We start from the raw sequence: 223624 nt of genomic DNA, 5'->3' as shown, positions 1-223624 counted from the left end.
GATCCGAACACGGGGAGCGCCGACACGCGGTGGGTGACACCCCCCGAGAGGATCCGAGTGAGTCAGAGCAAGCGTGGTCGGCGCACCGTCGCACGGCACGGCGAACTGAAGTCGCCGCATCCCGCCGGCCTCCTGGCGAAGATCGTCGGGATCGTCGCGGCCGTCGTCTTCGTCGCCGGCGCGGGCATCGCGGCCTACACCGCGTACGACATCACCGCCAGCTTCGCCGACGAGGCCGTCGCGCTCGACGGGCAGGATGCGGTTCCGCCGGACATCGGCGCGATCGAGGGTGGCGTGAACATGCTCGTGGTCGGCACCGACGAGTGCGAGGAAGAGTACGCCTACCTCTTCGGGGAGCGCTGCACCGGTGCAGACGCCGGCGGTCAACTCAACGACGTCAACCTTCTGGTGCACATCTCGGACGAGCCCCGCCGTGTGACGGTCATCTCCTTCCCGCGGGACCTCATGTCGGCCCAGCCCGAGTGCACGGACGAGGACGGCAGCATCAACTACGCCGTCAGCTACGCGCAACTGAACACCGCATGGGGGCGCGGCGGACTCAACTGCACGGTCAAGACGATCTCCGAGCTGAGCGGGATGAACATCCCGTTCGCGGCCAAGGTGAGCTTCGGAAACGTCATCAACATCACCGATGCCATCGGAGGCGTCGACGTCTGTATCGGCAACGGTGGCATCCAGGACCCGTACACCGGCATCGACTGGCCCGCCGGTATCCGCAACATCCAGGGTGTCGAGGCGTTGCAGTTCCTGCGCACCCGTCACGGCCTGGAGAACGGCAGCGACCTGGCTCGCATCAGCAACCAGCAGCAGTACATGTCGTCACTGGCCCGAAAACTGGTCAGCGAAGAGGTGTTGGCGAGCCCGTCCACATTGCTGCAGCTCGCCACGACCGCGGTCGACAACGTCACCCCCAGCCAGAGCCTCACCAACCCGATGACCCTGGTGCAGATCGCCCTCGCGGTCAAGGACGTGCCGTTCGAAGACATCGTCTTCGTGCAGTACCCCGTGTACGACGACCCCAACGACAGCAACCGGGTCGTGCCGAACTACGAGTCGGCCGACGCGCTGTGGGCCGCGCTCGAGGCCAACCAGTCGCTCGAGCTGACCAGCGACCCCAACGACACCGGTGGCGTCATTATCGACGAACCGGCCACGGATGAAACCGAAGCTCCCGCCGAGCCGACGGAGGAGCCGACCACCGACGCCACCGGTGAGCCGACCCCCGAGCCGACGGAGACCTCCGCGGTGCTTCCCGACTCGATTCCCGGATCGACCGCAGCGCAGGAGACCTGCTCGGCCGGCAACGTCTTCGGGTGACGTTCTCGCCGGCGTCCGCGGGTTCGTCTCCTCGTACGTCAGCGGGTATGATTACCTGGTGCGTCCACGCGCTCATGCGTTGCGGATGCCTGGAGACGTCGCATAGTCAGGCCTAGTGCACCACCCTGCTAAGGTGGAGTCCCCGTAAGGGGACCGAGGGTTCAAATCCCTCCGTCTCCGCCGAACTTCGTGGCCCGCAATCCCTTGAAATCATTGGGATCGCGGGCCGTCGGCCTCTCATGGTTTCGCGATTTGCGTCCCATTTGCGGCCGGTTCCCGAAAGCGCCTCTTTGACTCGCCCCGGTGTGTCCGGACACATCAAGCTCTCGGGGCGAGTCAGTTGGACAGTTGCCAAGGGAGAGGGAACTGTAGATCGTGATGTTGAGCGCATTCGGAGTGATTCGTCCGGTCGACCGCCTCTGGATACGGCTCGTCGTTCCAGCGATCAGTGTCATCGGTCTCAGCGTGGGGGTGTTGTTGTTCCCTCCGGAGTCGTCCGGTGTGACGCTTTACGTCCTCGCAATGGCTGCGCTCCTCGTTCTAGGGCTGGCACTGCTGCTGGCGTTTCGCTACCGCGGAATTGATCGCGCGGCGCGCCGACACGGCGAACCTTCGGAGGGAATCGTCCTGGTCTTGTTTGCCCGTGCGGTGCTGCTCGGGCAAGGAGAGGGGGACGGTGTCCGCTCAGTGGGTGGGGGGTGGCTTCGTCTGCGAGGAGGCGAAGCCGAAGCGTGGGAGGCGGGCGCGGCCGGTCCTCGTGCACTCGTGTCCGGCGTGCTGGTAGCCGTCGAGCCGATTTACGGGAATGTCCTCAGTCGACCGGTCGCGCGCTTTCGGTTCGTCGATGGTCGAGTACTGGATGCCGCCATCGTTCGGGCGGGTTTCGCGGATCTCCGAGGATGGTCATCGGGCGACATCCGGGTGCTGGCCGGGCAGTGACGCATCGGGCGGCAGCCATGACGGGGTCTTTCCGATGGCGTCGCGCAACGCTGCAGTCCGGCGGTAGTCATGCGTCCCGATTGCGTCCGATTCAACGCCCGCGAACGTCCGTGAACCTCAAGGCGAGTCGCCGCGAACCCGGTCATGTCAACGGAAGCGCCGCTCAACGATCACGAGCATCCAGCTCCAGACGGGGTTCAAATCCCTCCGTCTCCGCCACGGAAACCCTCGGCATGACGCGGGTCTTTCTCTTTCCTGGCGGGATCGTGGACCTCGGTGTCGGCCGACTCCTCGCTTCAGGTGTCACTTGCTGGACACCGCCCGACGCCTTCCCCGACCAGAGTCGTCGCCTGGTTGCTCGGCAGACCGGTATCGGGCTCGATCGAGGAACGTGATCCCAATGCCGATCGAGACATTGCGGTTCCTCTGGAGTCGTGATTCCCTCGTGGCAACCTGGTCCGTCGGCCGAAGCGAAGCGAGGAGCGACGATGGATGAGACACCGGAGTCCCCGTCACGTGCGCCGGGTGCGTACCACGTGCACGGTTCCGTCTCGGCAGACGGCGAAGCCGAGTTGGACCTGGCCGCGAGGCAGGTGGCCGTCGATGCGCGGTGGGGTGAGGCGGCCACGGGCGATCCGGGGCCGGCGGACCTCTTGGGTGGCGCCTTCAGCGCATGCATGCTGAAGAACCTCGCGCGTGCCGGTTCCTTGCTCGCTTTCGAGTACGACGGAGCCGAACTCGACGTCACCCTCCATCGGCAGGACACGCCGCCCCGCTTCACCCACATCGAATACACGATGCGCATCGCGACGGAAGAGTCGGATCGCCGGCTCGAGCTTCTGCACACCAACCTGCGCAAGTACGGGACGGTGTTCAACACCCTTGCGGCGGTGTGCGAGGTCACCGGAACGGTCTCGAGGATGACCGTCACCGCGTCGTCCGCCACCACGGACCCTACCGGGGGTGGGGCGGCGACCGACCGATAGACGACGATGGCGTCGACGTCCCCGGGGAGGAACCGTCGACGCCATCGCATCGTGTCACTCGTAGCGCAGCGACTCCACCGGGTCGGCAAGGGCCGCCCGCGCGGCGGGCAGGGTGCCGGCGAGGAAGGCGATGAGCATCACCGCCACGACGATCACCACGATCGAGACCGGGTCGAACGCGATCAGCGTGAGCCCGGGCAGATCGGACAGGAGTGTGGTCGACAGGGCCTCGCTCAACGCCGTTCCGGCGACCATGGCGATCACCACACCCAGGGCGCTGCCGAGCAGCCCGATGAAGGTCGCTTCGATGCTGAAGAGGCTGAACACGCGACCCGAGCCCATGCCCATCGCCTTCATCAGTCCGATCTCCCGCGTACGTTCCTGCACCGACATGAAGAGGGTGTTCACGATGCCGAAGCTCGCCGCGAGCAGGGCGATGATCGCGAAGGCGTTCAGCACGAGCACGATGCCGTCGATGACCGTCGTGAAGGCGCCCAGCTGGTCCTCGACCGTGACGGCCGTGTAGCCCTCGTCGGCGAGTCGGTCCTGCAGCGCCGCGATCTGTGCGTCGGTGGCTTCGGGGTCGAACCACACGCTGGCTTGGAGGTAGCGGTCGACCTCGTCCTCGGGGAGGCCGACCGACTGCGCCTCGAACAGTTCGTCCGTCAACGCGGCATTGGGCAGGATGCTCTCGCCTCCGGGCCCGGCCAGCCCTTCCTCGGCGACACCGACGACGGTCGCATCGACCAGGTGTGCCTCGCGGGTGGCATCGGTCACCGACAGCGTCACGGTCTGGCCCAACGCCGCATCGGCGTCGTCGAACCCCATCGGTTCGACGTAGGAGATCGGGAGGACGAGTTCGAAGTCCGCGATGCTGTCGTCGGGCGCCGTACCTGAGGCGAGCGGCACATTCTGGTCCGCGACGAGCGTCCCGGTCGCGACCACGAACTGGTCCCCGTTCGGGCCCTCGATGTAGTCGGGGGTGACCGTCTGGGTCGCCTGGACATCGAGGACGCCGTCGATGTCGGCCATAGCGTCGATGTCTTCCGGCGTGAGCGTGACGACGGAGGAGCCGGGGACACCGGTGGAGACGACGTCGGGGTCGTATTCGGCCGGTCCGGTGTCGGATCCGGGCAGCCCGCCCGCGGCGTCCGCCGGCTTGGTCACGGTCATGACGTCGGTCGCACCGATCGACGAGACGGTGTCGTCGATGTAGGCGTTGATGCCGGTTCCCAACCCGCTGGTGAGGGTGAGTGTGAACGCGCCCACGAAGATCGCGAGGACGGTGAGGAGAGTGCGTGTCTTGGAACGGAAGGTGTTCGCGACGGCCGAACCGATCAGGTCTGGGGTCTTCATGCCGCCACCTCCGCCGAGTCCTCGACGAGCATTCCGTCGCGGATCAGCAACCGCCGGTCGCACTTGCGGGCCAGATCCTCGTCGTGGGTCACCACGATCAAGGTGATCCCGTGGTCGCGGTGGAGGGTGAACAGGATGTCCTCGACGACGGCGCCCGTGGCCGAGTCGAGGTTGCCGGTGGGTTCGTCGGCGAAGATGATGCGCGGGTTGTTGACCAGCGCCCGCGCGATGACGGTGCGCTGCTTCTGGCCCCCGGACAGGTCGACGGCCTTGTTCTTGGCCTTGTCGGCGAGATCAAGCTGCTCCAGCGCCGCCATCCCGCGCCGCTTGCGCTCGGCGCGCCGCACGCCGGCGATCCGCAGCGGGAGCATCACATTCTCGAGCACCGTCTGATTGCCGGTCAGGAAGAACTGCTGGAACACGAACCCGAACGTCTTGTTGCGGGTGCGATTGAGGTGCTTGCCCTTGAGGGTCGAGGTGTCTTCGTCCTCGAGGCGCACCGTGCCCGAGGTGGTCGCGTCGAGCAGGGCGAGCACATGCATCAGGGTCGACTTGCCCGATCCGCTCTTGCCGACGATGGCGATACTCTCGCCCGCGGTGATGTCGAAACTCACCCCCTTGAGAGCGTCGAAGCGGTTCTGGCCTCGGCCATAAGACTTGTGGACGTCCGAGACCGAGATGATCGGCGTGGTCATGAATCACTCCAGGGGATTCGGGATGCTGCAGGGTGACTTCCAGCATCACGAGCGGTCGCTTCGCGCGAATCCCGCATCGGCGGACACCTGCCGTACTGCGTTCGCAGGAGAACGCATGCCGCGCGTGCGGGATGCCCGCCCGCCGCACGGCGTGCACACTGGGCATATGCCTCCCCCCGTCGCCGCATCGCGTGACTCCGCCGCGTCGCGGGATTCCGCCGCACCGCGGGAGCCGGCACCGCCGCTGTCGGGGGTGCCCGCCTGGGTGGGCGACGTCATCGCGGCGATCCTCATTGTCGGTGCGGCTCTGGCGGCGTCGCTGAACGACGCCGACACGCAACTCGCCGGGATCCTCGTCGCGATGGTGCCGGCGGCTCTCCTTCCGTTTCGGCGCCGATGGCCCAAGACGATCCTCGGACTGTGCCTCATCCTGTATCCGATCGCCGCGGTCCTTGACGGGCCGGCACCGGGTACGGTGATGGCGATCGCGATCGCGACCTTCGGGGTGGCGAACCGCACCACGCGCCGAGCAGCCCTGGTGGTGGGGCTCCTCACGGTGACCGCCATCGCCCTGCTCGCGCTCGCCAACCCGCTCACCGGCGTGATCGACCCGCGGGTGTTCCAGGTGGTGATCACCGTGGCGTTCGCGGCGGCCGCGGGCGACGCGACCCGTTCGCGACGTGAATATCTGCAGGCGATGCGAGAGCGCGCCGAGCGCGCCGAGGCGACGAAGGAAGCCGAGGCGAAGCGGCGCGTTGCGGAGGAGCGGGTGCGGATCGCGCGAGACCTGCACGACATCGTCGCCCACCAGATCTCGGTGATCAGCCTGAACGCCGGCGTGGCCACGGGGGCCCTCCGGTCCGACTCCACCAAGGCCGAGCAGTCGCTCAGCGCGATCCGCACGGCCTCACGAACCGTCCTCAGCGAGATCTCCGACCTGCTCGCGGTACTGCGCACCGGGGACGACGGTGACACGGTGCGCGAGGCGCCGCACCCCCGCTTGAGCAGAGTGGCCGACCTGCAACGTCCGTTCGCGGACGCGGGCTTCGAGGTGACGGCGCACGTCGAGGGCGACATCTCGTTGCTGCCGGCGACCACCGACCTCGTGGCCTACCGTGTGGTGCAGGAAGGGTTGACCAACGCCCAGAAGCACGGCGCGGAATCACGCGCCCACGTGCGCATCCACCGTTCGCCCGACATGCTGACCGTCACCGTGACCAATCCCGTCGGCGTCGCGCCGGCACCGACGGCGGACGACACCGGGTCGAGGCTCGGCCTCCTCGGTCTTCGCGAGCGGGTGGCGTCGGTGGGGGGCGCGCTGGAGGCGGGGCCCACGCCGGGTGGCTGGCGGTTGGTGGCGACGCTCCCGCTTCCCCGCCGCGACGACATCGAGGGGACGAACCTATGATCCGCGTACTCGTCGTCGACGATCAGGCCCTCATCCGTCAGGCGGTGACGGACATCCTCGGTCAGGCCGCCGACGTCGAGGTCGTCGGCGACGCCGCCGACGGCCACCACGCCGTCGAGAGCGCACGAGAGCTCCTGCCGGATGTCGTGGTCATGGACATCCGGATGCCACTGCAAGACGGCATCGCCGCCACCGCCGCCCTCTGCGCACTCCCGGAGCTCACCGACACGAAGGTGCTGATCCTCACCACGTTCGAAGAAGACGAATATGTCGTCTCCGCGCTGCGCGCCGGAGCGAGCGGATTCATCGGCAAGGGCTCCGAACCCGACGACATCGTGCGGGCGGTGCGCGCCGTGCATGCCGGTGAGTCGCTGTTGTCGCCGGCCGCGACGCGCGGGCTCATCGCCCGGTTCGTCGCCCCGCCGAGCGACGTACCCTCCGACGAACCCGATCGCGTCCCGGCCGAACTCGAACACCTCACAGGGCGCGAACGCGAAGTTCTGCTGCTCGTCGCACGCGGTCGCTCGAACCAGGAGATCGCCGACGATCTGGTGATCTCGCCCCACACGGCGAAAACCCACGTGAACCGCATCATGACGAAGGTGCACGCGCACGATCGCGCACAGCTGGTGATCCTCGCCTACGAGACGGGAATGCTCACGCCTCGGTCTCCCGGCGAGTGACGTCCCCGACACAACCGCGATCCGAGCCGCACGCCGCGGCGAAAGGCAACATCGGTGGATGGCCGTCCTGAGATCAACGCGGTGAATCCGGCGGGATCACCGAGAAGTTGTCGCGGAACAGGCCCTGGGGATCGACGCTGGCTTTGATCTCCCGCAGTCGTGCCAGCGTGGCGGGAGGGAAGGCATCGTGAATCCGGGCCGGATCGAGCGAGGTGTCGAAACTCAGGTACGTGCCGTTCAGATAGGGCTTGAGCTTGGCCCATTCGTCGGCGAGCCGTTGACGGTGTGCCCCGCCGGCGCTGATGGCGAAGTTCGCCGAACGATGCGCGTAGGCGGTCGCGTCGGCGGGCACGTCCGAGACGGCGCCGCCCACGCATCGGATCTGCACGAACGGGCTCGCGCCGCTGTCGATGAAACGGGCCAGAGCCTCGGCGACGTCGGGGGTGATGTGATCGATCAGACCCGAGGCTGATGCGGGCTCTCCCTGCCCGGAGTGCGGGGCCGGATCCGCATTGGCCATGACTGCGCTGTAGGGCACGAGTTGCACGGACTGGCTGGTGAGGGGAGATATCTCAGCGAGAGGCTGCAGCTGGCTGACGATGTCATCGGGGTCATCGGAGTCGACGACCCCCATCACGTGCACACCGCGCGCGGTGGTGGGCGTGCCGCGCGTGATGACGAGCTCCGTGGTGAGGTCCCGGGCGGACTCCTCCATGGTGGCGCCCCAGCGCTGCAGGAAATCCGCGAGGTCGCTGGGCTGATAGCCCAGCTGCGCGAAACCGACGTCGCCGACCTCCTCCACGGCGAAGTCGAACGCGACGACGATGCCCACGTTCGCGCCCGCGCCCCGGATCGCCCAGAAGAGGTCGCTGTTCTCGCTCGCGCTCGTGTGCACCAGCGAGCCGTCTGCCAGCACGATGTCGGCCGCGATGACATGGTCGATGGTCAACCCTTGCTTGCGAGCCAGCCACCCGATTCCGCCCGCTGTCGCCAGGCCGCCGACACCGACACCTCCGTAGTCGCCCGAGCTGAGAGCCCAGCCTTCTTCGGCGAGGGCCTTCGCAACGTCGAGCCACCGGGCGCCGGGTCCGATACGAACCGTCCGCCGACTCCGGTCGATCACCTCGATCGAATCGAGGTGGCGCAGGTCGATGACCAGGCCGCCGTCGTTGGTACTGCGACCGCTGATGCCGTGTCCGCCGCTGCGAATCGCGAGAGGCAGGTGGGTGTGTCGCCGCGCGAATGCGACGCTGTCGATGACGTCCTCGACCGTCCTCGGTTGCAGGACGAGTCCCGGTGAGCCGCCGCGCATATACGTCGATTTCACGGTGGCGTAGTTGAAATCGCCCGGTTCGATGGACGGCACGCCCGTGGGCGCCGACGTGTAGTCGATGCCGCCGCGTCGTTGAGCGAGAGCGGCGGCCTTCCTCGGTTCGCCGGCGACAACCCCCGTCCGCGCGCGCTCCGTCTCGAGCATCTCGCGCACCGCGGGCATGACCTCTTCCGCGAAGATGCGCAGCGCGGTGGCATTGTCCGTCGCGAGGATGAAGGTGCTCGCGCCATCCTCGATGGCGAGGGTGGCGAGACTCTCCGCCCACCCGTCGAGCCCGGTCTGCGGCACCGTGATGTTCAGCAACCGGCGGATTTCGCGCGGGTCGCGGCCCGCCGCGGTTGCGGCCTTGTCGATGGTTGCGTTTCCGGTGGCGAAATCTCCCGGCTTCATGTAGCCGTAGGAGGGCAACCAGCCGTCGGCCTTGCGGCCGATCAGGCGTAGTCCGCGCGGCTTGAGCGCGCCGACCCAGATCGGAATGTCGTGCGCGGGCAGTGGTCCACGCTTTGCTCCGGCGATACTGTGCACCGTACCGTCCAGGCGAAGCGGGGTGCGGTTTCCGGCATCCCAGATCCCACGCATCACGTCGATGGCTTCTTCGAGGGCGGTGACGGACTCCCCGGGCGTGAGTCGGGGAACGCCCATGGAGACCACCGCGTCCCAGAACGCGCCGGCACCCAGCGCCATATCGATGCGTCCGCCCGAGAGCAGGTCGAGACTGCTCGCAGCCCTCGCCGCCACGGCGGGGTTGCGCAGGGGCACATTCATGACGTTCGGTGCGATGTGGATGCTGTCGGTGCGCGCCGCGACATACGACATGAGCGTCCACGTGTCGTGAAAGGACGCCTGGTAGGGATGGTCCTGGAACGTCACGAGGTCGTATCCCAGAGACTCCACCAGCTGGGCGGTCTCGACGGGTGCCTGCGGGGTGACGTTCGTCGGCGTCACGAATGCGCCGAACCTCAGGGGGTGTCCATAGTCCACAAGGACTCCATTCTGTGCGGAGGGGGTCGAGTGCGCACTGCGCGGGAGCGACGCGAGTCGCCGCTCCCGCGCAGTGCGCCTTCGGATCAGAACATGCCGTGGCCGTTGACCGGGCTCACTTCTGCGGCCACCGGCTGCAGAACGTCCCAGTGCTCGAGTGCGATGCCGTCGGCATCCATTTTCCAAATGTCCACTCCTGCGACGCCGAGGTCGGCGGGGTCGTCGGTGTAGAGGTTCAGGAAGTTCACGTGCGCCCACACCCAGTCGCCCGAGGCGATGATGCGGTGGATGACCACGCGCGCGTCCTTTCGCTGTGCCGTCAATGCGGCGAATGCCGCGCCGAGGCCGGCGGCGCCGTCCGGCAGCTGCGGGTTGTGCTGGATGTAGCCTTCGGCCACGAGCTTGTTCGCGGCCTCAACGGGGTTCTTCTCGTTGATCGCTTCGTTGTAGAAGGCGATGAGGTTGTCCTTGTTGCGTACGGCGCGCTCATCGGTGGGGTCGAAGATCTCGATCATCATTCTCTCTTTTCTTTCGTTGTGATGGGTGGTGGATCAGATCAGGCTGACGCGCATCGCGTCGAGCTGTTCGGGGGTGGAGTTGCGAATCGCGTGCGCGATTCGAGCGGCATCGTCGCCGATGGTGGCGACGCTCGCGGCGGGCTGCTGCTCGGCGATCTCGATGACCTGCGCTGCGGCGACCTCGGACGGCATGCCGCTTGCCTGCCCGCTGTTGAAGCCGGCGGCGAACTTCGCGAAGCCATCGCCATAGAGTGCTTGCTGCTCAGGCGTGAACGCCTCGGACAGTTTCGACACCAAGGCGGCAGATTTCGCGGGCCCGCCGGTGAGCATGCTGCCCGGCTGGATGATCGTGACATCGATGCCGAAGCTGTGCAGCTCCGCGCGGTAGGCGACCATGAGCGCCTCGGCCGCAGCCTTCGACGCAGCAGACGGAGCGTTGAAGGGCATCGGGAACACCGCGGATATCGAGCTGATCTGCACGATGCGACCACGGCTCTCGCGCAACTGCGGCAGGAGCGCGTTGACCACGGTGAGCGGTGCGAACGTATTCACCTCGAACTCGCGACGGACCTCGTCGAGCGGCAACGCTTCGAGGGGGCCCGGAGTGAGGACGCCGGCGTTGCTGATGAGCAGGTCGACGCGGCCCCCCGATTTCTCTGCGATGTCGGCGGCCCATGTCTGCACGGCAGCCGCATCGGTGATGTCGACGCGCGTGAGATGCACGCTCGGGGCGCTCGGCATCTCTGCGTCGGAGAGCGCCGTTCCATAGACGGTGTATCCCTTCGCAGCGAGGCCTGCGGCGATGTCTCTGCCCAGTCCGGATGCCGCGCCTGTGACGACGGCGGTCTTGCTCATCTTCGCGTTCATCTTCTTCGCAGTGCCCTTCTCGAGTCTCTCGCTCGATGCCATTTACTTGACCGCTCAAGGATAACAGATACTTGACTCCTCAAGTACATCTTCGAGCAACGAGAATCCAGGCCGCGTGAGGCGGCGGTGGCGGGAAGGGTGCATGTTCGGTCCGAGTGTCGGGTCTGCGCGCCCGGGTGGGCTCGCTCGTGCCGGTCGTGCGACAGGTGTTTGACGGGTCAAGTATCATGGGGGCATGGGCGACCGGAATTCCACGATGACGCGTGAGGAGAAGACCCTCATGCAGGCGCTGTCGTGCGTCATCAACACGTTGCCGCGCGCCCTCGATGGGGACCTGCGGCGCGAGCAGGAGTTGCCGCTCACCGAATACTTCGCGCTCGCGAGTCTCGTCGATGCGAAGGATCGGCGGGTGCGCATGAGTGAACTCGCCGCACGGCTGTCCATCACCATCAGCGGTGCGACACGGACGGTGAACCGGCTGGAGTCTCTGGGCCTCGTCGAGCGGGAGCGCTCGTCCTCAGACGGTCGTGGAGCTGACGTCGTGCTGACGGAGTCGGGCTACGAACGTCTCCGTGAGGCGTGGCCGAGCCACCTCGCCAGCGCCCGCCGGCGCGTGCTGGACCACCTCAGTGAGGATGAGGTGCGAATCCTGACCCGCGCGCTCGGGGCCATCAGTGCAGCGTCGGGCGACGGGGCCGACTGACCGCGCGACGCCGACTGGCCGCGCGACGCCGACTGACCTCCGGTCCGCTCGGGGCGATGCCCTCGAGCGGACCGGTCCTGCCTGATCAGCCCTTCACGGAGCCGGACATCAGGCCGCCGACGAAGTACTTGCCCAGCAGGATGTACACCACCAGTGGCGGGAGCGAGGCCAGCAAGGCGCCGGCCATCGAGATGCCGTAGTCCTGCAGGAGTGCTCCGTTCGCGAGATTGTTCAATGCCAGGGTGACCGGGCCGTTGCGCGATGAGGAGAAGAACACGGCGAACAGGAAGTCGTTCCAGGCGTTGGTGAACTGCCAGATCAGCACGACGACGAAGCTGGGGATCGAGATCGGCAGGATGATCGACCAGTAGGTGCGGAGCATCCCGGCGCCGTCCATCCGTCCGGCCTCGACGAGCTCGTGGGGGATGGTCTGGTAGTAGTTGCGGAAGATCAGCGTCGTGATCGGGATGCCGTAGATGATGTGCAGCAGGATCAGTGACGGGACACCGCTCGGGATGCCGGCGCCCAGCATGATCTCCAGCAGGGGGATCATCACCGCCTGGTACGGGATGAACATGCCGAACAGGATGAGCGTGAACACGAGGTTCGCGCCGCGGAAGGTCCACAGCGACAGGACGTAGCCGTTGAGCGAGCCGAGGAAGGCCGAGATGATCGCCGACGGGATCACGATCATGAACGAGCGGCCGATCGACGGCGCCAACGCGTTCCACGCGCCGATCCAGTTGTCGAGCACCCATGTCTCGGGCAGGTTCCACGCCCGTGCGGGGGAGGCGTCGCCGGCGCCCTTGAAGCTGGTGATGAACAGCACGTAGACCGGCGTGAGCACGATCATGACGAAGAGGATCATCACGGCGAACCGCACCGTGCGGCCCACGCCGAACCGGTTCTGCGTCTTCTTGCGCGGCGCGTCCAGCTGCGGGGCGTCCGCGCCCGGGGGCGGCGTCGTTGCGGCTGCGGCAATGGGGGTGGTCATCGCTGCTCCTGACGGTTGGTCCAGATGAGGTAGGGGATGACGATCACCGCGACGATCACGAGCAGGATCGTTCCGACCGCCGCCGCGTTGGCGTAGTCGAAGCTCGACTTGAAGACGTACATGTCGACCGCTGGCACCTTGGTCTGGTAGTTCGACGGCTTCGAGATGGACATGATCAGGTCGAACGACTTCAGCGACATGTGACCGATGATGATCAGCGCGGACAGCGCGACGGGGGAGAGCTGGGGGAAGAGCACCAGCCGGTACAGCTGCCACTCGCTCGCGCCGTCCATCCGCGCCGCTTCGCGCAGTTCGTCGGGGATGCCTCGGAATCCGGCGAGGAACAGGGCCATGACGTACCCGGACAGCTGCCAGATCGCCGGCAGTGCGATCGCCGCGATGCCCCACGTGACGTCGTTCCACCACGGGTTCTGCAGGAAGTCCAGTCCGATCATCTGGAAGAGGCGGTTCAATCCGCTGGCGTTCTCGCCCTCGTTGGAGTTGAGCAGCCAGCGCCACACGACTCCGGAGGCGACGAACGAGACCGCCATCGGGAAGAGGTAGATGGCCCGGAACACGCCTTCGCCGCGGGAGGGCTTGTCCATGAGCCAGGCCCAGCTGAAGCCGATCACCATGGTGCCCACCAGGAACACGACCGTGAAGATCACGAGGTTCATCAGCGAGTGCTGGAAGTCGTCGCTGGCCAGCAGGGCGAAGTAGTTCTCGAACCACACCACAGCGGTCGGCTGCTGGCCCGTGGCCTGCGCGGCGGTGTGGTTGTCGGTGATCGAGGTCTGGAAGTTCGCCGCCAGGAGGCCGTAGACGAAGACCGCCAGGAGGAGGAGGGAGGGGGCGAGCAGCAGCAGGGGTGGTCCCGCTGTCTTCAGGCGCTTGAGCATGGGAGGACTCTCCGGAGGGTAGGCGCGAACGGCCCGGGGCGCGAGGGCCCCGGGCCGTTCAGCGATGTCAGCCGGCGACGGCGGCCGCGAGCTCGGACTGGAAGGTCGCGAGATCGGATGCCCCGGTCGTGAACTTGCTGGTCGCGTCGGACACCTGGTTCAGGGTCGCGACGGGGGTCGCCGCGCCGTGTGCGAGCGAGGACACGATGACGTCGCTGCCCCACGCCTCGATGGCGGACTGCTGGTACGGGCTGAAGTCACTGGTGTCGGCGTCGGTGCGGGCCGGGATCGAGCCCTTGGCCTTGTTGAACGCGGCCTGGCCTTCGGCGGAGCCGACGGTCTCGAGCCATGCCTTGGCGCCGTCCTCGTTCGGCGCGCCCACCGGAAGGGTGAACGAGTCGGCGAGGAAGTCGAAGACACCGGCGGTGCCGGGGACCGGGAAGTAGATGTAGTCCTCCGGCGAGGTCGCACCGGCTTCGGCGAAGGCGGCCTCCGCCCAGTCGCCCATCACGTTGAAGGCGGCCTGGCCGTCGATGATCTGCTGCGTGGCGTCGGGCCAGTCCAGACCGTCGCGGTCGTCGTTGGTGTAGCCCATGATGATCTCGAAGTTCTCCAACGCGGTCGTGACCTCGGAGCTCTCCCAGTCGGTGGAACCGTCCCACAGGCCGTTGTAGTCCTCGGCGCCCAGCGACGACAGCAGGACCGTCTCGAGCAGGTGCACCTGGGTCCAGGTGGTCGCGACAGACAGCGGCGTCTTGCCGGTCTCCTGCACGGCGTCGAGCGCGACGATCCAGTCGTCGATGCTCTCGTACTCCGCCTCCGGATCCAGGCCGGCCTCTTCGAGCACGGCGGGGCTTGCCCACACGACGTTTGCGCGGTGGATGTTGGAGGGCACCGAGTAGATCGCGCCGTCGACCGTGAGGCGGTCGATCAGGTCGGCGGGGAACGCGTCGGTCAGGCCGAACTCGCTGTACAGGTCCGACACGTCCTGGATCTGTGCGGCGTCGATGTAGTCCTGGAGCTCCGCACCGGCGTGGGCCTGGAAGGTGTCCGGGGCGTCGCCGGCCTGCAGGCGCGACTGGAGGAGGTCCTTCGCCGCGGAGCCGGCGCCACCGGCGACGGCGCCGTTGACGAACTCGAGGTCGGGGTGCTGCTCGTTGAACACGCTCACCAGGGCGTCGAGGCCGGCCTTCTCAGAGCCGGCGGCCCACCAGGTGAACACCTCGACCTCGGGGCCGCTGCTGCCGCCGCCGTCGTTGCTCTCGGAGGAGTCTCCAGAGCAGGCCGAGAGGCCGAGTGTGAGGGCTGCCGCCCCCGCGCCGAGGGCCATGAGCGATTTCTTGCTGCGCAGATTCATATCGTCTTCCTTGCCGATGTGGTGCACGGAACGGGATGGGCCGTGCCGGAGCGCTGCCGTGCGCTCGCTGGTGAGATTCATCTAAGGGGGAGAGTGTGCTTGAAGTCAAGACCTGAACTCAACGGCGCGCAAAACGTGATTTTCGTGTGACTTTCCGAAGTCAACCCAATGGGCCGGTACCCTACGACGTGTGCACGACACGCAGGCGGCGAAGGGGTCGCAGACCTCGCTTCGTGAGGCCAACCGTGCCCGCGTCGTCGGAGCCGTGCAACAACACGGCTCTCTGACGCAGGTGGAGCTGGCCACGATCACCGGCCTGTCTCCGGCGAGTGTGTCGAACATCGTCACCGAGCTCGCAGACGCCGGTGTCCTCGACACCAGCCCCTCCATCCGTTCCGGCCGCAGAGCCCGACTGGTCACGCTCGCGCGTTCGATCGGCATGGTCGCCGGCATCGATCTGGCCGCGCGCTCGATGCACGTCGCGCTCGCCGACACCTCGATGCAGATCCTGGCCTCCGAAACCCTGCCGTTGGCCCCCGACCACCGCGCCGACATGAGCCTGCAACGCGCCGCGATGCTCGTGCAGGAGATGGTCGAGTCGGTCGACGCCGCCGGAGACGAGTTGCTGGCCATCGGCGTGGGAGTCCCGGCCCCGGTCGATGTGGCCACAGGAACGGTGTCGTCCACGTCGCTCCTGAGGGGATGGGACGGCGCTGCGGTCACGGAGATCCTCGCCGCCACCTCGTCGGTACCCACGGTCGTCGACAACGACGCCAACCTCGGTGCGTTGGCGGAAGCGCGTTACGGTGCCGGTGTCGGTGCCGACCCCGTCGCCTACGTGCGCGTCTCGCACCGCATCGGCGCCGGGATCGTGCTGGGAGGGCGTGTGCTCCACGGCCGCCGCGGGACGGCGGGGGAACTGGGGCACATGATCGTCGATGAGCGCGGACCGGTGTGCCGGTGCGGCAACCGGGGATGCCTGGAAACGGTCGCGGGGGCGGCCGCGCTCGTGCAGATCCTCAGTGCCAGCCACGGTCATCTCACCCTCGACGACGTGATCACTCGGGCACTCGAGGGCGACCCCGGATGCCGCCGCGCGATCGCCGACACCGGACGCACGCTCGGAACCGCGATCGCGAACCTGTGCACCGTGGTCGACCCCGAGATCGTGGTGATCGGCGGCGATCTCTCCACCGCGGGAGAGGTGCTTCTCGGGCCGCTACGCGACGCGCTCGAGCAGCACACCCTCGCCACGAACGTCGGAGCGCCCAGCGTGGTCCCGGCGGAGTTCGGCGGCGAAGCGGAACTGCGCGGCGCGCTCGCCGCGGCACTCGATCGCGCCCGCGAACTCGGCGCCCTGGGGGTCGCATCGTGAGCAGGATCCGACTCCGCCGCAGCCTGGCCGTCGTCTGCGCCCTCGCCGCGATCGCCCTCGCCGGTTGCGCCCCCGCGCCTGTGGCCTCGACGCAAGCGGGCACGATCGGCCTGCTGCTGCCCGAAGCGGGCATCTCGCGGTACGAGACCTCCGACCGGCCGACCTTCGAAGATACCGTCGCCAAACGCTGCCCGGACTGCGAACTGCTCTACGCCAACGCCAATTCCAGTGCCGCGCGACAGCAGGAGCAGGCGGAGGCGATGCTCGCACGTGGTGCCGATGTGCTGGTCATCGACGCCGTCGACACCGTGGCCGCCGAGAGCGTCGTGGCCGCCGCCACGCGCAGCGGCGCGACGGTGGTCGCCTACGACCGCTTCATCGACCATCCGGATGTCGCGGTGTACGTCTCGTTCGACTCCGAACTGATCGGCCGTCTGCAGGCGGACGCGGTCGTCGACGCCCTCCCGCAGATCCGCGTGGGGGAGACGGCCGGGCTCCTCCTCCTGCACGGCTCGCCCACCGATCCGAACGCCGCGGCGCTGCGTGCCGGGGTCCACGATGCCCTCCAGGACGCCGACGTCGAGGTCCTCGGGGAGTTCGACGTGCCCGCATGGAGCGCGACGGAGGCGCAGGAGTGGGTGGCCGGACAGTTGGCGCAGCACCCGGGGCGGATCGACGGCGTGGTCGCCGCCAACGACGCCCTCGCCGGGGGTGCGATCGCCGCGCTGAAAGCCGCAGGCATCGACCCCATGCCGCCGGTGTCGGGGCAGGACGGCGAACTGTCCGCGATCCAGCGCATCGTGGCGGGGGACCAACTGATGACGGTGGCGAAGGCCACCGACGACCAGGCCCGCACCGCCGCCGAGGTCGCGGTGCGTCTGCTGCGCGGGGAGGAGCCGGCCGCGCCGGGGACCCGCGATGGCATATCGAGCTTCCTGCTGGCGCCCACCAGTGTCTGGCGAGACGATATCGAACGCGTGATCATCCAGGGCCGGGTGCACTCGGCCGACGCCATCTGTACACCGCCGTACGCCGACGCCTGCGCGCAGCTCGGTCTGACCGACAGGGAGCTTCCATGACAGCGGTCGTCTCACTCGCGGGCGTCTCCAAGAGCTTCGGAGCCGCCCACGCCCTCGTGGACATCGATCTGGACATCCACGCCGGGGAGGTGGTCGCCGTCGTCGGCGACAACGGTGCCGGAAAGTCCACTCTGATGGGGATCGCCTCGGGTGCGACGGCCCCCACCTCCGGTGTGGTGCGCGTCGACGGCGCGGCCGTGCGGTTCGGGTCGCCGGCCGACGCGAGGCGCCACGGAATCGCCGCCTCCCCGCAGGCGCTTGCGCTGTGCGGGAACCTCGACGTCGTCGAGAACCTCTATCTCGGCCATGAGGAGGTGCGAGCCGGCCTTCTCGACGAGGTCGAGATGGAACGGGGGGCTCGTGTCGTCCTCGACAGTCTCGCCGCCCGTATCCCGGATGTGAGGGTGCCGGTGCACGCGCTCTCCGGCGGACAGCGTCGTAGCGTCGCGATCGCCCGCACCCTGCTCGGCGACCCGCGGGTCGTGCTGTTGGATGAGCCGACGAACGCCCTCGGCGTGCGCCAGACCGCCCAGATCCTCACGCTGATCGGCCGATTGCGATCGCGCGGTCACGCCGTCGTGCTCGCCAGCCACTCGATAACCGACGTGCTCGCCGTCTCGGACCGCGTGATCGTCCTGCGGCTCGGGCGTCTGGTCGGCGAATACGACGCCGCGCAGACGACCGCCGAAGAGCTGCTGGGGGCGATCACGGGGGCCACGGCGCCGATGGGCCACGCGGCACCGGATGGCGGAGGGTGGCGCGGATGAACCTCGCAGAGCACTGGCGGCGCATGCGTGACGGCGAGCGCCCGGTCTTCCCCATCGTGGTCGCGCTGGTGGTCATCTGGGTGATCCTCGGCTTCGCGTCTCCCGCTTTCTGGGCGCCCGAAAACCTCGTCAACCTCTCCCTGCAGTCGGTGTCGACGGGCATCATCGCGCTCGGGGTCGTCATCGTGCTGCTGATCGGGCAGATCGACCTCTCGGTCGGCGCCGTCAGCGGGCTCGCCGCGGCGATCGCCGCCGTGACGGCGATGTCATGGGGGTGGCCCCTCGCGATCGCGGTGGTCTCCGCGCTCGCGGTCGGGGCGATCATCGGGGTGCTCTACGGTGTGCTCATCGCCCGGGTCGGCCTGCCCGGATTCGTCCTCACCCTCGCCGGACTCCTCATCGCCACGGGCCTGCAGTGGCAGATCCTCGGCGATGCCGGGTCGATCAACCTCCCGTTCGACTCGTGGCTCGTGCGGTTCACCCAGACTGCTTTCGTCCCGACACCGGTGGCGTGGGTGCTCGTCACGCTCGCCGTCGTCGGCACCGCCGTCCCCCGCGTGATCGCCCGGCGTCGGCGCCGTGCCGCCGACCTGGGAGCCGAGAGCGTCGGTGCGATCGCGCTCAAGACGCTCCTGGTCGCGGTTCTGCTCGCCGTCCCGGTCGCCTACCTCTCCCAGGCGCGCGGGGTCGGCTGGAGTGTCGTGCTGTTCGTGGCCCTCGTGTGGGCCGCCGACATCCTGTTGCGTCGCACGCGCTGGGGGCGCGGGATCCGCGCGATCGGCGGGGACCACCACGCGGCACGACTGGCCGGAGTGCCGGTGCGACGCATCGTCGTCAGCGCCTTCGTCGCCTGCTCCACGCTGGCCGCGCTCGGCGGAGTCCTCGCGGCCGGGCGACTCGCGGCGGCCAATCAGAGCTCCGGCGGGGGAGAACTGTTCCTGATCGCGATCGCGGCCGCCATCGTCGGGGGCACGAGCTTGTACGGCGGGCGCGGCAACGCCTGGTCCGCCCTCGTCGGCATCCTCATCATCCAGTCGATCGCCAACGGCCTGACTCTGATCGACCTCGACGCGTCGGCTCGCAACATCGCCACCGGGGTCGTGCTCGTGCTCGCCGTCACGATCGACACGCTGCTCAGTCGGCGTCGTCGCCCGTTCGCCGCGACCGGCGACGTCTTCTGACCCGCGTCAGTCGCGGGCGTCGGGGAGCACGAACGTCTGTCGCGCGATCGGGGATCCGAGGGTCTCGGGGGTGTAGTGGCGGGAGAGCAGATCGGCGTCGAACAGGTCGGGGTGCGCGCTTTCGAACTCCTCGAAGTCGGCCCCGGGGCCGCTCTCCCACAGTCGCTGCCGGACGAGCGCGAGGAAGGCGACCGTGATCGTCTCGTGGTACTTGTCGGACTTGCCGAGCGCGGCCGCGTACGTGCGGATCGAGCGCTGCACCCGGGCCAGGGCGGTCGGGAAATCCGCGTCGATCGAGCTGAGATAGGCCAGGCGGACGTGTCCGCGGTGGTCGAACGCCTTCGGAGGGAGGGTGCAGTCGTCGAGCGCGTCGAGGAATTCGTCGTCGGTCATCGGGGCCTTTCGGGAGTGCGTCTTCATCGCGTCGCGGTGTCGAGGGCCTGGTCGATGTCGGCCAGGAGATCGTCGACGCCCTCGATGCCGACCGAGAGGCGCACGAGCGTCTCCGGTACGGCGAGTTCGGTCCCCCGCACCGACGCGTGGGTCATCGCGTCAGGGTAATTCAACAGCGACTCCACCCCACCCAGCGACTCGGCGAGCGTGAACAGCGTCGTCGCCTCCGAGAACGCCCGCGCCTGCGCGCCGGTGGACAGCTCGAGCGAGACGATCCCGCCGAAGCCGGTCATCTGCGCGGCGGCGATCTCGTGGCCCGGGTGCGTCGCCAGACCGGGGTAGTGCACCGCGCCGACCCGGGGGTCGCCCGCCAACGCCTCGGCGATGCGCTGGGCGTTCGCGCTGTGGCGCTCCATCCGGATCCCGAGGGTTTTGATCCCGCGGGTCGTGAGCCACGCGTCCAGCGGTCCGGAGACGGCGCCGGCGGCGAACTGCAGGAACTTCGTCTTCGCGTGGATGTCGGCGTCGGAGGTCATGACCGCGCCCCCGACGACATCCGAGTGGCCACCGAGGTACTTGGTCGCGGAGTGCACCACGACGTCGGCGCCGAGCGCGAGGGGGCGCTGGAGGGCGGGGGTCGCGAACGTGTTGTCGACCACCAGCAGCGCGCCTACGGCATGGGCGGTCCGTGCCAGAGCCGCGATGTCGGTCACGCGCAGCAACGGGTTGCTCGGTGTCTCCACCCACACCAGGTTCGGTGTGCTCTCGGCCAGGGCGTTCTCGACGGCGGTGGGGTCGCTCAGATCGGCGACGCGCACGGTGACGCCCCACGGCACGAGGATCTTCGAGATCAACCGGTAGGTGCCGCCGTACGCGTCATTGCCGAGGAGGATCTCATCGCCCGGGCGGAGCACGGCGCGCAACAGCGCGTCCTCCGCGGCCAGACCCGACGCGAACGACAGCCCGAACTCGGCGCCTTCGATGGCGGCGAGCTGGTGCTCCAGCGCGGCGCGCGTGGGATTGCCGGCGCGGCCGTAATCGTAGCCGTCGCGGAGATTCCCGATGCCGTCCTGCACGAACGTCGACGAGAAATGCACCGGCGGGATCACGGCACCGGTCGACGCGTCGGGGTCTTGGCCGGCGTGCACGGCGAGGCTGTTGAAGTCGCGGGCGAGGGGGGAGCTCATGGGGTGTCCTCGGGGTCGGTGTCATCGGATGACGACAGGTGGGTGTCCAGCCACGCGTCGTCGAAGAGTTTGTTGAGGTAGCCGCGGCCGCCGTCGGCGAGCAGGACGACCACCACGGCGTCCTCGGGCAGGTCCCGCGCCGTGCGAAGGGCGGCGACGACGGCCATGCCGCTCGAGCCACCTACGAGCAGGCCCTCCTCGGTGGCCAGGCGCCGGGTCATCTCGAACGACTCGGCGTCCGACACGCGCTCGAAACCGTCGACCGCATCCGGGTCGAAGTTCGGAGGGATGAAGTCCTCGCCGACGCCCTCGACGAGGAACCCGTGCACCGGCCCGCCGGAGTAGATCGAACCGACGGGGTCGGCGCCGATCACCTGCACGCGTCCGTCGGAGACCTCGTGCAGGTAGCGGCCGGTGCCGGAGATGGTCCCGGCGGTACCGACGCCGGCGACGAAGTGGGTCACCCTGCCGTCGGTGTCGCGCCAGATCTCCGGTCCCGTCGTCTCGTAGTGGCTGCGGGGTGCGGCCGGATTGGAGAACTGGTCGGGTTTGAAGGCGCCGGGGATCTCTCGCGCGAGCCGGTCGGAGACGGAGTAGTACGAGTCGGGGTGCTCGGGCGGCACGGAGGTGGGGACCTCCACGATCTCGGCGCCGTACGCACGCAGGGTCGCCACCTTGTCGCCGGCGAACTTGTCCGGCACCACGCAGATCATGCGATATCCACGCTGCTGGGCGATGATCGCCAGGGCCACACCGGTGTTGCCGCTGGTGGGCTCGACGATCGTGCCGCCCGGGCTCAGGTGACCGGCACGTTCGGCCTCGTCGATCATGGCCACCGCGATGCGGTCCTTCGCCGATCCCCCCGGGTTGAGGTACTCGACCTTGGCGAGCACGGTCGCCCGGATGCCCTCGGTCACCTTCGTGAGGCGGACGAGCGGAGTGTTGCCGATGAGCTCGGCGATCGATTCGGCGTATCGCACGGGTGGTCCTGAGGTGTCGTGGCCGCGGACGGGCGCGCGGCGGGAGGGTTGTTCGAGGGCGCGGAAGCGCTACAGACAACAGTGACACGTCGGGACCATGTCGGCCATTCTGCCCGTCATGCGACGGTCGCGCGATCCTGCGTCGTCATACGAGGACACATCACCGGCTGAGGGTCGTGAACCGGCGCACCGACAGCGGGACGAACACCAGGAACATCGCCACCGTGAACATGAGCACATAGACCACCGGATGCTCCAGCGGCCACGAGGCGGTGGATCCGGAGCTGGTCGGGGCGTTCCCGAACAGCTCGCGGACCGCCTGGACCAGCGCCGACACCGGGTTCCATTCGGCGAACACGCGCAGCGGACCTGGCAGGTTCTCGCTCGGCACGAAAGCGTTGGAGATGAACGTCGCGGGGAACAGGATCAAGAACGAGGCGTTGTTGATCACCTCGGGGCTGCGCACGATGAGCCCGAGGAAGGCCATCACCCACGAGAAGGCGTAGGAGAACAACAGCAGCAGGCCGACGCCGGCGAAAAAGTCCAGCACCGACGACTCCACCCGCCAGCCGACGATGAAGCCGGTGAGCATCATCACGATCAGCGAGAGCACGTTGATCGCGAGGTCGCCCACCGTGCGGCCGATCAGCACCGCGGAGCCGTTCATCGGCAGCGTGCGGAATCGGTCGATGATGCCGTCCTTGAGGTCCTGCGCCATCGCCGAGCCGGAGTAGGTGGATCCGAACACGATCGTCTGCGCGAAGATGCCGGCCATGAGGAACGATGTGTAGTCCTCACCCTCGACGGCGATCGACGACCCGAAGACGAACGTGAACAGCAGCACGAACATGATCGGTTGGATGAGGGTGAACACCAGGATGTCGGGCACGCGCACGATCTTCTTGATGTTGCGCCACGTCGTCACGTAGCCGTCGGAGACGAACCGGGTGAACGCGGAGCCCGGCTGGGGCGTGAGGGTGCGTCGCGCCGGTCGGACGGTTCCGTGATCGGTCGTGCTCATGCCGCAGCCTCCTCGTCGTCGGTGTTCTCGGCGGCGTGTCCGGTCAGCTGCAGGAAGACATCGTCGAGGGTGGGTCGGCGCATCCCGGCGTCGTGGAGGGAGATTCCCGCCGCGGTGGTGTCGGCCATGATGCTGGCCAGCGCCGCCGATCCGTCGGCGACGGGCACGACGAGAGTGCGCCCGCCATCGGAGGTCGCCTCAGCGGTGCCGTGTCGGCCGAGGATCTCACGCGCCGCCCGTGCGTCGGACTCGTCGACGAGGGTCACGGCGACGCGCTGGCCGCCGACGGACGCCTTGAGCTGGTCGGCCGTCCCCTCGGCGATGACCCGTCCGCTGTCGATGATCGATATCGAGTCGGCCAGTCGGTCGGCCTCCTCCAGGTACTGCGTGGTCAGCAGTACCGTGGTGCCGCCGTCGACGAGGGACTCGATGATCTCCCACAGTGCCAGGCGGCTGCGGGGGTCCAGCCCCGTCGTCGGCTCGTCGAGGAAGAGCACGGGCGGATTGATGACGAGTGCGCCCGCCAGGTCGATGCGCCGTCGCATGCCGCCGGAGAAGCCCTTCACCGGACGGTTCTGCGCGTCGACCAGGTCGAACAACTCGATGAGCTCGTTCGCCCGTCGCGTCGCCTCCTTGCGGCCCAGGTGGTAGAGCAGCCCGACCATCAGCAGGTTCTCGAACCCGGTGAGGTTCTCGTCGACGGCGGCGTACTGTCCGCTCGCGCCGCTCATGCGCCGGATCGCCTGCGGGTCGGAGAGCACGTCGACCCCGTCGATCACCGCCGACCCGGAGTCGGGTCGGATGAGTGTCGTGAGGACTTTGACCGTCGTGGTCTTGCCCGCGCCGTTGGGTCCGAGCAGGGCCGTGACCGTGCCTTCGGGCACGGACAGATCCAGTCCGTCGAGGGCGCGCAGCACGGGCGCACCCTTGGGTCGGTACGTCTTGACGAGTCCGCTCGCCTCGATGAACGCCATGTCCGGATGGTAGTGCCCTCCGGTGACATCCGGGCGAGCGGACGAGGTCGCCCGGTGCCGACCGCGGCGGGCTCAGCCCTGACGGGACTGCTCGAGCAGCTCCGGGTGGTGAATCGCCGCGACGTCGGGGTGGGCCCGTAGCCGCGACTTCAGTTGGTTCTCGCCGTACGTGCCGTGGATGACGTTGTCGGGGTCGTCTTCGACGCCGCGCGAGGTCGACCGGTACTCCTCCGCGATGTCGAGGCGGGGCATCTGCACCGCCAACGCCGGGTTGAAGAACAGGGGCACGGAGATGCGCTCGGTGCCCTCCGCGGGCGCGATGACGCGGTGCACGGTGGCGCGCAGATACCCGTCTGTCGCCCATTCGAGCAGCTCACCGATGTTGACGATGAGCGCGCCGTCCACCGGCGGGACATCGTGCCACCGACCCTCGTATTCCACTTGGAGCCCGCCGGCGCCCGGTTCGATCCACAGCAGCGTGAGCACACCGGCATCCTTGTGCTTGCCGACCCCCTGCCGCGAGGGGGCGTCGTCGGGGACCCCGGGGTACCGCACGATCTTCACATGCGTCTGCGGGTCATCGGCGAACAGGTCCAGCAGCGACTCCGCCGGGGCCCCGAGGGCATCGGCCCACGCCTCGAGCAGGCGCCGTCCGATGGCCGTCAGCGTCTCCGACCATTCCTCCACGACGGTGCGTAGGCCCGGGAGCGCGCTCGGCCACAGGTTCGGTCCCTCCAGCACGACGTAGGCCGGGTCATCGGGGCCTCGCTCGATCGGCTCGCGCCCGGGGCCGATGTCGATCTGCTCGCGCCAGTCGACCTTGCCCTGGGTGAGCTCTCCACCCAGTCGTGCGTACCCACGGAAATGCGGTGAGGTGAGGTTCTCGATTTCGAGCTTGTCTTCGTCCGGGAGGGCGAAGAACGCGCGAGAGGTCTCCAGCAGGCGCTCCTGCAGGTCGTCGGGGATGCCGTGACCGACGAGACTGAAGAAACCCACCTCATGGGTGGCGCGGCGCAGGTCGACCCGGAAGCGCTCGGCGGCTTCCGGGCCGGCGTCGAGGAGCGACATGTCGAGGACGGGGACGGGGGAATCGGTCATGACGTCGAAGGTAAGCCGGGTGGGGGCGGCCTCGGCGATTATTTCGTCATGAACGGTGGAATATGTCGTCATACGAGCGCACGCGCGTCGCCGTCCTCATCGGCCGGCGGCAGGCAGCGTGCGGTGCGACGTCCACCGTACCGACGGCAACCGTCGCCCATGACGGACGAGTTCACCGAGCTCGGCCAGGCGGCGGGTGATCCCCCACAGGGTGACGCGCGCCAGGGACTCCGCGACGATCGAGCCACTCATCTTCGATACGCCGCGCTCGCGTTCGACGAAGGTGATCGGCACCTCGACGACGCGGAGCTGGCGCTGCAGGGCCCGCCACAGCAGGTCGACCTGGAAGCAGTACCCCTGCGAGGCGACGTCCGCGAGGTCGATTCGCTCGAGAGCCCGGGCGTTGAACACCCGGTACCCGCCGGTGGCGTCACGCACGTCGATGGCGAGCGCGAGTCGCGTGTAGATGTTCCCCCCGCGACTGATCACCTTGCGGTGCAACGGCCAGTTCTTCACTTGCCCGCCGGGTGTCCACCGCGAGCCGAGGACGACGTCGTGTTGGGACAGCTGGTCGATCATGCGGGGCAGATCGGCCGGATCGTGGGATCCGTCGGCATCCATCTCCACCAGTGCCCAGTAGCCCCGCTCCAGCCCCCACGCGAATCCCGCGAGGTAGGCGCCGCCCAGGCCGTCCTTCTCCGCGCGGTGAAGCACGTGCACCTCGGGGTGGCGGTTCGCCAGCACGTCGGCGAGGTCGCCGGTCCCGTCGGGGCTGGCGTCGTCGACGACCAGGATGTCGGTGTGGGCGTTGGCCGCCAGCACGCGTCCCACGATGGGCTCCAGGTTGTCGATCTCGTTGTAGGTCGGGATGATCACCAGCGTCTTGAGTGCGGCGTCGTCGGTCATGGGGTCTCTCTTCCGGGATGGACTCGCGCGCTCAGGCGGCGAGGCTGGCGAACACGATGAGGTTGTCGGTGTAGTGGCCGATGGTGCGATCGAAATCGCCGGCGCAGGTGATGAGCCGGAGGGCCGGTGCGGGGACGTTGTCGTACACGTCCGACGTGGGGAAGTTCGCCTTCGTCGACTGGATGGCGCCGGTCACCACGAAGGTGAGCGTCCGGCCGCCGGTCATCTCGACGTCGATCTCGTCCCCCGGCGCCAGCTCGTCCAGGCGTTGGAACACGGCCGGCCCGGTCGGCGAGTCGATGTGTCCGGCGATGATGGCCGGACCGATCGATCCGGGTGCGACGCCCTCCGCATACCAACCGGCGGTGTCGTAGTCGACAGGCGCCTGCAGTTCGCCGGCGGCGTCGACCGCCAGGTCTTCGAGCGCCGAGTCGACGCCGAGGCGGGGTATACGGACCGTCTTCGGGACGCCGAGGTCGACCTCGTCCGCCGGCGCCGAGGGGTCCTGCAGCCCGCCCGCGGAGAAGGGGTTCGCGCTCTCCGTCGCGTTGGGTGTCGCCGCGACCGGCGCCGCGTCGGGTTCCTCCTGCAACGCCGCCGCGTGGACGACGCCGACGGTGAGGAGGGCGACCGCGAGCAGGCCGATCGGCGACCACAGGCCCGCACGCACCGCCCGGGTCACGACCCGCTCCCTGCGACGGCGTCGCATCCGCCGAGGTCGCCCGCGAGCATCGCCGCGCCCAGCGTGATCCACGCGCGGCCGTAGTAGGTCGGGTTCTCCTGCGAGAGGGTCGCGGCGGCGGCGAGGTCGTCGCGCGCCGCCGACGCGTCGCCGGCGGCGGCGGATGCGGCGGCGCGGGCGACGATGCTCAACGGGCTGCGGTCGGAGGTGACCGCACCGCCGCCCAGGTCGAGCACCGCGGCCGGCTCATCGGCGTATGACAGGGGCTCCCGTGCATCGGCGACGAGATCGCGATCGGCCGGCGCGCACGACTCCGCGTAGCGGATGATCGTGCGCTGCGCGTCGTACCCGTAGGTCACCGCATCGCCCTCCCCGGATGCTCCCGCGACCGGGGACACGGTGCCGTCGGCGCGGATCTGGGCCCAATCCGGGGGAAGTGCGGCGGCGTCGAAGAGCGCCTCGGTGGCGGCGGCGCTTCCCTCGGCCAACTCTTCCCAGCGCTCGTCGCCGGTGGCGGCGCCGAGGATCGCGAACGCCGTCGGGGAGGCGTAGCTCGGGTTATAGGGCAGCGGATCTTCGCCCTCCGCCCACAGCCCGGGCAGGAGAACGCGCCCGAGCGCCGTCTCGACGGTCAGCTCGTCCAACAGCGCATCGGCGAGCGCGACGCCGTCGTCGGACAGATCGGCGCGGGCGAAGCGGTCTCCGGCGAGGACGAGTGCGCGGGCCGCGTCGAGTTCGGCATCGGACGCCGGCTCCGCGTCGACGACGTCGCCGTCCTCCCACCGCCATGCCAGCAGGCCGTCCTCGCGCACGAGCTCGTCCTGGGTCCACTCCCAGATCTCGTCGAAGCGCTCTTCGTCAGCCGCGACGACGGCCGCGAGCATGCCGTAGGCCTGTCCTTCGCTCACGGTGTCTCCCCCCTGGTCATGGCGCACCACCCGGCCGTCCTCGACCCACTGGTCGAGGAACGCCGCGGCGTGGGCCTCGGCATCGCTGCGCTCGGGCGAGGCATCGGTCGTGCACCCCGCGAGCAGCGCGACGACCACGACCGGTACCGCGACCGAACCGATCCGTCCGATGGACATGCGATCAGATCCCGAAGAGCCATGCCCCGGCGGGGACGCCCGGTGCCGGTGAGACGCGGTCCGCGTCGGCGAGTCCGCCGGCACCGGTGTCCACGCCGCCCTCAGGGACGGCGCCCACGGCGGCCGAGTCGGTGACGGTCATGATCTCGAGGCCTCCCGAGGCGGTGTCGAGGACGAAGAGCGTCGAGACGCTGCCCTCGGCTACGTCGATCGACGTCTCGCCGGTCACCGTGCCGCCGTCGAGCTCGAGGGTCCAGGGGCCGGCGGGCACTTCCGCGTAGCCGGTGGCGTCGCCTGCCTTCGCGCCGCGCGCGATGGGCACGCCGGTCGAGGTCACGACATCGACTTCCGCGGTCTGCGTGGAGGCCTGAATCAATCGGATGCGGGCCGAACCGTCGGACGGCCGGCTGAGGTCGTCGCTGATCGCGGTGACCTCGAGGTCATCCGATGGCCCGAAGGCGACGACGGTGTTCGCGCTCTCCGGATCGATCGTGACGGTTCCCGAGATCGCGGGGGCGGTGCCCTCTGCGGCGTCCGAGGGGACCATGCTGACGGTGTAGGTCCCCGCGTCGAGCTCGGTGTACGGCGATACGTCGCCGTAGCCGACGCCCTCGAGCTCGAACTCGACGGCTCCTCCGCTCAGGGCGGTCACCTCGACGTCGACCGACTTGGTGTCGGGGGAGAGGTGCCCCAGGCGCAGCCAGCCGACGGAATCCTCGGCGGCTCCCGCGGCCGGTGCGACCAGCAGGACTGCGGCGGCGGCCGCCCCCGCAGTCAGAGCGGCCAAGGTGGTCCGCAGCGGGCGGCGGTGATGGGCGTGAGTGGTCATGACGGTCCTTTCGTGTGATGTGTGCGGTGCGATGGCGTGCCGGTGGGCACCGACGTGCTGTGGTGTGTCAGGAGAGGGCGAAGCGGACGAGGGCGGTGCCATCGGCGATCTCGACGTCAGCGGCGGTGACCGAGCCGGCCACCCTGCGGAGGAGTTCTCCGGCCTCGTCATCGATCGGCTCGCCGTCGACGGACACGATCTCCACCTGGCGGGCGATGGGGCTCTGCTCGCCGAAGACCGTGGGGAATCCTGCGATCTCGACTTCGTGCGACGCGCTCAATGCGCCGAGCACCGTGATGATCCGCGCGTCGACGTGTCCCGCGGCGAGGGCATCGTCCGCGCTCTCGGGCATCTCGATGCGCGGGTTGACGGACAGCTGCGAGCCGAGTTCGGATTGGCGGGTGAAGGCGGCGCTCTGCGCTTCCTCGGCGGTGTCCGCCCCCGCGGGGACGATGCGGCGCACGTCGACCGACTGGTCGCCGTCGCCGAAGGTCGCCACGGGGACGGAGTTCTGCATCGCGCCGGTGACTTCGGGGAACTGCGTGGGGAACGTGCGCATCGACTCGGTGGTGATGACGTAGTCGGAGTCTCGCCATCCGTTCGGCGACGCCGCGGAGACCTCGGGGTCGGTGTCGATCTTGTAGTACCAGATCACGTTCTCTCGATCCCACCCGGCCTCGACCAGGTCGACCCACATGCTGTTGTCGACGATCAGTCGTTGCTCGGGGGCGGCGTTCCGCTCGAGCCAGTCGGTCGCTTCGCGCATCGGACGGTCGAGGTCGGCGGCGACGAAGCCGCGCAGCTGGGTGACCAGGTTCGGTGCGGCCGCCACCGCGGCCGCACCGGCCGCGATCACGACGGCGCCGCCGATGAGCCGACGAACTCCGGCGCGTCGACGAACCCACCGCGCACCCGTGTCGACGATCCCGGCCACGGCGAGCGCGGCGAACGGGAGCAGCATGATGACATAGGGCACCGGAAGGTAGCCGCCCGGGCGGAACATGAAGGCCGTGAGGGCGAGCAGCAGAACGGCGTACGGGCGCAGGCGTCGATGGAAGACCCCCATCGCGGCGGCGACCAGACCGCCGGTGATGAACACGGCGTCGAGCTGCCACCACATTCCGACGGTCGCGCTCATGAGCGAGTCGGGGTCGGCGAGCGATCCGCTGCCTTCTCGGTCGCTCAGCTGGAACAGAACGCCATCGAGCAGGCTCACCTGGCCGGTCGAGCCGACCAGCTCCCCCTTCACCGCCGCCAGCAGCAGGTAGCCGCCGCCGATCAGGACGAGGGTCCCCGCCGCGACGGAGAGGGTGTAGCGGCGGGTCGCCCGCTGGGCGTTGCGAAGCACCACCCACGCGAGGATCGGCAGGGCGAGGAGGAATGTCTCCTTCGTCAGCACGGCGATCCCGAAGGCCGCCGCGGCCCCGACGAAAGCCGCCAGCTGCGAGCGACGCACCGTGGCCAGGACGAAAGCCAGGAGCAGCCACGGCACGGCGAGGTTGTCGAGGTACACCGTGCGGTGGAACTGCAGCGCGAGGGGCGACAGCGAGAACAGGGCAGTGGCCGCGGTGGCGGCGGGCCGGCTGAGCCCGGTGCGGCGCGCGAGGACCCACAGCAGGATCGCCGCGATCAGCGACGCGACGATCGACGCTTCGCGGCCGGCCAGGACGGCGACATCCCAGCGAGCGAACGCTCCCGTGAGCAGCGCGTAGCCGGCGATCTGAATCCAGCCGAGGGGCGGATGGTCGTACCAGTACGTGTAGTGCGCGAGTTCGCCGTAGGTGAGGATGGCGTACGCCTGCGCGGTGTAGGTGCCCTCGTCGTCGATGCGCTGCGGCGAGCCGGCGATGTTGACGAAGGAGACGACCGCCGCGACTGCGATCACGGGGGCGAGCCATGCGATATCGCGTCGGTGGGCGATCCACCACGCACCCATCCGCTCTGTTCGCGAGGGGCGGGCGGAGTTGCCGGTCGGCGCCTCGGGTCGAGTCAGGGTCTGAGTGCTCATCGGGTCGCTCCTGTCGTGGCGTGTTCGGGCGCGTCCGCGTCGTCCGGCGCCGGGATCGAGAGGGTGCCGACGGTGGTCGGGAGGGTGCGGTGGGCGTTGTTGTGCTCCGTCTTCTCCCAGCCGGTCTGGCCGCGCGACTCGCGCCAGACGGAGCGGATCGCCGCTGCGGCGAGGAACATCTGATAGGGCAACGTGCCGAGGACGAGCCGAACGTAGTCGCGCGCGCGGACCTTCTCGGAGAAGACGCGTCCGAACTCGCCCAGGCCGGCCGCCTCGACGGCGATCGTCAGCAGGGTCGGTGCGAGGGGGAGGAAGGTGATGAGGGCGACGGCGGTCGGCACCTTGACGAACAGGATGAGGATCACCGCCAGCGGGATCAGCAGGCCCGTCGCCGCTTGCAGGAACGGCATCGAGAGCATGTACCGCGCGTACATGCGCTGGCGCCGGGTGGGCAGCTTCTTCCACTCGCCCTTGCTCAGCACCTGCAGGAAGCCCTGATTCCATCGGGTGCGCTGCTTGTACAGCGAACGGAACGTCGGAGGCGTCTCCTCCCGGGTGACGTACTCGGGGGAATAGGCGACGACCACCTTCTCGCCCTGACTGGAGAGACGGACACCGAGCTCGCAGTCCTCGGCCAGGCACTCGGCGTCCCAACCCAGGTTGCGCTCGAGTGCCTCGCGCGTGACGAAGACGGTGTTCCCGCCGAGCGGGATGAACCGCGAGCCGGCGTGGAAGTGCAGGCGGGAGCGGAACCAGAAGTAGTACTCCAGGACATTCCGCAACGACCACCAACTGGATCGGAAGTTCATCAGCTGGACACCGCCCTGCACGACGGTCGCGCCCGTTTCGGTGAATCGCGAGTCGATGTGGCGGAGGAGGTCGGGGTGCACGTCGTCTTCGGCGTCGAACACGCCCACGATGTCGCCGGTGGCGTAGGGCAGCGCGCGGTTGAGGGCCTTGGGCTTGTTCTTCGGCACGCTGTCATCGACGACGACCTCGATGCGCGCGGGGTGGCGGGCTGCGGCCGCGCGGACCACGGCCTCGGTGCCGGGGTCGTCGTGGCCCACGATGGCGATGATCTGCACATTCGGGTGCGTCTGTCGGGCGAGCGTGTCCAGCGTCTCGCCCATCACCTCCTCTTCATGGCGGCCGGGGACGAGGAGTGTGAACGTGTGGGCCGGTTCTGTCGGAACCGGCGTGAACCGCGTTCCCCGGTGGATGCGCGAGGAGCGCCAGGCGTACAGCATCCACCACAGCGTCGTCAGGGCGACGGCGGTGAGCAGGATCGACAGGGCGATCAGCGAGCCGGACAGGATCACCGTGCCGACATCGAGGCTCGACGGATCCACCGAGCCGGGTGTGGGGTCGACGATGTCGCGATTGGTCAGACCGCCCGGCTCCGGGGCCAGGGGTTCGGGCGTGAGAAGCGGGTCGGCCGTGTCGGTCGGGAGGACGGTGAGCAAGGGTGGGCCGGCGTGGGTGATCATGCGGGAACCTCCGTGCGGGGTCGGAAGACGACGAATCGATAGGTCAGGTAGCGGAAGAGAGTGCCGAGGGCGAAACCGATGACGTTCCCGGCGATGTTGTCGGCCAGCGTCGAGGTGAAGCCGAGGACGTAGTGCGAGACGTAGAGGCACGCGGCGGAGATGAGAAGGCCGCCGGCGTTCGCGACGACGAACAGCAGCGCCTCCCCGAGCACCGGCCGACCACGGCGGCTGCGGAAGGTCAGGTAGCGGTGGCCGGCATACGCGAAGGCCGTCGCGACGGTGACCGAGACGACCTTGGCCCACACGACCGAGTCGGGCATCACGGTGAACCGCAGCAGGTTGTAGCCGCCCACGTCGATCACGAAGGCGATCGCCCCGACGAGCCCGAAGGCGCCCACTTCCGACAACAGGAGTCGGATCCGCTGGGCCGCGCCGGGCCGTTCGGCGGGAACCGGGGCCGCCGGAGTGATGGTGGTCATGTGTGGTGTTTCGAGGCATCGCCGTGATCGGATGGATCCTCGTGGCGGTGTTTACACGCTGTTCACATCCGGGTGGTCGTCTTCATCGGGCGACCCGACGCGAGGAGACGGCCATGGAAGACCTGCGAAACCAGAGCCTGCGCGAGTACATCGAGCACCTGCGTGAGAGCGGCTACTCCGTCGCCAACGGGCATACCCCGGATCCCGACCTCATCGATCCCGAGGGCAATCCGGTCTACACCTGGCAGGAGGGGTACCCGTACGACGAACGGATGGACCGCGACGAGTACGAGCTGGAGAAGTACCGGCTGCAGGTCGAGCTGCTGAAGTTCCAGTACTGGTTGGAAGACACCGGTGGTCGCGCCATGATCCTCTTCGAGGGGCGGGATGCAGCCGGCAAGGGCGGCACCATCAAGCGCTTCACCGAGCACCTCAACCCGCGCACGTCCCGCGTCGTGGCCCTGTCGAAGCCGACCGAGCGCGAGCAGGGGCAGTGGTACTTCCAGCGTTATGCCAAGCACTTCCCGAGCTCGGGGGAGATCGTGATGTTCGACCGCTCCTGGTACAACCGGGCCGGCGTGGAGCGGGTGATGGGGTTCTGCTCCGACGAACAGTACGAGAACTTCATGGACCAGGCGCCGATCTTCGAGAAGATGCTCATCGACAGCGGCATCCACCTGACGAAGTTCTGGTTCTCGGTCTCACGGACCGAGCAGCGCACCCGATTCGCGATGCGTCAACTCGACCCGGTGCGCCAATGGAAGCTGTCGCCCATGGATATCGCCTCGCTGGATCGGTGGGAGGACTACACCGCGGCGAAGGAGGAGATGTTCCGCCGCACCGACAAGAAGAACGCGCCGTGGACCATCGTCCGCTCGAACGACAAGAAGCGCGCACGGCTGAACGCCATGCGCTTCTTCTTGAATCAGTTCGAGTACGAGGGCAAGGACCACGCCGTGATCGGCGAGCCGGACCCGCAACTGGTCATGCGTGGCAAGCAGGAGACCGCGGACGAGTGACCCGGCCGGTTCAGGCTCGCTGACGGGAGCGGTACGCCGCGACCGCCTCGCGGTTCGTGCACGTGGTCGAACAGTACTTGCGCGACCGGTTCCGCGAGAGGTCGATGACGACGCCCTCGCAGTCCGCCGCCCCGCACCGCCCGAACCGGCTCATCTCATCGGCGCGGATGACGTCGATCATCGCCATCGCGGTCTCCACGAGGATGCGCTCGTGGAACGGGCGGTCCTCCGTGGTCGCGTGGATGTGCCAGTCGGTCTCGCCGTGCCGCGTGAGTTGGGGCACCGCGTGCTGCTCGGCGAGGATCGCGTTCACCAGCGGCACCGCCGAATCGCGGTCGGCGGTGAACAGGTCGCGCAGTCGTGGCCGTATCGCGCGGATCGTCGCCAGGTCGCGATCGGTGGGCGGGGCGCCGGTATAGGAGAAGCGCTCGTAGAACTCCTCGAGGTCGGCGAGGGTCGTCAGGGTGTCGGGCTCCAGGGCGGTGTTCGCCAGGAACACGGACGACTCGAGCGACTCGACCGTGTCATGAGTGAAAGCCATATTGACACATTACCACCGCGCGCCGTACTGTCATCAGTCATGAGTACAGTGGCAAATGACACCCGGGTGGGGACCGCCGCGGGCGGGCTGGCGTTCGCACTCGTGGCCGCGGTGGCGTTCGGCCTTTCGGGCAGCCTCGGGAAGGGGTTGCTCGACATTGGCTGGACGGCCGGCTCGGCCACACTCGTGCGCGTGGGCATCGCCGCCGTGCTGTTGGCCGCCCCCGGTGTCATGGCGCTGCGCGGAAGGTGGTCGGCGCTTCGCCGCGCGGTGCCGACCGTGCTCCTGTACGGCCTGTTCGCGGTCGCGGGTGCGCAGTTGTGCTTCTTCTTCGCCGTCGAACAGATGGACGTCGGTGTCGCGCTCCTGGTCGAGTACACCGCGCCGGTCGCAGTGATGCTCTGGCTGTGGTTACGTCGCGGCCAGCGCCCGGGCGGGCTGACCGTTGCGGGGGCGGTCGTCGCGGCCGTCGGGCTGCTCCTTCTGCTGGGCGTGCTCGGCGGTGTCGCGGTGAGCATGGGCGGAATCGCGTGGGCGCTGGGTGCCATGGTCGGTCTCGCGGTCTACTACATCGTCTCGGGAGACGACTCGCACGGGCTCCCGCCGGTCACCCTCGCCGCGGGCGGGTTGGTGGTCGCGGTCGTGATCCTCGCGGGAGCCGCTGTGGTGGGCGTGCTCCCGATGGGCGTGGGAACGGGAACGGTCGAGTTCGTCTCCTTCGACGCGCCGTGGTGGGTCGTGGTGCTCCTGCTCGGGGCGGTCACGGGCGCGCTGTCCTATGTCAGCGGCATCGCCGCCGCGCGGCGTCTGGGCGCGCGGCTGGCCTCGTTCGTCGGACTCACCGAGGTACTCGCGGCGGCACTGCTGGCCTGGCTGTTGCTGGGGGAGGCGCCTCAGCCGGTGCAGCTGGTCGGAGGTGTCCTCGTGCTCGTCGGAGTCGTGCTGGTCAAGCTCGCGGAGCCTCGCCGCCGCTCCCCGTCGCCGTCGACACGTCGGCTTCAACCGGTGGCCTGACCGCTCTGATGGCCACGACGCAGCCCGCCAGGGCGGCGAGCGTGACGATCAGGCCCAGCCAGACCAGGCTCGTCGCGGCCAGGACGACGTAGCCGAGCAACGCCGACAGGCCTGCGACGGCGACGAACGGCAGCTGGGTGATCACGTGCGTGATGACGTTGCAGCCGGCCCCCGTCGACGACAGGATCGTGGTGTCCGAGATGGGGGAGCTGTGGTCTCCGGCGACCGCGCCGGCGAGGACCGCCCCGAGCATCGGCAGCAGCAACTCGGGGGCCTCGACCGCGTTGGCGATGCCGCCCACGATCGGCAGCAGCAGGCCGAACGAGCCCCACGACGTGCCTGTTGAGAACGCCATCGCCGCGGCCAGGACGAACACGATCGGGATCAGCCAGGCCGGCGGCAGATCCGAGGTCTCCACGAGATCGCCCAGGTACGCACCGGTTCCGAGCGTGTCGATGAGGCCCCCGAGCATCCACGCGAGAATGAGGATGCCGATCGCCGGAGACATGGCCTTGAGGCCGCCGAGCCAGCCCTGGCCGAAGGTGCTCCAGCCGAACTTGGGGTTCGCGGTGGTGTATCGCAGGTAGTAGTAGATCGCGCACGCGAGGCCCAGGATGCCGCCATAGATGAGCGCGAGGCTCGTGTCGGTGGAGGCGAGGATATCCACCGGCGCCCAGGAGTCGGATGCGTCGTACCCGGTCCAGACGATCCCGCCCAGTACGCCGATGACGAGGGCGACGAACGGGACGATGATCGCCCGCTTGGCGCCTGGGCGGTGCACCGGGAGGTCGTCGGTCAGCTGGCCGGGGATGACCTCGCCCTCCTTGAAGGGGCGCCCTTCGACGAGTGCACGCCGCTCCTCCCGGCGCATCGCACCGAGGTCGGCGCGGAAGACGATCACCAGCCACACCAGGACGGCCGCCGCGATGGCGTAGTAGTTCGACGCGGCGGCGCCGAGGAACGCCTCGACGCTGCTGATCGTGAGGGTCGACGCGGCCACGATCGGGGCGAGGATGCCGATGATGTACGCACCCCAGCTCGAGAAGGGGGCCAGCACCGCGATGGGGGCCGACGTCGAGTCGACGATGTATGCCAGCTTCGCGCGCGAGATGCGGTGCTGGTCGGTCACAGGACGACTGATCTGGCCGACGGCGAGGGCGTTGAAGTAGTCGTCGATGAAGATCACGATGCCGAGGATCGCGGGGAGGATCTGTCCGCCACGACGGGTGCGGATGCGCCCCACGGCCCAGTCGGCGAACGCCTGTGTGCCCCCGGACATCAGGATGAAAGCGGCGATGACGCCGAGGAGGATGATGAACAGCAGGATGTAGATGTACCAGGTGTTCAGGGCGCCGTCATCCCAGAACAGCACCGCGAACGATTCCCAGATCAGCGCCAGTGTCCGTAGCGGGTCGAACTCGGCGATCAGCAGCGCGGCGACCAGGACACCGGCGCCGAGGCTGATCATCACCTTCTTCGTCACGATCGCCAGGACGATGGCCACCACCGGTGGGATCAGTGTCAACCACGGTGCGGATTCGAGCATGTCGGCCCTCCTGGGGATGTGCGGCGCCCCGACAGTATCCCGTGCCAGAGGCCGGGGCACCAGCGATTCGCGCAATCCCGGTCCGAGGTCGTGCGCCTCCCTCCAGCCGGTCCGTGTGTCCGGTTCGCGTCGGCGGTGCTGAGCTTGGTCGGCAGGATCGGCAGGGCTCGCCATCCGGGCATCGCGTGGTTGTGCCAGGCTTCTACGGCCTCGTTCTCGTGCTCGGTGATGACGTGCCAGCGGCAGGGCGGGCAATTCGCCTAATACATCAGCCCGCCGGGGAGCGGGTCGGCGCTGTGATCATGCTCTGCGAGGTCGCACCGGGTGTCGGCGTTGAGCATGTGCAGCTCGTGGGCCTCGTCGCTCGCGGCGACGTCCTGCCGCCCGAAGTAGGCGCGGTGCCACATGTGCGAGCGCATCAGGCACCCGAAGTTCCCGTGCTCGCCGGTCCACCGCTCGAACGCGGCCGCGAGGTCGTCGGGGTGGTGGTAGTCGGTGACGTACCGCAAGGGCACGCCTTCCCAGGGCGTCGCGGCCACGGCCGCGCGCTCGAACTCGGCCATATCGAACAGGGTCGGCTCTCCGTGCATGACGTTCTCCTAACGGGATTAGTACTATTGGGGTCACTCGGCGACGGGCTCGGGGGCGGGCTCGGTGATCGCGTCGGCCAGGGCGTGCGCGGTGCGCAGCACGTTTGCCGCGGTGGCCTTGATCGTCTCGGCCTCGCACTTGCTCCACCCGGCGACGTAGCCGACGCTGTAGGCGCTGGTGTCGAGTCCGAGAATCCCGGCGACGATGTAGGCGACGCTCTCAGCCTCGGTTTCCTTGATCCCGCGGTGCTCGATGTACTCGGCGTGATCTTCCTTGGCGTGGAGGATGACGTGGGCGGCCTCGTGAAGGGCGGTCTTGGCTGCCTGAGCGGGGGAGAGGTCCGCGTCGATCACGACGCGCTGCGTGCCGTCGGTGGTGGTGTACCCGTTCGCGCCTCCGGCGATCTGCTCGCGCTCGACGGTCCAGCCCTTGCCGGTGAGGTAGTCGGCTACGGCGTCGAAGATGCCCGCGGGGTCGTCTCCGGTGAGCTGGCGCGCAATGTCGGCCGGGTCGCCCGCTTCCTCGTCGATGAGGTCGGTCTGTCCCATATCGAACACGGACACCGGGAAGAATCGCACCCGGCGCTGCTCCTCCTCCTCGCCGGTCTGCTCGTTCTCGACCGTCTCGCGCACGTCGCGGCCGCCGAAGATGCGGACTCCGCGCTCACCCTTGCGCACCTGGCGGTTGAGCTTCTGCCACGTCCGGTAACCGGCGACGTGGGACGCCTCGGGGCACTGCACGAAGATCAGCAGCAGGTTTCCCCGCTCTTCGTACATCCGGTGGGGGTCATGATTGAACCCGTCGGTGGCGAGGATCATGCGGAGCCGGCACTTGTGCTGGTTGCGGTGACCGCAGGCGAGGCGTCGGTGGAGCTCTACCGCCGAATCACCTCCCGGATACCGTCACCTCACCGGATGTCCGAAGAGCCGCTATAAAGCGAGATTCGCAGCTTCTTCAGCCCGCTTGTGCGTCAGTGGCGCGTCGTCTTGCGACGTAGAACCACCTGGTGCAGCACGCTCCAAAGCAACGCCCACACGAGAAACGGCGGAGCAAGAATTGTCATCGCAGGAACCAGGCTCGCAATCCCATACTCGGAAGACAGGACAGCAGCTGCAGTTGCGATCAGAATGCCGCCCACCGGAATCCATAGGGTCCCCGCGATCGAGAGACTCCTGTTGCAAAGACGCAATACAGCCACTACGACGATCAAGTACACCCCTACGAGCGCGGCAAGAATTGCCACGCCGTCAAGGGGGACGGTGCCGGGGCGAAGAACGGCTACTGCTGTCCAGTACATGGCGAAGGCCGCAATCTGCGCCGCGAGTCCGATAGCGCCCGAACGGATCACTCCGGGGCTATCGGACTCGCGACTTATCATCACGTTCTTCTCCAGGTCAGCCAGTGAACGATGCCGTGTAGGACGTGTCGCACCACGAGTTCCACCCTACGAGGCATGGATAGCTCGCATCATCGAAGTTCCAAACCTTCACGAAAGACTGGTTGCCCAAGGTGTCAGTGTTGAACGATGCGTAGGACTCGTGATTCGGGACGTTGTTGTGGCGTCCGTTCACCGCAACGGACCCCGACTGCCAAAACTGCACGGTCTCCCTGTACTTCACGCTTCCGACGCTGCAGAAAGGATCCTGGACGTCGTGCCTGATGTCGAAATGCGCCACGCTGCCGCTAACCCAAGTATCGAGAACCTCAATTCCGTTAGGACTTGCTTGCCTCGTCTCTGTAACCACGCCGTTGACGACCTTGCGCGTGATTCCCGTGCTCTTCTCCCAGTAGATCTTCCACGGATCAGGGTTTTGCCAGTTGGCAGCTACGCGGATTGCCGTTCGGTGTGATGGCAGAGAGAACGCCCCTGGATAGATGTCACCACGGTTATCGCCTTTGAACGCGTGTGCTCCGTCGCAGGCAATTCCTTCGTACCACGCGATCGGAACCGTCTCCTGCGGAATGTAGGTCATGTGAACCCACTGGTTCATCTGTTGCGTCGGTAGCGCGTAGGGAGTAGCAGAGGCATCGAGAGTCTTGGCAGCAGGATTCTCGCTTGTCGTGTGTGCCGCAACCGTCAGAGACATCGCATCCGGGCTGGCGACAGAACTCGAAGCGCTGCCATCGACCGTCTCCGCAAGCGATTCAACAGAGTAGGTGTACGAGGATCCGGGAGCCAAGCCGTTCTCGGAGAACGACCCGTTGATGGTTTTCCCGACTAGCTGACCGTCGCGGCGGATCGCCGCCTCAGACGTGTATGAATCCCCGAGGGTGATCTGGACCTCCGAATCGGTTGACAGAACTCCGATCAGGGGAGTGACATCGACATCTTCGGGCAATGTGGTTTGTTCAGCGGTGACCCCGCCCGTGGCAACCAGATTGCCGTCCTCGTCATAGCGGGTCGGCTCGTTACCCTGCTGACCACTCCGATCCTCTGGCTCGCCTTCCGATCGAGACAGCCAGTCAAGTTGAAGAAGTAGAGCGGTCGTGCCATCTTTCGCCTGAACAATAGAGACGCTCTGCCCCGCCTCCTTCTCTGTCGATACCACCTTGGTAGGTTCCCCGTCCGCGCCCACAGGTGCGAAGCCTTCCGACGTTGCTTGAAGCAGAATGTCGGACTCTGGCGGAGGAGCTGTCTCAGCGAAGGCAGGCGATGCGACGCCGGAACCGACCACGAGAGCCACCGCAGCGCCCACAATCGTGGCATATGATCTTCGACCTCTGAAAGACAAAAGTTATCCTTAGTTTTTGCACAGCGAGCTCCCAGCTTTTGATAAGGATTCGTACAGGCGCGTAGCGACACGGCGATCTCTACGGATCACCGACGCAGCTGGCACATCAGTCCCCCCGGGGATCGGGTCGGGGCTTGTTGGAACCTCCACCAAACGGGATTAGTACTCTTTGCGTCTGTCTCACCCCCACGTTTTGCCGTGCAGGCGGTTCACCGCCGCTAGGGAGGACGGCCGGAGTGCAACCCGGAGGGCGGCGGGGGAGAGAGTTTCGGCGCGATGTGAGGGAGCGCAGCGACCGCGTGGCGGAAGTCTCGGAGGAGCCGGCGGCGTAGCCGCTTGAACGGAGGTTGGCCGACCGTATGCTGCCGAAGGCTTCACGGCAAAAGAACGGGCCGAAGGCCCTGTCAGCGCCGACAACGCCGGCTCGATCAGCGAGCCCGTTGGGTCGTCTCCGCGTAGCGGATCGTTGCTAGGCGACTTGCCGCCGCGGTGTCTCGATCGGCTTGGTGGCGGGGCCGTCGCAGTACCGGCATCTGACGCCGATAGTCATCCCGTGTGCGCAGTAGCCCGGATCGATCCATTCCTCGTCGACGGTTTCGACGTGCCCGCTGCGTAACACTCCGGTGCGGTGGCTCCTCTAAGGTATGGCGGCATGATGATGCCTTCCGCGCCCCACCCCACGTCTCCGCGGCCGTCCGCCGACCTCACCCGGGTCGTGGCTTGGGAGGATCGCACCGCGTGGTTCCTCTTCGTGGGTGCGTTGGTCATGTTCGGGCTGTCGACGTGGGTCGTCTCGACGCCGCTGCCGACGGCGACGGTGACGTGGACACTCCTGGTCGTCTTCGTGCTGTGGGTGGTCTTCATCGCCGACTACCTGGTCAGGCTCGCGCTGGCCGCGGGCGCACGACGTACGTTCGTCCGCACGCGCGCCTTCGACCTCATCAGTCTCGTGCTACCGTTCCTGCGGCCCTATCTGGTCATCGTGTACATCTGGCGGCTTCCCGCGTTCCGCCATGGTTCGGCCGCGCGCCTGCGGGCGCGCTACATGATCACGATGGTCATCTTCACGCTGCTGTTCGTCTACACCGCCTCGTGGGGTGTGTGGCTGGTCGAACGCAGTGCACCGGAGGCGAGCATCACATCGTTCGGCGACGCACTGTTCTGGGGGTTCACCACGATCTCGACGGTCGGCTACGGAGACCTCGTGCCGGTCACGGTGCTCGGACGCGTCCTCGCCGTCGGGCTCATGATGGGCGGCATCGCGGTGATCGGTGTCACGAGTGCGACGCTGATCTCCGCGCTGAACGAGAGCATCGAGCGGCGCGTCGAACGCAACGCCGCGATGAAGTCGGCCGGTGAGGTGGCGCCGGACGGTCAGTAACCGTCGGGGATCCCGACGGTTCCGGGGTCTTCGCTGTCTTCTGCGCGCAGATAGGGGCGGAGGACGGCGAGGAAGGCTTCGACGGAGTCGGCGCGCACGAACGACTCCGGTGACAGTAGTGCCTGGGTACGAAGCCCGTCGGCGAGGGCGATGATCCATCGCGCGAGGGTCTCCGCGTCGATGCCGGCAGGCAGCTTGTCCGGATCGACCGCCGCGGCGACCTCGGCGGTGAGCTCGGCGACGAGGGTGTCGTAGCGCTCGACGAACCACTCGTGGGCCGGATGATCCTCGCTGATGGACTCCGCCGAGAGCAGGGCGAACAGTTGCACGAGCTGCGGTGTGGCGTCGTTGTGCCGCAGGGCGTCGGTGAACGCCTGGAGGAAGTCGACCCCGTGGGGGGTGGGGGCGTCGCCGCCGCGGTCGCGCTCCTGGAGGACGGCCAGGAGGAGGGCGCGTTTGGTCGGGAAGTGGTGCAGGAGCCCCGCCTGGGACAGTCCCGCCTCCTTGGCCACGTCGGCGATGCTCACGGCGTTGTACCCCCGCTGGGAGAACAGCTCGGTGGCGACCGTCAGGACGGTGCGTCGACGCGCATCGCCGTGGGGTCGGGTCTTCCGTTCCGTCACGCTCATACCCCTTCACTTTAGGACCCGCAGCCGCGCGCATCCGGGTCACCCCTTGCCAAACTAACCGAGTGCTCGGTAGGTTAGTGCTCCAACGAGACGACCGGCCCGCCGGAAGACATCGACGTCAGGGCATCAAAGGGATGCCGCCACGAAGGAGAGGTGCTCGCTGATGAAGGCGATCATGGTGATGTTCGACAGCCTCAACCGCCGCATGCTGCCGCCCTACGGGGCGCTGGGCATGCACGCGCCGAACTTCGAGCGCCTCGCCCGCCGCGCGGTGACCTTCGACACCAGCTACGGCGGCTCGATGCCCTGCATGCCCGCCCGTCGCGAGATGCACACCGGACGCCACAACTTCCTGCACCGCTCCTGGGGGCCTCTCGAGCCCTTCGACGACTCGGCGATCGCCATGCTCGGCGGAGCCGGCGTCCACACGCACCTGTCCACCGACCACCAGCACTACTGGGAGGACGGCGGGGCGACCTACCACACCCGCTACTCGACCTTCGAGCTGTTCCGCGGTCAGGAAGGCGACCCGTGGAAGGGTCAGATCGCCGACCCCGAGATCCCCGAATCGCACGGCATGGCCGCCCAGATGAAGCCGAAGCTGTGGCGGCAGGACTGGGTCAACCGTGCCCACCTGAGCGACGAGGCCGACCACCCGCAGACGCGGACGTTCGAGGCGGGCCTGGAGTTCCTGCAGACCAACGCCGGCGAGGACGGCTGGTTCCTCCAGATCGAGACCTTCGACCCGCACGAGCCGTTCTTCAGCTACGAGCAGTACAAGCGTCTGTACCCGCACGATTACGACGGGCCGCACTTCGACTGGCCCGACTACGCCAAGGTCACCGAAGACGACGCGACCGTGGAGCACGCGCGCGCCGAGTACGCCGCGCTGCTGTCGATGTGCGACGCGTCACTGGGACGCGTCCTCGACGCGATGGACGCCCACGGCCTGTGGGAAGACACGCTGCTCATCGTCAACACCGACCACGGGTTCATGCTGGGAGAACACGGCTGGTGGGGCAAGAACGTGCAGCCCTGGTACGACGAGACCATCCACACCCCGCTGTTCGTCTGGGACCCGCGCCGTCCTGAGACCGCCGGCGAACGTCGTGAGCAGCTCGCGCGCACGATCGACGTCGGCCCCACCCTCCTGGACTGGTTCGGGCTGCAGCCGACCGAGCGCATGCAGGGGCAGTCGCTCCTCCCGGTCATCGAGGAAGACGCACAGGCGCCGGCCGAGCACGCCCTGTTCGGTGTCTTCGGCGGGCACGCTTGCATCACCGACGGCCGGTACGTCTACATGCGCGCATCCGTCACACCGCAGAACACGCCCCTGTTCGAGCACACCCTCATGCCCACGCACATGACCGGGTTCTTCAGTGCGCAGGAGATGGCCGGTGTGGAGCTCATCGACCCACTGCCGTTCACCAAGGAGATGAGGGTGCTGCGCACCCCGGCTGCAGGCTTCGTCACCCCCTTCATGTTCGGCACGCAGCTGTTCGACCTGGCGACCGACCCCGATCAGGCGAGCCCGCTCGATGACGCCGATCTCGAGCTGCGGATGGCGACCGCGCTGCGCGACGAACTGGTGCGCCACGACGCCCCGGCCAGCCAGTTCGAACGGCTGGGTCTGCCCGTGACCGGTCCGCTCGACGAGAGCCACCTCCTGGTCGCCGCCCAGTGGCCGCAGCTGCAGAACTCCCTCGCCCCGGCCGCCACGAGCGCCGACTTCGGTGACGAGGGAGCGGTGCTCGATGTGCCGTTGCGCGAGTTGCTCACCCGGCCCGCCGCGGTCGAGGTGTTCACGGGCCTCGCGCCGATGCTCACCGGCGGGCCCATGGCCGGGTTCCTCGGCGGACTCTCCCTCATCCAGATCTCGTCGGTCGCCATCGGGCTGCTTCCGCGCCCGCTGCTCGCGGCACTCGCCTCCCACCTGACCGCGGCCACCGCCGGTGAGCCCGTCTTGTCCTGACCCGACCCCTACTTCACACTGACACGAAGGAGTGCCACATGACCCATTCACCCGTCACCGTCGCCGCGGCGGTGCACAAGGGCAAGACCGACGGTCCCGCGGTGCCGCGCCGCAAGTCCAACCTCGTCGTCCTCGGCGGCTCGATGGTCATCGACGGTGGTGAGGGAAGCGTCATCCAGACCCTGTTCCCCGTCATCCAGGCCGCCCTGGGGCTTGCCACGAGCGCACTGGGCATCCTCGCCGCTTCGGCGCGCCTTGTCGGGGCGATCGCCGGTCCGCTGTGGGTCTATCTGGCCCGCAAGCTCGGTCGCAAGCCGATCCTGGCCATCGCGACCGGCTTCTGGGGAGCCTGGGGAATCGCCGCCGGTTTCGCGCAGGACTTCGTGCAGCTGGTCATCCTCTACACCGTGATGGCCGCGGGCACCGCCGCCGCCCACGCCATCGTGCCGACGGTCATCGCCGACTCGTTCGAAGACCGCAAGCGTGGTCGCGTCGTCGGCGTGCTCTACGGCGGCACCGCGGCGGCGGCGAGCTTGCTCGCACCGCTGATCGGCCAGCTCGCCAACATCGAGGACGGCTGGCGCTACGGCTTCTTCGCCTTCGGGGCGATCAACATGCTGTTCGGTCTGCTGATCGTGATCTTCTACAAGGACCCGGGTGAGGGTGCTTCCGAAGCGCAGCTCGGCTCGTTCACCCAGGCCGAGCGCGACGCCGCGGAGAAGAAGATCACCTGGTCGAAGGTCGTCGGCCTTCTGCGCATCCCCAGCTACGTGATCCTGCTCGGAAGCCGCCTGCTCTCCAGCCACCTGCTGCTGGCCGCGTTCGGTGTCGTATTGCTGGTGCAGGAGTACGGGTTCGACACCGCCCTGGCCGCCACGGTCATGGCGCCGTTCGGGCTCGGATACCTTGCGGGCACGTTCGTCGGCGGCATCACCGCGGACTGGGCCAACAAGCTGAGCGTCAACTACGGTCGCGTGGCGTTCCTGCAGTTCGCACAGGTGCTGTTCGCGGTCATCGCATTCTTCGCCACGCAGTTCGACTACGGCTCGATCGTGCCCTTCCTGGCACTGTTCGCCCTCGTCGGACTGGCGCAGGGGCTGAACCCGGGCGTCAACCGTCCGCTGGTGATGTCGGTCGTGCCGCCGGAGCTCCGCGGCGCGGCGTTCGCGATCTTCGTATCGGTCATCGAATCGATCGGCTTCGCGATCTACACGCTGGTCGGCGGATTCCTGGCCGATGCGATCGGGCTGAAGGCCGTCATGTTCTGGCTGGTCGTGGTGATCATGCTCGTCAACGCGCTGTTCCTCACGTTCCTGTACCGCCCGTACAAGCACGACCGCCTGAAGCTGCAGGCCGAGCTCGACGATCGTCGCGACGCGATCCTCGCCGCGGAGCGCGCCGAGAACGGCTGACACCTGCCCGCCAAGTCCGCCGCCGCGCTCCGAGGGGTGCGGCGGCGGTCTTGTTCAGTCGACGCGTGCGTGGCCGGTGAAGTGGTCCATCGAGGCGTAGACGCGGAAGACGGGCCCGGCGACCGCATCCCACAGCCGTGTCGGCAGCAGGCCGCGCAGCGCCATCGCGAGCTTCACGGTCCACGGGCGCAGCACCATCGGGGTCCCGCGACGCATGCCCTCCCACGCGGCGCGCGTGGCGCGCTCCGGGGTCAGGATCGGAGTGAGCAGCGGCCCTCGGGCGCCTTCGAACATGCCGGTGGAGACGAAGCTGGGACAGAAGGTCGTCACCGCGATGTGGCGGTGCCCCGTCGCGGCGAGCTCCAGGCGCACTGATTCGCTCCAACCGATCATCGCCCACTTCGACGCCGCGTACACGCTCATGCGCGGGTTCGCGAGGGTTCCGGCCGCGGAAGCGATGTTGAGGATGCGCTTGGGTCGCGAGTGGTCGGCCATCATCGCGGGTAGCGCCTCGCGGGTGAGCCACATGGCCGCCAGGGTGTTGACGCGCAGCGTGGCCTCGATGTCTCGTTCGGGGTCGTGTTCCCAGAAGGGCGCACCGCGCACGATTCCGGCGTTGTTGACGATGATGTCAGGGGCGCCGAGGTCGGCGGCCGTGCGCTGGTAGTGATCGCGGATGTCCTCGCGTCGCGAGACGTCGACGCGGTAGGCACGCACATCCGCCCCCGACCGGGAGAGGTCCGTGGCCAGTGCTTCGGCGCGCTCCGCGTCGACGTCCCACAGCGCGATCGCCCGTGCACCGCCGGCGACGGCTCGGCGGGCATAGAGCTCGCCCATCCCACGCGCGCCCCCGGTGATCACCACGACCGCTCCGGCGACCGCATCCGTCCTGACCATCCGTCCTCCTCGACTCGAGGGCCCCAGCCTATGCGCGCTCCCGTGCGCACGTGCGGTCTTGATCCGTTTCCGCCGATTGGTTCCGGTCAGGCCGGGACCAAACGCGCGGCCGCTTCACCGGCACGCACGACAGGGCCGGCCGTGCCGGTGGCCTTGGCGGCGATGATCGCACCGTCGTAGATCATCGCGATGGTCTCGGCGGCCTCGGCATCTGCGGTGATGCCGGTGAGGTGGCCGACGACGACGTCGTGGTGCTCGCGCACCACCGCCATCGCGGCGCCGTTGGTCGGAACCTCCACGGCCGCCTTCGCGAACGGGCAACCGTCGAAGCGACCCTCCTCGATGTCGGTGGCGAGGGCGCCGAAGATCACCGCCACACGATCCACGGCAGGGGCACCGGGATCGTCGCGCGCGGCCAGCGAGACCCGGGTCGCCTCGAGCTTGTCGCGGAGGTAGGCCACGACCAGCTCGTCCTTGCTGCGGAAGTTGTTGTAGAGGGTCGCTTTGGTCACGCCGGCCTTCGCTGCGAGGGCTTCGACACCGGTCGTGTTGATGCCGTCGCCGTAGAACAGTTCGGCCGCGGCGGCGAGCAGGCGCTCACGGGCCGTGCCGCGCCGGGGGGGCGTCGTCTCGGGCATGAATTTGATTATACCGATCGGTCAAGTTAGAGTCTAGATATACCGACCGGTATGGCAAATAAGGAGCATCCCCATGGCTGACAACAAGATCGCCGTCGTCATCTACGAGCCCATTTCGGGCGACACGGCACGCGTCTACCGCGGACTCAAGACCGCCGCCGAATTCAAGGCCGCGGGCGACGACGTCACCGTCGCCTTCGACGGTTCGGGTGTCGAGACGCTCGCCGCGATCAGCGACGCGAACCACCCGATGAACCCGCTCATCGAGTCCCTGCGGGAGAACGTGCGCGGTGCATGCGCGTTCTGCGCCGGGTCGCACAAGGTGAAGGACGAGATCGCCGACTCCGGCTGGGGCCTCCGCGACGAGGCCGGTGGCGAGCTCAGCATCCGCGCGCTCGCCGGTGAAGGCCGTCAGATCCTCAACTTCTGATCGTCCTGTCGGCGCTCGCGAGGCACGCGGCGCCCACGAGAGGCGCGTCGCCGCCGAGCTCTGCCCGCACGACCTCGGTCACGTGGGAAGCCGGGAGCACGGCGGCGGCGCGCGCCGCATCCTGCACCAGCTCGACGTAGTCGGAGCTGACGAAGGAGAAGCCGCCGCCGATCACGTAACGGCGCACATCCAGCAGCGCACCCATACTCGCGATGCCCTGGCCGACAGCCGTCGCCGACCGGACGATCGCGGCACGCGCGATCTCGTCGCCGGCGGCGGCGTCGCGCGAGAGCTCCTCGCCGGTGTCGCCGCGCCATCCCTGAGCCCGGGCCCAGCGCACCGAGCCCGGTCCCGACGCGATCTCCTCGACCGTGTCCTCGCGGGGGCCGGCCACCGGCCGCGTCGCGGCCAGTCGCAACTGGCCGACGTGGCCGGCGTTGCCACTGTCTCCCGGAACCACCGCACCGCCGAGCACGATGCCACCGCCCACCCCGGTGGACACGACCATCGACACACTGCTGTCGACGTCGCGCGCGGCGCCGTAGCGGGCCTCGGCGAGCGCGATGCACGTGCCGTCGAGGGCGAGCACCACCGGCACGCCCTCGCCGACGACCTCCGCGACGACCCGGGCCAGGGGGAAGTCCTCGACCGGAAGGTTCAGCGGCGAGATGGTGCCCGCGTGGCGGTCGACCGGACCCGCGCTGCCGATGCCGGCCCCGTCGATGTGCGCACCGGCGGGGACGGCGGCGAGCGTGCGGCCCACCACATCCCGCACCGCCGCGGTCAGGGCGTCCGCGTCGGCGGAGCGCCCGGTCGGAGCGCGATGACGCGTGCCCTCGAGGACCACCCCGTCGCGCACCAGCGCCGCTTCGACCTTGGTGCCGCCCAGGTCGACGGCCAGGGTGCAGAGGGGCGATGTCGTTTCGGTCACCCGTCGATCGTAGTGAGAACGGCGGGGGTGTCGGACGCCGTGGCGCCCGCGCTACCGTGAGGGCATGACGGTCCGGACCGAGGTGTGCATCGCCGGGGGCGGGCCGGCGGGGGTCATGCTCGGCCTCCTCCTCGCCCGCGAGGGGGTGGATGTCGTGGTGCTCGAAAAGCACGCGGACTTCTTCCGTGACTTCCGCGGAGACACGGTGCACCCCGCCACCATGAACCTCCTCGACGACCTCGGCCTGCGTGACGCCTTCGACGCCATCCCGCACAAACCGCTGCCCCGCCTGGATGCGGTCGTCAACGGTGTCCGCGTCCACGCGATCGATTTCACCAGCCTGCCGAAGCCGAACCGATTCCTCACACTCATGCCGCAGGGGGATCTGCTCGAGATGCTCGCCGAAGCCGGACGCGCACATCCCTCTTTCCACCTCCACATGGGCGCAGCGGTGACCGGGGTTCGCCGCTCCGAAGACGGACGGGTGTCCGGCGTGCACGCACGCACGGCCGATGGAGAGGTCGAGATCGAGGCCACGATCACCGTCGCCGCCGACGGTCGCGCCTCGACGGTGCGCGACGCCCTCGGCATGCGACCGCGCGAGTACGGCGTCCCGGCGGACGTGGCGTGGTTCCGCCTGCCCGAGCCCGAGACACCGCTGCCGGACACCCTGGCGTGGATCACCGACGAAATGATGCTGGTCACCTTCCCCCGACCGGGCTATCTGCAAAGCGGCATGCTCATCCCCAAGGGTTCCTTCGGCACGCTGCGGGAGGAGGGGCTCACCGCTTTCCGCGATCGCATCGCCCGCAGCGTGCCGCGCCTGGCGGAACAGACCGCCGGACTGGAGTCCTTCGACGACGTCAAACTGCTCTCGGTGCAGATCAACCGGCTCGACCGGTGGCAGGTTCCCGGAGCCCTGCTCATCGGCGATGCCGCCCACGCGATGTCGCCGGCGTTCGGCGTGGGCATCAACTACGCCGTGCAGGATGCCGTGGCCGCCGCGCGTCTGCTCGTCCCCGCCCTCCGTTCGGGTGCCGGCATCGTCGTCGATCGCGCCGCGGCCGGCGTACAGCGGCGTCGCGAGCGTCCGACGGCGATGATGCAGCGCATCCAGCGGGCCGTGCACGCCCGCATCGCCACGGGGCATGGGCTGAAAGTGCTGGACAACCCGCCGACCCGTACCCAACGCGCCGTCATGCGCCTCGCGCTGCCGCTGTTTCGCCCGGTCGTCGCCCGCGTCGTCGGCTACGGCTTCCGTCGCGAACCCCTGCCCTGACCCGACTCGCCGTGACGGCGTGGGTGGGTCGGCCGGTCAGGGAGCGAAGAGGGTGGGGGAGCCGAGTACGCGATCGGGAGTGAGACGGATGACCACGCGCTGCGGGTTCGGTCGTGGCGTGCGATAGCGGGCGCTGTACAGCCGCTCCGCGACGGCGACCGCTTCGGGATCACGCTCGATGACGGCATGCCCGCCGATCGACATCCACTGCGGTCCGGCGACCTGGCCGACCGTCGCGCGCGGATCACGCTCGATGTTGCGCACCTTCTGGCTGCCGTCGGTGGTGATGATCCGCACGATGCCTTCGGACACCGTGAAGCCGACCGCGACGACGTGGATGCCGCCGTCGCGGGCCATCGACGACAAGGTCGCGAGGTGGTAGTCGGCGAGGAAGGCCTCACCCTCGGATGACAGAGACCGCAAAGAACGTGTCATCACCGGTCCCTCACGCCATCCGCGACAGAATCGCGTCCATCACGCGGTCCGGCAGCATCCGGCGCAGCCCGACGACCGCTTTCGCGGAGAACGGCACGGCGTAGCGCGTGCGCGGTCGGTTCGCGGTGACCGCCGCCACGATGGTGCGCGCGACCGCTTCGGGCGACGCCGACAGCGGCCCCTCGTCGACGCGCGTGTAGGTCGCGTGCAGACGCGACGCCTGCTCGGCGTAGGCACCCTGCCCGGACCGCTCCAACAGACTCTCCCGCGACAGGGTGTTCCATTCGGTGCGGATGGGGCCCGGCTGCACGATCACCACATCGATGCCGTGGGGAGCGAGTTCGATGCGGAGCGAGTCGCTCAGCCCCTCGACGGCGAACTTCGTCGCGTGGTACCAGCTGCCGAGCGGCTCGTAGATGCGCGCGCCGATCGAGGAGATGTTGACGATCCGACCGCGGCCGAGTGCCCGCATCGTCGGCAGGACGAGCTGGGTCAGCCGGGCCAGACCGAACAGGTTGACCTCGAACTGGCGCCGCGCTTCGTCGATCGGTACGTCCTCGAGTGCCCCGTAGGACCCGTAGCCGGCGTTGTTGACCAGCACATCGATGCGGCCACGCTCGGCGACGATGCGTTCGAGCGCCGCCGTCATCGACGCGTCGTCGGTGACGTCGAGCTCGAGCGCGGTGCCGCCGCCGTCGATGATCGCCTGCATCCGGTCGAGCCGGCGCGCACCGCCGTAGACGGCCCACCCCTTCTCGAGCAGGGCGAGTGCGGCGGCGAGTCCGATGCCGGAGGACGCGCCGGTGATGAGGGCGACGGGCGTGGGCGTGGAGGTGGTGGGGGCCATGGGTCCAGTCCACCACGCCCGCGTCGGCCTCGGGCGCGGTGAGCTCCGTCGAGCGGGGGTGGAGCTCTGGGGCGCCTCGTGCTGGGCGCGGCACCGGCGCCCGGGCAGGTGCGCATCGAAACCTCCGGATGGAGCTACGACCACTCGAAGGACGTGCTGTATCCGCCCGGCGCGTACGCGAAGTTCCGACATTCGTCGTGGGACGACGAGGCGGTCTACCGCATCCTGGAAAGGCACGGGGCGAGCTCGTTTCGGCGTGAACGAGCGGAGTGGCCCCGCGCGACGGGCGAGGTCACTCCGCTCGATTTCGTCACCGGGGCACGTCGCCGCGCCACGCGCCGGACTCGCTACCGGCCACCTCCAGGAACTCCTTGAAGTTCTGCAGATCCTTCTTCACCGCGCGCGATCCGACGCCGATGAGGTCGCCGATCTTCTCGACCGCACCCTGCGGTTCCCAGTCCAGTTGCACGGTCACCCGGGTCGTGGTGTCGCTGAGGGTGTGGAACGTGACCACACCCGCGTGGTCGGCCTCGCCGCCGGAGCTGTTCCACGCCACACGCTCGTCCGGGTGCTGCTCGGTGATCTCGGGGTCGAACTCGCGCGTCGCGCCGGCGATGTCGACCACCCAGTGGGTGTGGGTGTCATCGGTCTGCGTGACCGCTTCGACCTCGTCGAGGAACTGCGGGAAGGTCTCGAACTGGGTCCACTGGTTGTAGGCGACCGTGACGGGCACGTCAACGTCGATGGTCTCGATGATCTGGGCCATGAGCGTCCTTTCGTTCGTCGGGATCCCGACGCTATGCACGGCGCCGTGTGCACCGAAGGGGCTTGCCGCCATCGGGCCACGGTGATAGCCGAGCCGACCCGACGGGGTCGCTAACGGATGCGCCGCGCGAGGGCAAGGGGGTGAGGTGGCGACGGCACACCCGCGAGGCTGGAGGTCGACGAAAGGAGCGCTCATGAGCATGCCCGACCAGACCCCCGGTGACATCGAGCAGATCCCGACCGAGGACCTTCCCGACGACCTCCCGCAGCCCGAGACGCAGGGCGAAGAGCCGGTCGTGGCCGAACTCGGCGACGAGGGTGAAGGGGATCTCGGCCCCGCCGACCTCTGACCTCTTCGGACCGGCGGCGCTTCAGCGACGTCGACCGTGGAGACCGTTGGCGACGCCGGCGCCGAGGACGATTCCGGCGGCGACCAATGGCGTCCACAGCGCCGCACCGGCGCCCGACACCTCGGCGAGGGCCCCCACCAGCGCCGACGCGCCGGACTGCCCGACGATCACGCCCGAGCCCATCATGGTCATCACCGTCGACGATCGTGCTCGCGGGGAGCGTCCGGCCGCGAGGGTGTACATGGTGACGAGGGCGGGACCGATCCCGGTGCCGATCACCAGCAACGCCAGGACCATGGCGGGGACGGTGGTCACGAAGGGCAACGTGATCGCCCCGACGGTGAGGATGACCCCGAACGTGATCCATCGCGCGGTCAGGGTGAATCGTGCAGGGAACAAGGCGACCGACAACGCCAGGATCGCCGAGCCGAGACCCATCGCACCGTAGACCAGCCCCGCCTGCTCGGGTGCGCCGCGCTCGCCCATGAAAGCGGTGAGGGCGGTCAGCGCTGTCCCGAAGAACAGGCCCATCCCGAAGGTTCCGATCACGGTGACCAACACGCCGAAGCGGAACAGGTCGCGGACCGGGGCGGGAGCGACCGGAACCTCGTCACCGGTGGGGGCGGCCTTGGCGGTGGGGTGCAGGGCGAACGCGGTGACGAACACCACCGCGAGCACGGCGGCACCGATCACGGGCGCCGTGGGGCTGAGCGTGGTCGCGAGGACACCGACCACGACCGGGCCGAACACGAACGCCATCTCGTCGGCCGCGGACTCGTAGGCCATGGTGCCGTTGAGCACCTTCGCGGCGCGCGGACGCGGGTACACGCGGGTGATGATGCCGACCAGGCGGCTTCGCGACAGCGGTGCCACCTGCGGCGTCGACGCGCCGATGAGGAAGGCGATCACCAGCAGGGTCGAGTTCGGGGCGGGGGAGAAGGCGAGCCACGCCATGAGCGCGAGCAGTCCGCTGTTGACGAGCCCGGCGATCAGCAGCACAGGCCGTTGCCCGAACTTGTCGGCGGCGGCTCCCAGCAACGGGCCGATCAGTGCCGTGCCCAGTCCCGTGAGTGCGGAGGTCGCGCCGCCCAGGGCGATCGAGTCGCGGGCGGCGACCACGAGGGTCAGGACGCCGACGACCATCATCGCGAACGGGAGGCGGGCGATCAGGGCGATGGGGAAGTAACCCGCGCCCGTCTGTCGGATAAGGGACGCCGGCTTCTGCGCCGGCGTCTCGGGGGTGACGCTCGAATACATCTTTCCTGTGTTCCTGCCACGGCCGGACGCCGTGGATGTGCGCCGCGGTCTGCGACGACTCGTGCCGCCTTGGCAGGCCGCGCGGCCTCCAGGTAGATACACATCCGGGATGTGGGCCTCACATTACCCGGCTCGGCTGGGCGCGTACTGGGCGGAGCCGTCGGTGAACAGTCGGTTTCGCCGATGGCGTCGGTGCCCATCGACCCGCCATGATGGATGCTCGCCTGTCGCAGGCGAGCCGATGGAGGGTGACCGATGAGCCAGAGCGGGGAATCGACCGGGGACGAACCGGTGGTGCGGTGCGCGGCCGGCGCGTTCACGGGGACGGTGCGCGACGGGGTCCGCCTGTTCGCCGGTATCCGCTACGCCCAGGCGCCGGTCGGCGAAGCCCGCTGGCGCGACCCGCGCCCCGTGCCCGCACCGGAGGGGCTCGTCGACGCGACGCGCTTCGGGGCGGTGGCTCCGCAGCAGGTGAACAAGGCGATGGACCTCGGTCCCGATCCGGTCATGGACGAGGACTGCCTGTTCCTGAACGTCTGGGTACCCGCAGACGCGGATCCGCACGGGCTGCCGGTGATGGTGTGGGTGCACGGCGGCGCTTACACGTTCGGTTCGGGCAGTCAGCCGCTCTACGACGCGAGACGGCTCGCGACGGCGGGCGACGTGGTGGTGGTCACGATCAACTACCGCATCGGCGGCCTCGGATTCCTCGACCTGTCGGGCTTCAGCTCCGGCGACCACGTCTTCGACGGCAACCTGGCGCTGAAGGACGTCTTGGCGGCGCTCGAGTGGGTGCAGGAGAACATCGAGGCTTTCGGCGGCGACCCCGCGCGGGTGACGGTGTTCGGGGAGTCCGCCGGCGGAGGACTGGTCACGACGCTGCTGGCGACGCCGCGCGCGGAGGGCCTCGTGCACCGTGTCATCGCGGAGTCCTCCCCGGTCTCGAGCGTGTACGGTCGCGAGCGGTCGCAGCGCGTCGCCGACCGGTTCCTCTCCCTCCTCGGCGAGCACGATCCGGCGCGGCTCAGGGATGTCCCCGCGGAGCGTGTCGTGGATGCCGCCACACGCGTGTTCGCCCAGATCCCGGCGGTGGATCCGGGAACCATCGCGTTCTCGCCGATCGTCGACGGCGACCTCGTGCCCGAGTCGCCGATCACCGTCCTGGCTGAAGGTCGGGCGCTGCCGGTGCCGCTGCTGATCGGCACGAACAAGGACGAGGCGTCCTTCTTCCGGTTCATGAAATCCCCGCTGCTGCCGATCACCGATGAGCAGATCGATCGCATGTTCGTCGATCTCAAGGTCGAGGATCCGCTGCTGACCCTCCCCGAGATGGAACAGGTGCGCGCGGCGTACGAAGACACCCGGCACCGCGCGATGGGTCTCGGCATCGCGCGAGATGTGGGGTTCCGGATGCCGACGCTGTGGGCCGTCGAGGGGCACTCCCGCGTCGCCCCCACGTACCTGTACCGCTTCGACCACGCGACGCCGTTCCTGCGGATGGTGGGCCTCGGTGCGACGCACGGCAGCGAACTGCCCTACGTGTGGGGCGCGGTCGACGGCCCGACGAAGGGCCCGGTGTTCCGCCTCGGTGGTCGGCATGCGGCGCAGCGCATCTCGCACCGTGTCATGCGCCGGTGGACCGCGTTCGCGCACGGCCATGCCCCCGACGCGGCGGACGCCGTCTCCTGGCCGCCCTTCGACGAAGACCGACGCGCGACGCTCGTCATCGACGGCGTCGACCGTGTCGTCGACGACCTGGACGCGACCGTCCGTGCCGGCTGGGGAGACGAGGTCCTCGCGTTCACGTGAGCGGATGCTCCTGTGGGTTCCGCGGTCACCTCGCGTGGATGGCCCGCTCGGGTGTCCGCGTGTCGTGACGGCCGAACAGGGAACCGGCCGCGCGACGTTGCACAAAGCCGCGCCGGACTTCGCCACGTCGGCGGCCTGTTGGCTGACGGCGGGTGCCGCCCACCATACTGTGATGACGACCGCCGTCGGGCTCGAGGTCCTCCGCGACTTCGCCGAGATCGCGCGCACGGAGCTCGTCGTCATCGACGCGGGGACCACCGTGCGTGGCTTCCCGTATGAGCTGCGGTGGAACCAGGCGTACTTCCGACTCGCACAAGGACTGTGAACATGGCACGAACACCCGCCTCCGGTATCCAGCACTCCCTCCGGGCGGGTGACGACGAGGCGGTGATCACGAGCATCGGGGCCACGCTGCGGGCGCTCACCCATGCGGGGCGGGATCTCGTCGTCCCGTTCACCGCAGACGAGGTCAGGCCCGCGTACCGTGGCGCCACGCTCGCGCCGTGGCCGAATCGTGTGGTGGACGGCGTCTATTCCTTCGGGGGTCGGGAGTTCCAGCTGGCCCTCACCGAGCCCGCCCGCTCACACGCGCTGCATGGACTGGCGGCGTGGCTCGACTTCGACGCCGTCGACAAGGGGACCGACCACGTCGCTCTTGAAGCGGTCATCGAACCGCAGACGGCGTATCCGTGGCGGCTGGTGGTGCGCACCACCTTCACCCTCGGGGCGGACGGGCTGACCCAGTCCGTGACGGTCCGGAACGACTCCGACGAGCCGGCGCCGTGGGGCACGGGCCCGCACCCGTACCTCGTCGCGGGTGAGGGCCGCGTCGACGACTGGACGCTCGAGCTCCCGGCCGACCGCGTCTTGGCGGTCACCGACGACCGACTCATCCCCACCGGGCTCCGCGATGTCGACGCCGACGATCCCGCGCGGTTCGACTTCCGCACGGCGCGCCGTATCGACGCCGCCCAGATCGACCATGCCTACACGGCTCTCCGGTGGGACGACGAGGGTCTGGCGACGGTGAGGCTGACCGCCGAGGACGGCACCGGAGTGCTCATGCAATGGGGCCAGGCGTGCGCGTGGGTGCAGGTGCACACCGCAGACCGGCCCGATGCCGCGGAGAGCCGCCTGGGTCTCGCGGTCGAACCCATGACGTGCGCGCCCGACGCGTTCAACGCCGCGGCCTACGACTACGACGCCGGGCTCATCGTGCTGGACCCGGCGCAGGAAGCCACCGCCTCGTGGCGGATCGCCGCCTTCGAGTGATCGATCGCGGCGCCAGATCGCGGGGCCGTGACGAAGGGCCACGGGTATCGCCGTGGCCCTCCGCCGGTGGCGGGGTCAGTTCTCCCGCATCCGCTCGTTTGCTTCGTTCTTCGCCTCGACGGAGTCGCGTTCGGCTTCGGCCTTCTTGACCTCGGACTCGGCCTTCATCTCGTCGACCTTGTCGTCGATGCGGTCCTTGGTGTCCTCCCAGGCCTCGCCCGCCTTGCGGCCGGCGGTCTGAGCGGTGTCCTTCGCGTCATCCATGAATCCCATGAGTCACTCCCTTTCTCGAAAGGCTCGCGGGTCCTTGTGAGCCCGGTCTCGACGCTAATCCGGGGCGGCCTTCGCACGGGTGGGGTTGCGACGGGACGAGGCGGTCGCTAGTCCCTCGGGGGTCCGTCCCGAAATATCCCACCGCTCACAGCCGATTCTCAGTAATGTCGTGCACATGATCACCTTCGCCGACATCGTCACCTACGACACCGACCCCGCGGGCGGCATCGCCGTCTTCGCCGGCCTCGGCTTCTTCTGGCTCGCCTTCTACGTGCTGCTCGCGGTGGCACTGTGGAAGGTCTTCTCCAAGGCCGGCTACCCCGGCTGGCTTGCGATCATCCCGATCGTGAACATGTTCGTGCTGGTCAAGGTCGCGGGGTTCTCCGCGTGGCTCGGCCTTCTGTACTTCATCCCGATCGTGAACCTGGTGTTCGCGATCATCGTCGCGTTCCGCACCGGCAGCGCGTTCGGCAAGGGGGGCGTGTTCTCGTTCTTCCTGCTGTGGATGTTCGCCTTCGTCGGCTACTTCATCATCGGCTTCGACAAGTCCACCTACACCAAGCCCGTCTGAGCCGTACCAACGACGCCCGTCGCTCAGGCGGCGGGCGTCGTGGTGTCCACGGCCTCTTTCAAGGGACGGCGCATCGCCGACCAGTAACGCGTCGGGGTGACCCGTGAGAGCACGTCCACCAAGTGGGCTTCGCGGCCGATCATCGTTCGCGCCCGCCGGCGGATCGTGGCCTGGACGATCCGCTCCGCCGCATCGCCGGGCTCGGTGTGGTACATCGCCGCCTGCGCCGCAGCGGCACGCGCGGCGACATCCGGGTCCACCGCAGCGGCGTACCGGCCGTGCAGGATGATGCCCGTCTTCACCCCGGCCGGGTACACCGCGCCCACCGTCACCGAGGTGCGCTCGAGTTCGTGACGCAGTGCTTCGGTGAAGCCGCGCACGGCGAACTTGCTCATCGCATAGGGGATGCGGCCGGCGGGGGCGGCGAGGCCGTAGATGCTCACAAGGTGCGTGATGTGCGCGGCCGGCTCGCGCCGCAGCGCCGGGAGCAGGGCCTTGGTCACATTCACCGTGCCCCACAGGTTCACATCCATCAACCATCGCATCTCGTCCATCGTGAGCTGATCGATGTCGCCGAGCATCGAGGATCCCGCGCACGTGACGAGAGACTGCACGCGAGGATGCGAGGCGGTGATCTCCGCCGCCATTTCCGTGACGGCGTCGTCGGAGGTGAGGTCGACGGTGTGGGTGGTGTGGCCGCGGCCGCGCAGATCCCGTGCGACCGACTCCAGTCCTTCGGCGTTGCGGTCGACCAGTGCGACCCGGGCGCCGCGGGCGGCCAGGCGTCGGGCGGCTTCGGCGCCCATTCCGCTGGCGGCACCGGTGATCACGGCGGTGCGGTCTCGCACATCGAGGTGTGCTCGTCGGGTCATCGTCGTCCTCCGCTTCGTCGCGTCATCGCGTGCGTCCATTCTGTCCGACACCGACGGGCGTCGATGCGCGCGCATCGGACGCATCCAGGATCGCTGTCGGGGCTGACGATACGATCGGAGGGGGAGGTGCGCGCACATGGGACGCAACGCAGACGCGATCGCGGAGGGCGTTTCGATCGCCGCGGCCGCCGCCCGGCTGACGGTGCGCAACCGCATCCTCGTCGACACCATCGCGCGCAACGAGCCGTTCGACCCCGAACGCGTCGCCCCGTTCGCGCGGGAGACGCTGCTCGCACTGGCCACCGAGCAGGAGGCGGCGGCGGATCTCGCGCGCAAGCAACGCAAGAAGGCGTGGGGGAAGTACTCGGATCCGGGGAGCACCCACGACTACCGTGACCGCGACACCCGCAATCTCCGGCGCCGTCAGCGGCAGTACAACGGGGTCGCCAAGGTCCTGCGGGAGCGAGCCGATGACCCCGAGGCGATCGACGCGCTCGTCGCCGACGCGCGACAAGCCGCGTGGGGCGACGTCGAATCGAACCTGCAGCGCCGACTCGTCGCCGAGGGTGCGCGTCCCGACCTCGAACCCGACTACGCCAAGATGCGTGCCGCGCGTATGCAGTCGTTGCGGCTGGTGGACCTGCCGAAGCTCGCCGCCCACCGTCGCCGGGTGGGTCCCTCCGCCCTCGGGACCGTGGAAGATCCCGAGGATGTCGCCGCCGCCCTCGATTCGCCACCGACCGAAACGTGATGTAGGCTGGCCCTCGGCCTTCGCGCCGTTTCGCGTGAAGGTCCTGCGCCTCTAGCTCAATGGATAGAGCATCTGACTACGGATCAGAAGGTTGGGGGTTCGAGTCCCTCGAGGCGCGCACTGTGTTGAGACAGTGAGAAATCCCTCGCCTCCGGGCGGGGGATTTTCGCTTTCCTCGGTGCTTCGTCACCACGTCACCGGGTTCCGTTTCCGTGCGCGTCCACGTGTCGCGCGGCCGGCTGGACCTCGCGCGCCGATCGTTCGCCGACGGCGATCGCCAGATCTGGCACTCTCCACCCCAGAGTGCTAATCTGTTCTTAGTTGAGTCACATCGACTCAACTTGAGAGTCCCACCGTCGGATGGCCGCATCCGACCCGCTACGAAGGAGAAGACATGGGAACCTACGACCCGTTCCGTGAGCTGGACCGCATGGCGTCGAGCCTCCTCGACGCGCGACGCGGACCCCGCCGCATGCCGATGGATCTCTACCGCGACGGCGACCACTACGTCCTCCACGCCGACCTCCCGGGCATCGACCCCGGCTCGGTCGACATCGACGTGGACGGCCAGCTTCTGACGATCCGCGCCGAGCGCACCCTCGCCTCCGGCGACGGGGTCAAGTGGATCACCCGCGAGCGCGAGGCCGCCAGTTTCGTCCGCCAGCTCAACCTCGGACAGGGAATCGACATCGAGCGCATCTCGGCCAGCTACGGCAACGGTGTGCTCTCGGTGACGATCCCGGTCAGCGAGAAGGCGAAGCCGCGCAAGATCGAGGTGTCGACCGAGGCGCAGCCCTCCGTGCTGGAGGCGCACGAGTCGGCATCGTCGGCTGTAGCCGACGGTCCCGCGCCCGTCGAGCAGTAACCCGTTCCGCGCGACGCCCCGACCCTCGGATCGGGGCGTTCGCGCTGTCCGGGGCGCATGAGGCGTTCGGGGCGTAGCCTGTGGGGGTGAGCGCCTACGTCTCGGCGTTCGAGCTGTTCTCCATCGGAGTAGGACCCTCGAGCTCCCACACGGTCGGCCCGATGCGCGCCGGCCGAGACTTCGCCGCGCGTCTGCGGGATTCCGGAGACCTCGACCGGGTGGTGCGCGTGAGCTGTGCCTTGTACGGTTCGCTCGGGGCGACCGGAATCGGCCACGGGACGCCGGATGCGGTGGTGGCCGGCCTCGCCGGCCTCGATCCGGAGACCGTCGATCCGTCGGCGGTGCGCGGGGCCTGGTCGGATCGGCCGGCGGGGGAGCGTCTTCCGCTGGATGGCACGCGGCCGATCGACTTCGACACAGGCGACGTCATGTTCGAGCCACGCACGCGCCTGCCTGGGCATCCGAACGCCATGACCCTCGTGGCCCGCGCGGAGGGCGGCGAGGTCGTCTCCGAAGAGACCTACTACTCGGTGGGTGGCGGTTTCATCCGACGGGAGGGGGAGGCGCCGCGAGTGCAGGCGACGCCCTGGCCGTTGCGCTTCGACTCCGCCGCGGAGTTGCTGGCGCTGTGCGACGACCGACATCGCACCATCGCCGAGGCGGCGCGGTGCAACGAAGAGGCGCTGCGACCGGAGAAGGAGGTTGCGGCAGGACTCGACCGTATTTGGGATGCGATGTCTACGTGCGTCGACGCCGGCCTGCGCGCCGAGGGGGTGCTACCGGGTGTGCTCAAGGTGAAGCGCCGCGCCGGCCAGATCCGGGCGCAACTCGAAAACGCCGCGGCAGCGGGCGGGCGTGAACTTCCCGGGGAGTGGCTCGGGGCTTACGCGCTGGCGGTGAACGAGGAGAACGCGGCGGGCGGACGTGTGGTCACCGCACCCACCAACGGTGCCGCGGGGATCCTTCCCGCCGTCGCGATGTACTGGTGGCGTTTCCTTGCCGACTCCGGCCTCGGGGCCGGGAACGCCGTCACCCCGAACGGTGAACTGGTCGGCAGTGCCCTGCTGGGTTTCGGAGACGCCGTCGCGGCGGTGTCCTTTGAAGACGAGGCGGCGGTCGCCGAGGCCAACCGTCGTCGGGGGATCCGGCGGTTCCTGCTGACGGCCACCGCACTCGGGTCGCTCTTCAAGGCGAACGCGTCGATCTCCGGCGCGGAGGGCGGGTGTCAGGCCGAGGTCGGCTCAGCGTGTGCGATGGCCGCGGGTGGCTTGACGGCGGTGATGGGTGGGACGAACGGGCAGATCGAGAACGCCGCCGAGATCGCGATGGAGCACCACCTCGGGTTGACGTGCGACCCGGTCGGCGGCCTGGTCCAGATCCCGTGCATCGAACGCAACGCCGTCGCCGCATCCACCGCGGTGACCGCGGCCCGCCTGGCCTTGCGGGGCGACGGCTCCCACTTCGTGTCGCTGGATGCGGTGGTCGAGACGATGAGGCAGACCGGGATCGACATGTCTCACAAGTACAAAGAGACCAGTGAAGGCGGCCTCGCCGTCAACGTCATCGAGTGCTGACCGGGCCCCCGCCGACGCATCGGAGCCTCGCGTCAGTGGCGTGCGCGGAGCTTGGCCGTCAGATCACGCAGCTGGGTCAGCTCGCGGTCGTCGAGACAGGACAGGCGTTCGGCGATCGTGCGGGCATGCCGCGACGCGATGCGGCGGAACGTGGCCGCGCCGTGCTCGGTCGCCCGGACCAGCGAGCCGCGACCGTCGTCCGGGTCCGGGCACTTCGTGATGAGGCCCCGCTGGACCATCCGGTCGACCAGGCGAGAGACGCTGGGCTGGCTGATCAGCATGTTCGCGGTGATGTCGCGAAGACGCGCGGTCATCTCCGGCCCGCGCGCGACGGTCAGGAGCACGTCGTACTCGCCTTGGCCGAGGTCCTCGTCGTCGAAGTCGGTGCTGATCTCGTCGAGGATCTCGTGCTGGGCGCGGAACAGGCTCTCCCAGGCTTCCACGGCGAGACGGCGATCGGTCATGGACTAAAGAGTAGGCCGAAATCTCTCCCCCTAGGCTGGGGGCATGTCTGTTGTGGGGACGGCTCGGGGCGCCCGTCTGCGGTGGCGCTGGATGCTCGCCGCGGTGTGCCTGTTCGTGGTCGCCGTGATCGGCGTGGGTGCGCCCGCCCCGGCCGCCGCCGACGTCGACGACTTCGCGTTCGCGAGCATGCACGCCGACTACACGCTGGGTCTCGACGCCGACGGTCACAGCACCCTCCACGTCGTGGAGACTTTCGTCGCGGTCTTCCCCGAGGAGGACCAGAACCGTGGCATGCGCCGTGTGCTCCCCGACACCTACAACGGGCAGCCGCTGTTCCCCGAGTTCGTCTCGGTCACCGACGGCGACGGGAACCCGCGCCCGGTCGAGGTCGAGCAGGACGACGGCGTGTTCGTGATGACCTCCGCCGAGGACGACTTCGTCCACGGCGAGCAGACCTACGTGTTCACCTACGACCTCGAGAACGTCACGTGGCGCTTCCCCGACACAGGGGACGAGTTCTACTGGGACATCAACGGTCTCGACTGGCGTCAGCCCTTCGGCGACGTGTCGGTGAGCGTCACCGTGGAGCCCGAGCTCGCCGGGTCGCTCACCGGCGCCCAGGCCTGCTACGCCGGTGGGGAAGGGGTCACCGATTCCTGTCGGATCGCCGCGAACGGCGCCCCTGGGGGTGCGGTCGTGATCGAGGCGGGCGGTGTCGCGCTCGAACCGTACGAGACCGTCACGGTCGCCGTCGGATTCGACGAGGACACGTTCGTGCTCTTCGACACGAGCTACCTCGCCTCGCCGTGGGGCTGGACGCAGGGTTTCGCCGGACTCGGAATGATCGGCGTCGTGGTCTTCGCGATCGTGCATCGCGCTCGCGTGCTGGCGGATGCGCCGGGGCGCCGGACGATCATCGCCGAGTTCACGCCGCCGAAGCAGGTGGATGCACTCGAGGGGGCCGTCCTACTCGGGCGCACCTCCAAAGCGATCCCCGCCGAGGTGCTCGAGCAGGCGATCGTGGGGAGCATCCGCATCTTGGAGGGGGAGAAGAAGCTGTTCGGCGGGGCCAAGCTGCAGGCGCAGCTCCTGGATCGCACGCGCGCGGACGGCGACGGTCGGATGCTGCTCGACGGCCTGTTCGGCCCCGGCGCCGCGCCCGGCGCCGTGTACGAGTTCGGAAAGCAGGACCGCCGCTTCTCGACGTCGGCGCAGAAGATCATCAAAGCGGCGAACCTCGAGCTGGCGTACAAGGGACTACGCCGGCCGGTGGCGAACTCTGCCCGCGCCCTGCCCGTGCTCCTCTCTCTCGGCGTCGCCGTCCTCGCGGTCGTCCTCGGGTTCGTTGCGATCTCCTCCGGGGTCGATGGCGGCATCCCCGTGTTGGTCATGATCGGCTCTGTCGCCCTCAGCGTCGTGACGATGCTGCTGGTCTCGCGCAAACCGTTGAGCGCCGAGGGATCGGAGGTGCGTGATCACCTCAAGGGCCTCGAGACGTTCATCGAGTGGGCCGAGGCCGACCGCATCCGGATGCTGCAGTCGCCCGCCGGCGCCGAACGCGTCTCGATCGACACCGGCGATCGCGTGCAGATGATCCGCCTGTACGAGACACTGTTGCCGTACGCGGTGGTGTTCGGCCAGGAGAAGAAGTGGGCGCAGCAGCTCGCGGTCATGTACGGCGTGGGTGTCGCGCCGTACTGGTACTACGGGACCTCGGGGTTCAACGCCATGTCGTTCTCGACCGGAATCGCGTCGCTGTCGGCCGCGGCGTCATCGTCGTCGTCGACGTCGGGCGGTTCGAGCGGCGGCGGTTCCGCCGGCGGTGGCGGCGGAGGCGGCGGCGGCGGCGGGGTGTGATCCCCCCGTCACCGCGTTCGCCGCAAGGGGGCGGCGAGGGAAAGGGCCGGTCGGAGAGGCTTCCGACCGGCCCTTTCCCGTGCACCAAGAGCAATCACATGCCGGTGACCGCCACAGCAAAACGATCACCGTGATCACACTCTATAACGAAAGGGTAACGGAAGGGAAGGTCGCCAACGGGCGTGTCGGTGCTCAGTGCTCGGCCGCAATGGAGCGCGACCGTACGTGTGCGATGTGCGCGCGCATCGCTCGCTCCGGCGCGTCGGGGGCGCCGCTCTCGAAGGCGGCGACGATCGACTCGTGCTCGGCGATCGCTTCGTTGACGTCGTCCACGCCGCGGAGCACGGTTTGACGGAGGCGGTGCAACTGCGCGCCGAGGGTCTCGGACATCTGTCGGATGTAGTGGTTCCCGCAATGGTCGAAGATCACCTGGTGGAAGGCGGCGTCCGAGGAGAAATAGGAGGTGGTGAGGGCGACGTCGTCGGCATCGCCGCGCGCGATGGCCGCGATGACCTCGCCGCCGGCTCGGCGGTGTTCTGCTTCGGCCTGGCGAAGCTCGGCCAGGAGGAGGCGTCGATGCGGTGTCGCCAGTGCCGTGGCCGTGGTCTCGAGCATCATGCGGGCCTCGAAGAGCTCCTCGAGCTGATCACGGCTCAGGGGCGGCGCCACGCGGTAGCCCTTATGGGCTTCACGGGTCACCAGACCCGTGCGCTCGAGCTGAACCATCGCCTCGCGCACGGGTGTCGGTGACACGGCGAGTTCGCGCGCGATGGTGTCGATGGACAGGCGCGAACCGGGGTCGATCTCCCCACGCATCAGTCCGTTCAGGATGCGATCGTAGACATGGTCGCGCAACCCACGTCGCTCGAGTGTCGGGTCCGTGCCCCACAGGCCGGTCGACTGTTCTGTCTCACTCACTGATCCCCCCAGCTCCATCCTGTCAGCCCAGAGATGCCGCGTCATCGAGCACGGCCTCGAATGCCGAAGGTTCGTGCGCGTTGCGGCCGAGGAAGATCCCGTCGACGGTGTCCGCGATCAGGGGAAGCAGTCCGGGACGGGCGCTCCCGCCGTAGATCACCCGCCGGCGACGTGGGCGCGCCGGCGGGGCGTCGCGGAGTGCAGAGCACACCGCACGAATATGGTCCACTCCGGCCGGCTCCGGGGCCCCGATGGCCCACACCGGCTCGTAGGCGATCACGATCTCGCCGTCCCGATCTGCGGCGTCGGCGACGCAGAGCGCGGCGCGGATCTGATCGAGGCAGTGATCTATCGCGCGTGCGGGGTCCCCTCGGTCGGGTTCGCCGACGCACACGATCGGGGTGAGGCCGTGGCGAAGGGCCGCGTCGGCCTTCGCGGCGACGATGTCGTCGGTCTCGCCGAACAGCGCTCGCCGTTCGGCATGCCCCGCCTCCACGTAGCGACAGCCGATCTCCGCGAGCACGGCGGCGGAGACCTCGCCGGTGAAGGCGCCGGCGTCATGGGTCGCGACATCCTGCGCGCCGACCGCGAGCCCGCTGCTTCGGGCGGCCTCGAGGCAGGCGGGGATCGACGGGAACTGCGGGATGACGAACGGCTCCACCCCGTCGAGAGATCGTTCTCGCAGCCCGGCCGCCACGGTTCGGGTCCACTCCACGGTCCGTGCGTGGGTGAAGTACATCTTCAGGCTCGTACCGACGAGCATGGGTCGTCCTCCTGCCGTGTCAGGCGCCCTCGTAGGCGCAGATCTCGCGGACCTTCTCGGCCGACGCGCTCGACGGATCGAAGGTGTAGCCCAGCCATTCGCGCACGAGTCGCCGGGCGAGCTCCACGCCGATCACGCGCTGCCCCATGCACAGCACTTGGGCGTCGTTCGAGAGCACCGATCGCTCCACGCTGAAGGAGTCGTGCGCGGTGACGGCGCGGATGCCGGAGACCTTGTTCGCTGCGATGGCGACGCCCAGTCCCGTGCCGCAGACGAGCACGGCGCGGTCTGCATCGCCGGCGGCCACGATCTCCGCGGCAGTGGTCGCCACGGTGGGATAGTTCGTGTGGCTGTCTGCGTCGACACCGACGTCCGTCACCGACGCGACGTCGGGGTGGGCGAGCAGGTCCGCCTTGATCTTCTCCTTGTAGTCGAACCCGGCGTCGTCGGCGCCGATCACGAGTCGTAGGGCCATGTCAATCGTTCTCCTCGATGGTGGGGGTGATGGATGCGGCGACCATCGCGAACGAGATCGCGCCGGGGTCGGGTGTACCGAGACTCTTGTCGCCATGCGTCTTCGCGCGACCGAGGCGGGCGGTCATGTGAGCGGTGGAAGCGGCGCCGGCGTCCGCGGCGTCGACCGCGGCGAGCCAGGCGGTCCGGCAAGGGTCGGCGTCGCGGAGTCGCGCGGTGAGCGTGTCTGCAAAAGGGACGATGGCGTCGATCATCGTCTTGTCGCCGGGGCGCGCCTTGCCGAAGGACATCACGGCATCACGCACCGCGATCATGCCGACGGCGAGTGCCTCGGCCTCCAGGGGCCGTTCGTCTCCGACCGAGGCTCCGAACGCGCGGAGCATCTCGCCCCAGATCGCGCCCGAGGTGCCGCCGCCGCCATCCGACCACGCGTCGCCGGCGCGGAGCAGGGTCGTCCCCGCGCCGGCGCCCCGGGATCGTGCGTCCTGGGCTGCGGCCGCGGCGGCTCGGGATCCGCGTTGCATGCCGATGCCGTGATCGCCGTCGCCGGCGACGCGATCGAGACGGCCGAGCTCATCGGCGGCCTCTGACAGTCGCGCGGCCGCGACCTCGAGCGCTCGACACACCGCGGACGCGGCCCGACGAGATGCGTCGGAGGCATCCGGCACGTCGTCCTCGACGGCGTGGTCCTCGTCGTCGACGACGGATGCGCGCGGGGGCATCGCGCCCTGTCGGAAGGCGGGGGTGTCGCACGGTGCGTGCCACAGACGCTCCAGCTCGTCATCGAGCCAGAGCAGGGTCAGAGAAGCACCGGGCATGTCGAAGCTCGTACAGAATTCGCCGACCTGCGGGCTGACGGCGACGATGCCGGCCTCGCCCAGGAGGCGGGCGATCGAGCGGTACACCACGTAGAGCTCTTCGTACTTGACCGATCCGAGGCCGTTCAGAAGGGGCACGACCCGCGCCCCGTCGACCTGGAGGCCTTCGGGGATCTCCTCGAGGAGTTTCGCCACAAACATCTGCGCGAGTCCCTCGGCGGTCGGAACCTCGACCTCGTCGATTCCCGGTTCTCCGTGGATTCCGAGACCGACGGCCATGCGCCCCGCGGGAACGTCGAAGAGTGGTTCGTCGGATCCGGGCATCGTGCACCCGCCGAAGGCGACGCCGAACGAACGCGTCTGCGCGTTGGCCCGGCGTGCGAGCGCCTCGACGGTGTCGAGATCTCTGCCCTCTTCGGCGGCGGCTGCGGCGATCTTGAAGACCACGAGGTCGCCTGCGATTCCGCGCCGCTCTTCGACCCTCTCCGGCGGGGCGCTCCACACATCATCGGTGACGAGGACGGTTCGGCAGTCGATCCCGGCTTCTCGCAGGAGCTCCTGCGCTCTCCCGAAGTGGAGCACGTCGCCGGCGTAGTTCCCGTAGGTGAGGAGGACACCGCGACCCTCATGGGCAGCGTGGGCGACGCCGACGACCTGCTGGGCGGACGGCGAGGCGAACAGATTCCCCATGGCGGCGCCGTGGGCGAGCCCCGGACCCACCAGTCCGCCGAACGCCGGATAGTGGCCGCTTCCGCCGCCGATGACGACGGCGACCGAAGGTTCGGATCCACGCGTGGCGCGCGCAACGCCGCCGGGCACGCGTCGAACCCACCGGGAGGACGCGGCGACGAAGCCGTCGATCATCTCGTGCGTGAAGTCGTCCGGGTTGTTGTACAGGCGCGTCACTGCGATCTCCTTCAACGTTGAACTCGGAAAGATCATATAGGAAGTAGGAAAAATTGGAAACCGCCATCCTCCGCTCCCGCTAAATCAACGATGTGTTGACAAGCAGGCGAAGTCCTATAGGATCGAGGATATCGACGAAGCCGTCGACTTGTCTGCAGCGTTGGAGCCGTGATGACTGACGAACGACCCGGACCGTCCCGGGATACCTGGCCGATCGCCGTGTGCATGCACGGTTTCTCGGCGCTCAACGCCGGCGGCGCGAGCGTGCACGACGCGCCCGCCGAGGCGTGGGACGGGATGTTCGCGCAGCTGGCCGGTCTGGGCTTCAGCGCCGTCGAGCTGGCGGACAACTTCATCCGGCCCGCCGATCTGGAGCCGAGCCGACGAGATGAGCTTCAGGCGATCGCCCGCGCGCACGGTGTCCGCTTGCTCTCCGTCCACGTGCAGCGCAAGAGCGTCATCGAGCCCGGACGAGGCGAACAGAACCTCGCCTACGCGCATCGAACGATCGACGCGGCGGCCGAGCTGGGCTTGACGGTCTTCTCCACCGGCCTGCACCAGCCCTTCACAGCGGCGCAGCAGGCGGCCCTGTGGTTCTGGACCGCTCAGGGACCCGTGGATCCGGCTGACGCCGATACGCGTCGCCTCGCGGTGTCGCGCCTGCGCGAGCTGGGTCGGCATGCTGCGGATGCGGGACTGCCCATGTCGCTCGAGATGTACGAGGACACGTACTTCGGCACCGCCGAGAGTGCGGTGTCGATGATCGAAGACATCGGGTTGGCCAATGTCGGGCTCAACCCGGACATCGCCAATCTGATCCGACTGCACCGACCGATCGAGGACTGGCGAGAACTTCACGCGAAGACGCTCCCCTACGCCAACTACTGGCACGTCAAGAACTACGCGCGTGACGAGGCAGCGGACGGCACGTGGTTCACCTCGACCCCCACGACGCTCGAACTCGGTCTCATCAACTACCGAGAGGTGGTGGCGCAAGCCATCGACCTCGGCTTCCGCGGCGCGTTCCTGCTCGAGCAGTACGGCGGGGACAGCTTGGGCGTATGCGCCACCAACCAGGATTATCTGAGGTCGCTGCTGCCGGCCGCCGGTGAGTAGTCCGACAGACGAACCCCATGAGAGGACATGACATGACCGTCACCTTCCCCGCTGAGCGCACCGTCCTGCTGACGGGCGCCGCCAGCCCACGCGGCATCGGCCGTGCAACGGCTTTCCACCTCGCCGAGCTCGGGTGGAACGTCGGGATCATCGACATCGACGGCATCGCCGCAGCCGACACGGCGGCGGAGGTCTCCCGGCTGCACGGCGTCCAGGCGATGGGCGTGGGCGCCAACGTCGCCGACCGCGAAGAGGCCGTCGCCGCGGTGGATGCCCTCGAAGCGGCGCTCCCGCAGATCGTCGCCGTCGTGAACTTTGCCGGTGTCTCGTCTCCCGTGCCCTACCTGGAGGTCTCGCCCGAGGAATGGACGCGCGTTCAGTCGATCAACCTCGACGGGGTGCACTGGATCACCCAACGCGTCGCTCGGACGCTCGTCCGCCACGGCGTGGGCCGGATCGTCGGGATCTCCTCGGTGTCCGCGCAACGAGGAGGCGGGACGTTCTCGAAGACGCCGTATTCGGCGGCGAAGGCCGGCGTTGTGGGACTCATGCGATCCATCGCGCGAGAGCTCGGACCGGTGGGCGTGACGGCCAACGTCATCTCGCCCGGACCCATCGACACCGACATCATGGGCGGCACCCTCACCGAGGAGCGCAAGACGGCGATGGCCGCCGACGGCGTCCTGCCTCGGATCGGCACGCCCCGGGACATCGCGGCGGCGGTGGCGTACCTCATCAGTGAAGACGCCGGCTTCGTCACCGGTCAGACCCTCAACGTCGACGGTGGCCTCTACATGCACTGACGCGGCTTCGGCCGCCGTCATCGACGACGGCGCCGGGCGCGTACGGCAATCGAGCAGAAACGAGAATCCGACATGACAAGCAAGACCGAGACGGCGGCTGTGGGAATCGGCTCCCTCCGCTCCCGCTGGCGACCCTTCGTGGCCACGTACCGCGTCGAGATGGTGATGTTCGTCGCGCTGCTGGTCCTGGTCGTCGCCTTGGCGATCCTGCAGCCGCGGTTCCTCACCTCGAGCAACATGCAGAACGTGCTCTCGCAGGTGATGGTGCTGGGCATCATCGCGATCGGCCAGACGCTGGTCGTCCTCACCGGAGGCATCGATCTGTCGGTCGGCGGCATCGCCGCGCTGTCGATCATGGCGGGAGGCCTCGTGATGGTCAGCGGCGGGGTCGTCCTCGGCGTCGTCGTCATGCTCGGGGTCGGACTTCTGGCGGGGCTCATGAACGGGCTGTTGATCGCCTATCTCCGGCTGGCCCCGTTCATCGTCACCTTGGGGATGCTGTCGATCACATCGTCGCTCACGTACGTGATCTCCGACGGACGATCCCTGTTCGGTCTCCCCGAGGCCTTCGACTGGTTCGGCAAGGGCAACATCGCGGGGATCAAGTTCTATGTGATCCTCTTCGTGGTCCTCTACATCGCCGCCCACATCTTCCTCACCAGGACCAAGCCGGGCAGGTTCATCTACTCGATCGGATCGAACGCCGAGGCGGCCAGGCTCTCCGGCATCCGGGTGTCGTTCTACCAGGTGATCCCCTACGCCCTCACGGGTCTGCTGTGCGCCCTCGCGATGATGATCGAGTCGTCCCGTCTGGGGACGATCGACCCGAATACCGGGACCGGATTCGAGCTGTCAACCATCGCCGCCGTCGTCATCGGCGGAGCATCCCTGATGGGCGGACGGGGCAGCGTCGTCGGCACCGTGATCGGCATCTTCCTGATCGGATTCCTGCAGAACGGCCTCAACATCCTCGGCGTCAACGCGTTCTGGCAGGGCACCGCACTCGGCGTCGTGATCATCCTCGCCGTCGTCCTGGACCGCGTGGTGCGGCCGGGCCGACGGTGACATCCAGCCCAACCACCCCCGACCCCTTCACCCATCAAAGGAGAGATCAATGAAGAGGACCTTTGCCATCACCGCCGCCTCGGCGCTTGCCGTGACGTTGGCCGGATGCTCGGTCGACGGGCAGACGGACTCCGGCGCCGACGCCGGTTCCGACACCGTCACCGCCTGCCAGGACGCGAACATCGCGTACCTGACCCCCGCGATGAGCATCTCCTTCTGGAGGTCGCTGTCGATCGGTGTCGAGGACGCCGCCGACGGCGTCGCGAACGTCACAGTCTACGATTCGGACAACAGCCAGAGCAAACAGCTGCAGAACGCGCAGGACGCGATCACCTCCGGCGTGGACGGGATCATCATCTCGCCGACCGACAGCGCCTCGGCGCCGGCGGTGCTCGAGATCGCCGCCGAGGCCGGTGTCCCGGTCGTGATCGCCGATATCGGCACTGAGAGCGGCGACTACGTCAGCTTCGTCAAGACCGACAATGAGGCGGCCGCCGAAGAGGCCGGCGCCTACCTGGTCGAACAGCTCCAGGCGGAGGGGATCGACAGCGGCGAGGTCGCGATCATCGGCATCTCGCAGTCGCGCCAGAACGGCAAGGACCGTACGAACGGCTTTACCGGGCCGGTGGAGGCCGCCGGATACGAGGTCGTCACCCTCCTGGAATCGGCGGACTACACCCGGTCCGAAGGTCTCACCTTCACCCAGGACCTGCTGTCGGGGTACCCCGACCTCGTCGGCATCTTCACCGAGCACGACGAGGCCAGCCAGGGTGCTCTCACCGCCCTGGACGGTGCCGAGACCCCGCTCCTGGTCGGGTTCGACGGCAGCCCGGACACGCTGCAGTCGCTCAAGGACGGCACGATGGCGGCGGCGGCGATGCAGCAGCCGGTGCTCATGGGCAGTGCGTCCTTCGATGCGATGTGCTCGTACCTCGACGGGGAAGACGTCGACGAGGAGATCGCGGTCTCGACCGTCTTCGTGACACGTGAGAACGTCGAGGACATCGAAGCCGAGGTGCAAGACACCGTGTTCAAGGAGTGATCAGTGTCTGCTGCGTTGCTTGAGGCCAAGGGAATCTCGAAGCGCTATGGGGCGACCCAGGCGTTGGATGATGTCGACATCTCCATCGGTGCCGGCGAAGTCGTCGCCTTGATCGGTGAGAACGGCGCCGGGAAGTCCACGCTGGGCAAGGTGCTCGCGGGCGCGGTCCAGCCCGACACCGGCGAGATCACGGTCAACGGAGAGGTCGTGCACTTCCGCAACACGTCCCAGGCGCTGAAACACGGCGTGGCGATCGTGTTGCAGGAGTTCAACCTCATCCCCGAGATGTCGGTCGCCGAGAATCTGTCCCTCACGCGGCCCGACGGATACGTCGGCGGGTGGTGGAAGAGTTCTCGCGAGCAACGCAGCAGAGCTGTTCGCGCGTTCACGGACGCGGGAATCGAGTTCGACGTCGATGTCGACACCCCGGTGTCGGAGTTGAGCGTCGCACAGCAGCAGATCGTCGAGATCGTCAAGTCCATCACGTTGGATGCGAGACTGTTCATCCTCGACGAACCGACCGCGGCTCTCGGCAAGCGCGAGACGGAGTCCCTCCTCTCGCTCATCCGGGCGCTCCGTGACCGCGGGTGCTCCGTGGTGATCGTGACGCATCGGCTCGACGAGGTCTACGCGGTCGCCGATCGGATGTTCGTCCTGCGCGACGGTGTACCCCGGGGGGAATTCGACCCCGCCGTGACCAGCCAGGACGACCTCATCCCCGCCATGGTCGGCCGCACACTGGACAACGCGATGCACGAGGCCCGCCACCTGCAGACACCCGGTGACGTCGTCCTGTCGGTGCGCGGACTCTCGGTGGAGGGCGCTGTCGAGGACTGTTCCTTCGAGGTCCGCGCGGGAGAGATCGTCGGCATCGCCGGTCTCGTCGGCTCGGGACGCACGGAGCTCGTCCGCGCGGTGTTCGGCGCCGATCATGCGACTTCCGGCGAGGTGACCGTGGCCGGGAAGGTCGGAAGGATGACCTCGCCGCTGCAGGCATCGAGGCGGGGGATGGCGCTCGTGCCGGAGGACCGCAAGACCCAGGGCGTGCACATCGCCCGCCCCATCTACGACAACATCGTGCTCGCGGCGTTGGCGAAGTCGAAGGGGTTCATGGTGCCGCGACGTCGCCTTGCGAAAGAGGTCGATCGAGTCGTCGCGGATCTGCGTATCAAGACGGGGGGCCTCTGGCAGGACGCCGGAGTGCTCTCCGGCGGCAACCAGCAGAAGGTCGCGCTGGCGAAGTGGCTGCTCGCCCGTCCGGATCTGATGATCCTGGACGAACCGACCCGGGGGATCGACGTCGGCGCCCGCGGCGAGCTCTACAAGGTGATCGATCGGCTCGTCGCCGATGGGATGGCCGTGCTGATGGTCTCCTCGGAGCTCCCCGAGGTGATCGCGCTGTCGGATCGTGTGCTCGTGATGAGCAGGGGCAGAATCGTCTCGGAGGTTTCGCGGGAGGACGCCACGGAGGAGAGCATTCTTGCGATGACGGAAGTGAAAGGTGTGGCGAATGTCGGTTGATCCCCTCCCCGGCTCCGGGCTCGGAGCCGCGTGGCTCGGTTCGAGCGTCGTGGACCTGTCTCTCACGGTCGCCGAGGAGCTGCCGTGCTCGTGGCCCGGCCATATGCCGTATCAGCAGAAGACCTTCAACTACTTCGTCGACGACTTCTCCGATGAGGCGGTGCTCCGCTCGCATTGCGGTCATTACCAGACCCGCTGGCTCCTCATGGACGAGCACACCGGAACCCACGTCGATGCGCCGGCGCACTTCGTGCCCTCGCCGACGTCCGGTCTCGAGGGGGCGGATGAGGCCGGGGCGATCACGGCCGACAGGATCCCCCTCGACCAGCTCGTGGGACCCGCAGCGGTGATCGACGTCACCGCGCTCGTCGGCACCGCCGTGGCGGACGGTCACAGCCCGATGATCGAGATCGCGCATGTTCGTGCGTTCGAAGAGCGATACGGGGATCTCGCTCCGGGAGACGTGGTCTTGTTCCGCTCCGATTGGGATGCGATGCACTACCGGGCCGGCGGCGCGGGGGCCCACTACGCTCAGGAAGCGGTCATCCACGGACGCGGCGCCGCGTGGCCGGCGCCGTCGGTGGAGACGATGACCTATCTTGCCGACCGAGGCGTGCGGTGCGTCGGTACCGACGGCCCGAGTATGGGATCCTCGCACGACGGGGGCCCGGTGCATGTGTCCGGGCTGTCGAACGGTCTGGTCTTCGTCGAGGCGCTTGCCAACCTTGCCGCGCTCCCGGCACGCGGCGCGCTGTTCGTCTTCGCGCCGCTCAAGATCGCCCGCGGGAGTGGTGCGCCCGGTCGCGCCCTCGGGTTCGTCCCGGGCACGTGACCGTGCCGCGGCCCGATCCCCCTCGGGCCGCGGCACTCCTCACACGAGGAGCATCCGGAACAGGGCCCTCACGCGGGGGAGGACAGCCGAGGGATGAGCACGGGGGTGCGCTTCTTGTAAGCCTCGTAGTCATCCTGTCCGCCCCAGGTGCGCTCCGCCTTCTGCTCGAGCAGGGGGATGCCGCTGACCCGGGTGAGCAGAAGGATGACGAACAGCGGTGAGATGACCGCGACCCACTGCCATCCGCTGAGGACGGGTGCGGCGACGAGGAACACGCCGATCCACAGCACGATCTCGCCGAAGTAGTTAGGGTGGCGCGACCGCGACCACAGGCCGCTGCGGATGAAGCGGCCCTCGTTGGCCGAGTCGGCTTTGAACGCGCTCTTCTGTGCGTCGGCGGTGACTTCCAGGACCATCCCGAGGAGCCACACGCCGATGCCGACGTAGGCGAGCCAGCCGAGGGGCGCGCGCGTTTCGCTGCTCATCGCGATCCACGCCGCCGACGCGGTGAGCGAGACCCACGCCCCCTGGAGCACCCACACGCGCAGGAAGCGCACGGGGTTGGTCTTCAGCTCGTCGAACCGGTCGTCGCCGCCGCTGCGGTGCACGCGGACGAACAGGAACGACCCGAGTCGCACGGCCCACAGCACGACCATTCCGGCCAGCACCCAGCTGCGCGCATCCGGGGCGGGAGCCAGCAGAAGGAGGGCGATCGAGACGCCGATGAACGTGATGCTGCCCGTGATGTCGAAGAAGCGCTCCGACCGCGCGATCTGCGACGGGATCCAGACGATGATCTGGATCGCGTAGGCGACGGCGACCGCCACCGCGAACAGCGGGATGCCGGCAACGAGGGCGTTGCCATGGCCACCGGCCCAAGCGACCAGGGCACCCAGGGCGAGGGCGACGATGATCGTGATCAGCGACGCGCGGGTGTCGGATTTCATGATGTCCTCTCGAGGGGGAGTCAGCGGTAGAGGTCTTCGACGGCGGGACCGCTGCGTTCGAGCAGAGCTCGCCGCTTGATCTTCATGGTCGGGGTGACCAGGCGGGTGTCGTCGAGGTCGGTGAACACGAGGGCGAAGCGGCGCACGCTCTCGCTGCGCGAGACGCGCGCGTTGGCGGCGTCGACGCTCTCCTGCAGGTGCGCGATGAGCCGCGGTTCGGCGATCGGGGTGATGCTCTGACCCGACACCTCCTCGAGACGGAGGTTCTGGGCGGCGGCCCACGCCCCGGTCTCGGCGCGGTCCAGCACCAGCAGCGCCGACAGATACGACCGGCCCTCGCCGACCATGACGGCGTGGGCGACCAGGGGGTTGGTCTCCACGTGGCTCTCCCACGACTGGGGGACGACGGTCTTGCCGTTGCTGGTCACGATGACGTCCTTGAGTCGGCCCTCGAGCACGACGCGGCCGTCCTCGTCGAGGCGGCCGAGGTCGCCGGTGCGGAAGAAACCGTCCTCGAACGCCTCGGCGGTGTGCTCCGGGTCGCGGTAGCCGGAGAAGATGCCGATCCCCTTGGCGAGGATCTCGCCCTGATCGCTGATCCGAACGGTCGAGCCTGGGAGGGGGTATCCCACGGTGCCGGATCGGATGTCGCCGGGGAGATTCCCGGTCAGTGGGGCGGTGGTCTCGGTCAGGCCGTAGCCTTCGATGACCGGTACGCCGATGCCGCGGAACAGCCGCGACAGATCGGCGTCCAGCGCGCCGCCTCCCGAGAGGATGTAGTCGAGTCGACCGCCCATGCGGGTGCGCAGGCGCCGATAGAACAGGGCGTCGAACAGGGTGCGGCGCACGCGCAATGGCACCGACGGGTGTTCGCCGGCCTCGAGGGCGGTCGCCCACGACGTCGCGGTGGAGACGGCGCCGCGCCAGAGCGCGCCCAGGTGGGTCGCATCGGCCTTGGCCGCCGCGGCGTTCCGGATGCGCTCGAGTACCCGCGGGACGACCACGAGGAAGGTGGGCCGCAGCTCGGCCAGGCTCCCGACCACCTCGGCGGGGTCTGCGACGTGCGCGATGCGCATACCTCCGGCGAGGCAGACCAGTTGCAGACCGCGTGCGAGCACGTGCGCCAAGGGCAGGAAGATGACGGTGTTCCCGCCCTCATGGACGACCTCGCGATATGCGGCGGCGACGTTGCGCACCTGGCCGACGAAGTTCCGATGGGTCAGGACCGCCCCCTTCGGCTCACCGGTCGTGCCCGAGGTGTACACGATGGTCGCTGGTGAGTCGAGGTCGGCCTGGGTGCGGCGCAGCTCGAGCAGGGCGTCGTCCACCTCGTCGCCGGCAGATGCGAGGGCGAGGAGGTCGTGGACACCGGCCTCCATCGTCCACACACCGAGGTGCGCGGCGGCGGCTCGATCGAGTGCCTCGCGGAGGGATCGCGCTTGGCGCTCGCCGGCCGCGATCGCCAATCTCACTTCGGCATCTGCGACGATCGCCGCCACCTGATCGGGCGAGGAAGTGTCGTAGACGGGCACGACCACGGCCCCGGCGAACCAGACGGCGAGATCGGCGACAGCCCACTCGTAGCGTGTGGGGGCCATGATGGCCACGCTGTCGCCGGCCTCGACGCCGGTGGCCATGAGCCCTTTGGCCAGCGCAGTCACCTCGCTCAGGTAGTCGGCCGTCGACACCGGGCGCCACGGTGCGTCGGGGTCGCCGGTGGCGACGTCGAACGCCGCGTGGTGGGGGTTCTCGGCGACACGACGCATGAGCAGCTCGGTGACGTTGCGGTGGTCGTCGATGTCGACGAGAGGTGCAGTGGTGCGCTCGGGCATGGTGTCGTCTCCTGGTCGAGGTGTGCGGGCGTGGGCGAGGACCCGCTTCGAGGAGGATTCGGAGCGCTGGGTCGTTCGGATGGGCGGATCCCGGGGTCGGCCGGGGTGTGGCCGTCGTCCAGGTCCGACCGGTCGGGCGAGGGAACGGTTCGGGTAGGGCCTTAGCGTAGGAGGCATGACGGATCACGCCGCATCCTTTCCTTTCGGTTCGCTCGACGACTACAATGCGTTGCCCCGCATCGAGGGTGTCGCGCTGTCGCCGGACGGTGACCGTGCCGTGTTGACGGTCGCGACCCTTCGTCGCGACGGCACCGGATATGAGCGGGCGCTGTGGGAGGTTCCGGCCGACGGGAGCGGATCCGCCCGGAGGCTGACACGCTCCGCCGCGGGTGAATCGGGTGCCGTCTTCACGGCCCGAGGCGACGTGCTCTTCGTCTCCGCCCGCCCGGACGCTGAAGCGCCCGACGAGGACGAAGCCGCGCAACTGTGGCTGTTGCCCGCAGCCGGGGGAGAGGCCCGCGCCATCACCCGCCTCGCCGGAGGTGCCGGGACGATCGCCGCGTGCGCAGAGGGCGTCGACCGGGTGGTCCTCGCGGCCGATCTTCTGCGTTCGGCCTTGTCCCTCGAGGACGACGCCCGGCTCCGCGGGCTGCGCCGGGCGAAGAAGGTGCGCGCCATCCTCCACGACAGCTACCCCGTGCGCTTCTGGGATCACGACCTCGGCCCGGAGCAGACCCACCTGTTCGCGGTGGATCCAGGGGCTGCGGGCGACACCATCGAGGTGCCGGTAGCCGACGGGGATGAGGAAGCCGGCGTGGGCGATCGGTCGCCGGCACCGTACCCGTCGACCCTGCCGCGCCCTCGCGACCTGACGCCGCATCCCGGGCGCTCGTTCGGGTCGGGCGCGGCACTCTCTCCAGACGGTGAGTCCCTCGTGGCGACCGTCTCGGTGTTCGAAGGGGTGAACCGCCGCCATCGCCTGGTCTCCATCGAGGTCGCCACCGGCGAGAGCACAATGCTCTTCGACGAAGTCGGAGTCGACATCGAACGCCCGCGTATCAGCCACGACGGGCGCTCGCTGGCGTTCGTGCGCGCCGTCAAGAGCACGCCGGCCGCGCCGACGCAGCAGGAGCTGTGGGTGAGCGCCCTCGACGGGTCGGATGCGCGCCGCATCGGGTCGGACTGGGACCGCTGGCCGGCGGAGATCTGCTTCGCGGCCGACGACGCGTCGCTGATCGTCGTGGCCGACTCCGACGGTCGGGCGCCGCTGTTCCGGGTGCCCCTGGACGGCGGCACGGTCGAGCAGATCACGGCGGACGATTTCGCCTACGCGCACGCGTGCGTCGACGTCGCCACCGGTGAGGTGGTCGCGCTGCGCTCGAACGCGGTCACCCCTCCCCACCCGGTGCGCGTGCATCAGGACGGCTCGGTCACCCCGCTCGCCTCGCCGGTTCCGGCACCGTCGCATCCGGCGAACCTCGTCGAGGTCGAGGCGGCCGCCGATGACGGCGCGCGGGTGCGCGGGTGGCTCCTGCTCCCCGACGGCGCCTCCCCGGAGACCCCCGCCCCGCTGCTGCTGTGGATCCACGGCGGGCCCTTGAGCTCATGGAACGCCTGGAGCTGGCGCTGGAACCCGAACCTCGCGACGGCGCGCGGGTACGCCGTATTGCTCCCCGACCCCGCACTCTCGACCGGGTACGGGCTTGCGTTCATCGCCCGCGGGTGGAACGCCTGGGGCGCTGCGCCGTACACCGACCTGCTCGCGATCACCGACGCGGCCGTCGCGCGGGCGGACGTCGACGCCGGCCGGACCGCCGCCATGGGCGGCTCGTTCGGGGGCTACATGGCCAACTGGATCGCCGGGCACACGGATCGGTTCCGCGCGATCGTCACGCACGCGAGCCTGTGGGCCCTGGACCAGTTCGCCGGCACGACCGACTCGGCCGGGTACTGGAAGAGCATCTTCACGCCGGAGGCGATGGTGGAGAACTCCCCGCACCGGTTCGTCGACGACATCCGCACCCCCCTGCTCGTGATCCACGGTGATCGCGACTACCGCGTCCCGGTCGGGGAGGGGCTACGGCTGTGGTCGGAACTGGCCGAGCGCTTCACCGAGGAGGACGGATCGATCGTGCACCGATACCTGTACTTCCCCGATGAGAACCACTGGATCCTCAAGCCGCAGCACGCGGCGGTCTGGTACGAGACGGTCTTCGCGTTCCTCGACGAGCATGTCCGCGGATGCGAGCCGCGCAGGCCGGAGGAACTGGGCTGACGAGGTGCCGTGGGAACGGTGAAGGGCCGGTCGGAGAGGCTTCCGACCGGCCCTTGTCCCTTGCACCAAGAGTGTCCTGCAATCACATGCCGGTGATCGCCACAGCAAAACGATCACCGTGCTCACATTCTATAACGGAAAGGTAACGAGGGGAAGGGTTTCCGTGATCTTTTCGTGATTTTTCTTCGGCGGCCGCTCCGCCGCGCCCGTGAAACGTCCCGGACATCCGCCATGCGTACCGTGCATCACATGCACGAGAGCACCGGCGTCCCCGAGAACCACACCGCGCAGATGGGGTCGCAACAGGTCACCCTCCCGGTGGTCCCCGTCTCGGACGACCTGTCGATCGCCCTGATGATGGTCATCGACCAGCCGGTGTCGGTCATCGAAACCGCCGGGCGCGAACTCGCGGCGCACTTCCGGGCCGTCGAACCCGACATCGTCGTCGCCCCGGCCACGCTCGGGATACCGGTGGCCATCGAGGTCACCCGGGCGCTCGGACTCGACGACTACGTCATCCTCCAGAAGACTCGGAAGGTGCACCTCGGCGACGCCCTCGAGGCGCCCGTGCACGCCATCACGAGCACCGCGGGTGCATCGCTGCTCCTGGACCGTGCGCGGCTCGACGACGTGGCGGGCCGACGGGTGCTGTTCGTCGACGACGTCATCTCCACGGGGTCGTCCTCGGGCGCGGCACTCTGCCTCCTCGAAGAGGCCGGCGCCGACGTCGTGGGCGTGGGTGCGCTCCTGGCCGAAGGCGACGGGTGGCCGGAGGCGCTCGCCGACTACACGGATCGCCTGTTCGCACTGGGGCGAATCCCACTGTTCCCGCGGTGAGGGACATGCACGACCTTGTCGTCGACGATGCCGTGATCGTCACGATGAACGCGCGACGCGACATCGTGCGCGGCTGGATCGCGATCGACGCCGGGGAGGTCACCGCGCTCGGCGAGGGCCCCACGCCGCCCGCACGCGAGCGTGTGGACGCGTCCGGCGGCATCGTGCATCCGGGTTTCCTCAGCACGCATCAGCACTCGATGGATGCACCCGCGCGCGGCGCGGCCGGCGACGCCCGAGACTTCTTCGACTGGCTCTTCGGCGTCTACTACGCCACCGTGCTCGGGCACTCCGCCGCCGATGCGGGCCGCGCGACCGCTCTCACAGCCGCAGACCTCGCCCGGGCGGGGATCACCACCGTGGTCGACTGCTGGGGCGTCGGAGGCGTCGGCACGCGCCGGGCGGACGAATGCCTGGCCGCATCGGTGCGGGCGGCCGCCGACTCGGGGCTGCGCTGGATCGTCGCACCGATGGTCTCGGATCGGCTGCCTCCCGGGTGGGATCGCCTCCTGGAGGACTTCCCCGTCGCCGCGGCCGACCTCGTCTCACCGACCGGCGTCGCGCAGGGGTTCGCGGAGCGGGCGTTCGACCTCGCGACCGGGCGGGTTGAGGTGTGGGGGAGCGTGGAATTGCCCGAGATGGCCGGCGACACGCTCCTGGCGGGCCTCGAGGCGCTCGTCCGCGCCCGCGGCGCGGGGTTCACGACCCACCTGTGCGCGTCCGAGCCGGGGGCGGTCGATGTGACCGGCGAACGCGCCGTCGCGCGACTCGAGCGCCATGGGCTGCTCCGTCGCGGGACGGTCGGTGCGCACCTCGTTTTCGCCGACGCGGACGACCGCGTCGCGCTGGCCCGCGGCGGCGTCGGGGCCGCACACTGCCCGGCGGCCACGATGCTCCTCGGAGGCTCGTCCAGTCCGCTCGGTGCCCTGCGGGACGCGGGTATCGCGATCGGCCTCGGCCTGGACAACGCCACGTTGAACGCGACCGCCGACATGGCAGCCGAGGTACGCCACGCACTCATGTTCGACCGCGTCGCCGGAACCGGCGCCGCACGTGCGACGGCGCAACAGGTGTTCGCCCACGCGACGATCGACGGGGCGCGGGCGATCGGGCGCGAAGACACGCTGGGCTCGCTCGAACCGGGCAAGCGTGCCGACCTCGTGCTCGTCGACACCGACGGATCGCACGTCGGCCCGATGGGTGATCCGCTCCCCACCCTGGTGTGGCAGGCGACCGTCGCCGACATCCGTCTCGTCCTCGTCGACGGCGAGCCCGTCCATGGGCAGGTGGCGCGGATCCGACGCGGGTGACGCGGAGGAGGTCGGGGCGTTCCCGGCTCGGTCAGGCGACCGCGCGTCGGACGAGGTCGCGCAGACGGGACTGCACCCCCGGGCTGACCGCCACCACGGCGAAGGAGGTGGGCCACATGTCGCCGTCGTCGAGGTGGGCGTGCTCGTCGAAGTTCACCGTCGGGTAGCGGGTGTCGAACTTCGATTTGGGCTGGACGAACATCACGACCTTGCCCTCGTCGTCGGCATAGGCGGGGAAGCCGTAGAACGTCTTCGGAGCAAGGTGGGGTGCCTCGTCGGAAACGATGCGATGGAACACCGTGGCCACCTCTGCGTCGATTCCCGTGAGGTCGTCGATCGCGGTGACGCACGCCTCCATCTCCCGCGCGCGCTTCGCGGCGCCCTTCAAACCCTTTGTGGAGCGCAGTTCATCGGCCCGCTGCTTCATCGCGGCCTTCTCCTCGTCGGAGAAGCCGCCCTTTTCCTCGCCCATGTCCGGCCTCCGTCAGCGTGGCATCCGGCCCGGATGCCGTCTCGACTCAAGATATCCCTCGAATCCGGATTGGTCACCGCCTCCGCGGGTCGATGCGGAGGCGCGGAGCGGGCTCGGTCAGTGCGGAGCGTGGTACTCGGTCTCGCCGCGCTTCCAGTAACCCTTGACGATGCTCTGATCGGTGGGAAGCGCCCAGCGTCCGTGCAGCAGGGCTCGGCCGGCTTTCACGATGGACTGCTCGGCGGCGATGAAGCCGAAGACCGATCCGAGGGGGCGCTCGGCCGCGCCGATCCGCTCGAGCTCGGTGGCGAGCGCCGTTCCGGCGAGGGCATCTCCACGATGGACGTACGTGACCGTCACGCCGGACGGCACGCCCGCGAGCGGAAGCTCCCGGTCGGCGGCGGTCACCTCGATCAGGATCCGACCGGTCGAGTCCGCGTCCATGAGGCGCACGAAACGACGGATGGCGGGGACCGCGGTCTCGTCCCCGGCCAGGAACCAGGCGTCGGGGCGCCCCTGGATGACCGCGGAGCCGCGGGGGCCGCCGACACCGGCGAGTGAGCCGATCGGAGCCCGTGCCGCCCAGGGGGCGCCGACACCCTCATCGCCGTGCAGGGCGAATTCCAGGTCGAGCCAGCCGGCCTCGGAGTCCCATGCGAGCGGGGTGTACTCGCGGCTCGGTGCGGCGCGCAGTTCCTCGAGGCTGTTCGGCTGCTCCTCGGGGAACAGGACGCGCACGTGGTCGTCGGATCCCAGGGAGACGAACCCCTTCAGCTCGTCTCCGCTGAGGCGGATCCGCACGTAGTCGGGGGTGACCCAGTCGCGGGCCGTGAGCCTCACGCGACGGAAGACGAGATCCAGCGGATGGCGCTCGAGGTGGAAGGAGGAGGTGTCGGGCGAGGTGGTCATCGCTACTTAGGTTACCCTAAGTGGCGATCTCCTCGGTCAGATCTGGGCGCCGTCGTCGTCGGGGTCGTCCAGGCCGACGTGGCGCCCCCGCCAAGACTCATACGCGATGAGCCATCCGATCGAGATCGCGCCGGCCAGGATCACGCCCAGCCATACGTTCTGCAGGATCATCCCGAACAGCACGCCGAGGGCGAACAGCAGGACGGTGCCGAGCAGCCACTGCAGGCGCCCGCGCGGAAACCCGGTGCGAGGTTCAGACATGCCCCAAGCCTACGGTGGTGCGGCGTCGGGGCGGATCAGGGTCCGGCGTCGTCGCCGCCGGCTGCCCACGCGAGTGCGGCGTCCTCCTGATCGAGGGGGAAGAAGCGCAGGTCGCCCGGGAACAGGAACGCGAGACTGTGGATGATCTCGGCGATCACGGAGTGACCCGTCACCAAAGCGCAACGCCCCCAGACCCGGTGCGGTTTGCCGGAGAGCATCGTGTCCTGCCACATCGCGCCGAGCGAGTATCGCTCGAATCTGTCCCCGAGCACGATGACGAGGTTCACCTTCTCCTGGGACTGCAGTGTCCGGTCGATCGCGGGGTCGAGCACGGATTCGTAGTCGGATGCGGTCACTTCGCCGACGGCGCGGAAGCCGAGGACGCCATCGGGTGCGTTTTCGATCGTCTCGATCATGACTTCATCGTGGCGCGGCCGAGCGGCCGCGTCCACCCCGCCGATGCCGGGCGCGTCAACGGTCGCGGTGGTCCTCCGGGTGGAGGCGCGGCGCGCGGCGCGGCTCACGGACACCGGATGCCGCCAGGAGACGGATCACACGTTGGCGATGACCGGGCCATGACGACAGCAGCTGCAGCATCCCGTCGTCGTCGGTGCGCGATCCGGTGAGGGCGTAGCCGACATGGTGGGCGAGATGGAAGTCGCCCACGCTGACCGCGTCCGCGTCGCCCAGGGCGCGGATGCGGGTTTCGGCCGACGTCCACGGCCCGATGCCCGCCTGGGAGAGGAGGACCCGGTCGACGGCCTCGCCGTCCGCGGCACCGGCCACCGACCGCTCGATCGCATCGCCGCGGCGGGCGGCGCGGACGACCGTCCGGGACTGCGGGGGCTCGAGACCGGCACGATGCCACGCCCACGACGGGATGCGGCGCCAGCCCTCGATCGAAGGAGGGGCGAACAGGGGGCCGGGGGTGGGGCCGGGTGCGCGTTCGCCATGCCACGTGACGATGCGGCGCCACGCCGCGAAGGCCTGCACGCCGGTGACCTTCTGCTCGAAGATCGCGCTCGCGAGTGCCTCGAAGACGCGGTCCGTGCGTCCCAGTCGCAGGCCGGGGTTGCGGTGGTGCGCCCGGACGACCAGAGGGTGCGGCGACGGGTCGAAATCGAAGGGATCGTCCCGACCGCCGCACAGGGCGGGCACCTGTCCGAGCGCCCATCCCGCGCCCGGGCCCCAGGCGGCGGCCCGGACGACCCCTGGCGAGGTCTCGCGCAGCGCGACGGTGGCGACACCCTCCGGGGTGCGGCTGGCCCGCCAGATCACGGCGCCGTCGACCCTCATCGTCGGATCGTTCACGCCGTGACGCTGGAAGACGACGGTGCGACGCAGATCGAGGGGGTGGCGTGGTCGATACTCGGTCTCCCGCGGCCTGCCGTGGCCGACCCGGGGAGCCCCCGCCTGCGCGCGCGACGCGGATCGGACGGGCGGGCTCATGCGGTCACCCTACGCGGCCGCGCCGACACGCGTGGTGAGCCGCGTCAGAAGCGGTCGGGTGAGGGTGTGCCGTGGCCGTAGCGGATCACCACGTCGGCGTGCCGGTCGAAACGGTAACCGACGCCGCGCACCGTGCGGACGATGTCCTCGTAGCGACCGAGCTTCGCGCGCAGGCGCCGCACGTGCACATCGATGGTCCGCTCACCGGGAGCCTCCTCCTCGGAGGATGCGCTCCACAGCGACGAGACGAGCTCGGCCCGCTCGATCGTCGACCCCTCGCGCAGCACGAGGTACTGCAGCAACTCGAACTCCTTGAAGGTGAAGGCCGCCGACTCACCGTCGATGAGCACGCGCTTGCGGGAGATGTCGACGACGACGCCGCGCACGGCATCCTTCTCCGCCTCCTCCTCTTCGCGCTTCGTGCGGGCCACAGCGGCGGGCTCGTGGAGCGCGAGGCGGACGACGTCGACGTCCCGGCCACCGGCGCCCACGGGGGACAAGGCGACCGTCGCGTAGGTCTCCGCCGAGGGCGCGAGGTTCGCGACGGTGCGGCGCAGCGCATCCACGAGCACGCCGAGGTCGACTCCCGCCGCGGCGGCCTTGGCCTCGTCGAGGCCGACGTACAGGGCGAAGCCACGGGGCTCCGTGCCCGGAGGGAGCTGGCGCGCGGCGGGCGTGGACGGTGCGGCGGGCGCAGGATCGGCGATCGTCGGCACGGGTCCGGTCACCGCACGCAGGTGGCGGGTCGGAGCGGTCGGGCGGTCGAGAAGAGCGGTTGTCGACATGATGGGTCCTCAGCAGGGGGAATCCGGCCGGATGCGGCTCGATGGATCCGTGTGTGTGTTGCGATGCGGCCCGTCGAATGGGCCGGGGGCGACGCGTTCAGGCACCCGGGGTGCGGGGTGCGGGCGGTGCGTCGGGGGACTCGGGTCGGCAGTGGCAGAGGGCCGCCGGGTCCAGCGGGGGTCACCGAATCAGCGACACATTCGACAACACATGACAGCACGGCCGGCAGCCATCATGCCGGCAGTCCCGTTCGCCTCCACGGCGGACAGAGAGCGTGCGTCGTCAGTCATGCGCCCGATTATGACGGAACGTGTCCTCATGCGTCAAATCGCGAAGGAAGATGACGGCCGTGCGCGGGAAATGCGACACATTGCTCACCCCGGGCTTCGGTAGCCGGGCGCTTCCTCGGGGTCAACCCCGTGACGGCGCTCCGGCGGCGGCGTGAAGCTGGAGGCGAGGGAAGGGAGAACCGCATGGGAACGAACGAGAACAAGGCCTCCACCGAAGATGTCGACCACGTCGCCGTCGGGATCGGAGTGATCGGCGGCCACGACATCGGTCACGAGCCGACCGAGTCGGCATCGCCCGGCGCCACGGAGGTCTCGGACGCCGGCGGCGACGTGGGTGACGTGGCCAGCATCGTCGCGCAGGTGCGCTCCGACGCCGGCGACGCCCCGCGCGACGAGATCGCCGCCACGCTGCGGGAACGTCTCGCCCAGGCCGGGCAGGAGCTCTCCGACGACGAGGTCGATCGCCTGGTGTCACAGGTCACCACCGGCGGCGAGTGACCGGAACCGGCGACCGGGAGGCGTCCTCCGTGAACATGCGTGTTCGGGCGCCCATCGCCCTGGACGGGCGTACGCTGACGCCGTGAACGACTTGCACTTCACCCGACAGCCCGACGCCTCGCGTTACACGCTGCACCGCGGTGACGACCTCGTCAGCGTGCTCGACTACCGCGACGACGGTCGCACCGTCGCCCTCACCCGGGCCTATACGGTGCCGACCTTCCGCGGACACGGCTACGCGGCCGAGATCGTCGAACGTGCCGTCGACGACATCGAACGAGCGGGCGACCGTCAGGTCAGCCCGGTGTGCTGGTACGTCGCCGACTGGTTCGCCGCCCACCCCGCACGTGCGGGCATCCTCCAGCCCCGCTGAGCACTAGCCGCCGCCCCCGGCCCGGTCAAGCCCTCGAACGGCATCCGTCGCACCCGCCACCCTGAAGTGGAGACGGAAGGAGACGGCATGGATCAGGAACGCGACCTGCCGGAGGGCGTCATCGACGCTGAGCCCGCGGGCGGGTGGGAGAGCGGCGCCGTGGCCGACGGTGAGACCGCGCGCGCCGAGCGGGAGGCCGAGGGGAGCCCGGAACTCACCCTCGAGCATCAGGAGCCGGACCCGGGTGCGGACGTCGGGCCCGTCGAGGGCGCCGGGCCGCACACGGATCCCGACCTGGCCGGCGACGTCGAGGAGGAGACACGGTGAGTACGAGCGGGAACGAGTACGACGAGCCGGGGGTCAACCACCCCGACCGCCGCGACACCGACGAGGTCGCCGACACGGCCACCTCCACGGGGGAGGCTGCTCCCCGCGACGCCGACGGTGGTTCCCGGGCCACGGCCCCCGGGGAGGCGGGCGATCACCACGGCCATGACGGTGGCCGCGAGACCATGACCGTCGACGAGGCGCAGCGCTCCGGCGCGCTCGGCGAGCGCGGCGAGCAGAAGATGCCCGCGATGTCGGAGAACAACGCCACCGCATCCGACAAACTCGACGGACTGGTCGCCCAGATGCGGGCCGACCTCGCCGGCGAGTCGGTCGCGACGGTCGAACACGCCCTGCGCGGACGCATCGAGCAGGCCGGGCTCGAGGTCTCGGACGCCGAGTTCGGCGACCTCGTGCATCGGATCGCGGCCGACACCGACGACTGAACGGAGCGCCTCGCCGCCGGTGTCGGAGGGCCGATCTACCCTGACGGCATGCGCATCCTGCACACCTCCGACTGGCACATCGGGCGGTCCTTCCACGGCCACTCCACGCTCGACGCGCTGCGGGATGTGCTCGGCACCCTCGTCGATCAGGTGCGCGATCACGACGTCGACGTCGTGATCGTCGCCGGCGACGTGTTCGACTCGGCCGCGCCCGCCGCTGGCTGTTACACGCTGCTGACCGACGTCCTCCGCGGAATCGCCGAGACCGGCGCGAGCGTCATCGTCACCAGCGGCAACCACGACTCCGCGGCACGCCTCGGCTTCCAGTCGGGACTGTTGCGCACCGGCATCCACGTCCTCACCGATCCCCTCGCGCTCGATACGCCGGTCGTGATCGACGACGCCGACGGCCCGGTTCGCTTCTACGGCATCCCCTATCTCGAGCCCGGCGTCGTCCGACACCTGTGGGGCGGCGCCGTGATGCGCACGCAGGCCGACGCGATCGACCACGCGATGGGCCTGGTCCGCGCCGACCTGGAGGCGCACCCGGCCCGCAGCGTCGTGATCTCGCACTGCTTCGCCGCGGGGGTCGAGGCCACCCCCGGCGTGGAGCGGGAGATCCGGCAGGGAAGCCTCGACGTCGTGCCGCTGTCGAGCTTCGACGGCGTCGACTACGTCGCCCTCGGCCACATCCACGGGCGACAGCAGCTCGCCCCGGCGGTGCGATACGCGGGGGCCCCGTTGCACTACAGCTTCGGCGAGGGGGCCAAGCCGCGCGGTTCGTGGTTGATCGACATGGACGCTGCCGGCGGTATCGAGGCGTCGTGGCTCGACCTGCCCATCCCGCGCCGGTTGGTGACGCTGCGTGCGCCGTTCCGGCAACTGCTGGAATCGGAGGAGTACGCCGCACACGTCGACGACTGGGTCTGCGCGCAGTACACCGACTCCACCCCGCAGATCGACGCCATGCGACGTCTTCTCGCGCGCTTTCCGCACTGTGCGACGGTCATGCACACCCCGCCCGCCTCGGCCGCCGACGCGACCGGCGGCTACGCGCGCCGCGTGCGGGCGGTGCGCAGCGACGCGGAACTCGTCGACGCGTTCCTCGCCCACGTGCGGGACGGGGAAGGGGCCAGCGACCTCGAAGCCCAGATCGTCCGCGACGTCATCGAGCAACGCAGCCTCGTCGAGGCGACGACATGAGATTGCATCGCCTGGAGCTGGAAGGTTTCGGCCCGTTCCGCGACCGGCAGGTCGTCGACTTCGACGCGTACGAGAGGGACGGGATCTTCCTCATCACCGGTCGGACCGGTGCGGGGAAGTCGAGCGTGCTCGACGGTGTCTGCTTCGCCCTATACGGGTCGGCTCCGCGATACGAGGGGACCGAGAAGCGGCTCCGCAGCGACCATTGCGCGCCCGAGGACCCCACGACGGTGAGCGTCGAGTTCACCGTCGGCGACCGTCGTTGGAAGGTGACGCGGTCGCCCGAATACCGGCGTCGCAAAAGGCGCGGCGACGGATTCACCACTCTCGCGCCGGACGCCCATCTGGACGAGTTCGTCGACGGCGAGTGGATCGGGCGACAGCGTGGGCCCCGCAACGTCGCGCTCGAGCTCGACGAGATCGTCGGACTCAGCCAACAGCAGTTCCTCCAGGTCATCCTGCTCGCGCAGAACCGCTTCGCGGAGTTCCTCCTGGCCAAGAACGACGAACGGCAGCGCCTGTTGCGCACCCTGTTCGGGACGAAGACCTACGAGGGGTATCAGGATGCCCTCGAGCAGCGGCGGAAGGACGGAGAGCGGTCCCTGTCCACGGCGCTCGAGTCGGCAGGAGTGCTTCTGGACGAGGCGGAGCGGGTCGCCGGCGATTCCTGGCGCGACGATGACGGCGACGCCGGTGAGGCCGCTACCGCCGACCCCGCGGCGCGATCGGAACGCGCCGCTCGCGCACAGGCACGACTGGACTACCGCGCCGACGCGCTCAGCCGCGAGCGGGACGCAGCCGACGCCGCCCACCGTGCCGCCGAGGCCGCCCACGCGGCACGCCGCGAACTTCGGGAGCGGCACGAGGCGCGAGCCCGGTCACGGCAGGCTCTCGCGCAACTCGACGCGCGCGCCGAGGAGATCGCGCGGTCGCGACGCCGGCGCGATCGCGCGTCGGCGGCGGAGGCGCTGCGCGCACCGCTCGACGCCGTCGATGTCGCCCGCAACCGCGCAGAGAGCGCAGCCGTCGCGTGGCGACGTGCCGAAGACGAGTGGGGACGTCTCGGTGAGTCCGCGTCGACCGACGCCGACCTCGCGGCGGTCATCGAGCAGTGCACGGGAGAGATCGCCGTCGCCGAACGTGCCCTCGACGACGAGACCACCCTGGCCGATCTCGAGCAGCGCCTCGGCGCGGTGCGCGACCGCGTCGGCGAGATCGACGGCCTTCTCGTCGGTATCGACGCGGGCCGGGCCGACCTTCCGGTGAGGCTGGCACAGCTCGATGCCGACTTGTCCGCGGCGACCGAGGCGGCCGGGGCGCGCGATGCGCTCGCCGAACGCCGCGCGGCACTCGCCGTCCGCGTCGACGCCGCCTCGACCCTCGATCGACTCGAGGCGGCACTCCGTGATGCCGAGGCCGAGCACGTCGACGCGCTCGCCCGCCTCGAGGCGGCGGCCGGCACCGTGCGGACACTCCTGCGGCGACGCCTCGACGGGCACGCCGGTGAGCTGGCGTCGAGCCTGGTGCCGGGCGAGCCGTGCGCGGTGTGCGGATCGCGTGAGCACCCCGCACCGGCCGCGGTGCCGGACGATCCGGTCGGCGATGACGACATCGCCGAGGCGGAGCAGCGGCAGACCGTCGCATCCGACGAGGAGCGTCGTGCCGCTGCCGCCGCATCCGACGCGCGTGCCGCCGTCGCCGAGGTGCGCGGCGTCGTGGGCGATGCCACGATCACGTCTCTCACCGACGACCTCGCACGTGCCGACGTCGACCTGCGCCGCGCTCTGCTCGACGCCGATGCGCAGGCGGCGTCCGAGCGTGACCTCCTGGCCGCCGACGTGGCCGCGCAACGGCAGGAACTCGCCCTCCTCGAACAGACCCTCGCGCAGACGCGAGAGCGTGTGGCCCTCGCGCGCGGAGACCACGACAGCGTCGCGGCGCGTCTGGCCGCCGCGCGCACCCGGCGCGCCGCCGCAGAAGCGCTACGCACCGCATCGCGGGAGCACGCATCCTGCCTCACCGCCGAAGCGGCCGCGCAGAGCGATCTTTCGTCCCGCCTGGCCGACAGCGGTTTCGACACCGCCGACGACGCCCGCGCGGCGCTCCTCTCCGCCGCCGAGCGTCGGCAGCTCGACGCGGAGGTCACCGACTACGAGGTCTCCCTGCGTAGTGAACGCGATCGACTCCGCGAACTCGAACTGGAACTCGCCGGAGTCGGCGACGACCCCGTCGATGTCGACGAGACCGCGGATGTGGTCGCTCGGGCGCGAGAACGTTGGAGTGCGGCCGTCGATGCGGCGGCCGCGGCCTCCCAGCGCCGGGAGCGGTTGGCCGACCTCCGGGCGCGGGCCGATCAGACGCTGGCCGCGACCGGAGAACTGGCCCGGGAGCAGGCCGTCATCGCGCGATTGGCGAACACCGTCGCCGGACGCGCTCCGAACACACACCGGATGTCGCTGGAGTCTTTCGTGCTCGCCGCCGAGTTGGAGGAGATCGTCGAGGCCGCCAACCTCCGGTTGACCGACATGTCGTCGGGTCGATACGCACTACGTCACAGTGACGCGATCGCCGCACGCGGGGCCGCCAGTGGGCTGGGGCTGACCGTGCTCGACGCGCACACCGGTCACGCGCGTCCCGCGCAGTCGTTGTCGGGGGGAGAGACCTTCTTGGCCTCCCTCGCTCTCGCGCTCGGTCTCGCGGAGGTCGTCACGGCACGCGCGGGCGGGGTCCGTCTCGACACTCTCTTCATCGACGAGGGGTTCGGCTCTCTCGACGCCGACACCCTCGATCTCGCCATGCGCACCCTCGACGAACTGCGCCAGGGCGGACGCACCGTGGGGCTCATCAGCCACGTCGCCGCGATGAAGGAACAGATTCCGGCACAGTTGGTCGTGGAGGCGACACCCGAAGGGCCGAGCACGCTGCGGCAAGGGGTCGTCTCGATCACCTGACCCCGCATCCCCGGCACGTAGGCTGGAGGCATGACCAAGACCACGTTCTGGACCATCCTCGGCGTCATCGCAGCGGTCGTCATCGCGTGGATCCTCGTCGAGTTCGTCTTCACGGCGATCGTGTTCCTGTTCAAGCTCGTCATCGTCGCGATCGTGGCGCTGGTCGTGTTCTTCCTCCTGCGCGCCGCGTTCTCCCGCTCCTCGTAGCGCGACGCGCCCACCGTTCAGCCGGCAGGCGCTCCGCAGTCGGTTTCGGCGGGTCTTCGGGTCGGATCGTCGGCGTGTCCTGACTGCGGAGCCGTCGCGGGGGCGTGAGCCGCGACCGCGAGAATCAGCCGAAGAGGTCGTCGAGGGAGACCGGCACGCCGGTGCGGTCGCTCAGCGCCTGGCGTGCGGCCCGCCAGCCCGGCATGCCCGTCACGCCGGGTCCCGGGGGCGTCGACGCCGACGCGAGGTAGACGCCGGGTATCGGGGTGCGCCAGGGCGTGCGCGAGAGCACGGGCCGCCGCACCGCCTGCGTGATGGTGAAGGCCCCACCGAGGATGTCGCCGTCGACGTCGGAGGGGTTGAACCGGGCGCGTTCGGCCGCGGTCACGGCGTGCGAGGCCATCACCCGGCGCCGGAACCCCGGGGCGAACCGCTCGAGCTGGGCGGTGACCAGCTCGGTCGGATCGATCGTCGACGCGGGCGGCACGTGGATGTACGCCCACAGCACGTGTCTGCCCTCCGGTGCGCGCGAGGGATCGACGGCGCTCGGCTGTACCGCGAGGACGTACGGATGCTCGGGGACCCGTCCCGCTGCGACGGCGTTCTCCCCCGACTCGATCTCGGCGCGCGCGCCACCGAGATGCACAGTCGGGGCGTGTGCGACATCGGCGGCCGTCCACGGCACCGGCCCGTCCAACGCGAAGTCGACCTTCGCCGCGGCGGACCCGTGCCGGTAGGCGCGGATCGCCCGGGCATATCGCTCCGGGATGTCCGGATGCGTCAGCAGGAGCCGTGGAGCGGTGTCGAGCAGGAGCAGATCCCCGGCGCCCGGGTCCCCCCAATCGAGGCCGCCGAGATCGCGCACAAGCGTGCCGGTCTCGACGGTGCCGCCGTGCGCCTTCAGGTCCTCGACCAGGGCATCGGCGATACGTTGCGCACCCCCACGGGGCAGCGACCACCCTTCGGCGGTGTGCGCGTGGGCGGCCAGGAACAGTCCGGATGCGGCCGCCGCCAGGGAGGGCAGGGGAGTGTTGCCGTGCGCGAGGACCCCGGTGAGCATCGCCTCCACCTCGGGAGAGAACGTCGCCCGCCCGGCGGGTGTGCCCGTCGCCAGCATTCGCGCGCCGAACCCGGCCACGAGCATCGGGTGGCGGGGAACGCGCAGCAGCTGGTCGCCGGTGAAATCCACCAGCTCGCGGATGCGGCGCGACAGTGGCGCGATGAGCGCGCGGTATGCGTGACCCCCGCGCCCGAGTCCGTCGACGGTGCGGTCGAGGTCGTGCCAGGCCATGACCGCGCGGCCGCCGTCCAACGGGTGGGCGTACGAGGCTTCCGGGGTGATCCAGTCGATGCGCTCGGACAGTCCGAACGCGCGGAAGAAGGGAGAGCTGCGTGCCGCGGGATGCACCGCCGATCCGACGTCATGGTGGAATCCGGGCAGGGTGAGCCCGGCCGTGCGTACCCCGCCACCGATGGCGCTGTGCGCCTCCAGCACGCGCACGTCGTAGCCGGCCCGGGCGAGGGAGACGGCCGCGGCGAGCCCGTTCGGGCCGCTGCCCACGATCGTTGCACGACTGCCCATCGGTCCAGTGTGACACCGGCGCGGGGAGCCGTCTGTGAGGGGGGCGGGGGAGAGGACGCACAGCCGCGAGTGTCGGTTTCCCTCGTGCGCGTCCGGACGGGCAGGATGGAAGTGTCGAGCGAGGAGGGTCTCATGGAGTCGGTGGTTCTGGAAGCGCCGGAGGGCATCGCGATGCGACTGGGGTGGGACCCGTCGATGAGCGAGCACGACCGCAAGCGCGCACTCGCCCGTGAGCTGGTGGCCGAGCACCTCGGCATCGAACAGAAGAAGGTGCGTGTCGAACGTGAGGCGCCCGCCGGTTTCGGGTTCCACACCCAGCTGATCGCCGAGGTCGACGGCACCGAGGTTCCCGTGGGCATCCGCAACGCCAGTTTCCGCGCCGCGACGATCGTCGCCGTGGCCGACCCCGCGGTGCCGATCGGTCTCGATCTGCGCGACACGCATCCGGATGAGGGGACCGTGCACGAGATGCAGCGGCACTCCCACCTGCTCGACGAGACCGACATCGACGCGCTCGTGCGGCACTGGACCCGCGTGCAGGCGGTGCGCGACGCCGACGGTCGGGGCACCCGCGTGCGCGGCGAGCACGTCCGCCTCGATTCGTCACTGGCCAAGGGATGGATCCCCGACCGCAGGATCCGGTACCAGCTCGCGGATCTCTCCCGCGACGGCTGGGTCATCACGCTCGCGTACGGCGCGCTCCCGGTCTGATCGGCGTAGGCCGGCCGCCGCATCCGGAAGTTCGTCAGCGCGACGCCCGCGAGGACGGGGTCCTGCTCGCAGACCACCGCGAAGCCGGCGCGTTCGAACAAGGGCCGGGCGGTGATGCTGACATCGCTGGTGAGTTCCGCGGCTCCGGCGGCATGGGTCCAGTCTCCCGTAGGTCACGAAACGCACACGATCGATGCGCGTCACCCGCCCGCAACAGCGGCCGTCCTACCGTGGAGCATGGAGAACGCGACCGGTAGAGGAACAGTCGTCGCCGTCGTCGGCGACGCGGCGGAGGATGCGCTCGAGACCCTCGAAGGGATCCGGACGGTCGGGATCCTCCCGCTGAGGGGGAGCGAACCAGCCCTGGCGGCACGTCGAATCGGCGCATCGCTCACGCCGTGGATCGTCCATGACGCCGATCCGCTCGAACACGTCGCGGCCGCATGGGTCGAGCTGTTCGACGAGCGGTCGACCCTCGGGGCCCTGGAGGCCGAGGTGGAGGCTGCGTTGGCGCAGTTCGACGCCGACGAGGCGGTCATGCCCGACTACTACATCGTGCTCGATCCCGAAGACGCCGACATGACGTGGCGGCACTGGTGGTGTGGGGCGCTGGGTCATCACGCCCCGCGGCGGGTGATCCCCGCGGCCCGGCCGGCATCCCCACGGGACGATAGCCTCCGCAGGATGCTCACCGCCCTTCCCACGTCGCCGCCGTGGCCGGAGCCCTCGTCGTGGTTGCCGCGCATCCCGTTCGAGATCCCCGACCGGGTGGGCCTGCGCGACCGTACGGAGCCGGCGGCGTGATCAGCTCGGCGGGAGCGCCGCGTCGAGCTCGGCGAGCCACACCCGCGCGTTCCCGTCCGAGGGGGCGCGCCAGTCCCCTCGCGGCGAGAGGGACCCCGCGGGCGAGACCTTCGGACCGTTCGGGATCGCCGATCGCTTGAACTGCGCGAACGAGAAGTAGCGCTTCAGGAACACGCGCATCCAGCGGGCGATCTCGTCGAGCGAGAAGGCGTAGCGCTCCTCGTCGGGGAATCCCGGCGGCCATGCACCACGGTCGGCGTCCGCCCACGCGTGCGACGCGACGAAGGCGATCTTCGAGGGGCGCATCCCGAACCGCAACACGTGGAACAGGGTGAAATCGTGCAGGGCATACGGGCCGATACGGTCCTCCGTCGACTGCATGTTGCCGTCGGCGTCGGCGGGCACCAGCTCCGGACTGATCTCGGTGTCGAGAACCGACTGCAAGATGGTCGCCGCTGAGTCGTCCACCCCCTCGCGGTGCGAGATCACCCACCGGATGACGTGCTGGATGAGGGTCTTGGGTACGCCGGAGTTCACCGCGTAGTGACTCATGTGGTCGCCGACGCCGTAGGTGGCCCATCCGAGGGCGAGCTCGGACATGTCGGAGGTGCCCACGACGAAGCCGCCGTTGCGATTGGCGAGGCGGAACAGGTAGTCGGTGCGAAGACCCGCCTGGACGTTCTCGAACGTGATGTCGTGCACCGGCTCGCCGGCGGCGAAGGGGTGTCCGAGCTTGTCGAGCATCTCGGTGGCGGCCCCCCGGATGTCGATCGTCTCGATCGATGCGCCCATCGCCTCCGACAGTGCGATCGCGTTGCCCTTCGTGCGCTCGCTCGTGGCGAAGCCGGGCATCGTGTAGGTCAGGATGTCCGAGCGCGGCCGCCCGAGCAGATCCATCGCACGGGCGACCACGAGCAGCGCGTGGGTGGAGTCGATCCCTCCCGACACGCCCAGCACCGGCTTGGGCTCGCCGATCGCACGCATGCGTTGCACGAGTCCGGAGACCTGGATGTTGAACGCCTCGTAGCAGTCCTGGGCCAGACGCGCGGGGTCGTCGGGGACGAACGGGAACCGGTCGACCGGGCGTGCGAGTCCGGTCGATGACGCGGGCGGGGCGACGTCGAACTCGATGGTACGGAAGCCGGTGCCCTCCACGTGTGTGCGGCGGTTGTCGTCGAAGGTGCCCTGTCGCTGGCGGTCCTGCCGCAGGCGGTCGAGATCGACGTCGGCGACCGAACGTCGCGGACCGTCGGGGAAGCGATCGGTCTCGGCCAGCAGGTTGCCCGCCTCATAGATCATCGTCTGGCCGTCCCACGACACATCGTTCGTGGACTCCCCGGTGCCCGCTGCGGCGTAGACGTACGCCCCGAGGCACCGCAACGACTGTGAGCGGCACAGTTGGTGGCGGTCTTCGGCGCGGGCGATCGTGATCGGGCTTCCCGACAGGTTCACCATCACCGTGGCGCCCGCCAGTGCGGCACGGGAGGACGGGGGGATGGGCACCCACACGTCTTCGCACACCTCGGCGTGCACGACGAGACCCGGCACGTCGCGTGCGGAGAAGAGCAGGTCCGGTCCGAAGGGCACCTCGCTGCCTGCGACGTGGATGGTGCCGCCGGTCTGGTCGTCGCCCGGCGCGTACCAACGGCGCTCGTAGAACTCGCGGTAGGTGGGGAGGTATGACTTCGGTGCGACACCGAGCACGCGCCCCCGGTGGATGACGACCGCGCAGTTGTACAGGCGGGTGCGATGGCGTAGGGGAGCGCCGACCACGAGCACGGGCATGAGGTCGACGGAGGCCGCGATGAGGTGACCGATCGCGCTGTCGACCGCGTCGAGTACCGCATCCTGCAGCACGAGGTCTTCGATCGCGTAGCCGGTGAGTCCGAGCTCGGGGAACACCGCGACGGCCGTGTGGTCGTCATGGCATTCGCGGGCGACCGCGAGGACGGCGTCGGCGTTGGTCGCCGGGTCGGCGATCGCCACGGGCACGGTGCACGCCGCGACGCGCGCGAAACCGTGGCGGTAGGCGCTTTCGAACGGAAGAGGGGTGCTCACACGCCCAGTCTTGCAGGTGGGGTCGTGTCGGCGGCCCTCGCTACTGTCGAAGGCGACAAGAGGAGAGCATGCGCTACATACCTGACCAGGGCCGGATCGTCTGGAGCGCCAGCGACCTGAAGGCGACCGCGGAGTGCGAGTTCGCGTGGCTTCGCGCGATCGACGCCAAGCTGGGTCGCGTCGCACCCGTCGAAGACCCCGAGGATCTCACGCTGGAACGTGCCGGGCGTCTCGGGGATGCGCACGAGCAACGCGTACTCGCGTCGTATCGGCAGCGTTTCGGTGACAGGGTGCGCGAGATCGATGCGACTGAGTCGCGCGACGCCGCGGGGCTGGCGCGGGCGGTCGCAGCGACCGCGGACGCCCTCGCATCCGATGCCGCGATCGTTTATCAGGCGGCTTTCTCCACCGACGAGTTCGTCGGGTTCGCCGACTTCCTCGCGCGCGACGAGCAGGGGCGGTGGCTCGTCCAGGACTCGAAGCTCGCGCGCCGGGCGCGTGTCACCGCCCTCATGCAGTTGGCGGCATACGTCGCCCAGCTCGACCGTCTCGGGGTTCCCCGCGCCGACCGGGTGGAGCTGCTTCTGGGCGACGGTTCGGTGAGTGAACACGCGGTCGACGATCTCCTGCCGGTGTTCGAATTGCGCGCCGCACGGCTGCGTGCGCTCATCGCCGACCGGGACCTCGCGGCCGGCGCGGACGGCGAGGCGATCCGATGGGGCGACCCGCGCGGAGACTTGGACGTCGTCGCCTGCGGACGCTGCGCCACGTGCGAGCAGGAGGTGGTCGCATCCCGCGACCTGCTTCTGGTCGCCGGGATGCGTCCGGTGCAGCGCACACGACTGCGCGACGCCGGCATCCTGTCCATCGACGACCTCGCGACGACCGCGACCGGCCCGGCCGGGATGAACCCCGACACCTTCTCGATGCTGCGCGTGCAGGCGCGACTCCAGTTGGAGAGCCCGGCGGGCATCGAGATGTCGCAGCCCCAGGTGCCGACCTACCGTGTCGTGGCGCCCAAAGCCCTCGGGGCGCTACCGCGGCCGAACGCGGGCGACATCTTCTTCGATTTCGAAGGGGATCCGCTCTACACCGAACCGGCCCGAGACGGTCGCGCCGAGTGGGGCATCGACTACCTGTTCGGATGGGTCGACGTCGGCGAGCGGTACACCGCGCTCTGGGCGCATTCCTTCGCCGAGGAGAAGGCCGCGCTGGAGAGCTTCCTCGACATCGTGAACCTCCGGCGGCAGCAACACCCCGGCCTGCACATCTACCACTACGCGCCGTACGAGCCCACGCACCTGCTGGCGATGGCCGCCCGGCACGGAGTCCGTGAGGCAGAGGTCGATCAGCTGCTGCGCGACGGCGTGTTCGTCGACCTCTACCCCGTCGTGCGGCGTGCGTTGCGGGTCGGATCGCGCTCGTACTCGATCAAGAAGCTCGAACCGTTGTACATGGGGGACGAGATCCGCACCAGTGACGTGCAGAAGGGCGATGACTCCATCGTCCGCTACGTCGAAGCCTGTGCACTGCGCGACGGGGGCGACGATGTGGCCGCGCGCGCGGTCTTCGACGACCTGGCCGACTACAACCGGTACGACTGCGTCTCGACGCGGAGACTGCGCGACTGGCTCGTCGAGCGTGCCCGTGAGGCCCGGTTGCGGCCGACGCCGGATGCCGATCCCGCGGAGAACACCTATCGCCCCTCGCCACGCGCGACGACGCTCGCCGATCTCGCACGGGCCCACCCCGAGGACTCCGCCGAGGCGCGTTCGCTGCGTCTGGGCGCGGCGGCGATCGACTACTACCCGCGCGAGGCCAAGACCTTCTGGGCCACCCACTACCTGCGCCTGCGCGAACCGGTCTCGCTGTGGGAGGACTCCCGCGACGTCGTGGTGGTCGATCCGGCCCGATGCCGTGTCGTCGAGGACTGGCACCGCCCCGAGGGTGCTCGCACGGACCGGCGTCTCCTGGAGATTCGGGGTGAGGTGGCGCCCGGGACCCGGCTCAGCGTCGGGTCGTCACCGTTCGCGCTGTACGACATCCCCGCGCCGTACCCGTTCGAGGCGGCGCCGCGGTGGATCCACGCAGACCACCGCGTCTCCGTCGTCGAGGTGCTCGACGACGGCGTGGTCGTCGCCGAGAGCGCCGTCCAGGGGTTCACATGGTCGGAGCCCCCCGTCGCGCTCACCCCCGCCGCGCCGCCCCCGGCGGCGAACCAGCAGGTCGCCATCGACGCATGGGCCGACCAGCTCATCGACGCCGCACCGGCACTCCCCGAAGACCCCGCCACCGACATCCTGCGCCGTCGCCCTCCGCGCACCCGTTCGGGGGCCCTCGCGACCAGGGACGGTGATGATGCCGACGCCATCGTCCGCACCCTGCTGGACCTCGATCGCAGCTACCTGGCCGTGCAGGGACCGCCGGGAACCGGAAAGACCTACGTCGGGTCGCACGTGATCGCGCGGCTGGTCGCCGAGCACGGCTACAAGGTGGGCGTGGTCGCGCAGTCCCATGCGGTCGTGGAGAACATGCTCGACCGCGTCATCGCCGCGGGTGTCCCGCCGGAGCGTGTGGGCAAGGCGCCCAAGGACCCCTCCGCGACCCCCGCCTTCACCGTGCTCGCCAAGAACGGCATCGCCGAGTTCACCGCCGAGCACCCCGACGGGTACGTCATCGGCGGAACGGCCTGGGACTTCGCCCATCAAGGCCGCGTCCCGCGGGGGAGCCTCGATCTGCTCGTGATAGACGAGGCAGGACAGTTCTCGCTCGCCTCCACCATCGCCGTATCCCTCGCGGCGTCGCGCCTGCTGCTGCTCGGCGACCCCCAGCAGCTTCCACAGGTCAGTCAGGGCACGCATCCCGAGCCGGTCGACACGTCGGCGCTGGGCTGGATCGTCGACGGTGCGGACGTCATCCCCGCCGCCTACGGGTACTTCCTGGCCCGGACGTGGCGGATGCATCCCGACGTCGCCGCGTCGGTATCGGCCCTGTCCTACGCCGGGGAGCTCGGCGCCCATCCCTCGACCGCACAGCGCTCCCTCGAGGGGATCCGCCCCGGTCTCCATGCCGTGCCGGTGCGGCATCGCGGGAACGCGACCTGGTCGCCCGAGGAGGCCGCTGAGGTCGCCGAGATCGTCGCCGACCTCATCGGTCGGCCGTGGCGTTCGGTGTCGACCGACGTATCCGGGGCGACCGTCGCCGACCCGGAGCGTCCTCTCGAATCGGGCGACATCATCGTCGTCACCCCGTATAACGCGCAACAGGTGGCGGTGGAGGACGCGCTCCGGGCCGGGGGACACGGTGACGTGCGTGTCGGCACGGTCGATCGCTTCCAGGGGCAGGAGGCTGCTGTGGCGATCGTGTCGCTCGCAGCGTCGGCGGGCCGCGACGCACCGCGCGGACTCGAGTTCCTGCTGCTGCGCAACCGGCTCAACGTCGCCGTCTCGCGCGCGATGCATGCCGCGTTCGTGGTGTACTCGCCGGGGCTGCTCGACGACCTGCCGCGCACACCCGAAGGGGTGGCCAGATTGAGCGCGTTCGCACGACTGGTCGGTGCGGATCCGCGCGCGTCGTTCGGCCGTCCGGCATCGACCGTGTCGATAGAGAGCGCCGCCGACGATGTCAACCCCGTACAGGTCGCTCCGGCCCGACCGTAGATTGGCCAGGCGCCTCCGGGCGCGGCGGCACCCGTTCGGCGAGGGGCGGGTGCCGTTCTCCCTCCCTGCGGGGCGTCCGGTCAGACCGTCCCGTAGAGCCGATCGCCGGCGTCTCCGAGGCCGGGGACGATGTAGCCCTTCTCGTTGAGACGCTCGTCGAGCGCCCCGAGCACGAGGGTCACGTCGCGGTCCCCGACCTGTGCCTTGATCTTCTCGACGCCTTCGGGAGCCGCGAGGATACAGATCGCGGTGACATCCTGTGCGCCGCGCGCGAATAGGAAATCGATCGCCGCGCCCAGCGACCCGCCCGTGGCCAGCATCGGGTCGAGCACGAAGCACTGGCGGTCGCTGAGATCGTCGGGCAGGCGCTCGGCGTAGGTCTGCGGCTCGAGGGTCTCCTCGTTGCGCACCATCCCCAGGAAGCCGACCTCGGCGGTCGGCACGAGCTTGGTCATGCCTTCGAGCATCCCGAGGCCGGCACGCAGGATCGGGACGACCAGCGGGCGCGGCTCACTGATCTTCACGCCCATCGTCTCGGTGACCGGTGTCGTGATCTTCACGGGCGAGACCTGCACGTTCCGCGTCGCCTCATACGCGAGGAGGGTCACCAGCTCCTCGGTGAGCTGCCGGAACACCGGTGAGGAGGTCTCGTGGTCGCGGAGGACGGAGAGTTTGTGGGTGACGAGCGGGTGATCCGCGACGTGCAGGCGCATGGCTCCAGGGTATTCCACGCCGCCCCGGCGTCCTACGCTGGGGTCGTGCCGCTGCCCGCATCCGCCGCCGACCTCGCGGCGATGACGCGTGCCCTCGACCTCGCGTCCGCCGCTCTCGAGGCCGGAGAGGTCCCTGTCGGCGCGCTCGTGCTCGACCCGGACGGGGGCGTCATCGGCGAGGGACGCAACCTCAGGGAGGCCGATCACGATCCGACCGCGCACGCGGAGGTGGTGGCGATGCGTCGGGCGGCCGACGCGATCGGATCATGGAACCTCACCGGGTGCACTCTGGTCGTCACTCTCGAGCCGTGCCTGATGTGCGCCGGAGCTCTCCTGCAGGCGCACCTCTCCCGGGTTGTATTCGGCGCGTGGGACGACAAGGCCGGCGCCGTCGGCTCGATGTACGACGTCGTGCGCGATCGGCGGCTCCCGGTGCGGGCCGAAGTCGTCGCGGGGGTGTGCGCCGACGACTCCGCAGCCCTCCTCCGGCGATTCTTCGACTCCCGCCGCGACCGACCCGCATCAGCTCACCGATAAACCCCTCCGCGCCCGACACACCACGCGATGCGCGGTTTCTCGGGTGCGAAGGGGTTTATCGACGCGGTGGATCCGCGCAGCGGCCGGCCGGGTCAGCGGGGGAGGAGGGGGAGGACCTCGCGCCCGAGGTAGTCGAGGTGGTCGAGGTCGGCCAGATCGAACAGCTGGAAGTAGATGCGCTCGGCCCCGAGCGCGGCCAGGCGATGTACCTTCTCGGCGATGGTGGCCGCGTCGCCGATGAAGTGGTTCTCGGGCGAGATGTCGGCCAGGTCGCGTCCGAGCACGGCCGCATGGCGGCGCACATCGTCGGGGTCGCCGGCGAGGGTGGTGAGTGCGACCGAGCGCTTGAGTGTCGCGGGGTCCCGGTCGATCCGTTCGCACGCCGCCGACACCGTCGCGAACTTGTCGGCGACCGTGGGCTCATCGACGAAACCGATGTTGAACTCCGACGCGAAGCGCGCCGCGATGGCCGGGGTGCGTTTCGGACCGCCCCCGCCCACGATCACCGGCATCGGCGACTGGACGGGTTTGGGGAGCGCCGGGGAATCTTCCAGCGTGTAGTGCGGGCCGCTGTGGCTGTAGGTCTGGCCCGCAGGCGTGTTCCACAGCCCGGTGACGACCTCGAGCTGCTCCTCGAGCAGCCCGAACCGCTTGTCGGGGAACGGGATGCCGTAGGCGCGGTGCTCTTGTTCGAACCACCCGGTGCCGAGGCCGAGCTCGGCACGTCCGTTCGACATGGCATCGACCCCGGCGACCTGGATCGCCAGCACCCCGGGGTACCGGTAGGTCACCGACGAGACGAGGGTGCCCAGCCGGATGCGTGAGGTCTCACGCGCGAGACCGGCCAGGGTGGTCCACGCGTCGGTGGGACCGGGCTGCGGGTCGCCGTCGCCCATCCGCAGGTAGTGGTCGCTCCGGAAGAATCCGTCGAACCCGTGGCTTTCGGCCGCCTGGGCGAGCGCGAGTTGGTCGTCGTATGAGTAGCCCTGCTGGGGCTCCGTGAAGATGCAGTACTCCATGGGCCCCAGTCTGGCAGGACGCCTCAGTCGGCCGATCGGATGATGATCGCCTCGGTGGGTGGCGAGGGGTCCGCCGGGGTCCCGACGTAGCCGATTGCGCTCAACAGGGCGCGGCGGAACTCGATCGGACGCTCCAGGTGCGGGGAGTGTCCGACGCCCTCGAGGTGCAGTTCGTTGACGATGCCGCCGGCCTGAGCGTAGGCACCGAGCACGTCGCGTGTCTGCGAGACCATCTCCTGGGCGGGCGCGACCTCCGCACCCGGCCACCCGGGCACGACCCCGGCGGCTCCGAGATGGTTGAGGTCGAAGAACGACGCGTCGGAGACGATCGCGTCCATATCGCCGTGCACCCAGAGGATCGGCGGCTTGTCGGCGAGGTCGACGATGCCGGAGACGTCGAAGTACCGGGGTGCCATGGTGTTGAGCACACCGATGGACCCCGCCCCGAATCCGGGCCAGCTCTCGCTGGCCACCGCGTCGCCGGGATAGTTCCCCGTCGCGGTGGAGGTGGTGAGCATCGACTCGACCCACACGTCCTCGTGCTCCGAGATGTAGCCGGGGGCGACGTACCCCGAGCGGAAGACGTTGCGGGGCGACGTCGGGGCCTCGTCGGACGCGTCGCCCGCGGTGAGCCGCTCGACGAAGTCGGGGTTGGCGCCCCCGCCGCCGCATCCGGCGTCGTCCCCGGTCAGGCGGGTGCCATCTCGGCGCGTGCCTCCGAAGCCGTAGGGCGAGACGGGGGCCTGGAGGGTGAGGCTGAGTGCACCGTGATCCAGCAGGTACTGCATCACGACGCCACCACCCATCGACCAGCCGACCAGGTGCGCCGTCGGGATCCCGAGGGTCTCGAGCGTGGCGTGCACGTCGTCGCTGAAATCACGGACGCCGCGTGTGGCATCCACCGGAAGGCTCTCGGTGCCGCCGAAGCCGCGGAGATCGATCGCGATCGCGCGCAACTCCGAGGGCAGGTCTTGCATCGTCTCCTGCCAGAACAGCGCCGAGGAGACGTTGCCGTGCACGAACACGACGGTCCGCTCGGGTGGCGTGGCCGGGTCATCCCCGGTCCGCTCGAGCACGTTCACCGTCAGGCGGGGGGTCTCGACCAAGCGAGCCGTGATGCCGTCGAAGAGGGTCATGTCAGGTGTCCTCCGGGGGTCGTCGCGGGGCGTCACCGCCCCACGCTTCTCGACTATATCCGGGCGCCACGTGGCGCACAGGGGGTATCCAGCGGGCTCGTAGGATGGCCACATGATCGACGCCGACGCCCCCCTTCCCCCCATCGCCATCCTCGGAGCCGGTTCGATGGGGGGCGCGATCCTTCACGGACTGGTCTCCTCGGGACTCGCGCACGGGGGGGTGACGGTCACCAATCGGACCGCAGCCAAGGCCGATGCGCTCGCCGATCTGGAGGGCGTGCGCAGCGTCGCACTGGAACGGGAGCCGGAGGGGAACGCCGTGGCCGCCGCGGCCGCCGACGTCGTCCTGGTCGGGGTCAAGCCCGCCATGGTCCCGGACCTGCTGCGCGAGATCGCGCCGCACCTGCGCCCCGGCGCGGTGGTGGTGAGCCTGGCCGCCGGTGTCACCGTGGCCACCTTCGAGTCGATCGTGCCCGACTCCGTCGCGGTGCTGCGTTCGATGCCGAACACCCCCTCGCTGGTCGGACGCGGCGTGACCGGACTCGCGGCCGGCACCCACGCCTCCGACGACGACGTCGCCGTCGTGCGCCGGCTGTTCGAGACGGTCGGCAGTGTCATCGAGGTCCCCGAAGAGAAGATCGACGCGCTGTCGACCATCTCCGGCTCCGGTCCCGCGTACGTGTTCCTGCTCATCGAGCAGCTCACGCGTGCCGCGGAGGGCAAGGGCTTCGATCGCGCCGACGCGCGACGTATGGCCGAGCAGACCTTCATCGGCGCGGCGGCGCTGCTTGAGGCGTCCGATGAGGAGCCCGCGGAACTGCGCCGACGCGTGACCAGTCCCAAGGGCACCACCGAGCGTGCGGTGGCGGTGCTGCAGGATGCGCAGCTGGATGCGGTGTTCGCCGAGGCGACGGATGCCGCGCTCGCCCGGGCCGCAGAACTCGCCGCCGGCGCGTGACCGCGCGGCGGCGGCGTCGTCAGCGGTCGAGGGAGGCGAACCGCTCGATGTCGCTGTTGGTGCCCGAGACGATGATGAGGTCGTGGTTGGTGACCACGGTCGCCGCCTCGGCATAGCGGAAGGGTTTGCCGGGGCTCTTCACACCGACGACGGTGACGTTGTACTTCGTGCGCACTCCGGACTCGTTGAGTCCCACGCCACGGATGAACTTCGGCGGGTACATCTTGGCCAGGACGAAGTCGTCGTCGAAGCGGATGAAGTCGAGCATCCGGCCGCTGACCAGGTGCGCCACACGCTCGCCGGCCTCGCGTTCGGGGTAGATGACGTGGTTCGCGCCCACGCGGGCGAGGATCTTGCCGTGGGACTGTGAGACGGCCTTCGCCCAGATCTGCGGGACCTTGAGGTCGACGAGGTTCGCGGTGATGAGCACAGACGCCTCGATCGAGGAGCCCACCGCCACCACGGCGACCTGGAAGTCCGACGCGCCGACCTGCTTGAGCGCTTCGAGGTTCCGCGCGTCGGCCTGCACGGTGTGGGTGACCCGCTCGGACCACTTCTGCACGAGGTCGAGGCTCTCGTCGATGGCGAGCACCTCCCGGTCGAGGCGGTCGAGTTCGCCGGCGCAGGCCGCGCCGAAGCGGCCGAGTCCGATCACGAGGACGGGGGCGTCGCCGCGGATGCGCTCAACCAACGATGGGCCTTTCGACGGGCAGCGAGTAGAGCTGCGATCGGGATGTCGCGGCCACGGCCGCGGCGAGTGTCACTGTACCAATGCGCCCCATGAAGATCGTCGCGGCCATGACGTACACGGCGGGATCGGGGAGCGACTCGGTCAGTCCGGTCGACAGTCCCACGGTGCCGAAGGCGGAGATCACGTCGAAGAGCACGTGGGCGATGGGGGCGTGGGTGATCTGCGCGATGATGATCGTCGAGAGGGCGACGATGGTCGATCCCCACGCGACGACGGACAGGGCGACGCGCTGCACGTCGCTCGGGATGCGGCGGCTGAACACCTCGACGGTGGTGCGCCCCTTGGCCTCCGACCACACCGCGAGGGCGAGGACGGCCAGGGTCGTGACCTTGATGCCACCGGCGGTCGAAGCCGAGCCGCCGCCGACGAACATGAGCATCGACCCGACGACCTGCGACGAGCCGTAGAGTTCGCCGATGTCGACGACGGAGAATCCCCCCGAGCGGGTCATCGCCGACAGGAAGAACGCCTGGAAGGTCGTGTCCCACGCGTTCATCGACCCGAAGGTGCCCGGGTTGTCGTATTCGAGGGTGAGGAACGCGATCGCCCCGGCGAAGAACAGCAGCGTCGTGGTGATGAGGGTGAGTCGGGTGTGCAATGACCACCGACCCACGTGCCAGACGTGCTTGGAGAGCGTGTAGATCACGGGGAAGCCGATGCTTCCGAGGAACACGCTGGTCATCAGCACGGTGAGGAGGAAATAGTCGTCGGCGAAGGGCTCCAGGCCGCCGACGTTCGGGGTGAATCCGGTGTTCGTGAACGACATCGCCGCGTAGTAGGGCGCCTCCCACAGCGCCATGAGCGGGTCGATGCCCGCCATCACGAGCGCGGGGTAGAGCAGGACGGCCACGATCCCCTCGATCACCAGTGTCGACAAGGCCACCGTGCGCAGCATCTGTCCGACTTCGCCCAGGCGCACCGTCTGCCCCTCGTTGACGGGGCCGCCGTGCGCGCGCAGCGGGTTGGAGTCCCCGGCGGCGATCAGTTTGGCCCGCAGTCCCAGGCGCTTGGAGATCACCAGGCCCAGGATCGAGGCCAGAGTCAGCACGCCCATCCCGCCGATGTTGACGCCGAGGAAGATGACGGCGTTGCCGAACGGCGACCAGTGGGTGGCCATGTCCACCGTCACCAGGCCGGTCACGCAGATGGTCGACACCGCGGTGAACAGGGCGTCGGCCAGCGGTGTCGCGCGGCCGGTCGCGGAGGCGATGGGAAGCGAGAGCAGGCTCGTGAAGATGAGGATGAGCGTGCCGAAAACGAGGATCGCGAACCGGGAGGGAGACGACGTCGCGAAGTCCCGGACGAAGGCCCCCACCCGGCGGAGACGGTAGCGCCATCCGGACGTCGACGCCCGCCGTTGCGGCGCAGACGGCCGGCTCGTCGCCATGCACCGCCTCCTCGTCTGTGTCGTCTTTCCCGAGCGAAAGTCGCCCTCATGGTACTCCGGTGCGCGGGCGGCTAACCTAACCACATGGCGGACATCTTCGACGTGATCGCGGACGGAACGCGTCGCGACATCCTTCGACTGCTCCTCGATCGTGCATCCGCCGGACAGGACGGCACGAGCGTGTCCCACATCGTGGGCGAGTTGGGGGTGAGTCAGCCGACGGTCTCCAAGCACCTCAAGGTGCTCCGCGAGGCGCACCTGGTCTCCGTCCGCGAGGAGGGGCAGCATCGCTACTACAGCCTGTCGGCGGAGCCGCTCGACGAGGTCGACGACTGGTTGGTGCCGTTCTTCACGCAGGACGGCGAGTTGCAGGCCGCCGCGGCGGCGTTGCCGGACTCCGCGGCCCACGCCGCCGAGGTGGTCGGTCGTGCGGCGGCCTCGGCCAAGCACGCCGTCACCAACGCCCTGCGCAAGCTTCCCGGGCGCTGACGGGGCCGCGCGTTCCCGGTCCGGCACACGAGTCACACCCGTCACACGGGTTTACATGCGTCGCGCGCTGGTCATAGACTTCCCCAAGGATCACCGCGATCCATCTGGGACGACGCACGAAAGGGGACATCGTGGCAGAACTTCCCGACGTGCGTTTCCTGACCGTCGCCGAGGTCGCTGAACTGATGCGCGTATCGAAGATGACCGTGTACCGCCTGGTGCACTCCGGCGAGTTGCCGGCAGTTCGGTTCGGGCGCAGCTACCGCGTTCCGGAGTCGGCCGTCACGGCCGCGATGGAGCGTCCGATCGCCGACGTCGGCTAGCGATCCGCCCCGCGTGCGAACGACACGCGCGGGTTTGATAAGCTAGTCCGAGGCATTTTCACATCTGCCCGTTCCCGGACGTGATCTGACCGTGGATGTGCGTCCAGACTTCGACTTAGTGAGGTTTTCCGTGGGTTCTGTCATCAAGAAGCGCCGCAAGCGCATGGCGAAGAAGAAGCACCGCAAGCTGCTTCGCAAGACTCGCCACCAGCGCCGCAACAAGAAGTAAGCGGCTTCCGCACCGAGCGCCTGTCCACCGGACGGGCGCTTCGTGTTTTCTGACAGACTTGTCGACGGCCACGACGGCCGTATGCTCCACACGACCCGAGGCACCATGCAGACCATCACCGTCCACGAGCTCACCGAGCGTGGATCCACTCCGCTCATCGACGTGCGGGAACCGCACGAATACGCCGCGGGCCATGTGCCGGGCGCCGTCAACATCCCGATGTCGGCCTTCGGCGAGCGGCTCGGCGAACTGCCCGACGGCGCCATCAACGTCATCTGTGAACTCGGCGGACGTTCGGCGAGCATCGTGCAGGCCCTCGAGCAGCGTGGCTACGACGCGACGAACGTCGAGGGCGGCACCGCCGAATGGATCGCGTCGGGCTATCCCGTCGAGCGCTGAGCCCCGCCGTCGCCCGCGCCCTCGCCGTCCTCCGACGAATCGGGTGAGACCACGGGCATCGCCTGCGTGAACGTGCTCGCACGCTCCTGGGCTGCGACGTTCCCGGTGAACAGTCCGTCCGCACCGCCGCGCGGCGCCTCCTCCTCGGTGGCGCCGGTGTCGGGGGTCATCACGATTCGCTGCACCGGCAGCGCCGCGGGCATCTGCCGCTGCACCCAATCGACCATCGCCTCCCGCACGAAGCACCGCAGATCGAACAGGGTCGGCGCATCCTGCGCGGTGACGAGGATGCGCACGCGCACGAGGCCCCCGGTGGCCTCGGTCACCTGCAGCACCGAGGCGCGACCGTCCCACAGCTCCGTCTCGGTGAGTACCCGCTGCAGATGCTCGCGCATCCGGGTCGGGGAGACCCGCCAGTCCAGGTCGAGCTCGATCGATCCGAGCAGCTCGCTGCCCTGGCGTGTCCAGTTCTGGAACGGGTTGGTCGTGAAGTACGTGCACGGCAACACCAGGCGCCGGTCGTCCCAGAGATCCAGGACGACGTAGCTGAGGGTGATCTCCCCGACACGGCCCCACTCGCCCTCGACGACGATGACATCGTCCACGCGCAGCGCTTCGCTGAACACGAGCTGTACCCCCGCGAACATGTTCGCCAGCACCGATTGCGCGGCCAGGCCGGCGACGATCGAGGCGATGCCCGCCGAGGCCAGCACGCTCGCGCCGAGGGCCTGCACGGCGGGGAAGGACAACAAGGCGGCGCCCACCGCGACGATCACGATCAACGCGATCGTGAGCCGGCGCACGATGAGCGTCTGGGTGCGGATGCGTCGGGCGACGCGGTTGTCGGGGATGTCGATCCGGTACCGGCCGATGGCGAGGTCGGTGGCGTAGCGGACCACTCCGATCAGCAGCCATGCGCCGCTGGCGATGACGGCGATCCGGAAGGTGTGGTTGATGGCGGGCATCCACTCTTCCCGCTCGCCGGGGAACGCGAGCACGAAAGCGATCCACATCGCGATGACGATCAACAGCACGCGGAACGGGCGCCGTGCGTGTCGGATGAGAAGTTGGGCCCACTCTCGGCGGCGCGCGGCGGCGCGTACGCTCGCCGCAACGATCGCCACGACGACGACGGCGCCGACGAGGCATGCCAGCAGGATGAGGGCGAACACGAGCCACGGGTCCAGCATCGGGTCTCCTTCCGAGCGGGTGAGGGGCCGCCCACGGTGGAACCGACACTCTACGACGCCGGACCGACCCCGGATGCCCCTCGCGTCCTGCCTACGATAGAGCCGTGACCACGATCACCCTCATCGGCAAGCCAGACTGCCACCTGTGCGACGTGGCGCGCGAGATCGTCGACCTCGTCGTCGCCGAGCGACCCGACGGTGAGGTCGAGGTGGTGGAGCGATCGATCCTGGACGACGCCGCGCTCTACGAGGCGTGGTGGGAGAAGATCCCCGTCGTACTCGTCGACGGCCGCTTCCACGCGCACTGGCGCGTGTCGGCGGATCGATTGCGAGACGCGCTGCGGCGCTGAACGGGCCTTACGGGGCCAGCCGTGTGGGCCCACGGAACAGGTAGGTCACCTCGCGGATCGACTCCTGTCCGAGCAGGAGCATCATCACGCGGGCCAGGCCCATCCCGAATCCGCCGTGCGGCGGGGCGCCGTACCGGAAGAAGTCGAGGTAGAAGTCGAGGTGCTCGGGGTCGAGCCCCTTCTCCTTGGCCTGTTCGATCAGGACGTCCACGCGGTGTTCGCGCTGCGCACCGGTGGTGATCTCGACACCCTTGTAGAGCAGGTCGTAACTCTTGGTGAGCCCGCTCTCCTCGTCGCGCATGTGGTAGAACGCCCGGATCTCGGGGTGGTAATCGGTCACGAACACGAACGGGTGCCCGTAGGTCTCCTCGACGTGCGCGGCGATCTGGCGCTCGCCCTCGGGATCGAGGTCGCCGTCGGTCCGGGGGATCTCATAGCCGCGCGCGGCGACGATCTCGCGCGCCTCTGCGAGCGGGATCCGCGGGAACGGGATCGTCGGGACGACGATGTCGAGGCCGAAGAGCTCTTTGATCTCGTCGCCGTGCTTGTCGGCGACGGCCTGGATCGCGGTGACGAGGAGTTCCTCCTGCATCGCGGCGACATCCTCCCACCCGTCGATCCAGCTGATCTCGGCGTCGATCGAGGTGAACTCGGTCGCGTGACGGCTGGTGAACGACGGGTCGGCGCGGAAGGCCGGGGCGATCTCGAAGATCTTTCCGAAGCCGGAGACCTGCGCCATCTGCTTGAAGAACTGCGGCGACTGGGCGAGGTAAGCCGTCTTCTCCTCGAAGTAGGGCACCTCGAACAGCTCGGCGTTCGACTCGGATGCCGAGGCCATGAGCTTGGGGGAGTGGACCTCGATGTAGTCACGCTCGACCCAGTACGACCGCATGGCGTGCTCGAGCGTCGTCTGCACGCGGAAGACGAGGTTGTTGCGGCGCTGGCGCAGATCGAGGAAACGCCAGTCCATGCGCTTGTCGAGCGAGCTGTCCGCGGCGATCGGCGTCTCCGGCAAGGCCTCGCCGGCGATGTCGAGCGTGGCGATCTTGACCTCGACGCCACCCAGCTTGACCCGCTCGTCGTGCTTGAGTGCACCGTGCACGGTGAGGAAGCTCCCGTGGGTGAGCGCGGAGATGGTCTCCGTGAGCGCGAGCGCCGCCGACTGCTCGGGGGTGGCGTCCTCGCCGACCTCTCGGGTGGCCGGGTTGACCAGCTGCACCGCGCCGGTCTCATCGCGCAGGATGACGAACTGCACCTTCTTCTGATCGCGGACGGTCTCCACCCATCCCGATACCGAGACGGGGCCGTCTTGACGGGCCTGCAGATCCTTGACCAGAACGCGTTCACTCACGATGACCGAGTCTAGACGCCGCAGGCCGTGCCCCCCCCCCCCCCCACCGCCTCGTGCGGGGAAACCCCAGGCGCGGGCGGGACGCGCCCTCTAGCATCGATACGCACCCTTCCGTCCGAGACCTCGAGGCACGATGACCACCACCGACAACGGCCGCACCACTTCTCCCGTGCGCGCCGCGCTCGTCGCCCTGCTGAACGTCGTCCGCGGCGGACTCATCGGCCTTGCCGAACTCATCCCCGGCGTTTCGGGCGGGACCATCGCGCTCATCACGGGCGTGTACGAGCGGCTGATCGAATCGGCCGACCACGTCGTGGTGGCCTTCAAACGTCTGCTGTTCGGCCCGGACCGTCGTTCCGGCTTCGTCCAGGGCATCCGCCGTGTGGATTGGGTGCTGGTCGTGCCGGTGCTGGTCGGGATGGCGGCGATGGTGCTCTCCCTCGCCGGAATCGTCGAGTCGCTCGTGACCGAGAACGTCGAAGCGTCGCGCGGGTTGTTCTTCGGGTTGGTCGCGGCGAGCATCTTCGTACCGCTGCAGCTGATCCCCCGTGCGCGACGCACGCCCGGCGCGCGTGTGGGCGGCGTGGTGCTGTTCGTCGCCGCGGCCGCCGTCGCCTTCCTCGCCATCGACGTCGCCGGCGGGTCGTTCGAAGCTGACCCGCCGCTCATCGTCGTCTTCCTCGCCGCGGCGGTCGCTGTCTGCGCCCTCGTGGTGCCGGGCGTCTCCGGATCGTTCTTCCTGCTCGCGATCGGCCTGTACACGCCCACTCTGCGCGCCGTCGACGAGCGCGACCTGGGATACCTGTCCGTTTTCGCCCTCGGCGCGCTCGTGGGACTGGTGACGATCGTCCGCGTGATCACGTGGCTTCTGCACCACCACCGGCGCCTGACCCTCATCGCGATGGCCGGCCTCATGCTCGGTTCGCTCCGCGCGCTGTGGCCGTGGCAGGAGCTGCCGGTGGGGGAGGACCACGGCATCGGCGCGCTCACGGCACCCTACGAGCCGATCGTCCTGCCGATCGTGCTCGCCGTCGTCGGCGCGGCGATCGTCCTCAGCCTGGTCGCGGTCGAACGCTTCTTCTCCCGGCGCGCGGCCGCCCCCGCGGGTGGCGCGGACGGGACGACGGGCGCCGTCGGGGAGCCCTCCGCCGAGACCACCGGACAGACCCGATCCAGCCGACGCTCAGCCCGTCCATAGAAGTCCCCCACGTACACTGGGCGGGTGCCCGCCGAACGCCTTCATCTCGTGCGCCATGGGGAGGTCCACAACCCCCGAGGCGTGCTGTACGGACGACTGCCCGGTTACGGACTGAGCTCCGCCGGACGCGACATGGCCCGCGCCGCCGCGGAGTGGGTGCAGGCATCGGGGCGCGAGGTGGGTTCGCTCACCTGTTCTCCGCTGCAGCGCACACGAGAGTCGTCGGAACCGTTCACCGACCTCTTCGGCGTCGACCCCCGAATCGATGAGCGGGTGATCGAGCCGACGAACGTGTTCGAGGGGCGCCGGATGAAGATCGCCCTCATCAACCCGTTCAACTGGCGTCACCTGCGCAAGCCCGCGATCCCCAGTTGGGGGGAACCGTACGCCGAAGTCATCGTGCGGATGAACGCCGCGATGACCGACGCGTGGAAGCGCACCGACTCCGCCGACGCGGTGATCGTCTCCCACCAGTTGCCGATCTGGGTGACCCACCTCGCCGTGGCCGGGGAGCCCTCGCAGCACGACCCCCGTCGCCGTCGCTGCGCCCTGTCGAGCGTGACCTCCTTCGAGATGCGCGACGGACTGTGGACCGAGGTCTCGTACGCCGAACCGGCGCAGACCTCCGACGCCGTGGATGTGGGCGCCGTATGAGCTCCCGCCCGTTCCGCGCGTCACCCCTCGGCCGTGTCGCCGCCGCGCTCACCGTCGCCGTCGTCGGAGGCGTGCTCGCCGGATGCGCGAACGATGATCCGCTCGCCGAGCAGTACCGTGCGGGCGACGACAAGGGCTTCATCGCCGCCGACGGGCTGCGCGTCGTGGAGATCCCGGCCGACGAGCGCGGCGAGCCGGTCGCGTTCTCGGGTGAACTCGACACCGGCGGCACCGTCAGCGACACCGATTTCGACGACGAGGTGCTCGTCGTGAACTTCTGGTACGCCGCCTGCGGCCCGTGCCGAGCCGAGGCGCCGGCGCTGGAAGAGGCGTACACCTCCTTCGAGGGTGAGGACGTGGCGTTCCTGGGCATCAACACGACCGACTCGGCCGGAACGGCGCTCGCGTTCGCCGAGACCTACAAGATCACCTACCCGAGTGTGCTCGCGTCGGTCACCCCGGAGGTCAAACTCGCCTTCGCCGAGGCGACGCCCATCAGCGCCACCCCCACGACCCTCGTCCTGGACACCGAGGGCCGCGTCGCGGCGCGCATCATCGGACAGCTGCAGGACGCCTCTGTGCTCGAGACGCTCGTGAGCGACGCGCTCGCGGAGTCCTCGTGACCGAACTCGTCTTCGGCGGAGCCATGTGGCTCGCCGTCCCGGTCGCCGTGCTGGCGGGCCTGGTGTCCTTCCTCTCCCCGTGCGTGCTGCCCCTCGTGCCGGGCTACCTCGGGTTCCTCGGCGGGGCCGCGGCCCCTCGCCGCCCCGCACCTCCGTCGACACGACAGGAGATCCGGGGGAAGGCGGACACGACCGCGGGATCCTCGGCCGCTCCGGTCGAGGTTTCTCCTGTCGAGGCGACACCGCGAAGCCGACTGCTGCTGGGTGTGATGCTCTTCATCGCGGGGTTCACCGTGGTGTTCATGGCCGTCACCATCCTCGGCGGAACCCTCGGCCGGTTCTTCCTGCAATATGCGGACCCGATCACCCGCGTCCTGGGGGTCGTGGTCATCCTGCTCGGCCTCGTCTTCATCGGCGTCTTCGGTTTCGCCCAACGCACCGTGCATCCGCAGGTGCGCGGCAACCTGGGCCTCATCGGCGCACCCCTGCTCGGATTGGCGATGGGCGTCGGGTGGACGCCGTGCATCGGACCGACCCTCGCCGCGATCATCTCGGTCTCCTGGAACCTGGGCGACCCGGTACGGGCCGGCATCCTCGGGTTGGCGTACTCGCTGGGACTCGGGCTGCCCTTCCTTCTGCTCGCGCTCGGTTTCGGCTGGGCGACCCGCTCGGTCGCGTTCCTGCGCCGCCACATCCGCACCGTCAACATCATCGGGGGCGCGCTCCTGGTCGCCCTCGGCGTGCTGATGGTCTCCGGGGTGTGGACCTCTCTCATGACCCGACTCCAGGGGGTGCTCGTCAATGTCCCGCTCCCGCTCTGAGCCGACGTCCGAGGGGGAGGGGACCCTCCGCCCCGACGACTACGCCGGCACCCCCGGTGGCGAATCCGACGCGGTGCAGCCCGCGCTGGGCGTGACGGGTTGGTTGCGGTGGGGATGGCGGCAGCTGACGTCCATGCGCACCGCGCTGGTCCTGCTGCTCCTGCTCGCGATCGCCGCCGTGCCGGGTTCGCTCGTGCCCCAGCGCAGCGCCGACCCCAACGGCGTGACCCAGTACTACGCCGACAACCCCGATCTCGCACCGATCCTCGACGACCTCAGCATGTTCGACGTGTATACGTCGCCGTGGTTCTCGGCGATCTACATCCTGCTGTTCGTCTCGCTGATCGGCTGCGTGATCCCGCGCACCAAGCATCACGCGAAGGCGCTGCGCGCACAGCCGCCGAGGACGCCCGCGCGACTGGCCCGGCTGGACGACCACCGCTCGGCGCGGCTGCAGGTCGCAGCGGAGGTCGACCCCGCCGCGGCCGCGGAGGAGGCGGTCTCCCTCGCCGGGGAGCAGCTGCGTCGCGCGGGCTACCGCGTGGCGCGGTACGACGCGGGTGGACGACTGTCGGTCTCCGCCGAGCGCGGGTACGCCCGCGAGACCGGCAACCTGGTCTTCCACGGCGCGCTCGTCGGCGTGCTGATCGCGGTCGGGGTCGGGGGAGGCTTCACCTACACGGGGCAGAGCGTGATCGTCGAAGGCGACACGTTCGTCAACACCATGCTGGACTACGCCTCGTTCAACCCGGGGCGGTTCGTCGACACCGACGAACTGACCCCCTACGCACTCACCCTGGATGAGTTCGAGGTGACCTACGAACCGGCCGGGTCGAACGCGGCGGGGCAGGCCGGGGACTTCTCGGCGAACCTCACGATCCGAAACGGCGATGAGGTCACCGAGGAGTCGGTGCGCGTGAACCACCCCGTCGACATCGACGGTGACCGGGTGTACCTCATGGGCAACGGGTACGCCCCGACGATCACCGTGCGAGACGCCGACGGCGACGTCGTCTTCTCCGAGTCGGTGCCCTTCCTGCCGCAGGACACGAACATGACCTCCCTCGGGGTGATCAAGGTCCCCGACGGGCTTCCGGACCAGCTCGGGATGACCGCGTTCTTCTACCCGACGCAATTCGAGTTGGCCTCCGGGGCCTTCACCTCGGCCTACCCCGCGCTGGTGAACCCGGTCGTCACGATCAACGTCTACGCCGGTGACCTCGGCATCGACGACGGCACGCCCCGCTCGGTGTACACGCTCGACCCGACCGACATGACCCAGCTCGCCGGACGGGGTGTCGACGAGCCCGCTCTCGAGCTGGCGCCCGGCGACACCGCCGAGCTCCCCGACGGACTGGGCACGGTCACCTTCGAGAACGAGACTCCGGCCGGCGTCGACGGATACGAGCAGTCGGTGAAGCGCTTCGTCTCGCTCTCGATCCATCGCGACGTCGGGGCGCCGTGGGTGCTCGCCTTCGCCGTGCTGGCGACCCTGGGGCTGCTGGCGGGGCTGTTCGTCCCCCGACGGCGGATGTGGGTGACCGCGACCGCGCGGGACGGCGCCGTCGAGCTCGAGTACGCCGGTCTTGCGCGGGGTGAGGATCCCACGCTGACGGCCGCGGTCGACAAGCTCGCCCGGACGCACGAGGCGGCGCTACGCCCACGCCTGTCCGCCCAGGAGTCAAGCTCGACCCTGCCTGCCTCCGACACACCGAAAGTAGACTGACGCCATGTCCGACACCGCCCTCACGCTCGACGACGTCTCGGTGCTCTTGGTCTGGACGGCCATCGCGGTGTACGCGCTCGCGTTCATCGCCTACGCGATCGATCTGGCGAGCCGTTCGGCGCTGGCCGTCGAGGCGAAGGACGCCCGCGCACGCGAGCGCGAACTGGTCGCGGCCGGTGGAGAGAGCCTCGCCGACGTGAGGGCCCGGGAGGAGCGTGCCGGGGCCGAGATCGGGATGGCACCCGGCAAGCGGCCCCGCCTGGTGTGGGCCCGCATCGGCACCTCGCTGACCGTGCTGGCGTTCCTGTTCCACCTCGGGGCCACTGTGCTGCGGGGCATCGCCGCCGAACGCGTGCCGTGGTCGAACATGTACGAGTTCGCGATGACCGGCCTCCTCTTGGTCGTGGCGGTCTACCTGGCCGCTCTCGTCAAATACGACCTGCGCTTCCTGGGGACTTTCATCACCGGCCTGGCGGTCGTGCTGCTCGGCGGCGCGACGCTGTCGTTCTACGTCGAGGTCGTCCCGCTGATGGATCCGCTGAAGTCGGTGTGGCTGGTCATCCACGTGTTCGTCGCCTCGCTCGCGACCGCGCTGTTCGCCCTCGCCTTCGGCCTGTCGATCGTGCAGCTGTTGCAGGCGCGTCGCGAGCGCAAGGTCGCCGAGGCGCAGGAGGGGCGGCTCGTGAAGACCGGGCCGGGGTTCCTCCGCACCCTTCCGAGCGCGGAGGCGCTGGAGTCCCTCGCCTACCGGTTCGCGATCATCGGCTTCATCTTCTGGACCTTCACGCTCATCGCCGGTGCCATCTGGGCCAACGACGCATGGGGGCGCTACTGGGGCTTCGACACCAAGGAAGTGTGGACCTTCGTCATCTGGGTGCTCTACGCGGGGTACATCCACGCGCGTGCGACGCGCGGATGGCGCGGCACCCGCTCGGCGTGGCTGTCGATCATCGGCTTCGTCGCGGTGCTGTTCAACTTCACGATCGTGAACATGTTCTTCCAGGGCCTCCACGCCTACAGCGGCCTGTCCTGACGTCCTCGCACGAGAAGACCCCCGGGCCGATCCGGCCCCGGGGGTCTTCTGTGTCGAGCGTCAGTAGGTCATGACGATGCGGCCGTCGATCTGGCCCCGTTCCATCCGGTCGAAGATGTCGTTGATGTCATCGAGCGACTCGGTGGCGACCGTCGGGTGGATCTCGCCGCGGGCGAAGAGGTCGAGGGCTTCGACCATGTCCTGACGTGTGCCGACGATCGAACCGCGGATCGTGATGCCCCGCAGGACGATGTCGAAGATGTCGGCGGGGAAATCGCCCGGGGGCAGCCCCACGAAAACGATCGTCGCTCCGCGCCGCACGACGCCCAGAGCCTGTCCGAACGCCTTCGGGTGCACCGCGGTGACGAGCACCCCGTGGGCACCGCCGGTGTGCTCCTGCACGGCAGCGGCGACATCGTCCGTGGTCGCGTTCACGGTCACCTCGGCGCCGTGCCGGCGCGCGAGGTCGAGTTTGGCGTCGTCGATGTCGACCGCCGCGACGCGCATGCCCATCGCCCGTGCGTACTGCACCGCGATGTGGCCGAGCCCGCCGATCCCCGAGATGACGACCCACTGTCCGGGCTTGACCTCGGTCATCTTCAGGCCCTTGTAGACGGTGACGCCGGCGCACAGGATCGGCGCGACTTCGACCGGGTCGACTCCCTCGGGGATGCGGGCGGCGAAGCGTTCGTCGACGAGCATGTACTCGCCGAAGCTGCCGTCGACCGAGTACCCGGCGTTCTTCTGCTGCTCGCACAGGGTCTCCCACCCGGTGCGGCAGTACTCGCACGTGCCGCAGGCGGTCCACAGCCAGGCATTGCCGACACGGTCGCCCATGCTGAGCGAGGTGACCCCGTCACCGAGGGCGACCACGGTGCCGTAGCCCTCGTGCCCGGGGATGAGGTCGGCTTTCGGGGCCACCGGCCAGTCCCCGCGTACCGCGTGCAGATCGGTGTGGCACACACCGGTGGTGATGAGCTTGACGAGGACCTCCCCCGGGCCGGGAGTGGGGATCGGACGTTCGGTGATGCTGAGCGGCTGATCGGGTGCGGTCACGACGGCCGCGCGCATGGTGCCGGTGGGGACCTCGACGTTCACCGCAGGGGCACCGGGGCTGAGGGTTGTCATCAGGATTCCTTCCGATCTCGGCGGTTCCGAATTCCGCCTCGTGATCGCGAATCTACTCCCCGGGACGTTGCATTCCGTTGCGCCTGGAACCGCTCCCGCAGGGCGCTTCGGCGCTCCCTCCGGCGGGCGCTGCGGGAACGCGTCGGGCGGGCCCTCGGCGCGGGTTCGGTGGGCGATGGACCTTGCTCTCCGCCCACGAGTCGACCTCCGGTGACCCGTGGGCGCGGTGGTGCGGTCTACGCGGGTGTTGCGGTGGCGACCGCGGGTGCGGAGGCGGAGCGGTGTCGGGCGACGGCGATCACGGTGGCGAGCACCGAGAGGGCGGCCCAGACCGACAGGCCGACCAGGGCCGCACCGACGCTTCCCTGGCCGGTCAAGGCGGCGACCATGCCGTTGTAGGCGGGAGCGGTCGGCATGGCGGCCGCCAGCGATCCGAGCCAGCCGGGGACCGTCGAGACGATGCCCGCCGCGACGGTGAGCACGGCCACGAGCGCCGCGATCCATCGTCCTGCACCACCGAACACGGCCACCAGTGCCTGGTTCACCGCGGCGAACGCGACTCCCGCGACGACGCACATCCCGGCGAAGACAGACCACTCGCCGAGATCGTAGCCCGCCGCCACCTGGACGACCCCGGCGACCAGCAGCCCCTGCGCCGCGCCGATCGCCGCCCCCGGGGCGAGGGCGCGAACGGCCAACAGCGCCGAGGCCGATCGGGAGGTCAGGGCGTGGGCGGTGACCGCCTGGAGGGCGACGAAGGTGCCGAGGCCGCCGATCCACAGTGCCAGTGCGGCGAGCAGCGGGATGGCCGTGGCGCCGAACAGGTCGGTTCCGATGCCGTCGGCTTCCACGGGGTCGGCGACGACACTCGCCAGCGTCTGGGCCTCGTCGTCGGTGTAGGTGGGGATCTCGTCGACGGCGGACTGCAGCCCGGCGGCGAGTTCGCCGGCGCCCTCGGCGGTCTGCTGAGAACCGGACACCAACTCGGTGCCCCCGTCTGCGGCGGCCTGTGCACCGGCTGCCACCTGCTGCATCCCGTCGGCGAGCTGCGCGGCGCCGGTGGCCGCCTCCGCGGCGCCGGTGCCGAGCGCAGCCGTGCCCCCGGCGATATCGCGGACCCCGGTGGCGGCTTCGGTCGCGCCCCCGGCGATCCCGTCGATGCCGGCGGCGATCTCGTCGGCACCGGCTGCGGAGGCCTCCAAGGCGGCCGTCAGCTGCGGTCCGGCGTCCTGGAACTGCGCGAGGCCGGCGGCGATCTCATCCGAGTCGTCGAGGATCTCGGTGATCGTCGGCAGCGCGGCGTTCGCCTCGTCGGCCAGGACGATGATCTCGGTGCAGATCTGACCCGTGTCACCGGTTGCGCGGCACTGGTCGGCGAGGGCCGTCAGTGCCGCCGCGGACCCGGTGACGACCTGTTCGATCTCGCCGCTGTTCGCGGCCACGCGGTCGGCGGCGTCGATGACGCCCTGCGGGATCGTGGGGATCTGGGCGGTGAGGTCGGCGAGGGAGGACAGTCCGCCGGCGAGGTCGGAGGCGCCCGTGGACAGGGCGGCAGCGCCCCCGGCGAGCTCGTCGATCCCGTCGGCGGCCTCATAGCCGCCCGCGGACAGGGCGGATGCTCCGGAGGCGATCTCGCCGATGCCCGGCGCGAGGGCCGCGGCGCCGGTGGCCAGCGGCTGCGTGCCGGAGGCGAGCTCGTCGATGCCGTCGACGTACTGAGACGTTCCCTCGGTGAGCTGGTCGGCGCCGTCGGCGAGTTCATCGGCGCCGTCGGCCGCCTCGCCGAGCTGGTCGCCCAGCGTGGTGAAACCGAGGAACACGTTCTCGAGATAGACCTCCGACAGCTCCTGGCCCATGACCGATGCGGCGGCGGAGGTGATCTGCGCGGTGATGGCGTCGTCGACGACGAGGTTGTCGGGCGCCGTGGTGACCTCGATCACGGCTCGTTCGGGGTCGTCGCCGGTCGTGGAGGTCGCGGCGGCCGAGAAGTTCGAGGGGATCGTGACGACGGCCGTGTAGGTGCCGTCGGCCAGTCCCGAAGCGGCGTCGTCGTCGTTCGTGATGGTCCAGTCGAGGTTGCTCGGCAACTCGTCGGAGCCCTCGACGAGGCCGGCTGTGAGCTGGCGACCCAGCGGCACGAGCTGGTCGTCGATGGTCACCGGATCGTCGTCGTTCACGATCGCCGCCGTGACGCCGTCGAGGCGTTCGGCGGGGTCGTAGAAGGCCGCGACCAGGATCGCGCCGATGACCACGGGAAGCAGAAGGGCGCCGATCACGGTCAGCCAGGTCACGGGGCGCCGGGTGCGCGCGCGTTCGATCGGAAGGGTCATGCGTTCACCTCGGATGCGGTGGTGCGGGTCGGGTGGGCGCTCAGGCTCAGGGCCTGGACGCCCGGACGGTGGGCGTCGGAGAGCACCGCGAGGACGGGCCCTTCCGTGCGCGCGGTCGCCACGACGGTGAGGGGACCGGATGGGGCGGCACCGCGTGCGGCGTCGCGGAGGAGTGCTGCGGCCTGGTCGCGCCCGGCGCGGTCGAGCAGGTCCAGGCCGTCGACGACGACGAGCCGCGTGCCGCGAACCGCCGAGCGCAGGGCCTCGAGCGGCTGGTCGGCGTCGCCGAGGAGTGCGAGACCGACGTGTGCGCGCACCCAGGCGGCGCGTCCGGGCAACAGGTGCCCGGCGACGCGGAGTCGCCCGCCGGACGGTGTCAGCCGTCCGGCGATCGTCAGGGCGAAGGCCCGCGCGGCCGCGGCGTCGCCGGTGACCAGCAGCGTGTCACCCGCTTCGGCGCGGAATGTCGCACCGCCGAACAGGACGCCGGTGTCGGTGCGAACCTCGAGGTCCTCGGCGACGGCGACCGCGGTCGTGTCCGGTTCCGGCCACGAGGCCAGCGCCCGCTCGCGCTCGACGGCTTCTCCTTCGATGTCGAAGTGGGGGAGGATGCGGTCCAGCCACCGGGGGATCCACCACGCCTTGTCCCCGAGGAGGGCCATGACCGCCGGGACGAGGGTCATCCGCACCAGGAACGCGTCGACGGCGATGCCGACGGCCAGCCCCAGCGCGATCGGCTTGATCGAGGAGTCGCCTTCGGGCACGAACGCCGCGAACACGGCGAACATGATCACCGCGGCGGCGGTGACCACACGTGCCGACGAGACGAATCCGGTGCGCACGGCGCCGACGGCCGTGAGTCGGGCGGCTCGACCCCGGCGGGCACGACGGGCGTGGACGTAGTCTTCGCGCATCCGCGAGACCAGGAAGACCTGATAGTCCATCGCCAGGCCGAACAGCACGCCCATGAGGATGATGGGCATGAAGCTGATGACGGGCCCGACCCGTGTGACGTGCAGCGCGTCGGCGAACCAGCCCCACTCGAATACGGCCGCGACGACGCCGAAGGCCGCGGCGACCGACAGCAGGTAGCCGGCGGCCGCCTTCAGCGGAACCCAGATCGAGCGGAACACGATCGTCAGGAGGATCAGCGACAGGCCGACCACGAAGATCCCGAACGGGATCAGCGCCGCGCCCAACCGGTCGCTGATGTCGATGCCGACCGCGGTGAATCCGGTGACCTTGAGGTCGACCCCGTACTCGTCGAGCCACTCGTCGTGGTGGGAGCGCAGCTCGCGCACCAGGTCGGCCGTCTCGGGGGCGTCGGGCGCGGTGGTCGGGACGACCTGGATGAGCCCGGTGTCGGCGGTCTCGTTGGGGGTGGCGACGGCGATCTCCTTGACCCCGGGGACCTCGGCGATCTCGTCGGCCAGATCGTCCATGAGTCCGACCGGGTCGGTGGAGGTGACGATGGTGCCGGTGAGGATGAGGGGACCGTTCTCGCCCGGTCCGAAGTACTCGGCGGTGAGGTCGTACGTCTGGCGCGCCTCACTCGAGGTCGGCTGCGTGCCGGCGTTGGGGAGGGCCAGCGTGAGGCTCGCGGCCGGGATCGCCATGGTGCCCAGGGTCGCGACGACGGCGACGGTCGTGATGACGGGGTGCCTGGTCACGAGGCGCACCCACCGTTCGGCGAACCCGCGGTGCGGTGCGCGGCGGACGCGGCGCGCGCGGCGAGGCCAGCCCACGACCCGCCCTTTCGCGAAGCCGAGCAGCGCGGGGGTGAGGGTGAGGGCCACGAGGACGGCGATCGCGACGGCGACGGACGCGGCGACGCCCATGGTGGTCAGGAACGGGATGTTCGCGAACGACAGCCCGATGAGGGCGATGAGGACCGTGACCCCGGCGAAGACGACCGCCGAGCCGGCGGTGCCGGTCGCGCGGGCTGCGGATTCCTCCACGGCCATCCCCTCGCGCACCTGGTCCTGGTGGCGCGCGACGATGAACAGTGCGTAGTCGATGCCGACCGCGAGGCCGAGCATCACGGCGAGCATGGGCGTCGTCGATGAGACGGTCGCGAAGGCGGTGGCGACGTAAATGAGGGCGACCGACAGTGAGACTCCGATGAGTGCACTCACGAGGGGGAACCATGCGACCGCGATCGAGCGGAAGGTGATGATCAGGACGAACAGGGCGATGAGTACACCCACCGCCTCGACGGGGGAGAGTGCGGGGATCGAGGCGGAGAAGAGATCGCCGCCGAGCACGACCTCTGCTTCCTCGGGCAGCGCGGCGTCGAGGTCGTCGGCGACCTGCTGGAGCGCGGCGGTGGTCCCGCTCGGCAGGGTGCTGGGCTGGCCGTCGAGCTGGACGCGGATGATGGCGGCCCGGTCGTCGTCGGAGACGAGGCCGGAGACGTTCTCGTCGAACGGGTCGGTGACGGCGAGGACGCCGTCGAGTGCCTCGAAGTCCTCGATGGCGGCACCGACGGCGTCGGCGTACAGCGGGTCGGTCACGCGGGCATCGGCCGACCCCGTGGCCACGAACACCTGCGCGCTGGTGCCGCTGGCCTGGGGGAACGTGCGATCCAGCTGCTCGAGCCCCTCCTCGGCCTCCGTTCCGGGGATCGAGAAGGAGTTGTCGGTCCCCTTCATGAACGTGAGCGCGCCGACGGCGGTGACCACGAGCAGGAGGAGCCAGGCGACGAGCACGCGCCACGGGTGGCGGTACGACCAGCGGCCGAGGCTGAAGAGCAGAGTGGACACGCGTCCTCCGGGACGGTCGGGCGGAAATGGATACAGTTCTGTATCGGCGGCTCCGTCGTATCGTAATGAACTTCTCATGCGACTCCCTGGATGCCTCGTGTGAGAATCGGCGGGGAGGAAGCGCATGAGCGACACGGGGACCATCTCGCGCAGACGCGAGGCCACGCGCCAGAAGCTGCTGGACGCCGCGGCAGAGGTGTTCGCGGAGGTCGGCATGGATGCGGCGTCGGTCGAGACGATCTGCGACGCCGCCGGGTTCACGCGCGGCGCGTTCTACTCCAACTTCGCCTCGAAGGAAGAACTGTTCTTCGCCCTCGTCGGCCTCGTCGCAGACCGGAGGGTCCGCGGCGTCCGCGAGCGGGTCACCGCCCTCGAAGCCGAAGGGCGCCTCGACGTCACCCCCGGTAACGCCGTCGACATCGTCAACCACGTCCTGGGCCTCGCGCCGGACGACCGCTTCGGGGTCTTGTTGTTCAACGAGATCCGCATCCACGCGCTGCGCGACCCGGATCTGGCCGAGGCGTACCTCGAACAGGAGGCGGCGACCTGTGCGAGCGTCGCGCAGTTACTCGACGATGTGGCGTCTCAGAGCGGGGTGGGCTTCCGGCTCCCCACGCGCGATGTGGCTCGGATCCTGGTCACCTCGTGGGATTCCGCGGCCGTACGCGGGGTGATGGCCGGCCTGGGTGCGGAGGAGCTCGGGCGTCACATCGGCGACGAGCTGGGATCGATCGCGGCGGCGCTTCTGGTCAGCTGAGCCGCCGCTGGAGCATCTCGTGGCAGCGGGCGAGGCGGTCGGACCACCACCGCTGCCGCCCCTCCGGTGCCGCATGCTCGTCGAGGAGCGCCGCGTCGGGTGTGATCCGTCGCACGGCGATCTCGCCGCCGCGGGCCGTGAGGGGGTTCGAGGTCACGTCCGCGGCCAGCAGGGAAGCCGTGCCCAGCCCGCAGTCGAACGTCAGCTGCGGCAGGCTCGCGGCGAGCGAGGCCCCCATGCCGAGGCCGATCGAGGTGTCCAGTGCGCTGGAGACCACGGCGGGCACCCCGGCGTCGGCGACGATCGACAGTGCGCGTCGGACGCCGCCGAGCGGCTGGACTTTCACCACGACGAGGTCCGCCGCTCCGGCGGCGACCACCGCGATCGGGTCCTCCGCTTTCCGCACGCTCTCGTCGGCGGCGATCGGGATACCGAGGTACCGGATGCGGCGGCGGAGTTCGGCGAGCTCGTCGACCAGCGCGCAGGGCTGCTCGACGTACTCGAGATCGAACTCGGCGAGGGCGTGCACCGCGTGTTCGGCCTCGTCGAGGTTCCAGCCGCCGTTGGCGTCGACGCGGATGCGCCCCTCGGGGCCCATCGCCTCGCGGACGGCCCGCACCCGGGACACGTCGTCGGCGAGTACCTGTCCGCGCTCGGCGACCTTCACTTTGGCGGTACGGCAGCCGTCGAAGCGGGCGAGGATCCCCCGGACCTCTGCGGGGGCCACCGCCGGGACGGTGGCGTTGACGGGTATGCTCCCGCGCACCGCGGGCGGCTGCGGCCGCCACGCGAAGTCGAGGGCGGCGTCGAGCCAGGTCGCGGCCTCCGCGTCGACGTACTCGAGGAACGGGGAGAACTCCGCCCACCCCTCCGGGCCCTCGAAGAGAACCGCTTCGCGGGTCTGCACGCCCCGGAAGCGGGTGGTCAGTGGCAGGGAGACGACTCGAGCCGTGGCCAGGACGTCATCGAGTGTCGGGAGGGGCGTGATCGACATGCCCTCATCCTGCCCCGCCTGCAGCGGTGCGGCCATAGGCTGACCCCATGCTCCTCGACACACCGGTTCGCCTCGGCGTCCAGCTGCGGCCTCAGCACGTCCAGTACTCCGACCTTCGCGAGGCGGTCCTCCGGCTGGAGGAGATGGGCGTGGACATCCTCTTCAACTGGGATCACTTCTTCCCGCTGTTCGGGGAACCCGACGGTCTGCACTTCGAGTCCTGGACGATGCTCGGGGCCTGGGCGGAGCAGACCGAGCGGGTCGAATTCGGCGCCCTCGTCAACTGCAACAGCTACCGCAATGCCGACCTGCAGGCCGACATGGCCCGCACACTCGATCACATCAGTGCGAAGCACGGCGTGGGCCGGTTCATCTTCGGCACCGGCTCGGGATGGTTCGAGCGCGATTACGACGAGTACGGCTACGAGTTCGGCACGGCCGGGAGCCGTCTGAACGATCTCGAAGGCGGTCTCGAGAAGGTCACCGCCCGCTGGGACCGGCTGAATCCGCAGCCCACCCGCCGCATCCCGATCATGATCGGCGGCAAGGGCGAGCAGAAGACGCTCCGATTCGTCGCGCGGCACGCGAACATCTGGCATAGCTTCGTCGCCCCCGACGAGCTGCCCCACAAGCTGTCGGTGATCGAGCGGTGGGCCGGGACCGAAGAACGCGACACCGGTGACCTCGTCGTCTCCAACGAGCTCGCCAGACGCGACGAGAGTGTCGCAGACGCCCTTTACGACGCCGGCACCCGCCTGTTCACGTTGGGGCTGGACGGCCCGGAGTGGGATTACGAGCTCGTCCGCGGCTGGCTGCGGTGGCGTGACGCGAAGAACGCCTGACCGGCCCGCCGCGACGCTCGCGGCAGGACTGCGGATCCCGCCGCAGGGGTTCTACGCTTGAGGCATGGTCTCCGAGCTGTTCGACGCCGCGGAATGGACGCCGGCACCCGGCGCCGAGGCGTACACCGACATCACCGCGCATCTGTCCACAGACGGACGTATCGCGCGGATCGCCTTCGACCGGCCCGAGGTCCGAAACGCCTTCCGGCCCCACACCGTGGACGAGCTCTACCGTGCGCTCGACGACGTGCGTCAGGACCCGAAGGTCGGCGTCGTGCTGCTCACCGGCAACGGGCCGAGCCCGCGGGACGGCGGCTGGGCGTTCTGCTCCGGCGGTGACCAGCGCATCCGGGGCCGTGACGGGTACACCTACGCCGCGGACGACGCGACCACACCCGACCCGGCCCGCGCCGGTCGACTGCACATCCTGGAGGTGCAGCGTCTGATCCGGTTCATGCCGAAGGTCGTCATCGCGGTCGTGCCGGGGTGGGCGGCCGGCGGAGGCCATTCGCTCCACGTCGTGTGCGACATGAGCATCGCCAGCGCCGAGCACGGTCGCTTCAAGCAGACCGACGCCGACGTGGGCTCCTTCGACGCCGGATACGGGTCGGCCTACTTCGCGCGGCAGATCGGGCAGAAATTCGCCCGGGAGGTGTTCTTCCTCGCCGAAGAGTATTCCGCGCAGCGCGCCTACGAGATGGGGGCGGTCAACCGTGTCGTGCCGCACGAGCAGCTCGAGCGCGAAGCCGTTGCGATGGCGCGCACGATCCTGACGAAGTCGCCCACCGCGATCCGCATGCTGAAATTCGCCTTCAACGCCGTCGACGACGGCATGGTCGGTCAGCAGGTGTTCGCCGGCGAGGCCACACGCCTGGCCTACGGCACCGACGAGGCCGTCGAAGGTCGCGACGCGTTCCTGCAGAAGCGCGACCCGGACTGGTCGCCCCACCCCTGGCACTACTGAACGTCGCCGTGGACCTCCGAGCACTGACCGGTGACGACCCGCGCGACGTGTTGCGGGCGCTGCGCGGCGCGCTGCACGGGGCGGGCCCCGCGCTGGCGATCGGGATGGTCGGGACCGCCCCGGCCCAGGTGCCCGCCGGTACGGCGGTGGTCGTGACCACTTCGGGGTCGACCGGAGTGCCCAAGAGCGTGGTGCTCAGTCGCGACGCGCTCATCTCCAGCGCCATGGCCACCGCCGACCGCGTCGGCTCCGGGGCGTGGCTCCTCGCGCTACCGACCTCCTATGTCGCCGGTCTGCAGGTTCTCGTGCGGGCGCTGGTCGCCGATCGCGAGCCGGCGATCCTCGCCGGCCGGTTCACCCCCGAGGCGTTCGCCGCGGCGGCGACGATGATGGCCTCGAGTCGTGGCGGCGAACGCGTCCCCACGTACACCTCGCTCGTGCCCGCGCAGCTGACCAGACTGCTGGACGCCGCCGAGACCGACACCACGGTGCGTGCTGCCGTGCGCTCGTTCGAGACGATCCTCGTCGGAGGGCAGGCCCTCGCAGTGGCCACGCTCGAGCGCGCCCAGGCCCTCGGAGCGCGCGTGGTCCGCACGTACGGGTCGACCGAGACCAGCGGCGGATGCGTGTACGACGGCCGCGCGCTGCGCGGGGTGAGCGTGCGCGTGTCGGACGGCGAAGTGCAGATCGCCGGCCCCACCCTCGCCGACGGCTACCTCGGCGAGGATGATCGCACCGCCGCGGCGTTCACGATCGACCCGGACGGGACCCGGTGGTACCGCACCGGTGATGCCGGACTGATCGAGGGCGACCTGTTGCGGATCCGCGGCCGCATCGACAACGTCATCATCTCCGGCGGCATCAACGTCTCGCTCGACCGGGTGGAGCGGGCTGTGCGGACGGTGCCGGGGCTGGCCTCGGCGGTCGTGGTCGGCATCGACGACCCTCGGTGGGGTGAGGTGCCGGTGGTCGTCGCCCCACGCGGCGAGGCCTTGCGGCGCAGCGAGTCGGTGCAATTCGACGAAGCGCGGCAGGCCGTCGCCGACGAGGTCGGTCGCCACGCCCGCCCCGCGCGGCTGGTGCTGGTCGACGAACTGCCCACCCTCCCGTCGGGTAAGCCCGACCGCGAGTCGATCCGCGCGGGGGTCGCCGCTCTCCACTGAGGGGTGACCGGCGGAGGGGACGGCCGAAGGGTCACCACCGGCCTCGGTGCCCGCATCGGCGACGCGGCCTAGGATGGCTCCTCGTGGCAGGCACCTCGAGCAAGAAGCGCAAGAAGTCGTCCTCCGGCGTCACGCGGTCGCGGGGCAACCCGGCCGCGGCGGCAGGCCGTTCTCCGCGTGCGGTCGTCCCGGTGACGTGGCGCGACTGGGTGGGCGCGGCGCGGCTGCGCACCCTGCCGCTGGCCGTGACACCCGTCCTGATCGGCACCGGGGCGGCGTTGGTGGTCGTCGACCGGTTCCACGGGATGATCGCACTGGCCTGCCTCGCCGTGGCGGTCTTCCTGCAGATCGGCGTGAACTTCGCCAACGATTACAGTGACGGCATCCGCGGTACGGACGATCATCGCGTGGGGCCTGCGCGGCTCACGGCGTCACGTCGCGTGCCGGCGCGACGCGTGCTCGGCGTGGCGCTCGGCTTCTTCGCGCTCGCCGCGGTCGCGGGCCTCGCGATCGTGATCCGGACCGAGCAGTGGTGGATGCTGGCCGTGGGCGCCGTCGCGATCGCCGCGGCATGGTTCTACACCGGTGGCAAGCGGCCCTACGGCTACTACGGCCTGGGTGAACTGTTCGTGTTCGTGTTCTTCGGACTGGTCGCCACCCTCGGCACGACGTGGGTGCAGGCGTTCTCGCTTCCGCAGGAGGCCTGGTTCGGCGCGGTCGCGGCCGGACTGTTGGCGTGCGCGGTCCTGTTGGCGAACAACCTCCGCGACATCGATCAGGACCGCGTCGCCGGAAAGCGCACCCTGACGGTGCTCATCGGCCGACGGTGGACGCAGGTGCTCTTCACGGTGTTCGTGCTCGTCCCGTTCGCGATCGCGGCGTTCCTCGCGCTGTTCTACCCGATCGCGTGGTTGACGCTGCTGGCTCTGCTGGCGGGCCTTCCCGCGATCATCATCGTCTGGAGCTACCGCGAGGCGCGAGAGCTCGTCGTCGCCCTCGCGCTGACGTCGCTGACGTCGGTGGGCTACGGCGCGCTCTTGTGCTGGGCGTTCGTCGGCTGACCCCGCCCGTCAGCGCGGGCCCTCCTCCGCGCGCCGTGCGTCGGCCTCTGCGCCGGGAGATCCCGGGCCCTCCTCTGCGGCGATGACGCCTTCGCCGTAGACGGCGTCGGCCGCGGCGTCCTCCGCGGCCACGTCGTGCCGGCCTTCGCGGCCGCGGCGCCGCTCGGCCAGGCCCGTCGTCACATCGTCCAACGGTCGCCTCAAGAACAGCAGGGACAGGCTGAGACCGATGAGTGCGGCGAACAGGGCGGCGAGCCAGTACAGGTCCTGGAACACCGGGAACAGCATCAGGATGCCGAAGGGCACCAGGAACGCCAGCAGGCGCAGCACCGTGTACACGAGGGCGGAACGGGCTTTCACCCCTCCATCGTAGGTGCGTCCTCTCGGCGTCCCGTCGGCGCGGACGGCGCTCACGGGTCACTGTCAGGTCACGGCGAACCCCGCCCCGCGCGCTCCCGCCTAGGATGGAGGGCGTGACAAGGGTGCTGTTGATCGTGGCCCTGATCGCCGTGGCGTTCTGGGTCTTCACGATCGTCGACTGCGCGGTGCAGCCGAAGACGCGACACCGCGGGGTGAGCAAGCCGCTGTGGTTGGTCATCGTGACCGCCATCCCCGTGTTGGGTGGTCTGCTCTGGCTCATCGTCGGCCGCCGCCCCCGTCCCGCACCGATCACCCCGGTCGCGCCCGACGACGATCCCCAGTTCACGGGGGCGTTCGGATCGATCCGCGACCAGGACGAGCGCATCCGCCGCCTGGAGGAGGAACTGGCGATGCTCGACGCGGAGTCCGACTGGGATCCGCCGCTGCCCGACGCCGCCGACGCTGCGGCGCCGCACGAGGTCTCCGCCTCCGACACGCCCTCCTCCGAGGAGCCGGTGTCGGGCGAGCAGGCCGCCGATGACCAGACACCGGGAACCCGGCCCGACGACGACGAACGTGGTCACCGCGGCGCCGTCGGCTGACATGTCGGACGTCAGCGGCGACGAGGTCGCCCCCGAGGTCCACGCCGCGCCGGCGACCGACGCGGCCGCGGCGCTTCTCGCCGCCCTGGTCGGTCGAGGGGTCGACCACCTCGTGCTCAGTCCCGGCTCCCGATCCCAGTCCCTCGCCCTGATCGCCGCCGAGCTCGAACGTCGCGGTCACCTCCAGTTGCACGTGCGGATCGACGAGCGCGTCGCCGGGTTCACCGCCCTCGGCCTCGCCCGCGAGTCGGGGATGCCCGCCGCGGTCGTGTGCACCTCCGGAACCGCCGTCGCCAACCTCATGCCCGCCGTCCTGGAAGCACACCACGCCGGCGTGCCGATGATCCTGCTCACCGCCGACCGGCCCCCCGAACTGCGCGGGGTGGGTGCCAATCAGACCACGAGACAGCCCGGCATGTTCTCCTCGGCGAGTCGCTACGACGCCGACCTCGCGGTGCCGGATGTGACCGATCCAGCCGGTGTCTCGGAGCAGACGACGACGCTGCGCCGCGTCGCGCACGACGCGTTCGATGCGGCACTCGGCGTGGGGCAGTGGGCGCCCGGCCCCGTGCATCTGAACCTGCCGTATCGCGAGCCGCTCAGCGGCGTCGTCCCCGCCTGGCTGGATGCCGCCCTCTCGGACGGAGCGCACAGCGCGGGCGTAGCCGCATCCGACGACGACCCGGCGGAAGGGGCCATGTCCGGTGCGCTCTACCAAGGCGGTGGCGGCATCGGCACCGCAGACATCGCCGCCGCACCCGCAGATCTGCCGACGGCGCTGCCGCGGGGACCGCGGACGGTCGTGATCGCCGGTGCCGACGCGGGCCCGGCCGCCGAGGCACTCGCCCACGAGGGGCGCTGGCCCCTCATCGCCGAGATCGTCAGCGGATCCCGCTACGGCAGGCATGTCGTGCACGGCTACCGCGACCTTCTGCGCCGGGCCGAGCTGGGTGGACGCATCGAACGGGCCGTCGTGTTCGGACACCCGACGCTCAGCCGCGAGGTCACCGCCGTGCTGTCCGATCCCTCGGTCGAGGTCATCGCCCTGCGGGGGCCCGGCGAGCCGCTCGGACTCAACGGTGCGACCCGGTCGGCGGACGCCGTCGCCGTCACGCCCGTCGGCGGGAGCCCCGAGATCGCCGAGGCGGAGCACGCATGGCTCGGGGCGTGGATGCGCGCCTCCCGCGCGGCGGCTGTGGACCTCTCCGCCCCGGCGCCCGATGTCGACGGACTCGCCTCGGCCGTTCCGCGTGAACGCCTCGGCGCGATCTCCGCCGAACTCGGGGCGATGCGGGCGCCGCTGGATCGCGAGCTGCTCGTCGATGCGGTGTGGCGCGCGACCTGGCCGCACGACCGTCTCGTGTTCGGCTCGTCGCGACTCGTTCGGGTGGCCGACGCCGTCCTCGGCGGCAAGAAGGTCCCCGTCCATGCGAACCGGGGCCTGGCCGGCATCGACGGCACCATCGCGACGGCCACCGGCATCGCCCTCGCACGTCACCATGCCGGGGCCCCGGGCGTCACCCGCGTGCTGCTCGGCGACCTCGCGCTGCTCCACGACGTCGGCGCCCTGCTGTCGGCACCCGGCGAGGAGGAGCCGCGCATCCAGATCATCGTCGGAAATGACGGCGGGGGAACCATCTTCGACGGGCTGGAGGTGGCCGGCACGGCCGACCCGGCGTCGGTCGACCGCGTCCTGTACACCCCGCACCGGGTCGACCTCGCACAACTCGCGGCCGCGTACGGGTGGGAGTACACCCGTGCGACCACGCGCTCGGAGCTCGACCAGGCGCTCACCGCCGGGGGCGCCGCCCGGCAGGTGATCGAGGTGCCGTTGCCCCGCTGAGGGGGTGACCTCACCCGGAGGATCCGACATGATGTGGGGATGACCGCGAAGAGCCAGAGGCACTGGGACGGCGAAGTCGGTGACCTCCTCCGCGTCGACGAGGGCTTCCACCTCGCCGACTGCGACCCCGCATCCACCCCCGGTTATCTCAAGGGGAAGAAGGCCGGCGCCGAGGACCTCGCCTCGGGCGTCGACGAATTGAGCGACCTGCAGGAGCGTCTGTTCGCACGCAGCCGGGTGGACCGCACCGACGCGTCGGTTCTGCTGGTGCTGCAGGCGATGGACTCGGCCGGCAAGGGTGGCATCGTGCGGCATGTGGTGGGCTCGGTGGACCCCCAGGGCATCGCGCTCACGGCGTTCAAGAAGCCGACCGCGGAGGAGCTCGAGCATGACTTCCTCTGGCGGATCGACAAGCGCCTTCCCGAACCGGGCATCATCGGCGTGTTCGATCGGTCGCACTACGAGGACGTCCTGATCGGCAAGGTGCGCCGGCTCGCCCCCGCCGAGGAGATCGAGCGCCGCTACGACGCGATCAACGACTTCGAAAAGCGCGTCGTCGACAGTGGCACGCGCCTGGTCAAGGTCATGCTCCACATCTCGGCCGACGAGCAGAAAGAGCGCTTGATGGAACGGCTCGACCGCCCCGACAAGCACTGGAAGTTCAATCCGGGTGACGTGGACGAGCGCATGCTGTGGCCGCAGTACCAGGAGGCATACCAGGCGGTGTTCGACCGCACCTCGACCGACCACGCACCGTGGTACGTCGTTCCCGCCGACCGCAAGTGGTACGCGCGGTTGGCCGTGCAGCACCTCCTGCTGGTCGCGCTGGAGGACATCGATCCGCAATGGCCCCGGGCGACGTTCGACGTCGAGGAACAGCGGGCGAGGCTCGCCGCGACCTGAGCGGTGCGCGGGCGCCCTCGGGTCAGGCCAGGGCGTCCACGATCGGGCGGAATTTCACGCGTGTCTCGAGCATCTCCGCTTCGGGGTCGCTGCCGGCGACGATGCCGGCCCCTGCGTAGGCGGTGACGGGGATCGTGGCCGCGTCCGTCCCCGCACGCGTACGCTGCGCACCGACCTGCGCGCAGCGCAGGGCGATCGCCCACTCGCCGTCACCGTCGCCGTCCACCCAGCCCACCGGGCCGGCGTAGCGACCGCGGTCGAAGGGCTCGATGCGCCGGATGACCTCGATCGCGGCGTCGGTGGGCGTGCCCGCGACGGCGGCGGTGGGATGCAGTGCGCGGACGAGATCGAGCGAGGAGGCGTCGTCGCCGAGCACACCGGCGACGTCGGTGGCCAGATGCCACAGATTGGGCAGCTCGAGCGCGAAGGGCTCTTCGTCGGCGGCGAGGGTCCGGGTGTGGGGGGCGAGGGCTTCGACGACGCTGCGCACGGCGAAGCGGTGCTCGTCACGGTCCTTCGCGCTGCGGAGCAGATGCCGGGCGGCGGCGTCGTCGTCATCGTGGTCCGGTCCACGTCCGACCGTGCCGGCCAGCACGCGGGCGGTCACCCCGCCGTCGGCGACGGTCACGAGTGTCTCGGGGCTCGCGCCGATCAGACCGTCCACCGCGAAGGCCCAGGTGTCCGGGTAGCCCTCGGCCAGGGCGCGCACGAGTCGGCGGAGGTCGGAGCCGGCCGGCACGGTCCCGACGAGGTCGCGGGCCAGCACCACTTTGCCGACCTCGTCGGCGGCGATCGCCTCGAGCGCTGCCCGCACCGCCGTCTGGTAATCCTCCGGGTCGAGGGAGCCCGGGCCGAGGGTACCCGACCAGGCGGGGCCGAACGGACGCGGCTCGGGCATGCCGATCGGAGAGTGATCGGCCGCCGCGTCCGCCCGCCGGATGCGTGTGATCCAGGAGCGCCCCTGACGTCGGCCGACGACCGTTTCGGGGATGATGAGGCGGCTCGGCCACGCGGAGCGGGGATCGAAGGTCAGCGCGCCGAACGCGAGCAGGCCGGTTCCGGGAAGTCCGACGGTGTCGTCGATATCGGCCTCGGCGGCCACCCGTCGCCACGCGTCGGCGGTCGAGACCTCGGGGGACGAGACCTCGGTGCCCGAGATCTCGTAGCCGCCGAGGTCGCCGACACCCACGACGCCATCGCCGCGGCGTAGCCACGCGAGCGGTCGGTGTGGGTCGGCGTACGGGAGGAGATCGTCGACGGGATCGATCTCCCGTGTCTCGACGAGCAGACGGGGGTACGCGGGCACCCCTCCAGCCTAGTTTCGACCGGCCCCTGCGGTCGCCGCGTGCGCCGAGGTGCACGACGGCGCGGAATAGACTCGCGAGGGTGACCGCCGACTCCTCACGCCCGGAACCGGGCACCCGCACCGTGTTCCGCTGGCGCAAGTGGGACGGCGGACCGCACTGGGTGCACGACTGCATCTATCTCGGACACGACCAGTGGGGTGAGTGGTTCGGACAGCCGGAGGGGACGCGCAGCTTCCGGCCCGGACGGGACTTCTTCACCCGGGCGGCCAGCGTCACCTTGGTTCCGCCCTCGGGGGACCACGCCCTCACCGTCAACGTCGCCCCGCCGGCGTCCAGCCGCATCTACATCGACCTCGCGTGGGATGTGCGCTGGTCCGACACCGAACCGGGCGTGCCGACCGGCATCGACATGGACCTCGACGTCGTCCGCGCCATCGACGAGCGCGGGACCTGGATCGACGACCGGGACGAGTGGGACGAGCACCGCGTCGCCTACGGCTACCCGCCCCACATCGTCGCGCACCTCGAGGCGCTGGCGGTGGACCTCGAGCGGAAGGTGCGGGACCGCGTCGCGCCCTACGACGATGCGACCGCGGACGGCTGGCTGGCTCGGCTGGCGGCGCTCACCGGCGCGTAGAGTCGAAGGGTGACCCCCGACGCACCCGAATCCACCGAACCCAACCGCGCCGACCTGGGCAAGGACCCCGCGCGGGTCTCGGGCATGTTCGACGGTGTCGCAGCCGGCTACGACCGCACCAACACCGTGCTGAGCCTCGGCAATGACCGGATGTGGCGTGCGGCGACCACGCGGGCCGTCGCGCCGAAGGCGGGGGAGCGCATCTTGGATCTTGCCGCCGGAACGGGCGCGTCCAGCGTCTCGCTGGCCCGTAGCGGAGCGCAGGTCGTCGCGGCCGACTTCTCCCCGGGGATGCTCGCCGAGGGTGAGCGTCGCCACGGCGCCGCCGCGCCCGGCGGTGGCATCCCGAACCTGTCCTTCGTCGAAGCCGACGCCACCGCCCTCCCCTTCGACGACGCCGAGTTCGACGCCGTCACGATGTCGTTCGGACTTCGCAACGTCAACGAACCGCGCGTCGCGCTCGGGGAGCTGCTGCGGGTGACCAAGCCCGGCGGGCGCCTGGTGATCTGTGAGTTCTCCCACCCGCCGTCGTCGGCGTTCCGGAAGCTCTACTCCTTCTACAACGACCGGGTGCTTCCGACGGTGGCCAAGACCGTCAGCTCGAACAGCGAGGCCTACGACTACCTCAACGAGTCGATCCGTGACTGGCCGGACCAGCGCACGCTCATGGGGTGGATCCGTGAAGCCGGGTGGACCGGGGTCGCCTACCGCAATCTCACCGGGGGCATCGTGGCCCTGCACCGCGCCACCAAGCCCGCCGCGTGAGCGTGAGTCCCGGGCGGTCCGACCCCCGAGTGCGCGCCGGTAGGCTGGGAGGGTGACTCCCTCAGCGCAGGGCTCGCCGATCGCGGGCAAGCTCGGCCTGGCCGATCGCGTCTTCGCGGGTCCACGATCCCGTCGCCTGCTCGCGAAGGTCGAGGCTGGGCTCGAGCGCGTCGACCGCTCCCTCGAAGCGGAGCTGACGACCGCCGACACCCTGACGAACGCGACCAGCCGGTACCTCTTCGACGCCGGCGGCAAGCGGGTACGGCCCATGCTCGCGCTGCTGACGGCGCAGCTCGGCGAGGGGACGACGGAACGGGTGATCGACGCGGCGACCGCGCTCGAACTGACCCACCTGGGCTCGCTGTACCACGACGACGTCATGGACGAAGCGGACCGTCGGCGCGGAGTGCCCAGCGCGCATTCGGTGTGGGGCAACAGTGTCGCCATCCTCACCGGTGACCTGTTGTTCTCCCGTGCCAGCCAACTCATGGCCAAGCTCGGTGAACGGGCCATCCAGTTGCAGGCGGACACGTTCGAACGCCTCGTGCTCGGCCAGATGCACGAGACGGTCGGGCCGCACGAGAACGACGACCGTGTCGCGTTCTACCTGCAGGTGCTCGCCGACAAGACCGGGTCGCTCATCGCCGCGTCCGCGCAGGCCGGTGCCCTCTTCAGCGACGCCTCCAGCGAGTTCGAGGCCCCGCTGGTGGAGTTCGGCGAGAAGGCCGGTGTCGCCTTCCAGCTGCTCGACGACGTGATCGACCTCTCCGACGACCCCGACGAGACCGGCAAGGTGCCCGGGACCGACCTGCGTGCCGGCGTGCCCACGATGCCCTTCCTCCTGCTCGGCGAGCGCGACGACGACGCCTCGGTCGACCTCCGCGAGCGCATCGACGACGGCGTCGCACGGATCGCGGACGGGGCCGATCCGGTCATCCTCGACGAGCCACTCACAGAGTTGCGCGACCATGAGGCGACGCGTGCCACACTCGATCTCGCCCACACGTGGTCACGCGGAGCCATCGCGGCTCTCGACCCGCTTCCCGACGGCCCCGTCCTCGAGGGTCTCACTCGCTTCGCGCGCGCGGTCGCCGACCGCTCCAGCTGACCGGCACCGTCCCCGCGCGGCCGCTCCGGTGCGAAAAGAAAGGACACCCATGACCACCTTGCGACTGGCGATCGTCGGCGCGGGCCCCGCCGGCATCTACGCCGCCGACATCCTGCTCAAGGCGGAGCGTGCCTTCGACGTGTCCATCGACCTGTTCGAACACCTTCCGGCGCCCTACGGGCTCGTCCGCTACGGCGTCGCCCCCGACCACCCCCGCATCAAGGGGATCGTCAACGCGTTGCGCGGCGTGCTCGACCGGGGCGACATCCGCATCTTCGGCAACGTGCGTTTCGGCGAGGACATCACCCTCGACGACCTCAAGCACCACTACAACGCGGTCATCTTCGCCACCGGAGCGGCCCGCGACGCGGCGCTGGAGATCCCCGGCATCGACGCCGAGGGGTCTTTCGGCGCCGCCGACTTCGTCAGCTGGTTCGACGGACACCCGGACGTGCCCCGCGAATGGCCGCTGGATGCGGAGTCGGTGGCCGTCATCGGCAACGGGAACGTCGCGCTCGACGTGGCGCGCATGCTCGCCAAGCACGCCGAGGACCTGCTTCCCAGCGAGATCCCGGACAATGTGCACGCGGGACTGGCGGCGTCGGCCGTCACCGACGTGCACGTGTTCGGGCGTCGCGGACCCGCACAGGTGAAGTTCACACCGCTGGAGTTGCGCGAACTCGGCGAGCAGCGCGACGTCGACGTGGTCGTGTACGACGAGGACTTCGACTACGACGAGGCGTCGAAGGATGCCATCGCCACCAACAAGCAGGTCATGGTCATCGACCGGGTCCTGCAGAAGTGGCGGACCTCCGATGCGGCCAACGGCGGGGGAGGCGGCGCATCGCGTCGACTCCACCTGCACTTCTGGTCCAAGCCCCTCGAGGTCAAGAAGGACGAGGCCGGTCGGGTGTCTGCGCTCGTGTACGAGCGCACCCGTCCCGACGGCGAGGGGGGCGTGGTCGGCACCGGAGAGGTGCGCGAGCTGCCCATCCGACAGCTGTACCGGGCCGTCGGCTACTTCGGTTCGCCCCTGCCGGGGGTCCCGTTCGACGACCGGCACGGGGTCATCCCGAACCACGAGGGCCAGGTGCTGCACCCCGAGAACAACGAGCGGGTGCCCGGCGTCTACGCCACCGGATGGATCAAACGCGGCCCGGTGGGGTTGATCGGACACACCAAGTCCGACGCGATGGAGACGGTCGGTCACCTCATCAACGACCAGGGCTCCTGGTGGAACCCGGTGGACCCGTCTGCGGAGGCGATCCCGGCCCTCCTCGCCGAGCGCGGCGTGGCCTGGACCGACCTCGCCGGTTGGCACCGCCTCGACGCGCACGAGATCGCCCTCGGCGCGGCAGCCGAGCGGGAGCGGATCAAGGTCGTGCCGCGCGACGAGATGGTCGCCATCTCACGCGGCGAGTGAGCCCCGCGCGAAGCCTCACCCCGGGGCTGATCGCCGCGCTCGGGTTCCTCGCCGCCGTCGGTCCGTTCGCGACCGACATGTACCTGGCGTCGTTCACCGACATCGCCTCCGATCTGGGGGCCCCGGCCTCGGCGGTCCAGTTGACCCTCACGGCGTTCCTCCTCGGGATCGGCGCCGGACAGCTCGTGCTCGGCCCGCTCTCGGATCGGTTCGGCCGACGCCCGGTGATGTTGACGGCGATGGGGGTCTTCGCCGCGTCGGGCATCCTCATGGTGTTCACCCCGAGCATCGAACTGTTCGTCGCGCTCCGGCTGTTGCAGGGATTCACCGGCGCGGCCGGGATCGTCGTCGCGCGTGCCATCGCGGTGGACCTGAGCGTCGGGGATACGGCGGTGCGCGCCCTCAGCCTCCTGGCCACCGTGACGGCGCTCGGTCCGTTGGTCGCCCCGCCGATCGGGGGTGCGGTGGCCGTCCTCGCGGGGTGGCGCGGGGTCCTCGTCGTGCTCGCCGTCGTGTCGGTGACGATGTTCCTGCTCGCCGTCCTGGTCGTGCCCGAGTCGCTCCGGCCCGAACGACGCCAGACCGGCGGCGCGGGCGCGATCTTCGGGATGCTCGTCTCCGCGGCGCGCACGCGCGGTTTCGGGGCCTACGCGTTGACCGTCGCCACCGCGTTCGCGGCCATGATGGCCTACATCTCCGCGTCACCGTTCGTCGGCCAGGAGGTGCTGGGCATGGACCCCTTCCTCTACGCCCTCGCGTTCGCCGTCGGCGCGCTCGGGATCGTCACGGCGAACCTGCTGAATGCCCGGATCGCCCCGCGCATCGGCCCCGGCCGCATGCTCACCTTCGGTGTGGGGCTGCTCGGATGCGGTGCCGCGGCACTCGGAGTCCTGGTGTGGTCCGGACTGCTCAGCCCCGGCCTGTTCATCGCCTGCGCGCTCCTGCTGACGGCCGGCGCCGGGTTCACGATGTCGAACGCATCCGCCCTCGCCCTGGCACGTACCCCGACCATCCGCGGATCGGGTGCGGCTGTCCTCGGTGCCACGCAGTTCCTCGTCGGCGCCATCGTCTCACCCGTGGTGGGCGCGTGGGGTGAAGACACGGCGGTGCCGATGGCCCTCGTCATCGCAACGGCGGTGCTCCTCGCGGCGGGATTCCGGTTGCTGGCGCACCACCGGGTGCGTTCGATCGCGTGATGACCGGTGGCTAGACTCGCCGCATGCCCGGCGTCTGGACCTCCGACGTCCTGGGGGCGCCGTTCGAGCAGCAGACGCTGCCGTTGCCGCCCGGCGCGGACGGCGAGCTCGCCGCGACGCTCGTGCGCAGCGTCCCCGGTCCCCTCAGCGCCCTGACCGGCCCGCTGCGCGATGTCGACGTGCTCAGCGTGCACGGTTGGTCCGACTACTTCTTCAACCGTGAGCTCGCGCGCTTCTGGAACGCGCTCGGTGCCCGCTTCTACGCGTTGGATCTCCGTCGCTACGGACGTAGTCTTCGCGAGGGGAACACCCCGGGGTACGTCGCCTCGCTGGACGAGTACGACGCCGACATCGACGCCGCGCTGGCCGCGATCGATTCCGGCCGGCGCCGACTGGTGTTGCAAGGGCACTCGACAGGTGGCCTCACGCTCGCGCTGTGGACGGCCCGGCACCCGGGACGGGTGGATCGGCTGGTGCTGAACGCGCCCTGGCTGGAGTTCCAGACCGGCGCCTTCGCGCGTCAGGCCATCGCGCCCGTGGTCGGCGCGCGGGCCCGTTTCGATCCGTTCGGCACCCATCCACCGGTCGACCTCGGTTTCTACACGCGAGCCCTCACCGAGCTGGGAACCGCGCCGCGCGGTGATATGCCGGCCGCGTGGCGGCCCGTTCGGGGGTTCGCCACCCATCCGGGCTGGCTGAACGCGGTGCTGGAAGGGCACCGGCGCGTCGACGAGGGCCTGCAGATCGCATGCCCGGTCATCGTGCTGCTCTCGCGCCGCACCGTCAATCCGTTCGTGTGGTCGCCGGCGATGACCGCGGCCGACGCGGTGCTCGTCGTGGACGAGATCGCCCGCGCGGCCACTCGACTGGGCCCGCATGTGACGATCGCGAGGATCGACGGTGCCGTGCACGACGTGTTCCTCTCGGCGCCGGGTGCGCGACAGGTCGCGTACCGCAGCGTCGACGCGTGGATGCGCTCGCGTGTGCCCGGCGCGCTATTCATCTGATCGCCCTTACTACACGCGCGTGCCGCATGCAAGCGTTTGTCTGCCGGATGCGGCCTGACGCACGATGCCGGTGACGGTTCCGCACGGACCGTTCACAGCACGTCGAGGCGAGGGGGCTTGATGCGTCCGAGGAAAACGGGCGGCGTCGTCGTGGCGCTGTCGCTCGTGGTCGGTCTGGGCGCGTGCTCGGCCGACGACGGAGTCCCGACGCTGACCTGGTACATCAATCCCGATGCCGGGGGACAGGAACGCATCGCCCGCGACTGCACCGAGGAGGCCGACGGGGCCTATCGGATCGAGACGACTCTGCTGCCCCGCGATGCGGCGTCCCAACGCGAGCAGTTGGCGAGACGGCTGGCCGCGAGCGACCGGTCCCTGGACATCATGAGTCTGGACCCGCCCTTCATCCCCGAGCTCGCCGAGCCCGGTTTCCTCGCCGAGGTCCCGGAGGACCTGCAGGACACCGACGGTGTCGTGAAGGGTGCCGTCGAGTCGGCCAGTTGGAATGACGAACTGGTCACGGTGCCTTTCTGGGCGAACACGCAACTGCTGTGGTATCGCGAATCGGTGGTCGAGGAGGTCGGGCTCGACATGAATGAGCCCGTCACCTGGGAGCAGATCATCGACGCCGCCGAGGAGAACGACCTGGAGTTGGGTGTGCAGGGCGCGCTCGCGGAGTCCCTGACGGTGTGGATCAACGCGTTGATCGCCTCGGCGGGCGGCGAGATCCTCCAGACCCCCGACGCCGTTCCGGCCGACATGGAACTGGGTATCGACTCCGACGAGGGACGTGCGGCGGCGGAGGTCATTCAGCGTATCGGCGAGAACGGTCTCGCCGGGACCGGGCTGCCTACAGCGAATGAGAACGCCAGCCTGAATCTCTTCGAAGGTGACACGGGGTCGTTCATGGTGAATTGGCCCTTCGTGTGGCCGTCGTTGAACGCCTCCGCGCCCGAGGTGGCCGACGATCTCGGGTGGGCCGTCTACCCGCGGATGGACGCCGACACCCCGGCGGCTCCTCCGGTGGGCGGGATCAATCTGGGAGTCGGCGCGTTCAGTGAGAACCAGGATCTCGCCTGGCAGGCCGTCGAATGCATCGTGCAGCCCGAGCACCAGGCGGAGTACTTCGTGAGCGACGGCAACCCGCCCTCGAACGTCGACGCGTACGACGACGAGACGGTGCAGGAGGAGTTCCCGATGGCCGATGTCATCCGCGAGTCGCTGGACCTGGGAGTCCCGAGGCCGCAGACGCCTTACTACAACGAGATCTCGATCGGGCTCCAGCGCACCTGGCACCCGCCGGCCGACGTCGACCCCGACACGACGCCGGCCACGTCGTCGGCGTTCATCCTCGCCGTGCTTCGAGGGGAGCGACTGCTGTGAGCACGACGCGACCGGCGGAGAGGGGGACCGCACCCCAGCCCGGGGGGCGGTCTGCACGGTCCCGCGAGGAGGCCCGCCTCGGCTGGATGCTGGCGGGGCCGGCATTCGTCATCATGCTCCTGGTGACGATGTACCCGATCCTGCAGGCCTTCTTCGACTCGCTCTTCTCCCTCCGCCTGACCGCTCCCGATGAGCGCGAGTTCATCTGGTTCCGCAACTACACGGTGGTGCTGGGTGACCCGGCGTTCTGGCAGTCGATGGCGGTGACCTTGTTCATCACGGTCGTCACCGTCGTCCTCGAACTCGTGCTCGGGTTCCTGCTGGCGCTGGTCATGCACCGTGCGGTGAAGAGGCTGCGTGGCTTCGCCCGGACGGCGATCCTCGTGCCCTACGGGATCGTCACCGTCGTCGCGGCGTTCGCGTGGTTCTACGCCTTCGACATCAATTCCGGCTATATCAACAGCTGGTTGGCATGGCTGCCGGGGTTCGACGAGGACTTCAACTGGTTCGCCTACCAGGGGTCGTCGCTGTTCGTGATCATCCTTTCGGAGGTGTGGAAAACCACCCCGTTCATCTCGTTGCTGCTGCTGTCCGGACTCGCGCAGGTGCCCGGCGACCTCGAGGAGGCCGCCAAGGTAGACGGTGCGACCGGGTGGGAGGTCATGCGGCGGGTCATCCTGCCGAACATGAAGGCCGCCATCATGGTCGCCGTGCTGTTCCGCACGTTGGAGGCGTTCCGCATCTTCGACAACATCTACATCATGACCGCGGGCGCGAACGGGACCGAGGCGCTGTCCCTGTTGGCCTACAACACCTCGATCGGTCGACTCGAGATCGGCCTCGGCTCTGCGATCTCGGTGCTGTTGTTCCTGAGTGTGCTCATCATCGCCGCGATCTTCATCAAAGGCTTCCGCGTCGATCTGGCGGGGGGACGGGACTCCTGATGCGTACGATGACCTGGCCCCAGCGCGTCGGCTGGATCGCGATCACCGTGGCGGTGCTGGTGTGGTCGCTTTTCCCGGTGTTCTCGATTCTGATGACCTCCTTCAAGACGCCGGGAGGTCTGTTCTCGGGCACGTTGTTGCCCGAGGAATGGACGCTGGAGAACTACGCCGAGATCCTGACCCCCGGTGGATCGGCGCAGGAGCTCTTCCTCACGTCGCTGCGCAACTCGATCGGGATCTCGCTGATCGCCACCGTCATCGCGGTGGTCCTCGCCACGTTGTGTGCGTACGCGATCGCGCGGCTCGACTTCCCCGGCAAGCGCATCATCCTCGTCACGGCGCTGGCCGTGTCGGTGTTCCCGGTCGTCTCGATCGTCACGCCGCTGTTCAATCTGTGGCGCACGATCGGTCTCTACGACACGTGGCTCGGGCTGATCATCCCGTATCTGTCATTGACCCTTCCGATCTCCATCTGGACCCTCGCGGCCTTCTTCCGCCAGATCCCGTGGGAGCTCGAGCAGGCGGCACAGGTCGACGGCGCGACGCCGTTCGAGGCGTTCCGCAAGACCGTCGTTCCGCTGGCCGCGCCCGGCGTGTTCACCACCGCCATCATCGCGTTCTTCATCGCATGGAACGACTTCGTCTACGGGATCTCGCTGACCTCCACCGATGCCGCCCGCCCGGTGCCGGCCGCGCTGTCGTTCTTCACCGGGGCGTCGCAGTTCGAAGACCCGACGGGGGCGATCTCGGCCGCCGCGATCGTCGTGACCATCCCGATCGTCATCGTCGTGGTCGTCTTCCAACGTCGGATCGTCTCCGGCCTCACCCAGGGTGCGGTGAAGGGATGACCCCGCGCCCGGTAGCTCCCGCCCGCACGCCTTCGAAGGAGTCGACATGGCATCCATCACGCTGAACAACGTCGTCAAGACGTATGACGACGGCTTCACCGCGGTCAAGGGCATCGACCTCGAGATCGCAGATGGGGAGTTCGTGATCCTCGTGGGTCCGTCCGGCTGCGGAAAGTCGACGTTGTTGCGCATGATCGTCGGCCTCGAAGACATCACCGACGGCGAGTTGCGCATCGACGACGCCGTCGTCAACGACAAGGCGCCGAAGGACCGCAACCTCGCGATGGTCTTCCAGAACTACGCGCTCTACCCCCACCTGACGGTGTACGAGAACATCGCGTTCCCGATGCGCCTGAAGGCCAGCGACGTCGATGATGAGGAGCTCGACGCGCGGGTCAGACGTGCGTCGGGTCTGCTCGAGCTGGACGAGCACCTCGATCGGAAGCCGGCGAACCTCTCGGGAGGTCAGCGCCAGCGTGTGGCGATGGGGCGGGCGATCGTCCGCAACGCCGACGCGTTCCTCTTCGACGAGCCGCTGTCGAACCTGGATGCGAAGCTTCGGGGTCAGATGCGCACCGAGATCGCACGACTGCAGCGCTCGCTCGGGATCACGACGGTCTACGTCACGCACGACCAGACCGAGGCGATGACGCTGGGCGACCGCGTGGCCGTGCTCCGACGCGGGGAGCTGCAGCAGGTGGCCAGCCCGCGTGGGCTCTACGAGCAGCCCGCCAACCTCTTCGTCGCGGGCTTCATCGGGTCGCCCCCGATGAACTTCCTGCACGGCTCGGTGGAGGGTGACACGCTTCGACTGCCGATGATGGAGGTGCCGCTGGACGAGCGGCTGCGTGCCGCGATCGGGGACCGGTCGACGGTCATCGTGGGAGTGCGCCCGGATGCGTTCCAAGACGTCGAGGCGATGGAGAGCGAGCCCCGCGAAGGTCTCCGGGTCACCGTCGATGTCGAGATGACCGAGTGGCTCGGGGAGGTGCTCTACGCCTATGTGCCGTTCGAGACCGACGAGGAGGTGCGTGAGACGCTGTCGGAACTCGATCGAGACCTCGATGGGGAGAGCCTTCGCACCGAGATGGTCGTCGCGTTGAACGCGGACAGCCTCATCGTCGGTGGAGACGAGGCGACGTTGTGGCTCTCCCCCGATGCGCTCTATGTCTTCGACCCGGAGACCAGCGTGAATCTCACGCGCGATGACGAGCGTGCCGAACAGCTCGAGGAGCAAGGTCGCGCGCAACGTCAGCGCGCCCTGGAGCGCGCGAAGGAACGCGAGGCGAAATCCTCCGTGTGACCCGGCGGCGGTACGGATAGCCGCACATCGTAGATAGTGATCACCATTCTCGATTACCCTGTGGTGATCCGCGCGCGACGCGGTCGATCGAGAGGAGATGGGCGATGGCGAGTGGTTCCGCCTTCATGAAGGTAGAGACCGTGCGGCCTGCGGGGTGGTACGCGGATTCGCAGGTTCCCGGGCGAGAGCGCTGGTTCGACGGCGAGGCGTGGACGTCGCTGGTTCGGGGTGAGGCGACCGCCGAGAAGCGCCCCTGTTCCTGCAACTGCTGATCCGGTAGACGGGTGACGCCGTCAGCGGGGCATGCAAATGGTCAGCATCCGCTGTATAGTCAGCGTGTGCTGACCATTGCTTCGCGTATCGATGTCATGACGCGGTTGGGTCGGGCGATGACCGACCCGACACGCTCCCGCATACTGCTCGAGCTCATCGAGGGTCCGGGCTATCCCGCACGGCTGGCCGAGTCCCTCGACCTCAGTCGCACCAACGTCTCCAATCACCTCGCGTGTCTGCGCGGGTGCGGTCTCGTCGTCGCGATTCCGGAGGGGCGCCAGACCCGCTACGAGATCGCCGACCCCCACCTCACCCGCGCCATCACGGTGCTCGTGGACGCCGTGATCGCTGTCGACGACGGGAGCTCGTGCGATGGGGAGGGCTGTGCGCTTCCGGGATGCTGCGCGACCGACCGCGGTGCGTCGGTCGCGGTGGGGGGTTCGTGAGCGCCGCGTGCTGCGCGCCCGGAACCCCTGACGCCTCCGCCGACACCGACGTTGCGGACGACATTTCCCCGTCCGCGCTCAGGCCGCCGTGGTGGCGTGACCCCGCTCTCCTTCCCTCCCTCGCATCGGGCGTCCTCCTTGCGGCGGGTTTCGGCGCCGAGGTGGGGGGTGCGTCGGTGCCGGCCGTCGTGCTCCAGACCGCGGCGCTGCTGGCGGGAGCGTGGACGTTCGTTCCCGGCGCGGTTCGCGCGCTGTGGCGCGGTCGGCTCGGGGTCAACCTGCTGATGACGATCGCGGCGATCGGAGCCGTCCTTCTCGGCCACGTCGGCGAGGCCGCGGCGCTCGCCTTCCTCTTCTCGCTGGCGGAGACACTGGAAGACCGTGCCATGGATCGCGCGAAGGAGGGCCTGCGGGCGCTTCTGACGCTCATGCCCGACACGGCGAGGCTGTCGAAGCTGTCGGGGGAGGTGACCATACCGGCCGCGGAAGTGCGGGAGCTGGATATCCTGGTCGTGGGTGCCGGTCAGCGCATCGCCACCGACGGGGTCGTCGTCGAAGGCCGCTCCAGCGTCGACACCTCGGCGGTGACCGGCGAGTCGATCCCCGTCGACGTCGCGCCGGGAGTACCGGTGCCCGCCGGGTCCGTCAACGGTGCGGGAACGCTGCACGTCGAGGCCACCGCGGATGGATGCGACAACTCGCTGACCCAGATCGTCCAGCTCGTCGAACAGGCCCACGCGCGGAAGGGTGAACGCGCTCGTCTCGCGGACCGTATCGCCCGCCCGCTCGTTCCGGCGGTCCTCATCGTCGCAGGCCTCGTGGCGCTGTACGGTGTGTTCGTCGGCGATCCCCTGTTGTGGGTCGAACGGGCGCTGGTGGTGCTTGTGGCCGCGTCGCCCTGCGCGCTGGCGATCGCAGTGCCCGTGACCGTGATCAGTGCCATCGGTTCGGCCTCTCGGTTCGGCGTGGTGATCAAGACCGGCGACGCTTTCGAACAGCTCGGCACGGTCCGCCACGTCGCCTTCGACAAGACCGGCACCCTCACCCGCAACGAGCCTTCCGTCGTCGAGGTCTGCACCGTCCCGACGGTGCCGCACGAAGACGCGCTTGCCTTCGCCGGGGCCCTCGAGGCGACCAGTACGCATCCGCTCGCCCAGGCGATCGTCGCCGCCGGCGCACAGGGGGGCGCGTCGACCCCCGCGGCCACCGACGTCGTCGAGCACGCCGGCGAGGGGGTCACCGGCTTGATCGGTGGGCGCCGGGTTCGCGTCGGGAGTACACGGTGGATCCCGGTGGGGGCGTTCGAAGACGAGGTCGAGCGGATGTCCGGCCTGGGGATGACCGTCGTCGCCGTCGAGGTTCAGGAGCGACTCGCGGGCCTGATCGGGGTGCGTGATGAACTGCGCCCCGAGGCCGCCGAGACCGTCGCGATGCTGCGTGCCCAGGGTGTGGAGGTGGTCATGCTCACGGGAGACAACCCTCGCACCGCGGGGGCCGTCGCCTCGGGCGCCGGGATCGCCGACGTGCGCGCAAGCCTGCGGCCCGCAGACAAGGCTGCGGCGATCGACGAGTTGTCGGTGCGGGGGCCGAGCGCGATGGTGGGCGACGGGATCAACGACGCACCCGCGTTGGCATCGGCGACGGTCGGCCTCGCGATGGGCGTGCGCGGTGCGGCGGCTGCGGTGGAATCAGCCGATGCGGCATTCATCGGTCACGACCTGCGGCTCATCCCGTTGGCGCTCGCCCATGCGCGTCGGGGCCGGAGGATCATGACCGTCAACATCGCGCTCGCGTTGGCGATCATCGTCGTCCTGTTCCCCCTGGCGCTTTTCGGGATGGTGGGGTTGGCCGGGGTCGTCCTCGTGCACGAGATCGCCGAGGTGATCGTCATCCTCAACGGGGTTCGAGCGGCGAGGCGGCCGGCGGCCGCGCGCCGTCTTGCCGCATCGACGGGCGAGCTCCACGCCGCGCGCGTCTGATCACTCGCCGGGAGGGCACTGGCGGCATCGGCCGAACACCTCGATCAGGTGGTGGGTCACGGTGAACCCGTGTTCGAGAGCCGCCGCCCGGATCCACTCCTCGTCGGGAGGGGAGATGTCTGCGGCGGCCCCGCAGCTCTCACAGATCAGGTGGTGGTGATGTGCACCGGGGCGGCGGCAGGTGCGGAAGAGCTGCCCGCTCGCTCCGGAGATCGTGTCGGCGTCGCCCTGCTCCGCGAGGGCGCCCAGGTGGCGATAGACCGTTGCGAGCCCGATCGAATCGCCGTCGGCGTTGATCTGGAGATGGAGCTGTTGGGCGGAGACGAACCCGTCGGTGCGCGCAAGCGCCCGGCGCACGGTGTCACGTTTGGTGCTCTCCCGATTCGACTGGTCTCGCGTGTCGGACGCCGTCATGGTGCCTCCTCGCACGGGTGGATCGGGGGATGTCGCTCGCGGGTCCCTCCGCACACGGGTGCCCGGTGCTGCGCCGATCGATGAAGCCATCGCATCTCACGATACATGCGAGTGATAATCGTTCTCCATCGAAGCGGGGTGTCTTCTGCGCCGTCGTCGGAGAAGGCGGCTCGCCGCCAGGGCGACCACGAACTCGCTGCCCGCCACGAGCGCGATGATGCCACCCGCGCTCACGCCGGCGGCGCGCGACAGGAGCGTGCCGGAGACTGCGGCGCCGATGCTGAGGAGCGGGGCCACCGCGATCATGCCGATCCAGGTGCGCGTCACCAGCCGCGCCGCCGACGCCGGGCCGGCCAACAAGGCGATCGTCAGCACGGCGCCCGCGGCGGGGATGGCCACGACCGCGGCGATCACGACGATCGTGAGGACGGCACCCTCGACGATCGCCTCCCGGCCGCCGACCGATCGAAACCCGGCGACGTCGAAGGTCGAGAACAGCAGCGGTCGGCGCAACACGATCACGATCATCACGACGACCAGCAGTGCGCCGGCGGCAATCGGGAGTGAGCCGACGGGAGCGAAGAAGAGGCTGCCCACGAGCACCGATTCCGGGCTGATCGGGATGTGCGGATTGAGCGACTGGAGCACCACACCCATGGCGAACCCGCTGGTGAGGACGAGTCCGGCGCTCACATTCCGGCTGATCTCCCGTCTGCGCTCGAGGAGCAGCATCATCCCCACGAGGGCGACGCCGGATACGCCGGCACCGAGAAGGACGTTCACGCCCAGGATCGCGGCGACGATTGCGCCCGGGAAGGTCGCGTGAGTGAGCGCCTGGGCGAAGAAGACGCGCCCCCGCATCACGATGACCGTCCCGCCCAGCCCGGTGATCGCGCCGATGAGCGTGGCGAGCACGAGGGCACGTTCGAAGTAGCCCATCAGGTTCTCACAGCCCGGTGTCGTGCCCACCCGTCGAGGAGGATGCGCACGGTGACGAGGGCCAGGTAGCCGATCGTCATGGTCAGCACGACCGTCGCGCCTCCGGGCAACAGGGAGCTGGCAGAGAGCGAGATCGAGAACGCCGCCCACAGCCCCCACCATGCCGCGAGTACGGTGAAGACGATCGCGGTGAGGACGATCCACTCGATCCGACGTGAGATCAGCCGTCCGGCCGCTCCCGGAAGCATGAGGATCGCGAGGACGAGGAGATTCCCGACGGTGTTGGAGGCGGCCACGACGACGAGGGCGATGGCGATGGTGAGCGCGAGGTCGGTGAGGAGGACACGCCCGCCTGCGGCCGTGGCGCCCGCGGCGTCGAACGCCCGGAAGACCTGGCGGCGCCACGTCACCGCGACCAGAGCCAGCGCCAGCACCAGGGTGACGCCCAGGGGGAGCAACTCCGAGGGCTGCACGGTGAACAGGCGGCCGAACAGCAGCTCCTGCAGCTGCCCGGCATAGTCGGACTTGCGGCTGACGATGATCACGCCGATGCCGAAGGCCGACGTCAGGACCGTGGCAGTCGCGGCATCCGATGAGACCTTCCGCCGGGTCAGGAGCGTCAACACCACCGCGGCCAGGACGGTCGTGACCACCGCCCCGGGATACAGTCCCTCGGTGCCACCGACCACGTATCCGATGACGATCCCGGGGAAAGCGGCGTGGATGAGGCCGTCGCTCATGAACTCGAGACCACGGAGGTTCACGAGCGTGGAGATCGGTCCGGCGGCGAGGGAGATCAGAATCATCGCCGCCAGGGCAGTCGTCATGAAGGGGTAGGCGAACGGGTCGAACAGGTGCATCAGCGCTCACCCGCCGATGCATGAGGGTCGTGCCGCTGGAACACCTCCGCGAACTCCGGCCCGCCCACCACCTGGTCGACGGGTCCTGCTGCGACGACCCGGCGGTCGATGAGCAACGCGCGTGTGCAGGTCGCCTGGGCGAGCGAGACGTCGTGCGTGGAGAGGATGACGGCCACCCCCGAGTCGATCAGCGCCGCGACCGTGGCCATCAGGGCCTCGCGGCTGGGCTGGTCGAGTCCGTTGAACGGCTCGTCCAGCAGGAGTAGTTGGGGATCGCTCGCGATGGCCCGTGCCAGGAGGGCACGTTGGCGCTGGCCGCCGGAGAGGTCGCCGAACACGCGCCCGGCAAGGCCGGTCAGCGCGGTGCGTTCGAGCGCGCGGTCGACCGCCTGTCGGTCCGCCCGCCGAAGGGGCCGTAGCCACCCGCGCTGGGCATAGCGTCCCATCGTCACCACCTGGCGCACTCTGATGGGAAAGTCCGGATCGATGTGATCGGACTGGGGAAGGTAGCCCATTCGGGGGGATCCGGAGACCGTGCCTGTCAGTGGGGGGAGGAGCCCCAGCAGACCCTTGAACAGGGTCGATTTGCCGGCCCCGTTGGGCCCGATCAGTGCGATGGCTTCTCCGGGTGAGACGCGAAGCCGCACGTCGGCGAGCGCCGGCGCGACTGCACCGCCATACCCGAACGAGGCGTCCTCGACCGTGATCAGTGGCGTGGGTCGAAAGGTGGTGTCGTCCTCGTCGGGGGCGCGGCCCGCGCGGCGTGGCCGCGGCGTCCTAGTCCGCATCCACGCTGGCGGCGCCGGCGACCGCGTCCGGCACCGGTGCCGCCTCGACGCCCCACGAACCGACGATGAGCTCGGTGTTGTGGACCATGCTGCCGACGTAGGTGGCGCCGGGGGTACCCGCGACGCCCAACGAGTCTGCATACAGGGCATCGTCGCCGGAGTAGACCGTCACGCCGGCCTCGGCCGCGATCGTCTCCGCGGCGGCGGGGTTGATCGACGACTCGGCGAAGACCGCCGGGGCGCCCGTCTCTCGGATCAACGCCACCAGCTCGTCGATCTCCTGGGCGCTCGCCTCCGCGCTGTCATCGAGGCTGGGGATCACCGCGCCGACGTACTCGAGGTCGTAGCGGTCGACGTAGTAGCCGAGGGCGTCATGGCTGGTCACCAGGAGACGGTCTTCGGCGGGAACCTGGTCGACGCTCGCGATGATCCAGGCGTCGAGCTCCTCGAGGGTCCCGAGATACGTGTCGGCGTTGGCCGTGTACGTGTCGGCGTTGTCGGGGTCGGCCTCGATCAGGGCGTGGGCGATGTTGTCGACCATGATCTCGGCGTCTGCGGCCGACTGCCAGATGTGCGGGTCGTACTCGCCGTGGTCGTGGTCGTGGTCGTGCTCGTCTTCGGAGTGGGCGTGCTCGTCTTCGGAGTCCTCCTCTTCGGAGTGGTCGTGCTCGTGTTCCTCTTCCTCGCTGTATGCGAGGAGTTCGACACCGTCGGAATTGTCGACGACGACGGGGTCGGATCCCGCCGAGGCGAGCGCGTCCTCGAGCCACGGCTCGAAGTCGACGCCGTTTTCGATGACGATGTCGGCTTCCGTGAGTGCGACGAGGTCGGCCGCGCTCGGGTCGAAGGCGTGGGGGCTCACGCCCGGCTGAAGGACCTGGTACACCGACACGCCATCGACCTCGCCGACGATCTCCCGCACGAAGTCGCCCACCTGCGTCGTCGTGGCGACGACCCGTAGCTCCTCGTCGGTCGAGGCCGGAGCGGTACTACTGCACCCGCTGAGGGTGCCGAGGCCGACGGCCCCGGCCATCAGTGCTGCGGGAACGGATGTGGCTTTGCGCATGATCGTCTCTCCTCCGCGATGAGTGCGGGAGTTCTCGGGTCGGGTTGACACAGAGCCTAGAGAACGAGAATCGTTCTCAGCAAATCTCGACACGCCGCCCACGAAGGGTCCTCGATCAGCGCGCCCACCTGCGGCTGAGCACACGCACTCCACGCCTTCGCAAACCTCGAGAACCGCGGAAACACACCGCGCAAGACGGGGCAGCCGCGTACCGGGTCCGCGGACTCTTGCGGAGTCCCTGCGGACGGAGGGCAATAAACCTCTGGTGAGAGGCTTGATCTACCGGTAGTTGACGAACTGCAGCGCGACATCCAGGTCGGCGGCCTTGAGGAGGCGCTGGACCTCCTGCAGGTCGTCGCGGCTCTTGGACTGCACGCGCAGCTCGTCGCCCTGGATCTGCGACTTCACCGACTTCGGGCCCTCGTCGCGGATGATCTTGCCGATCTTCTTGGCGTCCTCCTGCGAGATGCCTTCCTTGAGGGTCGAGACGATCCGGAACTCCTTGCCGCTGGCCTGCGGCTCGCCGCTCTCGAGGCTCTTCAGCGAGATGCCGCGCTTGATGAGCTTGGTCTGGAAGACGTCGAGGGCGGCGGTGGCGCGCTCCTCGGTGTTGGCCTTGATCAGCACGGCTTCGCCGCTCCACTCGATCGAGACGCCGGTGCCCTTGAAGTCGTAGCGCTGTTCGAGCTCCTTGCGGGCCTGGTTCAGCGCATTGTCGGCTTCCTGGTGATCGATCTTCGAGACGATGTCAAAACTGGAGTCTGCCATCCCCCAAATCTACTCCCGACGGACCGCCGCGCGCGGGTGAAGCGGCGCGGCTCTGGTGGGGGCGGCCGGCATCCGACACACTGGGCGGATGGGATCAGCGTTGACCACCATCGGACTTCCCGTCGCGCTCGGGATCATCATGTTCGGCCTCGGGCTGAGCCTCACACCACGTGACTTCGCACGCGTCGCGACCCAGCCCAAGGCGGTGTTCGTCGCGCTGGGATGCCAGTTGCTGCTCCTGCCGGTCCTGTGCTTCGGTCTGGTGATCCTCTTCCAGCTGCCACCGATCCTCGCCGTGGGCATGATGATGCTCGCCGCCTCGCCGGGCGGGACGACCGCGAACCTCTACAGTCACCTGTTCCGTGGCGACATCGCGCTGAACATCTCCCTCACCGCGCTCAACTCCGTCATCGCCGTGGTGACGCTCCCGCTGATCACCAACTTCGCGATCTGGTACTTCGACCCGTTCGACGACCAGCTCGGACTGCAGTGGGCCAAGACCCTCGAGGTGTTCGCGATCGTGCTCCTGCCGGTGATCGGTGGCATGATCGTCCGCCGCCTGTGGCCGCGTTTCGCCGACGGCATGGACCGCCCGGTGCGCATCATCTCCGTCGTTGTGCTCGTGGTCGTCATCGCCGGCGCCGTCGCGGCGAACTGGGCGCTCCTGGTCGAGAACGCCGGACGCCTCGCGCTGATCACCGTCGTCTTCTGCGTGCTGAGCCTGTCGATCGGCTACCTCGTGCCGCGACTCGTGCGCGTCGGGCGCCGCCAGGCGATCGCCTCGTCGTTCGAAATCGGCATCCACAACGCGACGCTCGCGATCGTCATCGCCCAGACCGTGCTCGGCTCGGTCGAACTCAGCCTTCCGGCGGCCGTCTACGGAGTGCTCATGTTCTTCATCGCGTTCGGCTTCGGATTCCTGATCCGGGGGCGCACGGATGCGCGGCGCGACGACGAGGGGTCGGCGGTCGACGCGTCGGACGCCGGCGGAGCGCGGGCGTGAACCGCCCTCGTCGGCCGGCGGGCTCTTTAGACTGGCCGCACACCGGACGAGGAGGCTGCATGCGCCCGTTGACCGAAGACGATGTCCGCGAGTCGTTCGTGAACGCCGCTCCCGAAGAGATCACCCACGTGCGGCTGCCGGCGGACTTCGTGCTGACCGAGTGGGACCACACCGACTTCTTCGCGTGGCGCGATCCGCAGACCCGCGGCCGCGGTTACGTGATCGCCGAGGTCGACGGGGAGCCCACCGGGGTCGTCCTCCGTGCGAGCTCGGGGTCCTCGCACGCTCGACCGGCGATGTGCAATCTGTGTCACACCATGCAACCCGGAGACCAGGTGGCTTTGTTCACCGCCCGCAAGGCCGGAGACGCCGGGGAGAACGGCGACAGCATCGGCACCTACATCTGCGCGGACCTGTCATGCCACGAGAATGTGCGTTTGGCCGCTCCGCTGGCTCCGAGCGAGATCCGCGCGAGCGTCGATCGTCGCATCGACGGCACCCGGCAGCGGGCGGAAGCCCTTGTGAACCGCGTGGCGGAGGCGGCATGACCGGTCCGGTCGTGGTCATCGGCGACGCGCTGATCGACGAGATCCGCGACGAGACAGGCGTCAGGGAGTTCGTCGGGGGAGCGGCGCTCAATGTGGCCGTCGGCCTCACCCGGCTCGGCGTGCCGGCCACGCTCATCGCGATGGTCGGCGACGACGAGGCCGGCGACCACATCCGCTCCTACCTCGACGACTACGACGTGCGCCTGCTCGCCTCGCCCGCACCCCTCGGCTCGTCCCGCGCGGTCAGCACCCGAGGGGCCGGCGGTGAGCCGGTGTACGCGTTCAACGATGCCGCGCAGAACCGCGGCATCCGGTTCGGCGACGCCGAACGCGCCGCGCTCGCCGAGGCCGCGGTGGTGGCCGTCAGCTGCTTCCCCTTCGACGTCCCCGCTGAGACCGAAGCGCTCGCCGAGGCGGTCGCCGGATCCGTCGTCGCCGTCGATCCGAATCCGCGCGAGGGGATGCTGCACGACCGTGCGGAATTCGTGCGCGGGTTCGAAGCTCTCGCCGCGACGGCGGACCTCGTCAAGGTCGGCGACGACGATGCCGCGTTGCTTTACCGGCAGGGCCTGGACTCGGTCGCCGAAGCGCTTCAGGCGAAGGGTGCCACCGCGGTGCTCGCGACCCGTGGACGCGACGGAGCGACCATCCTCGCCGGCACCCAGTCGATCACGCAGCCGATCTCGACCATGCCGGGCCCGATCGTGGACACCATGGGAGCAGGCGACGCCTCGTTCGCCGTCACCGTCGCGGCGCTGGCCGATGCGCGGGGCGCGGTGGTTCCGGACTGGCACGAGATCCTCGCCGAGGCCATGGACGCCGCAGCGGCGACGTGCCGGTTCGAGGGGGCGCTGCTGCGCCTTCCGGCCGTGTTCGACGGCGAGGACATCGACCGCATCGGCACCTGACCAGGCCGGGTGGTCTCGCCCGGCGACCTCGATTTCGACGCGAGCGTCATCGGGGGTAAGATCATTGATCGCGCCTCTGGTCGACTGGAAAAGCCGGACAGGTGCGCACCCGGCGAGTTACCCAAGCGGCCAAAGGGATCTGACTGTAAATCAGACTGCACTGCATTCGGGGGTTCGAATCCCTCACTCGCCACTCACCCGCAGACGTCTCATCCCCATGTCCCCCGGGGTGAAACCGCGGGTTCCGTACGCGAGAGGCGACGAACAGTCCCCCGCGACTTTCCCTCGCGGTTGCGACGACCCGCTAGCTTGGGCGTATGAATCGCACCCTCGCCATCGCCACCATCGCCGCCACGCTCCTGGCCGTCACCGCGTGCTCATCACCCGCTGATGGAGACGGGGACGGTGGCGAGGACACCAGCGCCGCCGCGACGATCGCAGAGCGTGTCCTCAACGAGGGTGAAGGACTGTGCGCGAGCGATATGGGTGGTGAGTCCTACCCGGTCGTCGAGGTGGTCAGTGTCGAGGAGAACGGCGACGAAGCCAACGTAGAGGTGCTCGCGGAGACCGAGGACGGCCGGGAGTTCAGCGGTGAACTCACCATCGACCTCGTCGAGGAGTGCGCGACGTACATCTCGCTCGTCGGCTCGCTCTGACGCTTCGAACGTTCCTTCACCGCGGTTGGGAAACGGCGCCGCCGTCCTCGCCGCGCAGGGTCCCGCGTGCGAGGATGGTCGATGCGGATCGCCCGCGCGGAGGAAGGTTCGATCATGACTGCGCCCCATCCACCTGAGCCCCAGGCCGAGCAGCCCGCGAGTGCGGGACTGATCCGCGCCGCGATCTGGGTCGCCATCGGTGCGCTGATCGCGGCCGCCTTCGTCTGCGTGATCTGGGTGTTCGTCGGCTCGGCCAACGGGATCATCGGCCGCGCGTTCCTCACGATCCTGCTCCTGGCCGGATTCGCCGGGGTCGCGCTGCTCGACGCGCACCTGGCCCCGAGTCGTCCCGCATGGTTCGCGCTGTCCAGCATGGGCGTCTGGGTCATCACCCTCCTGCTCGGCGCCACGTTGATCTGGATGCCGGAGCGCTTCTTCTCCAGCGGACTCGGACGATTCGTGCAGTTCCTGCTGATCGTGCTGGTGCTGCAGCTGGCCCTGCTCCACGTGCGCCTGTTCACCAAGGCGATGCAGCGCAACCGCACCACGTTCACGGTCGTCGTCTATGTCGTCACGGTGATGCTGGTCGCAGCCCTTTCGGTGATGCTCGTGCTGCCGCTGGCCTTCCACGAGTACATCCGCTTCGCATCCCTCTACTGGCGTTTCGTCGTCGCTCTGACGATCCTCGCGGCGGTGGGCACCGCGCTACTCCCGCTGGTGAACGCACTGTTCGCCCCGCGCCCGCCGCGTCCGCAACCCACCCCGGCCGCGTGGCCCACATACGTCGATGGGCGCACACCGCTACCGGTGCTCCTCGACGGCACCCCGGACTGGAACGCGTACTACACGGGTCACCCGACGCAGCCCTACGCCCAGCAGCAAGTCCCGGTTCCCGCCGAGGTCGCCGCGGCGCCGGCGTACGAGCCGCATCCGACACACCCGCCACAGAGCGTGGCGCCGCCCGTGCCGGCCTCCCCGGCGCGCGCTGAGCCCACCGTCTCCGAGCCCACCGAATCCGTGGTCCCGCCGCCGGTCGCACCACAGCCATCCCCGCCCGCACCGGCCGAGCCGACGTCGGGCTCGCTCCCCGCGGCCGGGCATGCCTCGCGCCAGCAGACCGCGCCGGCGATGCCGTGGGGGCCGTCGGACGAGGCCGAGACCGAGACCGGACCGCACCGCGGTCGGCGCGCCTCGGCCGGCGACGGCGACGCGCCCCCGGTTCCGCCAGGCTACGAGGGCTACCCGCCCCCTCCGCCTCTCCCGCCGCGCCCCTGACCGCTACGCGAGGACCTCCCGCACCGCCATCGCGGCGTTGTGGCCGCCCAGGCCGCTGACGGCGCCGCCCCGTCTCGCACCCGAACCGCACAGCAGGATGCGGTCGTGCCCGGTCGCCACGCCCCAACGGGCCGCCGGGCTGTCGAGCTCTTCCCCGTCCTCGGCCCACGGCCAAGAGAGCGGTCCGTGGAAGATGTCGCCGGCGGTCATACCGAGCGAACGCTCGAGATCCAGGGTGGTACGCGCCTCGATGCAGGGATCGCCCTCGGCATCCGGGTACAGGCAGTCTGCGAGCGGTTCGGCCAGGACCGCGTCGAGTGACCGCTCGGCAGCGGCCACCAGCTCTGCGCGATAGGCCTCCGGATCCCGGCCGTCGGCCAGCCGATGCGGCGTGTGCAGGCCGAACAGGGTGAGGGTCTGCGCCCCCGACGCACGAAGCTCCGGTCCGAGGATCGAGGGGTCCGACAGAGAGTGGCAGTAGATCTCCGCCGGGAGGGGGTCGGGGACCGTGCCACCCGACGCGGCGCGCACCGCGGCCTCCAACTGGGAGAGTGTCTCGTTGACGTGGAAGGTCCCCGCGAAGGCGGCCTCCGGCCTGACATGGGCATCGCGCAGGCGGGGTAGCCGCCGAAGGAGCATGTTGACCTTCAGTTGCGCACCTTCCGGACCGGCGTCGGAAAGCGGAGATGTCGGCGCGCCGCCCGCGGCGAGCAACGCCCCGAGCACCTGGGGGCCGACACCGCTGAGCACCACGCGACCGCGCAGCGCGCGAGGGGCGTCCCCGCCGACCTCTACCTCCCCGTCGGGGGTGATCGCGGTCACCGGCGCGGAGGTCTCGATGTGCGCACCCGCGCCGCGCGCGACCCGCTCGAGTTCGGCGGTGACCTGGCCCATGCCACCCACCGGCACGTCCCAGTCGCCTGTCCCGCCGCCGATCACGTGGTAGAGAAAGCACCGGTTCTGGCGCAGGGACGGGTCGTCGGCCGCGGCGAAGGTGCCGATGAGGCCGTCCGTGAGCACGATCCCGCGGGCGATGTCAGAGGACACCGACGCGCGGACGAGTCCGCCCAGCGGCTGCGTGACGATCGATTCCCAGAGGGCGTCGTCGCCCCACCGCTCCTTCATGCGCGACGCGGAGATCAGGGGGTCGGTCATCGACGGGAAGGTCGCCCGCGCGACCGGGGCCAGCCGGTCGGTGAGACGCGCCCACCTCTCCGCCTCGTCACCGTCCCCGGTCACCCGGCGGAAGGAGTCCGCGGTGGCCCGCGGATCCGCGGTATCCACGATGATGCCGCGCCCGGGATCGGCCGGGTCGGGCGTATAGGAGGAGTATCGACGTCGCGTGAGGCTCAGACGCAGACCGAGCTCGTCGATCACGCGGCGGGGGAGCAGGCTCACCAGATACGAGTACCGGGACAGACGCGCATCCACCCCGGTCCACGGGCGTTCCGAGACGGCGGCGCCGCCGACGTGGGGGAGGGCTTCGAGGACCGCGACCGATCGGCCGTCCCGCGCGAGATATGCGGCGGCCACGAGGGCATTGTGGCCGCCGCCGACGATGACGACGTCGTGCGTGTGCGGGGTGTGGTCGACCATGTCCTCACGCTAACGGCGCGACGTATAGCGTGGAAGCATGACGCTTGCCGCCGAACTCGAGGCCATCGCCATCGCCGTCGCGCGGGAGGGCGGAGACCTCGCCCGTCGCCGTCGCGGGGAAGGGGTCGCGATCGCCGCGACGAAGTCGGCGCTGGCCGACATCGTCACCGAAGCCGACCGCGAGGTCGAGGCCCTCATCCGGGAGCGCATCGCCGTGGCGCGACCCGACGACGGTTTCCTCGGTGAGGAAGACGGCATCCACGCCGGGACCTCCGGAATCACGTGGGTCGTGGACCCGATCGACGGCACCGTCAACTACGCCTTCGGGATCCCCGCCTACGCGACCAGCGTCGCCGCCGTCATGGGTTCCCCGACCCCCGAGGCGTGGGAGGTGCTCGCCGGTGCCGTCTACAGCCCCGCGCACGGTGAGTTGTTCCATGCCGCAGCCGGCCACGGCGCGTGGCTCGACGGTCGCCGGCTGACGGTCAATGCCGCACCGGGCGAGGCCGGAGCCCTCGTGGCGACCGGGTTCGGCTACGACGCCACCACGCACGCCGCCGACCTCGCCGTGGTCGGCAAGGTCATGCCGATCGCGCGGGACATTCGCCGGATGGGCGCGGCGGCCCTCGACATCGCGTACGTGGCGGCCGGACGCCTGGACGGCTTTTTCGAACGGGGCTTGAAGCCGTGGGACCATGCCGCCGCGGACCTGCTGGTCACCGAAGCCGGGGGGCAGGTGGCGTGGTTCGACGACGACGAGCGACCCCTCCTGGCCGTCGCGGGACCCGATCTGCTCGGCCCGCTCGTGGCAGCGGTCTCCGACCGGGTCTGAAACACAAACGTCACATCCGAATCCGTCGAACCGCGTGTCCACGGATGGAGTTCTCAGCTTGCCGCGGGTAGGGTGTTTACCCGATCGTTACTTTTCATCACTCGAACGATGAGGAGTGTCGCACCCGACAACCGTCGCTCCCCCCGCGACTCGAACCGAGAGCCCCACCCGCTTGCTTTCCGATTCCCCCATGGCTGAGCCCGCGCCCACCCGGCGTTCCAGCCGTGCCCACCGCGCGCCGGCTGAGACCACCGGTGCGCACACGCCGGCCGTCGCGCCGGAGACCCGTCGGCTGCGGTCGACGGCGCGGACGTCGGAGAGCGACGCGCCGCACGCCGCCGGTCAAACCGAGTCGGCGACACCCGAGTCTGCGACACCGATGATCCCGGCTTCGCCGCAGCCCGCGGTGCCCACATCGCGTCGGGCCGCGCGCGCGGCCCGGTCGGTGACCGGGGCCATCCCGGTCGACGAGTCGGCCCCCGCGACCACTCCTCTGAGGACCGCGCCCGCACCGGAGCCCGCCGTCTCGATCACCGAGGTCACCGGGGTCGACCGTTCCGCCGGTGACGTGCCCGTAGAGGACACCGCCGACGGTCCCGCCGCCGACGACTTCGAGGTCGCCGCGCGAGTCCTCAACTTCACCGGCGAGACGCCCGTCCAGCAGGCGGCCCCGGCCGCGAAGACCACCTCGACCGAGCAGACAGCCGATCTCGGTGCTGCCGTCGCCGCGCACGACACACCCCGCCGGCTCCGCGGAGCATCCTTCAAGCGTCTCGCCGCCGCATCGTTCTCCGTCGGCGTGATGGGGGCGGTCACCCTCCTCGCCGTGGGCACGACCACACCGGCCGAAGCCGTCGCCGCCGCGACCGGCGAGAGCGTCGCCACCGCGGTCATGGCGCCCGGAGCCACCGACATCACGGCCGAGGACGAGGAGCAGATCCAGGCGTACGTGGCCCCCGAGGGTGTGCAGAACCTGCAGATCACCCGCAGCGAGAGCTACGACACCGAGACGTACGCCGAAGTGGCGGCGGAGTCGGGCATCGCGAACACCTCGGACCTCTTCTACAACGACCCCAACGGTGAGATCCAGTGGCCGTTCGCGGTCGGTGTCCCCATGAGCTCCGGATTCGGCTACCGCTGGGGCGCGCTGCACGAGGGGGTCGACTTCACGCCCGGCGCGGGATCGCCCATCCAGGCCGTCGCCGACGGCGTCGTGCGGGAGGCCACCGAGTCCGGCGGCGCCTACGGTGTGCACGTGATCATCGACCACGTCATCGACGGTGAGCTGGTCTCGACGCACTACGCGCACATGCAGTACGGGTCGATCCAGGTGCAGGTCGGCCAGGAGATCGAGGTCGGAACCACCGTCGGGCTGGTCGGGAACACCGGGCGTTCGTACGGCGCTCACCTGCACTTCGAGGTACTGATGGGTGGCGAGACCGCCATCGACCCCATCCCGTGGCTACGCGAGCACGCCGGAGGCTGATCTCGATTTCTGGGGGATGTCCAGACCTGATATCCTCTTTGAGTTGCCCGCATGCGGGTAGCACGCCCCGATAGCTCAGTGGCAGAGCACTTCCATGGTAAGGAAGGGGTCGTCAGTTCAATCCTGACTCGGGGCTCGCAGCATCTCGTCCGCGGATGCGCCGCGGCAGGGTAGCTCAGTTGGTGAGAGCGCACGACTCATAATCGTGAGGTCGCGGGTTCAAGCCCCGCTCCTGCTACTCAAAACCCCCGGCTCCACCCGGGGGTTTTGTCATTCTCGCAGCGCGGTGCGCGACCATCCGGCGGGCTCGGGGAGCTCGCCGTAGCGGACCTCGACCGATGAGGCCGTGATCTCGGCCGCGCACAGCAGCAGTGACTGTGTCGGGAATCCGTGCGGGCGGTTGTCGCGGATGATCGCGCGGTCGTCGTCGGGGGAGAGCCGGCTGGACACGTCCAACACGTCGAGCCATGCGCCGAGCCAGTCCTCCCGCGGTGCCGTCCGGCTCGCCTCGCGGAACGCGTTCAGCCACGCCGCGATGCGCGCGGTGGCTTCGTCATCGACGTCATCGTGCGCGAGCATGTGCACGCCGGGGGCGAGGTCGTGGGAGCGGAGCCCCCGCCCGTCCCAAGACGTCACCCGGACGCGTGCCCCCTCGACGTCGACGAGATTGAACCCGCGGGTGCGCGGATCGTCCCGCAGCGTGACCCCCTGGACGGCGTCGAGGGGAAGCCCGCCCCGCGACGCCACCTCCTCGTCCGTGCGCTCGGAGATGTCGGCACGATTCAACAGCACGGCCAGCCGGCCGGCGTCGGGTCGTGCCGCCAGCCAGGCCCCACCCGCGCGTGCATCCCGAACGCCGACGATGCGTCCGTCACGCTCCGGCCACCACGCACCGAGCGGGTTCCACGGTCGGGCCGGATCCTCATCGCGCACGGCCAGGAGTCGCGTCGGGTCGTCCGGGTGATCGGGGACGTTCACGATCACGGTGCACATCTGCTCTCCTCGGGACGTGTGGGCGCGTGCGGTGGGAAGATCGAGGGGTGTTCATCGTCGTCGGCGTCACCGGTGGCATCGCCGCCTACAAGTCCGTGCATCTCGTGCGCCGGTTCGTACGGGCCGGTCACGACGTGCACGTGATCCCCACCGATGATGCGTTGCGTTTCGTCGGGCTCACGACCTGGGAAGCGATCAGTCGCAACCCCGTGACGACCTCGGTGCACGACGACGTCGCACGGGTCAGACACGTCTCTCTCGGACAGGCCGCCGATCTCGTGGTGGTGGCCCCCGCGACGGCGAACATGTTGGCGAAGATGACCGCCGGACTGGCCGACGACCTTCTGGGCACCACCCTACTCGCGACCACCGCACCGGTCGTCGTCGCGCCGGCGATGCACACCGAGATGTGGCGGCACGCGGCGACGCGCGCGAACATCGACATCCTGCGGGAGCGGGGTGTGCGCATCGTGGGGCCCGCCGACGGCGAGTTGACCGGTGGCGATTCGGGGCCGGGGCGCATGAGTGAACCGGAGGAGATCGCCGATGCCGCGTTCGCGGCGCTCGCCCCGAAGGACCTCGACGGGTGGCGCGTCGTCGTCAGCGCGGGCGGCACGCGGGAGCCCATCGATCCTGTGCGCTACCTCGGCAACCGGTCCAGCGGCCGCCAGGGGGTCGATGTCGCCCGCGCCGCAGCGGACCGCGGTGCGACCGTGACCCTGGTGCTGGCCCACGCCGCGGCCGACCCCGACGCCGAGGCCCGCCGGCACCCGGGGATCGAGGTCGTCGATGTGGGGACCGCCCAGGAGATGCAGCGTGCCGTCCAGGCCGTGGCGGCCACGGCCGATGCGATCGTGATGGCCGCCGCGGTCTCGGACTACCGTGTCGCGGCGGTGTCGGCGTCGAAGATCTCCAAGGAGGGGCAGGCGGGACGGACCCTCGACCTCGTCCAGAACCCCGACATCCTCGCCGAGCTGGCCGCCACCCGCACGGGGCGGCAGACGATCGTCGGGTTCGCCGCCGAGACCGAGCCCGACCGGAACCGCCTGATCGAGCGAGGGCGCGCGAAGCGGGAGCGCAAGGGGGCCGACCTGCTCGTGGTCAACGAGGTGGGCTGGGCGCGCGGGTTCGAGCGCCCCGACAACAGCGTCGCCGTGATCGGCCACGAGGGCGCGGTGCTGCTCGAACATCACGGGTCCAAGCGCGAGATCGCCGACGCGCTGTGGGATGCGGTGATCGCGACCCACTGAGCCTACGACGACGAAGGCCGCCACCTTCGCGGTGACGGCCTTCGCGGAGTGGATCAGCGGATCAGGACAGTGCCTTCGCCTTGAGCTTGTCGTACTCCTCGGTCGTGATGGTGCCGGCCTTCAGCAGCTCGGCGGCGTGGGCGATCTCCTCGGCCGGGCTCTTACCGCCCGAGACCTGCTGGATGTAGGCGTCGGTGGCGGCCTTGGCCTGCTGTGCCTCGGAGGCGCTGCGCTCGGCCATGCCCTTGCCGCGGGCGATGAGGTAGACCAGTGCGGTCAGGAACGGCACGAAGATCAGGAAGATGATCCACAGCGCCTTCCACCAGCCGCTCAGCTTGTGGTCGCGGAACAGGTCGCCGATGATGGCGAACAGGGCGAAGAGGTAGGCAATGAACGCGAAAGCGAACAGGAACCACCAGATCACGTCGAAAAAGTTCTCCCAGAAGCCCATATTATGTCGTCCTTTCGGCGTTCTGCTGGAATGCGAGGTGTACGCGGTCGAGCAGATCGACGGCGCGCAGGAGGAATGTGACCCCCACCGCCGAATGATACCGCTCCCTGGGAAAACGATGGGTAACGTTTCGCCGCGCGGCGATACCCGGGCCAGGGGGGAAGCACTGGCCGACGGTTTCTGGCGCGACCGCCTCCGTGCGCCGGATGGACCGTGTCCGCCCCGGCGACGCGCGGTCATCGCCGCCGCGGATGCGCCGGTAAGGTGGGCGTGCGGCGCCGACCGTGCGCCCGTGGATGGATAGGCGAGATGAGCGCGACCCCGCCCGGCTGGTACGACGACGGACACGGCGCGTTGCGCTGGTGGGACGGGCTCCAGTGGACCGAGCACGTGCACGTGCCCGAACAGCCGCAGGCCGCGCCCGCCCCCGAGCAGGCCGCGCCCGCCCCCGAGCAGGCCGCTCCCGTCCCCGAGGCTCCCGAGCGGGCCGCCCCCGCCCCCGAAGTGGCACCGGAGCCGGCGCCGCCCGCGGAACCGGTCGCAGACCCGACCGCGCAGTTCTTCGCCGACCCCGGGGAGTCTTCGCAGGGTGCCGAGGGTACGCCCGCGCCTCAGTACCCCTCGGGGGACGACCCGCAGGTCTACGGTCAGCCTCCCGCGGGCTATCCCGGCGCCGGTGTCGGTGGGGCGTTCATCTCCGCGACCGAGCCGAAGAAATCCACCCTGTGGGTCGTGTGGGTGATCGTCGGCGTCGTCCTCCTGGGCATCGTCGCCGTCGCGGCGGTGTTCATTCCGCTGGCCCTCGGCATGATGCAAGGCGGCGGCGCGACCTCGGGAGACGACCCCGACGAGCAGGCGGCCGTCGTGACCGTGCAGACCTATGACGACGCGTGGCGCACCGGCGACTGCGACGCCTATGTCGCCTCGACCACCGACGCCTTCCGCGAATACCTCGGCATCCCCGACTGTGAGGACTTCCAGATCAGCGCGGCGGAGTTCGGCGCGACCACGTCCGAGTACGAGCTCACGGTCACCGACATCGACAGCAGCGGCGACGAGATCGTGCTGCAGACGCAGGAGACCTACATGTCCAGCGTCGACGAAACCGGCTCACCGCTGCCTGAGCCGCAGCCGGCCCAGGACGACTACACCTACGTGCTGGTGTCGGAGAACGGCTCCTGGCTGATCGACGACGTCTCGGTCGAATGAGCGAGGCCGCCGTCCGCGCGCGAACGCCGCGCTTCATCGTCACCTGCCTTCTCGTCGGGGCCCTCGCCGGCCTCCTGTCCGGATTGTTCGGCGTCGGAGGCGGAACGGTCATCGTTCCGCTGCTGATGCTGATCCTCGGCTATGACCAGCGTCTGGCCGCCGGCACCTCACTCGCCGCCATCGTGCCCACCGCGACGGTCGGGGTCATCTCCTACGCCGTGCACGGCTCGGTCGCGTGGATCCCCGCCCTGCTCCTCGCGGGCGGTGCCGTCATCGGCGCGCAGGTGGGCACGTGGTTGCTTGCACGCCTGCCGATCACGGTGCTGCGCTGGGGTTTCGTGGCCTTCCTGGTCGTCGTGATCGTCAGCCTCTTCTTCGTCATCCCCTCCCGCGATGCCGGACTGCCCCTGACCTGGCTCACCGGTATCGCCCTCGTGGTGCTCGGCGTGGTCACCGGAATCCTTGCGGGGCTGCTCGGTGTGGGAGGCGGTGTCATCATCGTCCCCGCGCTGGTACTGCTGTTCGGTACGAGCGACCTGCTCGCCAAGGGCACGTCGCTGCTGATGATGATCCCGACCGCCGTGTCGGGGACGGTCGGCAACGTCCGGCGGAAGAACGTCGACCTCGTCGCCGCCGCACTGGTGGGAGGCGCAGCGTGTGCGACCACGGCCGTCGGTGCGCTCATCGCCACTTTGGTCGATCCGTTCGTCGGGAACATGCTCTTCGCGGCCTTCCTCACCGTGATCGCGGTGCAGATGGCGATGCGGGCGATGCGCGGACGCCGCCGCTGACCCGCCGCGCCTCGAGCGGCTCCGACGACCGTCGGTAGGATGGGCGTGTGGCAGTGAACCCCGAGCTGGTCGGCCGGACCTTCCCGCCGACCGCCCCATACCTGGTCGGCCGCGAGAAGGTACGGGAGTTCTCCCGCGCCGTCTTCGCAGACGACCCCCAGCACACCGACCCCGACGCGGCCCGCGCCCTCGGGTACGCCGACGTCGTCGCGCCGCCGACGTTCGCGATGGTCATCCAGGACCTCACGCTGCAGCAGCTGCTCGCGGTGGAGGACAGCGGTATCGCGCTGGAGCGTCTCATCCATGCCGAGCAAAGGTTCCGGTACACGCGGCCGATCGTCGCCGGCGACGAGTTGACCGCCCAGCTGTCGATCGCCGGGGTGCGCGCGGTCGGCAAGGGGGCGATGGTCACCAGCGAAGCGGAGATCACCGACGCGGAGGGCGCGCACGTCGTCACCGCGATCTCGGTGCTCCTGGTAGGAGGCGAGGACTGATGACCATGACCGAGATCGCCGTCGGTGACCAGGTCGCCGAGCGGACCGTCGACCTCACCCGGGAATCGCTCGTCCGATACGCAGGTGCCTCGGGCGACTTCAACCCAATCCACTACCGCGACGACGTCGCCGAGCGCGTCGGACTTCCCGGAGTCCTCGCCCACGGCATGCTCACCATGGGGCTCGCCGTCGAGACGCTCGTCCCATGGCTGGGCGACAGCGGCCGCATCCTGGAATACGGAGTGCGCTTCACCCGCCCCGTCGTGGTCGACCCCGAGACCGGTGCGCAGCTTTCGATCGTGGCCGTCGTCGGCGCGGTGGACGAGGACACCGCGCGGATCGATCTCACCGTTCGCCACGCCGACACCACCGTGCTCGGCAAGGCCCAGGTGCGGGTGCGACGGGACTGATGGTCGACGTCACCCCGCGGCCGCTCGCCGAACTGACCACGCTGCGCACGGGCGGCACCCCCGAGCGGATGGTCGACGCGCGCACGCAGGACGAATTGGTCGACGCCCTCCGCTTCGCGTGGGCGACCGGCGACGATTGGCTCGTGCTCGGCGGCGGGTCCAATCTGTTCGTCGGCGACGACCCCCTCGAGGGCACCGTCATCCGTGTGCTCACCCGCGGCATCGAGCGGCTGCCCTCACCGCACGAGGGGCGGGCACGGTTGCGGGTGCAGGCCGGCCATGACTGGGACGACCTCGTCGCCCATGCCGTCGCCGAAGGACTCGCCGGGCTCGAGGCGATGTCCGGCATCCCCGGCACCGTCGGCGCCGCCCCCGTCCAGAACATCGGTGCGTACGGCCAGGAGGTCGTGCGCACCCTCGTCGAAGTCGACCTCATCGACGAGGCGACCGGCGAGGTCTCGACCGTGCCGGCGGACGAGCTCGGCCTCGGATTCCGCACGTCGGTGCTGAAAGCCCACTACGGCTCGGTCCCCGACCGCTCCGCGGTGATCCTCTCCGCCACCTTCGACCTCGCCCAAGTCGGTGCCCAGCCGCGCCCCGTCGCAGGGTCTCAGCTGCGGACCGCGCTGGGACTGACCGAGGAGGGAACGGCCACCCTCTCCGAGATCCGCCGGCGCATCCTCGAAATCCGGGCAGGCAAGGGGATGGTGCTCGACACGGAGGACCCCGACACGTGGAGTGCCGGCTCGTTCTTCCAGAACGCCGTCGTCTCGGCGTCCTTCGCGCGTTCCCTGCCCCCGGAGTGCCCGCGGTGGCCGGTCGAACCCGACCTCGACCCGGTGTTGGTGATCCCGCTCGCCGCCTTCGACGGCACCGTACCGGCTCCCGAGACCCGCGAGCCCGACGTGAAGGTCAGCGCCGCATGGCTCATCGAGCAGGCCGGGATCCGCCGCGGCTTCCGTCTCGCGCCTTCCCGGGCGGGCCTGTCGACGAAGCACGCGTTGGCGTTGACGAACCGCGGCGGTGCGTCGGCGGCCGAGCTCGCGCAACTGGCGCGTTTCATCCGCGCACGCGTACACGCCGAGTTCGGCCTGATGCTCCAGCCCGAACCGGTGCTGGTGAACATCGAGCTCTGAACGCGACACCGCGCGCCCGGAGCGCGCGGATCAGGCGAACAGCTCCTGCAGGCGCCGCATGCCCTCTCGCAGCTCCTCTTCGCCGAGCGCGTACGACAGACGCAGGTAGCCACTGGGGCCGAAGGCCTCACCCGGGACCACGGCGACCTCCGCCTTCTCGAGGATGAGGTCGGCCAGCTCCAGCGTGGTGGTGGGCGTGGTGCCCGCCCACTCGCGGCCGAGGAGGGCGGTGACATCGGGGTAGGCGTAGAAGGCGCCGAGCGGGGTCGGCACGTTCACGCCTTCGATCTTCTTCAGCTCATCCACGATCAGCCCGCGGCGGCGGTCGAACGCGGTCCGCATGTTCTCCGCCTCGGTCTGCGGTCCGGTCAGCGCGGCGAGCGCGGCACGCTGCGCGACGTTGTTGACGTTGCTGCACAGGTGGGACTGCAGGTTGCCGGCGATCTTGACCGCGTCCTTCGGGCCGATCATCCAGCCCACCCGCCAACCGGTCATGGCGTAGGTCTTCGCGACGCCGTTGACCAGGATCGTCTGCGCCGCTGCCTCGGGGACCGCCTCGACGACGGAGGTCGCCCGCACACCTTCGTAGACGAGGTTCTGGTAGATCTCGTCGGAGATGATCCAGACGCCGTGCTCGAGCGCCCATTCGGCGATCGCCCGCACCTCGTCGGCGGTGTAGACGGCGCCGGTCGGGTTGGACGGGGAGACGAACACGAGCGCGGTGGTCTTGTCGGTGCGCGCGGCTTCGAGCTGCTCGACGGTGACCTTGTACTCCTGGTCCGCGCCGGCGAACACCTCGACCGGGACGCCGTCGGCGAGGGCGATGGCCTCGGGGTAGGTGGTCCAGTACGGCGCCGGCAACAGCACCTCGTCGCCGGGGTTCACGACGGTCTGGAAGGCCTGATAGACGGCCTGCTTGCCGCCGTTGGTCACGATCACCTGTGACGGGTCGATCTCGAGACCGGAGTCGTGGTGGGTCTTGGCCGCGATGGCCTCGCGCAGCACGGGCAGACCCGCGGCGGGCGTGTACCGGAAGTTCGCCGGATCGCGCAGCGCCTGCGCGGCGGCATCGACGATGAACTCCGGCGTGGCGAAGTCGGGCTCGCCGGCGGCGTAGCTGATCACCGGACGGCCGGCGGCCTTGAGTGCCTTCGCCTTCGCGTCGACCTTCAGGGTCGCGGACTCGGCGATCGCGGACAGCTTGCGGGACAGGGGAGCACGTTCGGTCACGCCCCCAGCGTAGTCGCCCGATGTGGGGGAGGCCGAGGGGAAGGGTCCACCGGATGGGGGACACGGGATCCGTCGGATGGACGCTGTCGGGCGGGACAGGTTCGCGGAAGGGTGGAGGACATGGAACAGATCGCGGTGCGGGTGGAGAACCTGCGCAAACAGTACGGGCGCCGCACGGCCGTCGACGACGTGTCGTTCGAGATCCGCACCGGGGAGACCTTCGCTCTGCTGGGTCCCAACGGTGCGGGGAAGTCCACGACGGTCGAGATCCTCGAGGGGTACCGTCGGCGCACCGCGGGGGAGGTCCGCGTGCTCGGTCACGACCCCGCCCGTGGCGACGCGGCGTTCCGCTCGCGCATCGGCGTCGTGCTCCAGTCCGCCGGCGAACTCGGTCCGCTGTCGGTGCGCGAGCAGCTCACGCAGTTCGCGGGGTTCTATCCGCGGGCACGCGACGTGGACGAGGTGATCGCGGCGGTCGGTCTCACCGAGCACGCCGGTCGTCGGGTCTCCAAGCTGTCCGGTGGACAGCAGCGCCGCGTCGACGTCGCCCTGGGCATCATCGGACGCCCGGAGCTGCTGTTCCTCGACGAGCCCACCACCGGCTTCGACCCGACTGCCCGCCGTGCGTTCTGGGACCTGATCCGTTCGCTCGCCTCCGACGGGGTGACCATCGTGCTCACGACCCACTACCTCGACGAGGCCGCGCAGCTCGCCGATCGCGTCGGCGTCATCGCCGACGGGAGGATGCGGGCCATCGGAGGCGTCGACGACGTCGGGGGGCTCGCGTTGCGGACCCCGGTGGTCCGATGGCGTGTCGGCGACCGCACACAGGAGCAGCGCACGAGCGAGCCCGGGCGCTTCGTCGCCGAGCTCGTCGACCGCCACGGCGACGAGCCGGCCGAGCTGCAGATCATCCGTCCCACCCTCGAGGACGTCTACCTCGACCTCGTCGCCGACACGTCCGACCCCGCAGAGAAGGAGACCGCGCGATGAGCACCGTCGCCCTGGGTGCGTGGCGCACCCGATTCGAATTGATCCAGTACTTCCGCTCCGGCGACACGCTGGTCTTCACGTTCCTGTTCCCGATCGCCCTCCTCGCCCTCTTCTCGGCGATCTTCGGTGCGGACGGCGACTTCAGCGCGGGGCCCGGCCTTCCCGCCGTCCCGGTCGCCCAGATGTACCTGCCCGCCATGCTCGCCGCCGGCATGCTCCTCTCGGGCTTCCAGAACCTCGCGATGGACATCGCCGGTGAGCGCACGAACGGGATGCTCAAGCGCCTGGGGGCGACCCCGCTGTCGCCGATGTCGTACTTCCTCGGCAAAATCGGGCAGGTCGGGGCCACCTCGGTCATCCAGGCCGGCCTCATCATCGCCTTCGCGGCGATCGTCTTCGACGTCCCCCTGCCCACCGAGCCCGAGAAGTGGGTCACCTTCGCGTGGGTGTTCGTGCTCGGCGTGGTCACGTCGTCGCTGCTCGGCGTCGCGCTGTCGGCGGTGCCCCGATCGGGCCGTAGTGCGAGTGCGGTGATCATCCCGATCGTGCTCGTGGTGCAGTTCATCTCCGGCGTCTACCTCTTCTTCTTCCTGCTTCCCGACTGGCTGCAGACGGTCGCGAGCGCGCTGCCGGTGAAGTGGATGGCGCAGGGGATGCGTGAGGTGTTCCTCCCGGCCGAGTACGCCGTCCTCGAACAGAACGGCGAGTGGAACCTCACCGGTGTCGCCATCGCCCTCGCGGTGTGGCTGCTCATCGGACTCCTCCTGGCACGGCTGACGTTCCGGTGGAACCGCCGCGACGCGTAGCCTGAACCCCGACGCGTCACCGGAAGAAGCACATGTACGACAAACGTTGGTGGGACATCGCCGTCGCCGGAGGGCTGGCCGCCATCGCCGCTCTCTCGGTGGCGGGACTCGGCGCCACCGGGCCCTCCGGGTGGACATGGACCGCGGCGTGCCTGGTCGTGTTCGTCCTCGGGTACGCCCTGGTCCGACCGGGCATCGTGCGCGGGGCAGCCGCCCCCTGGCGCCTGGCCGTCGGGATCCCGGTGATCGCCGCGTCGATCCTGTTCGGGATCGCGGTGGCGCCGTTCCTGGCCATGTTGCAGTCCCTCGCGTTCCCCCTGGTCTGGGTCACGACGTCCACCAGACGCGCGGCGATCGGCGGAAGCGCCGCGGTCGCCGCCGCGACCTTCCTCGGTTTCCTCGTGGGGGGCGGCTTGTCTTCCGGGGCGATGTGGACGGGCCTGCTCACCGCCGTCATCTCCTTCGTGTTCGCCGTCGCCCTCGGGCTCTGGATCAGCGCCATCGCCGAGTACGCCGACGACCGGGCACGACTGGTCGCCGAACTGACCGCCGCGCAGGCGCAGGTCGAGATGCTCAGCACGGAGCGGGGCGCCGCCGCGGAGCGTGAGCGACTCGGCCGCGACATCCACGACACCCTCGCGCAGACGCTCGCCGGGCTCGCCCTCCTCAGCGAGCGCGCCCGCCGCCAGTTGGGGCGGGGGGAGGTCGACGCGGCGGTGGAGGCCGTCGCGACCGTCGAGCAGCTGTCCCGAGACGCGCTCGCCGAGGCGCGCGGGCTCGTCGCGCGCACCGCCGCCGTTCCGGCCGACATCGCCCTCGGCGAGGCGGTCGAACGCCTCGTGGAACGGTTCCGTACCGAAGCCGGCCTCGCCGTCGACCTCACCGTCGGGCTCGACCGCGACGCCGACATGAGCCGCGACACCCAGCTGGTCGTGCTCCGTTGCCTCCAGGAGGCGCTGTCGAACGTGCGCAAGCACGCCGACGCGGCCGCCGTGCGGGTCACGGTCGCCGCCGACCCGCACGCGGCACGGCTCGAGGTCGTCGACGACGGTCGCGGATTCGACCCCGACGCGCGGCGCACCGGATTCGGTCTCGACGGGATGACCGACCGCGTGGCGCTGGCCGGCGGCACCCTGGCCGTCGATTCGCACACGGATGGGGGGACCGCCCTGACCGTGGTCCTGCCCGCAGCCGTCCCCGACCCGGAGGAGCAGACCGCATGATCCGTCTCGTGATCGTCGACGATCATCCCGTCGTCCGCGCGGGCCTGGTCGGGCTCCTCTCCGACGAACCGGGACTGGAGGTCGTGGGGGAGGCGGCGGACGGTGAAGCCGCGGTCCGGGTCGTCGCCGCCACCACGCCCGACGTCGTCCTGATGGACCTTCGGATGCCCGGCGTCGACGGGGTCGCCGCGACGACGAGACTGGTCGCCGACCACGCCGCCCGCGTGCTCATCCTCACCACCTACGAGTCGGACGACCAGATCCTCGCCGCCATCGAAGCCGGCGCCAGCGGCTACCTGCTCAAGGCGGCGCCGCAGGACGAGATCGTCGCGGGCATCCGCTCGGTCGCCGCCGGACAGACCGCGCTGAGCCCGCAGGTGGCGGTTCGGCTCGTCCAGCGGATGCGCGAGCCGGCGCCGGAAGCGGCCGCCTCGCTCACCGTACGCGAGACCGAGGTGCTGCGGCTCGTGGCGGCGGGGCGAAGCAACAAGCAGATCGCGGCCGCTCTGGGCATCGGGGAATCGACCGTCAAAACGCATCTGCTGCGCGTGTTCGAAAAGCTCGATGTCGCCGACCGGACCAGGGCGGTCACCCTCGCCATGGAACGGGGCCTGCTGACGTAGCAGAGCCCCCTCCGGGGGAGGGGGCTCTGCCGGATCCGCAGCCGGGTCAGTCGGCCAGGTAGCGGGAGTATGCACTCAGGGTCAGAAACGCCGGGAACTCCTCACCGGTCGCGACCTCGCGGAAGATGCCGGCCGCTTCGTCGAAGCGGTCACCGTCGAAGCGATCCACCTCCTCCAGAACCCGCCCGATCAGACCCTCGATGTACTCGCGGGTGATCGCGGTGCCGTCCTCGATGGTGCGGTCCTGGTGGATCCATTGCCAGATCTGGCTCCGCGAGATCTCGGCGGTGGCCGCATCCTCCATCAGGCCGTCGATCGCCACGGCGCCGAGGCCGCGCAACCACGCCTCGATGTAGCGGATGCCCACCGAAACGTTGTCGTGCACGCCCTTCGCGGTGATCGGACGACCGATCTGCAGGTCCAGCAGATCCGCGGCCGTCACATGCACGTCGTCGCGCTGCCGTTCGACCTGGTTCGGGCGCTCGCCGAGCACCGCGTCGAACTCGGCCATCGCCGTGGGGATCAGGTCGGGGTGGGCAACCCACGTGCCGTCGAAGCCGTCGCCGGCCTCGCGCTTCTTGTCCGCGGCCACCTTCTCGATCGCCATCGCCGTCATCTCCGGGTCGCGCCGGTTGGGGATGAAGGCGCTCATGCCGCCGATCGCGAAGGCGCCCCGCTTGTGGCAGGTCTTCACCAGCAGCTCGGTGTAGGCCCGCATGAACGGTACCGTCATGGTCACTTCGCTCCGGTCCGGCAGCACGAACCGGGCGCCACGGCCGCGGTAGTTCTTGATGATGGAGAAGATGTAGTCCCAGCGTCCGGCGTTCAGGCCCGCGCAGTGCTCGCGCAGCTCGAACAGGATCTCCTCCATCTCGAACGCCGCCGGCAGCGTCTCGATCAGCACGGTGGCCCGGATGGTGCCGTGCGGGATTCCGATGTACTCCTCGCTGAAGCTGAAGATGTCGTCCCACAGCTTCGCCTCCTCGGCCGATTCGAGCTTGGCGATGTAGAAGTACGGTCCACGCCCACGCGCGATCAGTTCGGCCGCGTTGTGGAAGAAGTACAGCCCGAAGTCCACCAGCGAACCGGAGGCCGCCATCGACCGGCTCAGCCGGTCGGTGAAGCGGATGTGCTCCTCGACCAGGTGCCAACCGCGCGGACGCATCACGATCGTGGGTGTGCGCTCGGCGGTCACGCGGTACTCCTTGCCCGCGTCGTTGGTGAAGCTGAGCTGCCCGCGGATGCCGTCGTACAGCGACAGCTGCCCCTCGATGACGTTCTGCCACGTCGGGCTGGTCGCATCCTCCTGATCGGCCAGCCACACCCGCGCGCCGGAGTTGAGGGCGTTGATGGTCATCTTGGGGTCGGTGGGCCCGGTGATCTCCACGCGGCGGTCCTCCAGGCCGGGCCCTGGTCCGGCCACGCGCCACTCGGGGTCGTCCCGGATGTGCGCGGTGTCGTGGCGGAAGTGCGGGTCGAGCCCGTTGCCGATCTCGAATCGGCGGCGCATCCGGTCGGCGAGGCGATCGTGTCGACGGCCGGCGAAGCGGTGGTGCAGGGCGGCCAGGAACGCGACGGCCTCCGGCGTGAGGATCTCTGCGTATCGGGGCCCGATGTGGCCCATGATCTCGATGGACGCCTCGCCGGCGTCGGTCGGGATCGGTCCGGTCGTGGGGCGGATCTGGTCCGTCGTGGGCGGGATGCCCGTGTCGGTGATGGTCATGATCTCTCCAAGTCGTCGTTCCCCGGGCCGCGTGTCCCGCTTTCTGCTCTTCCGCAGAGGCAGAGGCACAGAAAGTGGGACATGCGGTGGGGTGGGTGGGAAATTGTGCGGTGTCAGTGGAACTGCTGCGCCTCGGTGGATCCCACCAGGGCGAGGGTGGCGCTGTCGGGGTTGAGCGCGGTGGAGACGTGGTCGAAGTATCCGGTGCCCGCCTCGCGCTGGTGCTTGGTGGCGGTGTAACCCTGCGCCTCGGCGGCGAACTCGGCCTCCTGCAGCTCGACGTACGCGCTCATGGCGCGTTCGGCGTAGCCGCGGGCGAGGTCGAACATGGAGTGGTTCAGGGCGTGGAATCCAGCCAGGGTGATGAACTGGAACTTGTACCCCAGCTCTGCCAGCTCCGCCTGGAAGCTGGCGATCTGCGCGTCGTCCAGGTGGCTCTTCCAGTTGAAGCTCGGCGAGCAGTTGTACGCCAAGAGCTTTCCGGGGAATTTCTCGTGGACCGCTTCGGCGAACGCGCGTGCGAGCTCGATGTCGGGTTCGCCGGTCTCGACCCACAGCAGGTCGGCGTACGGGGCGAAGGACAGGCCGCGGCTGATGACCGCATCCAGTCCGGGGCGGACCCGGTAGAAGCCCTCGCTCGTACGCTCGCCGGTGGTGAACTCCCGGTCCCGCGGATCGACGTCGCTGGTGAGAAGGTCGGCCGCGAGGGCATCGGTGCGGGCGATGATGACCGTCGGCACGTCCGCGACGTCGGCGGCCAGGCGGGCGGCGTTGAGGGTGCGGATGTGCTGTTGCGTGGGCACCAACACCTTTCCACCGAGGTGGCCGCACTTCTTCTCGCTGGCCAGCTGATCCTCCCAGTGGATGCCGGCGGCACCCGCCTGGATCATCGACTGGGCGAGTTCGTAGGCGTTCAGCGGTCCGCCGAACCCGGCCTCGGCGTCGGCGACGATGGGGGCCATCCAGTCCCGGGAGATCTCGCCTTCGGCGTGCTCGATGCCGTCCTGCCGCAGCAGGGCGTTGTTGATGCGGCGCACGACGGACGGGACGGAGTTGGCCGGGTACAGGCTCTGGTCGGGGTAGGTCTGCCCGGCCAGGTTGCCGTCGGCGGCGACCTGCCATCCCGAGAGGTAGATGGCCTTCAGTCCCGCGCGCACCTGCTGCACGGCCTGGCCGCCGGTGTAGGCGCCGAGCGCCCGGATGTACTCCTCCGTGTGCAGGAGATTCCAGAGGTTCTCCGCGCCGCGGCGGGCGAGGGTCTGCGCTTCTCGGACGGATCCTCGAAGGCGGACGACGTCCTCGGCGGTGTAGGTGCGCTCGACCCCGTCCCATCGCGGGTCGGTGTCCCAGACCTGCTGGAGGTCGGCGGCGGTCTGCGTCTGGTCGCCCGCACGGAGGGGCGGCTGTCCGGGGGTGGCGAGATACGTCATCGGCTCTTCTCCTGGGTTGGGTCTCCGGCATGTCGTCGGAAGGTCGTGAGACCACTCTCGGTGAAGATCGGCGACGGATCCGGCCATATTCGATGTGAAGAGTCCCGATAATTCTGCTGTTGTGACAGAATCGCGCTATGACTGTCACCGACCCGGGAACGGATGAGCTCGATCAGGTCGACGATGACGAGGTGGACACCCTCACGATCGGCCGGCGCATCCGTCAGTTGCGCACCGCGCACGGCATGACGCTGGACGCGCTCGCCGATGCCGTCGACCGTGCGCCGAGTCAGCTGTCGATGATCGAGAACGGCCGCCGCGAGCCGAAGCTCACTCTCCTCCGCTCGATCGCGCGTGCGCTGGGCACCTCCCTGGATGCGCTGCTGGAATCCGAGCCGCTGGACGAACGGTCCTCGATGGAGATCGCGCTCGAGCGGGCGATGCGCGGACAGACCTTCCAGGCGCTCGGGATCGCGCCGTTCCGCATCGCCAAGACCATCCCGGACGACGCATTGCGGACCATGCTTGCCCTGCAGGGCGAGATCGAGCGGCTCCGTGACGAGCGGTCGGCCACGCCCGAGGAGGCCCGACGGGCCAACGTGTCGCTCCGACGGTTGATGCGCACGCAGAACAACTACTTCCCCGAGCTGGAGCAGCGTGCCCGGGAGATCCTCGCCGCCGTCGATCACCCCGGTGGCCCGCTGACCCAGCGCACCGCATCCGATATCGCCGCCCACCTCGGGTTCACGTTGCACTACGTGCCCGACCTGCCGCAGACCACCCGCAGTGTCGCCGACATCCGCAACGGGCGTCTGTACCTCTCCAGCCGTCTGTCTTCCAAAGGCGACCCGCGCACCGCGGTGCTGCAGGCCCTCTCGAGCCGCATCCTGGGGCACACCGAGCCCACCGGCTACGCCGAGTTCCTGCGGCAGCGGGTCGAGACGAACTATCTCACCGGCGCCCTCCTGATGCCCGAAGCCCACGTGGTCCCGGCTCTGCAGGCCGCCAAACGCGACCGCTCGATCTCGGTGGAGGACCTCCGCGACACGTACTCCGTGTCGTACGAGACCGCCGCGCACCGATTCACGAACCTCGCCACCGTGCACCTGGACATCCCGGTCCACTTCCTGAAGGTGCACGAGTCGGGCACGATCACGAAGGCGTACGAGAACGACGACGTGAACTTCCCGGCGGACCGGTTGGGGGCGATCGAAGGGCAGATGTGCTGCCGCAAGTGGACCAGCCGCGTCGTCTTCGACGTCGACGACCACTTCAATCCGTACTACCAGTACACCGACACCGGCAACGGGACGTACTGGTGTACCGCCAGGGTCGAGTTCTCCAGCGAGGGGGCGCACTCGGTGAGCGTGGGGGTGCGTTTCGACGACACCAAGTGGTTCCTCGGACGCGACACCACCAACCGCGGCGTCTCGAAGCACTCGGTGGAGGTGTGCTGCCGTCGTGCCCCGGAGGATCTCGAGGCCGCGTGGCGCGAGCACTCGTGGCCGAACGTGCGCACGCCGCGCACTCTGTTGGCGACCTTGCCGACCGGGTCGTTCCCCGGCGTCGACACAACCGACGTCTACGAGTTCCTCGAGGCCCACGCGCCGCGCTGATCCCCGCCCGCCGTCCACGGCATCCTCCGCAGTCACAACGCGCGCGTCTGTCGACCCGACACCCACATCAGCCGACTGCGGAACGCTCCCGCACGCGGGATGTGTCGATTCAAAGGGTGGACGCGCCGCGCGGCGGCGTCAGGCGTCGGGGTCGAGGGCCTGGAAGGCGGCCCAGAGTTCTGCGCGGACGGCGAAGGACGTGAGATCGCGGCCGAGGACCTTCTCTGCCGTGGCGAGCCGGGCGCGGACGGTATGACGGTGCACGCCGAGGGCGCGTGCGGTGGCCTCGTGGGAGCAGTCGGCGTCGAGCCACGCCTTCACCGTCTCGCGCAATGCCGCCGCGCGGTCGCGGTCGAACTCGACGAGGGGGTGCAGCGCGGCTGCGGCGAGGGCTCGCGCATCGACGGTGTCGAGGGCCGTGAGGATGCCGGCCCGTGCCACGTCGGCGAAGCGCGTCACCCCGTCCTCGCCGCGGTCCCGGGCCACGCGGGCCTGGTCCATGGTGCGCGTGAAGGTGTCGTAGGTGGCGGGGGAGGCCACGCCGATGCGGCACCCGAAACGCTCGGCGACATCCTCCAGCACGCCGGTGCGCGAGGCCGGCGTGACGATCACGAGGCCATCCTCGCTGCGCCCGAAGAACAGCGCGCCGCGCCGCTCGTCCGCTCGCACCTCGAGGTACTCGGCGACCCCGTCCGACCAGGCGGCGCCGGCGTCGGTGACCGCGATCGCGAGCGGTGCCTCCGGCATCGGGCCCCACACGTCGCGGGCGATGCGGCGCGCGGCGGCGGAGTCCTCGCCCTGCAGCGACTGCACCACGCCGGCGCGCAGCGCACCGCGTGCGCGGGCGAGATCGCCGTGTTGCTCGAGCGCGAGGCCGGCCATGGCGATGACGGCCGTGACCACGCCACGTCCTTCCCGGTCCAGGTCGCCGGCGCCGATGGCGATGACACCGCGCAGGTGGCCGCCGCGCCCGAGGGTCTGCAGCGTGAAGGGGGTGTCGCCGATCCGCAGCGCGGACCCCGCCCGCGCGCCTCGACGCAGGACCGCACCGATCTCCGCGCGGAGGGCGGTGGCCGTCCCGGCATCGAGGCCGCCGGCGGGATGCTGCCGCGAGAGCTCGCCGGCGGCGTCGAACAGGCCCACCCATGCGCCGAGCTGCCGGGCGAGTTCGGAGACGGTTGCGCCGAGGCCGTCGGGGCGGAGCGCGGCGAGGGCGATCGCGCCCTGCGCCGACAGCGCCCACGTCCGTCGGGCGTAGGAGGTCGCGGCCACCTCTTCGGCGTTCGCGCGCGCCACCGCGATGAACGGGGTGCGGTAGGGCACCTCGAACAACGGCATCGCGGCCGCGCGGCACGCCTCGATCAAAGGCGCCGGCACCCCCTCGCGCACGACCTCGGTGCCGAAACCGATCCCGACCACGCCGCGGTCGGCGAGGCGTCCGACGTACCGGGTGTACGCGTCGTCGTCCACGCCCTCGAATTGGCGGCCGGTGGTCAGCAGGACGAGACCTTCGGAGAGGAACGGTGTCGGATCGGCGAGGTCGCTGGAGTGCACCCACCGCACCTCGTGGGACAAGCGCGCGGCGTCGGCGGTCTCGAGGAACCGGAGCGCGAGATCGCCGCGGCGCAGGAGGGAGGCGATGGTCGGATGCGGCGGGGCGGATGCGGACGGCATGATGCTCCTCGAGTGCTGTACGGCTCGTACAGAGGCCTTCTGAGAATGTACATGCGGGACGGTGCGTCCGGGGGTGCCGCGCTTCTACGCTCGCGAGCATGAGCACCTCTGCCCTCGAGACCGTGCCCGTGGGCGGCCCCACCCTTCCCCAGGAACGCCGCCTCGTGACCGCCATCCCCGGCCCCGCGTCGCAGGCGCTCCTGGAACGCAAGGCCGCTGCGGTCAGCGCCGGAGTGGGCCACACGGTTCCGATCGAGGCGGTCGCCGCCGGAGGGGGCGTCGTCGTCGATGCCGACGGGAACTCGCTCATCGACCTCGGCTCCGGCATCGCCGTGACCACGGTCGGCAACGCGCACCCCGCGGTGGTCGCGGCCGTTCAGGCGCAGGTGGCGCAGTTCACCCACACGTGCTTCATGATCTCGCCCTACGAGTCCTACGTCGGCGTCGCCGAGGCGCTCAACCGGCTGACCCCCGGCTCGCACGCGAAGAAGAGCGCGCTGTTCAATTCCGGCGCGGAGGCCGTCGAGAACGCCGTGAAGATCGCCCGCAAGCACACCGGCCGTTCCGCCGTCGTCGCGTTCGACCACGCCTACCACGGCCGCACGAACCTCACCATGGCACTGACGGCGAAGTCCATGCCCTACAAGAGCGGATTCGGCCCTTTCGCGGGCGAGGTCTACCGTGCCCCGGTGTCGTACCCCTTCCGCGACGGACTCTCCGGTCCCGAGGCCGCGGCACGCGCGATCTCGCAGATCGAGAAGCAGGTCGGGGCCGACAACCTCGCCGCCGTCATCATCGAACCGATCCTGGGGGAGGGCGGATTCATCGTCCCGGCAGAGGGGTTCCTGGCGGAGCTGGTGGACTGGTGCCGCGCGAACGGGGTCGTCTTCATCGCCGACGAGGTCCAGACCGGATTCGCCCGCACGGGCGCGATGTTCGCCAGCGAGTTGTTCGGAATCGTGCCCGACCTCATCACCACCGCGAAGGGGATCGCGGGCGGTCTCCCGCTCGCGGCGGTCACCGGGCGTGCGGAGATCATGGACGCGTCGCACCTGGGCGGGCTCGGCGGGACGTACGGCGGCAACCCGATCGCCTGCGCGGCGGCGTTGGCGACGATCGAGAGCTTCGAGCAGGAGGACATGGCGCGACGCGCCGACCACATCGGCGGTGTGCTCCGTGGACGCCTGGAGGCGATCCAGGCACGCGATCCGCGGCTCGGAGACATCCGGGGGCGCGGCGCGATGGTGGCGGCCGAATTCGTCGACCCGGAGACGGGGGCACCCGATGCCGCTTTGGCCACGACCGTCGCCAAAGCGTGCATCGCGGAGGGGGTCATCGTGCTCACCTGCGGCACGTACGGCAACGTGATGCGGTTCCTGCCGCCGTTGTCGATCGGTGACGACCTGCTTCACGAGGCGATGGACATCCTCGACCAGGAGCTCACCGCGGCCGAAGCCGGCACCGCGCCGACGCTCGCGGGCGATGACGCTCCGCGCCCCGACGCCGACTGAGTCCGCCAGACTCGACGCGGACCGACCGACGGACGAAAGGAATCACATGAGCGAATACGCCGTCGTCAACCCCGCCACGGGGGAGACCCTCGCCACGTATCCGACCATCGCCGACGCCGATCTCGACGCCGCGGTGGCCCGCGCCCACGACGCGGCGCACATCTGGCGCGCCACCGCTCCATCCGACCGCGCCGTGGTCGTGCGTCGCATCGCCGATCTGCACCGCGAACGGCGTGACGACCTCGCGGCGATCATCGTGCGGGAGATGGGCAAGCCGCTGGCCGCAGCCGAGGGGGAGGTGGATTTCGCCGCCGACATCATCGACTACTACGCCGAGAACATCGAACGCATCACCGGCGACACCCCCATCGACATCGTCGGAGAGGGCACCGCTGTGATCCGACGCGCCCCCATCGGCGTGCTGCTGGGCATCATGCCCTGGAACTTCCCCGCCTACCAGGTGGCGCGCTTCGCCGCTCCGAACCTCGCCGTCGGCAACACCATCCTGCTCAAGCACGCCCCGCAGTGTCCCGAATCGGCCGCCGCGCTCGAGGCGATCTACGCCGACGCCGGGTTGCCCGAGGGCGCGTACGTCAACCTCTACGCCACGAACGAGCAGGCGGCGACCGTCATCGCCGATCCGCGCGTGCAGGGCGTGTCGGTGACCGGATCGGAGCGGGCCGGATCTGCGGTCGCAGAGCTCGCCGGGCGTCACCTCAAGAAGGTCGCCCTCGAGCTGGGGGGCTCGGATCCGTTCATCGTGCTGTCCACCGACGACCTCGATGCGACCGTCGCGGCGGCCGTCGACGCCCGCATCGACAACAACGGCCAGGCGTGCAACGGCGCCAAGCGCTTCATCGTGGTCGACGGCCTGTACGACGCGTTCGTCGAGAAGTTCACCGCCGCGATGGCCGCGACCGTGATGGGCGACCCGTTCGACGAGGAGACCGTGCTCGGTCCGTTGTCGTCCCTGGCCGCCGCCGAGCGGCTGCAGGAGCAGATCGACCGCGCGGTCGCCCAGGGGGCGACCCTGACCACGGGAGGCACCCGTGACGGCGCATACATCACCCCGACGGTGCTCACCGGCGTGACTTCGGACATGGACGTGTACGGGGAGGAGCTTTTCGGCCCGGCCGGCGTCGTCCACCGAGCCGTCGACGAGGACGACGCGGTGCGCATCGCCAACGACACCGCCTTCGGCCTGGGATCGTACGTCTTCACGACCGACCCGGCTCAGGCACAGCGCGTGGCCGATCGGATCGAAGCCGGCATGGTGTACGTGAACCTCGTGCTCGCCGACTCGCCCGAACTGCCGTTCGGGGGTGTCAAGCGTTCGGGGACCTCACGGGAACTGGGTCTGCTGGCCGCAGACGAGTTCGTCAACAAGAAGCTCATCCGCATCGCCTGAGCGGGGTGCGTGAGGCCTCTGGCGCCGGCGCGACACCCGGGGCAGGATGGGGGCATGGACGAGTTCAACGACGCGGTCACGGTCCTCGACGAGGGGGAGTGCTGGGAGCATCTCGGCTCGCATCAGCTCGGACGCCTCGTCACGCACGTGGGGGAGGTGCTCGACGTCTTCCCGGTCAACTACGTCGTCGACGGCGCGTCGCTGGTGTTCCGCACGGCGGAGGGGAGCAAGCTCCTGGAGCTGACGGTCAACGACCACGTGCTCTTCGAGGTCGACGACTGGAACGACGAGCGTGCGTGGAGCGTGGTCGCGCGGGGGCATGCACATCGCCTGGATGCGCTGACCGAGATCGAAGCGGCCGATCGGCTGCCGCTCAGGCCGTGGATCCCGACCGTGAAATTCACGTATGTGCGGGTCGTGCCGACCGAGCTGACCGGGCGCGCGTTCGCGCGCGGCGAGGAGCCGGATCGCGATAGCGTGCAGCCGGGCTGACCGGGGTCGGTGAGGCCCCGTGAGTCCCGCACCCCGGTTCGCCGGAGGTGTGGGCATGCCGTACACTGGGGAGTGCAGGACATTTCTGCATTCTTTCGCCGTGCCCGCCACGCGGGCCGTGACACCCTCACCGGACGCGGGCGGAGTATGCGGGAGTCCGAGGTCCGACCGGGCCTCTAGGGCGGTAGCTCAATTGGCAGAGCAGCGGTCTCCAAAACCGCAGGTTGCAGGTTCGATTCCTGTCCGCCCTGCGCGTCAGCCCGAGCTGACACACGGAAGATACAACAGGTGGGTTGATGGTCCAGGACGAGCCGAAGGGCGAAATCGTCGCCTCGAGCGACGGGTCGCGCGAGAAGAAGCCGAACGTCTTCGCGCGCATCGCCCTTTTCATCCGTCAGGTCTTCGCCGAACTGCGCAAGGTCGTCACGCCGACGCGCAAGGAACTGGTGAAGTACACGGCGGTCGTGCTGGGCTTCGTCGTCGTGATGATGGCGATCGTCTACGGCCTCGACGTGCTCTTCGCCTGGACGACTCAGATCGTCTTCGGCGTTCCCGACGGCGCCTGATCCCACCGGTCGAACAGCGGGTGGTGAGCGCCTCACGCGCACACCGACACGGAAGAGAATCAATTGTCTGAAAGATATGTCGACGACGCCGACTGGGCGACCGCCGCGGAGCAGTCCTCCGAGGACGACGAGGCCCAGGAAGGCAACCAGCTCGAGCGTGAGGAGCAGGCCAGTACCTCCGCCGAGCACGTCGCCATCCATGTCGTCGACGAGTCGTCCGACGAACAGGAAGACACCTCGCTGGACGACGTCGACACCACCGACCCGGAAGCAGACGCCATCGTGAACGACGCGCTGAACATCGACCGCACCGACGAGGCCGAGGCGGCCGCCGAGGTGCTCACCGACTCGCTCGCCGAGGAGGAGACCGAGCGTGCGGCGGATGCCGCCGACGAGGTCGCCCCCTACGACGGGCCCGACGTCAACGGCGAGGAGGACGCACCCGCGGTCGACCCCGAGCTGGTCGCCGACGTCGCCGCCGCCGAAGAAATCGTCGACGACGTCGAGGAAGACCCCTACGACGCCTTCCGGGCGGAGCTGCGCTCGCTCGAGGGCAAGTGGTACGTCATCCACTCCTACGCCGGTTTCGAGCGCAAGGTGAAGGCCAACATCGAGCAGCGCAAGTCGACGCTCGAGGTCGAAGAGGACATCTACCAGGTCGAGGTCCCCATGGAGGACGTCGTCGAGATCAAGAACGGTCAGCGCAAGATGGTCACGCGCGTCCGGATCCCCGGCTACGTGCTCGTGCGCATGGAGCTGAACGAGGACACCTGGTCGGTCGTGCGGCACACGCCCGGCGTCACCGGCTTCGTCGGCAACGCGCACAACCCCACGCCCCTCCGCTTCGAAGAGGCCTTCAACATGCTGAAGTCGCTCGTCGAGGTCAAGGAGACCACCCCCGCCAAGGGCTCGGCGCCGAAGGGTTCGCCGACCCAGGCGCGCACCGTCCAGGCCGAGGTGGACTTCGAGGTCGGCGAGACCATCACGATCAAGGAAGGCTCGTTCGCGGGTCTTCCCGGTTCGATCAGCGAGATCAAGCCCGAGAGTGGCAAGCTCACCGTGCTCGTCTCGCTCTTCGAGCGCGAGACCCCGGTCGAGCTGTCGTTCGACCAGGTCACGAAGATGGTCTGACACCCACAGGACTTCCCGTTCGCGGGATACCGCTGCCCGGAACCGCCGGGTCTGCGGGAGAGCAGGATGCGCATGCGCATCCGGTTCGATGAAAGGAAAAGGAAATGGCACCGAAGAAGAAGGTGACCGGCCTGATCAAGCTCCAGATCAACGCCGGCGCCGCCAACCCGGCGCCGCCGATCGGCCCCGCGCTCGGTCAGCATGGCGTCAACATCATGGAGTTCTGCAAGGCGTACAACGCCGCGACGGAGTCGCAGCGCGGCAACGTCATCCCGGTGGAGATCACCGTCTACGAGGACCGCAGCTTCACGTTCATCCTCAAGACCCCTCCGGCCGCCGAGCTGATCAAGAAGGCCGCGGGCGTGCAGAAGGCCTCGGCCACGCCGCACACCGTCAAGGTCGGCAAGATCACCAAGGACCAGGTGCGCGAGATCGCCCAGGCCAAGCAGCCCGACCTCAACGCGAACGACATCGAGGCCGCCTCGAAGATCATCGCCGGCACCGCCCGTTCTATGGGCATCACGGTTGAGGACTGAGGGGAGTAACGAGAATGGCTACCAAGTCCAAGTCCTACGCTGCCGCTGTCTCGAAGATCGAGGACGGCAAGTTCTACACGCCCACCGAGGCCGTCGCCCTGGCGAAGGAGACCGGTTCGGCGAAGTTCGACTCGACCGTCGAGGTCGCGCTCAAGCTCGCCGTCGACCCCCGCAAGGCCGACCAGATGGTGCGCGGCACCGTCATCCTGCCCCACGGCACCGGTAAGACCGCCCGCGTGATCGTCTTCGCGACCGGCCCCGCCGCCGAAGCCGCCATCGCCGCAGGCGCCGACGAGGTCGGCGGCGCCGAGCTCATCGAGAAGGTCTCCGGTGGCTGGACCGACTTCGACGCCGCGGTGTCGACGCCCGAGCTCATGGGCCAGGTCGGTCGCCTCGGTAAGGTCCTCGGTCCGCGCGGTCTGATGCCGAACCCGAAGACCGGCACCGTGACTCCGAACCCGGCCAAGGCCGTCGAGGAGATCAAGGGCGGAAAGATCGAGTTCCGTGTCGACAAGCACGCCAACGTGCACTTCGTCGTCGGCAAGGCGTCGTTCTCGGCCGACCAGCTCGACGAGAACATCAAGACCGCCCTCGAAGAGATCGTGCGCCTGAAGCCGTCGAGCTCGAAGGGCCGCTACATCCAGAAGGGCGCCGTGTCGACCACGTTCGGCCCCGGCATCCCGCTGGATGTCAACGCGATCTGAGCCACCGGTTCACCCTGAGCCACCAGGTTCACTCGGAACGGATCCCTCCGCGAGGAGGGGTCCGTTCCGTCGTTCTGGGATGATGGCGGGATGAGCGTCGCCGACGAACCGTGGCGGGCATCCGCTCGCCGGATCGCCGCAGCCGTCCGCGGCGGGGAGATCTCCGCCGTCGACGTCGTCGGATCCCACCTCGAGCGCATCGCCGACGTGAACCCGCTCGTCGGCGCCCTGACGGTCGTCTTCGATGACCGCGCGCGGGAGGCCGCGGCCGAGTTGGACCGGGCGATCGCGGCGGGGGAGGATCCCGGGCCCCTCACGGGTGTCCCGTTCTCGGTCAAGGAGAACATCGACCTCACCTGGTCGGCGACGACACACGGTTGGCGCGGAGCGGTCCACGCGGTCCCCGATCAGGACGCCACCCTGGTGGCGCGCATGCGTGCGGCGGGTGCCGTCCCCATCGGGCGCGGCAACATGCCCGATTTCGGGATGCGGTGGGAGTGCGACAACGACCTCTTCGGGCGCACGCGCAACCCGTGGTCCCTGGCGCACTCACCCGGCGGCTCCAGCGGCGGCGATGCGGTCGCCGTCGCCACCGGCATGGCCGCGATCGGGCTCGGCAACGACTACGGCGGTTCGGTGCGCGTCCCGGCGGATGCGGTCGGTGTCGCCGGGTTCCGTCCCACCGGCGGCCGGATCCCCGCGGGCGCCGCGCGCCGGCGGGAGCCCGTGCCGCTGTCACTGCAGCGATTCTCGTCTGCGGGACTGCTTGCGCGTCACACCGGCGACATCGCCGCAGCCTTCCAGGTCGTGCACGGTGCGGACGGGGTCGATCCGTTCGCCGTCACGATGCCGTTCTCACCCTATGACGGTGCGCGGCGCGCAGCCCTCGTGCGCGATCCGTTCGGCGATGGCACGGATGCGGCGACCGCTCGCGCCCTGGACGTGGCGACGGACGCGCTGCGCAGGGCAGGCTGGGAGGTCGTCGAGGCGTGCCCTCCGTTGCTGGAGGAAGCGGTCCAGGGGTGGCGACTGCTGTCGACGACCGAAATGCAGGCCGCGTACGGGCCGCAGCGGTGGGACCCGCCGCTGGGTGCGGGGGCCACGCGATTCCTCGAGCTGGCGGGCCGTGCGCAGACGCACCTGAGGTCGCTGGAGGAGTACGCCGGTGTATGGGCGCGGCGGGCCGTCGTCGCGGCGCAATGGCAGGACTTCTTCCGCGAGCATCCGGTACTCGTCGGGACCGTCTCCGAAGCGCGCCCCCCTCTCGTCGACGCCGATCTCATCGATGCGGACACCGCCGGCGGGTGGTGGCGGCGATACCGGTTGAGCGTCGCCGCGAACTACCTCGCCCTCCCGGCGGTCGCGGTGCCGACCGGATCCGCCACCGACGGTCTGCCGGTGGGCGTGCAGGTGATGGCCGCGGCCGGCCAGGACCACGCCGCACTGGCGGCGGCCCAGGCGATCGAAGACGCCGTGGGGGTGCGGACGCCGATCGTGCCCCGATGACGCGCAGTCGGTCTATGCCGTCTGCCGCACGCGGAATCCCTCGGCGCTTTCGGCAGGCGTATCGGTCACGCGACAGCCGTCCACCCGCGCACCCGGGGGGCCGTCCGCCATCCAGGCGAGCATCGCGGCGACGCGATCGGCAGGTCCTTGGACATGGGCCTCGACGGTGCCGTCCCACCGGTTCCGGATCCAGCCGGTGACACCGAGGCGGCCCGCGACCCCGCGTGCGGTGTAGCGATACCCCACGCCCTGCACCTCGCCATGGACGACGACATGAACGCGCTTCATCCGCTCATCCTGCCCGCCTGACGCGTGATCGGCCAGGCGCGATCGCCGCGGCGCCGCCGGGAGGGCTCCATACGGGAGGACTCAGTGCGGGAGGACGAGGCTGACCCCAAGGAGGATCATGATCGCGGCGAACACGCCGTCGAGCACCCGCCACACCCGGGGTCGAGCGAGCCAACGGCCGAGGAACCGTGCGCCGTACGCGAGCGCCGAGAACCAGACGACGCTGCCGAGCACGGCGCCGGCGGCGAACACCCCGCGCTGGTCTGCGTAGGTGCTCGCGATGGAGCCCAGGAGGAAGACGGTGTCGAGATAGACGTGCGGGTTCAGCCAGGTCAGGGCCAGAACGGTGAGGACGACCGATCGCGTCCGCGCACGGGTGGTCGTCGTGCTCGTGCCCGTCGAGTCGGCCGTGCGGTCGGTGGCGGAGATGTCGAGCCCCTCGCCGGTCGGCCGCCACACCCGGCGCGCCGCGAGCAGGCCGTAGCCGACCAGGAACGCGGCCCCCATCCAGCGCACCCCGTCCACGAGCCAGGGCACGGCGTCGAGGATGACACCGACGCCGGACACGCCGATCGCGATGAGTGCCGCATCCGAGACGATGCAGATCGACGCGACGAGCGCGACGTGTTCTCGGCGCAGGCCCTGCCGGAGGACGAAGAGGTTCTGCGCGCCGATCGCGATGATCAACGACAGGCCCAGGCCGAGGCCTGCGAGGAAGGGTGCGGTCACGAAGACGACGCTAGGCTGAGCGCAACCCTAAGTACAGCGAAAGATCCTTACGGATCATTAGCGGAGCTGATGATGCAGATTCCCCTCGACGGAGCCGAGACGCTCGCGGCCGTGATCGACGAGGGCAGCATGGACGCCGCGGCCATGCGTCTGCGCGTCACCCCGTCGGCGGTCAGTCAGCGGATCAAGGCGCTGGAAGAGCTCGTCGGACGCGTGCTGCTCGTGCGGGCCAAGCCCCCTCGGGTGACGGACGCGGGTGCCGTCGTCGTGCGGCTCGCGCGCCAGATGGCGCTGATCCAACACGAGGCGACGGCCGATCTGGGCGCGGATGCCTCCGAGACGCGGATGGCGGTCCCGATCGCCGTGAACGCCGACTCGCTCGCGACGTGGTTCCTCCCTCCGCTCGCGCGGGTCTGTGAGCGCCATCCTGTCGTGTTCGATCTGCACCGCGACGACCAAGACCACACCGCGACGTTGCTCGAGAGCGGGGTGGTGATGGCCGCCGTCACCTCGTCGGCCGTCGCGGTCGCAGGATGCCGCGTGGAGCCGCTGGGCTCACTGCGGTACCTCGCGGTGGCCGCGCCGGGGTTCGTCGAGCGCTGGACCACGGCGGAGCCGGGTGGGGTGCACCGTGCGGCCGTCGTGCAGTACGACCGCCGCGACGAACTGCAGAACCGGTGGCTGCGCGCCGTCGGCGTGAACCCCTCGACGGTTCCCGCCCACTACGTCCCCTCATCCGGTGACTTCGCGACCGCGATCCACCTCGGGCTCGGGTGGGGGATGCTGCCCGAAGCCCAGGCGATGCCGTCCATCGGCCGGGGTGTCCTCACGGCACTCGACGGACCGCCGCTGGATGTGCCGCTGTACTGGCAGCAGTGGAACCTGCGCTCGCGCACCCTCGATCTGGTGGCCGCGGAGGTGGGCGCCGAAGCGCGTCGCGTCCTCCGCTCCTTCTGACGGCGGCGCGCTCGAGAGGGCCCGCGGGCGGCATCCGGGTAGGGGCGGTCAGTCCTCGCCGATGCGCAGGACGCTCTTGCCCCGTGTGTGCCCGCGTTCGAGTTCGCGGTGCGCGGCGGCCGCATCATCCAGGTCGAACACGCGATCGATGTAGACCTGGATGGCCCCGGACTCCAGCAGTCGGGCGATCGTCGCAAGCGCATTGCCGTCCGGCAGAACCTTGTACGAGGTGGCGCGCACGCCGGCCTCGGCGGCCGCCTCGGCGTAGTCGGGCCATGACCCCGTCGGCACCATGACGTAGAGGCCGCCGGGCCGCAACACCGACAGCGACCGGGTGCCGGTGCTGCCGTCGGCGTTGCCCACCAGGTCGATGACCACATCCATGTCACCCACCACCTCATCGAAGCGCGTTGAGGCGTAGTCGATGACCACCGACGCGCCCAGCTCGCGGAGCCAGGCGGTGTTGGGCTCCGACGCGGTCGCCGTCACGTGTGCACCGAAGTATGCGGCGAGCTGCACGGCGAAGTGCCCCACGCCCCCGCTCCCGGCGTGGATCAGCATGCGCTGCCCCTCATGGGCGTGGGCGGTTTCGACGACCAGGCCCCAGGCGGTGAGGGCGGCCAGGGGGACACCCGCGGCCTCCACGTGCGACAGGGTCGCCGGCTTGCGCGCCACCGACAGGGTGGGAACCACCGCGTACTCGGCGTAGGTGCCGCCCGAACGGGGGAAGGGGACCATGCCGAACACCTCGGTGCCCGGGGGGAACGGGTGCGCCTCGTACGGGGCATTCATGACGACGCCACTGAAGTCGAATCCGAGCGTGCTCGGCAGTGTGGGGATCGCACCCGAGACCCCGCGCCCGGCGCGCGTCTTCGCGTCGATGGGATTCACCCCGGCCGCGGCCACGCGCACGAGCAGTTCGCTGATCACCGGGCTCGGCACCGGGACGGTGGTCGTGTGGAGCACCTCAGGTTCGCCGGTCTCATCGAAGACGACGGCCCTCATCGTCTCCGGAGGATCGGGCAGCGCGATCTCTCGCGCCACGGAATTCGGTCGCAGCGGCCGGAATCTCATCGGTCGCCCCCTCCCTGCGTGCCGACGTCGGCACGCGTGTTGCCTGTGAACGACAGTCAACCCTGGGATTGTCTCGACCGTGTTACGGCACGGTCACCGTGTGGCTAAGCCTCGCGGTGCCTCGCGCGTGCGGGGGCTATCCCGCCGAGCCGGAGCCCGCGTATTGGGCACCGTCTCGAGCGGCTGCGACCAGACCGGCGGTCTTCGACAGGGTGACCTCGCGCATGAAGAACGCCACGATGAAGCCGAGCACGCTGAGCGGGACGAGATACCAGAACGCGGGAGCGAGAGCGTTCGCGTACGCATCCACGATCGCGTCGTGCAACGCGGACGGGAGTTTGGCGACGGCATCGGGGGTCAGCGATCCGGCCCCGAATCCGTCGGGGACCGACCCCGCCGGGGCGCTCTTGACCGCGTCATCGATCTGGGTCGTCAGGTTCGCGGTGAAGGCGGTGGCGAACACGCTCGTCCCGACGGCGGCACCGATTTCCCGGAGGAAGTTGTTCGTCGACGTCGCCACCCCGACCCTCTCCGGCGCCACCGCGTTCTGCGCGGCGATGACGATCGTCTGCATCACCAGGCCCATACCGAGCCCGAGCGTGAAGACCATCGCACCGAAGACGACCATCGACATGTTCGCCGTGATGAAGGTGAGCCAGACGATGCCGATCGTGGACAGGCCCATGCCGATGATCGGGTAGATCTTGTACTTGCCCGTTCGGGTGATGAGCAAGCCCGAGGCGATCGCCGTGAGCAGGACGCCGAGGGTCATGGGCAGCATGAGGAGTCCGGACTCTGTCGGACCCACCCCCTGTGCCATCTGGAGGAACGTCGGCAGGAAGGACAGTGCCGCGAACATCGTCATGCCGAGCACGAGGGCGATCAGGACCGAGACGCTGAAGGTACGGCTGCGGAACAGGTCGAGGGGGAGCACCGGGTCCTCGACCCGGGTCTCCACGAGGAGGAACGCGGCGAAGGCGGCGACCGTCGCCGCGAGGGTCGCCAACAATCCCGGACTCGACCAGTCGTAATGGGTGGCGCCGGTCACCGAGGTCCAGCTGGTGAGGAAGACGATGCCCGCTGTGGTGGCGGCCAGCAGGATCGCACCCCACAGATCGAATCGCTTCGAGGGGCGCCTCGCGGGGAGCTTGAGGGCGAAGAACGCGATCGTCAACGCAAGGATTCCGATCGGCACATTCGTCCAGAACACCCATCGCCACCCGGGTCCCGTCGTGAACCATCCGCCCAGCAGCGGACCCGCGACCGTGGCGACTCCGAACACCGCCCCCATGGGCCCCATGAACTTCCCGCGCTCACGGGCGGAGACGATGTCGGCGATGATCGCCTGCGACAGGATCACGAGGCCACCCGCGCCCAGGCCCTGCACCGAGCGCCAGGTGACGAGCTCGAGGAACGAACCCGACAGGGCAGACCCGGTGGATCCGACGATGAACAGCGAGATCGCGATGAGGAACGGAATCCGGCGACCGTAGAGGTCGCCGACCTTGCCGTAGACAGGCATGACGACGGCGATGGCCAGGAGGTACGCCGTGATGATCCAGCCTTCGTGGGCGACGGCGTCGAGGTCGCCCACGATCGTCGGGAGGGCGGTGCCGACGACGGATTGATCCAGAGACGACAGGAACATCGCGGCCAGGAGCGCGGCGAAGATGACGTAGACGGTGCGGCGCGGGAGCGCGACGTCGGCGGGCTCCGGGAGGGGCGGGGTACTGGTCACCTCCCTTCAGTACCGGAACCCCCGTGCGCTCGCGATCCGGGTGCGGGTTCTGATGCGCCTTCTGCGCACTTTGACAACACTCGCGTGCCTGGCCGCCGCGCGTCCGCGCCGTGCGGCTAAGGCGTGTCCGCGTCGCTGCGCAAGGCGCGCAGGAGGCGGGTGAGGGTATGGATGTCTTGGAGATCCCATGTCGACAGGTGGCGCATGAGCGAATTGCGCTGCGGATCGCGGGCCGCCTCGAGTCGGCGAAGTCCTTCTTCGGTCGGTGAGAGAAGGCTCACCCGGCGGTCCTCGCGATCGGTGGAGCGCTCGATGAGGCCGAGCGACTCGAGATCTCGCACGGTCCGACTCACCTGGGCCTTGTCGGCGAGGAGCGTCTCGGCGAGTGCGGCACTCGAGACGGGCGCCATCCGGGCGATCGCCGCGAAGCTCTTATAGGCGCCGGGGAGCATTCCGGGGCTGACGCGATCAGCCTGCTCTGCGACGAGATGTCGGAAGCGTGCGATCAGCTCCCCGAACTCCGCCTCGAGCGCGCGGGTCGCTGCGACGTGAGGGTCCTCGGCGTGGGGCTCCGCGCCGTCGCATCCGGGTTTGCTCATCATCTCGACTTTAGCCGTGCGGCCGCTCCAGATCCTCCCGTGGTTCCCCGCTCTCTTCGGCACCGGTCGCCGACAGCGCATCCATCCCCTCGCTCACCGAGAAGGGCGCCAGATCGGCCTCGCTTGCTTCCCGGCGTTCTGTCGTGGTCATCCGGGTCAGTGGCACGTTGGGGAGCAGGGCGATGGCGATCAGGCTGATCACCGCGACCGGCACGGCGATCAGGAATGCGTTCGCGATCGAGATGGCATAGACCTCCTCGAAGATCACGCGCAGACTCTCGGGTAGGGCGGCGACCTGGGGGAGGATGCCCGCCTGGAGCTGTTCGGCGATCGTGGTTCCGTCCGCACCCAGGCTCGCCAGAGTGGTGGCGATCTCGCCCTGCCGCTCCGTGACCAGCCTCGACGCGGAAGCGGCGAGGGTGGCGCCCATGACCGAGACCCCGACGGTGCCTCCGAGGGAACGGAAGAAGGTCACGCCTGAGCTCGCCACACCCATCTCCGACGGGTCCGCGGTGTTCTGGACGATGAGGACGAGATTCTGCATCGTCGTGCCCACGCCCGCACCGAGCAGGAACATGTAGAGCGAGACGAGGGTGAAATCGGTGTCGTATTCGATTGTCGACAACGTCGCCGATCCGGCGACGAGGAGAGCGGCGCCGGCGATGAGGTAGGGCTTCCAATGCCCGTGTCGTGTGATCAGCATCCCGACGACGATGGAGGCGACCAGCAATCCTCCGATCATCGGGATGGTCATCACCCCGGCTTCGGTGGGGGTGGCCCCGCGAGCCATCTGCATGTACTGGCTCAGGAACACCGAGGTGCCGAACATCGCGATTCCGGTGGCGACGGAGGCGATCACGGCGAGCGTGAAGGTGTGGTTGGCGAACAGGGTGAGCGGGACCAGCGGCTCGGGGGTGCGCAACTCGACGACGACGAACAGCACCCCTCCGATCAGGGCGCCGCCGGCCATGAGGGCTGTCTCCACGCTCCACCATGCATAGGCATCGCCGGCGTTGGTGACCCAGATGAGCAGCAGCGAGACGGACGTGCTCAGCAGCACGATCCCGAGGTAGTCGATCCGCACGCGGCCCGGTCGGCGTCGGGGCAAGTGCAGGGTGCGTTGCTGGATGATCAGCGCGGCCACGGCGAACGGGAGCGCGATGAAGAAATTCCAGCGCCAGTCCAAGGTGTCGGTGATCACGCCGCCCAGCAGGGGGCCGCCGATGGTGGCGACCGCCATCACGGCACCGAACAACCCCATGTAGCGTCCGCGTTCGCGCGGGCTGATGATGTCGGCCATGATGACCTGGCTCAGTGCGGCGAGGCCGCCCGCGCCGATGCCCTGCACCGCACGGCAGGCGATGAGCATGGTGGTGTCCTGCGAGAAGCCTGCAGCAGCGGTGGCGAGCACGAAGACGGCGATGGCGATCTGGATCAGAGTCTTGCGGTCGAACAGGTCCGCCAGCTTGCCCCATACGGGGGTTGAGATGGCCGTGGTGAGCAGCGTCGCCGTCACCACCCAGGTGAACGCCGCCTGGTCGCCGTCGAGGTCGTGGATGATCACCGGGAGCGAGGTCGAGACGACTGTCGCCGCCAGCATCGAGACGAACATCCCGAGCAGGAGTCCGATGAGGGCAGGCAGGACGCTGCGCTGTGAGGGGGCAGGCGCCGAGGGGTGGGAGTGTGACATGTGACCTCGTGGTGTCGTGCTTCCGTGGCGTCCGCGCTGACGTCGAGAATGGTTGATGTGCGTCAACGATATGACAGTGGTTGACATGAGTCAACCAATGCGTGCCGCAGTCGATCCCGAGAGGCGGAGTCGCTGCGCGGCGAGGACCCCGCGGTGCGCGGCTCGGTCGACGAAGGCGCCGCGCTGTGCCGATGACGCGGATGGGCGGGGTGGAGGCCTGCGGGGCGGCGTCAGTCGGAGAGCGCGAGTGCGCGGTACGGCTGCCGATCCGGTCCGGTCGGCGCCTTCCGTGCGTGCAACGAGCGGCCGTGCTGCGTGCGGTGGTAGAGCTCGTCGATCAGGGCGGTGGCCAGGGTGACCAGCTTGCCGATCTCGGTCTCGTCGCGGTCGACCCACTGGCAACGCGGCTCGTCGTGGAGGGGGACGAAGTCCGCGTGCTGCTCCCACACCACAAGGGTTCGCTCGGCGCCGAGCACGTGTTGCTGCCACCACACCTGGCGAAGGTAGGAGCGCGGGATCGAACGCCAGGCCTTGTTGGTGGTTTTGATCTCGGCGAGTACGACCCGACCGGATGGATCGACGCCGACTCCGTCGGGGGTGGCGAGATGGCGCTTCTCGACGACCGCGTGGAAGAGAGCACTCGAGGGTTGGATGCCGTGCGTCGCGGCCACCCAACCCGCGATCTCGGGCTCGCGTGCGCGCCCGTGCGCGGTGTACGCGTTGCCGGAGAAGCCGGAGCCCATGAGCTTCGCGTCCGCCGCACGGGCGATCGTCCGCTCCGAAGTCAGCGTTGCGACGTCGGTGGCCGTGATTCCTCGCGATCGTGCGCGCACCCACGCGACCCGGTCCCGCGAGTCCGCCACGATGCGTGCGGCGAGCTCGGGCGTCATCCCTCCAGGCTACCCGCGGCATCCCCGCCACCTTCCCCCGACACCCCGCCGGCCCCGCCGCGTCGGGGCAGCGCGAGTCCAGGGGCGCTTCGACGCTTCGACGAGAAGGCGGCCGCGGACCTCACCGCACGCCTGGTCGGGCGCGCCCGTGCGGTCGGTCCGCGGGGGATCCGCCAGCTCGGCAATGTTCGGGATGGGGAAGAGGATTTTGGGGATGGGGATTTGGGGGTGGTGGGGGAGTGGGATATGGTGGGAGAAGCCGAAGACCGCCGGTCATCGCGTCGCGCAAGCGACACGATCGAAGCTCTGTGAAGAACAGGGGCCCGCGCAGGTGTACGAGACAGACCCGGATTCCCGGGAACCAGGCTCCGTGCGCTTGCGCCGGAGCTTTTTTCTTTGCCGTGCCGGCGGTCTGGAGCCGACACCTCGCCATCGCGGGGTGTGACGTACACACAAGGAGTGGCCATGGCGCAGAAGGAAGCATCGGTCGCCGAGCTCACGAAGAATTTCGAGGACTCGACCGCCGTTCTGCTCACCGAGTACCGCGGTCTGACGGTTGCCGAGCTCAAGGAGCTCCGCAACAGCATCCGTCAGGACGCGGAATACGCCGTGGTGAAGAACACGCTGACCAAGATCGCCGCGAACAACGCGGGGATCTCGTCGCTGGACGACGACCTCAAGGGTCCGTCGGCTGTGGCGTTCGTGCACGGCGACCCGGTCGCCGTCGCGAAGGGCCTGCGCGCCTTCGCCAAGGCACACCCTCATCTCGTGGTGAAGGGCGGTTACTTCGACGGTAACCCCCTGTCCGCGGACGAGGTCAACAAGCTCGCCGACCTCGAGAGCCGTGAAGTCCTGCTGGCGAAGCTCGCCGGTGCGATGAAGGCCTCGATGACCAAGGCGGCATTCGTCTTCAATGCGCTCCCGTCGAAGGCCGTTCGCACGGTCGACGCGCTGCGCGAGAAGCAGGAGTCCGCGGCCTGATCGGGCCTGCGGCGACAGATACCCAAGCAAGGAGAATCATCATGGCAAAGCTCAGCACTGAGGAGCTGCTCGACCAGTTCAAGGAGCTCACGCTCATCGAGCTCAGCGAGTTCGTGAAGGCCTTCGAGGAGACCTTCGACGTCACCGCCGCGGCGCCCGTCGCCGTCGCCGGTGCCGCTCCCGCCGCCGGTGGTGCCGGTGGCGAGGCCGCCGCCGAGGAGGAGAAGGACGAGTTCGACGTCGTCCTCGAGGCCGCCGGTGACAAGAAGATCCAGGTCATCAAGGTCGTCCGCGAGCTCACCTCGCTCGGCCTCGGCGACGCCAAGGCCCTCGTCGACGGCGCTCCCAAGCCCGTTCTCGAGGCCGCCAACAAGGAGACCGCCGAGAAGGCCAAGGAGGCCCTCGAGGGCGCCGGCGCCACCGTCACCCTGAAGTAATTCAGGACAGCGTCTTCCAGAACCCCGGGTGCTGCGGCATCCGGGGTTCTGTCGTTCTCCGCGTCGGGGCGAGGGCAGACCGGCCGATCAGGGCACGGCCCCGACGGCGACCGAGCGCACACCCGGAGGTGGTGACGTCGAGCCGCGCACGATCAGTCGCGCCTGCAGGCGCATCTCCGTGCGTGCGGCGTCGGGTGCACGCACCTGTTCCAAGAGGAGCTCGGCGGCCGCGGCGCCTTGCTCCCGCGGTGACTGCTCCAGGGTGGTGAGCCCGAACATATCCGAGTACTCGTGGTTGTCGATTCCGACCACGCTGAGGGCGGAGGGGACGGCGATCCCGAGCCGACGCGCGGCGATGATGGCTCCGATCGCGACCTCGTCGCACGCGGCCACGAGGGCGGTCGGACGGCGCTCCGGGTCGCTGAGCAGATCCACGGCGGCGTCGTACCCGCCCGGCAGGGACACATCGGAGGGGATGTGGCGCGGATCCAGGCCCGCCCCCCGCATGCATGAGAGATAGCCGCCGAGACGCTCCCGATCGACGTGCGGACCGTCGTGGTCGGAGACGCCGCCGAGGAACGTGATGCGCTCGTGGCCGAGGTCGATGAGGTGCGCGGTCGCGCGGCGTGCCGCGTGCACGTCGTCCAGCCGCACCACGCTCGCTTCTTCGCTGTCGCTGACGACGCTGACGACCGGCCGGCCGATCCCGACCAGACGTTCGAGCTCGTGGTCGTCGGGCTCGAGTGCGACGGCGATGAGGCCGTCGAATCGTTTGCGGGCGAGGAAGTCCTCGAAGACGCGTCGTCGTCCCTCCGTGCCGGGCTTCGCGTCGTACAGCGTCAGGTCGAATCCCTCCGCGAGCAGGACCGCCTGGACGCCCTCCAGTACTTCGGCGAAGAACCAACGGTTCAGATACGGCATCACCACGCCGATGTTGCGGGTGCGTCCGGTGGCCAGGCTCGACGCGGACGAAGAAGGGACGTATCCGAGTTCCTCGGCCACGCGCCGCACGCGCGCCCTCGTGGCCGCGGCGACGTATCCGTGACCGGTGAGCGCGCGGCTGGCGGTCGCTTTCGACACGCCCGCGCCGCGCGCGACGTCTTCGATACCACTCACCGTTCATCCTCCGTCATGCGGCGCGTCTTCGCGCGCACGAGGTCAGAGTAGAGGAGGGCACGTCAAAAGGGAAACGCTTCCACATCCATCGGGGGGCGTTCTGTGTCGGAAATCCCGGGGGTATCGCGAGATGGAGCGCTCCCATCTCCAGATAACGATGTTGTTATCCCCGAGCCGTTGTGTGCCGGGAGTGGGTGGCCTACGGTGATATGGAAACGGTTCCTTAGGGGCTCCAGAGCGAGGAACCACATGTGCTCTCAACGAGGAGGATTCATATGCGCACGACACAGCGTCACAAGGCGCTCTCGGCCGTCGCACTGCTCGGCGCGGCCGGTCTCACGCTGGCCGGCTGTTCGAGCGACGGCGGCGGGGACAGCGGAGACGGCGGAGACAGCGACAACGTCGTGACCGTCTACGGGACGATCTCCGACACCGAGGCGGAACTGCTCGACGAATCGTGGGCGGACTTCGAGGCCGAGTCGGGCATCGACATCCAGTACGAGGCGTCGAAGGAATTCGAATCGCAGATCGGCATCCGCGCCCAGGGCGGCAACCCGCCGGACATCGCGATCTTCCCGCAGCCCGGGCTGCTGGCCGACCTGGCCTCCCGCGGATACCTGACGCCTGCCCCGGAGGGCGTGCAGCAGAACGTGGCGGATTACTGGTCGGAGGACTGGGCTGCGTACGGCACCGTCGACGGCACGCTCTACGGCGCGCCGCTGATGGCGTCGGTCAAGGGCTTCATCTGGTACCAGCCGGCGATGTTCGCCGAGTGGGGGGTGGAGGTCCCCGAGACCCTCGACGAGCTGATGGCCCTCACCGAGACGATCCAGTCGACGACCGGCTCGGCGCCGTGGTGCGCCGGCTTCGGCTCGGGCGACGCCACGGGTTGGCCGGGAACCGACTGGGTCGAGGACATGGTCCTGCGCGACTCCGGCCCGGAGGTCTACGACCAATGGGTGACCAACGAGGTGAAGTTCACCGACCAGCCGATCATCGACGCGTTCGACGCCACGGGGGAGTACCTGCTCAACCCGGACTTCGTCAACGCAGGCTTCGGTGACGTCCAGTCGATCAACTCCACCGAGTTCGGCGACCCGGCCGCGGCCCTCGTGTCCGGCGATTGCGCGCTGCACCACCAGGCGTCGTTCTTCACCGGGTTCATCGAGGACGCCGGCGGCACGGTCGCCGAGGACGGCGACGTGTGGGCGTTCATTATGCCCGGCCAGGAGGCCGGTGCTCCGGCTGTCACCGGCGGCGGTGAGATCGTCGGGGCGTTCAACGACGAGTCCGACACCGTCCAGGTGCTCGAGTACCTCTCGAGCCCGGAGTGGGCGAACAACCGAGTCTCGCTCGGCGGGGTCATCTCCGCCAACAGCGGACTGGACCCGGCCAACGCCTCCTCGGGTCTGTTGACCCAGGCGATCGAGATCCTGCAGGACCCGAACACCACGTTCCGGTTCGACGCATCCGACCTGATGCCCGGCGCAGTCGGCGCCGGAACCTTCTGGAAGGGCATGGTCTCGTGGGTGAGCGGGACTCCGGTCGACGAGGTCACCGAGCAGATCGAGGCCGGCTGGCCCAGCTGATCGGCTGACATGGCCTCGGGGCCGCCCCGCTCGGCGGGGCGGCCCCACCTCTCACCTTCTTCCGGTGGAGGATTCGGATCGAGTCCACCGGTGCACTCGAAAGGAGCGACGTGACCGTCTTCCTCACATGGGTCGGGACACTGCACCCCATCCTTCAGGCGATCGTCGTGGTCGCCGCGTTCCTCGCCGTCATCGGCCTGATCTTGTTCCTCATCGACATCGCGCCCCGTTCCGGGCGGATGTACACGTGGATCAGGCTGGCGATGTGCGTGCTCGTCCCCGTCGTGACCGTCGTGTTGTTCAACTCGGTCTGGTGGGCCGTCGTGGTCGCCGCGGTGATCGGCGGCGGGATGTTCCTGCTGGACTACCGGTCCCGAAACGGCAAGGGTTACTTCATCCAGCTCGTCGCCTTCATGACCCCGGCGGCGCTGCTCCTGCTGATCGGGCTGATCCTGCCCTCGATCCAGACCTTCGTCGCGTCGTTCATGAACGCCGCGGGCAACGAGTTCGTCGGAGTCGACAACTTCGTGTGGATCTTCACACAGCCCGACGGTGTGCGTACCGTCGCGAACACGATCGTGTGGGTTCTCATCGCGCCGACGGTCTCCACGGCGATCGGTCTGGCGTACGCGGTCTTCATCGACAAGACCCGTGGCGAGAAGGTCTACAAGGTCTTGGTGTTCATGCCGATGGCGATCTCTTTCGTCGGTGCGAGCATCATCTGGAACTTCGTGTACGCCTACCGTGGGCCGGAGTTCCAGCAGATCGGCCTGTTGAACCAGATTCTGGTGTGGTTCGGCGGCGAACCGCAGCAGTGGCTGCTCACCGAGCCGTGGAACACGTTCTTCCTCATCGTGGTGCTGATCTGGGTGCAGACCGGTTTCGCGATGGTGATCCTCTCTGCGGCGATCAAGGGCGTGCCCATGGAACAGTTGGAGGCCGCGGAGCTCGACGGTACGAACGCGTGGCAACGGTTCTGGAACGTCACCGTGCCGGCCATCCGTCCCGCGATCATCGTCGTGCTGACGACGATCTCGATCGCCTCGCTGAAGGTGTTCGACATCGTCCGCACGATGACCGGCGGAAACTTCGGCACGTCCGTGATCGCCAATGAGATGTACACGCAGTTCACCAAGTTCGAGGCCGGCCGCAGCGCGGCGTTCGCGGTCATCCTGTTCCTCCTGGTGCTGCCGATCGTGATCTACAACGCGCGACAGATCCGCAAGCAGAAGGAGATCCGATGAGCGAGGTCATGCCCGTCGACCTGCCCATGGACGACGCCACCGAGAAAGAGCTCGCGCGCGGCATGAAGCGCGCCGAAGGCAAAGGGCGGGGCCCCGCCGGGAGGGTGAAGCGGGTGCTGTCGCGTCCCTGGGCGACGGCGCTGTCGATCATCATCGCCGTGGCCTGGACGATCCCGACGTTCGGTCTGTTCGTGTCGTCGTTCCGTCCCGAGCAGCAGATCAAGACCACGGGCTGGTGGACGTTCTTCGCCGACCCGCAGGTCACGATCGAGAACTACGTGCAGGTCCTGCAGGCCGGCAACACGCAGTTGACGATGGCGGAGGCCTTCATCAACTCGATCGCGATCACCATCCCGGCCACGATCGTGCCGTTGACGGTCGCCGCGTTCGCCGCCTACGCGTTCTCGTGGATCGACTTCAAGGGTCGCGACTGGCTGTTCATCTTCGTCTTCGCCCTCCAGATCGTGCCGATCCAAATGGCCCTGATCCCGTTGCTGAGCTCGTTCTCGCGGGGGCTGAACATCTTCGGCCTGCAGATCACCGAGCCGCTCGGAGTGTCGGGAGGCTACGCACAGGTGTGGATCGCGCACTCGATGTTCGCGCTTCCGTTGGCCATCTACCTGCTGCACAACTTCATGTCGGAGATCCCGGCGGACATCATCGAGGCGGCTCGCGTCGACGGTGCCTCGCGCGGACAGATCTTCTTCCGTGTGGTCCTGCCCCTGACGTTGCCGGCGCTCGCGTCGTTCGCGATCTTCCAGTTCCTCTGGGTCTGGAACGACCTGCTGGTGGCGTTGATCTTCGCGGACGGACCGGTCGCACCGATCACGAAGCTGCTGGCGGAGATCACCGGAACACGCGGCAACGAGTGGCAGTTGTTGACCGCCGGTGCCTTCGTGGCGATCGTCGTTCCGCTGATCGTGTTCTTCTCGCTCCAGCGGTATTTCGTCCGAGGGCTTCTCGCGGGGTCGACGAAGGGCTGATTCCAGCCGGGGAACGGGGGCGGGGCCGCGCGGGCGGCTCCCGCCCTCTTTCTTTTGCGGAGGCGTCCGATAGAGTGGTGGGGTCGAATCGATTCGGACCATCGCGCCCGCCGTTCGGCCCACGGCGAATCCGCCGTCGATCCCCGCGCCAGACCGGTCTTCACCGGCCGACGCTCCGTCACGCCGCTGAAACGAAACCTCTTGCTCGACACCGCATCCGTCCCCGTCCAGAACCCCGCCGACACCTCTTCGACCCGTCTCCCGCGCACGGGGGCCTCGTCGACCGCCGCGATCCGGGCCCTCGGCACCAATCCGGCCACCGCGCCGATCGTGCTGCACCCGGGGGACGCGCTCCCGACCTCGCGCCGCGTCCTCTACGTGATCCTCCTCGGGGCGCTCACCGCCCTCGGGCCGTTCACGATCGACCTGTATCTGCCCGCGTTCCCCGTCCTGGAATCGGACTTCCAGACCACCGCCGCCGCGATCCAGCTGACCCTCACCGGAACGATGATCGGATTCGGCCTGGGCCAACTGGTGGTGGGGCCGCTCAGCGACAAGGTCGGTCGACGGATCCCCCTGCTGGCCGTCACCGCCCTGCACGTGGTGGCGAGCATCGCCGCCGCGATCGCGCCCACGCTGTTGCTGCTCGGGGTCGCCCGGGTGTTCATGGGGATCGGCGCCGCAGCGGGAGGCGTGGTCGCGATGGCGATCGTGCGCGACCTGTTCGGCGGCAAGCGCCTGGTCGTCATGCTCAGCAGACTCGCCCTCGTGGTGGGTGTCGCCCCCGTCGTGGCGCCCCTCATCGGCGCGGCGCTCCTGGAGGTCATGCCGTGGCGTGGCCTGTTCGTGGTCCTGGCCTGCTACGGCGCCGTGATGTTCCTCGCCGCGATCGTCTTCATCCCGGAGACCCTTCCGCCCGCTCGACGGCACGATCAGGGCAGCATGACGATGCGCCAGCGCTACCGGAGCGTGCTGTCGGACCGGGTGTTCCTGGGGGTGCTGGTCATCGGGGGGATGAGCTTCAGCGGGCTGTTCTCGTACCTGTCCGCGTCACCGTTCCTCTTCCAGCAGACCCACGGCCTGGACGCGCAGCAGTACGGGATGTTGTTCGCCGTCAACTCCCTCGGCGTCGTCCTCGGGGTGCAGACGGCGTCCCGGTTGGCGGCACGTTTCGGACCGCAGTGGGTGTTGGCGTTCTCGACCGCCGTCCTCGTCCTGGCCGGTAGCGCGATCATCCTGACCGATCAGCTCGGCCTCGGTCTGTGGGGGACGGTCGTGCCGCTGTTCGTGTTCATGACCGCGGTCGGCTTCACGATGCCGTGCGTGCAGGTGCTCGCCCTCGATCGCCACCCCAAGGCGGCCGGTACCGCGGCGTCGCTTCTGGGTGCGGTGAACTTCGGTGTCGCGGGAATGGTCTCGCCGATCGTCGGCGGCCTGTCCGAGGGCGCGATCACCGCAACGACGATGGCTGTCGTCATGGTCGGATGCGGTGCGCTCGCCGTCGCCGCGCTGTGGATCATCGTGCGGCCGCGTTCGGTGGAACGCCTCACGCCCTGACCGTCGGTGCCCTCCCTCGGGGCAGAATGGGCGGATGCTCTCTCCTTCCCGCGTCCGGACGACGGCGGTCTGGGCGGCCGTGATCGGCGTGGTGTTGATCGGATCGGCGGCGGGCCTGGGTGCGTGGGCGTTCGCCCGCGGCAACACGCCCTTCGCGATCGACGCCTGGTGGAACGCCCTCCTCGTCGACGCCGCCATCCCGCTGGCCGGGGCCGTCTCGTACGCCATGAACTTCCTCGGGGGCGGGTGGTTCGGGGTGTTCGTCGTCCCCCTCGGCGCCGCCGCCGCGTTGCTCGCGCTGCGCCGACCGTGGGCGGCCGTGTTCTTCCTCACCGCCGAAGCGACCTCGGCGGCACTCGTGCAAGTCCTCAAGCACCTGTTCGGGCGTGCCCGACCGACGGAGATCCTCATCATCTCGGACTACGGGTCCTATCCCTCCGGACATGTCGCGAACGCCGCGACCCTCGCGGTGTGCGCCGTGGTGATCTTCCCCCGTATCGCGGTGGCTCTCGTGGGTGCGGCGTGGATCCTCCTCATGGCCTTCAGCCGCACCTATCTGCATGCGCATTGGCTCAGCGACACGGTCGGGGGTGCACTGGTCGGTGCGGGGGCTGCGCTGGTGGTCGCCGCGGCGATGGCTGTTCCCCTGGCGAGGGACCGCGAGGTCGTCCGGTCGCGTCGGAGCGCGCACTAGGCTGGCGCGCATGAGCGCCCCCGACTCGTCCGACATCGCCGTCGCCGAAGCCGAACTCGCTCTCGTGCGTGCGGAGGCCGAGGCCGCCGAGGCGCGGCTGGAGGCGGCGCGGGCACGGGCCGCGCTCGCGGCCGCCGAGGTGGCGGCGGCGAGGGCCCGCGCGACGGGGGCGGAGGCCCCGATGCCCGCACACGTGCAGCCGGCCCCGGCCGCCGCCGGGTCGGACCTGCAGTCGACCTCCGATGCCGCGCCGCGCACGGCGTCCGACGTGTCATCCGCGCCCCCGACGGCGCCGAGGACCGACGACAGGGCCGCCGGACCGCTCGACGCCGACGAGGTCGCCGCGGTGATCGCCGGGTACACCTTCGAGGTCGACACGCTCGATCTCGGCGCCCTCGTGAACACCGAGGCCCGAGCCGATGCCCAGGTGCGCATCCCGCTGTCGATGATGAACCGGCACGGGCTCATCGCCGGTGCGACCGGCACGGGGAAGACCCGGACGCTCCAGGGGCTGGCGGAGCAACTCGCCGCGAAGGGCGTGCCGGTGTTCGCCGCCGACGTCAAAGGGGATCTGTCGGGCCTTGCGACGCCGGGGGAACCGAGCGAGAAGCTTCTCGCGCGCACCCGCGGAATCGGTCAGGACTGGGCCCCGGCGGCCTCCGCGACCGAGTACTTCGCGCTCGGCGGCGTCGGCACCGGAGTGCCCGTGCGGGCGACCGTTTCGGCGTTCGGTCCGCTCCTGCTGAGCAAGGTCCTCGGTCTGAACCAGACGCAGGAGTCGAGCCTCGGGCTCGTCTTCCACTACGCCGATGCGAACGGGCTCGCCCTGGTCGACCTCGCCGATCTGCGCGCCGTCCTGACGTACCTGGTCAGCGAGGAGGGCAAGCCCGAGCTGAAGGGTCTGGGCGGCCTGTCGCCGTCGACCGTCGGGGTGATCCTGCGCGAACTCATCACCTTCGCCGAGGACGGGGCGGATGTGTTCTTCGGCGAACCGGAGTTCGACGTGACCGACTTCCTCCGCATCGCGCCCGATGGTCGGGGGATCATCTCGTTGCTCCAGGTGCCCGGCGTGATCGACAAGCCGGCACTGTTCTCGACGTTCCTGATGTACCTGCTGGCGGAGCTGTTCGAAGTCCTCCCCGAGGTGGGCGACCCCGACCGGCCCACGCTCGTGTTCTTCTTCGACGAAGCCCACCTGCTGTTCCGCGACGCCTCGAAGGACTTCCTCGCGGCCATCGTGCAGACGGTGCGGTTGATCCGTTCCAAGGGCGTCGGCGTGTTCTTCGTCACCCAGACCCCCAAGGACGTGCCCGGCGAGGTGCTGGCACAGCTCGGTTCGCGTGTGCAGCACGCCCTCCGAGCGTTCACCCCCGACGATGCCAAGGCGCTCCGCGCGACGGTGGGCACCTATCCGACCTCGGGGTACGACCTCGAACGCGTGCTCCAGGAGCTCGGCATCGGGGAGGCGATCGTCACGGTCATGAGCGAGCGGGGCGCCCCCACGCCGGTGGCGTGGACACGCCTGCGTGCCCCACGCGGTCTCATGTCGCCGACCCCGCACACGGCGATCGAGGCCGCCGTGGCCGCTTCGCCGCTGTCTGCCGTGTACGGAACCCCGATCGACCGTGAATCGGCGCGCGAGATCCTCGCCGCCCGGCTCAACGCCGCAGCCGAGTCCGAGTCCGCCGCGCAAGCGGAACGGGAACGAGCCGAGATCGAGGCCGAACTCGCCCGTCAGCAGGCGGCGATGGACGAAGCCCAGCAGCAGGCGGAGAAGAAGGCGCGGGCCGAGTACGAGCGACTGCTGAAGAAGACGGCGCGATCGCCCCGCACCCGCACCTCCCGCTCGGCGCGCAGCGGCTCGTCCGTGGAGCAGATCCTGAATTCGCGCGCGACCGAGGCGATCGTCTCCGGGGTGATCCGGGGCCTGTTCGGCACCGCACGGCGCTGACCGCGATCCCGGGCCGCATCACAGCCCGCGGACGCGCTCCGCATGCGTGTGCACCGCGAATGAGCCCCCGCGGCTGAACCCGACGAGGGTGACACCGCTGTCGTCGGCCAGCTGTGCGGCGAGCGTCGAGGGCGCACCCACCGCCGTGAGCATCGGGATGCCCGCGAGCCGCGCCTTCTGCACAAGTTCGAACGACGCGCGCCCCGACACCTGGAGCACGAGGTCCGCCAAGGGGAGGCGGCCCTCGCGCAGGGCCCATCCGATCACCTTGTCGACGGCGTTGTGACGGCCGACATCCTCCCGCACGCACACGAGATCGCCGCCGGCGGTGAACAGACCCGCCGCATGGACGCCGCCCGTGGCGTCGAAGACCGGCTGGGCGTCACGGAGCGCATCCGGCAGTGCCGCGACGACGTCGGCGTCGATCAGCGGCGCGACCTGCCCGATCGGTAGCCGTGCCACTTTGGCGACCGCGTCGATGGACTCCGTTCCGCAGATCCCGCATGCGCTCGTGGTGGTGCTGTGCCGCGCGGCCGCCTCCGAGGGCGGCACGGCGCCGGGGCCCAGCTGCGCGTCGATGACGTTGTACGTCTGCGCGCCCTCCTCGTCGCGCCCGGCGCAGTAGCGGAGGGTGCGCAGCTGGTCGGGGGAGACGATGACGCCTTCGCCGACGAGGAAACCCGCGACGAGGTCGAAATCGTCGCCAGGCGTACGCATGGTGACCGCCCACGACGATCCGTCGATCCGGATCTCCAGCGGCTCCTCCGCGGCGAGCACATCCTCGCGTCGCGACACCGTTCGCGATCCGTCGACGGCGATGCGCACGCGGACGATGCGGCGGCGGGCGGTCGAGCGTGCCATCCCCTCACGATAGTCCCGCTCCGCACCGCCACGACCGGTACCCTCGGGGGATGGCGACGGGTGCACCGACGGACGGTATCGACGAGTCCGAGGTGCGCGTCGCCGCGCCGCCCACCAGCGCCGTCGGGGTGCCCGCAGTGCGCCACGCCCTGCAGATGGCGGTGTCGCAGATGGGGGTCCTCCGCAGTGCACAGACGCTGCGCCGGGTCAACCAGAAGGACGGTTTCGACTGCCCCGGATGCGCGTGGCCGGAGGAGGAACGGCGCCACGTCGCGGAGTTCTGCGAGAACGGCGCGAAGGCCGTCGCCGAGGAGGCCACCCTGCGCCGGGTGACGCCGGAGTTCTTCGCCGCGCACTCCGTCGCCGACCTCGCCGGGCGAGACGACTACTGGCTCGGTCAACAGGGGCGGTTGACAGATCCGATGATCCTCGACGAGGGGGCCACCCACTATCGACCGGCCACGTGGGGCGAAGCCCTCCGCCTCGTCGCCGATGAGCTGCGCGGGCTGGACAGCCCCGACCAGGCCGTCTTCTACACCTCGGGCCGCACCTCCAACGAAGCCGCATTCCTCTATCAGCTGATGGTGCGTGGGATCGGGACGAACAATCTCCCCGACTGCTCGAACATGTGTCACGAGTCCAGCGGATCGGCCTTGACGCAGACCCTCGGCGTGGGAAAGGGAACGGTCTCCCTCGACGACATCCACGATGCCGAGCTGCTGATCATCGCGGGCCAGAACCCCGGCACGAATCATCCCCGGATGCTGAGCGCGGTCGAGAAGGCCAAGCAGCGCGGCGCCGTGGTCGTCGCGGTCAACCCGCTGCCGGAGGCGGGGCTGAAGCGGTTCAAGAACCCGCAGACCGCCCACGGGGTGATCGCGGGCGGCACCGCCATCGCCGACGAATTCGTCCAGATCCGCCTCGGCGGCGACCAGGCGCTGTTCCAGGCGATCGGCAAGCACCTGCTCGAGGTCGAGGCGCAGGTCGGGGGCGTGGTCGACCGGACCTTCATCGACGAGTACACGGCGGGCTTCGACGAGTACCGCGCGGCGGTCGACCAGGTCGCGTGGACCGATCTGGTCGAGGCGACCGGGGTGCCGCAGACGCGACTGCGGGCGCTCGCAGACCGGTTCCGGGAATCGGAACGGACCATCGTGTGCTGGGCCATGGGGCTCACTCAGCACAAACACTCCGTGGCCACGCTGCGTGATGTCGTGAACGTCTTGCTGCTGCGGGGGGACATCGGGCGCCCCGGCGCAGGCGTGTGTCCGGTGCGCGGCCACTCCAATGTGCAGGGAGATCGCACGATGGGCATCTACGAGAAGATGCCGGAGGCCTTCCTCGCCGCACTCGGTGCCGAGTTCGGCTTCGATCCGCCCCGCCGCCCCGGCTTCGACACCGTCGCGTCGATCCGTGCGATGCGCGACGGGAAGGTCCGGGTGTTCATGGGGATGGGCGGCAACTTCGTCAGCGCCGCGCCCGACACGGCGGTCACCGAGGCGGCGTTGCGCCGCACCCGTCTGACGGTGCAGGTCTCGACCAAACTCAACCGCTCCCACGTGGTGACGGGATCTCGCGCGGTCATCCTCCCCACCCTCGGGCGCACCGACCGTGACACGCGGGGCGGACGCGTGCAGCGGGTCACGGTCGAGGACTCCATGAGCTCGGTGCACGCATCGCGCGGTCGATTGCGGCCACCATCGGATGACATGCTCAGTGAGGTGGCGATCGTGTCGCGGTTGAGCGCGCTGGTGTTCGAGGGAGAGCCGGGGGCCCCGCGCGCGGACTGGGGACGGCTGGAACAGGACTACGCCGCCGTGCGTCGACACATCTCGCATGTCGTGCCGGGGTTCGACCGTTTCGAAGAACGCATCGAGAAGGGACGCTCGTTCCGCCTGCCCAACGGGGCTCGCGAGCGCGCCTTCACGACGCCCTCGGGGCGTGCGCACTTCACGGCGAACGCGCTGGAGTACCCGCGTATCCCTGCCGGGCGACTGCTGCTGCAGACGCTGCGCTCCCACGACCAGTACAACACCACGATCTACGGCAAGGACGATCGATATCGTGGGATCCGGGGCGGACGCCGCGTCGTCTTCGTGAGCCCGGTCGACATCGACGCGTCCGGCCTGTCCGACGGCGACCTCGTCGACCTCGTCTCGGAATGGCCGGGTGCGAGCGGGCCGATCGAGCGCCGCGCGGAGGCCTTTCGTGTGGTGGCGTACGACACCCCCGTGGGCAACGCCGCGGCGTACTACCCGGAGACCAACGTGCTGGTGCCTCTGGAGTCGGTCGCCGATGTCAGCGGCACCCCCACGTCGAAGTCTGTGATCGTAAGGATCGAACGGCGCCGCGACCCGGTGGCCGCACCTATCGTGGAGGGATGACCTCTCTCACCGCGGCCGTCGTGACCGTCTCCGACCGGTCCCACCGTGGTGTACGCGAGGACGCCACCGGCCCCGTCGCCGTGACCGCGCTCCGTGAAGCCGGGTTCGACTGTGCGGACCCGGTGATCATCCCCGACGGCGCCGATGCGGTCGAAGCCGAATTGCGGCGCCTCGTCGCTGCGGGGGTCCGGGTGATCGTGACCTGCGGCGGAACCGGTGTGTCTGCGCGAGACCTCACACCGGAGGGGACGCTGCGGGTCCTCGACCGGGAGATCCCCGGAATCTCCGAGCGGCTCCGTGCCGACGGCGCGGCCGAGACGCCCCTGGCCGCGCTGTCGCGCGGGCGCTCCGGCGTGGCCGGCGACGCACTGATCGTGAACCTGCCCGGCTCCCCGCGGGCCGTCGCCTCCGGGATGCCGCTCCTCGTGAGCATCGCCGCGCACGTCCTCTCGCAGATCGAAGGCGGCGACCACTGATGTCGACCACGGTGGTCATCGCCGCGATCAGCGCGGATCCGATCGACGTCTCCGCCCACATCGAGGCCGTGCGCGATCCGGCGGTGGGTGCGCTCAACACCTTCATCGGGACGGTGCGTGACCACGACCCGGAGGCGGCGGGCGAGGTCGTCACCCTGGAGTACACCGCGCATCCCGACGCACAACGCATCATCGGCGAGCTCGCGGCGCGCGCGGCCGGTGACCGCGCGCGGATCGCCGTCACGCATCGCGTGGGTCGACTCGCCGTGGGTGATGTCGCCGTCGTCGTCGTCGCCGCCTCGGCCCACCGCGCCGAGGCCTTCGACGCCAGCCGCGAGCTGATCGAGGCGATCAAGACCGACTTGCCGGTGTGGAAGAAGCAGCACCAGTCCGGTGGTGCCGCGGCATGGGTGGGAATCGGATCGTGATCGGGTCTCCGGGCGCACTCGTCGACCGATTCGGGCGCGTGCATCGCGACCTGCGTATCTCGCTGACCGATCGCTGTTCGTTGCGATGCACCTACTGCATGCCCGAGGAGGGCGTGGAGTGGCTGGCGAAGGACAACATCCTCACCACCGACGAGCTGGCCCGTGTGGCGGAGGTCGCCGCGAGCCTGGGGATCACCGAGGTGCGCTTGACCGGCGGTGAACCGCTGTTGCGACGCGATGTCGTCGATGTGGTCGCCCGCATGGCGGCGATCGAGGGGCCCGAAGGCCCGCTCGAGGTGTCGATGACGACGAACGCGTTGGCGTTGCCGAAACTCGCCCGCCCGTTGCGCGACGCCGGTCTGGCCCGGGTGAACATCTCGATCGACACGCTGCGGCGCGAGCGGTTCGCCGACCTGACGCGGCGCGACCGTCTCGACGACACCCTGGCCGGCATCGAAGCCGCCCGGGAGGTGGGGTTTGCACCGCTGAAGTTCAACGCCGTGGCGATGCGCGGGGTCAACGACGACGAGGTGGTCGATCTGGTGCGTTTCGCCGTCGAGCGTGACGCCGAGATGCGCTTCATCGAGCAGATGCCGCTGGATGCCGGTCACATCTGGTCACGGGTGGAGATGGTCCGGGGGGAGGAGATCCTCGACGCGCTGCGCGCGGCGTTCACGTTGGAACCGGTCGGTGATCGCGGTGCGTCCCCGGCGGAGATCTTCCGCGTCGACGGCGGACCGGCGACGGTCGGGGTGATCGCGTCGGTGACCGCTCCGTTCTGTGGCGCGTGCGACCGCGTCCGGCTCACCGCGGACGGTCAGATCCGCAACTGCCTGTTCGCACGCGAGGAGTCCGACCTGCTTCCGCTGCTGCGCGGGGACGCCGGAGACGACGACATCGCCGATCTGCTTCGACGCTCGATCGCGGGCAAACTGCCGGGGCACGGTATCGATGAGCCCGGTTTCCTGCAGCCGCAACGTCCGATGAGCGCGATCGGCGGTTGATTCGCCCGTCAACCGCCCGCGAAAGGCGGCAGCACGTCGACCGTGGCGGCGCCGATCAGAGACGTGGTGTCATCGGCGCGGACCCCGTCCACCAGGAGCGCGCAACGCGGGAGCACGGCCGCGAGGTCGGGGTGCGTGCGGATGAGCGTGTCGCGCAGGACGGCGACGTCGCGCGCCGAATACGAGCCGGCCTCGGTTCCCGCAGCCTCCTCCGCCGCGGCGAAGAACCGTACCGTGACCGTCGACGAGGTGGTCGCGGAAGAGGTCAATCCTGACCCTCCCAATCGTCGGCCAGCTCCGAGAGTGCGGCGATCGCCTCGATGACATCGGTCTTGTCGGCTCCCTCCCGCGCGGCGACGAAGCCCGCCACGAAGGTGGCCAGCGGGGCGGCGGGACGGGCGATCGCGTGGGCGGCGTCGCGGGCGAGCCCGAGGATCTCCACCGTCGGCACGGTGTCGACCGGAAGATCGAACCGATCACGCATCGCCGAGACCCACGTGTCGAGGTCTTCCGGGCTCAGGTGCGTCTTCGAGTCGGCCATGTCGTCCTCCGTTCCTCGGGCACCGGGTGCCCTCCCTCCAGCTTCGTCGAGATCGCCGCGGGTGTCCACGTCGGCGACGATGTCGGTGGGCAGGTGCGGATGCGCACATGCCACCGGGCGCAGGAGGAGCGTCACCGGCGCCCCGGTGAGGTCTCCCGCGACACGCACCGCATCACGGAGCGCCCGGGTTCGGTAGCGGCCGGCGAGCCACTGCTCCCGGCCACCTCCGTCGACCGGGACGACGCCGTCGACGCCCGCGGGGATGCGCTCCAGCATCGCGACCACTCGGGCGGGGTGGCGCAGATCGCACGCGAGCACGAAGACCTCTTCGGCTGTCACCGCCTTCACACCGGTCGCGATCGCGGCGGCGGGGCCGGAGAAGACGGGAGACTCCCGGCGCCAGGTCACCCGGGGGTCCGGGCGGAGCGGCCGCACATCGCCGACGACGATGACCCGGCGCGCACCCGCGGCGCGTGCCGCGTCGACCACGCGCTGGAGCAGGGTCTCCTCGTCGATGGTGGCGGCGGCCTTGTCGGCGCCGAACCGCGTCGAGCGGCCGCCCGCGAGCACGATGGCCTCGAGTGTCGGGCTCATGCGTCGCCGCGGGACCACTCTCCGGACCGTCCGCCGGTCTTGGCTTCCAGGCGGACGCGTTCGATCTGCACGAACCGGTCGACCCCCTTGAGCATGTCCACGATCGACAAGGCGGCGACCGAGACCGCGGTGAAGGCCTCCATCTCGACCCCCGTGCGGTCGGCGGTGCGCACGGTCGCGCGTATCTCGACACCGTCGTCGACGACCTCGAGGTCGATCACCGCCCCGTGCACGCCGATGATGTGCGCCAGCGGCAGCAGCTCGGCCGTGCGCTTGGCGCCCTGGATACCCGCGATCCGGGCGACCGCGAGCACATCGCCCTTCGGGACGGAGCCGTCGCGCAGGGCCGCGACGGCCGTGTCGGAGCATCGGACGAACCCGGTGGCCGTCGCGGCCCTCACCGTGGGCTGTTTCGCGGTGACGTCGACCATTCGGGCATGACCGTCGCCGTCGAGATGGGTGAAGGGCTGCGTGCTCATGACACCAGCATGACAGCCACGAGATCACCCGCCGCCACCGCGTCGACCTCGGCCGGCACGACGGCGTACGCCTCGGCGTGAGCGAGCCCACCGGCCAGGTGCGAACCCGACCCGCCGCCGGTCGCCGGCCGCACGGTCCATGCCGCCGCGTCCGCTCGGTCGATCGCCGCCGGAAGGTACTGGCGCCGCCCCTGAGGGGTGCGCCACCCCGTGGCGGCGCGAAGGCGGATCACCGGGCGATCCAGGTCGCTCCGCCCCTGGAGGTACCCGAGCGCGGGGCGCACGAACGTCTCCCACGAGACCGCTACGCTCACCGGGTTGCCGGGGAGGCAGAAGACCGGCAGGCCACCGTCGAGCACGCCGAACCCCTGGGGTTTGCCGGGTTGCATCGCGACCTTGTCGAACCGCACCCGATCGCCTTCGAGCACGTCGCGCACCACCTCGTAGGCGCCCACGCTCACCCCGCCCGTGCACACGACGGCATCGGCTCCGGCATCCTGTGCCGCGGCGAGGGCCGCGCGGAAGGCCGCGCCGTCGTCGGCGACCCGCGTGATGTGCACGACGGCGGCGCCCGACTCGGCGGCCAGGGCCGCCAGGAGTACGCCGTTGGACTCGGGGATCTGGCCGCGACGCATGTGCTCGCCCGGGGTGACCAGTTCGCTGCCCGTGGAGACGATCGCCAGGCGGACGCGCCGGCGGGTGGTCACCTCGGCGATCCCGGCGGCGGCCAGGGCCGCGAGGCGGAAAGCCGTGAGCACCTCGCCCGCGCGCACCACGACCTCTCCCGCGGCGAGGTCGCCGCCCCGGCGACGGATGTGCTGTCCGACGCCCGGTGCGACCGTCACCTCGGTGCGGGTGAGGGATGCATCCAGAGCCGCGGTGGTGTGCTCGACCGGCACGACGGCGTCCGCGTCCGTCGGCACGGCGGAGCCGGTCATGATGCGGGCGGCCTGTCCGGGAGCGAGCGGCGGATCGACGGAAGAGCCCGCGGGGAGATCGGCGACGACGTCCAACGTCACGGGGGCGTCGGCACTCGCCGACGCCAGGTCTGCGGCCCGTACCGCGAACCCGTCCATCGCGGAGTTGTCGAACACGGGGATGTCCACGGCGGCCCGGGCATCGGCCGCGCAGACGAGGCCGCCGGCCTGCGGGAGCGGGACGGTCTGCGTCGCGAACGGGGTGAGGGTGTCGAGGATGCGGTCCCGATGCTGCTCGACGGTGAGGAGTACGCTCACGCGACACCCACCGCCCGTCGCTGCGCGGCGCGCCACGCGGCCATGCCGCCATCGAGGACGGTGGCCTCGACGCCGGCGGCGCGCAGGGCCTCGGCGGCCCGTTCGGCGCGGGGACCGCGTTCGCACACCACGACCACGCGCGCGGCGCCCGCGACGAGGGGGTCGGCGAGCACGTGCGCGAGGGGGATGTGCACGGCGCCGGGGATCCGTCCGCCGGCGACCTCCTCCGCCTCCCGCACATCGAGAAGGGTCGGTGCCCGATCGTCGTCGAGCGTGGCACGCAGGGTGGCCACGCTCACGCGCCCGATCGCCGGGGTGGCGGTGCCGGCGATCGGGGTCGGGGACGGCCGCAACGGGAGCTCGCGCTGCTTCGCGCCGAAGGCGTCGAGTACGCAGATGCGCCCGAACAGGGGTTCGCCGACCCCCATGACGAGCTTGACGGCCTCTGTCGCCATCACAGCCCCGGCATGGAGACACAGCGTGCCCAGAACGCCCGCCGTCGCGCAGTTGGGAGGCTCTCCGGCGGCCCCGGGAGGGAACAGATCAGACAGGCGGATGCCGGTCGCCGGCTCCGGAGGGGTCGCCCAGAAGACCGTCACCTGCGCGAATCCGCCCAGGACCGAACCCCACACGACCGGGACGCCGAGACGGGCGCACGCGGCGTCGACGACGTCGCGCGTGGCGAAGGAGTCGCTGCCGTCGATCACCAGATCGCACCCGTCGAGGAGGCGCCCCGCGTTGTCCGCGCCCAAACGCTCGGTGACCGTCTCGACCCGGATCGCGCGGGAGAGTGCTCGGGCCCGTCGTGCGGCCGATTCCGCCTTGGCGTCGCCGATGGTGTCGAGGTCATGGATGATCTGGCGTTGCAGGTTGGACACCTCGACGTGGTCGTCGTCGATGATCCGCAGCATCCCCACACCGGCCGCCGCGAGGGCGAGGATGACCGGGCTGCCCAGGCCTCCGGCCCCGACCACGGCGATTCGCGCCGCGGCGAGTCGTCGTTGTCCGGCGTCGCCGACCTGCGGCAGGGCATGGTGGCGTGCGGTTCGCGACGCCTCGTCGGGAATGAGGGCGTCGACGGGTGCCACGAGCGGCGGGAACGTCATGACACCACGCTACGCCCGAACTCACCACCGTGTCTCTATCCGCGGAAGCGGTGATATTCTCATGAAATGGCCGCATATCGGGTTTCTGAAGCCGCTTCTCTGCTCGGAGTGAGTGACGACACCGTGCGCCGATGGATCGATGCCGGTCTCCTCACGGCCACCGGGGATGCCCCCGTGCGGATCGAGGGCGCGGACCTGGCGGCACGGGCGGTGGAGACCGCGCGCGGAACGGAAGACCCCACCGGGGTCGCCCGCAGCGCCCGCAACCGCTTCGTCGGACTGGTCACCCGCATCGAGGCGGACGGCGTCATGGCGCAGGTGGACATCCAGGCCGGCCCCCACCGGGTGGTCTCCCTGCTCTCGCGCGAGGCGGTGGAAGAGATGGGGCTCGCGGTCGGCTCGCTCGCCGTCGCGGTGGTCAAGGCCACGAACGTGATCGTCGAAGCGCCGCGGTCCTGATGCGTCGCCCCGCTCTCGCCGCGGTCGGCCTCCTCGCGCTCGTGCTCTCGGGATGTGCGGGATCGCCTTCCGCGGAGGCGACCCTGCGCGTGTATGCGGCCGCATCGCTGCAGGGTGCCTTCGACGAGCTGGTGGCGGAGTTCGCCGCGCGGCATCCTGAGATCGTCGTCGAACCGGTCGTGTACGACGGGTCGTCGACCCTCGCGACGCAGATCGTCGAGGGTGCACCGGCGGACGTGTTCGCCTCGGCGGACGAGCGCACGATGGCGGTCGTCGTCGACGGCGGGTACGGCGGCGAACCCGTCGTCTTCGCGACGAACACGCCGGTGCTCATCGTCCCGGAGGGCAACCCCGCGGGGATCTCCGAGCCGGCGGACCTCGTGGCACCCGGGGTCTCTTTCGTGCGCTGCGCCGACGACGTCCCCTGCGGGTCCGCGGCGCGTGCACTGCTCGAACGCGCCGGTGTCGAGGTGACCCCGGTAAGCGTCGAGCAGAACGTCACCGCGGTTCTCACCAAGGTCGCCGCCGGAGAAGCCGATGCGGGGGTGGTGTACCTCACCGACGCGGCGGCGGAGGAACGGGTCGAGGCGATCGCGCCGGCCGGGGTCGCGGAGGTCGTCAACCGGTATCCGATCGTCGCCCTCGAGGCCGGGGATGCGGCGGGGGAGTCGTTCGTCGCCTTCGTCCTGTCGGACGAGGGGCGGTCGGTGCTGGAGTCGGCGGGCTTCGGGGCGCCGTGATGTCCGATCGTCGACGCGGAGGGTTCCTCCCGCCCGTCCTGGCCGTTCCCGCCGTGCTGGGACTCGCGCTGCTGATCGTGCCCCTGATCGCCCTCGTCGCGCGGGTGGAGTGGTCGACGTTGTGGAGTGACATCACCTCCGTGGAGGCCCTGGCGGCGCTGCGGCTGTCGCTGCAGACGGCGGTCGCGGCCACGGCATGCTGTGTCGTCCTCGGCATCCCGCTGGCGCTCGTGATCGCGCGCTCCGGGGAGCGCGTGGCGGGCGTTCTCCGCGCCGTCGTGACCGTGCCGCTGGTGCTCCCACCGATGGTGGGCGGGGTCGCCCTGCTGTACCTGTTCGGCCGCTCCGGTCCCCTCGGTGCGCTGCTCGGGGGGGCGAGCCTGGCGTTCACCACGACGGCGGTGGTGATCGCCCAGACCTTCGTCGCGCTGCCTTTCCTCGTCCTCGCCCTCGAGGGGGCGTTGCGCACCGCCGGCACCCGGTACGAAACCGTCGCGTCGACACTCGGTGCCGGGCGCTGGCGCATCCTGTGGCGGGTCACTCTGCCTCTCGCGTTGCCGGGCATCGTCGCCGGAGTCGTGTTGGCCTTCGCGCGCGCGCTCGGCGAGTTCGGGGCGACCGCCCTGTTCGCGGGGAACGCCCCGGGCGTCACGCAGACGATGCCCCTGGCCATATACACCGCCTTCAACGGTTCGGGTGTGGGGCAGGGCACCGCCGTGGCGCTGTCTCTGCTCTTGCTGGTGACCGCCGTCGCGGTGCTGCTGCTTGTGCGGGGCTGGCGGCCGGGGGCGACCCGATGACCCTCGCACGGTCGGGGGCCGCGCTGGACGCGGTCGTGCGCGTGGAGCGCTCCGGAGGGTTCGTGCTCGACGTCTCTGTCGAAGCAGCCGCCGGGGAGGTCGTCGCCGTGCTCGGCCCGAGCGGTGCCGGCAAGTCCACGCTGCTGGGAGCGCTCGCAGGGCTGGACCGACTCGATGCCGGCCACGTGCGCGTCGCCGATCGCGTCGTGTCCGCACCGCATCACCACGTGCCGCCGGCACGGCGCGGTGTGGCCCTTCTGGGGCAGGATCCGTTGCTGTTCCCGCACCTGTCGGCGCGGGAGAACGTGGCGTTCGCGCTCCGTGCCGGAGGAGTGCCGCGCGCCGATGCGCGACGGCGCGCCGACCGGTGGCTCGACCGGGTCGGGCTGGGCGGACTCGGTCGCCGGCGCCCGTCGGAGATGTCCGGTGGCCAGCAGCAACGGGCCGCTCTCGCACGGGCACTCGCCGCCGATCCGGCTGTCGTGCTGCTGGATGAGCCCCTCACCGGACTCGACGTGGAGACGGCCTCGGAGATCCGCGGCGTCCTGCGCGACCAGCTCCGCGCGACCGGGGTCACGGCCATCCTCGTCACCCACTCCGCGGTCGACGCGGCCGCCCTCGCCGATCGCGTCGTCATCGTGGAGGACGGGGCGGTGACGCAGCGGGGTCCGGTCGCGGAGGTGTTGCGCGCACCGTCGACCCGGTTCGTCGCCGCCGTCGCCGGGCTCAACCGCGTCCGGGGTACGGTGCGGGGCGGCGTGTGGACCGGCGCCGACGGTGTGGGACCGGTCCTGGACGCAGCGGCGGCCCCGGAGGGCGAGGCCCACGCGGTGTTCCGCCCCGGCGCGGTCCGACTCGTCGAGGCGAGGGACGGCGCGGCGGGACGGCCGACGCCGTCGGGGGCGACGTGGGCGGCTCGGATCGTGCGGATCGAGCCGGTGCCCTTCGGTGCCGTCGTGCAGACCACGGCGCCCGATGTGGCCGCCGAGATCGGCACCGACGTGCTCGCCGATCGCGTCGTGCAGGTCGGACGCGACGTGTGCCTGGGCGTGGACGGCGCGCAGGTCCGATTCGTGCCGGCGCCTCCGCCGCGGGATACCCTGTCGCCGTGACCGGCATCCGCCTCTACCGTCCCACCGATCGCGAGGCGGTCGCGGACATCTGCGTGCGCACCGCCGACGACGGTGCAGACGCGACCGGGATGCTCAGCGACGACGCCATCTGGCCGACGATCTTCGTCCTGCCCTACCTCGAGCGGCACCCGGATCTGGCCTTCGTCGTCACCGACGAGGACGACGTGGCGATCGGTTACATCGTGTGCGCACCGGAGACCCGGGAGTTCGAGGACTGGTTCCACGACCGGTGGTGGCCTGCGCACGGGGCCGCGTGGACGGCCGCGGGCGCCGCGCACGACCGCGAGGCGGGTCTCCTCCGCTACGCGGCGGAGCGGAAGGCCGGAGCGGAACCGTACGGCGACACCTACCCGGCGCATCTCCACATCGACCTGCTGCCGGCCGCTCAAGGGCAAGGATGGGGGCGCCGACTCATCGACACGCTGACCACGGCTCTGCGCGAACGCGGCGTGTCAGGACTGCACCTCGTGGCCGGGGCGGGGAACGACGGTGCGCTGGCGTTCTATCGGCGGCTGGGGTTCGTCCCGGTCCCCTCGCCCGAGGGTGCGCAGGCCTTCGCGCGGGAACTGCGCGCGCGCTGAACGCGCGCCGTCCACCGCCCGCGTCAAGCCCCCGGGAGGGAGAGCCTGCGAGGCGTAACCTCCTGGGCATGGACGATATCTCCTCGCCCACGGGGCGTGAACCCGCCCTCCAGGCCGTACCGCGCGAGGACGGGACCGCACCACGTGCGCTCGTGCTCGGCGGCACCGGCTATATCGGCGGTCGCCTCGTCCCCCGGCTCCTCGCCGCGGGGTACCGGGTGCGGGTGCTCGCGCGGGATGCGCGGCGGGTGGTGGCCTTCCCGTGGGGCCGAGAGGTGGAGATCGTCGAGGGCACCGCCACCGACACGGCGGCCCTCGCGGAGGCCGCCGACGACGTGGACGTGCTGTACTACCTCATCCATTCGATGGGCGCCGGGCGGGACTTCGAAGACGCCGACCGTCGCGCCGCACGCGCCGTCGTCGAGGCCGCGGAGCGCACGGGTGTGGCGCGGATCGTCTACCTCGGCGGGCTTCACCCCGAGGATGCGGACCTGTCGCCGCACCTGCGCTCGCGCGTCGAGGTGGGGGAGGTGTTCCTCGACTCCACCGTTCCGGCGCTGGTGCTGCAGGCGGGGGTGGTGATCGGCTCGGGGTCGGCGTCCTTCGAGATGGTCCGCCACCTCACCGAGGTGCTGCCGTACATGCCGGCACCACGTTGGGTGCGCAACCGCATCCAGCCCATCGCGGTCCGTGACGTGCTGCACTACCTGCTCGGCGCCGCCCGCGTCGCCGCCGACGTCGATCGCGCGGTCGACATCGGCGGACCGGACGTGTTGCGCTACGGCCAGATGATGAACGGCTACGCGGTCGAAGCCGGCCTTCCCCAGCGCGCGATCGCGCCTCTGCCGGTGCTCACCCCGGGTCTCGCCTCCCACTGGGTGGGGCTGGTCACGCCCATCCCCGCCGCCATCGCACGGCCCCTCGTCGCGTCGCTGCAGAACGAGTGCGTGGTCAAGAACGACGATGTCGACGACCTCATCCCGCAGCCCGACGACGGGCTCATGCCCTACCGCGAGGCGGTGCGCCTCGCACTGGGGCGTGTCGATTCCGATCAGGTCGAGACCAGCTGGCGTGACGCCGACGTGGTGGGGGTGCCCAGTGATCCGCTTCCGAGCGACCCCGACTGGGCCGGCCGGACGGTGTTCACCGACTCGCGCACCGCGATGACCGAGGCTCCCGTCGAGCAACTGTGGAGCGTCATCGAGGGCGTCGGTGGGGAGAACGGGTGGTACTCGGCGGGCCTGCTCTGGGCGGTCCGCGGATGGATGGACCGTCTCGTCGGGGGCGTCGGGCTCGCGCGCGGTCGGCGTAGTCGCGCCCGCCTCGGCGTCGGGGACGCCCTGGATTTCTGGCGGGTGGAGGCCATCGAACCGGGTGAGCTTCTCCGCCTCCGGGCCGAGATGAAGGTCCCCGGCTCAGCCTGGTTGGAACTTCGTGCATCCGCGGCGGGTGACGGGGCACGGTACGACCAGCGTGCGATCTTCTTCCCTCGGGGATTGACCGGACGCCTCTACTGGCTGGCCGTGTTGCCGTTCCACGGCCTCATCTTCACGGGGATGGCCGCGCGTATCACCGCGGCGGCGGAAGATCGCGCCACCGCCTCCGGCGCCTGAACGATCAGTGTGCGATCCGGCCGTGGGCGATGCGGACGGTCCGGTCGACGAGCCCGGCGGGCACGCGCACGTGGGAGATGAGCACGACGGCTTGGTCGTCGCGCGTCGCCCGCAGCAGGTCGGTGAGCAGCGCATCGGAGGCGGTGGGGTCGACACCGGCGGTGGGTTCGTCGAGCACGAGCACCGGGAAACCGCGCAACAGGGCGCGGGCCAGGGCCAGGCGCTGGGCCTGACCGCCGGAGACGAGCGCGCCGCGTTCCCCGACCCGCGCGTCGAGCCCGCCACGCTCGCGCAGCCATGGGCCGAGCCCGACGCGCTCCAGCACGGCCTCCAGGTCGGCGTCGGTGGCGGTGTCGCGCGCGAAGACGAGGTTCTGGCGGATGTCCTCGTCGAACAGCATCGGATCTTGCTCGCACAACCCCACGGTCTGCCGCACGTCGTCCGGGGAGAACTCCGCGACGGACCGCCCGCCGATCGTGTAGGCACCTTCGACGTCCAGGAACCGGACGAGGACGTGCGCGAGCGTGGACTTGCCCGCACCGCTGGAGCCGACGACCAGGAGTCGCTCGCCGGGAGCCACGTCGAGGTCGATCCCGCGGAGCGCGGGGGCCGTCGCGCCGGGCCAGCGCGCGCTGACCTCGCGCAGGCGCAGGCCGGCTCCGAGCTCGGGTGCGACCCCGGCCGCCGGTGTCTCGGGGGCCAGCTCGACCGGGACCTCCGCCGGCACGGCCGCCGCGATGCGCTCGGCGGAACCGCGCACCTGCCGCCACGACGCCGCGGCCAGCGGCACGGACGCGAACACCTCGAACACCGCCATGGGAACGAGGACGGCGACCGCGAAGCCCGGCGCAGTCAGCACGTCGTCCGCCACCGACGGCGCGGTGGCGACGACCGCGGCGAGGGTGGCTGCGCCGGCAAGCAGCGACACGATCGCCGCGGTGCCGGCCTGGGCCCCCGCGCGGCGGACGACGGCGCGCCGGAGGGCGTGGTCGGCGTCGCGCACGCTCGCGCGGCTGCGGTGCTCGGCGCCGAACGCGACGAGCACGTCGAGGTTGGCGAGGTGGTCGAGGACGGCATCGGCGAGGCGACCGCGCAGCGGCGCGACGTCGTGTTCGGCGCGCGATCCCGCAATCCAGCCCCAGCCCCATGCGGCCAGCCCGGCGGCGAGGAGACAGGCGAGTAACGTCAGCGCCGCCGGCCAGGCCACGACGGCGACCAGCACCACCGCGCCCACCGCGACCGTCGCCGACGACAGCAGGGGCTGGACCACGCGCAACGGCAGGTTCTGGAGGTCGTCGACATCGTCGACGAGGTTCGACAGCACCGATCCGCGGCGCGCGCCCGACAGTCCGTCGGGCGCGAGCGGGACCAGACGGCGGAGCAGGTCGGTGCGCGTGGCGGCGAGTTGGCGCAACGTCGCGTCGTGACCGGTCAGCCGCTCGAGGTAGCGGAAGCAGGCCCGCGCGATCGCGAAGAACCTGACCCCCACGACGGCGGCGGTCAGGTACAGCACCGGCGGCTGTTCGCTCGCCCGCACGATGAGCCAGGCGCTCACCGCCAGCAGCGCGACGGCGGAAGCCTCCGAGGCGAAGCCGGAGGCGATCGCGGGCCAGAACCGGCGTGCCGGGGGCATCGCCCCACGCAACACCGCCCGTGTGGGTGTGTCGAGGCGCTTTGTCGGCGTCGGGGCGCTCATGCGGGCACCTCCGCGGGGGAGAGGTCGATGACCTGATCGGCGATCTCGCGCGCAGTCTCGCGGTGCGACACGAGCAGGACGATCGCTCCCGCGTCGGCCTGTGCGCGCACCGATCGCCACAGTGCCGATTCGGTCTCGGCGTCGAGCGCGGCGCTGGGCTCGTCGAGTGCGAGCACCGGCAGGCGTTGGGCGTCTCGGCGGTACAGCGCGCGGGCGACGGCGACGCGCTGCGCCTGACCGCCGGAGAGCCCGGACCCCTGCACGCCCAAGACCGTGGCGGGGTCGATCTCGGGGGCGCAGGCGGCGGCGAGTGCCACGCGCACGCGGGCGTGGTCGGGGGTCTCGTCGCCGAGCGCGACGTTCTCGGCGACGGTGCCCGCCGACAGCCCCGGGCGCTGTCCGGCCCACGCGATCCAGGAGGCGGGGGTCAGTGAGCAGGCCTCGTGACCGGCCCACGTCGCCGACCCGCGGTACTCGGCGGAGCCCAGCAGGGCGGCCAGCAGGCTGGACTTGCCGGCGCCGCTGGGTCCGACGACCAGGGTGAGCGTCCCCGGAGAAGCCGTGAAGGACACCGTCGGGAGATCTCGATCGCCGCGTCGGACCCGCACGTCGCGCAGCGCGAGGGCACCGGTCGTGCGAGGCGCCGTCTGTCGGTTCTCGTCCGTGCCGCGGTCGCGGGCCGCATCCAGCACCTCGAAGACATCGGAGGTGGCGGCCACCCCCTCCGCGGCGGCGTGGAACTGCACACCCACCTGTCGCAACGGCAGATACGCCTCGGGGGCCAGCAACAGCACGAACAGGCCGACGGCGAGCAGCATCGATCCGTCGATGAGGCGGAAACCGATGGAGACGGCGATGATCGCCACCGAGATGCTCGCCAGGAACTCCAACGCGAAACCCGAAAGGAACGACACCCGGAGCACCTTCATCGTCTCGAGACGGTAGGTGTCGGTCACACGGCCGACCGCGTCGACCGCGCGGTGCTGACGGCCGAACACCTTGAGGGTCCCCAGGCCCTGGACGGTGTCGGCGAAGCGCGAGGCGAGGTGCTGCAGCGTCTTCCACTGTCGGGCCTGCAGCGCTTGCGTGGCCAGTCCGATCAGCACCATGAAGAAGGGGATGAGCGGGAGGGTGACGACGACCGTGATCCCTGAGATCCAGTCCTGCCACCACATCACCGCCACCAGCAACGGGGTCGCGATGACGGTCATGACCAGCTGGGGGAGGTAGCGGCCGAAGTATGCCTCGAGCGAGGCGAGACCGCGACCGGCGGTCACGGCCAGAGCGGCGCTCGAGCGGCCGGCGAGCCATCCCGGCCCGAGTCGGTCCACTGCGTCGAGCAGGCGGTCCCGGAGCTGCGACTCCACCCGCGCGGCGGCACGTGAGGACACCGCTTCACGCGCCCAGAGCAGGCCCGCCCGGAGCGCGACCACACCCGAGAGGGCGGCGAGTGTCGGGACGAGCTCGGAAGGCGCCGCCCCGTCGACGACGCCGGTGACCGCCTGCGTCACCAGCCACGCGAAGGCGATGACCACGAGGGTCTGGGCGAGGGAGATCGCCGCGATCGCCCCGAAGAAGCCCCGTGACGCCCGCGCGTAGCGCAACAGGCGCGGATCCACCGGAGGGGTGCGCCGCTCGGCTCGTCCTGTCTCGCTCACGTCGCTTCGACCCTACTCGCTCGGATGGCGCGGGCCGCCCTCCCGGGGGAGGACGGCCCGCAGCGGACGGTGCTCAGTGGGGGCTGACCGACGCGCGCTCGATCACGTCGCGGGTGACGCGCTTGCGGAAGACCCAGTAGGTCCATGCCTGGTAGGCCAGCACGAGCGGCAGGAAGATCAGTGCCGCCCACGTCATGATCGTGAGGGTGTAGTCGGTGCTCGACGCGTTCTCGATCGTGAGGCTGTAGGACGGGTCGGTCGTCGAGGGCATCACGTAGGGGAACAGGGCGAACCAGAGCGTGAGCACGGCCGCGACGATGGTGACCGCCCCGGCCCCGAACGCCCAGCCCTCGCGATCGCGGGCGTTGAACACCAGCGACATGATCAGGGCGACCGCTGCGATCCCGGCGCCGACGACCACGAAGGCGATCAGCGGTGCCTCCCGACCGGCGGCGATGAAGATCGTCCACACCAGGAAGACCGCGGCCACTGCGACCGTCACGATGCCCGAACGCTTGGCGAGCGCGCGCGCATCGCGGTGGACCTGCCCATCGGTCTTCAGCGCCACGAAGTACAGCCCGTGCGTGAAGAACAGCAGCAGCGTGGTCGCGCCGCCGAGGAGGCCGTAGGGGTTCAGGAGGGTCAGCAGCGTGCCGGTGAACTCGAAGTCCGCGTCGATCGGCACGCCTTGCACGATGTTCGCCACCGCGACACCCCACAGCAGCGCCGGCACGGCCGAGCCGATCACGATCATCCAATCGAAGCGCCGCTTCCACTGCTCGCCCTCGCGCTGGTGTCGGTACTCGAACGAGACCCCTCGGGCGATGAGGGCCAGCAGGATGAGCAGCAGCGGCAGATAGAAGCCGCTGAACAGCGTGGCGTACCATTCCGGGAACGCGGCGAACAGGCACGCGCCGGCGACGATCACCCACGTCTCGTTGAGGTCCCAGACCGGGCCGATGGTGTTGATGATCTGACGGCGGGAAACGTCGTTCTTGCCCAGGAACGGCAGCGACATGCCGACGCCGAAGTCGAACCCGTCGAGGACGAA

Annotated in this window: 217 protein-coding genes, 6 tRNA genes and 2 pseudogenes (1 of these 225 cut by a window edge); 130 read left to right on the top strand and 95 right to left on the bottom strand. The window is 69.6% G+C overall.

Features of this window, described 5'->3' with window-relative positions; all coding sequences use genetic code 11:
* Positions 1-57 precede the first annotated feature (57 nt).
* The 4 genes from ABD204_RS01955 (at position 58) to ABD204_RS01940 (ending at position 3263) form a co-directional block, all read left to right on the top strand.
* Positions 58-1338 (top strand): LCP family protein, encoded by a 1281-nt coding sequence (locus ABD204_RS01955; protein WP_194423035.1) that lies wholly within the window; start codon positions 58-60, stop codon positions 1336-1338.
* A gap of 91 nt (positions 1339-1429) precedes the next feature.
* Positions 1430-1518: transfer RNA gene (locus ABD204_RS01950), tRNA-Ser, on the top strand.
* Between the two features lie 198 nt (positions 1519-1716).
* Entirely contained in the window at positions 1717-2277 is a 561-nt protein-coding gene (locus ABD204_RS01945; protein WP_194423034.1) for a hypothetical protein, read from the top strand.
* Positions 2278-2765: 488 nt separating this feature from the next.
* Entirely contained in the window at positions 2766-3263 is a 498-nt protein-coding gene (locus ABD204_RS01940; protein WP_194423033.1) for an OsmC family protein, read from the top strand.
* 54 nt (positions 3264-3317) lie between these two features.
* Here the strand turns inward: ABD204_RS01940 and ABD204_RS01935 are convergent, their stop codons facing one another.
* Positions 3318-4619 carry an ABC transporter permease gene (locus ABD204_RS01935; protein ID WP_194423032.1) on the bottom strand — a complete coding sequence of 434 codons (1302 nt, stop codon included), beginning with the start codon at positions 4617-4619 and terminating at the stop codon, positions 3318-3320.
* The gene (locus ABD204_RS01930; protein ID WP_194423031.1) at positions 4616-5314 is read right to left on the bottom strand and encodes an ABC transporter ATP-binding protein; all 699 of its coding nucleotides are present in this window, start codon (positions 5312-5314) and stop codon (positions 4616-4618) included. The genes ABD204_RS01935 and ABD204_RS01930 overlap by 4 nt, the downstream gene beginning before the upstream one ends.
* A 166-nt stretch (positions 5315-5480) precedes the next feature.
* Between ABD204_RS01930 and ABD204_RS01925 the strand changes: the two genes are divergently transcribed.
* Together ABD204_RS01925 and ABD204_RS01920 are read left to right on the top strand one after the other, a co-directional pair.
* Complete coding sequence (locus tag ABD204_RS01925; RefSeq protein WP_194423030.1) at positions 5481-6722, top strand: sensor histidine kinase; 1242 nt, start codon at positions 5481-5483, stop codon at positions 6720-6722.
* Positions 6719-7405 carry a response regulator transcription factor gene (locus tag ABD204_RS01920; protein ID WP_194423029.1) on the top strand — a complete coding sequence of 229 codons (687 nt, stop codon included), beginning with the start codon at positions 6719-6721 and terminating at the stop codon, positions 7403-7405. Before ABD204_RS01925 ends, ABD204_RS01920 begins: the two co-directional genes overlap by 4 nt.
* Positions 7406-7478: 73 nt before the next feature.
* On the opposite strand, the gene ABD204_RS01915 is transcribed toward ABD204_RS01920, so the two are convergent.
* The 3 genes from ABD204_RS01915 to ABD204_RS01905 all read right to left on the bottom strand — a co-directional run bounded on the left by ABD204_RS01915 (position 7479) and on the right by ABD204_RS01905 (position 11092).
* A complete protein-coding gene (locus ABD204_RS01915) occupies positions 7479-9683 on the bottom strand; it encodes an LLM class flavin-dependent oxidoreductase (RefSeq protein WP_338402941.1) in 2205 nt (734 codons plus the stop codon).
* Between the two features lie 122 nt (positions 9684-9805).
* Positions 9806-10234: a nuclear transport factor 2 family protein gene (locus ABD204_RS01910; protein WP_194424177.1), complete on the bottom strand. Its 429-nt coding sequence runs from the start codon at positions 10232-10234 to the stop codon at positions 9806-9808.
* A 36-nt stretch (positions 10235-10270) separates the two neighbouring features.
* A complete protein-coding gene (locus ABD204_RS01905; RefSeq protein ID WP_241747748.1) occupies positions 10271-11092 on the bottom strand; it encodes an SDR family NAD(P)-dependent oxidoreductase in 822 nt (273 codons plus the stop codon).
* 247 nt (positions 11093-11339) lie between these two features.
* Between ABD204_RS01905 and ABD204_RS01900 the strand changes: the two genes are divergently transcribed.
* Positions 11340-11807, top strand: a complete 468-nt coding sequence (locus ABD204_RS01900) for a MarR family winged helix-turn-helix transcriptional regulator (protein ID WP_206697119.1) — start codon at positions 11340-11342, stop codon at positions 11805-11807.
* An 85-nt stretch (positions 11808-11892) separates the two neighbouring features.
* On the opposite strand, the gene ABD204_RS01895 is transcribed toward ABD204_RS01900, so the two are convergent.
* From ABD204_RS01895 to ABD204_RS01885, 3 genes are all read right to left on the bottom strand, one after another.
* Complete coding sequence (locus ABD204_RS01895; RefSeq protein WP_194423027.1) at positions 11893-12801, bottom strand: carbohydrate ABC transporter permease; 909 nt, start codon at positions 12799-12801, stop codon at positions 11893-11895.
* The gene (locus ABD204_RS01890; RefSeq protein ID WP_194423026.1) at positions 12798-13700 is read right to left on the bottom strand and encodes a carbohydrate ABC transporter permease; all 903 of its coding nucleotides are present in this window, start codon (positions 13698-13700) and stop codon (positions 12798-12800) included. Before ABD204_RS01890 ends, ABD204_RS01895 begins: the two co-directional genes overlap by 4 nt.
* A 67-nt stretch (positions 13701-13767) precedes the next feature.
* Positions 13768-15057, bottom strand: coding sequence for an ABC transporter substrate-binding protein (locus tag ABD204_RS01885; protein WP_194423025.1), 1290 nt, complete (start codon positions 15055-15057; stop codon positions 13768-13770).
* A 190-nt stretch (positions 15058-15247) separates the two neighbouring features.
* Between ABD204_RS01885 and ABD204_RS01880 the strand changes: the two genes are divergently transcribed.
* From ABD204_RS01880 to ABD204_RS01865, 4 genes are read left to right on the top strand one after another with little or no spacing between them, the layout of a single operon-like run.
* Positions 15248-16432, top strand: coding sequence for an ROK family transcriptional regulator (locus ABD204_RS01880; RefSeq protein WP_194423024.1), 1185 nt, complete (start codon positions 15248-15250; stop codon positions 16430-16432).
* A complete protein-coding gene (locus ABD204_RS01875; protein WP_322597473.1) occupies positions 16429-17511 on the top strand; it encodes a substrate-binding domain-containing protein in 1083 nt (360 codons plus the stop codon). Before ABD204_RS01880 ends, ABD204_RS01875 begins: the two co-directional genes overlap by 4 nt.
* Positions 17508-18278: an ATP-binding cassette domain-containing protein gene (locus ABD204_RS01870; RefSeq protein WP_194423023.1), complete on the top strand. Its 771-nt coding sequence runs from the start codon at positions 17508-17510 to the stop codon at positions 18276-18278. The genes ABD204_RS01875 and ABD204_RS01870 overlap by 4 nt, the downstream gene beginning before the upstream one ends.
* Positions 18275-19459: a sugar ABC transporter permease gene (locus tag ABD204_RS01865; RefSeq protein WP_194423022.1), complete on the top strand. Its 1185-nt coding sequence runs from the start codon at positions 18275-18277 to the stop codon at positions 19457-19459. The genes ABD204_RS01870 and ABD204_RS01865 overlap by 4 nt, the downstream gene beginning before the upstream one ends.
* A gap of 6 nt (positions 19460-19465) precedes the next feature.
* Here ABD204_RS01865 and ABD204_RS01860 read toward each other — a convergent pair whose 3' ends face one another.
* The 13 genes from ABD204_RS01860 to ABD204_RS01800 all read right to left on the bottom strand — a co-directional run bounded on the left by ABD204_RS01860 (position 19466) and on the right by ABD204_RS01800 (position 32588).
* Positions 19466-19852, bottom strand: a complete 387-nt coding sequence (locus tag ABD204_RS01860) for a hypothetical protein (RefSeq protein WP_194423021.1) — start codon at positions 19850-19852, stop codon at positions 19466-19468.
* A gap of 23 nt (positions 19853-19875) precedes the next feature.
* Positions 19876-21039, bottom strand: a complete 1164-nt coding sequence (locus tag ABD204_RS01855) for a cystathionine gamma-synthase (protein WP_194423020.1) — start codon at positions 21037-21039, stop codon at positions 19876-19878.
* Positions 21036-22019 (bottom strand): PLP-dependent cysteine synthase family protein, encoded by a 984-nt coding sequence (locus ABD204_RS01850; RefSeq protein WP_194423019.1) that lies wholly within the window; start codon positions 22017-22019, stop codon positions 21036-21038. Before ABD204_RS01850 ends, ABD204_RS01855 begins: the two co-directional genes overlap by 4 nt.
* 160 nt (positions 22020-22179) lie before the next feature.
* Positions 22180-23040 (bottom strand): ABC transporter permease, encoded by an 861-nt coding sequence (locus tag ABD204_RS01845; protein ID WP_194423018.1) that lies wholly within the window; start codon positions 23038-23040, stop codon positions 22180-22182.
* Complete coding sequence (locus tag ABD204_RS01840) at positions 23037-24014, bottom strand: ATP-binding cassette domain-containing protein (protein WP_194423017.1); 978 nt, start codon at positions 24012-24014, stop codon at positions 23037-23039. Before ABD204_RS01840 ends, ABD204_RS01845 begins: the two co-directional genes overlap by 4 nt.
* Before the next feature lie 72 nt (positions 24015-24086).
* Entirely contained in the window at positions 24087-25112 is a 1026-nt protein-coding gene (locus ABD204_RS01835; RefSeq protein WP_194423016.1) for an isopenicillin N synthase family dioxygenase, read from the bottom strand.
* A gap of 96 nt (positions 25113-25208) precedes the next feature.
* Positions 25209-26018 (bottom strand): polyprenol monophosphomannose synthase, encoded by an 810-nt coding sequence (locus tag ABD204_RS01830; RefSeq protein ID WP_194423015.1) that lies wholly within the window; start codon positions 26016-26018, stop codon positions 25209-25211.
* Positions 26019-26049: 31 nt separating this feature from the next.
* On the bottom strand, positions 26050-26700 hold the full coding sequence (locus tag ABD204_RS01825; protein WP_206697118.1) for a sortase domain-containing protein: 651 nt from the start codon (positions 26698-26700) through the stop codon (positions 26050-26052).
* Positions 26697-27785, bottom strand: a complete 1089-nt coding sequence (locus ABD204_RS01820) for a family 8 glycosyl hydrolase (RefSeq protein WP_194423014.1) — start codon at positions 27783-27785, stop codon at positions 26697-26699. The genes ABD204_RS01825 and ABD204_RS01820 overlap by 4 nt, the downstream gene beginning before the upstream one ends.
* A 4-nt stretch (positions 27786-27789) precedes the next feature.
* Positions 27790-28614: a DUF4397 domain-containing protein gene (locus ABD204_RS01815; RefSeq protein WP_194423013.1), complete on the bottom strand. Its 825-nt coding sequence runs from the start codon at positions 28612-28614 to the stop codon at positions 27790-27792.
* 67 nt (positions 28615-28681) lie between these two features.
* Positions 28682-30622 (bottom strand): ArnT family glycosyltransferase, encoded by a 1941-nt coding sequence (locus ABD204_RS01810; protein ID WP_194423012.1) that lies wholly within the window; start codon positions 30620-30622, stop codon positions 28682-28684.
* A complete protein-coding gene (locus tag ABD204_RS01805; protein WP_194423011.1) occupies positions 30619-32109 on the bottom strand; it encodes a glycosyltransferase family 2 protein in 1491 nt (496 codons plus the stop codon). Before ABD204_RS01805 ends, ABD204_RS01810 begins: the two co-directional genes overlap by 4 nt.
* A complete protein-coding gene (locus ABD204_RS01800; protein ID WP_194423010.1) occupies positions 32106-32588 on the bottom strand; it encodes a GtrA family protein in 483 nt (160 codons plus the stop codon). Before ABD204_RS01800 ends, ABD204_RS01805 begins: the two co-directional genes overlap by 4 nt.
* 113 nt (positions 32589-32701) lie before the next feature.
* Between ABD204_RS01800 and ppk2 the strand changes: the two genes are divergently transcribed.
* Complete coding sequence (gene ppk2 / locus ABD204_RS01795; protein WP_194423009.1) at positions 32702-33607, top strand: polyphosphate kinase 2; 906 nt, start codon at positions 32702-32704, stop codon at positions 33605-33607.
* 10 nt (positions 33608-33617) lie between these two features.
* Here ppk2 and ABD204_RS01790 read toward each other — a convergent pair whose 3' ends face one another.
* A complete protein-coding gene (locus tag ABD204_RS01790) occupies positions 33618-34148 on the bottom strand; it encodes a CGNR zinc finger domain-containing protein (protein ID WP_194423008.1) in 531 nt (176 codons plus the stop codon).
* A 39-nt stretch (positions 34149-34187) separates the two neighbouring features.
* Between ABD204_RS01790 and ABD204_RS01785 the strand changes: the two genes are divergently transcribed.
* Positions 34188-35162, top strand: coding sequence for an EamA family transporter (locus tag ABD204_RS01785; RefSeq protein WP_194423007.1), 975 nt, complete (start codon positions 34188-34190; stop codon positions 35160-35162).
* Here the strand turns inward: ABD204_RS01785 and ABD204_RS01780 are convergent.
* The 5 genes and pseudogenes from ABD204_RS01780 to ABD204_RS01760 form a co-directional block, all read right to left on the bottom strand.
* Positions 35095-36708: a Na+/H+ antiporter NhaC family protein gene (locus ABD204_RS01780; RefSeq protein WP_194423006.1), complete on the bottom strand. Its 1614-nt coding sequence runs from the start codon at positions 36706-36708 to the stop codon at positions 35095-35097. The two genes, ABD204_RS01785 and ABD204_RS01780, sit on opposite strands and share 68 nt — an antisense overlap.
* Positions 36684-37271 (bottom strand): annotated as a pseudogene (locus ABD204_RS14120) (DUF6349 family protein). Before ABD204_RS14120 ends, ABD204_RS01780 begins: the two are co-directional and overlap by 25 nt.
* Before the next feature lie 60 nt (positions 37272-37331).
* Positions 37332-38117, bottom strand: coding sequence for an ArdC-like ssDNA-binding domain-containing protein (locus ABD204_RS01770; protein WP_194423004.1), 786 nt, complete (start codon positions 38115-38117; stop codon positions 37332-37334).
* 152 nt (positions 38118-38269) lie between these two features.
* Positions 38270-38677 (bottom strand): hypothetical protein, encoded by a 408-nt coding sequence (locus tag ABD204_RS01765; protein WP_194423003.1) that lies wholly within the window; start codon positions 38675-38677, stop codon positions 38270-38272.
* 16 nt (positions 38678-38693) lie between these two features.
* Entirely contained in the window at positions 38694-39983 is a 1290-nt protein-coding gene (locus tag ABD204_RS01760; RefSeq protein ID WP_194423002.1) for a hypothetical protein, read from the bottom strand.
* Positions 39984-40683: 700 nt separating this feature from the next.
* Here ABD204_RS01760 and ABD204_RS01755 point away from each other — a divergent pair.
* Positions 40684-41412 carry a potassium channel family protein gene (locus ABD204_RS01755; protein ID WP_241747746.1) on the top strand — a complete coding sequence of 243 codons (729 nt, stop codon included), beginning with the start codon at positions 40684-40686 and terminating at the stop codon, positions 41410-41412.
* Here ABD204_RS01755 and ABD204_RS01750 read toward each other — a convergent pair.
* Entirely contained in the window at positions 41406-42041 is a 636-nt protein-coding gene (locus ABD204_RS01750; RefSeq protein ID WP_194423001.1) for a TetR/AcrR family transcriptional regulator, read from the bottom strand. The two genes, ABD204_RS01755 and ABD204_RS01750, sit on opposite strands and share 7 nt — an antisense overlap.
* A 163-nt stretch (positions 42042-42204) precedes the next feature.
* Here ABD204_RS01750 and ABD204_RS01745 point away from each other — a divergent pair, with 163 nt between their 5' ends.
* Both ABD204_RS01745 and ABD204_RS01740 read left to right on the top strand, forming a co-directional pair.
* On the top strand, positions 42205-44013 hold the full coding sequence (locus ABD204_RS01745) for a sulfatase family protein (protein ID WP_194423000.1): 1809 nt from the start codon (positions 42205-42207) through the stop codon (positions 44011-44013).
* 38 nt (positions 44014-44051) lie between these two features.
* A complete protein-coding gene (locus tag ABD204_RS01740; RefSeq protein WP_194422999.1) occupies positions 44052-45425 on the top strand; it encodes an MFS transporter in 1374 nt (457 codons plus the stop codon).
* A 54-nt stretch (positions 45426-45479) separates the two neighbouring features.
* Here the strand turns inward: ABD204_RS01740 and ABD204_RS01735 are convergent, their stop codons facing one another.
* Both ABD204_RS01735 and ABD204_RS01730 read right to left on the bottom strand, forming a co-directional pair.
* On the bottom strand, positions 45480-46322 hold the full coding sequence (locus tag ABD204_RS01735; protein WP_194422998.1) for an SDR family NAD(P)-dependent oxidoreductase: 843 nt from the start codon (positions 46320-46322) through the stop codon (positions 45480-45482).
* An 86-nt stretch (positions 46323-46408) separates the two neighbouring features.
* Positions 46409-46960: a TetR/AcrR family transcriptional regulator gene (locus ABD204_RS01730; protein ID WP_194422997.1), complete on the bottom strand. Its 552-nt coding sequence runs from the start codon at positions 46958-46960 to the stop codon at positions 46409-46411.
* Positions 46961-47033: 73 nt separating this feature from the next.
* Here ABD204_RS01730 and ABD204_RS01725 point away from each other — a divergent pair, with 73 nt between their 5' ends.
* Positions 47034-47390, top strand: coding sequence for a DsrE family protein (locus ABD204_RS01725; protein ID WP_194422996.1), 357 nt, complete (start codon positions 47034-47036; stop codon positions 47388-47390).
* On the opposite strand, the gene ABD204_RS01720 is transcribed toward ABD204_RS01725, so the two are convergent.
* Complete coding sequence (locus ABD204_RS01720) at positions 47380-48321, bottom strand: ROK family protein (protein ID WP_194422995.1); 942 nt, start codon at positions 48319-48321, stop codon at positions 47380-47382. The two genes, ABD204_RS01725 and ABD204_RS01720, sit on opposite strands and share 11 nt — an antisense overlap.
* 64 nt (positions 48322-48385) lie before the next feature.
* Between ABD204_RS01720 and ABD204_RS01715 the strand changes: the two genes are divergently transcribed.
* A complete protein-coding gene (locus tag ABD204_RS01715) occupies positions 48386-49600 on the top strand; it encodes an FAD-dependent oxidoreductase (protein WP_194422994.1) in 1215 nt (404 codons plus the stop codon).
* A gap of 36 nt (positions 49601-49636) precedes the next feature.
* Here ABD204_RS01715 and ABD204_RS01710 read toward each other — a convergent pair whose 3' ends face one another.
* The 3 genes from ABD204_RS01710 to ABD204_RS01700 form a co-directional block, all read right to left on the bottom strand.
* Positions 49637-50035 carry a TIGR03618 family F420-dependent PPOX class oxidoreductase gene (locus ABD204_RS01710; RefSeq protein WP_194422993.1) on the bottom strand — a complete coding sequence of 133 codons (399 nt, stop codon included), beginning with the start codon at positions 50033-50035 and terminating at the stop codon, positions 49637-49639.
* A gap of 10 nt (positions 50036-50045) precedes the next feature.
* Positions 50046-50882, bottom strand: coding sequence for an oxidoreductase (locus ABD204_RS01705; protein ID WP_194422992.1), 837 nt, complete (start codon positions 50880-50882; stop codon positions 50046-50048).
* A 310-nt stretch (positions 50883-51192) separates the two neighbouring features.
* Positions 51193-51648 (bottom strand): SRPBCC family protein, encoded by a 456-nt coding sequence (locus ABD204_RS01700; protein WP_194422991.1) that lies wholly within the window; start codon positions 51646-51648, stop codon positions 51193-51195.
* Between the two features lie 193 nt (positions 51649-51841).
* Here ABD204_RS01700 and ABD204_RS01695 point away from each other — a divergent pair, with 193 nt between their 5' ends.
* A complete protein-coding gene (locus tag ABD204_RS01695) occupies positions 51842-51997 on the top strand; it encodes a hypothetical protein (protein WP_194424300.1) in 156 nt (51 codons plus the stop codon).
* A gap of 21 nt (positions 51998-52018) precedes the next feature.
* On the opposite strand, the gene ABD204_RS01690 is transcribed toward ABD204_RS01695, so the two are convergent.
* Positions 52019-53254: an MFS transporter gene (locus ABD204_RS01690; RefSeq protein WP_194422990.1), complete on the bottom strand. Its 1236-nt coding sequence runs from the start codon at positions 53252-53254 to the stop codon at positions 52019-52021.
* 255 nt (positions 53255-53509) lie between these two features.
* Between ABD204_RS01690 and ABD204_RS01685 the strand changes: the two genes are divergently transcribed.
* The 3 genes and pseudogenes from ABD204_RS01685 to ABD204_RS01675 all read left to right on the top strand — a co-directional run bounded on the left by ABD204_RS01685 (position 53510) and on the right by ABD204_RS01675 (position 56335).
* A complete protein-coding gene (locus tag ABD204_RS01685) occupies positions 53510-55063 on the top strand; it encodes a carboxylesterase/lipase family protein (protein WP_194422989.1) in 1554 nt (517 codons plus the stop codon).
* 103 nt (positions 55064-55166) lie between these two features.
* A pseudogene (locus ABD204_RS01680) lies at positions 55167-55388 on the top strand (L-arabinose isomerase); the annotation flags it as partial.
* A 2-nt stretch (positions 55389-55390) separates the two neighbouring features.
* A complete protein-coding gene (locus ABD204_RS01675; RefSeq protein ID WP_194422988.1) occupies positions 55391-56335 on the top strand; it encodes an aldose 1-epimerase family protein in 945 nt (314 codons plus the stop codon).
* Positions 56336-56410: 75 nt separating this feature from the next.
* Here ABD204_RS01675 and ABD204_RS01670 read toward each other — a convergent pair whose 3' ends face one another.
* On the bottom strand, positions 56411-56608 hold the full coding sequence (locus ABD204_RS01670; RefSeq protein ID WP_194422987.1) for a hypothetical protein: 198 nt from the start codon (positions 56606-56608) through the stop codon (positions 56411-56413).
* A gap of 175 nt (positions 56609-56783) precedes the next feature.
* Here ABD204_RS01670 and ABD204_RS01665 point away from each other — a divergent pair, with 175 nt between their 5' ends.
* Positions 56784-57179 carry a DUF5684 domain-containing protein gene (locus ABD204_RS01665; protein ID WP_206697116.1) on the top strand — a complete coding sequence of 132 codons (396 nt, stop codon included), beginning with the start codon at positions 56784-56786 and terminating at the stop codon, positions 57177-57179.
* A 23-nt stretch (positions 57180-57202) separates the two neighbouring features.
* On the opposite strand, the gene ABD204_RS01660 is transcribed toward ABD204_RS01665, so the two are convergent.
* The gene (locus ABD204_RS01660) at positions 57203-58051 is read right to left on the bottom strand and encodes an SDR family NAD(P)-dependent oxidoreductase (protein WP_194422986.1); all 849 of its coding nucleotides are present in this window, start codon (positions 58049-58051) and stop codon (positions 57203-57205) included.
* A gap of 136 nt (positions 58052-58187) precedes the next feature.
* Between ABD204_RS01660 and ABD204_RS01655 the strand changes: the two genes are divergently transcribed.
* From ABD204_RS01655 to ABD204_RS01640, 4 genes are all read left to right on the top strand, one after another.
* A complete protein-coding gene (locus ABD204_RS01655) occupies positions 58188-58802 on the top strand; it encodes an asparagine synthase (protein ID WP_194422985.1) in 615 nt (204 codons plus the stop codon).
* A gap of 45 nt (positions 58803-58847) precedes the next feature.
* Positions 58848-58920: transfer RNA gene (locus ABD204_RS01650), tRNA-Arg, on the top strand.
* A gap of 276 nt (positions 58921-59196) precedes the next feature.
* Positions 59197-59667 carry an Hsp20/alpha crystallin family protein gene (locus ABD204_RS01645; protein ID WP_194422984.1) on the top strand — a complete coding sequence of 157 codons (471 nt, stop codon included), beginning with the start codon at positions 59197-59199 and terminating at the stop codon, positions 59665-59667.
* A gap of 86 nt (positions 59668-59753) precedes the next feature.
* Positions 59754-61241 carry an L-serine ammonia-lyase, iron-sulfur-dependent, subunit alpha gene (locus ABD204_RS01640; RefSeq protein ID WP_194422983.1) on the top strand — a complete coding sequence of 496 codons (1488 nt, stop codon included), beginning with the start codon at positions 59754-59756 and terminating at the stop codon, positions 61239-61241.
* A 32-nt stretch (positions 61242-61273) separates the two neighbouring features.
* Here the strand turns inward: ABD204_RS01640 and ABD204_RS01635 are convergent, their stop codons facing one another.
* Positions 61274-61705, bottom strand: coding sequence for a MarR family winged helix-turn-helix transcriptional regulator (locus ABD204_RS01635; protein WP_194422982.1), 432 nt, complete (start codon positions 61703-61705; stop codon positions 61274-61276).
* A gap of 43 nt (positions 61706-61748) precedes the next feature.
* Between ABD204_RS01635 and ABD204_RS01630 the strand changes: the two genes are divergently transcribed.
* Positions 61749-63563, top strand: a complete 1815-nt coding sequence (locus ABD204_RS01630) for a DUF2207 domain-containing protein (RefSeq protein WP_241747745.1) — start codon at positions 61749-61751, stop codon at positions 63561-63563.
* Between the two features lie 192 nt (positions 63564-63755).
* Here the strand turns inward: ABD204_RS01630 and ABD204_RS01625 are convergent, their stop codons facing one another.
* Genes ABD204_RS01625 through ABD204_RS01610 form a run of 4 tightly spaced genes read right to left on the bottom strand, consistent with a single transcriptional unit; the run spans position 63756 to position 67442 of the window.
* Positions 63756-64481: a GntR family transcriptional regulator gene (locus ABD204_RS01625; RefSeq protein ID WP_322597472.1), complete on the bottom strand. Its 726-nt coding sequence runs from the start codon at positions 64479-64481 to the stop codon at positions 63756-63758.
* Positions 64482-64503: 22 nt separating this feature from the next.
* The gene (locus ABD204_RS01620) at positions 64504-65244 is read right to left on the bottom strand and encodes a triose-phosphate isomerase family protein (RefSeq protein WP_194422980.1); all 741 of its coding nucleotides are present in this window, start codon (positions 65242-65244) and stop codon (positions 64504-64506) included.
* Positions 65245-65263: 19 nt separating this feature from the next.
* Positions 65264-65719, bottom strand: coding sequence for a ribose-5-phosphate isomerase (locus ABD204_RS01615; RefSeq protein WP_194422979.1), 456 nt, complete (start codon positions 65717-65719; stop codon positions 65264-65266).
* Between the two features lies 1 nt (position 65720).
* Positions 65721-67442 carry a dihydroxyacetone kinase family protein gene (locus ABD204_RS01610; protein WP_194422978.1) on the bottom strand — a complete coding sequence of 574 codons (1722 nt, stop codon included), beginning with the start codon at positions 67440-67442 and terminating at the stop codon, positions 65721-65723.
* A 171-nt stretch (positions 67443-67613) separates the two neighbouring features.
* Here ABD204_RS01610 and ABD204_RS01605 point away from each other — a divergent pair, with 171 nt between their 5' ends.
* From ABD204_RS01605 to ABD204_RS01580, 6 genes are all read left to right on the top strand, one after another.
* Positions 67614-68558 carry a sugar phosphate isomerase/epimerase family protein gene (locus tag ABD204_RS01605; protein WP_194422977.1) on the top strand — a complete coding sequence of 315 codons (945 nt, stop codon included), beginning with the start codon at positions 67614-67616 and terminating at the stop codon, positions 68556-68558.
* Between the two features lie 32 nt (positions 68559-68590).
* The gene (locus ABD204_RS01600; RefSeq protein WP_194422976.1) at positions 68591-69361 is read left to right on the top strand and encodes an SDR family NAD(P)-dependent oxidoreductase; all 771 of its coding nucleotides are present in this window, start codon (positions 68591-68593) and stop codon (positions 69359-69361) included.
* A gap of 72 nt (positions 69362-69433) precedes the next feature.
* Positions 69434-70426, top strand: coding sequence for an ABC transporter permease (locus ABD204_RS01595; protein ID WP_194422975.1), 993 nt, complete (start codon positions 69434-69436; stop codon positions 70424-70426).
* A 49-nt stretch (positions 70427-70475) separates the two neighbouring features.
* A complete protein-coding gene (locus ABD204_RS01590) occupies positions 70476-71468 on the top strand; it encodes a substrate-binding domain-containing protein (RefSeq protein WP_194422974.1) in 993 nt (330 codons plus the stop codon).
* Positions 71469-71471: 3 nt separating this feature from the next.
* Complete coding sequence (locus tag ABD204_RS01585; RefSeq protein ID WP_194422973.1) at positions 71472-72989, top strand: sugar ABC transporter ATP-binding protein; 1518 nt, start codon at positions 71472-71474, stop codon at positions 72987-72989.
* The gene (locus ABD204_RS01580; protein WP_194422972.1) at positions 72979-73821 is read left to right on the top strand and encodes a cyclase family protein; all 843 of its coding nucleotides are present in this window, start codon (positions 72979-72981) and stop codon (positions 73819-73821) included. Before ABD204_RS01585 ends, ABD204_RS01580 begins: the two co-directional genes overlap by 11 nt.
* A 68-nt stretch (positions 73822-73889) precedes the next feature.
* Here the strand turns inward: ABD204_RS01580 and ABD204_RS01575 are convergent, their stop codons facing one another.
* Entirely contained in the window at positions 73890-74768 is an 879-nt protein-coding gene (locus ABD204_RS01575) for a DUF1295 domain-containing protein (protein WP_194422971.1), read from the bottom strand.
* A 20-nt stretch (positions 74769-74788) separates the two neighbouring features.
* Positions 74789-76600, bottom strand: coding sequence for an AMP-dependent synthetase/ligase (locus tag ABD204_RS01570; RefSeq protein WP_194422970.1), 1812 nt, complete (start codon positions 76598-76600; stop codon positions 74789-74791).
* 175 nt (positions 76601-76775) lie between these two features.
* On the opposite strand from ABD204_RS01570, the gene ABD204_RS01565 reads away from it, so the two are divergent.
* From ABD204_RS01565 to ABD204_RS01555, 3 genes are all read left to right on the top strand, one after another.
* Entirely contained in the window at positions 76776-78875 is a 2100-nt protein-coding gene (locus ABD204_RS01565) for a S9 family peptidase (RefSeq protein ID WP_194422969.1), read from the top strand.
* Positions 78876-79124: 249 nt separating this feature from the next.
* Complete coding sequence (locus tag ABD204_RS01560) at positions 79125-79712, top strand: phosphoribosyltransferase family protein (RefSeq protein WP_194422968.1); 588 nt, start codon at positions 79125-79127, stop codon at positions 79710-79712.
* A 5-nt stretch (positions 79713-79717) separates the two neighbouring features.
* Positions 79718-81022 carry an amidohydrolase family protein gene (locus ABD204_RS01555; RefSeq protein WP_194422967.1) on the top strand — a complete coding sequence of 435 codons (1305 nt, stop codon included), beginning with the start codon at positions 79718-79720 and terminating at the stop codon, positions 81020-81022.
* 31 nt (positions 81023-81053) lie between these two features.
* On the opposite strand, the gene ABD204_RS01550 is transcribed toward ABD204_RS01555, so the two are convergent.
* The 6 genes from ABD204_RS01550 to ABD204_RS01525 all read right to left on the bottom strand — a co-directional run bounded on the left by ABD204_RS01550 (position 81054) and on the right by ABD204_RS01525 (position 84898).
* Positions 81054-81494 (bottom strand): hypothetical protein, encoded by a 441-nt coding sequence (locus ABD204_RS01550; RefSeq protein ID WP_194422966.1) that lies wholly within the window; start codon positions 81492-81494, stop codon positions 81054-81056.
* Positions 81495-81611: 117 nt separating this feature from the next.
* Positions 81612-82403 (bottom strand): siderophore-interacting protein, encoded by a 792-nt coding sequence (locus ABD204_RS01545; protein ID WP_194422965.1) that lies wholly within the window; start codon positions 82401-82403, stop codon positions 81612-81614.
* 36 nt (positions 82404-82439) lie between these two features.
* The gene (locus tag ABD204_RS01540; protein WP_194422964.1) at positions 82440-82664 is read right to left on the bottom strand and encodes a hypothetical protein; all 225 of its coding nucleotides are present in this window, start codon (positions 82662-82664) and stop codon (positions 82440-82442) included.
* A 35-nt stretch (positions 82665-82699) separates the two neighbouring features.
* Positions 82700-83080, bottom strand: coding sequence for a SpoIIAA family protein (locus ABD204_RS01535; protein ID WP_194422963.1), 381 nt, complete (start codon positions 83078-83080; stop codon positions 82700-82702).
* Between the two features lie 55 nt (positions 83081-83135).
* Positions 83136-84113, bottom strand: a complete 978-nt coding sequence (locus ABD204_RS01530) for a DNA-3-methyladenine glycosylase family protein (protein WP_194422962.1) — start codon at positions 84111-84113, stop codon at positions 83136-83138.
* A gap of 44 nt (positions 84114-84157) precedes the next feature.
* Positions 84158-84898 carry a winged helix-turn-helix domain-containing protein gene (locus tag ABD204_RS01525; protein WP_194422961.1) on the bottom strand — a complete coding sequence of 247 codons (741 nt, stop codon included), beginning with the start codon at positions 84896-84898 and terminating at the stop codon, positions 84158-84160.
* Positions 84899-85372: 474 nt separating this feature from the next.
* Between ABD204_RS01525 and ABD204_RS01520 the strand changes: the two genes are divergently transcribed.
* The 7 genes from ABD204_RS01520 (at position 85373) to ABD204_RS01490 (ending at position 91194) form a co-directional block, all read left to right on the top strand.
* Positions 85373-85687, top strand: coding sequence for a hypothetical protein (locus tag ABD204_RS01520; RefSeq protein ID WP_194422960.1), 315 nt, complete (start codon positions 85373-85375; stop codon positions 85685-85687).
* Between the two features lie 82 nt (positions 85688-85769).
* The gene (locus ABD204_RS01515) at positions 85770-86060 is read left to right on the top strand and encodes a GNAT family N-acetyltransferase (protein WP_194422959.1); all 291 of its coding nucleotides are present in this window, start codon (positions 85770-85772) and stop codon (positions 86058-86060) included.
* Between the two features lie 87 nt (positions 86061-86147).
* The gene (locus ABD204_RS01510; protein WP_194424299.1) at positions 86148-86387 is read left to right on the top strand and encodes a hypothetical protein; all 240 of its coding nucleotides are present in this window, start codon (positions 86148-86150) and stop codon (positions 86385-86387) included.
* Positions 86384-86833: a hypothetical protein gene (locus ABD204_RS01505; RefSeq protein ID WP_194422958.1), complete on the top strand. Its 450-nt coding sequence runs from the start codon at positions 86384-86386 to the stop codon at positions 86831-86833. Before ABD204_RS01510 ends, ABD204_RS01505 begins: the two co-directional genes overlap by 4 nt.
* 48 nt (positions 86834-86881) lie before the next feature.
* The gene (locus tag ABD204_RS01500; protein WP_194422957.1) at positions 86882-88036 is read left to right on the top strand and encodes an exonuclease SbcCD subunit D; all 1155 of its coding nucleotides are present in this window, start codon (positions 86882-86884) and stop codon (positions 88034-88036) included.
* Entirely contained in the window at positions 88033-90987 is a 2955-nt protein-coding gene (locus ABD204_RS01495; RefSeq protein WP_344098285.1) for an AAA family ATPase, read from the top strand. The genes ABD204_RS01500 and ABD204_RS01495 overlap by 4 nt, the downstream gene beginning before the upstream one ends.
* 30 nt (positions 90988-91017) lie before the next feature.
* On the top strand, positions 91018-91194 hold the full coding sequence (locus tag ABD204_RS01490) for a hypothetical protein (protein WP_194422955.1): 177 nt from the start codon (positions 91018-91020) through the stop codon (positions 91192-91194).
* A gap of 124 nt (positions 91195-91318) precedes the next feature.
* Here the strand turns inward: ABD204_RS01490 and ABD204_RS01485 are convergent, their stop codons facing one another.
* Positions 91319-92776 carry a phytoene desaturase family protein gene (locus ABD204_RS01485; protein WP_194422954.1) on the bottom strand — a complete coding sequence of 486 codons (1458 nt, stop codon included), beginning with the start codon at positions 92774-92776 and terminating at the stop codon, positions 91319-91321.
* A gap of 132 nt (positions 92777-92908) precedes the next feature.
* Between ABD204_RS01485 and ABD204_RS01480 the strand changes: the two genes are divergently transcribed.
* Positions 92909-93487, top strand: a complete 579-nt coding sequence (locus tag ABD204_RS01480) for a hypothetical protein (RefSeq protein WP_194422953.1) — start codon at positions 92909-92911, stop codon at positions 93485-93487.
* Between the two features lie 237 nt (positions 93488-93724).
* A complete protein-coding gene (locus tag ABD204_RS01475; RefSeq protein WP_194422952.1) occupies positions 93725-94291 on the top strand; it encodes a hypothetical protein in 567 nt (188 codons plus the stop codon).
* Here ABD204_RS01475 and ABD204_RS01470 read toward each other — a convergent pair whose 3' ends face one another.
* Complete coding sequence (locus ABD204_RS01470; protein WP_194422951.1) at positions 94292-96349, bottom strand: NAD(+) synthase; 2058 nt, start codon at positions 96347-96349, stop codon at positions 94292-94294.
* A 68-nt stretch (positions 96350-96417) separates the two neighbouring features.
* Here ABD204_RS01470 and ABD204_RS01465 point away from each other — a divergent pair, with 68 nt between their 5' ends.
* The gene (locus ABD204_RS01465; RefSeq protein ID WP_194422950.1) at positions 96418-100008 is read left to right on the top strand and encodes a TM0106 family RecB-like putative nuclease; all 3591 of its coding nucleotides are present in this window, start codon (positions 96418-96420) and stop codon (positions 100006-100008) included.
* A gap of 80 nt (positions 100009-100088) precedes the next feature.
* Here the strand turns inward: ABD204_RS01465 and upp are convergent, their stop codons facing one another.
* A complete protein-coding gene (upp, locus tag ABD204_RS01460; RefSeq protein WP_194422949.1) occupies positions 100089-100721 on the bottom strand; it encodes a uracil phosphoribosyltransferase in 633 nt (210 codons plus the stop codon).
* Positions 100722-100802: 81 nt separating this feature from the next.
* Between upp and ABD204_RS01455 the strand changes: the two genes are divergently transcribed.
* On the top strand, positions 100803-101258 hold the full coding sequence (locus tag ABD204_RS01455) for a nucleoside deaminase (RefSeq protein WP_194424169.1): 456 nt from the start codon (positions 100803-100805) through the stop codon (positions 101256-101258).
* A gap of 92 nt (positions 101259-101350) precedes the next feature.
* Here the strand turns inward: ABD204_RS01455 and ABD204_RS01450 are convergent, their stop codons facing one another.
* Positions 101351-102277: an LLM class F420-dependent oxidoreductase gene (locus ABD204_RS01450; protein ID WP_194422948.1), complete on the bottom strand. Its 927-nt coding sequence runs from the start codon at positions 102275-102277 to the stop codon at positions 101351-101353.
* 23 nt (positions 102278-102300) lie between these two features.
* The gene (locus ABD204_RS01445) at positions 102301-103413 is read right to left on the bottom strand and encodes an alpha/beta fold hydrolase (RefSeq protein WP_194422947.1); all 1113 of its coding nucleotides are present in this window, start codon (positions 103411-103413) and stop codon (positions 102301-102303) included.
* Between the two features lie 112 nt (positions 103414-103525).
* Between ABD204_RS01445 and proC the strand changes: the two genes are divergently transcribed.
* Positions 103526-104371 (top strand): pyrroline-5-carboxylate reductase, encoded by an 846-nt coding sequence (gene proC / locus ABD204_RS01440; RefSeq protein ID WP_194422946.1) that lies wholly within the window; start codon positions 103526-103528, stop codon positions 104369-104371.
* 19 nt (positions 104372-104390) lie between these two features.
* Here the strand turns inward: proC and ABD204_RS01435 are convergent, their stop codons facing one another.
* Both ABD204_RS01435 and ABD204_RS01430 read right to left on the bottom strand, forming a co-directional pair.
* On the bottom strand, positions 104391-105062 hold the full coding sequence (locus tag ABD204_RS01435; protein WP_194422945.1) for a potassium channel family protein: 672 nt from the start codon (positions 105060-105062) through the stop codon (positions 104391-104393).
* Positions 105055-106509, bottom strand: coding sequence for a TrkH family potassium uptake protein (locus tag ABD204_RS01430; protein WP_194422944.1), 1455 nt, complete (start codon positions 106507-106509; stop codon positions 105055-105057). Before ABD204_RS01430 ends, ABD204_RS01435 begins: the two co-directional genes overlap by 8 nt.
* An 84-nt stretch (positions 106510-106593) precedes the next feature.
* Between ABD204_RS01430 and ABD204_RS01425 the strand changes: the two genes are divergently transcribed.
* The 4 genes from ABD204_RS01425 to ABD204_RS01410 all read left to right on the top strand — a co-directional run bounded on the left by ABD204_RS01425 (position 106594) and on the right by ABD204_RS01410 (position 107949).
* Positions 106594-106998 carry an ArsR/SmtB family transcription factor gene (locus ABD204_RS01425; RefSeq protein ID WP_194422943.1) on the top strand — a complete coding sequence of 135 codons (405 nt, stop codon included), beginning with the start codon at positions 106594-106596 and terminating at the stop codon, positions 106996-106998.
* Positions 106999-107129: 131 nt separating this feature from the next.
* Positions 107130-107321 (top strand): helix-turn-helix domain-containing protein, encoded by a 192-nt coding sequence (locus ABD204_RS01420; protein ID WP_194422942.1) that lies wholly within the window; start codon positions 107130-107132, stop codon positions 107319-107321.
* A 130-nt stretch (positions 107322-107451) separates the two neighbouring features.
* Positions 107452-107550 (top strand): 30S ribosomal protein bS22, encoded by a 99-nt coding sequence (locus ABD204_RS01415; protein ID WP_003792170.1) that lies wholly within the window; start codon positions 107452-107454, stop codon positions 107548-107550.
* A gap of 105 nt (positions 107551-107655) precedes the next feature.
* Complete coding sequence (locus ABD204_RS01410) at positions 107656-107949, top strand: rhodanese-like domain-containing protein (RefSeq protein WP_194424168.1); 294 nt, start codon at positions 107656-107658, stop codon at positions 107947-107949.
* Here ABD204_RS01410 and ABD204_RS01405 read toward each other — a convergent pair.
* The gene (locus ABD204_RS01405; RefSeq protein ID WP_194422941.1) at positions 107931-109139 is read right to left on the bottom strand and encodes a mechanosensitive ion channel family protein; all 1209 of its coding nucleotides are present in this window, start codon (positions 109137-109139) and stop codon (positions 107931-107933) included. The two genes, ABD204_RS01410 and ABD204_RS01405, sit on opposite strands and share 19 nt — an antisense overlap.
* Positions 109140-109243: 104 nt before the next feature.
* On the opposite strand from ABD204_RS01405, the gene ABD204_RS01400 reads away from it, so the two are divergent.
* On the top strand, positions 109244-109489 hold the full coding sequence (locus ABD204_RS01400; RefSeq protein WP_194422940.1) for a glutaredoxin family protein: 246 nt from the start codon (positions 109244-109246) through the stop codon (positions 109487-109489).
* A gap of 7 nt (positions 109490-109496) precedes the next feature.
* Here the strand turns inward: ABD204_RS01400 and aspS are convergent, their stop codons facing one another.
* Positions 109497-110840: an aspartate--tRNA(Asn) ligase gene (aspS, locus tag ABD204_RS01395; RefSeq protein WP_194422939.1), complete on the bottom strand. Its 1344-nt coding sequence runs from the start codon at positions 110838-110840 to the stop codon at positions 109497-109499.
* A gap of 133 nt (positions 110841-110973) precedes the next feature.
* Here aspS and ABD204_RS01390 point away from each other — a divergent pair, with 133 nt between their 5' ends.
* From ABD204_RS01390 to ccsB, 6 genes are read left to right on the top strand one after another with little or no spacing between them, the layout of a single operon-like run.
* Positions 110974-112038, top strand: a complete 1065-nt coding sequence (locus ABD204_RS01390) for a DUF368 domain-containing protein (protein ID WP_194422938.1) — start codon at positions 110974-110976, stop codon at positions 112036-112038.
* Between the two features lie 24 nt (positions 112039-112062).
* A complete protein-coding gene (locus ABD204_RS01385; protein ID WP_194422937.1) occupies positions 112063-112692 on the top strand; it encodes a histidine phosphatase family protein in 630 nt (209 codons plus the stop codon).
* Positions 112689-113315 carry a TlpA family protein disulfide reductase gene (locus ABD204_RS01380; RefSeq protein ID WP_194422936.1) on the top strand — a complete coding sequence of 209 codons (627 nt, stop codon included), beginning with the start codon at positions 112689-112691 and terminating at the stop codon, positions 113313-113315. The genes ABD204_RS01385 and ABD204_RS01380 overlap by 4 nt, the downstream gene beginning before the upstream one ends.
* Before the next feature lie 23 nt (positions 113316-113338).
* On the top strand, positions 113339-114136 hold the full coding sequence (locus ABD204_RS01375; protein ID WP_194424167.1) for a cytochrome c biogenesis CcdA family protein: 798 nt from the start codon (positions 113339-113341) through the stop codon (positions 114134-114136).
* Positions 114117-115862, top strand: coding sequence for a cytochrome c biogenesis protein ResB (resB, locus tag ABD204_RS01370; protein WP_194422935.1), 1746 nt, complete (start codon positions 114117-114119; stop codon positions 115860-115862). Before ABD204_RS01375 ends, resB begins: the two co-directional genes overlap by 20 nt.
* Positions 115863-115866: 4 nt before the next feature.
* Positions 115867-116895 (top strand): c-type cytochrome biogenesis protein CcsB, encoded by a 1029-nt coding sequence (gene ccsB / locus ABD204_RS01365; protein WP_194422934.1) that lies wholly within the window; start codon positions 115867-115869, stop codon positions 116893-116895.
* A 60-nt stretch (positions 116896-116955) separates the two neighbouring features.
* Here ccsB and adhP read toward each other — a convergent pair whose 3' ends face one another.
* From adhP to ABD204_RS01350, 3 genes are all read right to left on the bottom strand, one after another.
* The gene (adhP, locus tag ABD204_RS01360) at positions 116956-117966 is read right to left on the bottom strand and encodes an alcohol dehydrogenase AdhP (RefSeq protein ID WP_194424166.1); all 1011 of its coding nucleotides are present in this window, start codon (positions 117964-117966) and stop codon (positions 116956-116958) included.
* A gap of 293 nt (positions 117967-118259) precedes the next feature.
* The gene (locus ABD204_RS01355) at positions 118260-120353 is read right to left on the bottom strand and encodes a YhgE/Pip domain-containing protein (RefSeq protein WP_194422933.1); all 2094 of its coding nucleotides are present in this window, start codon (positions 120351-120353) and stop codon (positions 118260-118262) included.
* On the bottom strand, positions 120350-123115 hold the full coding sequence (locus ABD204_RS01350; RefSeq protein WP_194422932.1) for an MMPL family transporter: 2766 nt from the start codon (positions 123113-123115) through the stop codon (positions 120350-120352). Before ABD204_RS01350 ends, ABD204_RS01355 begins: the two co-directional genes overlap by 4 nt.
* Before the next feature lie 124 nt (positions 123116-123239).
* On the opposite strand from ABD204_RS01350, the gene ABD204_RS01345 reads away from it, so the two are divergent.
* Positions 123240-123872: a TetR/AcrR family transcriptional regulator gene (locus ABD204_RS01345; protein ID WP_194422931.1), complete on the top strand. Its 633-nt coding sequence runs from the start codon at positions 123240-123242 to the stop codon at positions 123870-123872.
* Here ABD204_RS01345 and ABD204_RS01340 read toward each other — a convergent pair.
* The gene (locus ABD204_RS01340; RefSeq protein WP_194422930.1) at positions 123865-124866 is read right to left on the bottom strand and encodes an o-succinylbenzoate synthase; all 1002 of its coding nucleotides are present in this window, start codon (positions 124864-124866) and stop codon (positions 123865-123867) included. The genes ABD204_RS01345 and ABD204_RS01340 overlap by 8 nt on opposite strands.
* A gap of 47 nt (positions 124867-124913) precedes the next feature.
* On the opposite strand from ABD204_RS01340, the gene ABD204_RS01335 reads away from it, so the two are divergent.
* The 4 genes from ABD204_RS01335 to ABD204_RS01320 all read left to right on the top strand — a co-directional run bounded on the left by ABD204_RS01335 (position 124914) and on the right by ABD204_RS01320 (position 128896).
* The gene (locus ABD204_RS01335) at positions 124914-125708 is read left to right on the top strand and encodes an LLM class F420-dependent oxidoreductase (RefSeq protein WP_194422929.1); all 795 of its coding nucleotides are present in this window, start codon (positions 124914-124916) and stop codon (positions 125706-125708) included.
* 64 nt (positions 125709-125772) lie between these two features.
* On the top strand, positions 125773-126672 hold the full coding sequence (locus ABD204_RS01330) for a 1,4-dihydroxy-2-naphthoyl-CoA synthase (protein ID WP_194422928.1): 900 nt from the start codon (positions 125773-125775) through the stop codon (positions 126670-126672).
* 8 nt (positions 126673-126680) lie between these two features.
* On the top strand, positions 126681-127835 hold the full coding sequence (locus tag ABD204_RS01325; RefSeq protein ID WP_322597652.1) for an AMP-binding protein: 1155 nt from the start codon (positions 126681-126683) through the stop codon (positions 127833-127835).
* Between the two features lie 83 nt (positions 127836-127918).
* Positions 127919-128896, top strand: a complete 978-nt coding sequence (locus tag ABD204_RS01320) for a 1,4-dihydroxy-2-naphthoate polyprenyltransferase (RefSeq protein WP_194422927.1) — start codon at positions 127919-127921, stop codon at positions 128894-128896.
* 9 nt (positions 128897-128905) lie between these two features.
* Here ABD204_RS01320 and ABD204_RS01315 read toward each other — a convergent pair whose 3' ends face one another.
* A complete protein-coding gene (locus tag ABD204_RS01315) occupies positions 128906-129256 on the bottom strand; it encodes a DUF4229 domain-containing protein (protein WP_194422926.1) in 351 nt (116 codons plus the stop codon).
* A gap of 113 nt (positions 129257-129369) precedes the next feature.
* Between ABD204_RS01315 and ABD204_RS01310 the strand changes: the two genes are divergently transcribed.
* From ABD204_RS01310 to ABD204_RS01300, 3 genes are read left to right on the top strand one after another with little or no spacing between them, the layout of a single operon-like run.
* On the top strand, positions 129370-129858 hold the full coding sequence (locus ABD204_RS01310) for a PLD nuclease N-terminal domain-containing protein (protein ID WP_194422925.1): 489 nt from the start codon (positions 129370-129372) through the stop codon (positions 129856-129858).
* A gap of 1 nt (position 129859) precedes the next feature.
* Positions 129860-131701, top strand: coding sequence for a 2-succinyl-5-enolpyruvyl-6-hydroxy-3-cyclohexene-1-carboxylic-acid synthase (gene menD, locus ABD204_RS01305; protein WP_194424164.1), 1842 nt, complete (start codon positions 129860-129862; stop codon positions 131699-131701).
* 39 nt (positions 131702-131740) lie between these two features.
* Positions 131741-132604 carry a polyphosphate kinase 2 family protein gene (locus ABD204_RS01300; RefSeq protein WP_194422924.1) on the top strand — a complete coding sequence of 288 codons (864 nt, stop codon included), beginning with the start codon at positions 131741-131743 and terminating at the stop codon, positions 132602-132604.
* Between the two features lie 22 nt (positions 132605-132626).
* Here ABD204_RS01300 and ABD204_RS01295 read toward each other — a convergent pair whose 3' ends face one another.
* Complete coding sequence (locus tag ABD204_RS01295) at positions 132627-133910, bottom strand: isochorismate synthase (protein WP_194422923.1); 1284 nt, start codon at positions 133908-133910, stop codon at positions 132627-132629.
* Between the two features lie 80 nt (positions 133911-133990).
* On the opposite strand from ABD204_RS01295, the gene ABD204_RS01290 reads away from it, so the two are divergent.
* The 13 genes from ABD204_RS01290 (at position 133991) to ABD204_RS01235 (ending at position 147223) form a co-directional block, all read left to right on the top strand.
* On the top strand, positions 133991-134548 hold the full coding sequence (locus ABD204_RS01290; protein ID WP_194422922.1) for a DUF402 domain-containing protein: 558 nt from the start codon (positions 133991-133993) through the stop codon (positions 134546-134548).
* A gap of 9 nt (positions 134549-134557) precedes the next feature.
* The gene (locus tag ABD204_RS01285) at positions 134558-135313 is read left to right on the top strand and encodes a demethylmenaquinone methyltransferase (protein ID WP_322597653.1); all 756 of its coding nucleotides are present in this window, start codon (positions 134558-134560) and stop codon (positions 135311-135313) included.
* Between the two features lie 52 nt (positions 135314-135365).
* Positions 135366-136421 carry a polyprenyl synthetase family protein gene (locus tag ABD204_RS01280; RefSeq protein ID WP_194422921.1) on the top strand — a complete coding sequence of 352 codons (1056 nt, stop codon included), beginning with the start codon at positions 135366-135368 and terminating at the stop codon, positions 136419-136421.
* 49 nt (positions 136422-136470) lie between these two features.
* Complete coding sequence (locus tag ABD204_RS01275; RefSeq protein WP_194422920.1) at positions 136471-137844, top strand: FAD-dependent oxidoreductase; 1374 nt, start codon at positions 136471-136473, stop codon at positions 137842-137844.
* The gene (locus tag ABD204_RS01270) at positions 137841-139040 is read left to right on the top strand and encodes a multidrug effflux MFS transporter (protein WP_194422919.1); all 1200 of its coding nucleotides are present in this window, start codon (positions 137841-137843) and stop codon (positions 139038-139040) included. The genes ABD204_RS01275 and ABD204_RS01270 overlap by 4 nt, the downstream gene beginning before the upstream one ends.
* Before the next feature lie 23 nt (positions 139041-139063).
* On the top strand, positions 139064-140047 hold the full coding sequence (locus ABD204_RS01265) for an alpha/beta hydrolase (protein ID WP_194422918.1): 984 nt from the start codon (positions 139064-139066) through the stop codon (positions 140045-140047).
* Between the two features lie 120 nt (positions 140048-140167).
* On the top strand, positions 140168-141430 hold the full coding sequence (locus ABD204_RS01260) for a sugar ABC transporter substrate-binding protein (RefSeq protein ID WP_194422917.1): 1263 nt from the start codon (positions 140168-140170) through the stop codon (positions 141428-141430).
* Positions 141427-142374, top strand: a complete 948-nt coding sequence (locus ABD204_RS01255) for a carbohydrate ABC transporter permease (protein WP_322597654.1) — start codon at positions 141427-141429, stop codon at positions 142372-142374. Before ABD204_RS01260 ends, ABD204_RS01255 begins: the two co-directional genes overlap by 4 nt.
* An 8-nt stretch (positions 142375-142382) precedes the next feature.
* Positions 142383-143222, top strand: a complete 840-nt coding sequence (locus ABD204_RS01250) for a carbohydrate ABC transporter permease (protein ID WP_409264002.1) — start codon at positions 142383-142385, stop codon at positions 143220-143222.
* A gap of 46 nt (positions 143223-143268) precedes the next feature.
* Positions 143269-144525, top strand: a complete 1257-nt coding sequence (locus ABD204_RS01245) for an ABC transporter ATP-binding protein (protein ID WP_194422914.1) — start codon at positions 143269-143271, stop codon at positions 144523-144525.
* Between the two features lie 104 nt (positions 144526-144629).
* Complete coding sequence (locus ABD204_RS14070) at positions 144630-144797, top strand: DUF2510 domain-containing protein (protein WP_194422913.1); 168 nt, start codon at positions 144630-144632, stop codon at positions 144795-144797.
* Between the two features lie 66 nt (positions 144798-144863).
* The gene (gene cmtR, locus ABD204_RS01240; RefSeq protein WP_322597655.1) at positions 144864-145244 is read left to right on the top strand and encodes a Cd(II)/Pb(II)-sensing metalloregulatory transcriptional regulator CmtR; all 381 of its coding nucleotides are present in this window, start codon (positions 144864-144866) and stop codon (positions 145242-145244) included.
* Positions 145241-147223 (top strand): heavy metal translocating P-type ATPase, encoded by a 1983-nt coding sequence (locus tag ABD204_RS01235; RefSeq protein WP_409264003.1) that lies wholly within the window; start codon positions 145241-145243, stop codon positions 147221-147223. Before cmtR ends, ABD204_RS01235 begins: the two co-directional genes overlap by 4 nt.
* Here the strand turns inward: ABD204_RS01235 and ABD204_RS01230 are convergent, their stop codons facing one another.
* The 6 genes from ABD204_RS01230 to ABD204_RS01205 form a co-directional block, all read right to left on the bottom strand.
* Complete coding sequence (locus tag ABD204_RS01230) at positions 147224-147637, bottom strand: Fur family transcriptional regulator (RefSeq protein WP_194422911.1); 414 nt, start codon at positions 147635-147637, stop codon at positions 147224-147226.
* Positions 147638-147733: 96 nt separating this feature from the next.
* Entirely contained in the window at positions 147734-148606 is an 873-nt protein-coding gene (locus tag ABD204_RS01225; RefSeq protein ID WP_322597656.1) for a metal ABC transporter permease, read from the bottom strand.
* Entirely contained in the window at positions 148576-149436 is an 861-nt protein-coding gene (locus tag ABD204_RS01220; RefSeq protein ID WP_322597657.1) for a metal ABC transporter permease, read from the bottom strand. The genes ABD204_RS01225 and ABD204_RS01220 overlap by 31 nt, the downstream gene beginning before the upstream one ends.
* Positions 149436-150224, bottom strand: coding sequence for a metal ABC transporter ATP-binding protein (locus ABD204_RS01215; protein WP_194424298.1), 789 nt, complete (start codon positions 150222-150224; stop codon positions 149436-149438). The genes ABD204_RS01220 and ABD204_RS01215 overlap by 1 nt, the downstream gene beginning before the upstream one ends.
* Complete coding sequence (locus ABD204_RS01210) at positions 150214-151290, bottom strand: metal ABC transporter substrate-binding protein (protein WP_194422908.1); 1077 nt, start codon at positions 151288-151290, stop codon at positions 150214-150216. The genes ABD204_RS01215 and ABD204_RS01210 overlap by 11 nt, the downstream gene beginning before the upstream one ends.
* A 279-nt stretch (positions 151291-151569) precedes the next feature.
* Entirely contained in the window at positions 151570-152058 is a 489-nt protein-coding gene (locus tag ABD204_RS01205; RefSeq protein ID WP_194422907.1) for a YajQ family cyclic di-GMP-binding protein, read from the bottom strand.
* Positions 152059-152146: 88 nt separating this feature from the next.
* Between ABD204_RS01205 and ABD204_RS01200 the strand changes: the two genes are divergently transcribed.
* From ABD204_RS01200 to ABD204_RS01175, 6 genes are all read left to right on the top strand, one after another.
* Positions 152147-153061: a bile acid:sodium symporter family protein gene (locus tag ABD204_RS01200; RefSeq protein ID WP_194422906.1), complete on the top strand. Its 915-nt coding sequence runs from the start codon at positions 152147-152149 to the stop codon at positions 153059-153061.
* 59 nt (positions 153062-153120) lie between these two features.
* Complete coding sequence (locus ABD204_RS01195; protein WP_194422905.1) at positions 153121-153609, top strand: FBP domain-containing protein; 489 nt, start codon at positions 153121-153123, stop codon at positions 153607-153609.
* Positions 153606-154517, top strand: coding sequence for a PfkB family carbohydrate kinase (locus ABD204_RS01190; RefSeq protein ID WP_194422904.1), 912 nt, complete (start codon positions 153606-153608; stop codon positions 154515-154517). Before ABD204_RS01195 ends, ABD204_RS01190 begins: the two co-directional genes overlap by 4 nt.
* A gap of 111 nt (positions 154518-154628) precedes the next feature.
* A tRNA-Tyr gene (locus ABD204_RS01185) sits at positions 154629-154710 on the top strand.
* A gap of 124 nt (positions 154711-154834) precedes the next feature.
* Complete coding sequence (locus ABD204_RS01180; RefSeq protein ID WP_194422903.1) at positions 154835-155173, top strand: hypothetical protein; 339 nt, start codon at positions 154835-154837, stop codon at positions 155171-155173.
* A 114-nt stretch (positions 155174-155287) separates the two neighbouring features.
* Positions 155288-156448, top strand: coding sequence for a hypothetical protein (locus ABD204_RS01175; protein WP_194422902.1), 1161 nt, complete (start codon positions 155288-155290; stop codon positions 156446-156448).
* 3 nt (positions 156449-156451) lie between these two features.
* On the opposite strand, the gene ABD204_RS01170 is transcribed toward ABD204_RS01175, so the two are convergent.
* Positions 156452-158044, bottom strand: a complete 1593-nt coding sequence (locus tag ABD204_RS01170) for a phytoene desaturase family protein (protein WP_194422901.1) — start codon at positions 158042-158044, stop codon at positions 156452-156454.
* 37 nt (positions 158045-158081) lie between these two features.
* Here ABD204_RS01170 and ABD204_RS01165 point away from each other — a divergent pair, with 37 nt between their 5' ends.
* The 4 genes from ABD204_RS01165 (at position 158082) to ABD204_RS01150 (ending at position 160600) form a co-directional block, all read left to right on the top strand.
* Positions 158082-158876 (top strand): inositol monophosphatase family protein, encoded by a 795-nt coding sequence (locus tag ABD204_RS01165; protein ID WP_194422900.1) that lies wholly within the window; start codon positions 158082-158084, stop codon positions 158874-158876.
* Positions 158877-159066: 190 nt separating this feature from the next.
* Complete coding sequence (locus ABD204_RS01160) at positions 159067-160362, top strand: peptidoglycan DD-metalloendopeptidase family protein (RefSeq protein WP_194422899.1); 1296 nt, start codon at positions 159067-159069, stop codon at positions 160360-160362.
* Between the two features lie 64 nt (positions 160363-160426).
* Positions 160427-160498 (top strand) — tRNA-Thr (locus ABD204_RS01155).
* 28 nt (positions 160499-160526) lie between these two features.
* Positions 160527-160600 (top strand) — tRNA-Met (locus ABD204_RS01150).
* 32 nt (positions 160601-160632) lie between these two features.
* On the opposite strand, the gene ABD204_RS01145 is transcribed toward ABD204_RS01150, so the two are convergent.
* The gene (locus tag ABD204_RS01145) at positions 160633-161355 is read right to left on the bottom strand and encodes an NRDE family protein (RefSeq protein ID WP_194422898.1); all 723 of its coding nucleotides are present in this window, start codon (positions 161353-161355) and stop codon (positions 160633-160635) included.
* Positions 161356-161402: 47 nt separating this feature from the next.
* Here ABD204_RS01145 and coaBC point away from each other — a divergent pair, with 47 nt between their 5' ends.
* The gene (gene coaBC / locus ABD204_RS01140) at positions 161403-162605 is read left to right on the top strand and encodes a bifunctional phosphopantothenoylcysteine decarboxylase/phosphopantothenate--cysteine ligase CoaBC (protein ID WP_194422897.1); all 1203 of its coding nucleotides are present in this window, start codon (positions 161403-161405) and stop codon (positions 162603-162605) included.
* 61 nt (positions 162606-162666) lie between these two features.
* Here the strand turns inward: coaBC and ABD204_RS01135 are convergent, their stop codons facing one another.
* Positions 162667-163056 carry an SHOCT domain-containing protein gene (locus ABD204_RS01135; RefSeq protein WP_194422896.1) on the bottom strand — a complete coding sequence of 130 codons (390 nt, stop codon included), beginning with the start codon at positions 163054-163056 and terminating at the stop codon, positions 162667-162669.
* Between the two features lie 309 nt (positions 163057-163365).
* Here ABD204_RS01135 and ABD204_RS01130 point away from each other — a divergent pair, with 309 nt between their 5' ends.
* From ABD204_RS01130 to ABD204_RS01110, 5 genes are read left to right on the top strand one after another with little or no spacing between them, the layout of a single operon-like run.
* Positions 163366-164265, top strand: a complete 900-nt coding sequence (locus ABD204_RS01130) for a DUF2510 domain-containing protein (RefSeq protein WP_194422895.1) — start codon at positions 163366-163368, stop codon at positions 164263-164265.
* On the top strand, positions 164262-165056 hold the full coding sequence (locus ABD204_RS01125; protein ID WP_194422894.1) for a sulfite exporter TauE/SafE family protein: 795 nt from the start codon (positions 164262-164264) through the stop codon (positions 165054-165056). Before ABD204_RS01130 ends, ABD204_RS01125 begins: the two co-directional genes overlap by 4 nt.
* Positions 165057-165103: 47 nt before the next feature.
* The gene (locus ABD204_RS01120) at positions 165104-165550 is read left to right on the top strand and encodes an FAS1-like dehydratase domain-containing protein (protein ID WP_194422893.1); all 447 of its coding nucleotides are present in this window, start codon (positions 165104-165106) and stop codon (positions 165548-165550) included.
* Positions 165551-165555: 5 nt separating this feature from the next.
* Positions 165556-165960: a MaoC/PaaZ C-terminal domain-containing protein gene (locus tag ABD204_RS01115; protein ID WP_194424161.1), complete on the top strand. Its 405-nt coding sequence runs from the start codon at positions 165556-165558 to the stop codon at positions 165958-165960.
* Complete coding sequence (locus ABD204_RS01110) at positions 165960-167096, top strand: UDP-N-acetylmuramate dehydrogenase (RefSeq protein WP_194422892.1); 1137 nt, start codon at positions 165960-165962, stop codon at positions 167094-167096. Before ABD204_RS01115 ends, ABD204_RS01110 begins: the two co-directional genes overlap by 1 nt.
* Before the next feature lie 30 nt (positions 167097-167126).
* On the opposite strand, the gene ABD204_RS01105 is transcribed toward ABD204_RS01110, so the two are convergent.
* Positions 167127-168326 (bottom strand): pyridoxal phosphate-dependent aminotransferase, encoded by a 1200-nt coding sequence (locus tag ABD204_RS01105; protein ID WP_194422891.1) that lies wholly within the window; start codon positions 168324-168326, stop codon positions 167127-167129.
* Positions 168327-168446: 120 nt separating this feature from the next.
* Here ABD204_RS01105 and ABD204_RS01100 point away from each other — a divergent pair, with 120 nt between their 5' ends.
* Genes ABD204_RS01100 through ABD204_RS01085 form a run of 4 tightly spaced genes read left to right on the top strand, consistent with a single transcriptional unit; the run spans position 168447 to position 171971 of the window.
* Complete coding sequence (locus tag ABD204_RS01100) at positions 168447-169319, top strand: ABC transporter ATP-binding protein (protein ID WP_194422890.1); 873 nt, start codon at positions 168447-168449, stop codon at positions 169317-169319.
* A complete protein-coding gene (locus tag ABD204_RS01095) occupies positions 169316-170125 on the top strand; it encodes an ABC transporter permease (RefSeq protein ID WP_194422889.1) in 810 nt (269 codons plus the stop codon). Before ABD204_RS01100 ends, ABD204_RS01095 begins: the two co-directional genes overlap by 4 nt.
* 32 nt (positions 170126-170157) lie before the next feature.
* Positions 170158-171348, top strand: a complete 1191-nt coding sequence (locus ABD204_RS01090; RefSeq protein ID WP_194422888.1) for a sensor histidine kinase — start codon at positions 170158-170160, stop codon at positions 171346-171348.
* On the top strand, positions 171345-171971 hold the full coding sequence (locus tag ABD204_RS01085; RefSeq protein WP_194422887.1) for a response regulator: 627 nt from the start codon (positions 171345-171347) through the stop codon (positions 171969-171971). The genes ABD204_RS01090 and ABD204_RS01085 overlap by 4 nt, the downstream gene beginning before the upstream one ends.
* Before the next feature lie 46 nt (positions 171972-172017).
* On the opposite strand, the gene aceB is transcribed toward ABD204_RS01085, so the two are convergent.
* Both aceB and aceA read right to left on the bottom strand, forming a co-directional pair.
* Complete coding sequence (aceB, locus tag ABD204_RS01080) at positions 172018-173595, bottom strand: malate synthase A (protein WP_409264006.1); 1578 nt, start codon at positions 173593-173595, stop codon at positions 172018-172020.
* A 212-nt stretch (positions 173596-173807) separates the two neighbouring features.
* Complete coding sequence (aceA, locus tag ABD204_RS01075; protein WP_194422885.1) at positions 173808-175124, bottom strand: isocitrate lyase; 1317 nt, start codon at positions 175122-175124, stop codon at positions 173808-173810.
* Positions 175125-175261: 137 nt separating this feature from the next.
* Here aceA and ABD204_RS01070 point away from each other — a divergent pair, with 137 nt between their 5' ends.
* Entirely contained in the window at positions 175262-176740 is a 1479-nt protein-coding gene (locus tag ABD204_RS01070; protein WP_194422884.1) for an XRE family transcriptional regulator, read from the top strand.
* Between the two features lie 138 nt (positions 176741-176878).
* Here ABD204_RS01070 and ABD204_RS01065 read toward each other — a convergent pair whose 3' ends face one another.
* Entirely contained in the window at positions 176879-178414 is a 1536-nt protein-coding gene (locus ABD204_RS01065) for a PucR family transcriptional regulator (protein ID WP_194422883.1), read from the bottom strand.
* 98 nt (positions 178415-178512) lie between these two features.
* On the opposite strand from ABD204_RS01065, the gene gabT reads away from it, so the two are divergent.
* From gabT to ABD204_RS01020, 9 genes are all read left to right on the top strand, one after another.
* Entirely contained in the window at positions 178513-179925 is a 1413-nt protein-coding gene (gene gabT, locus ABD204_RS01060; protein ID WP_194422882.1) for a 4-aminobutyrate--2-oxoglutarate transaminase, read from the top strand.
* Positions 179926-179971: 46 nt separating this feature from the next.
* Complete coding sequence (locus ABD204_RS01055; RefSeq protein WP_194422881.1) at positions 179972-181333, top strand: NAD-dependent succinate-semialdehyde dehydrogenase; 1362 nt, start codon at positions 179972-179974, stop codon at positions 181331-181333.
* Between the two features lie 54 nt (positions 181334-181387).
* A complete protein-coding gene (locus tag ABD204_RS01050) occupies positions 181388-181825 on the top strand; it encodes a pyridoxamine 5'-phosphate oxidase family protein (protein ID WP_194422880.1) in 438 nt (145 codons plus the stop codon).
* A 178-nt stretch (positions 181826-182003) separates the two neighbouring features.
* Positions 182004-182076: transfer RNA gene (locus ABD204_RS01045), tRNA-Trp, on the top strand.
* 45 nt (positions 182077-182121) lie between these two features.
* Entirely contained in the window at positions 182122-182391 is a 270-nt protein-coding gene (gene secE, locus ABD204_RS01040; RefSeq protein WP_194422879.1) for a preprotein translocase subunit SecE, read from the top strand.
* A 63-nt stretch (positions 182392-182454) separates the two neighbouring features.
* Positions 182455-183522, top strand: coding sequence for a transcription termination/antitermination protein NusG (gene nusG, locus ABD204_RS01035; RefSeq protein ID WP_194422878.1), 1068 nt, complete (start codon positions 182455-182457; stop codon positions 183520-183522).
* 104 nt (positions 183523-183626) lie between these two features.
* Positions 183627-184058: a 50S ribosomal protein L11 gene (gene rplK / locus ABD204_RS01030; RefSeq protein ID WP_194422877.1), complete on the top strand. Its 432-nt coding sequence runs from the start codon at positions 183627-183629 to the stop codon at positions 184056-184058.
* A gap of 14 nt (positions 184059-184072) precedes the next feature.
* Positions 184073-184762, top strand: coding sequence for a 50S ribosomal protein L1 (gene rplA / locus ABD204_RS01025; protein WP_194422876.1), 690 nt, complete (start codon positions 184073-184075; stop codon positions 184760-184762).
* Positions 184763-184852: 90 nt separating this feature from the next.
* On the top strand, positions 184853-186268 hold the full coding sequence (locus ABD204_RS01020; RefSeq protein WP_194422875.1) for an amidase: 1416 nt from the start codon (positions 184853-184855) through the stop codon (positions 186266-186268).
* A 12-nt stretch (positions 186269-186280) separates the two neighbouring features.
* Here the strand turns inward: ABD204_RS01020 and ABD204_RS01015 are convergent, their stop codons facing one another.
* Complete coding sequence (locus ABD204_RS01015) at positions 186281-186556, bottom strand: acylphosphatase (RefSeq protein WP_194422874.1); 276 nt, start codon at positions 186554-186556, stop codon at positions 186281-186283.
* A gap of 81 nt (positions 186557-186637) precedes the next feature.
* Entirely contained in the window at positions 186638-187285 is a 648-nt protein-coding gene (locus tag ABD204_RS01010; RefSeq protein ID WP_194422873.1) for a LysE/ArgO family amino acid transporter, read from the bottom strand.
* A gap of 69 nt (positions 187286-187354) precedes the next feature.
* Between ABD204_RS01010 and ABD204_RS01005 the strand changes: the two genes are divergently transcribed.
* Positions 187355-188242 carry a LysR family transcriptional regulator ArgP gene (locus tag ABD204_RS01005; protein WP_322597658.1) on the top strand — a complete coding sequence of 296 codons (888 nt, stop codon included), beginning with the start codon at positions 187355-187357 and terminating at the stop codon, positions 188240-188242.
* A 48-nt stretch (positions 188243-188290) separates the two neighbouring features.
* Here the strand turns inward: ABD204_RS01005 and ABD204_RS01000 are convergent, their stop codons facing one another.
* The 5 genes from ABD204_RS01000 to ABD204_RS00980 all read right to left on the bottom strand — a co-directional run bounded on the left by ABD204_RS01000 (position 188291) and on the right by ABD204_RS00980 (position 194233).
* On the bottom strand, positions 188291-189316 hold the full coding sequence (locus ABD204_RS01000) for an NADP-dependent oxidoreductase (RefSeq protein ID WP_194422872.1): 1026 nt from the start codon (positions 189314-189316) through the stop codon (positions 188291-188293).
* A gap of 136 nt (positions 189317-189452) precedes the next feature.
* Positions 189453-191054 (bottom strand): MDR family MFS transporter, encoded by a 1602-nt coding sequence (locus ABD204_RS00995; protein ID WP_322597659.1) that lies wholly within the window; start codon positions 191052-191054, stop codon positions 189453-189455.
* Between the two features lie 116 nt (positions 191055-191170).
* Positions 191171-191653 (bottom strand): MarR family winged helix-turn-helix transcriptional regulator, encoded by a 483-nt coding sequence (locus tag ABD204_RS00990; RefSeq protein WP_194422871.1) that lies wholly within the window; start codon positions 191651-191653, stop codon positions 191171-191173.
* A gap of 10 nt (positions 191654-191663) precedes the next feature.
* A complete protein-coding gene (locus tag ABD204_RS00985; RefSeq protein WP_194422870.1) occupies positions 191664-193343 on the bottom strand; it encodes an MDR family MFS transporter in 1680 nt (559 codons plus the stop codon).
* Positions 193344-193573: 230 nt separating this feature from the next.
* Positions 193574-194233 carry a YqaJ viral recombinase family protein gene (locus tag ABD204_RS00980; RefSeq protein WP_194422869.1) on the bottom strand — a complete coding sequence of 220 codons (660 nt, stop codon included), beginning with the start codon at positions 194231-194233 and terminating at the stop codon, positions 193574-193576.
* A 465-nt stretch (positions 194234-194698) separates the two neighbouring features.
* Between ABD204_RS00980 and rplJ the strand changes: the two genes are divergently transcribed.
* Complete coding sequence (rplJ, locus tag ABD204_RS00975) at positions 194699-195214, top strand: 50S ribosomal protein L10 (protein ID WP_194422868.1); 516 nt, start codon at positions 194699-194701, stop codon at positions 195212-195214.
* Positions 195215-195255: 41 nt separating this feature from the next.
* On the top strand, positions 195256-195651 hold the full coding sequence (gene rplL, locus ABD204_RS00970) for a 50S ribosomal protein L7/L12 (RefSeq protein ID WP_194422867.1): 396 nt from the start codon (positions 195256-195258) through the stop codon (positions 195649-195651).
* A gap of 87 nt (positions 195652-195738) precedes the next feature.
* On the opposite strand, the gene ABD204_RS00965 is transcribed toward rplL, so the two are convergent.
* Positions 195739-196767, bottom strand: coding sequence for a LacI family DNA-binding transcriptional regulator (locus ABD204_RS00965; RefSeq protein WP_194422866.1), 1029 nt, complete (start codon positions 196765-196767; stop codon positions 195739-195741).
* Between the two features lie 275 nt (positions 196768-197042).
* On the opposite strand from ABD204_RS00965, the gene ABD204_RS00960 reads away from it, so the two are divergent.
* From ABD204_RS00960 to ABD204_RS00935, 6 genes are all read left to right on the top strand, one after another.
* Positions 197043-198356: an ABC transporter substrate-binding protein gene (locus ABD204_RS00960; protein ID WP_194422865.1), complete on the top strand. Its 1314-nt coding sequence runs from the start codon at positions 197043-197045 to the stop codon at positions 198354-198356.
* Positions 198357-198466: 110 nt separating this feature from the next.
* On the top strand, positions 198467-199600 hold the full coding sequence (locus ABD204_RS00955; RefSeq protein ID WP_194422864.1) for a carbohydrate ABC transporter permease: 1134 nt from the start codon (positions 198467-198469) through the stop codon (positions 199598-199600).
* On the top strand, positions 199597-200583 hold the full coding sequence (locus ABD204_RS00950) for a carbohydrate ABC transporter permease (protein WP_194422863.1): 987 nt from the start codon (positions 199597-199599) through the stop codon (positions 200581-200583). The genes ABD204_RS00955 and ABD204_RS00950 overlap by 4 nt, the downstream gene beginning before the upstream one ends.
* Before the next feature lie 201 nt (positions 200584-200784).
* Positions 200785-202140, top strand: coding sequence for a multidrug effflux MFS transporter (locus ABD204_RS00945; protein ID WP_194422862.1), 1356 nt, complete (start codon positions 200785-200787; stop codon positions 202138-202140).
* 34 nt (positions 202141-202174) lie between these two features.
* Positions 202175-202834 carry a phosphatase PAP2 family protein gene (locus ABD204_RS00940; protein ID WP_194422861.1) on the top strand — a complete coding sequence of 220 codons (660 nt, stop codon included), beginning with the start codon at positions 202175-202177 and terminating at the stop codon, positions 202832-202834.
* 10 nt (positions 202835-202844) lie between these two features.
* Positions 202845-204785, top strand: a complete 1941-nt coding sequence (locus ABD204_RS00935; protein WP_344098273.1) for a helicase HerA-like domain-containing protein — start codon at positions 202845-202847, stop codon at positions 204783-204785.
* Positions 204786-204803: 18 nt separating this feature from the next.
* Here ABD204_RS00935 and fdhD read toward each other — a convergent pair whose 3' ends face one another.
* Positions 204804-205646, bottom strand: coding sequence for a formate dehydrogenase accessory sulfurtransferase FdhD (fdhD, locus tag ABD204_RS00930; RefSeq protein ID WP_194422859.1), 843 nt, complete (start codon positions 205644-205646; stop codon positions 204804-204806).
* A gap of 50 nt (positions 205647-205696) precedes the next feature.
* Here fdhD and ABD204_RS00925 point away from each other — a divergent pair, with 50 nt between their 5' ends.
* The 4 genes from ABD204_RS00925 to moaA are packed head-to-tail and all read left to right on the top strand — an operon-like array spanning position 205697 to position 209938.
* A complete protein-coding gene (locus tag ABD204_RS00925; protein ID WP_194422858.1) occupies positions 205697-208030 on the top strand; it encodes an FdhF/YdeP family oxidoreductase in 2334 nt (777 codons plus the stop codon).
* A complete protein-coding gene (locus tag ABD204_RS00920) occupies positions 208027-208506 on the top strand; it encodes a MogA/MoaB family molybdenum cofactor biosynthesis protein (protein WP_194422857.1) in 480 nt (159 codons plus the stop codon). The genes ABD204_RS00925 and ABD204_RS00920 overlap by 4 nt, the downstream gene beginning before the upstream one ends.
* The gene (locus ABD204_RS00915) at positions 208506-208934 is read left to right on the top strand and encodes a molybdenum cofactor biosynthesis protein MoaE (RefSeq protein ID WP_194422856.1); all 429 of its coding nucleotides are present in this window, start codon (positions 208506-208508) and stop codon (positions 208932-208934) included. Before ABD204_RS00920 ends, ABD204_RS00915 begins: the two co-directional genes overlap by 1 nt.
* Positions 208913-209938, top strand: coding sequence for a GTP 3',8-cyclase MoaA (moaA, locus tag ABD204_RS00910; protein WP_194422855.1), 1026 nt, complete (start codon positions 208913-208915; stop codon positions 209936-209938). The genes ABD204_RS00915 and moaA overlap by 22 nt, the downstream gene beginning before the upstream one ends.
* 8 nt (positions 209939-209946) lie before the next feature.
* Here the strand turns inward: moaA and ABD204_RS00905 are convergent, their stop codons facing one another.
* From ABD204_RS00905 to ABD204_RS00885, 5 genes are read right to left on the bottom strand one after another with little or no spacing between them, the layout of a single operon-like run.
* On the bottom strand, positions 209947-210207 hold the full coding sequence (locus tag ABD204_RS00905; RefSeq protein WP_194422854.1) for a MoaD/ThiS family protein: 261 nt from the start codon (positions 210205-210207) through the stop codon (positions 209947-209949).
* The gene (locus tag ABD204_RS00900; protein WP_194422853.1) at positions 210204-211073 is read right to left on the bottom strand and encodes an NTP transferase domain-containing protein; all 870 of its coding nucleotides are present in this window, start codon (positions 211071-211073) and stop codon (positions 210204-210206) included. Before ABD204_RS00900 ends, ABD204_RS00905 begins: the two co-directional genes overlap by 4 nt.
* A complete protein-coding gene (gene moaC / locus ABD204_RS00895) occupies positions 211070-211552 on the bottom strand; it encodes a cyclic pyranopterin monophosphate synthase MoaC (protein ID WP_194422852.1) in 483 nt (160 codons plus the stop codon). Before moaC ends, ABD204_RS00900 begins: the two co-directional genes overlap by 4 nt.
* The gene (locus ABD204_RS00890; RefSeq protein ID WP_194422851.1) at positions 211549-212787 is read right to left on the bottom strand and encodes a molybdopterin molybdotransferase MoeA; all 1239 of its coding nucleotides are present in this window, start codon (positions 212785-212787) and stop codon (positions 211549-211551) included. Before ABD204_RS00890 ends, moaC begins: the two co-directional genes overlap by 4 nt.
* Complete coding sequence (locus tag ABD204_RS00885) at positions 212784-213893, bottom strand: ThiF family adenylyltransferase (protein WP_194422850.1); 1110 nt, start codon at positions 213891-213893, stop codon at positions 212784-212786. The genes ABD204_RS00890 and ABD204_RS00885 overlap by 4 nt, the downstream gene beginning before the upstream one ends.
* A gap of 66 nt (positions 213894-213959) precedes the next feature.
* Here ABD204_RS00885 and ABD204_RS00880 point away from each other — a divergent pair, with 66 nt between their 5' ends.
* The 6 genes from ABD204_RS00880 to ABD204_RS00855 all read left to right on the top strand — a co-directional run bounded on the left by ABD204_RS00880 (position 213960) and on the right by ABD204_RS00855 (position 219219).
* Positions 213960-214352: a TOBE domain-containing protein gene (locus tag ABD204_RS00880; protein ID WP_194422849.1), complete on the top strand. Its 393-nt coding sequence runs from the start codon at positions 213960-213962 to the stop codon at positions 214350-214352.
* On the top strand, positions 214352-215092 hold the full coding sequence (gene modA, locus ABD204_RS00875) for a molybdate ABC transporter substrate-binding protein (RefSeq protein WP_194422848.1): 741 nt from the start codon (positions 214352-214354) through the stop codon (positions 215090-215092). The genes ABD204_RS00880 and modA overlap by 1 nt, the downstream gene beginning before the upstream one ends.
* The gene (locus ABD204_RS00870; RefSeq protein ID WP_194422847.1) at positions 215092-215892 is read left to right on the top strand and encodes an ABC transporter permease; all 801 of its coding nucleotides are present in this window, start codon (positions 215092-215094) and stop codon (positions 215890-215892) included. The genes modA and ABD204_RS00870 overlap by 1 nt, the downstream gene beginning before the upstream one ends.
* Positions 215889-217004, top strand: coding sequence for a sulfate/molybdate ABC transporter ATP-binding protein (locus ABD204_RS00865; RefSeq protein ID WP_194422846.1), 1116 nt, complete (start codon positions 215889-215891; stop codon positions 217002-217004). The genes ABD204_RS00870 and ABD204_RS00865 overlap by 4 nt, the downstream gene beginning before the upstream one ends.
* Positions 217001-217606, top strand: a complete 606-nt coding sequence (locus ABD204_RS00860) for a GNAT family N-acetyltransferase (protein ID WP_194422845.1) — start codon at positions 217001-217003, stop codon at positions 217604-217606. The genes ABD204_RS00865 and ABD204_RS00860 overlap by 4 nt, the downstream gene beginning before the upstream one ends.
* Positions 217607-217674: 68 nt before the next feature.
* Positions 217675-219219 carry an SDR family oxidoreductase gene (locus tag ABD204_RS00855; RefSeq protein WP_194422844.1) on the top strand — a complete coding sequence of 515 codons (1545 nt, stop codon included), beginning with the start codon at positions 217675-217677 and terminating at the stop codon, positions 219217-219219.
* Between the two features lie 4 nt (positions 219220-219223).
* Here the strand turns inward: ABD204_RS00855 and cydC are convergent, their stop codons facing one another.
* From cydC to cydB, 3 genes are all read right to left on the bottom strand, one after another.
* Complete coding sequence (cydC, locus tag ABD204_RS00850) at positions 219224-220915, bottom strand: thiol reductant ABC exporter subunit CydC (RefSeq protein WP_194422843.1); 1692 nt, start codon at positions 220913-220915, stop codon at positions 219224-219226.
* On the bottom strand, positions 220912-222573 hold the full coding sequence (gene cydD, locus ABD204_RS00845; RefSeq protein WP_194422842.1) for a thiol reductant ABC exporter subunit CydD: 1662 nt from the start codon (positions 222571-222573) through the stop codon (positions 220912-220914). Before cydD ends, cydC begins: the two co-directional genes overlap by 4 nt.
* A gap of 73 nt (positions 222574-222646) precedes the next feature.
* Positions 222647-223624 carry the 3' portion of a cytochrome d ubiquinol oxidase subunit II gene (gene cydB / locus ABD204_RS00840; protein ID WP_194422841.1) on the bottom strand. It continues 54 nt past the right edge of the window, so the window shows 978 of its 1032 coding nt (coding positions 55-1032); its start codon lies off the right edge, out of view; its stop codon occupies positions 222647-222649.

Origin of the sequence: Microbacterium aquimaris (genome assembly GCF_039531285.1) — a bacterium.
Lineage (GTDB): Bacteria > Actinomycetota > Actinomycetes > Actinomycetales > Microbacteriaceae > Microbacterium > Microbacterium aquimaris.
The sequence above is the reverse complement of the archived record's forward strand: the minus strand, read 5'-3'. Positions and strand labels throughout refer to the sequence as shown.

Coding starts and splice junctions, on each gene's coding strand:
- ABD204_RS01945 (WP_194423034.1), top strand. CDS start 1,717: ATGTTGAGCGCATTCGGAGTGATTCGTCCGGTCGACCGCCTCTGGATA.
- ABD204_RS01940 (WP_194423033.1), top strand. CDS start 2,766: ATGGATGAGACACCGGAGTCCCCGTCACGTGCGCCGGGTGCGTACCAC.
- ABD204_RS01935 (WP_194423032.1), bottom strand. CDS start 4,619: ATGAAGACCCCAGACCTGATCGGTTCGGCCGTCGCGAACACCTTCCGT.
- ABD204_RS01930 (WP_194423031.1), bottom strand. CDS start 5,314: ATGACCACGCCGATCATCTCGGTCTCGGACGTCCACAAGTCTTATGGC.
- ABD204_RS01925 (WP_194423030.1), top strand. CDS start 5,481: ATGCCTCCCCCCGTCGCCGCATCGCGTGACTCCGCCGCGTCGCGGGAT.
- ABD204_RS01920 (WP_194423029.1), top strand. CDS start 6,719: ATGATCCGCGTACTCGTCGTCGACGATCAGGCCCTCATCCGTCAGGCG.
- ABD204_RS01910 (WP_194424177.1), bottom strand. CDS start 10,234: ATGATCGAGATCTTCGACCCCACCGATGAGCGCGCCGTACGCAACAAG.
- ABD204_RS01905 (WP_241747748.1), bottom strand. CDS start 11,092: ATGAGCAAGACCGCCGTCGTCACAGGCGCGGCATCCGGACTGGGCAGA.
- ABD204_RS01900 (WP_206697119.1), top strand. CDS start 11,340: ATGGGCGACCGGAATTCCACGATGACGCGTGAGGAGAAGACCCTCATG.
- ABD204_RS01895 (WP_194423027.1), bottom strand. CDS start 12,801: ATGACCACCCCCATTGCCGCAGCCGCAACGACGCCGCCCCCGGGCGCG.
- ABD204_RS01890 (WP_194423026.1), bottom strand. CDS start 13,700: ATGCTCAAGCGCCTGAAGACAGCGGGACCACCCCTGCTGCTGCTCGCC.
- ABD204_RS01885 (WP_194423025.1), bottom strand. CDS start 15,057: ATGAATCTGCGCAGCAAGAAATCGCTCATGGCCCTCGGCGCGGGGGCG.
- ABD204_RS01870 (WP_194423023.1), top strand. CDS start 17,508: ATGACAGCGGTCGTCTCACTCGCGGGCGTCTCCAAGAGCTTCGGAGCC.
- ABD204_RS01865 (WP_194423022.1), top strand. CDS start 18,275: ATGAACCTCGCAGAGCACTGGCGGCGCATGCGTGACGGCGAGCGCCCG.
- ABD204_RS01860 (WP_194423021.1), bottom strand. CDS start 19,852: ATGACCGACGACGAATTCCTCGACGCGCTCGACGACTGCACCCTCCCT.
- ABD204_RS01855 (WP_194423020.1), bottom strand. CDS start 21,039: ATGAGCTCCCCCCTCGCCCGCGACTTCAACAGCCTCGCCGTGCACGCC.
- ABD204_RS01845 (WP_194423018.1), bottom strand. CDS start 23,040: ATGAGCACGACCGATCACGGAACCGTCCGACCGGCGCGACGCACCCTC.
- ABD204_RS01840 (WP_194423017.1), bottom strand. CDS start 24,014: ATGGCGTTCATCGAGGCGAGCGGACTCGTCAAGACGTACCGACCCAAG.
- ABD204_RS01835 (WP_194423016.1), bottom strand. CDS start 25,112: ATGACCGATTCCCCCGTCCCCGTCCTCGACATGTCGCTCCTCGACGCC.
- ABD204_RS01830 (WP_194423015.1), bottom strand. CDS start 26,018: ATGACCGACGACGCCGCACTCAAGACGCTGGTGATCATCCCGACCTAC.
- ABD204_RS01820 (WP_194423014.1), bottom strand. CDS start 27,785: ATGTCCATCGGACGGATCGGTTCGGTCGCGGTACCGGTCGTGGTCGTC.
- ABD204_RS01815 (WP_194423013.1), bottom strand. CDS start 28,614: ATGACCACTCACGCCCATCACCGCCGCCCGCTGCGGACCACCTTGGCC.
- ABD204_RS01810 (WP_194423012.1), bottom strand. CDS start 30,622: ATGAGCACTCAGACCCTGACTCGACCCGAGGCGCCGACCGGCAACTCC.
- ABD204_RS01805 (WP_194423011.1), bottom strand. CDS start 32,109: ATGATCACCCACGCCGGCCCACCCTTGCTCACCGTCCTCCCGACCGAC.
- ABD204_RS01800 (WP_194423010.1), bottom strand. CDS start 32,588: ATGACCACCATCACTCCGGCGGCCCCGGTTCCCGCCGAACGGCCCGGC.
- ppk2 (WP_194423009.1), top strand. CDS start 32,702: ATGGAAGACCTGCGAAACCAGAGCCTGCGCGAGTACATCGAGCACCTG.
- ABD204_RS01790 (WP_194423008.1), bottom strand. CDS start 34,148: ATGGCTTTCACTCATGACACGGTCGAGTCGCTCGAGTCGTCCGTGTTC.
- ABD204_RS01785 (WP_194423007.1), top strand. CDS start 34,188: ATGAGTACAGTGGCAAATGACACCCGGGTGGGGACCGCCGCGGGCGGG.
- ABD204_RS01780 (WP_194423006.1), bottom strand. CDS start 36,708: ATGCTCGAATCCGCACCGTGGTTGACACTGATCCCACCGGTGGTGGCC.
- ABD204_RS01770 (WP_194423004.1), bottom strand. CDS start 38,117: ATGATCCTCGCCACCGACGGGTTCAATCATGACCCCCACCGGATGTAC.
- ABD204_RS01765 (WP_194423003.1), bottom strand. CDS start 38,677: ATGATAAGTCGCGAGTCCGATAGCCCCGGAGTGATCCGTTCGGGCGCT.
- ABD204_RS01755 (WP_241747746.1), top strand. CDS start 40,684: ATGATGATGCCTTCCGCGCCCCACCCCACGTCTCCGCGGCCGTCCGCC.
- ABD204_RS01750 (WP_194423001.1), bottom strand. CDS start 42,041: ATGAGCGTGACGGAACGGAAGACCCGACCCCACGGCGATGCGCGTCGA.
- ABD204_RS01745 (WP_194423000.1), top strand. CDS start 42,205: ATGAAGGCGATCATGGTGATGTTCGACAGCCTCAACCGCCGCATGCTG.
- ABD204_RS01740 (WP_194422999.1), top strand. CDS start 44,052: ATGACCCATTCACCCGTCACCGTCGCCGCGGCGGTGCACAAGGGCAAG.
- ABD204_RS01735 (WP_194422998.1), bottom strand. CDS start 46,322: ATGGTCAGGACGGATGCGGTCGCCGGAGCGGTCGTGGTGATCACCGGG.
- ABD204_RS01730 (WP_194422997.1), bottom strand. CDS start 46,960: ATGCCCGAGACGACGCCCCCCCGGCGCGGCACGGCCCGTGAGCGCCTG.
- ABD204_RS01725 (WP_194422996.1), top strand. CDS start 47,034: ATGGCTGACAACAAGATCGCCGTCGTCATCTACGAGCCCATTTCGGGC.
- ABD204_RS01715 (WP_194422994.1), top strand. CDS start 48,386: ATGACGGTCCGGACCGAGGTGTGCATCGCCGGGGGCGGGCCGGCGGGG.
- ABD204_RS01710 (WP_194422993.1), bottom strand. CDS start 50,035: ATGACACGTTCTTTGCGGTCTCTGTCATCCGAGGGTGAGGCCTTCCTC.
- ABD204_RS01705 (WP_194422992.1), bottom strand. CDS start 50,882: ATGGCCCCCACCACCTCCACGCCCACGCCCGTCGCCCTCATCACCGGC.
- ABD204_RS01700 (WP_194422991.1), bottom strand. CDS start 51,648: ATGGCCCAGATCATCGAGACCATCGACGTTGACGTGCCCGTCACGGTC.
- ABD204_RS01695 (WP_194424300.1), top strand. CDS start 51,842: ATGAGCATGCCCGACCAGACCCCCGGTGACATCGAGCAGATCCCGACC.
- ABD204_RS01690 (WP_194422990.1), bottom strand. CDS start 53,254: ATGTATTCGAGCGTCACCCCCGAGACGCCGGCGCAGAAGCCGGCGTCC.
- ABD204_RS01685 (WP_194422989.1), top strand. CDS start 53,510: ATGAGCCAGAGCGGGGAATCGACCGGGGACGAACCGGTGGTGCGGTGC.
- ABD204_RS01675 (WP_194422988.1), top strand. CDS start 55,391: ATGGCACGAACACCCGCCTCCGGTATCCAGCACTCCCTCCGGGCGGGT.
- ABD204_RS01670 (WP_194422987.1), bottom strand. CDS start 56,608: ATGGGATTCATGGATGACGCGAAGGACACCGCTCAGACCGCCGGCCGC.
- ABD204_RS01665 (WP_206697116.1), top strand. CDS start 56,784: ATGATCACCTTCGCCGACATCGTCACCTACGACACCGACCCCGCGGGC.
- ABD204_RS01660 (WP_194422986.1), bottom strand. CDS start 58,051: ATGACCCGACGAGCACACCTCGATGTGCGAGACCGCACCGCCGTGATC.
- ABD204_RS01655 (WP_194422985.1), top strand. CDS start 58,188: ATGGGACGCAACGCAGACGCGATCGCGGAGGGCGTTTCGATCGCCGCG.
- ABD204_RS01645 (WP_194422984.1), top strand. CDS start 59,197: ATGGGAACCTACGACCCGTTCCGTGAGCTGGACCGCATGGCGTCGAGC.
- ABD204_RS01635 (WP_194422982.1), bottom strand. CDS start 61,705: ATGACCGATCGCCGTCTCGCCGTGGAAGCCTGGGAGAGCCTGTTCCGC.
- ABD204_RS01630 (WP_241747745.1), top strand. CDS start 61,749: ATGTCTGTTGTGGGGACGGCTCGGGGCGCCCGTCTGCGGTGGCGCTGG.
- ABD204_RS01620 (WP_194422980.1), bottom strand. CDS start 65,244: ATGCTCGTCGGTACGAGCCTGAAGATGTACTTCACCCACGCACGGACC.
- ABD204_RS01615 (WP_194422979.1), bottom strand. CDS start 65,719: ATGGCCCTACGACTCGTGATCGGCGCCGACGACGCCGGGTTCGACTAC.
- ABD204_RS01605 (WP_194422977.1), top strand. CDS start 67,614: ATGACTGACGAACGACCCGGACCGTCCCGGGATACCTGGCCGATCGCC.
- ABD204_RS01600 (WP_194422976.1), top strand. CDS start 68,591: ATGACCGTCACCTTCCCCGCTGAGCGCACCGTCCTGCTGACGGGCGCC.
- ABD204_RS01595 (WP_194422975.1), top strand. CDS start 69,434: ATGACAAGCAAGACCGAGACGGCGGCTGTGGGAATCGGCTCCCTCCGC.
- ABD204_RS01590 (WP_194422974.1), top strand. CDS start 70,476: ATGAAGAGGACCTTTGCCATCACCGCCGCCTCGGCGCTTGCCGTGACG.
- ABD204_RS01580 (WP_194422972.1), top strand. CDS start 72,979: ATGTCGGTTGATCCCCTCCCCGGCTCCGGGCTCGGAGCCGCGTGGCTC.
- ABD204_RS01575 (WP_194422971.1), bottom strand. CDS start 74,768: ATGAAATCCGACACCCGCGCGTCGCTGATCACGATCATCGTCGCCCTC.
- ABD204_RS01570 (WP_194422970.1), bottom strand. CDS start 76,600: ATGCCCGAGCGCACCACTGCACCTCTCGTCGACATCGACGACCACCGC.
- ABD204_RS01565 (WP_194422969.1), top strand. CDS start 76,776: ATGACGGATCACGCCGCATCCTTTCCTTTCGGTTCGCTCGACGACTAC.
- ABD204_RS01560 (WP_194422968.1), top strand. CDS start 79,125: ATGCACGAGAGCACCGGCGTCCCCGAGAACCACACCGCGCAGATGGGG.
- ABD204_RS01555 (WP_194422967.1), top strand. CDS start 79,718: ATGCACGACCTTGTCGTCGACGATGCCGTGATCGTCACGATGAACGCG.
- ABD204_RS01550 (WP_194422966.1), bottom strand. CDS start 81,494: ATGGGCGAGGAAAAGGGCGGCTTCTCCGACGAGGAGAAGGCCGCGATG.
- ABD204_RS01545 (WP_194422965.1), bottom strand. CDS start 82,403: ATGACCACCTCGCCCGACACCTCCTCCTTCCACCTCGAGCGCCATCCG.
- ABD204_RS01540 (WP_194422964.1), bottom strand. CDS start 82,664: ATGTCTGAACCTCGCACCGGGTTTCCGCGCGGGCGCCTGCAGTGGCTG.
- ABD204_RS01535 (WP_194422963.1), bottom strand. CDS start 83,080: ATGATCGAGACGATCGAAAACGCACCCGATGGCGTCCTCGGCTTCCGC.
- ABD204_RS01530 (WP_194422962.1), bottom strand. CDS start 84,113: ATGAGCCCGCCCGTCCGATCCGCGTCGCGCGCGCAGGCGGGGGCTCCC.
- ABD204_RS01525 (WP_194422961.1), bottom strand. CDS start 84,898: ATGTCGACAACCGCTCTTCTCGACCGCCCGACCGCTCCGACCCGCCAC.
- ABD204_RS01520 (WP_194422960.1), top strand. CDS start 85,373: ATGGGAACGAACGAGAACAAGGCCTCCACCGAAGATGTCGACCACGTC.
- ABD204_RS01510 (WP_194424299.1), top strand. CDS start 86,148: ATGGATCAGGAACGCGACCTGCCGGAGGGCGTCATCGACGCTGAGCCC.
- ABD204_RS01500 (WP_194422957.1), top strand. CDS start 86,882: ATGCGCATCCTGCACACCTCCGACTGGCACATCGGGCGGTCCTTCCAC.
- ABD204_RS01495 (WP_344098285.1), top strand. CDS start 88,033: ATGAGATTGCATCGCCTGGAGCTGGAAGGTTTCGGCCCGTTCCGCGAC.
- ABD204_RS01490 (WP_194422955.1), top strand. CDS start 91,018: ATGACCAAGACCACGTTCTGGACCATCCTCGGCGTCATCGCAGCGGTC.
- ABD204_RS01485 (WP_194422954.1), bottom strand. CDS start 92,776: ATGGGCAGTCGTGCAACGATCGTGGGCAGCGGCCCGAACGGGCTCGCC.
- ABD204_RS01480 (WP_194422953.1), top strand. CDS start 92,909: ATGGAGTCGGTGGTTCTGGAAGCGCCGGAGGGCATCGCGATGCGACTG.
- ABD204_RS01475 (WP_194422952.1), top strand. CDS start 93,725: ATGGAGAACGCGACCGGTAGAGGAACAGTCGTCGCCGTCGTCGGCGAC.
- ABD204_RS01465 (WP_194422950.1), top strand. CDS start 96,418: ATGCGCTACATACCTGACCAGGGCCGGATCGTCTGGAGCGCCAGCGAC.
- upp (WP_194422949.1), bottom strand. CDS start 100,721: ATGCGCCTGCACGTCGCGGATCACCCGCTCGTCACCCACAAACTCTCC.
- ABD204_RS01455 (WP_194424169.1), top strand. CDS start 100,803: ATGACGCGTGCCCTCGACCTCGCGTCCGCCGCTCTCGAGGCCGGAGAG.
- ABD204_RS01450 (WP_194422948.1), bottom strand. CDS start 102,277: ATGGAGTACTGCATCTTCACGGAGCCCCAGCAGGGCTACTCATACGAC.
- ABD204_RS01445 (WP_194422947.1), bottom strand. CDS start 103,413: ATGACCCTCTTCGACGGCATCACGGCTCGCTTGGTCGAGACCCCCCGC.
- proC (WP_194422946.1), top strand. CDS start 103,526: ATGATCGACGCCGACGCCCCCCTTCCCCCCATCGCCATCCTCGGAGCC.
- ABD204_RS01430 (WP_194422944.1), bottom strand. CDS start 106,509: ATGGCGACGAGCCGGCCGTCTGCGCCGCAACGGCGGGCGTCGACGTCC.
- ABD204_RS01425 (WP_194422943.1), top strand. CDS start 106,594: ATGGCGGACATCTTCGACGTGATCGCGGACGGAACGCGTCGCGACATC.
- ABD204_RS01410 (WP_194424168.1), top strand. CDS start 107,656: ATGCAGACCATCACCGTCCACGAGCTCACCGAGCGTGGATCCACTCCG.
- ABD204_RS01405 (WP_194422941.1), bottom strand. CDS start 109,139: ATGCTGGACCCGTGGCTCGTGTTCGCCCTCATCCTGCTGGCATGCCTC.
- ABD204_RS01390 (WP_194422938.1), top strand. CDS start 110,974: ATGACCACCACCGACAACGGCCGCACCACTTCTCCCGTGCGCGCCGCG.
- ABD204_RS01380 (WP_194422936.1), top strand. CDS start 112,689: ATGAGCTCCCGCCCGTTCCGCGCGTCACCCCTCGGCCGTGTCGCCGCC.
- ABD204_RS01375 (WP_194424167.1), top strand. CDS start 113,339: ATGTGGCTCGCCGTCCCGGTCGCCGTGCTGGCGGGCCTGGTGTCCTTC.
- resB (WP_194422935.1), top strand. CDS start 114,117: ATGTCCCGCTCCCGCTCTGAGCCGACGTCCGAGGGGGAGGGGACCCTC.
- ccsB (WP_194422934.1), top strand. CDS start 115,867: ATGTCCGACACCGCCCTCACGCTCGACGACGTCTCGGTGCTCTTGGTC.
- adhP (WP_194424166.1), bottom strand. CDS start 117,966: ATGCGCGCGGCCGTCGTGACCGCACCCGATCAGCCGCTCAGCATCACC.
- ABD204_RS01355 (WP_194422933.1), bottom strand. CDS start 120,353: ATGACCCTTCCGATCGAACGCGCGCGCACCCGGCGCCCCGTGACCTGG.
- ABD204_RS01345 (WP_194422931.1), top strand. CDS start 123,240: ATGAGCGACACGGGGACCATCTCGCGCAGACGCGAGGCCACGCGCCAG.
- ABD204_RS01340 (WP_194422930.1), bottom strand. CDS start 124,866: ATGTCGATCACGCCCCTCCCGACACTCGATGACGTCCTGGCCACGGCT.
- ABD204_RS01335 (WP_194422929.1), top strand. CDS start 124,914: ATGCTCCTCGACACACCGGTTCGCCTCGGCGTCCAGCTGCGGCCTCAG.
- ABD204_RS01330 (WP_194422928.1), top strand. CDS start 125,773: ATGGTCTCCGAGCTGTTCGACGCCGCGGAATGGACGCCGGCACCCGGC.
- menD (WP_194424164.1), top strand. CDS start 129,860: ATGTCGGACGTCAGCGGCGACGAGGTCGCCCCCGAGGTCCACGCCGCG.
- ABD204_RS01300 (WP_194422924.1), top strand. CDS start 131,741: ATGACCGCGAAGAGCCAGAGGCACTGGGACGGCGAAGTCGGTGACCTC.
- ABD204_RS01275 (WP_194422920.1), top strand. CDS start 136,471: ATGACCACCTTGCGACTGGCGATCGTCGGCGCGGGCCCCGCCGGCATC.
- ABD204_RS01265 (WP_194422918.1), top strand. CDS start 139,064: ATGCCCGGCGTCTGGACCTCCGACGTCCTGGGGGCGCCGTTCGAGCAG.
- ABD204_RS01260 (WP_194422917.1), top strand. CDS start 140,168: ATGCGTCCGAGGAAAACGGGCGGCGTCGTCGTGGCGCTGTCGCTCGTG.
- ABD204_RS01250 (WP_409264002.1), top strand. CDS start 142,383: ATGACCTGGCCCCAGCGCGTCGGCTGGATCGCGATCACCGTGGCGGTG.
- ABD204_RS01245 (WP_194422914.1), top strand. CDS start 143,269: ATGGCATCCATCACGCTGAACAACGTCGTCAAGACGTATGACGACGGC.
- ABD204_RS14070 (WP_194422913.1), top strand. CDS start 144,630: ATGGCGAGTGGTTCCGCCTTCATGAAGGTAGAGACCGTGCGGCCTGCG.
- ABD204_RS01230 (WP_194422911.1), bottom strand. CDS start 147,637: ATGACGGCGTCCGACACGCGAGACCAGTCGAATCGGGAGAGCACCAAA.
- ABD204_RS01220 (WP_322597657.1), bottom strand. CDS start 149,436: ATGCACCTGTTCGACCCGTTCGCCTACCCCTTCATGACGACTGCCCTG.
- ABD204_RS01215 (WP_194424298.1), bottom strand. CDS start 150,224: ATGCGGACTAGGACGCCGCGGCCACGCCGCGCGGGCCGCGCCCCCGAC.
- ABD204_RS01210 (WP_194422908.1), bottom strand. CDS start 151,290: ATGCGCAAAGCCACATCCGTTCCCGCAGCACTGATGGCCGGGGCCGTC.
- ABD204_RS01205 (WP_194422907.1), bottom strand. CDS start 152,058: ATGGCAGACTCCAGTTTTGACATCGTCTCGAAGATCGATCACCAGGAA.
- ABD204_RS01200 (WP_194422906.1), top strand. CDS start 152,147: ATGGGATCAGCGTTGACCACCATCGGACTTCCCGTCGCGCTCGGGATC.
- ABD204_RS01195 (WP_194422905.1), top strand. CDS start 153,121: ATGCGCCCGTTGACCGAAGACGATGTCCGCGAGTCGTTCGTGAACGCC.
- ABD204_RS01190 (WP_194422904.1), top strand. CDS start 153,606: ATGACCGGTCCGGTCGTGGTCATCGGCGACGCGCTGATCGACGAGATC.
- ABD204_RS01180 (WP_194422903.1), top strand. CDS start 154,835: ATGAATCGCACCCTCGCCATCGCCACCATCGCCGCCACGCTCCTGGCC.
- ABD204_RS01175 (WP_194422902.1), top strand. CDS start 155,288: ATGACTGCGCCCCATCCACCTGAGCCCCAGGCCGAGCAGCCCGCGAGT.
- ABD204_RS01170 (WP_194422901.1), bottom strand. CDS start 158,044: ATGGTCGACCACACCCCGCACACGCACGACGTCGTCATCGTCGGCGGC.
- ABD204_RS01165 (WP_194422900.1), top strand. CDS start 158,082: ATGACGCTTGCCGCCGAACTCGAGGCCATCGCCATCGCCGTCGCGCGG.
- ABD204_RS01160 (WP_194422899.1), top strand. CDS start 159,067: ATGGCTGAGCCCGCGCCCACCCGGCGTTCCAGCCGTGCCCACCGCGCG.
- ABD204_RS01145 (WP_194422898.1), bottom strand. CDS start 161,355: ATGTGCACCGTGATCGTGAACGTCCCCGATCACCCGGACGACCCGACG.
- ABD204_RS01135 (WP_194422896.1), bottom strand. CDS start 163,056: ATGGGCTTCTGGGAGAACTTTTTCGACGTGATCTGGTGGTTCCTGTTC.
- ABD204_RS01130 (WP_194422895.1), top strand. CDS start 163,366: ATGAGCGCGACCCCGCCCGGCTGGTACGACGACGGACACGGCGCGTTG.
- ABD204_RS01125 (WP_194422894.1), top strand. CDS start 164,262: ATGAGCGAGGCCGCCGTCCGCGCGCGAACGCCGCGCTTCATCGTCACC.
- ABD204_RS01115 (WP_194424161.1), top strand. CDS start 165,556: ATGACCGAGATCGCCGTCGGTGACCAGGTCGCCGAGCGGACCGTCGAC.
- ABD204_RS01110 (WP_194422892.1), top strand. CDS start 165,960: ATGGTCGACGTCACCCCGCGGCCGCTCGCCGAACTGACCACGCTGCGC.
- ABD204_RS01100 (WP_194422890.1), top strand. CDS start 168,447: ATGGAACAGATCGCGGTGCGGGTGGAGAACCTGCGCAAACAGTACGGG.
- ABD204_RS01095 (WP_194422889.1), top strand. CDS start 169,316: ATGAGCACCGTCGCCCTGGGTGCGTGGCGCACCCGATTCGAATTGATC.
- ABD204_RS01090 (WP_194422888.1), top strand. CDS start 170,158: ATGTACGACAAACGTTGGTGGGACATCGCCGTCGCCGGAGGGCTGGCC.
- ABD204_RS01085 (WP_194422887.1), top strand. CDS start 171,345: ATGATCCGTCTCGTGATCGTCGACGATCATCCCGTCGTCCGCGCGGGC.
- aceB (WP_409264006.1), bottom strand. CDS start 173,595: ATGGGCCACATCGGGCCCCGATACGCAGAGATCCTCACGCCGGAGGCC.
- aceA (WP_194422885.1), bottom strand. CDS start 175,124: ATGACGTATCTCGCCACCCCCGGACAGCCGCCCCTCCGTGCGGGCGAC.
- ABD204_RS01070 (WP_194422884.1), top strand. CDS start 175,262: ATGACTGTCACCGACCCGGGAACGGATGAGCTCGATCAGGTCGACGAT.
- ABD204_RS01065 (WP_194422883.1), bottom strand. CDS start 178,414: ATGCCGTCCGCATCCGCCCCGCCGCATCCGACCATCGCCTCCCTCCTG.
- gabT (WP_194422882.1), top strand. CDS start 178,513: ATGAGCACCTCTGCCCTCGAGACCGTGCCCGTGGGCGGCCCCACCCTT.
- ABD204_RS01055 (WP_194422881.1), top strand. CDS start 179,972: ATGAGCGAATACGCCGTCGTCAACCCCGCCACGGGGGAGACCCTCGCC.
- ABD204_RS01050 (WP_194422880.1), top strand. CDS start 181,388: ATGGACGAGTTCAACGACGCGGTCACGGTCCTCGACGAGGGGGAGTGC.
- secE (WP_194422879.1), top strand. CDS start 182,122: ATGGTCCAGGACGAGCCGAAGGGCGAAATCGTCGCCTCGAGCGACGGG.
- rplK (WP_194422877.1), top strand. CDS start 183,627: ATGGCACCGAAGAAGAAGGTGACCGGCCTGATCAAGCTCCAGATCAAC.
- rplA (WP_194422876.1), top strand. CDS start 184,073: ATGGCTACCAAGTCCAAGTCCTACGCTGCCGCTGTCTCGAAGATCGAG.
- ABD204_RS01020 (WP_194422875.1), top strand. CDS start 184,853: ATGAGCGTCGCCGACGAACCGTGGCGGGCATCCGCTCGCCGGATCGCC.
- ABD204_RS01015 (WP_194422874.1), bottom strand. CDS start 186,556: ATGAAGCGCGTTCATGTCGTCGTCCATGGCGAGGTGCAGGGCGTGGGG.
- ABD204_RS01005 (WP_322597658.1), top strand. CDS start 187,355: ATGATGCAGATTCCCCTCGACGGAGCCGAGACGCTCGCGGCCGTGATC.
- ABD204_RS01000 (WP_194422872.1), bottom strand. CDS start 189,316: ATGAGATTCCGGCCGCTGCGACCGAATTCCGTGGCGCGAGAGATCGCG.
- ABD204_RS00990 (WP_194422871.1), bottom strand. CDS start 191,653: ATGAGCAAACCCGGATGCGACGGCGCGGAGCCCCACGCCGAGGACCCT.
- ABD204_RS00985 (WP_194422870.1), bottom strand. CDS start 193,343: ATGTCACACTCCCACCCCTCGGCGCCTGCCCCCTCACAGCGCAGCGTC.
- ABD204_RS00980 (WP_194422869.1), bottom strand. CDS start 194,233: ATGACGCCCGAGCTCGCCGCACGCATCGTGGCGGACTCGCGGGACCGG.
- rplJ (WP_194422868.1), top strand. CDS start 194,699: ATGGCGCAGAAGGAAGCATCGGTCGCCGAGCTCACGAAGAATTTCGAG.
- rplL (WP_194422867.1), top strand. CDS start 195,256: ATGGCAAAGCTCAGCACTGAGGAGCTGCTCGACCAGTTCAAGGAGCTC.
- ABD204_RS00960 (WP_194422865.1), top strand. CDS start 197,043: ATGCGCACGACACAGCGTCACAAGGCGCTCTCGGCCGTCGCACTGCTC.
- ABD204_RS00950 (WP_194422863.1), top strand. CDS start 199,597: ATGAGCGAGGTCATGCCCGTCGACCTGCCCATGGACGACGCCACCGAG.
- ABD204_RS00940 (WP_194422861.1), top strand. CDS start 202,175: ATGCTCTCTCCTTCCCGCGTCCGGACGACGGCGGTCTGGGCGGCCGTG.
- ABD204_RS00935 (WP_344098273.1), top strand. CDS start 202,845: ATGAGCGCCCCCGACTCGTCCGACATCGCCGTCGCCGAAGCCGAACTC.
- fdhD (WP_194422859.1), bottom strand. CDS start 205,646: ATGGCACGCTCGACCGCCCGCCGCCGCATCGTCCGCGTGCGCATCGCC.
- ABD204_RS00925 (WP_194422858.1), top strand. CDS start 205,697: ATGGCGACGGGTGCACCGACGGACGGTATCGACGAGTCCGAGGTGCGC.
- ABD204_RS00920 (WP_194422857.1), top strand. CDS start 208,027: ATGACCTCTCTCACCGCGGCCGTCGTGACCGTCTCCGACCGGTCCCAC.
- ABD204_RS00915 (WP_194422856.1), top strand. CDS start 208,506: ATGTCGACCACGGTGGTCATCGCCGCGATCAGCGCGGATCCGATCGAC.
- moaA (WP_194422855.1), top strand. CDS start 208,913: ATGGGTGGGAATCGGATCGTGATCGGGTCTCCGGGCGCACTCGTCGAC.
- ABD204_RS00900 (WP_194422853.1), bottom strand. CDS start 211,073: ATGAGCCCGACACTCGAGGCCATCGTGCTCGCGGGCGGCCGCTCGACG.
- moaC (WP_194422852.1), bottom strand. CDS start 211,552: ATGAGCACGCAGCCCTTCACCCATCTCGACGGCGACGGTCATGCCCGA.
- ABD204_RS00885 (WP_194422850.1), bottom strand. CDS start 213,893: ATGACGTTCCCGCCGCTCGTGGCACCCGTCGACGCCCTCATTCCCGAC.
- ABD204_RS00880 (WP_194422849.1), top strand. CDS start 213,960: ATGGCCGCATATCGGGTTTCTGAAGCCGCTTCTCTGCTCGGAGTGAGT.
- modA (WP_194422848.1), top strand. CDS start 214,352: ATGCGTCGCCCCGCTCTCGCCGCGGTCGGCCTCCTCGCGCTCGTGCTC.
- ABD204_RS00870 (WP_194422847.1), top strand. CDS start 215,092: ATGTCCGATCGTCGACGCGGAGGGTTCCTCCCGCCCGTCCTGGCCGTT.
- ABD204_RS00865 (WP_194422846.1), top strand. CDS start 215,889: ATGACCCTCGCACGGTCGGGGGCCGCGCTGGACGCGGTCGTGCGCGTG.
- ABD204_RS00855 (WP_194422844.1), top strand. CDS start 217,675: ATGGACGATATCTCCTCGCCCACGGGGCGTGAACCCGCCCTCCAGGCC.
- cydC (WP_194422843.1), bottom strand. CDS start 220,915: ATGAGCGCCCCGACGCCGACAAAGCGCCTCGACACACCCACACGGGCG.